Raw genomic sequence first — 230,686 nt, forward strand, 5'->3', positions numbered from 1 at the left:
GATTAAAAATTTGTTTTACCGAGATCCATTCTGTTTTTAAATTGTTTCTCGGTAAATGAATCCTCATTGCGATGCATGTCGTATGCAAAATCGTAAAGTAAAACCTCTATATTAGGAAAGTTTTTATCCTCTGATTCTTTCATGCGTTCAAATAATCTCCTCAACGAATAATGCCATGTTTCCAAATGCCATGGAGAATCGTTCTTTGCACTAGGAACTTTTACAACCTTGTCGGAAATAAAAATTCGGGGACTGTCAAATAACTGTTTAAGGCGGAGGCACTCCACGATACAAATGTTCCAATTGTTTAGATATATATTCCTTATATCAAACAGATCAATATAAACCGGTTTTGTTTCCAAGCTCCGTAATTATATTTCAATTAACAATGTTTCATATCAATTATTTGTTTTCCGGTTTGATTTAATGTTCCATTAATAAGTTCTGCTACAAATTGCGAAGCTTCAATTTCTTTTCCGTCGGGATTGTGTATGGCATACGAAATAAATAAATGTTGTTATCTTGTCATTTGCAACATAAAATAATCTGCGCTGCGATTCTGCTTTATTATTTTCATCGGTAAAGTAAGGTATAAGCAAAATGGCTATATTATTTCCCCTTGACTTTTCCCACATTGTCCGCTGTGCATCCCATTAAAATACATATTCAAATTCCAATCACTTGGCCGAGTGTGCAGTAATAAAATTAACTCCTCCATTATTGTTAACCGATTTTGAATTTCCAGTTTATGTCATTGAACCTCCATCAGATCAAGGGTTTCAAATAAAATCCTTAATGGTAATTCTCAAATTTCTTAATCCTCAATGCCTTAATATGATCAAAAAATTAGTACCTACTTCAATGTCCAGATGCGTTGTTCCCCCTTTAATATATATCAATAAACCACTTTCATTTAATATCTTTTCAAATAATATTTGTAAGGTAAAGTTAAATGTTCCTGTATTTCAATGGTTTGTTTTTCAAAATTAATTATTGCTCATGAATGTTTCTGTTTATTTGAGCAAAGTAAAGCGGGTTCTGAGATCACTCGTCGCCAGGTAATGGTAGCATCTCTTTTCGAACTGATCCACGCCGAAATGGATGCAATATGGTGAGGATGTATTTTAAAGAAAGAGATAATGCATGATCTCAAATAATAATATTCAGCATTATCATGGATTTGTTGTTTCCTCACTTAAATATTTTGTGTTAACGATCTGCCGTATTAATGGTAAAATGCAGAATATTTATCTTTCTGCACTTTTACTAAATCAGGCACAGCCCTTTTCAAAGCAGCGATAAGATTTTCTGCAATATATTTTTATAATGGATTATGGCTATCTCCTCCAGAACACCATCCTCCTGATATTTTTCACATTAAATACATATAACTGATCCTGTAATGTATTTTCAAATTACATTATGAGGGGTTCCGATATTATTTTCCTTTCAGGATGTGATGCAGTTAAATTTTTTGTCAATACATCCAATTTATTTATTAAACGAACCTGATTTGTTCGATTACTACACTTTGGATGCATCTAAAATTGCCTGATGACTCTGTAATTTTCAGTTAATACGACCACATCCAATTGACGAACTATAGGAATTATAAAAGAAGTCTAGGATATTCTTTTAACTCTGGCACCTGAAATTCATAAATACTTTGGTTATCATCCCCACATAAAAACATTCGGGAACATCAATAACTATTAATAATTTATTTCATTTTGCGAACCGTTGGTATCTCAAATTCATACTAAAAAATACTGATAGCGTTCTAATCGTTTAGCAATATATTTTCCTCCTGCAGGCGATGAGTCCTCGAAATGCCTTTACCACCCACACGATCATATCGCTATAGTCCTATACCTGACCATTTAGCGTACGTTTGGCGCAAACAAGGGAAATAAAATTTGTATCTTGATTTTTCATTTTCAGGTAGACAACATTATGTTATCTCTTGTTTACTGATCTTAGCTTAATACCTGATTTAGTTTCCTTTATAAATGGATTCTTCGCGATTAGGTAGATCTTCCAGATAAATGTTAATGGCATTCTTATTTTTTCGTCCCAGTCTACCTTCATTTAAATAAGTTAATGAGGCGCATAACAGGATCACTCAGAGCCCTTTAGTTTTTAAGTAAGTGTTCCAAGGAAGTTCATCTAAAATACTTTCAATCGAATTTACATTTTCGAGTTCCGAGATGGGTTCCAATTCTCTTTCCAAAATAATCGAGATTGGCCCTGATCACATCGTTACAAAAGGCGTGAAATGTGTAAATATTCACCCTATGCGCATCCGGGACCAATAAACTGTAGCAACCTCTTTGCGCATGGCAACTAGTTCCTGCTTCTGTATAGGTCAAACACAAAATATTATCAGGCAACACATCCTGTTCCAGTAAATTTGCGAAATCCTGACTGCCAAAATTTGGGTTTTCAGTTCCGGAAAAGCCAGAACCAACATAGGCCTTTAATTGCATCCACTGCATTGCGTTGTTGATCATTTAACTGAGCGTAAGCGGTATTGTAGGTATTTTGATGATGAAATTTGCATGGTATTTCGTAGTTTTGCGGCAGTAATTGCCAGACAAACAAATGTAAATGTATAAAAATGTTAATTCGTAAAAAACTTGTAAATACTATATTATTCTTTTGTTGGGTGCCCTTTTGATTGCATGTAAGGATAAGTCTGCTTCTAAAAACGCAGAATCAGATTTAAGGACAGCTTAGCTCTTGCACAAACGATACTGATAGTTGTAAAGCGACGACAGTGAGATAGCAAACGACCAAGATCATATTAAGAATTTCAACCTGAAATTGGAAAAACATATTACGTAGAAAATAATTCCAATTATACTTCTTTTACAAATATGGATACGATGAAAATGAAGGCCACTTCCGTAAAACCAGGGAAAGTTAAATTACAGGTATTAGGACTGGAGAACGATCAATATAAAATTACAAGCCTTTTCACCGATGCGCGAAAATCGATCAAAGATGATTCATCATCAATAGAATATACTTATGGAAAGGCTCTAACCCAGATCCAATCGCCGATATTGACCGTCAGATTGAGGATTGTATGGTAGACACTCCGCTAACACTATTTATTACTTTAAAAGGAGAAGGACGGATATTCAGGGATATGGAAACATAAAAGAAAGTAAAAGCAATTGTAGGCGCTGATGTTCCAAATGAATATATAGTAAATTTCATCGGAACTCCAACAGATAATCTTTGAAAATTATTTGTTTTTACCCTGACACTGCTAAGTAAAGATCGGCGGCACCTGGAATATAACTACAAATTCAAATTTACAAGGGTTTGCCAATTACTTTGACTAACACTTATACTTTAGCCGATAGAAGGGAAGGATTTGCTTTTATTAATTTCCAACACTGTTGGTAAATTGATAAAAACAAATACCGGCGGATGTTGTTGCTCAAACGGCGAATATGCAATTTTCAGCCTTTGTAAAAGGAACAGGTCAGGTGGATGAAAAAACAGGATTTCCAATACTATGCGCATTTCAAAGCACTGGAAATGGAAAACAGATTTGAAGGCACTCGACCTTATCTAAACAAAGCAGCTCCAGTGTGATCTGGCGTATGGAATAATGGAATCTAAACGGTTTATTTATTTTGCGGGGGTTTATTACTCCTTTTCGGATTGGGAGGAGTTGGAGTTCTTCTTTTATATTTTTTTCACGATCTTACTTTATCGAATTTATTTTGTGATGCACCGCAGAATACATTTTACAATTGGGCATCGGAATTTTATAGCAATAATATCTTGCAGCATTCTTGTATATCTTCTTAAAAAAAAAATGCTTGATGCTACATAGTATTTTTTTTTGCCTGGCTGATCGAAAAGTATACTATTGTGTAAGACATCCTGTTTTTATCCTTTTGTGCGGGCGTAGGGGAAGAGCTTCTATTTCGGGGTGCAATTCAGCCTTGGCTAGGGATCTGGTTGACTGCATTATTATTTATTTTTTACACGGATTTAAATCCGAAGGACAAACCCCTTTTATATATGGCACGGTTTTGTTGATAGTGTCCGCAGGTTTTGGATATTTAATGCAGGCCAGCGGAATAATTGCAGCTATAACGGCACAATTTATAATTGATGTGGTGCTAATGTTGTACTTGAAAGATCTGCATTTCAAATGTTTAATGTCCGGGAATGGAATGGTTCAAAATCAACGCAAAAATATTTCAAAAGGAGCTGAAGCACCCGAATATATTGTATTTCAGCAGTTTAGGCTCACAAATATGCATAAAATAATATACAATAATGTTATGCAATTTAAACCCGATACTCATCTTAATAAAAAAAATAATACCTATTTTAGAACAAAATAACAACAGCAATGAAGAATCTATCACTCGTAATAATACTGATATGTCTGCTTACTACAGCAATTTTGCATCCGTAAAATATTTTCAAAATAACATTGAATCCCAAAAATACCTGGTTAGGATACAAAAGGAATGGCAAAAGTGGATTCCCTGGAATCTGTAGGTTTACCAAAAATCAGCACTGGAAATTGTGGAGGAAATTTTAGTTTTTTGCAGAAGCAGAAAAAAATGCGCCTCAAACAATTAAGTCACTTACTTATAAATCAAAACATTATACAATTGGAAGAGGATGGTGAAAAAAACCGTAATGAACCTTTTGAAGAAAAAATTAACACCACAACTTTTCCAACAAAAATATTTTGCAAAGTATGTCGGCGAAATGTATTGGAATTATTTATTCCGCTAATCGTTGGGAAAATTCAGAACCGCACACAAACTGTTGGTTTTAATAAAATGATGTAACCACTTGGTATTACTTCTTTACATAACAGATCTCAGGAATTATATACAGCATCTGTAAAAGATCATGAAGCTTTGAAGAAGGTTAATATCAAAGACTACAACGATATTTTAATTCACGGTGATGAATTCTGGAAAACTTATGCGTCCGACTCTTTTTTCGATTTTCTTGCTCATCGCGCAATAGAATTTTAGGAAATGATGAAGCGTATATCACCGACCCAACTTATAATTTTGAAATAACCGAACCTGTTGTATTCGGACAATAACTAAAAAATTTTCCGGGGTATGTTTTCAGTTCCAAGATACTGCCTCTTAAAAAATTATTGGCCTTGCGTTTATTGCAGGACCTTACAACTATGCATTTGTATGATCCATATCCATCTGCTTTAGTTGATATAGATATTAAAAGATTAGCTTTTGCAAAAAACTATTCCGTTATACCTGATAAAGACAGTTTATATCTCAAGGCATTGATAAGCATGGAAAAAAATGTATTCCAAAGACAGCAGTTCCGCCCGTATCAGTTATTTGATTGCACAGGTTCATCAATCCTCGTACAAGTAACTACGAACGCCTTTCAGGGGATGAATTTAAATGGGAACTTAAAAAGCTGTGAAATTTGTGATGCGGCAATTGCTAAATATCCAAACTCCATCGGCGGTAAAATTGTTTGGCATTAAAGGAAACAATTCTTCAAAAAGGTTTTAGATATTGCAGTTGAAAAAAATAAATGTTCCGGATCTTCCATTCAGATCTGCAGTTACATTTAAAAATATAGAAACGCTAGATTTGCGAATATTAAATTACTTCCGAACAATTAGCGGAGGTTGGTCAATTGGATTATGAAGAAAGGATAACCTTTTAAACAAATTACCCGTTCAAAAACAATGGGAACAGAAATTACCAAATGATGGCGATCACAATGAACATGTAACTGAAATAAAGATAGATGCACTCCCTATAGGTAGTTATGTTTTATTGGGCAGTTCCAATGGTTTCGATCGTTCTGATAATAAGATCGTAGCTGCGAACTCTGGGTTTCCAATTTGAGTTATATCACCAGTAATACCAACGACTCCGGCAACAGAAAAGGATTTTATATTACCGACCGAACTTCCGGAAAACCCATTAAAGGAGCTTCTATTCAAACCTATAGAGGGATTATGATTACAATTCCAGAAAATGCAAATTCAATGCAGACAAAACTTATACAACTGATGAAAATGGTTATTTTTTAATGAATGATCCATTGATAAAAGATTATTATTATTTCAGTTTCCAGTATTCGCAATGGTAAAGATTTTTGGATATAGGAAATAATTTTATATTTATAAAGTTCCAACAGCGCTAAAATCCAACTTATAACACCTTCTTCTTTACAGATCGTTCTGTTTATGCTCCGGACAAACCATTTATTTTAAAGGGATTTTAACAGAGAATTCGTTTGATGGTAAAAAGAAAAATGTAATACCCAATAAAAAAAGACAACTGCTCATTTTTATGATGTAAATTCACAGAAAATTGCATCTGTTGACCTGGTTTCAATGAATACGGTTCTTTTGCCAGGACATTTACTGCACCTTTAAATGTGCTGATAGGCGATAGCGCCTTCAGAACGAAAATGGAACTGCTTATTTTCTGTTTGAAGAATATAAACGTCCAACTTTTTCTGTAAGTTTTGATCCTGTTAAAGGAAGTTTTGTCTTAGGAGATTCTATTCAGGTGAGTGGATATGCAGAAATATGCAGGACAAATATCGACAATGCAAAAGTGAATTATCGTGTAATGTAGAATGCTTCATTTCCCTATTGAGTACCTACGGTTGGTGGAGAAACCTATCAGAATGTGCCTGAGATGGAAATTACAAATGGCAACAATAACTGATGGAGAGGGGCAAATTTAAAATTGATTTTATTGCAATTCCCGACCTTAACTTAAATAAAAAATGGAGGCCACAGTTTTCTTATACTGTATATGCAGATATTACAGATATTTCCGGTGAAACCAGAAGTATGGAAAAACATATGTATCAGTTGGTTATGTTTCTTTAAGTTTATATTCCGACGTACCTGAATTAATTTATACCAACAAACCGGCAAACATAATTATTTCAACTTCTAATCTGAATGGAACTCCGGAACCTGCATCAGGAAAAATTAAGATCTATCCATTGGATGCTCCGGATAAATTATTTCGCGAGAGAAACTGGAGTCAACCGGATAAACAATTATTTACACAGGAAGAATATTATCGTTTGTTTCCGCATGACCTGTATGCCGATGAAAATAATAAATTGAGCTGGAAACAAATAAATTTATTTAAGCAGAAATAAGCTGGAACACAGCTAATAGTGATTCTGTTTTAATTGATGCTAGGTAATTTTTAAATCCGGGGGAATATAAGATGGAAATAATTACCAGCGATAAAAATGGAGAGAAATTAAGATCATAAAATATTTTTCTGTTTTAAAACAAGGGGAATATTCCACATATCCAAAATATCAATTGAGCACCACTAATGATGTCCGTTCAAAACCAGGCGAAAGTGCCATTATAAATTTCGGCAGCAGTGCAAAGGATATAAGAGCATTACTCGAAATAACAAAAGGTAATGGTGAAACAAGCAGAAAATGGATCAGTTACCTGAGCAAATGAACAGAGGAAATGTTGCATCTATGATGGATATTGAAATTCCCATAGTGGAAAGTGACAGAGGAGGCGTTGGTGACAAATCTGTTTTATGAAAGATGGAAGATTTTTAAGCCAAAGTTATTATATCACTGTTCCGTAGGATAGTAAAAATTTGAAAGTGGAATTGCAAACGCATCGCGATAAATTACAACCCGGCACTAAAGAAACATGGAAAGTAAAAATAAGTGGAAATAACGGCCGAAAAAGTTGCAGCGAATTTTTAGCAAGCATGTATGACGCATCTTTAGATGCATAAAAAGGGCATTATTAGCGGGATTGTTTCCTGGGCATATAATTATGGTTATTCATCACGGAATGCTGAAGTAGTTTTGGAAATGGAAGTCAATATTATTGGCTGGATGATGCCTGGTGGCGAAATGGTTCATACCATTCCATTAGTTATGATTATTTAAGTTGGTTTGGACTGAATTTAGGCTATAAGTACTATGATAGAAGAAATTATAATAAAGGTTACGTTTCGATTATTCTGATGGAGCGGTTCAATTTGATCAAATTAGGCAAGGACCAGGAAGCAGAAATGTAACTATGAAGGAGGCAATAGCTGAGGAAGAAAGCGAAAAGAAAGGTGGTTTTTACCGGGGAAATTGCGAAATTTACTCCCGGACATTCAAAAGAACAACAAGCGGGTCCCGAAACTATTACACCTGGGTTTGATCAATAACGGCAAGAACCAATCTAAATGAACTGCATTTTTATACACAGTTCGAAGCTGATGCTGAAGGAAATAACGTATACGGTTTCACCATGCCGGACATTAAACGAGTGGAATTTTATGGGACTTGCACATACAAAAAGATCTTCCAAAGCAGTCAGATCTTCAGTAATGTAGTTACACGAAAGAATTAATGGTGAACCAAATGCGCCGCGTTTTTTTAAGAGAAGGTGATGAAATTGAATTCACAACAAAAATTTCGAATTTAACCGATAGCATTTAAACGGAGTTGCACTGCTCAGGAATTATTTATTGCATTAATATGCAACCTGTTGATCTTGCATTTGCAAATAATGGAAAGGAGGTAAGTACCAAATCAATCAAGGAAGTGCAGTTGCAACATGGAAATTAAAAATACCTTCAGGATTTGATACGTTGTTTACAGAGTTAAAGCAAAAGCAGGAAATTTTACCGATGGTGAAGAAAATGCATTACCGGTTTTAACTAACAGAATGCTATATAACAGAAGCATTGCCACTTTGGGTTCGTGGAAATAAGACCGCAAATTTTAATTTTGCCAAATTAATTAATTCTGCAAATTCAAATACAATACGCAATCAAAGTGTTACTTTGGAATATACTTCCAATCCGGCATGGTATGCTGTGCAAGCGTTACCGTATATGATGGAATATCCATACGAATGCGCGGAGCAGGTATTCAGCCGTTATTATGCGAACAGCATTGCATATTTTATTGCGAATTCAGATCCGGAAATAAAAGGATTTTTGAATCCTGGAAAATAATCCGGAATCACTAACCTCGAATCTGGAAAAAAATCAGGAATTAAAATCATTATTGCTCGAAGAAACACCTTAGGTTTTACAGGCGCAAAATGAAACGGAAAGGAAAAACGCGTAGCGCTCTTATTCGATATTAATCGTATGCAAAATGAAATGTCGGCTTGCAATAAATAAATTGGAAAAACTCCAATTGCCAAATGGTGGCTGGCCGGTTTTAAAGGTTCAAGGACGATAGATATATTACACAATATATTGTAACGGACTTGCTCACCTACAACAGCTCGGCATCACTGATGAGAAAAATGAAAACAACATCGATGATATGTTAATCGAGCAGTGAATTATTGCGACAACAGAATAGTGGAGGATTATAATATTCTCGAAGAACGAAAAATAGATAAAATAAATCATTATCCGGATAATTTCACAATACAGTATTTATATGCACGCAGTTATTTTAAATATGCTGTGAGCGATGAACTTGCGGAAGCCAATAAATATTATACCGGTCAATTAAAAAAATTCTGGACCAATTATGCCTTATTCGAAAAAAGGTTTGATCGTGATGGTATTAAATCGTTCGGCAGAAACTCCAACTGCGTTAAATATTACTAAATCGTTAAAAGAATTTAGTTTAAATACCGACGAAATGGGTATGTATTGGAAAGAAAATGCTTACGGTTATTTTGGTATCAGGCACCTATTGAAACTTAAGCATTAATGATAGGTATTTGGTGAAGTTGCAAAAGATGAAAAATCTGTTGAAGATCTGAAAGTATGGTTATTACGTCAAAAACAAACAACAGATTGGAAAACAACCAAAGCTACCGCAGGAAGCCTGTTATGCTTATTATTGCGCGGAGACGGATCTTCTTGCAAATAAAGAACTCGCAATTATTACCGTGGGCAAATTAGTTGTTCAACCAGATAAAGTGGAAGCCGGAACCGGATATTTTAAAACAAATTGGCTGGGGACTGATATTACTCGGATCTTAGTAAAATTAATATCAAACCATCCTCCAAGAATCAATTAAGTTATGGCGCCATGTATTGGCAATATTTTGAGGATATTGATAAAATAACATCCTCTAATAATCAATTACAATTAAATAAAAAATTGTTCCTACAGGAAAATTCCGCAACAGGTCCCGTTTAAAACCTATTGATGAAAATGTGGAATTGGCACGTAGGCGATCTGGCAAAAGTACGCATCGAAATTCGTGTTGACCATGACATGGAATATGTGCATATGGAAAGATATGCGGGCAAGTTGTTTCGAATCGGTAAATGTGTTGAGCGAATATAAATGGCAGGATGGTTTAGGATATTACGAAGCCACAGGCGATGAATGCTAACTTTTTTATCAGTTATTTACGTAAAGGAACCTATGTTTTCGAATACCCGATAAGAGTAACACATAAAGGGAAGTTTCAGCAACGGGATAACCAGTATCCAATGCATGTATCCTTTGAATTTACAAGTCATAGTGAAGGAATTAGGGTTAAAATGTAATAATTACCCTATTCTGACTGTTATTTAAGGAAGACCCATAAATTTATTGCATTCAAAACGGAGATTTTGTCTGTTTTGGATGCTTTTACATTTTCGGTCATTTCACTTTAAGAATAAGGTGAAGGAATATTACCCAATAATTCATAATAACAGTATGAAACTTAAACCCATCACACTAATTGTTCTGGCATTTTTATTCTCCGGTGTTTTTGCCACTACTCTAATAATTTTCAATAACCCTGAAAATAAATGGCGAGGATATGAACAAGAATGGAATACCACCGACTCATTAATAAATCTCCAATTACCGGAATCTGCATTGGTTTTGTTGAAGAGATATATGATCATGCAAAAGCTGAAAATAATGGATCACTATTAATTAAATCGTTAATTTATTTAAGCAAACTCAATATTGCAATGCTCGAGGATGGCGAAATGCAAGCTATAGAACTATTTAAAAGTGAGATAAGAACTGCAAATGCACCGGTAAAAAATATTCTTCAAAGTATGCTGGCAGAAGTTTATGAAAATTATTTATTAGATTATTATTATAGTATTTATAATAACTATGATGACAAAATACAGGAATCAGATATCTCCACCTGGACGACAAAAAAATGAAAGGGAAATTTATGATCTTTATGTATCCTCGATAAAAGACACAGACATATTAAAATCAACGCCTGTTTCAACATACAAAGAAATACTCTGGAAAGTTGCCCGGAATATGAAAAATTAAGGCCTACCTTATATGATATTTTAGCACATAGAGCACTCGACAATTTCCTATCTGAATCAACTTATCTTACTGATCCTGCATATAAATATAGTATATCAGATACAATAGTATTTGCTGACAACCGGAAATTTGCCGAACATAATTTCTATTTTAATGATACTTTATTTGGAAAAGAACTCGGTCTATCGCTATTACAAGACCTCACAAGATTTCATCTAATGGATAAATATCCGGGACCATTAGTTGATCTAGATATTAAAAGATTCAAATTTGCCAAAACAAACAGCAACCACATTTTTAAAGACAGCTTGTATCTCCAATCGCTAAAAACGGAGTTGGAAAAATATAACTGGTTTAATTATTCTCCACATATATCAGCATTAATAGCTGAACAATATTTTAATTATGGGCAAAAAAATATTCCCCCTGGTGAAAATTTTAGCATAGCCTATAAATATTGTACAGATGCAATAAATAGATTTCCCAATGCTATCGGAACAGAAAATTGCAAAAAATTAGCCTCCATTATATCCAAAAAAATCGGGTGCAGTTAAGGTTGAATCTGTTCAAATACCTGATAAACCTTTTAGGATATATTTTGAATATCGGAATGTTGATACTCTGGAATTCGTCTGATTCCTGTTTCCATGAAACAAAACGAAAGTTTGATAACGAAGACGGTGAAAGGCAAATAAAATATGCATCTGAATTACCATATTCAAAAAAATGGAAACAATACGTACCTAATACCGGAGACTTTAATCAATATGGGGTAGAGTTTATGATAGACCCACTTTCTATAGGTTCCTATATTTTGCTGGCTTACGATTCCAGTGAATCGAAAATTTTGTAAGTAGTGTAACCCCTTTTCAGGTTTCGAATCTCTGCCTTGTCTCGAACAATGAAAATGGATATTACGATAATAGTGATGCAGAATCATTTTACGTAGTGGACAGAACATCTGGGCAGCCCATTCCGGATGCAAAAATTGAAACCTACGAAACAAACTATCATTACGTATTCGGTTATTACTCTTTTCACATGAAAGAAAGTTATCGCACTAATACAAATGGAAGATTTACCCTTAAAAGTCCGAAATTGCATTATCGCGATCATCGTGGTATCATCATTACAAAAGGCGGAGATGTTTTAGATTCGCAAACAGAATTTTCTGTTGACAAAAAATACAAACAAAAAGAATATTCTGATATCCAAGCTTATTTATTTACTGATAGGAGCATATATCGTCCTGGTCAGAAAATATTTTTAAGGTATTATTACAGAAGAAACCAGACACACTCCAACAAAAAATATTGATGGGTATGCCCATTAAAGTAAACTTGTTAATTCACAATTCAATAATGTAGAAAGTGTGGAGTTAACAAGTAATGAATTTGGTTCCTTCTCAGGTTCATTTGTTATTCCCCCCGATATACCAACCGGGAGAACAGTTATAAGCACTCAGTATGGAAGTATTATAATTAATATTGAAGAATATAAAAGACCCACATTTGCTGTTATTCATGATCCGGTTGAAAAAGCTTTTGCCGTAAATGAAAATATAACTGTTACTTCTAATGCAATATCCTATTCAGTTAACCCTGTAAGTTTTGGAACTGCTATACACCGTGGAAAGAGAATTATTTGTTTCCCCTTATAAAAATTATTCTTCTATTTATAATTATCCTAAATTTTAGAAGTAGGAACAACCACTACAAATGAAAATGGAATTTTTCCATTTCATTTAATGCGAGTCCGGATTCAACATTACAATATAATAAGTACCGCATTTATAAATACACCATTTCCGGATCAGTTACTGACATAAGTGGAGAAACTAAAAATTTCAAACAAGTTGTTTCCGCAGGTTATATTTCAACACTCATAACTTTTACAATTCCCGATGTAATTATTTCCGGCCAGTTATTTCCAATTGATATATATGCAACCAATCTCAATTATTTTCCCATTGAAGCAAAGGGAAAAATAAGTTTTGCGCCTTTGGAAAGCCCCGGCAGAGTTTTGCGGGAAAGACTTTGGAAAGCACCAGACCAATGGGTAATATCAAAAGAAGATTACATTAAAAATTTTCCAAACGATGTTTACAGCAATGAAGACGATCCAATAAATTGGAAAGAATTACCCAGTGTAAAAGAATATTATTTTAACACCGCAATAAAAAGTGCCGACAGTGTAAGCAGTTCCGGATTAACTCCGGGAATATATAAATGCACATTATCCCATATTGATAAATCAGGAGAGGAATTAAAAACAAGTACGATAGTAAGAGTATTCAGCGAAAAGGAAACCAATTTAGCGATATCTGATAAAATATATTTGGACAAATCTGAAATAATTGTGGAACCTGACACTACGGTTAAATTAAAAATAAATACCACTGCCGAAAATCCTTATTTAATGTGGGACCTAAGTGATATTAATGGCACCGAAAAGTGGGAATATTTGGAAAATAAAAATGAAAGTTCGGTTGAGGTTCAGATCATGGAAAAACATCGGGGAGGCACTTCAGCAGAAGTTTGGTTTATTAAGATAATCGATTTTATCACCAGGAGATCACTTTGAATGTTCCTTGGTCGAACAAAGATCTTTCTATCGAATTAGAAACTTTTCGCGATAAACTGGAACCAGGTAAAACAGAAACCTGGAAAATAAAAATTCGCGGTCCTCAGGGTAATTCCGTTGCTGCAGAACTTTTAGCTTCATATGCGATGCTTCGTTGGATCAGTTTACTGCTCATCAATGGCGTTTTATCAACTGGACAAAATATAATTCCGATAGCTCTTGGCAAGCCGATGCAACAATTAATATTGCCGAACTTTATAATGAACCGAGATATATATCAACCTACTATACTGCCGATCAAATTTATTACAGTGGTATCAATTGGTTTTTGACAAAATGGTGGAGATATTTTGATGGTAATTATCCTTACCATAATAATTCCTATTTTGATATGGAAGATTTGAATCCATATAGAGTAAATATCGGAGATTCGCCAATCAGCAATGACGCAGCAAGTATTCGAATGTATGATGGAGTTGTAGCTGCATCTTATTCCACAGGATTGTGAAAGGAAAAAGGAATATCAGATGATTCCGGGAACACAATCATTATTTGGTCTTAAAAAGAATAATGATCCGTTGTGGGAAATTGATCCACTGATTTATATATATGACAAGGCTAGTAATTTAGAAATAGAACCATTATTGCGACAAAGCAAAGCAAATCCTTTTGCAATTAATGCAGAAGAATCACTAAATAATATTATCAGCAGAAAGAATTTACAAGAAACCGCCTTTTTTTATCCCCAATTACAAACAGATTCTTCCGGATCTGCAATAATAAGTTTTACGGTTCCGGAAGCATTAACCGAATGGAAATTACAATTATTGGCACATACAAAAGATCTTTTACATAAATACTCAGAAGCGACAATAATTACACAAAAGATTTCATGATCTCACCCTACTTTCCAAGGTTTTTACGCGTTGGTGATACCATAAATGTAACGGCAAAAATTCAAAATTTATCAGATAATGAAATATCCGGAGTAGCGCAACTCGAATTGTTGGATGCATTTACCATGCTTCCAGTTGATGCGAAATTTAATAATTCGAAAGAGCCAGTTTCTTTTAATGTAAAAACAAAGGTAAATACAGCGGTAAACTGGCAACTTGTGATTCCGGAAGGAATAAATGCCGTGGTTTATGTTGTAAAAGCAACAAACGGAATTGTAAGTGATGGAGAACAAAACAGCATTTCCGTTTTAACAGATAAAATTTTAATTACGGAAACATTTCCTCTTCGTTCAAAAGCTGAAAAACACAATCATTTTTATTTGCTCCTTATTAAATTCAGGAAATAATACGGATCGGGTAAACAATTCCGTAACACTTGAATATACTAGTAACCCTGCATGGTATGCAGTTCAATCATTGCCTTATTTGCAGGAATATCCTTTTGAATGTGCAGAACAATTGTTCAACAGATATTATTCGAATGCACTGGCAGCATCCATTGTTTTAGCCGATCCTGAAATTGAAAAAATATTTAGAAACTGGGAAAAGATTCCATCTCACTTATTTCCAATATAGAAAAAAATGCAGATCTGAAAAATATTCTGTTGATGGAAAGTCCCTGGGTTTTACAAGCAGCTGAGGAAACCGCCGATAAAAAAAGAGTTGCCAAGTTGTTTAATAAAACGAGTATTCAATTGCGCTTAAATACTACCATGACCTTGCTCAAATTACATCAGCTTCCCAGTGGAGGATTTACCTGGTTTACCGGAGACTTTTTTGCAGATCAATATATTTCGCAATATATACTTGCGGGAATGGCGCATTTACACGCATTAGAAACACCTGTAGTGGTGGATAGAGATTTCAAGTATATGTTATCGAGAACTCTACAGTATTGCAATAGAGAACTATACGACAATTATGAACAATTATTGAAAGATAATAAATACGCGGAAAAAACAGACACAGCATCTTATATTCCCCCATCCCTGATGGTTCAGTATTATTATGCAACAAGTTATTTTACATCTAATTACCTTAATGTAAAAGAACAAATTGCATATGACTTTTATTTGAATCATATAAAAAATTCTGGACAACCTATAATTTATATGAAAAGGCAAGGATCGCGCTGGCATGAAATAGAACCGGTGACAAAAAAACAGCTGGTCTTATTGCGCGTTCATTAAGAGAAAATTCAATATTGAATAAAGAGGGTGGAAGATATTGGAAGGAAAATAAAGGCGGATATTATTGGACTGAAGCGCCGGTGGAAACGCAAGCGATCTTAATAGAAGTATTTGATGAAATTTTAGGAGATATTTATGGAATTGACGAGTTGAAGATCTGGTTGATCCAACAAAAACAAGCAAGTGCATGGAAAACAACCAAAGCCACCGCCGAAGCGTGTTATGCATTATTATATAAAGGCAATACATTAAACGATAAAACAGCACTTGCGGAAATTGCTAGTAGCAAATTCCATTCTCGATCAAAATAATGCCACCGATGCTGCAGGATATTTTAAAAAGATATGGAATGGAGAAACAATAACTCCCCAATTGGGAAATATTTCTATCACCACAACTTCGGGTATAGGAGGATATGGTGCAATGTATTGGCAATATCTCGATAAAATGGAAAATATTTCCGGAACAACATCCGGATTAACGGTCGTGAAACAATTGTATTTACAAAAAATGACCCTAACAGGTATTCAACTCGTTCCCATAGATGAAAAAACCGTATTAAAAGTGGGGGATCTTGTAATTACCAATCTCGAATTTACTGCTGATAGGGAAATGCAATATACATATGCGCGACCTAAGGGCCAGTTGTTTTGAACCATTGAATGTGTTGAGTTCTTATAAATATTTACAAGGTATGGGGTATTACGAAAGTACTGGAGATGCCAGCAGCAATTATTTTATTTCTAAGCTGCCAAAGGGTAAATTTACCGTCGAATATGAAATGCATGTCACCCATAAAGGAAGTTTTAGCAGTGGAATTACACATATTCAATGCATGTATGCGCCGGAGTACACTAGCTACAGTAAAGGGTTTCGGATTGAAGTTCAATAAAAAATGAAAAAAAAAACCCTATAATTTCCAAGATTGGCAAACCTTTTGCAGCTTTAAGAAACTTTAACAATAAATTTTCACCAAAAAACAAAATTATGCATCAGATCAAACAGGTAATTGCAGTATTATTTATCTCTGTATCCTTATTTTCCTGCGCTAAAACCGAAAAGGTTTTGGTTAAACATGACGGAGAATGGAATATTGACAAACAAGTAACCACTACAACCACAGGTGGGGTATCCACAACAGAAACAGATACCGATTACGGTGTTGCTACATTTAATGAGAATGGCACCTTGGTTTTATCACCTACAATGATGGCACTTCCGACACTTTCAGTTGGTCAGTAAATGATGATATTATATCTGTCACTTACGATGCCCTTGCTACAACTGTTGACTACACTATCATCGAAAGCAGCAAAGATTCCCAACATTGGTCAGGTAGTTACAGCGGCGATATTTTTGGAATTCCCTATGTTGTTGATACAGAAATATGGTTTAGCAGCTTGAATTAAAATCAAACTTATAAAAAAAGACCGCTGAGTAGCTTTTGCTATAAAGCGGTTTTTTTTGTTTAAAATCTTTCCTATAATTAATAATTACCGATTTCTTTAATTGCGATTCTTTTTCCCTTATGATAAATAGACGCGAAATACAAACCCTTCGAATATCTCGAGAGTTCAAAGGATGTGATTCCGTCTACTAATTTTTGGACTATAATTTTTTGACCCATAACTGAAACTAATTCAAATACCACATCTTCCATTGCAAGTTCAACAGGCAATTCAAGTAATAGGGTATTATTATAATATTGAATTTGTATAGTATTATTAAGTGAGGAGCTTACAGGTAATGGCACATCCAAATAACGATCGTAATCATAACAAAGTAGATCAGCAAAGTGACCATCGCCAAATCCAAATACAAATGGGGTATAAATTCCTCCCGTTATTAGATCATCCCCATAAATATCTTTTGAAAGTCCAATAAGATCAATATTATATTCAGTTTCCCCTGTTTTAGGAAATTGAATAATGCCAGTCAAATCAATATACTCAGTATGACCATAATAAGTCAACCAATCCATATAATTTTCATTCACCACTCCAACACCATAAGAGGAAATATCGGATTCATCTTCATCTTGTGTAAAGTAAATTTGAAAATATCCTTCATCACTTAAATAATGCATATCAATATTTTCAATATTTAAATGACATGCTTGCAGCCCTGGTTTTATAATATTCATCGGAGTAGATAATGTTAAAACTGCAGATTCACCTACCTTGGGCATTTTCATGAAATATGCTGAATAATAAGAATCCTGAACAAATGTATTCCCATTTATATCAGGTAGGCTAGCCGGCAAATTGAAAATATTATAAACGCCCGGAATAACTGAGCCTCCGGGAATGCTGTAGTATCTCGACGCATCCAACGCAATAGCATCATTCAATGAGAAATTGAGAGTTTCTTCCCGCGTTGGTAATATAAAAATTCTTATTTCTGAATAATCGGGCTCATCGGCATAAAATGCAAAGGCAATGTCACCAATATTTTCGTCATCTAAATTGTCTATCAAACTTGCGTTTTCAGTACTGCCATTTTCGGGTAAAATTTCTTCATTACAAAAAACGGAAGCATCAGGAATTGAATTATATGCAGTAGAAAAAATGGTAAGTGGCGATCCTACATTATAATAACAATCATTAAAAAGATCATGCCCGATAGTATTTATACTTAATCTAACCCATCCATAATGAATATTTGCTCCTATTTGCAATTTTATAGGCAAATATTTATTTACAAAATTATTTCCGGAAATATAAAATACTGCAACCGGAGGAAGAATCATTAAATGAAGTTAATGAGATAATTTCAAATCCGTCGTTGGTCCAGATAAGAGATTCTCCTATCAATTGGTTTGTATTAAAAAAATTAATATTATATGCACTCCAACTATCCGACTCCTCCACACCAATACCAATTACGCAGTCGTTTATATATAATTCAATATCTGCACCAAAGTAATCAAAATCATAGTCAAACTTTACATCATAAATGCCATTGCCATCAATGTCAATTTCGATAGGTTCATCTTCATCTGCAAAGCCCTGCCAATTCATTAACCAGAGATCCGGGTCAAAATCCTCCATTACAATTTGTGACTTTAACCTATCACTTCCCAAAATTGCCGTTGCCAATATCGTATATGCCTGAATGGAAAATTGTTTCTTAATCATGAACATCCAATTAATCTACTAAACTAAAGGTAAATAAAATCAACTACCGGTGTGAATTTACGAAATGCAGCATTTTTTATCCGAATTAACACTTTTATTGTATGAAATGAAATTGGTAACTTCAATATTCGCAGAATAACTAAGGAGATTTGGGCTCCTAATTCCACAAAAGCCGTCTGGACGCCACATAAGACGCAACAAAAATGGTCAGGTTTTAAACAAGAAAACAAATTGTTTATCTTTGACTAAAATCTATACTATGAAACTGACCTCACAATTTTGCGTAGTTATGCTCCTCTCCATAACACTTTTTTCTTGTTCTAAAACAGAAAAAGTGTTGGTTAAACATGCCGGTGGCTGGAATATCGACAAATCCATTACAACAACAACAATGGATGGCACTTCCACTACAACTACAGAATATGATTCAGGTGTTGCCACTTTCGCGGATAATGGAACCGGTATTATAGTTTACAACGGAGGTTTTGCAGAAACATTTAAATGGTCGGTTGCGGAAGATGTGATCACCATTACTTACGACCTCAGCACAACAAGTATTCCATACACTATACTCGACGATAGCGCAAGTGATTATCAGCACTGGTCAGGAACTTATTCCTATTTGTTAGGCCCAATGGAAGTAGTGATCGATTCTGATCTTACATTAAGTGCAATCGGGGATTGATCATTAATAAATATTGATCTTTTGTAATTCTTTTATTTCATTGTTTTGACGAATGGATGCGAAATAAATCCCTTCGGGAAATAAACTAATTTCAATTGTTGTATTTTCCTGTATCAAATCTATCGACATAATTTTCTGTCCGCTTATCGAAACTAATTCCACCTTACTGTTGCCAACCATTTCAATTGGAATATTAATTGTAAGCAAATCGTCGGTATAATAAATTTGTGTTTGTTTAATATCTTTTAGTGGGTATGTAATAAATGATCCCGACTGATCATAACACAATAGATCGCGAAAATAACCATCACCAAGTCCATAAATTACAGGCGTGTATTTAGCACCAACATTTAATGGGTTTCCCCAAATATCTTTATCCAATCCAATCAGGTAAACAAGATACGAGGAAGCTCCTGTTTTTGGAATTTGAATCAATCCGCTTGTATCTACATATGCATAATCATGGTTTTCTAATAATATTTCAATAGTATGTTCATTTGCTAATCCAACTCCATAGGATGATATATCATACTCCTCCTCGTCAGCAGAAAAAGAGACTTGAAAATATCCATCCTGATGCAAATAATTAAATGAAATGTCATCCACTGACATGTCACAATGCTGAGCCTTCGGTTTTAAAATATTTAAAGGCGTAGAAAGTGATAATGTAATATCTTCCCCAACGATCGGAATTTTCATGTAAAAAGCAGAATAATAAATATCCGGATCAAATACATTTCCATTAATGTCGAGAAGCGATTCCGGTAAATGAATGATATTTGGAGAAAGCACCTCAGCTGCAGGAATGGAATAATATCTCGACGCATCGAGCGCCATTGCTTCATTCACAGAAAAATTAATAACATCTTCAACAGAAGGAATTACATAAATTCTTATTTCAGAATAATCGGGAGTAGAACCATAAAATTCTAAGGTGAAATCGTTAAAACTTTGGGCATCAAGATCATCATAAAATCTCACCTCATTTAATGTGACAGATTCTGTCAAAACATTTTCATCGCAAAACACTGGTTCATTGGGAATTGAATTATAGGATACAGAAAAAATGGTAAGCGGAGAACCTGTTTCAGAATAGGAACCGGTAAAAAAATGGGAGCCGAAAGTTTTAATACTAAGGCGCACAAATCCGTAATAGATATCTTCTCCAAATTGCAATTTGAGTGGCAGATATTTATCTACGAAAGGATCCTTCTGATAATTTATACCCCAATTACTACTAAATGATGAAAAGAATGTACTAACAGTAAATATTCCATTACCCTCATTTGCCCAAATATGAGATGCACCAACTTGTTCCCCGAAATCTAAAAATTCGATATTATACGCACTCCAGGAATAATTTTCCTCAACACCAATACTAATTACGCAATCATTTATTTCGAGTTCTATATTACTTTGATAATATTCTAAATAATAGTTAAATACCAGATCATTTATTCCATTACCATCAATATCAATTGTAATAGAATCTTCAACTGTTTGAACTGTCCAATTCATCAAACGCAGATCAGGATCATAATCCTCTGTAATTAATTGTGCATGCAGTTTATCGGCACCCAAGATAGCAACTGCAATTAACGTATAGGATTCAAGTGTAAATGGTTTGGAGCGCATATCTGCTTATATTAAGTAAGATACAAATAAAAATGGAAACTAAAACACATCTTAAGCCTTACTAAATCATTTGACATAAAAATGATACGGGATCAACCCCCTCACTAAAGTAAACTTCACCTTATGTTTTTCTACATTTCCCTGTTCATTAAACAATTCAGCGTATAAAATATATATTCCGGTTTTAGCTGCAATATCATCTGCATCAACGCCGTCCCAGGTTAAAAATCCTTCGCGGCTCAGCGTGGTAAGACCGCTGAGTTCATTAACTATTCTTCCTGCGCATCAAATATTTTAAACATGCCGGAGTAACCTTCACCTGCAGTGGTGTAGGATATTAATAACAAGTCGTGATAACCATCGCCATCGGGTGAAAATACATTGTATTCCAAAACTATATCTCCTCCACCAACCACATTTCCAAAAACAGAATTCTGATATCCCGGAGTTGCATAATAAACATCTTCTGCAGCACTGTGCCAGTTATCTTCATTCTGTGTTTCAAACTTGTAATTCACTCGTTCCAGCGACACGCCATCATCATCTGTAAGCAAGGCATATTGCCAGTCGTCGTAAAAATGCAATCTGTCTATTTCATTTAAAAAGGGATCATAAATAACTGCAATTCCTTCATTGTCGGCAAACGAAGGTAAGTCTGAGGAAGATACAAAATTTCCTGTGTCAATAACGTGATAAGTACTGGTAACATTTTCAATATTAGGTGTAACACACATATAGGTTTGCGGAAAAAATAATTTTCCTGATTTGCTGGCATAACCAAATTCTAGTACCTCCAATGTATCTACAATACTCATTTCTGCAATAATAATTTTAGAAAGATCTATTATTTTATTGGAGGTATTATATAACTCGACAAAATCAAAACCATCAGTATAAGCATTAAATAAGATTTCGTTAATTACAATGTCGCCGGAATCTACGGGTTCGGGAATTCCCAATTCAACAACATTAAATGTCCCAATATTATTACCGGAACAATCTGTTAGATTTTCTGCAGTTAGTGTATAAACTACACCAAGGTTCAGGGGACTTCCAAAAACCATTCCTATAAAATCGGGATTATTAATATCCAATATTAAACTAAGTGGTGAACCTATTCCATTGGATAAAATAAAATCAGTAATATCAGCAGAATTTAAATCGATATCTTCATCAAAAAAAGCGATAACAGTATCCAGTGACGAAGGATATGCGCCTACCAACATCGGCGGAACATCATCGGCATTTTCACCAAAAACAGAATTAATTTCCCCGGGTGTTCCACCGGAAACATCTTCTGATGCTGTCCAGTTGGCATCACCCTGACAAGGATTGGAAGGATCTATCATTTCCAAACTCCAGCCCCCGTCTTCTTTAATTGCATTGTCATGCCAATCGAGTTCATACGAAATACTATGAATTAAATTTCCGGATGCATCTTTTAATACAAGTTCATCACCATCATTATTAAGTGATGGTAAACTTGGAATCAATAACAGATCTGTAAATCCTGCAAAAGAATCCACAACATTTTCATCTATTACAATTACATAATCGTTAGCAGCCAAAATAAAAGAAGGAAATGGATCGCTTTCAGAAGTTGCATCCGAAATTGTAAATCCCGTGAGATCAATATCAATATCGGTGGTATTATATAATTCAATATATTCTGCAGTAGGTAATTCCAAATGAGGTTCGGGATCGGCAAAAATTTCATTCATAACAATATCATACTGGTTAACAGTATAAATGATAAATGATTTGGAATCACTCGTTAAAATATTACCTTCTTCATCTGCAATATTACTTGCAGTTAAAGTCAATAAAATTGCTTCCGGAAAATCTGTAATAAAGGTGAGCAATACCTTCGAAAAATCTGTAGGACCTCTGGTTGCGTCAATGGGATTTCCAACACCGCCATCTATAGTATAATTACTTTCATCTTCTGCGGAAAGCAATTCGATATTTTCATTAAAATCGAGTTCAATTTGTGTGGATGTTACTACTGATAATATGGAAATAACCGGAGGGTCGTCATCAAAATACAATGGTGAAACTGTAATATCATCGAGAAAAAAATCATCGCAACGGGTGGAGGTATATTTACAAAACCAACCGATATAATCTCCGCCTATAATTATATCATCAACAACAGACCCTTCATTTACAAAAGTGAATCCACCTGTTGCATCAACAAATAATTGCCATTCGTTTTCTGTTGTGCGAATAACTTTAATACGCACCTTGGGAGCGACAGCAACTTCTGCCAATATTCCAGTTAAAAGTAAGGTATGAGTAAATCCTTCTTGTCGATATAATTTAACAGCATCATCAGTTCCATCCTCCCCAATCCGTATATAATATCCATTTAAAGAAGCAGCGAGATCGGGGTTATCACTTTGCAAATAAAATCTGGTGTAATTACTCGCAGAAGGATCAAAACCAAGGTCGATAAAAAATTCCCAGGTTGCAGTATCGAAGGTGGATGCTGCAGCAGATAAATAATTTGTTCCACCATCCTCACAATTACCATCCAATTGTAATTGAAATAAAGCATCTATAATAAAGGCCGTATCATCACCGGCCCAGCCAACAAAATCACCATCGTCAAAATTTTCAGAAAATTGAGCGGAACCGATTCGCGTCAGAATCAGCAGTGTGCCTAAAAGGATTATGTTTTTCATAAAATGGATGGGAAAAATACGAACTATTTTTGATTTTAGAAATATTTTTTTACATTATATTTGTGTAAATTTGGTTGTGATGAAAAAAGGAAAGGGAAAAATGGAGTGGAAGAGCAGGTTGTTAAATTACGAAAGAGTAAGGAACCTGTAATTGAATCAGAAATTATAAATATTTCGGACTTGCCATATGACCTTCAACAAAAATTAAAACTGTCGGAAAAACAATATTCGGAGGGTAAAACATTTACCAATGAGGAGGTGAAGGAAATGGTGAAGAAATGGCTTACAAAAGGGCAGTCAACAGTGGGCAGTAGGCAGTTAGTAACATTGGAGATTGTTGCTTCGAATTAAACGAGGGTGAATAATAAATAATAATCAAAAAATAAAAAATTTTAATCGGATCCCAGCCCGAAAACTTTTGGTAATCATGGTAGCTTTTGCAACCCCGGAACCCAATTTAATATCGAATAAAGAACAAGGAATAAACAACATTAATCGGAACGTAACCCTGAAACTTTTGCAAACCATGAAAACAGCAACAGTTGGCAGTGGCAGTAGGCAGTTTGTAACACTCGAGATTGATGCTTCGAATTAAACGAGGGTGAATAATAAATAACAATCAAAAAATAAAAAACATCAATCGGAACCGAACCCTGAAACTTTTGCAAACCCTGCTAACCCTCTTTCTTGGTCAGTAGTTAATGGTCAGTGGTGAGTCAACCCAGAACTCAGAACCCTGAACTCAGAACATAGAACATTATCTTTGCATAAAAATTACAAAAATTGAAAATCGCAGTTGTAGGCGCAACCGGACTTGTAGGTCAGATGATGCGCAGAATTTTGGAGGAAAGAAATTTTCCCGTTACGGAATTGATACCGGTTGCCACGGAGCGTTCGGTGGGTAAAAAAATTAAGTTTAAGGGGGAGGACATTACAGTTGTAAGTATGGAAGAAGCACTTAAAATGGAGCCTCAAATTGCTTTGTTTAGTGCCGGTGGAAATACATCTTTGGAATGGGCGCCGGAATTTGAAAAAATAAAATGTTGGGTAATTGATAATTCGAGTGCATGGAGAATGAATGATTCATGTGCGCTTGTAGTTCCCGAAATAAATGCCGAACATATATTGCAATTAAAAAGTGGAATAATTGCAAATCCGAATTGTTCCACTATTCAAATGGTGATGGTATTAAATCCATTGCATAAAAAATATAAAATAAAACGTATTGTTGTCTCCACTTATCAATCTGTTTCCGGGAGCGGGGCAAAAGGCATTATGCAATTATACAACGAACGCACAAGCGGTTGTCGCATGGTGGAAAATTCTGCCTATAAATATCAGATAGATAAAAATGTAATTCCGCAGGTGGATGTTTTTTTGGATAATGGATTTACCAAAGAAGAAATGAAAATGCATCACGAAACCAGAAAAATTTTGGGTGATGATACCATTCAGGTTTCCGCAACTGCAGTTCGTGTCCCTGTAAGTGGAGGACACAGCGAAAGTGTGAACATTGAATTTGAAAATGATTTTGATATCAAAGAAATATTTGAAATTTTAAACAATACCGAAGGCGTAATTCTTCAGGATGATCTCAGTGATCAAATATATCCTATGCCTTTAGATGCAGAGGGAAAAGATGAAGTGTTTGTTGGGAGAATACGACGCGACTACACACAAAAAAACACGCTCAATTGCTGGATAGTTGCCGATAATTTAAGAAAAGGCGCTGCGACCAATGCCGTTCAGATCGCCGAATGGTTGGTGAAGCAAGGGCTGGTGAAAAAAGGGATGTAGGACACGGGACAATGGACACAGGACTGGACAAAGGACAATGGAAAAGGACATATGACCCACGCCGCGGTTTGGTGTTTTTCACCAACCGCAATTCGGAGGATAAATTTCATTATACAATTAATCGCTTTAGTTCGTCAACTTATAAATTATACTTTTACCTCCCCTTCAGTGGTTGGTGAAAAACACCAAACCACGGCGTAAAAAATTTCGCCAGAAATTTAAACTCCTCTCTCCTCTCTCCTCCCTCCTTTTCCCTATATTTGTCTTCATGAAAAACCCTCTCAAAAAACCCCTTATCAAAAAACTCCTCCTCTGGGGCACTGCTTGTTTTGTTGCGGGAATACTTTTTACTTTATTTATAAGTTATTTTATGAGTAAAACAGCAGAGGACAAAATTTACAGTGATGTAAATAAAATTCCTGCAAAAGATGTTGCCGTAGTTTTGGGAACATCGAGATATATGGTGAACGGATATCAAAATCAGTATTTTACTTATCGCATAAAAGCAGCTTCGGAATTATATCACGCAGGAAAAGTAAAAAAGATCTTAGTGAGCGGAGATAACAGTGTTTCCAATTACAACGAACCATTGGAAATGTTTAGTGCATTAATTGAAATGGGTGTGAATCCCGAGGATATTGTTTTAGATTTTGCCGGATTCAGAACTTTTGATTCCATGGTGCGCGCAAAAGAAGTTTTCGGATTAAATAATTTTATTGTGGTATCGCAGGAGTTTCATTGTGAACGTGCTATTTATATTGCAAATGCAAAAGATATTAATGTTACTGCATACACCGCAAGAGATCCTTACACTTCCACCAAAACCAATCTGAGAGAGTATCCTGCACGGGTTAGCGCGTTTCTGGATTGTTATATCATCAAAACAAAACCACATTTTCTCGGTGAAAAATTGATGTAATGGCGGGAATTTAATTTGAGCATACAATTATTTCCTAAATTAATTAAATGCAAAATCTTCAATATTTTATTTTATTCGCAGGAGCCTGGGCTTTAATTAATGGAATTCTTCACGATATATTTGTTTTAAAAGAAAAAAAACCTTTCGACCGCGATCTTATCCGACTTTTAATTGATGGACATATTTTAATTTTTTCGGGAATATTTTATTTAATAAGTGCAAGGGGAATTTTGCAAGGAGAAACAACTTCATTTTTAGTATGCATTTGCACTTCACTTTTTTTATTGGGATATTGTTTTTTTATTTTTAAAATTCTTCCTTCCTTTGGCACAATTATTATTAATTTAATAGCTTTGATTTGGCTTTTGGTAGTTTTTATATAACTTTATAACATAAACCTCACAATTATGAAAAAGTTTATCGGTCTTATTTGTATTTTAATGATCACCTCGTCAATGCATGCTCAAACCTGGACTGACGCGTGTGTTGGTGGTTGGATAAACGGAGATGGCGACGGGAAAATAGTGATCTATAAAGAAGGTGATAAATACTACGGGAAAATTACCTGGTTGCGCGAACCCAATGAGGAGGATGGAACTCCAAAGGTTGATGATGAAAATCCCGACAAATCGAAACAGAAACAACCTATCATGGGCCTGGTAATTCTAAAGAATTTCACTTTTGAAGAAGGTTTCTGGAAGAACGGCAGCATCTACGATCCCAAGAACGGCAGAACTTATGATTGCGAAATGTGGTTGGATGGTAAAGACAAGTTAAAAATTCGCGGTTACTGGGGTATTGTTTACCGAACCGAAACCTGGACCAAAGCAAAATAAATTCAGCATACTTTTTTTATCCTATGAAATTGTTTATCACTTCCCTATTCTTTTTATTAATGCATCCAGCTGCCAAAGCGCAGGGAAATGCAGATGCCGTAATTGGAAAATGGATGTCTGATAATGGCCGTCTGATCGTGGAAATTTATAAATCGGGAAATAAATATTACGGTAAAATAAACTGGTTATATATACAAACCGATCCCAAAACAGGAAAACCGAGAACGGATATAGAAAATCCGGATGCTTCTAAAAGAAATGTTCCGCTTATAGGATTAGTTGTATTAAAAAACTTTGAATTTAAAGACGGATTCTGGCAAAACGGAACCGTTTATAACTCACAAAACGGAAAGACCTATGATTGTGAATTCTGGATGGAAGGAAAAAATAAACTGGTGCTTCGGGGATATTGGGGATTTGTTTATCACACGGAATACTGGACGAGAAAAGAATAAAAAAAGCGGAATAATTACTCCGCTTTTTTTATTTTAGATATTTACTTTTTTAAACTTCCTGTAACATCATAATTAATATTATCCTGACCCGCTTTTACCCATACCACCTTTCCATTTAATTTTTCATCAACTATAGTTGCAGTAAAATCCATGTGACCATTTTCCGCACTCTGAAAATTACATTCCATAGTTATTTTTCCATCTTGTTCCCAGGCTTTATAAGGTGATTTAGAAAAACCAAAAGGTTCACAACTTGGGCTTCTCAAAGTTCCACCTTCAAAGGTCCAATCTTCATCGTATGCAGTTTCCGGTTTACCGGTTTCCATTGTATTTGTTACATAAACTTTTCCATCCAGCGATATTTCTTTTTTCTGAGGTAATAATCCGGAGGATCCTTCAAATGTATAAAACATATCTGCCTGTCCCTCTTTTTTCCACACCATATCACCGTGAATTTTATCTCCCATTACCATCCCTTTCCAGGTCATGGTTCCTTCAGCATTACCTTGCATAACTGCTTCGAAATTGTAATTCTCTCCATTCTTTTTCGCAGTATACACACAGGACGTAAATCCCCATTCGTGGCATTGCAGATTATCGAAAATACTGTCCTTAAAAATAATTTGTTCCTGCACCCCTGTTTCTGGTTTTCCTTTTTCCATGGTGGTGACAACAAATTGTTTATCGCCGATAATTACATTTTCAGGAGTTGCCTGTGAACAAGAATAAAATGGTGAAAATAAAATAGTAAAAGTAAACAGGATCAACATAGTTGATCTTGATTTGGGTTTTGTTTTAATTAACATAGTAGTGCGTTTAGGTTAAATAAAAAGGTGTTTCCGGATGGTACATCCGAAAGTTACCATACCAAATATACAAATTATTTACTTAGAAATGGAGCTAAAACCCGTATACTTATGCAATACCTCCGGCATATTGATGCCATTTTCCGTTTGATTGTTTTCCAACAGGGCTGCAACTATCCTTGGTAACGCCAGGGCACTTCCATTTAAGGTATGCACCAATTTATTTTTACCATCTGCAGCATCTTTATACCTGCATTTCATTCTGTTGGATTGAAAGGTTTCGAAGTTGGAAACAGAACTTACTTCCAACCATCTTTTTTGTGCAGCTGAATATACTTCGAAGTCATAAGTAATTGCGGAAGAAAATCCCATATCGCCTCCACACAATCTTAAAATTCGATAAGGTAATTGTAAGGAGATAATAATATCTTCCACATGTTTTACCATTTTCTCCAATAATAAATCCGATTGATCGGGATGTGCAATTTGTACTATCTCCACTTTATCAAACTGATGCAAACGATTTAATCCTCGTACATCTTTTCCATAACTTCCAGCTTCTCTTCTGAAACATGGAGTGTACGCCGTCATTTTAATTGGTAATTCATCTTCCTTCACAATTACATCCCGATAAATATTTGTTATGGGAACTTCTGCAGTGGGAATTAAAAAATAATTATCCTCCACGGCATGATACATCTGTCCTTCTTTATCGGGCAATTGTCCTGTTCCAAAACCGGATGCTTCATTAATCATTAATGGAGGAATATATTCTGTGTAACCCGCATCTGTTGCGCGATCCAGAAAGAACGAAATTAATGCACGTTGCAATTTTGCACCCTTTCCGATATAAACCGGAAATCCACTTCCCGTAATTTTATTTCCTAATTCAAAATCAATTAAATTATATGTAGTGGTGAGTTCCCAATGCGGAACAGGTTCAAAATTAAATTTAGGAACATCTCCACCTTTTTTTATTTCTACATTTTCTTCGGGATTTAATCCTGCAGGAACAATTTCTTGCGGAAGATTGGGGAGAGTTAATAAGATCTCTTTAATTTTTTCCGTTGTGCTTGTATGAGTTTCCTCCAGAGCTGAGGTTTTTATTTTCAGATCTGCGATCATAAATTTCTTTGTCTCCGCATCTTCGTTTTTACCCTGTGCCATCAATTTTCCGATTTCTTTGGAGGTACTGTTTATTTCCGCAAGGATATTATCCAGATCGGTCTGAATTTTTTTTCTGTCGTCATCCAATAATAAAATGGTATCGATTAACTGTATATCAAATTTATTTCTTTTTGCAAGTCGTTTTTTCGCAGTTTCGGTATTCGTCCTCAGGTAATTTATATCTAACATGATAGCTCTTTTGGGGGCAAATATAACCCGTATTTTGCTGCCTGAAATGCCCGAAGGGAGGTGTTTTCGCTTAAATTCATCAAAAACATGCCATAAGTGACATGGTTTTTGCGGTTTTTTTTGTTTTTGTAAAATATCCGCCTTATCATTGCACCGTAAAGTCCTCGAAGTAAGTAGCGGACATCTCGTCTGAATATTTCAAAATCAGGTTTATTCAGTAAATTTTTTCCCAACTTTTCGTTTTTTAATAATCGACGTACTGTTAAATTTTTGAATTTTTTTCTAACCAATATAAGCTTGTATGTATACTGAAGCACAGTTGAACGATATGCTCGTTCCTGAACTGAGAGAGATCGCTGATCCATTCCATATTCCGAATTACAAAAAAATGGGCAAGAGCGAATTAGTGGGTGCTATTGTTGATGCACAAATTTCGTCTGAAGCAGATAAAAAAGACCGCAAACGCATTCTTCGTCCGCGCAAGAAAAAGGATACTCCTGTTGATAGTGAAGTTTCCGATAAATTCAGCAATCCGCAATTATCCTTTGAGGAAGACCTTCCTGTGGAAGAACCGAAAAAAGAGGAACCTGTAGAAAAACAACAGGTTGACCAGGTAAATGAATCGGTGGAACCTCCAGTTAAAGAGGAAATGCAGATGCCGCAATATCCTAAAAAGAACCGTGAAGGCAGATTTAATATCGACCTCGACGGCGCTGTTCCGGGTGAAGGTGTTTTGGAAATGATGCCCGATGGATATGGTTTTTTGCGAAGTGCCGATTATAATTATCTCACTTCTCCCGATGATATTTATGTTTCTCCCTCACAAATAAAACTTTTTGGATTAAAGACCGGCGACTGGGTTGCAGGTTTTATCCGCCCTCCGAAAGAAGGGGAAAAATACTTCGCATTATTACGCGTGGAAACCATTAACGGCCGCGATCCTAAAGAAATCCGCGACCGTGTGCCTTTCGATTATTTAACTCCGTTATTTCCGGATGAAAAACTGAATCTGGTTTATAGCGCAACAGATTATTCAACACGTGTAATTGATCTTTTTACTCCCATAGGAAAAGGTCAGCGCGGAATGATAGTAGCGCAACCAAAAGTGGGTAAAACATTTTTGTTGAAGTCGATCGCCAATGCCATTGCACAAAATCACCCTGAAATATATCTCATCGTTCTATTAATTGATGAGCGCCCGGAAGAGGTTACAGATATGGAACGCAGTGTAAATGCCGAAGTTGTGGCAAGTACATTTGATGAGCCGGCTGATAAACACGTAAAGGTTTCGAGTATTGTTTTACAAAAGGCAAAACGTATGGTGGAATGCGGACAGGATGTTGTTATCCTGCTCGATTCGATAACGCGTCTTGCACGAGCGCATAATACGGTGGCTCCTTCCTCAGGTAAAGTATTATCGGGTGGTGTGGAAGCTAATGCGATGCAAAAACCGAAACAGTTTTTTGGTGCTGCACGTAATATTGAGAACGGAGGTTCATTAACAATTTTAGCAACTGCTTTAATTGATACTGGAAGTAAAATGGATGAGGTAATTTTTGAGGAATTTAAAGGTACCGGTAATATGGAACTTCAGCTCGACAGAAAATTATTCAACAAACGTATATTCCCAAGTGTGGATGTTACCGCCAGTTCAACTCGTCGCGATGATCTTTTACATGAAAAAGATGTTTTGAAACGTATCTGGGTATTAAGAAATCATCTTGCAGATATGAATACCGAAGAAAGCATGCAATTTATTTTACAAAACATGCGCGGAACCAGAAGCAATGAAGAGTTTTTGGCAACGATGAACGGATAATTATTTTTAAATTATAAAATTAAAATGCAGCGCCCAGGTGCTGCATTTTTTTTTATTTGATCAGGTTGAGTTTTTCTAATTCCCTTTTATAATCATATTGCAGATCCTCATGCATTTTCGCAATTGCGATCCCGATCTTTTTTAATTGCATCTGATATAAATTAAATAACGCGCCGCTTTTTGAAAAGTCAATTTTTAAGGAACGAATTTTATAACAAAAATAAATGCGCACATCAGTCTCCGTTTCCGGATTTCCGGAGAAACGAATATATTTATTAATTGCTCTTAATACTTTTCGAATACTTTTTTTTGCGAGATATAAATTAGAGATATTCATCTCCTTAAAGTGTTCATCCATTTCTTCTTTAATTCCATCAATAAAGGCGGATTCATCATTAGATTCAAAAAGGATGTAAGTAAGAAGTTCCTTATTTTCCTTTTTATATCTCATCAACCGCGCACAAAGTTCCATTACCTCTCCTGGATCGCGGGTTTTTAATTCCTTTTTAATTTCATTAATGGTTGCTGATTTCATTTTACAAGGTAAATCTACGTTTTTAAATGGTACGATTTAATTTCATTCAAACGAGGTTTACATGTATAGCCAGTCTCGATTGTTGATCATCGCATGTATAAGGTGGGATATAATGTCACCCCTACCCGGGGTTACCGTGGATTTTTGTTTCGGTTTTATTATAATAATGCCACCCCTACCCGGGGTTTTGTTCTTGCATTCCATGAATCTGATTATTCCAAAAATACTTTAATGTTAATACGGAATAAAGTTTTTCCGCTATATATTGTAAAAAGTAAATTTAATCCCCTTTAATCTCAGAGCTGGGGTGTCATAATTATTGAATAACAGAAACGCAAAGTTGACTTGAACCCCATGTAAAGGGCATTATTCAAATTAACCGAGCCTGTACGATGAATTTAAACCCCGGGTAGGGGTGATATTATTATAGAAAGCCATACATGTGAAGTAGATTTAAACCCCGGATAGGGGTGATATTATATCCCATAATACAAATTAGCCTGTTGATTTATGAATGTATCAAAAGATCAATCTCCTATTTATCTTAAAAAAAGTATACCTTTTAAAAATATTGTTATGTCAATAATAAAAATCTTCACTGATGGAAGTTGCCACACCCAACTAAAAACCGGTGCATGGGTTGCATTGATTTTTGTTGAGGATAAAAAAATCGTTTTGCAAAATGTGGTGGAAAATACCACACACAACAGAATGGAATTATCTGCAGTGATAGCTGCAATACATTATGTAACAGAAAACAATTTTGTGTATTCGGGAATTGAAATTTATTCTGATAGTCAGTACGTGGTTGATCTTGTAGATCGAAAAGAAAGACTTAAAAACAATCTCTTTATCACTAAAAAAGGAACTCCCGTACAAAATGCAGATCTTGTACAAAACTTAATCACTTTAATGGAAGAATTCCCTCTTATCTTTATAAAAGTAAAAGCACATCAAAGATCAACATCTGAAATAAATTATAATCGGGAAGCGGATATATTAGTGCGATCATTAGTTAGATCGGCTGTTGGTCGTGAATCGTGAATCCGGTACATACGTTAGAAAATCGACCTACCAGGTTTTTTTTAACCTGGTAGGTCTGATTTTCGATAGGGTGAGCAAGAAGTTTCACTTAACCCTAAACTTAAATTACCTCCTACCGACCTACCAGGTTTGGGAAACCTTGTAGGTCTACATTTTTTAACCTGTGAGGTCTGATTTTCGGGACGGTGAAGAAAAATATTTTAGATTGACTTGTTAATTTGAGCACATCAACCCGACCTACCAGGTTTGGGAAACCTTGTAGGTCTAAATTAACTAATAAAAAAAAATTAAATTAATAAAATGGATAATACCATAAGATCAAAAATAAAAATTGGCGCCTTAGTAAATATCGTCTTAAAAGAAGATCAGCGAAGCGGAAAATTAACGGAGGGAATTGTTAAAGACATTCTCACCAGCTCTCCCACACATCATCATGGAATTAAAGTGAGATTGGAAGATGGACAAGTAGGAAGGGTGAAGGAAATAGTTGATTAGAAAATCGACCTACCAGGTTTTTTTTTAACCTGTGAGGTCTGATTTTCGGTCGGGTGAAGTAAAATTTATTGTCAGATTGATAGTTAGATCACATCAACCCGACCTCACAGGTTTGGAAAACCTGGTAGGTCTACATTTTTTATCCTGTGGGGTCTGATTTTCGGTCGGGAGAAGAAAAAAATTCGGTTGACTTTTTAGTTAGATCACATCAACCCGACCTCACAGGTTTGGAAAACCTGGTAGGTCTACATTTTTTATCCTGTGAGGTCTGATTTTCGGTCGGGTGAAGTAAAATTTATTGTCAGATTGATAGTTAGATCACATCAACCCGACCTCACAGGTTTGGAAAACCTGGTAGGTCTACATTTTTTATCCTGTGGGGTCTGATTTTCGGTCGGGAGAAGAAAAAAAATTCGGTTGACTTTTTAGTTAGATCACATCAACCCGACCTCACAGGTTTGGAAAACCTGGTAGGTCTACATTTTTTATCCTGTGAGGTCTGATTTTCGGTCGGGTGAAGTAAAATTTATTGTCAGATTGATAGTTAGATCACATCAACCCGACCTCACAGGTTTGGAAAACCTGGTAGGTCTACATTTTTTATCCTGTGGGGTCTGATTTTCGGTCGGGAGAAGAAAAAAATTCGGTTGACTTTTTAGTTTGATCACATCCACCCGACCTCACAGGTTTGTAAAACCTGTGAGGTCTAAACTAATTTAATCCCATCCTTTTCAATCGTAATAATCCGCTGTTTATATAAACTCCCAACCACTTGTTTAAAGGTTTTTTTACTCATACTGAAATAGGCATAAATATCTTCGGGATCACTTTTATCGTGGAAGGGGAGGAAACCATTACTCTCTTCCAATAAACGAATTACCTTATCGAGTTCTGATTCAATTCTTTCGTAACCATGTTTTCCTTCTGCAACATCAATTTTATTATCCATACGGATCTTTTTGATGTGACCTTCCAATTTATCACCAACCATTACATGTTTAAAAATATCGCTGAAGTGTAATAAACCTAAATGTTTTTTATTGATCAATACATTATATCCAAGATCAGTTTCTTTTAAAATAATAAGCTCCACCGTTTCATGTTCCTTTACTGAAATTTCTGAATTTCCCGCATCCATTTTTAAATTTTCGGTGGCAGCAAGTCTTCCATTATCGTCGAGAATAATTTTTACCCAATGTTTTTCACCAACTTCCACCGGGCCTGCCATTTGCGATTTATGTAAAAAAAGATCTTTTATTAATCCAAAATCGAGGTATGCACCTGAAGGGGTGACACTTAAAACCGTAAGCTCAACAATATCTCCCAATATTCCTTTAGGAGTTTCGGTGGTTGCAATTAATCTGTTTTCACTATCGTGATAAATAAAAACATTTACAACATCTCCTTCCTTAATTCCCTTGGGAACTTGTTTTATAGGAAGTAAAATTCCCGTTTCCTCATCGTCTAAATATACACCTTGTGGAGTTGAACGAATAGCCGTTAAATAATTATATTCCCCTACTTTTATCATATTAAAATTTTGCTGAATGTAAATTTACGGGAAAATTATCGGCTTTTATTTCAGAATTTAGAAATTGCCTCATCCAAAACCTTATCAATTCCATTTTGTAATTCTACCAGATCATTTTTTATATAAATATCAGGTGCGAGTCCAATGCCTTCATAAGAAATTCCATCAGGTAATTTAACTTCCTGTGTACTCAGGGAATAATACCAGCCATTTGCCAGTTGTCCCGTTACCAAAGTAGAATGTGCCGCATTTGTTGTATCGCCTATTATAGTAACATTCGGCAATTGCATGAACATCATCGTTGTTCTTTCGCCTGCACTTATGGTATATCTGTCGGTGAGTAAAACTACAGGCTTATCATAATATTTTCCTCCGGGTTCCAGATACCAATCATACCAATCGGTATAATCATTAATGCCGGGACCATTTTTTGTGCGTGAGGTGAATACCAATCTTTTTTGGTCGGTTAATCTTTTCAGAAAAGAAAGTGCCCAGGTAAAATCGCCACCACTGTTATGCCGGAGATCCACTATTAATCCTTTTGCAGAGGCATAATCATCTAAAACATCCTCCAACACAGGCATATTATCAGCTATATAGGGCAAAAACACATAAGCGATCTCGCCATTTATGGTGCCATAGGTAAATGCATCTTCTGAGGTGAATCCGGCATCCAGATAATTTGTTTTAACAACATTCAAATTGAATAAACTGTCATCAATTCTATTATTGTAATAAATATTGGAATAAAACACCTTTCTGTCATCAGCAATAAATTGCACATGTCCATCATTAAGCGGAGCCAGCATATTTGTAATTATTGCATGCAATTCGTCATCGGTGGTATTGGCATTTATCAGTGGGCGATTAATGTCATATAATTCCTGCCAGTTTACATTGCGTTCTTCGAATACAGAATAGTTTTCATTATAAGCCTTCCAGAAATTCTCAAAAATTGCTTCGGGATCATCAGCGGGTTCTTCCACGAAAAATACTTTTTCACAAGAAAATAACAAGGTTGTTAAAACCAGAAGAAATGAATATGTAATTATTTGTTTTTGCATAATTAAAAATGAAATGCAGCATTAATATTTAATCCGTTTTGATAATATAAAAGATTTAACGGTTTTGAATAATGTATAAAATTAAATTGATAGGACGCACCAATATCCCACCTGTTATTTAAAACATATTCATAGTTTAATTTCAGATTTATTTGTTGCAGTTTTTCTAAGGTCTGCAGTGAACCATCCTCCAGATAAGCAAAAAAAGTTTTTATCCCCGAATGTGAAGAAATATTCTGAATAAATTCATCATCATTTGCCAAATAGGGTGAACGTGCAACCCATGCTGCCAAGGGGAAATGTGCTGCCACAGTGAATTGTTGTTTATCATTTACGCGATATTCAAACTGCGACCATGCCGATAAACCAAAGGAAGCAAAATATCCGAATGTTCCGAAATAGCCTGCGTAATAATATTGTGCATGAACGGTATTTTCACTTGCCGCTCCAAGGTACCAGCTATATTTTTCTGTTGATACCCATTCTTTCCCATGAACAAAATTTATTTTAACATGCGTAAAATCATTTCTAATTGTTTCTAAAGTATCGGAATCCGGAACACTATAATATTTAAAAGTTTTAAGATAAACAGGGTTAAAAGAATTAAAATATATCTCTGCCATATTTAGAAAACGATTTTCATGTTTGTAGATAATTCCAATATTTAACGGCGTAACATCTTTAAGAATAAATGGGGAGAAAATAAGATCCTGCATGGCAAGATGATGCAAACCATATTCAATAGTTATACTGTTTTTATTTTCGGTGCTATCCTGAGAAAATAAAACAGGAGCATTCATCAAAATAAAAACAAAACAATATACTGTTTTTTTCATCTCAATAAAATTTTACTGGCTCTTTTGGATATGTGTTCCAAGGTTCAAAACACTTCCATTCCGGCAAATATAATGGGTTTTTTGTAAGAGAACTCTACATTTAGAAGCAAAGTGAATACCTTTGCAACTCAAAATATTATTTCATCAGAACTAAAAAATAACATGCAAAAACCTTGGTATAAAACAGAGATCGGCAGATTCAGAACGGTTGCAATATGTGAGGGTATCTCCTTTTTGGTATTGTTATTTATAGCCATGCCCCTTAAATATATCGCAAATATGCCCATGGCTGTCGAGATAGTGGGCTGGGCGCACGGAGCCTTATTTGTGTTATATATGTTTACGGGATTAGACGCAAAGTTGGCACTAAATTGGAGCATAAAAAAAACTTTAATAGCCGTTTTTGCATCCATTATTCCCTTCGGACCATTTATTTTGGATAAAAAATTGCTGCAATCAGAAATGGAAAAAGTATAAAAAATATTTATTTTTAGGAAGAAATTATTCGTATGAAAAATTGTATTTACCTGTTAATTTTTTTTCTGAGTTCATCCCTTCTTGCGCAAAATGATTCTGCTATAATTGTAATAGGTACTAAATGCACTATGTCGCGGCCGAAAGGATTTACACCCGGAGTTGGTTTCAGTGGGTTTCAACAACCGGAAAGTGGAGCATCCATAGTTGTAGCAGAATTTCCTGCACCTTACAAACAATTAGTTTTAGGTTTTAATGGAAATGCATTAAAATCGCAGGGTATGAAATTAGAACAAAGTCAGGACATAGAATTTGATGGCAGAACGGCAACATTAATGCTTGTTTCACAGACCTTAAATAATGTTAATTATATTAAACACATTCTTTTATTCGGAGATTCTACTTTTACTGTAATGGTAAACGGAATTTATCCCGAATCAGCAAAATATCTCGAAGAAAGCATAAAAAAAGCGATCTATACCGTTAAATATAATCCTATACAAACCGTTGACGGTGAACAAACTGCAGATTTTAAAATTGATATTAAAAAATCAGATCTGAAGTTTGCTTCTTTTATGCAAGGCAGTTTAATTTATACTTCTGATGGAAAAATGCCCCCTGAAACGGATGATAAAACCATGTTAATGGTGGGATCATCTTTTCAAAATGTTGCAGTGGACAACAGAAAAGAATATTGCATTAAACGCGTAAAATCATTACCCTACGGAGAAAAAAATGTAGTGGAAGAAATTAATCCTATCACCATAAATTATTTAGAAGGTTTTGAATTAGTTGCTTATGGTTTCGATAAAGAAAAAAATAAACAACTCACCTATCAAACCATTCTTTACACCGAAGTGGGAACCTATTTCATAATCCTCGGATCAACTACTACTGATTTTGAGAAGAATTTAGCGAACTATAAGAAAGTTGCGAGGACGTTTGAGAGACGTTGAATAGTGGGCAGTGGCAGTGGCAGTGAGCAGTGGGCCCGTGGGCAGGTTGTAACATTGGGGAATTTCGCTTCGAGTTGAAAGAGTCAACAGTCAACAGTGGGCAGTAAACAGTGGGCAGTTAGTAACATTGGAGATTATTACTTCGAATTGAAAATGTATTTTTATTCGAACGAAATCGAAAGCTCCCCTATGGGGTTGGGGGCCCGTGGGCAGTTAGTAACATTGGAGATTATTGCTTCGAATTGAAAATGTATTTTTATTCGAACGAAATCGAAAGCTCCCCTATGGGGTTGGGGGCCCGTGGGCAGTTAGTAACATTGGAGATTATTGCTTCGAATTGAAAATGTATTTTTATTCGAACGAAATCGAAAGCTCCCCTATGGGGTTGGGGGCCCGTGGGCAGTTAGTAACATTGGAGATTATTGCTTCGAATTGAAAATGTATTTTTATTCGAACGAAATCGAAAGCTCCCCTATGGGGTTGGGGGCCCGTGGGCAGTTTGATGCATTGGAAGTTTTCGCTTCGGGTTGAAAAGTTAAGAGTCAACAGTAAACAGTGGGCAGTGGGCAGTTGTAACATTGCAGATTTTCGATCGAGCCTCAGTTGCTCCGAATCAATTATATTCGAGAAAATAAGGAATCACGGCAAAATAAATTGGAAGTTTCCATTGCAAAGTAAAAGTTTACATTAGGTAATAAAATTTTCACGTGAGCTCAGGAGCCCCTTTTCCAACCTTTCCTCCTCTTCCTTCCTTTTTTATTCCTTAGAACCTTACCCTTCTCCCTTAGAATCTTCTCCCTTCGATTCTTCAAGACTTCTCCCTTCGATTCTTTGAGCACCTCGCTAACCCTGCCAACCTTGTAACCCCCCTCCCCCCTTTGCATTTTCCAAAATCTACCTTACATTTATCCAAAATTAAATCTATGGGCTTTTTCGAGCGAATGTCAAATGGATGGAAAATTTCTATGAGTAGTTTTTCGGTCCTCAGAAAAAACAAACAATTAATTCTTTTTCCGATCTTATCAGGAATAGCATTAATTCTTTTAACACTGTCGTATATGGTGATATTATTTGCACCAAATGGATGGGATTTTAATAAGACGTATAACGAAAGTTCTATAGTTCATTATTTAATGTTATTTGTTTTTTATCTCATTAATTATTTTGTGATCGTATTTTTTAATATGGCACTTATTCATTGCGCGAGAATTTATTTTGAAGGTGGTAAACCTACATTAAGTGATGGTTTATCATTTAGTATGAGCAGAATCGGAGATATATTAGCATGGTCGGCAGTGGCTGCTACTGTGGGATTAATATTCAGATTGTTGGAAGAAAATCTGGGTCGAATTGGGGAGATCATTACAGCAATACTGGGCGTTGCGTGGTCGGTTACCACATTTTTTGTTGTTCCGGTTCTTGCTTATGAAAACCTCACTCCCATTGCTGCGTATAAACGTTCCATTAAAATCATGAAAGAAAAATGGGGTGAATCTTTAGGAGCAACTTTCAGCTTCGGTATAATTCAATTACTTGCCGTATTATTAATTTCAGTCCCTCTGTTTTTTATTGGATCTCAATTCGGAATAATTACAGGAATTATATTAGCAGCTATCGGATTATTATTTATTATTTCTATTATTTCTGCTGCACAATCTATTTTTATTTCCGCAGTTTATTTTAATATCAACGATAAACCCGTTGCCGATTTCGACAATGAAACCCTTGACGGAATATTTATTCAGAAGGAGAAGAAGAAGTTGTTTTAGTCAACAGTCGCAGTCGCAGTCGCAGTCGCAGTCGCGGTCACAGTTTGTAACATTGGAGAATAGCGCTTCGAGTTGAAAAGTAAACAGTAAACAGTGGGCAGTGGGCAGTTTGTAACATTGGTGGTTGTAGCTTCGAGTTGAAAATCTAATTATAATGTTAACGAAAACGAAAGCTCCCCTATGGGGTTGGGGGCCAGTAGCAGTCACAGTTTGTAACATTGGAGATTTTCGCTTCGAATTAAAGGGTTTTTTGGTTCATGCCTCTACTGAGACCCTCGCTGGGAGCGAGAGCCTCAGTTGCTCCGAATCAATTATAATCAAAAAAATAAGGAATCACGGCAAAATAAATTGGAAGATTCCATTGCGAAGTAAAAGTTTACAATAGGTAATTAAATTTTCAGGTGAGCTCAGGCGCCACTTTTTCAACCTTTCCACCTCTTCCTTCCTTTTTTAATCCTTAGAACCTTAACCTTCTCCCCCTGCCCGACGCGGTTAGCAGGCGGGTTCGATTCTTCTCCCTTCGATTCTTTAATAGCTCCAAGCTTAGTTAACTTTCGTTTCGGAGCACTCTAAATACTAACTACCATATACTCTCTCAAATGCATTAATTTTATCGCATGACTCGAATTTATACCTTTTTAATTGCGCTGGTTTTCACTTCAGGCATTTCGGCGCAAGTTATTTATACCATTCCGGCATTTCCTACCCAGGATGAACCGATCACAATTATATATGATGCAACACTTGGCAATGCTGCGTTGATGGATGTACCTCCTCCAATTTATGCGCATACCGGTGTAATTACCACGGAGAGTGTATCACCTACCGATTGGAAAAATGTGCAGGGTGTTTGGGGAACTGCAGATCCGGAAGTTTTAATGACGGAAATCGGTGATGATCTTTATCAATTATCCATAACGAGTATCAATGATTTTTACGGGCTAACTGCTGATGATACTGTTTTGCAAATGGCATTTGTTTTTAGAAATGAATCGGGAGCAATTGTGGGAAGAGATACGGATGGTTCTGATATTTATGTGGATGTATATGAACCCGGATTAAATGTTGCAATAACATCACCTGTAATTGATCCTTTAATTGTATCCCCGGGCGAAAATGTGCACATAGAAGTAATTTCGGTATTGGCAGATTCCATGTATTTATATGTGGATGGAGTGGAGTTGGTAGCCACAGATATTGCAACTATTGCTTATGATATAATTGCAACGGAATTAGGTCCTGCGGAAATTCGTGTTGTTGCAAAAGGTGATGGGGATATAAAAGTAGATTCTACTTATTATTATGTTATTGGTGATCCTATTGTGGAAGCAGTTCCGGCAGGATTAAAACAGGGAATTAATTATATCAACGATACTACAATTACCTTAATACTTTTTGCACCATTTAAGGAATATATTTTTGCCGTTGGCGAACATAGCAACTGGACATTAAGTGAAGAAAGTTTTATGAAACTCGATCCCGATAATGCAACGTGGTGGGTTACACTTACGCATTTAATTCCGGGAAAAGAATATCCTTATCAATATTTTATTGATGGCGTTTTATGGGTAGCAGATCCCTTAACAGAAAAAGTGTTGGATCCATGGAATGACGGATCAATTTCGGAAGAAACATATCCTGATCTTTTAGATTATCCTTTCGGAAAAACAACCGGGATTGTTTCTGTTTTTCAAACTGCTCAACCGGAATATGCATGGGCAATTACAGATTTTATTCCTCCCGCAACAGACGACCTCGTAGTTTACGAATTATTGATACGCGATTTTGTGGCCAAACATAATTATCAGACCTTATTGGATACTTTATCTTATTTAAAAACCCTGGGCGTAAATGCAATTGAATTTATGCCTGTTATGGAATTTGAAGCAAATGAAAGCTGGGGTTACAATCCGAGTTTTTTTATTGCACTGGATAAATATTACGGAACGCGTGAGGCATTTAAAATATTTATTGATAGTTGTCACGCAAATGGAATTGCAGTTATTTTAGATATTGCAATGAATCATGCATTCGGGCAAAGTCCTTTAGTGCAAATGTGGTGGGATGCTGCATTAAATGCCCCTGCGGATAATTCACCTTATTTTAATCAAATACCTACACATGATTATAATGTCGGATACGATTTTAATCATGAAAGCAGTGCCACAATTAATATGCGCAACATAGTATTTACTTATTGGCTCCAGGAATTTAATGTGGATGGATATCGTTTCGATCTTTCCAAAGGATTTACACAAAATAATACTTTGGGTGATGTTGGTGCATGGGGATTATACGATGCTGACAGAATAAATACCTGGAAAAATATCGGAGATGTTTTATGGGATGTTAATCCGAATGCGAAATTAATTCTCGAACATTTTGCAGAAAATACGGAAGAAAAAGAATTGGCGAACTACGGATTTATGTTGTGGGGAAATTCCAATTATAATTATGCGCAAGCTACCATGGGATATACCGGTTCTGATGTTTCCTGGATGAGTTATCAAAACAGAGGATGGAACGATCCGCATGTTATGGGATATATGGAAAGTCACGATGAAGAGCGATTGATGTTTAAAAATCTCGAGTTTGGAAATACTGTAAATCCAGATCACAACGTAAAAGATCTTAATACCGCATTATACCGGATGGAAACTGCCGGCGCATTATTCTTCACCATTCCCGGACCAAAAATGATCTGGCAATTTGGTGAAATGGGATATGATATCAGCATTGAATATGGATGCAGAGTTTGTAATAAACCAATTTTATGGGATTACATCACAGATAATAATCGCCTGCGCATTTATCAGGTGTGGAGCGAATTAATTCATCTCAAAAAAACTTACTCCGCTTTCAGCACCGACGATTACAATTTAAGTGTAAGTGGATTTGGAAAAAGAATTAATTTAAATGATCCAACCATGAACGTGACAGTTCTCGGAAATTTCGATGTTAATCTCGGCTCTGTAAATCCAAACTTTCAACACAATGGCTGGTGGTTCGAATATTTTTCGGGTGATAGCATTAATGTTATAGACGTAAGTTCCGTTATCGCATTAAATCCCGGCGAATACCGTTTATACACCGACAAAAGATTAACCACCCCCGAAATAATCGACGGCATCGGCGAATTATATACTCAACAAAAAAATGATCTTTTCATTTACCCAAACCCATCCTCAACAAATTTTGTAATTGAAACTTTCCTCACCAAAAATTCGGATGCTGCGATAGAAATTTATAATGCATCTGGAGAAATAGTTTACGCCGAACAACTAAAAAATCAACCATCCGGAATTTTAACTTTTAATTGGAATACAAATTCCATGAAAGCAGGCATTTATGTTTGTAAAATTGTTGCAGGTGATAAGGTGAGTTTGGGTAAGATGGTTTTAGTGGATTAAATGGGTAGCTCGGAACTGTGTTTTCTTTGATTTACCAATCACAAATTGATTATTACTTAAGATATTAATCTTAACTTACCTTGATTTTGTTGTGTTTCAGCTTACATAAATCATTAAAACTTGCATAATTTGCAAGTTTTAATGATTTATCACATCAATTACAACCGCTAGGTAAAAGAACAACTTCAAAGATTCGGCGAGCTGTGAAGTTTTCTCTAATAACATTAGTATCGTTTTTCAATGAAAATTTTACAATTTGGCATGCAAAAAATGCAGAGAACCAACCTTTTTGTGAAAAAAAAGTAAAATGATACGGTTAAAGGATCAATTTATTGAAAAAAATGAAAAAGAACGTGCAATTAAATTCCGGAATTTAAAATATGACTCAATTTCCTTTAGTGGGCTTTTTCAAAGCGGATAAAAAAATAAAACCATTTGGAAATCAAAAACAATTGACTGTATTTTTATCCTGTTTTTGCGAACCCTGAAAAATTACCCTCAATGACATCTCAAAACAGAAATCTGCGTGTTGTTTTTATTGCTGCCATTTGTTTTGTGGTTGTACTTTCGGTTTTTTCTTATAACAGAATTAATGCACTTATCGATACATCCGCATTAGTTAATCATACTACAAAGGTTACACTCGAACTCGAAAAAGTGATTGGCAATTTGAAAGATGCTGAAACAGGACATCGGGGTTACCTGCTTACACATGATTCCTTATTTCTTGAACCTTTCACAAATGGTTTGATCGAATATTCCCAAAATATTAAGGAGCTAAAACAACTTACTTTAGAAAATCCCGAACAGCATCAAAGTCTGGAAACCGTTGAACGACTTGCTAATAATCGTGAGGATTATTTATATAAAACACTCGAGATCGATAAGGTGAGAACACCTTCTGCAGATGAACTTTTATTTGGTAAAAAGATCATGGACAGTTTGCGAACCGAGGTTAACATAATGATTACCCGTGAAAATGATTTATTGGGAAACCGGAATGAGCAGCTGCTAAAACAAACAAAGATCGCCCCTACCTTGCTTTTAATTTTGAGTTTACTCGCATTAGTAATACTTGTGATCTCCTTTGTAAAATTAAACAAGTCGTTGATCCGGGCACAAAAATTAAAAATGGAAATTTCAGATTCCATTCTATCAAGAAAACTAATTGAAGCGAGTGAAATAGAATTGCAGTCATTGGTTAAACAAGCTCCGGTATCCATTGTACTTTTTGAAGGGGAAAGCCTGGTGACAAAGATTGCCAACGAAACGGCGTTGCAGCTAATGGGGAAAACAGCGGAGGAAGTTTTAGGAAAAAGAATCGATGATTACTTTCCAGATCAGCTTGAAAGGAAAAGTATTTATCTCAAAGTTTTTAAAACAGGAATACCTTATTTAGGTAAAGCAGTAGAATTAAAATTTACAAGGTCTGGCCAACAACATATCGGCTACTACGATTTGAGTTATACTCCTTGGTATGATGTGCATGGGAAAATAAAAGGTGTAATGTCGGTGGGAGTTGAAGTAACTGAAAAAATTCTGGCACAAAATAAAATAGAAGAAAGCAAACGTCTTTACGAAACAATAACCCAACATACACCTGATCTTATTTATGTATTTGACCTAAACGCAAGATTTATTTATGCAAATGAAGCATTACTTACAATGTGGGGAAGTACCTGGGAACAATCCATTGGTAAAAGTTTATTAGAAATTGGATACGAACCCTGGCATGCTGAAATGCATGAGCGGGAGATCAGTGAAATTAAAGCGACAAAAAAATCCATACGCGGTGAAGTTTCCTTTCCACATGCCACATTGGGAAAACGCATCTATGATTATATATTAGTTCCGGTTATAGATCAACATGGTAATGTGGAAGCTATTGCAGGTACTACGCGGGATATTACCCAACAAAATGAAACAAGAAAACAGATTGAGGAGAGTGAAAAACGTTTCCGCGACATGGTGGAACAGGCTCCTGTGGCAATATGTGTTTTGCGCGGAAAAAATTATGTAGTGGAGTTGGCAAATGAGAAACAACTCATTTTATGGGGCAAGACCAAAGAAGAGGTAATGAACAAACCCATATTCATCGCGATACCCGAAGGAGCGGGACAAGGATATGAGGAACTGCTTGAGGGAGTATTTAATACGGGTAAATCATTTGCAGCTCAGGAAGTTCCTACAACCATCATTCGAAATGGCAGATATGAAACATTTTATACAAATTTTGTATTTGAGCCATTGTATAATAATGAAGGTATAATAGATGGGATAATGTCTGTTGCCTCGGATTCCACAGAACAGGTTGTTTCAAGAAAAATAATTGAAGAAAGCGAAGAACGTTTCCGTTCGCTTGCCGAAACCTTACCGCAATTAGTTTGGATCACCGATGTGCATGGCAACTCGGAGTTTGCCTCCAAACGCTGGGAAGAATATTCAGGTGTAAAACCCGGCGGAGAAAAAGAATGGAAATCAATTGTACATCCTGATGATTATGAGGCAATCAATGCAGAATGGATGAATAGTTTAAGCACCGGAAATATTTACAGGTATGATGTACGTCTTAAAAATAAGGAGGGAGAATACAGATGGTTTAGTGTAAATGGTGAACCCGTTTTAAACACACAAAATAAAATAGAAAAATGGGTGGGTGCATTTACTGATATACATGATCAAAAAATAAAGGAAGAGAAGAAGGATGAATTTATAAGTATTGCCAGTCACGAAATGAAAACACCGCTCACCACCGCCAAAGCGTATTTACAAATGCTGGAATTAATGTTGGACAACAATAACGATGAGGCAAATCTATATGCAAAAAAAGCGAGCCAGTCGGTGGAACGGCTCAATGAATTGATAAGCGAATTACTCGACGTAAGTAAAATAAGACTCGGCAAATTAAATTACACTATTACTACTTTTAATTTTAACCAATTGCTGGACAGTACGGTTGAAAATATTCAGCTTACTTCCACCACACATACCATTATTAAAACCGGAAAAGTAAAAGATGAGGTAACCGGAGATAAGGAGAGATTGCAACAGGTAATTATTAATTTGTTAACCAATGCAATAAAATATTCGCCGCGTGCAGATAAGGTTTTTATAAATGTAGAGCAGGAAAATGACAAAATAAAAGTTGCTGTAAAAGATACCGGCATTGGTATTGCGCAACAAAGTCTGGATAAAATATTTGAAAAATACCATCGCGTGGAGGAGCATTCCGTTCGTTTTCAAGGTTTAGGTATCGGTTTATTTATATCCTATGAAATTATTCAAAGGCACCATGGTAAACTATGGGCAGAAAGCGAGCCGGGAAAAGGAAGTACATTTTATTTTACTTTACCAGTTAATATAAATACTCACATTTAAAACTGAAACCATGCAGCAAATTAACCAGAGTAAATGTATTTTGATCTATGAAGATGATCAGGAAATTGTTCTTCTTTGTAAAACCATTTTAATCAAAAATCACTTTCGGGTAGAATCATTTTCAAGTTGTGAAAATGTACAAAGTGATATGGAAAAAATAAAACCCGACCTCATTTTAATGGATCTCTGGATTCCGGAAATCGGGGGTGAAAAAGCAATAATTAAAATAAAAGAAAATCCAGCCTCACACCAAATTCCTGTAATCCTATTTTCCGCCAATTCCGATATACAGGAAATATGTAAAAAAATAAATGCCGATGGATATATTCAAAAACCATTTGATATACAAACGTTTTTGGATACAATAAAACAACATATTTAGTTTTTACATAAATGAACAGCATGAATTATATCCAAAACAAATTTCATTTTACCTGGGTTTACATTACACCATTTTTAGAGATATATAAAGAGCGTATTGAATTCCTCCAATAGTTTGCCTGTTCCTCTTGGGGTACGGTTATTGGGTGATTTTGGTTTCATTAAAATAATATTATGAACAATCAAAAACAATTCGGCGTTTGGATGGATAGTCATAACGCTACTATAGTAGGTAACGGAAATATAGAAGGTGGCCCATTAATGGTAATTGCTCATATAAAAGGGGAAACTATTTCCCCTAATTCGAGCGAAAAAACTTCCAACAACCATGAGAAAACTATTCAATTAAAGTTTTTTAAAGAAATTGCGTTACATCTGGTAAATGCTACTCACGTACATGTTACAGGTACAGGACAAGCCCAGGAACAATTTATGCATTATCTATCAACCACTCCCCAATTTAAGAATAGCAAAACCACAGAGTCTACTTCAAATAAAATGAGTGATCAAAAGCTTATTGAATTCATGTCTGATAAGTTCTGATCTTTGTTTATGGCAACAGCAAAATTTTAAACAATATTGCTGTTGCTATATTTATTTCCATTAAAGCATTCATATGAAATCCGTGCGCAGCATGCAACAAGGAATTGTAGCAACTGGCTCTGACAATTGTAATCACTGACTCATCTCTCTCCAATTCTTTTGTTGCCGGCATGACCTTTTATTCATCAGCGCTCACATTTAGGCTACTCTCTATAGTGTTCGTACTGCATTTTTGGTGATATTTGCCAAAGGCCTCCAAGATCGTGCTGAAGTTTGTATTTTTAGATGAAGTTAGTGTGGAAAAAGGTAAGATTATTTTAGCGGTTAAAAATAGAAATCCTAAATAGTTCTTTAACTGCAATTTGTTGAAGACTAAACAAAGCAAAAGCAAAAAAAATAGTATTAAAAAATAATTAACCAACCCAATTATGATAAACAAAATACTTTTCACCCTCCTTTTACTAATTGCATCATTCTCCCTTTTCGCTCAGACTTATATAACCAATATAGCTGTAGCCGATGTTGAAAATCAAAAATTGATTCCTGATCAAACAGTTGTTATAACGAATGACATAATTACTAAAATTCAATCAAGTAAAATAAAAATCCCTGAGAATGTAACAGTGATTGACGGAACCGGTAAATATCTGTTTCCAGGACTAACTGATGCCCACATACATTTTTTTCAAAACGGTGGTTTGTATACTCGTCCGGATGCAATTGATTTAAGAAGTGTGATGCCATATGTTAAAGAAATAGAATTGTCACACCAAACGATGGAAGACAAATTGCGTAGGTATTTGCAAAACGGCATTACTAATGTAATTGATGTTGGCGCAACGTATAATTTTTTGAAACAAAGAGAATTATTTAAAAATGAAACCTACGCACCATCTATTTATATGACTGGCCCTTTGTTGACAACTTACGAACCTATAGTATATGAAAATTTAAAAGACGATGAACCATTTAGCTTAGTAAAAACCATTGATGAAGGCATAAAAATGGTACAGCAACAATTACCCTATCAACCAGATTTTATCAAAATTTGGTACATCGCAGGTAGAGATGGTTTAGACGTTGAAGCCAGTGCGAGAAAAAATTTACCTGTAATAAAAGCCATTATTGAAGAAGCACATAAAAATAATTTAAAAGTAGCCGTACACGCAACTCAAAGAATTACAGCACAACTTGCTGTAGAAAACGGTTGTGATTTTTTAGTACACAGTATTGATGATGAAGTAATAAAAGATGATTTTTTACAATTACTTAAAAAAAACAAAACCATCCTTTGCCCAACTCTGCTAGTTCACGATGGGTATGGCAATACTTTTAGCCAAAAGAATAACCTTGGTAATCACGAATTGCTAAAAGCCGATCCGTATCAATTAGGTTCTTTGTTAGACTTAAAGCATTTATCAGATACTTTGCTTGTAAACAAATACAAAAATTATTCAAATTCGAAGGAAAATGTTGCAAAAGCGAATAAAACCAATGCAATCAGTTTAGAAAATCTTAAAAAACTATCCGATGCGGGCGTTTTAATTGCTACGGGAACAGATGCTGGAAACATAGGCACTTTACACGCTTCTTCTTATTTGAATGAACTGATCGCGATGCAAAAAGTTGGAATGAGCAATTGGCAGATCATTCAAGCTTCAACAATTAATGGCGCAAAAATTCTAAATAAAGAAAGTGAATTTGGAACGGTTACGGTTGGTAAAAAAGCGAATTTGATTTTGTTAAATGCAAATCCAATTGACAGTATTGAAAACATCACAAAAATATTTCGTGTGATCAATAAAGGAGTAGTTTTTAGTCCCGAAACACTAATTGAAGAAACCCCAACCGCATTAGCACAACGACAATTAAATGCCTATAACTGCAGAAATATTGATGCTTTTTTAGAGCCCTATGCTGATGATGTTGAAATTTATAATTTCCCTGATAAATTTCTCTATAAAGGCAAGGAAGAAATGCGGAAAACCTATTCAAAAATGTTTGAAGAGACTCCAAATTTACATTGTGAATTATTAGGCCGTATAGTACAAGGAAATGTTGTAATAGACAAAGAGCGTGTTCAGTTTAATGACAAAATTATAGAAGCTGTTGCAATCTATCACATTGAAAATAATAAAATCAAAAGGGTGTATTTTATTAGATGATGTTTTTATAATGAGAATTATAAGCCTTCCGGAGAAGACATTTGAGGAGGGTAAATTTAAGATATACCATTGGTCGATGTATGATAACACAACGAATTAAAATATGCACAATTTTAATAGTTGTATTCATTTCAATTTCCTGTGATAGAAAAGATGAACCACTTAGTTCTAACAGCAATGAATATAGTGGTGTTGACAGGGTTGTTGTTTACCAGGACGACCCTTCAGATTCTATTCCCGAAGATAAAATTATTTGCCAGGCAGCCTACGGCAACATGCCCAATAATTTGAAACCTGACTTTAATATTAACTTTTGTAAAGACAATTTTGGGTTTCCATATTACTTCCCCGACAAAGACGAATTAACCGGAAAAGCCGACCAAACAATAACGATTATTGAAAATAAACATCTCCCAATTTCACAAAGCACTCAATACAAATTGACCTACGACAAAAAAGGCCGAATAACTAAATATTCAATCAGGGGTCCATCAACTATCTATGATTGTGACATTATACATGACAATCAAAACCAAATTAAACAAATTACAGATCGGAGGAAAAAAATTCTGATCACCTACAACGAGTTTGGTAATATTTTAAGCTTATCTGAAATAACTCCAGACGGGCAGGAAAATAAAATTTTGACATTTTTTTATACTTATGTTGTGTTGCCGAGGTGACAGAAGAAAACCTCACAGTTCTGGGAGACCTGTGAGGTTTGCGTCGTGTTATGCCTTGATCAAATAAAAAACCCAACATAGAATAAACATTTAACAAGAATAAATTAAATTTGTTACCCACTAGGTATACATTTTATTAATTTAGTTCAATGAAATTATTCTTACTTCCACTTTTACTTTTAATTATTTCCACTACAACTTTTTGCCAGAAAAATTTGTCCACGTACAAATGTGACTGCAATGAAATTGGACTGGATGTTGTTTGGGCTGATACCAATAAAGTGAGTTGTTATCTGATACCTGTGGAAAGAAATTATATTGACCCACGAGGAGAAAAATATTTTATTGCAGTTGCTACTGCTCCGGCTTTATCCGCAACTCCCAAAGAACCCCTTTTATATTTACACGGTGGTCCGGGCATTGCAACACTTTCTAATTTTCCCCGATATTTAAAATCAAAAACCTTTTCAAAATTAAGACAAGACCATTCGCTTGTGTTCTTTGATTATCGCGGAACAGGATTTTCCGAACCTGTTTTATGTAAATCATTAGATGAATCATTACGGGATATTTCAGATACCATTTCTGCGGAGGAGCAGATATTAAAAGAGACCATTTTGTACGCAAATTGCAAAGAAACTATGTTGAAACAAGGTATTCTGCTTTCCGACTTTTCATCTCTGCAATCTGCTTCAGATGCAGAAACTATAAGAAAAGAATTGGGAATAAATGATTGGAATATTTATTCTGTATCGCATGGAACAACTGTTGCATTGCATATGATGCGCAGTTTTCCGCAACACATAAAAAGTGTAATACTTGATTCCCCCTTTCCGCCCAATGCTCCCTGGTTAGATTTTGTACAACCTTTTGATACCTGTTTTAAAGTGCTGGAAAAAAGTATTAAAGAAGATTCACTTTACAATCATCTTTTTCCTTCCATTAAAAATGATTTTTTAACGATCACCAATCGACTTCAATATTATCCCTTGCAAATTCCCTTGTTCGATTCAATCGGAAATATTATTAAAACAAATTATTTTGATGATGAAGATTTTGTTTGGTCTGTATGGACTGCAATGTTAGATCCTTATACTATTACTTTAATACCATTAGCACTGCAGGAAATTGCAAACGGCAACGATTCGGTTCTTTTAGAATGGGCTATGGTTTTTAATGATCCAAACTCCTTTGGAGAATTTTCCTCCGCACAAAGCCGTGCCATTCTCGGATACGAAACCAAACCCCGACACCCCAAAGAAACAGAAAATTACATCATAAAAACATTTCCCGATTTTGCATCTTTTATTACTCCGGGTCTAGACAGTGCAATTAATAAAGTATACCGTCCCGAAATTCCTCCAAAAGAATATTTTGATGCGGTAAATAGTAATATTCCCACATTAATTTTTGCAGGAGAGTACGATCCTGTGTGTCCTCCCTTATTTGCAAATATTACCGCCGAAACACTTTCCAACTCCACCGTAATAATTGTCCCCACCGCCTCCCACGCCTCCATGTTCATCGACGATTGCACCCGAACCATTGCAGCAACATTTTATTTTGATCCAGAAGTGAAGGTGAATGTTGATTGTGTGATGGGGAGGAAAAAAATGGAGTTTGTTAAGGAGGATATTATGGGTGAATTGAAATAAGACATAACTTAAGATAATCTCACAGGTTACGAAGATAACCTCACAGGTCTGGGAGACCTGTGAGGTTTTTGTTTTTTGGTCTGATTTCCAATGATTTATGGAGATTCTACTCTTTTTTGATTTGCATAAAATGCAAAAAAGATCCTGTTTTTATAAAGAATTGATAAAACCATTCACTATAAATAGTGAATCTAATGCAGAATTTGTAAAACGCTATCTGGGTAATTAGGGTGTTTATATATTTAAACCGGTTTTACATAAATAATCTTTACACGATAATTTCTAAGATTATTTTATGTGCCTGAACACGAATAACTTTTATCTAAACACACACACATGGCTTCACCTCTTAAAACAGCATATGCTGTTTACCCGTCTGTTAAATTAAAAGGTTTTAAAACCGACAAAAAAACAGGAAAGAAAAAATTCAGTTTCATAAAGGAATTATTATTTGGTGATTATGTGAAACCTTATTTAAAAGGCAATTCGTATGAAACTATAGAAGTAAAAGAAAGAGAAAAAACAGTAACTTATATAAAAGTAAGAGCCCGCAATGCTGATGTATATTTAAAAGAAGAGGATATACAAGCTCAACGGATACTTGAAGTTAATTTTATAGATGTAGGACAGGGAGATGGTTGCCATATTGTTACACCCGATGATAAACATTTTATTATCGATGCCGGACCCGGTGACAATATGTATCGATTTTTGAAATGGCGTTTTAATTTACTAAAAGCTAAAATAGCGCCGCCGCCTTTTACCATTGTAGTTTCCCACTCAGATGCAGATCACTATAAAGGATTTGGAAAAGTGTTTGGTGTTACGAAAGGATCTAAGCAACAATTCAGCATTAATAAAATTTATCACAACGGTATGGTGGAGGTGACAGGTTCCGGGCCGGATTCATTAGGAACCATTGTCACCAAAAACGGAAAATCTTATGTTAGCGATTTATGTGATACGAATGCTGCATATAAAAAAAGAAATAAGTCTGTAGTTAAGCCCGGAGTATTTTTAACTACTTTGAATAAATCTGCCGCACCAAAACAATCTCTGCGTTTAGGTTCCGCTCCTTTGTATAAAAAGAATAATATGCAAATGGAAATAATTGGACCGGTATCAGAAAAAGTAAATGGCAAAGATGCACTTCCTGTTTTTGATGCCAGTAAAGGAAAAACTAAAAATGGACATTCCGTTGTAATTAAATTGACTATTGGAAACCTGCGATTATTATTAGGTGGAGACCTGAATACAGAATCTGAATATCACCTGCTCAAACATTTTTCGAAAGTAGATGTAGCAGCAATAAAAAAACAATTAAAAGATAAATCCATCAGCGACACTCAAAGAAAAACACTTGAAGCCCAAATGGAACAAGCAATTCTAAAAGCGCGAAAAGTTTTAGAGGTTGACATCGCTAAGTCGTGCCATCACGGAAGCGCCGATTTTACCAGCGAATTTCTCCGCGCTCTAAATCCTATTGCCACCGTTATTTCAAGCGGCGACAACGAACCTCACACACATCCACGACCCGACACCCTAGGAACAATAGGCAAACACAGCCGCGGTGACAGATCATTAATATTCTCCACCGAACTAGCCCGCTCAAGCAAAGAATTTGTAGACGTTACAAAAATAAAATCCGGCACCAAAAAAGAACGTGTAATAACAGTCTACGGCATGATAAATATAAGAACAGATGGAGAAAAAGTAATTGTTGCACAAAAGTTAGAAAGAGCTGCTGCGGGGAGAGGTTGGGATATACATAAATTGGAGTGGAATAAGAAGGGGAAGGAGTTTGATTATAGGCAGTATGTTAAATACGAATAAAGTGGGAGTTGCTGGTGAAAATAAATATATTTTCGGTTTTTCTGTCATGTAAAAAATGATAACTGGGTTCAATATAAATAGTGAATTTGATGGCAGGTTTGCAAAAATCTAGTGTGCAATATAAGTTGATTTTATATTTAACCCGTTGTTATTAATAGGTGACCGTGATTTTACTATGCGGTTGAAAATCGGTTTAAATAAACTATTGACTTAAAACACATATTATGAAAATTAAAGTTCTAATTTCATTTTTCCTTATTTGGAATTTCGTTCTGGGCCAAACCATCCCAGAAGACGACTTAGAAATCTTGCAAAAAAGAATTAGTAACAAGACTTTCTTAAATCAAACATTAAATTATTCAAACCTCAGCTACGTTTCTCCCCCATTTTTAGATATTGGAAATCCAAAAAGTTGGTATATTTTATCCGCTGATATATCTCCTCAATTCGTAATTGGAGGAAGTTGGATGAAATTTCCAATACATTTAACCCCGAGATATAAGGTTAGAATTTTTCATGAAAATCCAAATATTGGGGATACATCTTTACCTGTTAGGACTCCCAGTTATATGCCAGGAGCAAGTATTTATATTCCATTAAAAAAAATAAATGAAAACACTTTAAAATTAAAGTATTTAAGCATTTCATTTTTTCATCATTCAAATGGCCAAGATGGGAATGAATTTGATTCAACTAATGCATTCAATTTATATAACGGAAATTTCAAAACCAACTTTTTTGAACCAGCATTTCATTTTCGAAATAGAATACTAATGGAATCCAAAAATAAAGCTGCTTGTAAGAATAGCAAAGCAGAATACTTTGATCTTTATGGAAAACTCGGTATTGAAAAACATATCAACACGGCTGAACAATTGAAAAATAGTTATGGTGACTATCGCTTAAATTTTACGATGGGTTTAATTCGAGTAAGAAACTTTTGCGACCTGATTAATGGACACCAATACGAAGAATCTTATGTAAGAGAAAAATATAGAATCGTTTTAAATTCAACTGCAATTTTAGGTTCCCGCACTATATTAAATGAAGCTTCAAAAAGGATTAATTTAAATCTTAATTATCATTGGAGAATTCCTTCTTCTCCAAATACTTCATTATTTATTGGTGGAGGTTACTTTGGAAGTGATACCTATAATATTTATTACTCTCAAAATTACTTTTATCTTAATGCCGGACTTTCACTTGGATTTTTCGTAACACCAAACATGATCGGACTAGAATAGTCTATAAATAAACGTAAAAATAATTATTATGAAAATTATTTTAATTGCCCTCAGTACATTTATAATCATTAATGTATATTCTCAAGATCCAATTGATGAAAGTAAATGCTCCGAATGTAATATTCCTTGTATGTGTCAACTTTATTACAACAATTATTTAGAGGACTCAGTTAAAAGGCAAACAATTGTGCGAAATTGGAATGATTTTTTTGGAGAGGATTTAAGTTCCTTTCATGAATATCCATCAGGGGCAAATGTGGTTAATATTAAGTTTGACGGCTTAGGCTGTATATACCCTGAAAACAATCCCGAGTTGTTAAATATAAAAAGTAAGATACTTGGAAATACTGACAAGGATTACAGAAATTTTTCTAAAAATTCTTTCTATGATCTATTCAACGAGGAATACCATGGCAAATCTGATGATACAATAAATGCCTTTATAAAAGCAGAGGCTTTTCCTGACAAATTTTGTAAAATTAAAAGAGCTAATTGTTTAAAGATAATTCCAAATTGGCAATATGATATTGATTATTTTGATTTTATCAAAACTTGGAATGCTAAACATGTTCCAGTCAAAATAGAGGAAATAAATAATCAGATTGATTCAAAAAATTATAAAAAAATAATATTCTTTATTCATGGGTATAATGTGCCTTATAGCCTGGCAGTGTTTCAAAGTAAAATCATATTAGATAGAATTCTTATAGCAAACAGCAATTTAAAGGCTGAAGATATTTTATTAATAAACGTTTTATGGCCTTCTGGAAGCCAAAAAGAATCTAAATTTGATAGCGCGGATGCATGCGATTATTCGAATTTTGAATCACCTAAAACTGCATTAGCTTACACATATTATAGTAACAGAGCCTATTTAAGTGCAATTTACCTTAGAAGAATAATCCGGGAAATGGAAACCGACCTACCAATTGATATAATAACTCATTCCCATGGGAGTACTGTAGCCACCTCTACATTGATGAATACCACCACAAAGCTTGAAGCAGGAGATTTGTCAAGCAAAATTGGCGAGTTAATGAATAAGGAGCCATTACCCGATAAGGAAATAAATGTTTTTTTGAATGCTCCATCAATACCAGGTGTCTCAACTTTTATAGATTTAACAGACTGTAAAGAACAATTAAAATATAGGTTCTTTATCGGATACAATACCAACGATGAAGTATTAAAGAAACAAAAATTTAAACTTTTTGGTAAAAAAATAAAATCAATTGCTCCTACCGGTAAATTAAGTGCAACCACTTTAGGATGCAACAGAAACGAGGAGATCGAGAAAACAATCTGTATGCTAAAAAAGAAGGACCTTCAACATCTTTTCAAAGCGGCACCTACCTCAACTTTATCTGAACATGATTTTTTTTGTTATGTGAAACAGGAAGAATTTATGAAAAATTTAAGTATATTTCTTAATGGTGGATTTAGATAGTGTGATGATTAAATTATTGGTTAATTAAGTGCTATTGATTAGTTTTAAAGTGATGTGAGGATTAGATTGTATGAGGTAACTCAATAATAGCATTAATCAGGTGGCTTTGATGAAAAAATCTAAGTTTTTTAAATTGTATACTCCTAAAGAAAGATTATATTCACAAACAACGAATTTGCTATATTAAAATAGTAAAGGCAATAACTTCCTACGGACAAATAAATAAAACCTTTACATTTTTTATACATATGTTGTATTACCGAGGTAGTAATGGAAGAAAACCTCACAGATATTGGAAATGTGTGAAGTTTTGTTTTTTAAACTTCCTGGTAATTGATTTACAACAATTTGAACAGACACATCTGTTTTGTCATGAAAAAAATGCAGAAATAAGAGTGTGACGATGCAAAATTTGTAATAAGATTCACTATAAATAGTGAATCTGCTGAAATATTTGCAAAAGGTTGGTGAGATGGTGGTGTAGTTTGTATTTTTAGATTAAGTAATAACCAGATCTGAACCTGAACCATATTGAAATTGTATTTGGAGATTTGCGCATTTGTGGTAAGCGGTTATTACGGTTAGAGTGAGGAAGGAGGTGAGTTTATTTTTGGAGTCGAAGCGAGATGGTGCGTAAATAATTTGTTATAACCAATGGTTCAGCAAGTTAGCAGACATATCGCAATCATTGACAGAAACGCTGAGTGGACTGTCATTCGGCTTAATAAACACAGGCGAAGGCGGGTTTTATATCGTTTCCCTTTGACCCGATTCAAAATTTTATTTACTTTTTTAAGCATTCATTATGAAAATCCAAACTACCAATTCCCGAAATATTTGTAAATTAACAACGGCAACCTGTTTGTTATTCTCCTTTTCAGTTTTACTGAGTATGACATTACAAAATACAGTAACATATAGTTTTAACAACCCGGTAGACTTTGCCATACCTGATACGATCCTACCTGATAGTTCAGCGATTACCGATACTGTTAACGTAACCGCTATTTATTCTGTATCTGACACTGCCGAAATTTTCACAGACGGGCTTGACAGTATTATTTTCCTTCAGGAAGACACAACCCTGTATTTTGCCCAACAAGATACCACGCAAACTTATATACTTGGTGAAGTAGCTGAAGGTGTGGTTTTCAATAAACCTAATGACACTTTGGCTTACTATTATGTCACCGATACAGCGGCATACTTTATTCCAGAAAATGACACATCGGCATATCAGTTGTTCCCACTCGATTCGACGACATTGGTGGAGGGCAGAGTGAACACTGAAGAGCTCAACCTGCTGACCCTTACAATGAAACTGGGTATCCCCATTTCGACAATTGATCTTGGTGGAAATCCAAAGTGGTTCAATAAAAATCTTCTTGGTATCAATACATCAGGTATGTTCGATCAAAGTACCCTGCCCAATGAATTAGGCGTAACCACATGGTCGCCAACAACAGAGTTGCAATGGGATTGGCTTAGTGACCTGCAACCGGAGGTATTGAGATTTCCTCATGGGTCATTGAACAAATTCATGCACATTCTGCACACAATCCCCTCGCTTGATGATGGCGATCCGCTTACCAATGTAAAATCTACCGGCTATGGGTATGATTTTGATGAAATACTACGCTACTTTGATTTGTCAGATGGCATCATCAACTGCCCTGACCCCGTAGCGACACTACTGACCCAGAACTACGTTGCAAACTGGCCAAACTGGATCACCTGGATGCAGGATGATGCCACTCATCAACTAGCACATTTGTTTGACAATTATATAGGTAAATATAACGATCAGCTTACTGCAACTACAAATTATCTTGATGATTTTTTACGCCTCATACTAAAAATTCAAACCGCGCACCCTGAGCATAAAGTCAATGTGGTGCTTTGCCTGAATATACTAAGTGAACCGGCTCCTGAGTGTGTAGCTATTGTTCAGTATATGATGGATTTTGCACAAAACGGGATTGTTGCACTCACTCCGGATCAAATCGCCGGAATTGAACTAGGCAGCGAAGTGGGCACTTGTCCTTTTTCCTACTTTCTGGATATTCATAGTTTCGACGACGCGGGTGATGGAAATTATTGGGACTACATTAATGGTGATATTTACACTGATGCCACTCAGCAAGCAAATCTTGAAACATTATTAGGAGCTGCAATGAACGAAGAAGATGGTAGCGGTAATAATGTAGGACATGACTACATAACAGCATTTAAGGGTTCAGCGGACCCTGATATTTACAACCTCAAACTGGGCGTTCCAGCCGGACCGATCACAGGAATCGCCATGGCCGTGCCTGATGACCCAGCTGGAGAATATGGTTTTGGACCACTTGAAGATTTATGCCCAACTGATGTGGAATGGAATCCAAGTGTGAGAGATCATTATAATGATGTGGAGGGGCTTACGGGAAGGAAGAAGTTTGATGCGGTTATTTTGCATACATATTATATGAGTGATGCAGCATTTTTATCTGATGGATGGGCAATACCTTCAAGATGGTCTGATATATTAAATAACAATTTATGTGACGCTGGCTATCCGTCAATTGGACTTCCTGGTTCATGCACTTTGGATCCACTAGGTTGTGACGATCCGCCAACCGATAAATGGTTCTATAATTCATATGATACTCGATTACAAGACGCATATGATAAAATTTCCGGCATATGGCAAGATATGTCAGGGCGTGAACATGCAAATTATTATGATTTTATAACAACCTATTATAATGAAGCGCTAACCGCGTACAGCGATATTTTCGATTTTAATTTAACTCCCGGAATTGATGGAAAAGAGCTTTGGGTAACGGAATGGAACGTAAACGTTGGAAGAGGAGCTTCCGATAGGGAATATGTTTGTTCGAACGGTTACATGCAAGGATTTATTGATTTTGAGTGGGTGCTTAAAAATATCAGAGTAAATTTCAATACACAATATGCGAATAATTTTTTCACACTGGCTACAATCCAGAATTTCGCCGGCGGTAGCGACGGTGATCTATTAACACTTACAAGAGGTGATAATGAATTAATTTATGATGGCATAACGGATGTTGTCGGGGAAGGCTTTGAGTATTATCATGGTAAAAACTACTACCGGAAACGCATCATCTACCATGCTTTTGACTTGCTGAGCGAAATAAGTAAAAATGATCTTAACTATCTTCCAAGTAATCATTTGATTCCGGTTGGATCTGGTTCAGGCACACCAGAAATTCCTGTGACCGTATTTATCGACCATCCAAAAACATACCTGTACATTTATGTTTCTAATCGGACAGACAAAGCACATTGCTATACATTAAATAAAACGCGCCTTGAAGACGCCCTAGGATATCTAATCTATTTTGACGAACCTCCAGTGGTTTATGGAGTTGATGCTCAACAACTATATTCTACAGCCGGCCTGGGCAATACGTTTGAAATCAACACATGCTACAATGACGATTACCCAATTAACCTGCATGAGGATGATGTAGTTGGCGGGGAATCGCATAATATTGGACTAATTACTGAACCTGATCCGTATTCCTGGTTGCCACAGTATCACTTTACTGTTCCTGCAAGGAGTTTTGGTTATGCAAAAATCCACCTATGGCATGTCATAATTCATAAGGATGCTGACTCTATTAACCTAAGCAACGGCCATGAATGTATGCTGTATCCAAACCCGGCGAATAGCGCTTTTTATATTGAATTCACATCTGATCTAAATTCCAATGGAAATCTGACAGTTGAAATTTACTCACTTTCAGGAGAATATATCTCATCTCAATTAATTGGTGAGCATCAACCCGTGAATATAGCATCACTTCCTGTTGGTTTGTATCTCGTTAAGATTAGAACAGATACAGGTTTTGAAATAAATAAAACTCTTGTGAAATCATGAAAGATAAATTCAAGCTTCCGGCTTATACAGCCATGGCATCTGCTTTCTTATCAATTAATTCACCAGCTGGTGCTAAAGCTGTTTACGTAGACATTGATCCAGATATAATTATACACCCAGGAGAGTCCGGGGTGAACTTAGATTTTAATACAGATGGGACTTGGGACATTAGTTTCGGAAATGAATTATGGACGTTTACGTCGGGGTCTGATAATTCTTTTATTTGGCACCAAGTTCATGCAGCAGCGGACTATGGCATAGGACCTTGGACAACCTATAGTACATACTTTGGCCCTATTGGAATAATAAAATTTCTATCTATAGGCGATACGATTGATGAAGAGCTATATACAGGGGGGCCATGGCCAAACGGCTGGGGACCAGCTGGAGAATTAATGTTTAGCTATGATGAAATTACACCACCTTTTTTCTATAATTCAGGGGGTTACTGGTTTCCGGAACACATTGATGGTTATATTGGTGTGTGGCTTAAATTTTTTACAGATGGTGAATATAAAAACCATTACGGTTGGATTCGCTGTAGTGTGCTGGACGGAGGAAATGAACTCGTCATAAAAGATTACGCTTATGAACTATTGCCGGATGTCCCTATTATAGCGGGCGACACAGTTGGTAGGATTGTAGAATTTGCCCACGACACAATACCACAATTTGGAACCGGACTCCCAGATGCAGACAACGAGGTATCCAATGCAATTATCTATTCTTTCGGCTCCACTGTTTACATCCGTGCTCATGGCTTAAATGGTGACGCGTCTGTAAATATTTATAACATTACCGGCGAGACTGTCTACATCGGATCCATGAATAATGATTTCTTGAACGTCGAAATGACACAACCAAGTGGAATTTATTTAGTTGAATTAATTGCTGACAAACAAAGAACTTGCAGGAAAGTTATACTTGACTAGGAATTTATCGTAAACCACTGGTTATAACAGGCGCTTAGCGAAAAGGCGGGTTCATTATGTAACATGAAGTATTGTGCTTATTGTTCAATGCTTTGCTGACAAACAACTTTGCGCTTCGTAATCCGCTTCTTCGCTAAGCGCCAAAACGTTACCAGCAAGCGTAGGACGACAGTGCAACAATGAAACAGTCGACTAAAAACTGAACAATTAGAGTTTAGAAAACAAAAAAAAGGAATACGTAAAACATAAACAATGTATCTATCAAACATCAAACTTTGGAATTATAGGAAATTTGGTGCAGTAGGCGAAATAGACCTTTCAAAACCGAATTTGGATTTAAACCTAACCAAAGGTTTGAATGTAATTATTGGCGAAAACGACTCGGGAAAAACTGCCATTATTGATGCCATAAAATTGGTTTTAAAAACGCACAGCTACGATTACATTAGAGTTGATGACAAGGATTTTTACCAAGACTCAAATCGTTTGCGTATTGAATTAACCTTTGAAAATTTAATTCCTGAAGAGGCAAAAAACTTTACAGAATGGTTGGGCTGGAACGGTACAGGTACAAATGCAAAACCTTTTTTAAAACTCAATTACGATGTAAAACGTCAAGCGGATAAAATTTTACCAACTGATGTAAAAGCAGGTGTTGATGAAGACGGCTATTTACTAACAGCAGAAGCAAAAGAATATCTAAAAGCCACATATCTAAAACCCTTGCGTGATGCTGAAAACGAATTGATTGCAAAACGCAATTCGCGTTTGTCACAAATTCTTTTGGGCGATGAAGCGTTTAAAGGAAAAGAAAAAGACAATGATTTGGTAAAAATCTTTTCGGGTTTGAAAGAAGAATTAGAAAATTATTTCAAAGGCATTAATGAAGCAGGACAGCCCAAAGCCACAGAGGGTAAACAGATAAAAGATAAAATTGACAGCTACATTAAAAGTTTTTACAGCAAGGATAACGAAAGTGAATTTGAATCAACATCTACCGATATCAAAAGTATACTTGAAAAACTTACCTTGACTTTGAAGGGCGAACCAAACCCAGGCTTAGGAACGTTAAACCGTTTGTTTATGGCTGCGGAATTGCTTCATTTAACCAAATCAAATTGGTCAGGTTTGCGTTTAGGCTTGGTTGAAGAATTGGAAGCACATTTGCACCCACAAGCACAAATGCAAGTGATTGAAGTATTTCAAAAACAAAAAGATATTCAACTTATTCTTACAACACACAGTCCGAATTTAGCTTCCAAACTCAAACTGGAAAACTTGATTATTTGCAATAATTCAAATGCATTTCCAATGGGTGATACTTACACCAAGTTAGAGAAAGACGATTACAAGTTTTTAGAAAAATTTTTGGACACCACAAAAGCTAATTTGTTTTTTGCCAAAGGCGTGATTTTAGTTGAAGGTTGGGCAGAAGAACTCCTTTTGCCAAGCATTGCAAAAGCAATCGGTATTAACTTAACCGAAAAAGGCGTTTCCATTGTAAATATTGGACACACAGGCTTTGACCACTACGCAAAAATTTACTTGCGACAAGTAGAACCCAATATGACAATTCCTGTTGCAGTAATTACCGATTCCGACATTAGAGAATATGAAAAGAACGGAGATGATTTTGTAAAACGAGATATACAAACCGTTCAACAGGAAACGCAAGCGAAATTAGCAACTATAAACGGTAAAGCAGAACAAAGAGTAAAATATTTTCCTGCACCAAATTGGACTTTGGAATATTCTTTGTTTAAATCAGCGAGTTTAACAACGCTCTTACAAAATGCGGCAAGAGCAATTCATACGCATACAGATTGGGCAACGGATTTTGAAAAAGCACTTGCAACAAAGTTGATAAACAAAACTTTGAAAAAAACAGCCATTGCTTATCATATTGCAAACGCCATTGATGAAGAATTAATCAAGGTAGCTCCCGCCATTCAAATTACAGATGATGCTAACGACACGATTAATTACCTTGTAAAAGCGATTAAATATGCCACAGGTAATTGACAACATATCGAACGATGAAATTCGAAACGCAGAAAAGATTCTTTTGCCTAACGGGAAAGAATTTGACGAAGAGCGCAAAGTGTTTATTCGTAATTTCAACACAATAGATTTACAAGCAGTTCCTGGTAGCGGAAAGACAACAGCGTTACTTGCAAAGTTGGTTATTTTAGAACGCAGGCTTCCTTTTGCTGACGGTTCTGGAATTTTGGTTTTATCGCATACTAACGGTGCTATTGACGAGATAAAAGAAAAAATTCAAAATCATTCTCCGAAACTGTTCTCATATCCAAATTTTATTGGCACAATACAAAGTTTTGTTGATGAGTTTTTGGCGATTCCATACTACGTTCAAAAATTCAATAAGAAACACAATAGGATTGACCACGAAATTTACAACGAGATAATAAAAAGTTTCACTGAAAAACCTTGGTTATATAAGCTAAATTTCGGAAAAAATATAACCGATAAAGTTGCTTATATAAAAAACAATAACGAGGGATTATTTTACAATTATAGATTTCATTTATCGACCGAAATTCAGTTAGTTAAAAAGTTAAACGAAGGAATTTTGGAAATTAGCAAACCACGCGGTAGAACAAGGGCAGAAAATTATAATGATTACACAGAAGAAGAAAAAAGAGATGTGTATAAATGGTTCTTTGAGTTCAAAAAATCCATTCTAAAATCTGGTATTCTACACTATGACGATGCTTATTTCTTAGCTGATGTTTATTTGAGCAAAATTCCGACTATGATAACCATTTTACAGAAACGCTTTTCTTTCGTATTCGTGGACGAAATGCAAGATATGGACACGCACCAATACAACTTGCTTGAAAAAATTTTTTATGATGACGGAAACAGCATTTCAAAAATCCAACGAATTGGCGACAGAAATCAAGCAATCTATAATTCTTCAAACAATGTCAAAACAAACGAAGTTTGGCAATTAAGAGCAAATCCTGATAATGTTTTAAATTTATCAGGTAGCCAAAGATTAAGTAAACATATTGCCGATGTAGTGAAGAAATTTGCTCTATACAACGATAATAATTTTGATATTATCGGAAAAAATGAGTGTGAAATAAAGCCGCATATTTTGGTTTTTGATACTGCAAACATTGGAAACATTATTCCTTGTTTTGCTCAAATTATAAAAGACAACGGGCTTGTAAATTCAGAAAAGTCAATAAAAGTTGTTTGTTGGAATACAGATTGGAAAGAAGATGGAACAAGTCGGAATGATGCAACAAAACTACGTTTAGAAGATTATTACAAAGGTTTTAAGAAAGAAAAAGGAAAACCCAAACAAGACTACGACAACTTGAAAAGTTATTTGTTGTATTACGAGAAAAAGAAAACATTAGAGCCTTTGCGTAAAAACATTTTAAACGCTTTCTTAAAAATCCTACGTTTAGAAAATATCAATACCACAGACGTCAGACCTTACACAAAGAAAAAACTCATTGACTATATTCACGAAAAAGACGTTCAAAAATATGATGAACTTAATTTAAATCTTTACAATTGGTCAATCGGAATAATACAAGAGAAAACAAACGAAGTTTGGGAAAGTATAAAAACCTATATTCCCACTTTATTTGCTATGTTTTCTGAAAATGCTCTTTCAGCAAGTTTGACTTTCATCAACACTGACAACACCGAAATTCCTGCCGAAAATGGCGAAATTTTAGCACCTACCAACCTTTACAAAGAAGAAGGTCTAGAAATTGAAATTACAAGCGTTCATTCAGTAAAAGGACAAACACATTGTGCGACATTATATTTGGAATCGTGTTATCAAGGTAAACACGAATCTGAAAGATTATCAAGTCAATTTTTGGGCAATAGTTTTAATGACACAAAAGTTCATCATAAAAGTTCAGCTAAAATGGCTTACGTTGGCTTTTCACGACCAACTGACTTGCTGTGTATAGCTATTCACAAAGATAGATATGATGATTTATTAAACACAATTAACAAAGACATTTGGGAAATAAAGACAGTAACAGCAAACGCACAGCCGACACAACAATGACAGTGATACTAAACAACAATGGCTTACAGACACAGTGGACAAGAACGCCAGCTGGTAACATCGGTTTGGCAATATGGCGGCTGAAGTGCTTCTATGAAACATTTGTGCAAGGTTCAACAGCAGTAATTCTATTGAACTTTTGTGCTAAAAATCCGCCACATCGCCAAGCCGCAAAACGTTAACCAATGAAATCCCTCATACCCATCTTCACCCTATTCCAATTCCTAATCTCTTGCTCCACTCAAAGTCAAATAAACTCCAATTCGATTAGAATTGACCAACATCCTTTTCTGGTTGACCATTGTAAACAATTGAGCGTTTACGATACCGGTGGTAAACAAATTAATAATGTAAAAATGTATTGCGACCCTGGTGAAGGTTGCAACTCCTATCTATTTGAAACAAAGGAGAATTTTATAATTATAGATTGCAATGGACAATGGTTTTCCGTCAATAAAATGAATGGAGTAATAACTAAAGAAACATGGCAATGGGAAAGACCAATTCCAGACAATTATTTAGGGACATTTGTTCGAGGAAGCCGGGGAGAAATATATAGTCTGATCAAAGAGGATAGTTTCACAATTATCGACATTTACAAGTTTAAGGATCCAATTGATTGAAGGATAATCGGTTTAAGCCACGGGTGATTGTAACAAACCTTATACCCATAATCCCACCAACCTCCTAGCCTCCATTATAAAACCTCTAGATTCCCCCTCTACTAAACAACATTTTCCGATTTTCACCACATTTTCATCGTTTATCAATAAATATTTATTACCTTTGCCCAAAAACCCTACAACTATGGCAAAAACAAACAACTGGATATTCAAAGCCCTAATCATCATCACCTGGCTCATCTTTATCGGTCTGTGCATAGAAGCCGGGGGTTTGCTCGTAAATTTTGTTTTCAGTCTTTACAGACCGGAATTTGTGCAGAACCTTTACCAAAAACTGGATCTGAGTGAAATGTATGAAAGGAGTAAATTCGCCTTTTTCAGTATGTATAGTTTTATTTTGGTGATCTCGCTTTTGAAAGCAGTGTTGTTTTATATTGCCGTGTTGCTTGTGAGCAAAATTGATCTGGCTAAACCATTTAGTACTTATGTTTCGAAGCGGATATCTCAAATTAGTTATTATACACTTTCGATCGGACTATTAAGTTATATAGCAAACCAGAGCGCTAAAAATTTAATGCATCACGGATATGAAATTGATAACTTGAACCAATTTTGGGAAGATAGTCAGGCATTTATTTTAATGGCGGCGGTAATTTATATTATTGCCACCATTTTTAAAAAGGGAGTAGAAATTCAAAACGAAAACGATTTAACTGTATAAGCTATGCCAATTATTGTAAACTTAGACGTGATGATGGCAAAACGAAAAATTTCGTTGAATGAGCTTTCTGCAAGAGTTGATCTAACGTTATCGAATTTATCCATCTTAAAGACCGGCAAAGCGAAAGCAATTCGTTTCAGCACATTAGAATCCATTTGTAAAGCCTTAGACTGCCAGCCGGGTGATATTCTTGAATATATTAACGACAGGCAAAATGAGGAGTTAACATTTAAGGATTAAACACAGTATTGTTTTATATATTTTTAGTTTAAAGCTCTTAACTTATAACTTATTTGGATTTAAAATATATTTCATTTATGAGCTACAAATTCAAAAATGGTTATCGTAAATACAATCTGCATCTAAAATTTTATTCTGGAAAAACATTTTCAAACATTCCAGATCAAATAACCAATATCCATCATGCACAACTACAAAGACCAACTCATAAATCTAAACTTCCACGACAGCTCCATCAACTCCATTACCATAGAAGCCGGAGATCTGTTTGATCGAAAAGTGACGATCATGATCGATTATTATAACTGGGAAGGAAATAATAAACACTCAGAACAATGGATCTCTAAAACTTTGCAACTCACCATTAATCATTGTGTGCACTGTCAAATAAATGCTCCAAATCTGATGGAAGATACATTTGAAATTATGTCGGAGGAGTTTGATTTAATGTATGATGCTTTTATTGAAAAAGCAAAGAAGGAAATGGATAAATCTTATTTTGTTAATTTACGATCAAAACAATTGGATAATTTTTTATCAATTAAATTTAATACAGATAATTATGGCGATTCACTATTTGGAGAAAATGCAGGATTTATTTGGTTGGCGGGATTTAATGTGGAGCATACCTGGTTAGGAGAATCAATTGGAAGTCCAATTCATATTCCAGCCGGTTAAAAAATTTTATTAAATTTATTTATGATTTTTTTGCATTTCAAAAAAAGTAGTATATTTGCACTCAATGAAAAATTTATTTCTACATCAACTCCCGCAGAGCCTAATTAAGTTTAGCAGGGAGAAGTGTATTTAATATTTTTTTTAAAAAGATATTGCGCCCTGCTAAGAAATTAGCGGGGTTTTTTATTTTAACGGGATGTAGGTCTGTAACTGGTAGCAGTCCCGCCTTGGAAGCGGGTGCGTAAGCCTTGCACGTTCGAGTCGTGTCTTCCCGACGGATTAATTTTTTATTGAAGGATGGTGTCCGCCGCGGCGGATGGCAACACGCTACACTTTGACTGTAGTCATTGAAGGTTCAAATCCTTCTCCTTCAACTGTGTCATTGCGTCCGCCGCGGCGGATTAAGCGGTCTGATTGTGAATCAGATTATATCGGTTCGACTCCGATATGACACCTATGTACTTTTGGTAGGCTAACTGAATAAACCATGTGAATACGAATCACAAATTAAATACGTAAATGTTTCACAACAAATCATTTTCGTTGAGGAAATGATCATCAATTATTAAAGATTAAATTAATTTCATTTTTTGAACAGTATTAATTTTATCCTCCCTTTACAGTGAAATTGAAATTTTATAGATTTTGACCTGACAGGGTTAAATAATTTGATCATGAAGTATTTACTTTACAACAAAATCCTGAAATTTACTTATGGAAAACAAATACCCATTTCGCTTTTGTCACTTATACATAAGTGATAGATTTAAACAAATTATTTTTGTTCCTTTTTGCAAAAATGAAAATGGGTGGTATGCTGAAATTAACGACCTTATCATTGATAGTTGGCCATGTAATTTTGAAATCTTACAACACAATATTGAAACCATATTAGACCGCTATTCTTCGGTTTCACTAAATTCTAAAGTGAAATGGCCATCTTTTGAAAACAGCAAAGCAAAATCACAACAATCTTTTAATTCCGATTATATTTTGTTTAGATTAGAAACTGACCTAAGTAGAAATTTATGGTAGTGGAGAAGTAGAACGAATTAAAGTTAGTGCCCAGCCAACTGTTCTTGATGAAAATTATTCGTTGGTAGGTGTTGGACATTTATTTGATACTCAGGTGGCGCAAATTGTACTTGATATATTTAATGCCTGCCTGAAAATAAGAAATTGAATATCTTACTTAATTTGTAAATTAATTTGGGCCACAAGCATTTTCTGTGGAGTGGCTATCATTACATTTTATTTTTAGACATGTAAATGGTCGTTTATAATATTAAAAATTTAAATCCAACTCCGATTTATTAATTGCAGTTATGTCAAGTTTGCCACCTTTTGTTTGACCAAAAGGTGGCGCCAAAAGTCAAGGGCTTCACCATGCGGCTTAAATGTCCCTAATGCTTGCCACCCGGACCGAAAAAGGCGCCACAACTAACCGCAAATTATCAGCTTCGTATTAAATTTAACTCTTTAATCAAAATAGTACTTTACAAAATGGTGGCGCTTATTTTCGCTCAAATTCCACTAACATTGAAACTTTTGTTTTGATGTGGCGACGCATAAGGGACATTAAAGCCACCTGCTGATGCCCACCCTCGGCTCAGTAAACTTTTATGGAGGATCAAAAATCCGGAATTTTAAATGGTATCTTAGAACCCAAATCAATTATTTAAAATGTAAATTAAATACCATAATGATATTGTAATAAAAAATCAAGTTAATTCAATTCGGTCCTCTCAAAGGAAAATATCCTCTGCTCAACTTTTAATTCTGTCCCATTAATTTATTTTTTCTTCATCGCTAAAGAAGTCCAATAATTTATTTCAATATAATAACAGGAAAAAGATGACTTGATAGAATTAAGAAATATTTTAGATTTTATAACCCAACCCTCGCCCCATTCTTCCCATACTTCCCCCTATACTCCACCGCCGTCATCCCCGTATACTTCCTAAACACTTCTCTAAAAGCTTTCACATCCGCGTATCCAACCTCATACATCACTTCATTAATTGTTTTGCGCGTATTTTCTAATGTCTTTTTTGCGAGTTCTATTTTTACGCGTTGCGAATATTCGAGTGGAGTGTTGCCGGTGGCTTTTATAAAACGACGGTCGAAATTTCGGCGGCCTATATTAAATTTTGTGGAGAGTTCTTCTATAGAAATTTTTTCGTCGAGGTTTTTTTCAATATAATTTTGTGCTTGTAGAATTACTTCATCGTCGTGATGTTTTTGTCCGCTGAAAATGGTGAATTCCGATTGCGTATTTCTGTCTATTTCAATTTGAAAAATTTTCGCGCAAAATAATGCCGTTTGTCTGTCGTAATATTTTTCTATCAGATAGATCATCAAATTTAAAAATGAATATGCTCCGCCGTTGGTGTAAATTCCGTTTTCATCGGTAATTAATTTATCGGGTTGTAAATGTATTTCGGGAAACATCAATCTGAAATCATCCGCCGCCGACCAATGTGTAGAACAATTTTTTCCATGCAAAATACCCGTGGCAGCAAGCAAAAAAGCACCGGTGCAAATGCTGGCAACTTCTGCTCCATTAATATATTGTTCGGCGATCCAGTCAGCCAATGCAGTATTGAGCGCTATGGCTTTTTTATAATCATGGTTCAATGAAGGAATAATAATGAGATCCGTTTTTTCAATTTCGGCAATAGTTGTATGTGGTCTTACACTGAATATACCTGCGTGAAATTGCACCTCACGCGATGTTCCGGCTAGTTCTATTGCAAATATGGGGTTCTTACCGGTCTGGGTCCATTTTTCATTTGCCCTGTTAAAGATCTTATATGCGCCGACAATACTGCTCAGATTGTTGTTTTCGCCATTGGGCACTAGGATGGTGAGATGTTTCATTGCGTTAATTTTAACAAAGATATATCAATATCTTGTCCAAAACCACCCGTTAGAATGGCTATTTTACACCCTGAGTAAGTCTGCTTTTCATGTAAAACCTGTTGAGTTTTATTTTAAAATAAAAATTCTACTCCGGTTGGTTAATTAAACTTACATCAGATTTGCTACCTTTTGCTTAACCAAAAGGTAGCGCCAAAAGTCAAGGGCTTCGTCAACCGGTTTAAATGTCCCTAATGCTTGCCACCCGGAGCGAAAAAGGCGCCACGACAAACCGCTAATTATAAGTTTCTTTTTGAAATTAATTCTTAAATCATATTTATATTTTTCAAGATGGTGGCGCTTATTTTCGCTCAAATCGCACTACCATTTGAGCTTTTAATTTGTTGTGGCAGCGCATAAGGGACATTAAAACCACTTGCCGAGGCCCATTTCTCGCTCCGAGGTACTTTTACGGATGAGTAAATATTTTGCCTTAAATTAGGATTAAACCATTTGGAAAGACATGTCCAAAACAACCCGGTATAATGGCTATTTTACACCCTATAAAAGTATATTTCAGATAATACCTTTGCATTTGATCATTTAAATCTATAAATATGACACAGACAGAAATAGCCATAAAAATGTTATTCGACAGGTGGAATGCATCCATCAAAAATTTTGATGAACAGCTCCAAACCCTGAGTGATGAAACTCTGGAGGAGGAAATTGCTCCGGGTAGAAACAGAGGAATTTATTTATTGGGACATATGATAGCAGTTCACGACGATATGTTGATACTTCTGGATATGGGAGATAAATTATATCCGGAATTATTTGAACCATACGTAACATTGCCTGATAAAGCAGTTACACTAACCCAAACTGTAGCAGAGTTAAGAAAATACTGGGTTGATCAATGTGTAGTAATAAAACAAAAATTTTCCGAATTATCTGCGGAAGCATGGTTCGATAAACATACCAGAGTTTCTGCAGAAGATTTTGAAAAGGAACCGCATCGCAATAAACTCAATATCATACTTACAAGAACTACACATTTAGCATCTCATACAGGACAATTACGATTATTAAAAAATAATTAAATCAAAAACAAATGTCAACTTCAAATTATACTACAACAATTCTTTTAAATAATACTGCCACAGAAGTATTTAATGCCATTAATAATGTTCGCGCTTGGTGGAGCGAAGAAATTGAAGGTGATACTGAAACATTAAATTCCGTTTGGGATTATCATTATCAGGATGTACATATTTGTAAATTAAAAATAACTGAACTCGTTCCCAATAAAAAAATTGTGTGGGATGTATTGCACAACTATTTCAGTTTTACAAAAGATAAAAATGAATGGATAGGCAATAAGATCATTTTCGAAATAAACGAAAAAAATGAAAAGACCGAATTGAAATTTACACAGGAAGGTCTTGTTCCGGAATATGAGTGTTTTGATATCTGTAAAAATGCCTGGAATACATACATACACAAGAGTCTCCACGATCTGATCACCACAGGAAAAGGTGCCCCCAACAGCAAAGAAAATGCACAGACCGAAGATGAAAAGAATTTAGCTGCAACGGATTTTACTACTACTTTTTTTGTTGATCAATCGCCCGAGGAAGTATTTAATGCTATTAATAATGTGCGTGGTTGGTGGCAAGGGGAAATTGAAGGAAATACGGATAAATTAAATGAAGAATTCACTTACCGTGTTCCCGGAATTCATTATTCAAAACAAAAAATTACAGAATTAATTCCGTCACAAAAAATATTATGGCTTGTAACCGAAAGTGAAATTAATTTTGTTACCAATAAAAACGAATGGACAAATACTATCATCACCTTTGACATCAAATGGATAAATAATAAATCACAGGTTCGTTTTACACATGAAGGATTAATTCCTGCAATTGCTTGTTATAAAGATTGTGCAGGAGCCTGGGAAAAATTGATTCAGGAAAGTTTGGTGAGCTTGATTACGACGGGGAAGGGGAGCAAAGTATGGGACCTATGACGTAGGACATAGGTGTTGTATAGCATCACATAGGTAACACTTTTGGTCACTCCCTAGAGATCCTTGTATTTTGGGGTTGCCCTTAAGGGCGTTTAAGGGTCGATTCTATAGCAATACATAGGTAACACTTTTTCCCTTTGGCTTTAAATCAAACAAGAAGGTTATTTATTTTTTATTGTCATTGGATAATGAAGTATCTCTTTTATTTCGTCATTTTGGCGGATAATAAGCAATTGATTTTCAATATTAATTATGGCCACAACATAACTGTATTTTAATTCAGGCTTCATAATGAAAACCTCGTTAGCCAAATGAAGTTTTAGATCGCTTCGAATAAATCTGATATAAAAAATATTCCCTTCTGTTAGTGGTATTTTAATTTTTGGGTTAAGATTAGGCAGATGTATCGTGCCATTATAATAAGTAGGTGATAATTGTAACGATTTTACTTGATCTGGTGTTTTTTGCCCGTGTGCGCTGTAGCGATGATGACTATTATGGAACTGTATAAATTTTTGTTCTTGCATAGATAGATCTTCCAGATTTTTAAATGTATGCGTGTTCACAAACTTCTTCTGATAAGTATTATTAAACTGTTCGATCTTGCCGTTTCTCCAAGGTTCTCCTAAAGGAATAAAAATAACGACTACCCCTAGGCTAAGAGCAAAGCGCACAACATTTCCATAGCTTCTGGGGAATCGGTTGCTTCCCCGGAATGCTAATTCATTATCCATTTGTAAAGCGTCCGGTATGCCATGTATTTTCCAGAAGGAAGCAATGGCCTGAAGAATGTTTTCTGATGCTTTTGTGCGAACAGCTTCTACAAAACAGGTATGAGAACTTATATCTAAAATATTGACGCTATAGTATCTTCCATCACCTTTAATATATCTAGGCCCCACCAGATCTAATTGATGGGTATGAAGAAATAATTCAGGATATTCTATGGGTGATTTATAACCTGATGGCTTTGTATTTAATCCATGTTTTTTATTAATCGATTGATTGTCCATACCGAAGGAATAGGTTTAATTCCACGAAGTTCGCATTGGTATTGAATAGAAATTGCTCCGATTTGCGCCATCCTTTCGTTTACCAATTCCTTTCTGATTTGCAGAATTTGCGCCCCCAACTCAATGGATAAAGTTGAAGAGCTTTTTTTGGGTGCCTTACTTCGATCTTTAAACCAACTAAGTTCATCAGTTCTAAGGTTATATTGGTTTATCCAGTGGTGAACCCATTTGCGGCTTTTCTTAAATACAATTGCAATATGAGTTACATGTTCACCCTTTAAAAACCTTTGGACCGCCTCTTGTCTTTGCTGATACGAATTCATCACCTTTTTAGATGAGTATCAACCTTTTATGCTAAAAAACAAAATAAAGTGTTACCTATGTAGTGCTACGATAAAAAGTGTTACCTATGTAGTGCTATTTATCACATAGGACATACGACATAGGACATAGGACTGATTTAGGACAATGAAAAAAAGACATAGGACTAGGTTTAATTTTCAAATGAGAATTTCAATTCTGATTATTAATTAATTCACAGTCCCGAAGGGACGACAGATCTTGTAACAACGGACTTTAGTCCGTGGTTGAATAAAAAAAGGGTAATCCACGTGTTAGCGCTCCGGGTGGGGTATTACCATTACTGAGAGCCTCGCTAAGAGCGAGACCCTCAGTCGGTCCCAGTTTTTATTGGGATATTTCTCAATAAAGTAAATAAAAAGTCCCAGCGGGACGGCATCTCGGTAACTATCCTGGATATCAAAATCCACAAGTCCTGTAGGGACGGGATGTAAAAATGTTTTGGTAAGAATCGATTTCCCAATGATGTATTTTCGCTTCAAAAATGAATGCATTTAATGTTCTCTAATAACATCCATTAAACATGAAAATCTTCCTCCGCTTGAACATTTCTTTCATTTCATCCGCCGCGGCGGACGGGACTAGGGTGGTGCGGGTCGGATTTATGCTACCGATATTTCGTCCCTAACGAGACTTTCGCGGTACGGGTTGGAGTTGTGTTCCGGACATATTGTTCATGACGAAGCTATTTTATTTATATATCCAAACTCACCCCAACCCTCACCCCAAAATTCGGTGCCAGCGGATTATTGCGATAGGTAAGGCGCCAGATAGCGTCAACACGAATTAATTTAAAAATGTTTTCTAATCCGATCCCAGCTTCCATGTATGGTTTGGTGGGAGAAGAATTTCCGATGAAGAAGGGTTCGGTTTCTTTCAAATAATTGTTTGTTGCCTTATTTGCCTCGGAGAGAGATCCGTATGCCATTTTAAAAGATGCAACCTCGCGCAATTTTAATCGGTTTATGAGAGGAACCTTATTTAAAAAGAATCCCCAGAAACTATGTGTGATAAATAATTCGGCATAGGTATCGTTCACAAATTCGTATTCGTTCATGAGATTAAAGGTGCCGTGATTCATAAAATAGGTTTCGTTTCCGGGAGGAGATTCCAATAATAAAGTTGGAAGTGTTCCGAATATTTTTCCGGATTTTATTGAGACTGTTGTTCCTCCGATACTTCCCATGGTAAAATAATCTTTGATGGTAAATTCAAAGGTGCGATAATTAAAATCTCCTTCAAAAAGTCCATCCACTCCCATTTTATAATTAAAAGTGAACACCGGATATTTTGTTCCAATACTATAACGCCGATAATTATCAAATAAAAACTTTTCTCTGTACGCAAATCGAAATCCAAAATTGATCTCTGAATTTTGAATATCACTTACTAAAGAATCATGTCCATTGTAATAATAAATATCAAAAAGCGGATGCATATCCACCGTTGTTAAAGTAATGGAATTAGATAATCCCCAAATCCAATCCTTTTGATAAAACCAGGTGAATTTTTCCTGATCAATTAATTTTTGAGGAGTTTCTCTTCTGCGATAAATGCCGGATAATAAATTATCCTCACCAAAAGTTACAGCACCACCACTTCCAATATCGAGATCATTTTCGTAATTAAATTTAAATTGTTGCCAAGGTTTTTTACTTATCACCAAATTAAATTCTGATCCGTATTTAAATGTGTTATCCTTAAATCCATATGCGAGATATCCACCCAACGACATGCGTTTACTTATAAGATCTCCGGTTTTAACTCCCAGGCGCAAGCGCAATCCTTCCACCTCATTTGAACTCAACATATTTGCAAAGGGCCCGATGCGCACATAACCGAGATTCCAATATCCATACATCAAAGTATTATATATTTCGATCAGCGTGGTAAATGCTTTTATGTTATCTAAACTGTCAATCAGTTCGTAAACACCCGCTTCGTTATCCGTCAGTAACATCGGACGTTTATCTGCCCAATAACTTTCGTCATTAATTATTACACTGTCGCTGTAAACAATATCGTCTTTATAATGAGAAACTTCGGTAAAAATATCGGGATTAAAAATATAATCGGAATAAGTGGAAGTTTTTCGCGCAATAATGGTTGCGGTAGTTTTTCCGGGAGCAAATTCCACAATTAATTTATCGTCGGTCATTACCCATAGGGAATCTTTTTTATTATCATATTTCTGATAAAACACTCCGCGTTTATAATAATTAATATTAGCGGTGCTGTCGAGATTCATCAGCACTTCTTTTACGGCGAACGATCCATCTGCAATCCACATATATCCTTCAAAAACATTTTCCTGTTTTTGTTTGGGATAAAAATTAATTCGGTAACACCAGTCATCGTCAATAAAAGCGGAATCCACCAAAGCAACCTTATAGAAAAAATTCCAGGAATCACAAACAGGTGGGATAAAATTCTTGCTCAGCAAATACCAATAATTGTCGTAGATATTAAATTGTTCGTAATAATTTCCCAATACCTGAGTAATACTTGCATTATTAATTCCCGAAGTGCGGCTTGCCTGAATTACTTCTTTTTTTGATTTAGGCGTTTTTCTATAATAAAAATCAGAAACCGTTTCCGTAAAAAAGAAAGGTAAAAACGGTGTTTCATCGCTCACTGTATCAATATGATCGCGCAAAACGTTAAATGCATTCTCCTTAACCGAATTTGCTGTGCCTGCAGTAAGATTACCAATGTCCAATTCAATTTTTGTATATCCCTTCGATTTATATCCCTCTATATTTTGCTGATCGTTTAGTTTTTTATTTTCAATTACCTTACGCATTAAAACTTTTGCGGGTTCTTCTTTTGGTTTTATTACCACTTCATTTAAATCAAAATTGTTGGGAATAAGATATACATTATATTGCTGATTAATTTCTTTATTGAGCAATATGGTATCTGTTTTATATCCTATAAAAGTAATTATGAGCGTGTCAAAAGGTATGGAAGATTGAATAGAAAATTTCCCGGTTTCATCAGTAGTGGTTCCTTTATGTGCATTTTTTAAAAAAACATTGGAAAATTGAATGGGTTCGGAAGTGCTTTCATCTTTTACGGATCCTGTAATTGTAATATTCTGAGAATTAAGCAATATTGGAAATGCAATAAATAACACCACAAATAAAAGTGATCGATTAAAAATGATATTATATTGCAACAGCAGCACGCACGTAATTTTTGTTAAAGTTAATTAATAATGCATTTAGTTGTAAATGGCGGATGTCACAGACACAAGACACAGTCACAAGACAAAGGACACAGGATACATGACATAGGACTTGACACAGGACATTGGAAATAAGAAATAGGAAAGAAACGGTGGGGTTTGATTTCCTATACGAAGAAAGTGAGGCTCTCGCTCAAAGCGAGGGTCTCACTAAAGCATCAACCCAAAAATTTCGCAAGAAATTTAACTCCTTTCTCCTTTCGAGTATCAAGTATCAGGATATAGGTTGATTAAAATTGAAGAATTTACCTATTGAATTAAGCTTTCATTAGGATGTCAAATTATCAATAAATAATGATGTTCCCTTTTTTAACCTTAACCACACCTTCCTTCCCTAGAACCTTAGAACCTTACCCTTCGAATCTTCTCCCTTCTCCCTTCGATTCTTCCTAAACCGAATCTTCTCCCTTCTCCCTTCGATTCTTTCATAGATAGTTATATTTGGGGATATAATTTAATATTGATGATTGATTTTCGAACAGGTTTAGTAACCTTAATTTTTACTTTGTCATTTTTGCCAAATAAATGCAAAGGTCAGGCCGCGGAATTTGAGGTGGAATTTTTGGGGCTTTCGGAGGAGGCGATCACTGCATTTAACCATGCCACTGACATCTGGAGCAATTATTTAATAAGTGATGTGCCGATAAAAATTGTGGCGCATATGCAGCCATTGTTGCCGGGACAACTCGGAATCACCTTTCCCAACGGGGAATTAAATTACGCAGCAGCACCAATTGCAGATGTTTGGTATGCATCCTGTCTGGCAAATGCTATAACCGGCACCGATCTGAATGGTGGTTTTGCGGATATTGAGATCTATTTCAGTTCGCTGGCAAATTGGTATTATGGGTTGGATGAAAATCCTGGTCCCACTCAATACGATTTTGTTTCCACGGTTTTACATGAGATCTGTCATGGGCTTGGGTTTTTAAGTCTTTCGAACAGATCGGGAACAGTGGGTTCCTTCGGATTGATTGATGCCTCGGCGTTTGCGCCACTCACAACTACTTTTGTATGGCCTGCTTTGGATACGTTGCCATCGGTTTTTGATGTTTATCTTGAAAATGCAGCGGGAACTATATTATCGAGCATTATAAATCCTTCTGCCGAGTTGGGTACTGAATTGATAAGCAATCAGATATTTTTTAACAGTCCCGAAATACTGCTGGAAACCGGCGGTACCAGACCTAAAATATACGCCCCAGGCACCTTTACACTTGGGTCAAGTCTTTCGCATTGGGACGAGGCCACCTATCCTGTTGGCAACGACAATGAATTTATGACTCCCCAGGCGGCGGCCGGTCACGCAGATCATGAACCGGGAATTTTAACGCTCACCGTTTTAGAAGAAATTGGTTGGGAAATTAATTACGATACCGCTACCATATCGTTGGAAAATATAAATGAATCGGATATAAAAATATTCCCAAACCCGACACATGATATATTATTTTTTGAAAGAAATGAAATTAATAATTTATCGATAAGCATTATTAATACGACCGGCAATATTGTGTATGAAAAAATATTTTTTGATAATATAATTTCTGTTTCGTTAAAAGATCTTGAGCCGGGAATGTATTTAATTAAATTGCAGGATGATACTGGAATTAGTTATAAGAATGTATTGAAGTTGTAATATTAAAGATTTTTTTTAATTACGTTTTAAATCAAAAATATATGCTATTTTCAAAATTTTTTTTGCCACAAAGGCACGAAGGCACAAAGGTTTCACAAAGATGACATAGTAAGATATTTTGGAATAAAATAGAAAATAATCACAATTTGAATATTAAAGAAAAAATATATTCTCATCTGCTCACAACAATAAATGATAAGATATTATCATTAGAAAATATATTAATAGAATTAAAAGAAAGTATTTCGAACGAAACAAAAAGTACCGCCGGCGATAAATATGAAACTGCGAGAGCGATGTTACATTTAGAGCAGGAAAATATTTTCAAACAATTGCGAAATGCGAACGATCAACGGAAGGAATTAGAACTAATTGATATCTCCAAAAATTCTCCCTTCGTTTCCAATGGAAGTTTAATAACAACAGACAAAGATTCCTTTTTCATTTCCATTGGATTTGGCAAGGTTGAAATAAACTCCAAAACCATCATTGTTCTTTCTTCAAAATCACCTTTGGGGAAGATTTTTATGGAGAAAAGGGTGGGTGATGCCTGTTTCTATCTATCACAAACCTATTTTATAACCGCTATAGCCTGATCAATTTCCATCCATTTCGTCTGGATTTTAGAAAAATTTCGCCTTCTTCAAAAAAAATTCACCCTTTTTTAGCCCTGAAAATCCGTTAAATGGCCTTTTTAAAACAATATAAATACCTCATAATCAGTTATTTATGTATTTTACATTGACAAATGTCATCAAATAAATCGAAATTTCTGTCTTACTGAGGTTGTCGGGATATGTAGAATTTTATAGCTGTAAGAGGTAACGATCTTACAAGGGTTAAACAAAGTTCTTCTTAGTTCTCATATTAGAGTCGCTAAACCGCACCAGCTCCTCGGTGCGGTTTTTTTTTAATCCAACTTATAGACAGGTTGGAGCGCAGCGACTTCCTGTCTATTAGTTGGATTTATCCCGAATGGAAAATCATCTAAAACCTTTAGCCTCATTTTTATTTTTCATTTGAAAGAAAATCATCTTCTTATGTATTTCTATTTTAAATTTTCTCATTCGGGATCTTTCCATTGTTATCGTACGTTTTTGCAGAGTGGCATATAATACCACCCCTATCGGGGTTGTGGTTAATGTCGATTTCAGATTTTTCTATAATAATGCCACCCCTAACCGGGGTTAAGATCTGCTTTTGTACGAGAAATTCGTCCTTTAGATTACGGACCCTTCACAATATTACAATAACACATTTGTTCTTCTATTTACATCAATAAATCTCCCCCGCATGGTTCCTTTAGGAACTATGCGTCATTCGGAGGATAACGTTTCAGGTAGTTAAATTTTCCACCTCGGGATCTTTTGAATCCACCATAGCATCGTTATTGTAGGGTGGGATATAATGTCACCCCTACCGGGGTTTGTATAAAATCTTTCTTTTATTTTCTATAATAATGCCACCCCTAGCCGGGGTTAAGATCTGCTTTTGTTCGAGAAATTCGTCCTTTAGATTACGGACCCGTCACAATATTACAATAACACATTTGTTCTTCTATTTACATCAATAAATCTCCCCCGCATGGTTCCTTTAGGAACTATGCGTCATTCGGAGGATAACGTTTCAGGTAGTTAAATTTTCCACCTCGGGATCTTTTGAAGGGTGGGATATAATGTCACCCCTACCGGGGTTTGTATAAAATCTTTCTTTTATTTTCTATAATAATGCCACCCCTACCCGGGGTTAAGATCTGCTTTTGTTCGAGAAATTCGTCCTTTAGATTACGGACCCGTCACAATATTACAATAACACATTTGTTCCTCTATTTACATCAATAAATCTCCCCCCGCATGGTTCCTTTAGGAAATATGCGACATTCGGAGGATAAAGTTTCAGGTAGTTAAATTTTGCCATTCGGGATCTTTTGAATCCACCATAACATCGTTATTGTAGGGTGGGATATAATGTCACCCCTATCGGGGTTGTGGTTAATGTCGATTTCAGATTTTTCTATAATAATGCCACCCCTACCCGTGGGGTTAAGTTGGATTTTTCGCACGGTAAATTCCTCCCATTGGAAGATCTCTTTAATTCAAAATCATAAATTTATGGAGATACTGTCGGGACAATGCAAAGTATAAAAACTCCTTCCCGTAACTTCCCGTCCTCCCCGACTTTCCGGCCCTTTCATCCGCTCCACAAAACCTATTTTTGCTCCCAATCAATAACAAAGAATTCAAGTTATTATCCACCCAAAACTCCTTCCCGTAACTTCCCGCACTTCACGACTTTCCGGCCCTTTCATCCGCACCACAAAAACTATTTTTGATCAATAAGAGATCAATCATCCTTCCACTCAAAACTGCTTCGCGAAACTTTGCGCCCTTTGCGGCTTCGCGGCTATTTCATCCGAATTTCAAAAACGGTTTTATTTTAAATTACCAACATCCATAAGAAATTGAAATCTCCCCAACTAAAACTTCTTCGCGGCACACAGCGTCAAAACCAAAGTGCCTAAACAATATTCTCTATTAAATCCGGTACATAAATTTCCACCTTCTCAAACGCCTGCTCTATATCCCAAATAATATCTTCAAAATGTTCCACACCAATGCTTATGCGAACGAGAGAATCGCTAATTCCCAATCTGTTTTTTTCCTCTAGTGAAACATCTGCATGCGTCATGGAAGCGGGATGTTCGGCAAGTGATTCGGTACTTCCCAGTGAAACTGCGAGTTTAATCAGTTTTAAATTATTTAAAAAAGTAAATGCTTCCTTTTCTCCGCCTTTAATTGTAAAACTTATCATTGCACCAAAAGAGGAATATTGTTTTTTCCAGATATTATGTTGAACTGAACCTTCTTCCAGCATCCCGAGATAAAATATTTTTTCTACTTTTTTTTGTTTTTGTAACCATTTTGCAACTTGCATCGCATTGTATTCCTGCATTTGCATGCGCGCTTTTAATGTTTCCAAACTGCGCAATAATAACCATGCCGACCATGGTCCCATCATATTACCCATAAAGGTGCGCATTACTTTTATGCGTCTAATTAATTCTGCACTTCCTAAAACAGCACCGGCAATTACATCACTGTGTCCGCCAATATATTTTGTTGCGGAATAAACAACAAGATCGGCACCATGTTGCAATGGGTGACTCCACAATGGTCCCATATAAGTATTATCAACTACCATTGTGACCTTTTTGTTTTGATTGGAAAATTGTTTGCCAATTTCGCTGCACATTTCAATATCAATTAATGCATTGGTTGGATTTGCAGGAGTTTCAATATAGATCATGTTTAGATTTTCTACTTTTTCTTTTGTGATAAGGTCTAAAATTTCTTCTTTGGTGTGATGTGCATCAAATACCAATGATTTAATTCCATAAGTAGGTAAAACATGTTTAATAAAATGATCTGTTCCGCCATAAATTGGAGAACTGTATAAAATAGTATCACCAGGTTTTAAAAATTCTAAAAGGACGGTTGAAATTGCACTCATTCCGCTGGAAAAAACTGTACAAGCTTCAGCTTTATCCCACAAGGTTAATCTGTTTTCCAGTATTTCAATATCCGGATTATTTAATCGGGAATAAATTAAACCTTGTTCTTCTCCGGGAAGTGCATCACTTAATCCATAAGCAACTTCAAAAAAACGTTTACCGGCTTCTGCAGTTTTAAAAACAAAGGTGGACGTTTGAAAAATCGGGCATTTAATTGCTCCTTCGCTCAATTCCGGTTTATAACCAAAACTCATCATCAAACTTTCAGGATGCATTTTATGATCTTCCATAATTATTTCTTTTTTGTAAAAATAGAATTATTAATAACAGCTTATTGTGATTTAAATCACTGAGACAGAACAAAAGTTCTTATCTTTTGAATAATTTTTATGCCTTGAGCATATTTATTAAAAAAAAATGGGGAAATATCGCCACGAATTACAAAAATTTAATTCTTTCGACGGATTTGCTGCAAATATTTAATCGAAAATAATTCAAGCAGATCTAAAAAAAATGGGGATAGTAATAGGTAAAATTACATTTGACCGATTAAAAATTAATAAACGATCTTTTCGGTAAGCGATCGTTCTTGTGTAGTTACTCTGATAAAATAGATACCCGGAGAAGGTAATTGAATCAATTGATTAGTATTTGTTCCTGAAGCAATTACCTCCATTTGATGAATAATATTTCCTTCTCTGTTAATAATTTGAATTAGCGATTTAATTCCAATTGCGGAATTAAATTCTATCTGCACAGAGCCATCTTGCGTGGGGTTAGGAAATATATGTAATGTAGTAGATAATAAATTTTCTACAAAAATAATTTCAGAATAATTTATTTTACCATCTGCATCTTCTTGCAACAATCTGTAATAATTATTTCCAAATGACGGGGTAAAATGTGTCATGGAGTAATTAATTATTTGGTTGGAATTTCCACTTGCTTTTAATTTTCCAATGGATGTAAAATCCTTACCATTTGTGGAATGCTCCAGATAAAACCATGCTGCATTAATTTCTGTTTCGGTACTCCAGCTTAAAACATTTACCTCGTCAACTGCTACACCATGAAAATTAATTAATGTAACAGGAAGCACTAAAGGTTCACAAGATATTGTTGCGCTGCCTCCAAAAGAAAAAGTAAATCCCTCGTTGGTTGCTAAATAATTATCTATAAATAAATAATATACTTCCCCCGCTAGAACATCGAGATATTTTACAAATTTATCTCCACCAATACCTTCACTCAGATCAGGTGCGGTCATATTTAGTCCTGTATTTCCATTTGCAGAAGAGTAAGAACAGCGAATGGGCGGTGCGGCAGGTGGACAAGAAGGTCCGGGGCCCCAAACGGCAAAATCGTAATCATCTGAATTAACAACCGGATCAATTATAAATGTAAGTGTTCCACTTGTTGAAATTATAAAATAATACCATGCGCTTTGATGTTCTCCATCTGCTAAACAACCTTTATTTGAAGCATTGAGATCATTAATATCTCCATTACCGGAATTGTTGTCGTCGAATGCAGTAGTGGTGCAAATTTGTGTTGCAGTAATACAATCCGCATTTTCAAAAACCAACGGCGGATCCCAAGCACAAATTTGAAAAGTTCCGGTTCCGCCTCCGCCATAACGCCAGATGCGAAGCCATACAGTGGCACCGGGTGTTAAACCTGTTAAATTCAGAAGCGGCATTAAACCGGGTCCACCATCATCATCGCAAGTAATAAGAGTAGGAGAAGTGCAAATGCCTTCATACAAAGCCATTGCACAATCGGAAAGAGTTCCTGCAGCAGTTTCTATAACTATTGTTCCCGAGGCGGGAACTGTTAATGTATACCAAACATCTTTATTGGTATAACTTCCACAACCCGGCCCTGGCACTCCGGCGGTGCTAGTAGCCCCAACTGTTGTTCCGGTTTGTAAAGTACAAACAGTATCGATATTTAATGCAGTAGCTCCACATGGATCATCTGATTGCGCTTTTAAGCTCAAACAACTGAAAAAAACACCAACTACTAAAAGTTTGAACTTCATTCGTTTATGGTATTAATGGTTTCATACTTATTAAATATTATTCCTTCATAACCAAATTCCTCCATTTTTTTTTGGAAGGTTTCTTCTGAAATATCTATTGTGGAAATAATAATAAATTCATTGGTAAGTACTTCAAATTCAGCACTTTGATCAAACATATCATACAATTTTTTCGACAATTCCTTATTGACATCCAATACCTCGCTTTCGGGCATGGTCAATATATATTTATACTCCTGCGAAAAGAGTGAAGCACTTATCAGGAAAAATAAAAATGTAAAAATAAATTTCATTCAACACCTTTTAAGTGATTAAAAAAAATTCGGTTTATAAAATATTCATCTAAATAAAACCAGAGGAGACAGGCTTTGAAAGTAAAGATAGGTAAATTGTTAAATTAGTTGCTATTGGATGGAAATATTTCCATGCACCGATACTCTTTGCCAATTTTCGGGCAGATCGCACTGGATCTTGCTTTTGGTACCTGATATCTCGAGTTTTAAGTTTTCGTTTTGAAGATTTACGGTTCCATCAGTATGCCCCTTGTCGCTTGTGGATACTGCTTTGGTAATTTTCCATACACCGGACTCCGAATTAAAGGATTTTAATATAGTATTACAAACATCGTTCGGTTTGCCCATTGTTTTGAACATGTTTTTATATTCCGGTTTCCAAAGCGGTAAATAAGGTACGCCATAATATTTATTTTTTTTATCAGGACATGGTTGTGTTCCACAGCATGGTTCATTGCATAAGGCTCCTATAGAATCATTGGTGTGTATCCAAATTTGTTCCCCGGTTTTAAGAGGATAATGATAGGTTGTAAAAAAAGCATCAATAAATTCGGAATTAATATGATCGTTGTGATAATGCGGAACAACAAATTGTAAAATAACGCTGTCTTTATTTAAATTAAATACATTTGTAATGATAGAATCAATAGGCCTCACATCTTCTGTAGCCGGGCCTGTGCCGGAAAATTCCATACCTAAATAATAATTATTATCGTTACAGGCATCTTCACAAGGTTCATTAAAATCGCCATATCCTGAACCAAAGATCCACACACTATCTCCCGTGCCTTTAATTACAAAAATATTGGAGGTTGTCCAGGGTGATCCTTTAGCATAGATCATACTATGCATCACATATAATTTAGCAGGAATAATTTCCTCTAAACCATCAATAAAAGTTTCTTGTGGCCCTTTATTTTTGTTGCAGGAAATAAATAAAAGAGTAATTACAATAAAAAATATACGCATATTGTTTTTCAGGGATTTGATAATATTTATTCCGAAAATGAGGTCAATAACATTTTTGATTGCACTTTTCCTTTATCATCATAACTCTCCATTTTAACAGTGCCGACATTTTTTGCCATCCACATAACGGAATGCGATTTATTGGTGAACATTGTAGTTTTTACCTCTGTATCGGAAGAATATTTCATACAATTATACGTTCCCGCCGGAGTGGTAACACTTTCGTATCCTTCAATTTTTCTGTTCGTTGTTTTCATTGTCATGGTCATTAATGCAACACCATTCATTTTCATGGTCATGGTGCTTTCTGCATCTGCTAAGATTTGTCCGGCAACAGGATTGGAGGGAAATTCCATAAAGGAGTTGGAAACTTCCATTTCCACACCTTCCATTCCGGCCATTTGTTCAGAAGGAAACATATTGCTCATATCCATATAAAATGATTCGGCTGTGCATTTCATTATCACATCTCCCTTCGACATAGATTTTCCTTTATTGTCGATCACTTCAATGTTTATTGTTGCTTCTAAACCTCCGGTAATGTCGTTAAGGGCAGTTAGTTCACTTTTACTTACAGAGGAGAGTTTGTCTTTTGCATCATAACTGCTGAGCTCCCATTTTGTGCCGATCTTGTTGGGAAAAAATGATTCGCAGCTGTTTCCTGACCTGAAAGAACTGAAAAGCATTGCGCCAATCAGTAGATAAAGAAGGGTTGACTTTTTCATACACTATATTTTAGTCAAATTTAAGTAGTTGCTTCCTTATAAAAAAGGACTTTATGTATGTTTTCCAAAAGTGACCTGGCGTGGCTCATACTTTGCACATTTTCAAAAACAAGCATCAAATGTTTATCGGTTTGTTTTATGGTGCCAGTAGTCTTTCGTTCTGCGATAAATTGCATGAGAGTAGTAAAAAATTTGCTGTCGTAAAAAACACTCTGATTATTTTCGACAAAAAGACAACGCAGTTTTCTGTTCTTGAATAATATTCGTTCAAATCCAAGATCTTTTGCAAGCCAACGCAATCTTATTCCGTTAAATAATTCTTCCACCTGACGAGGAATTTTTCCAAATCTGTCATTTAATTCTGTTCTGAATAATGTAAGTTGTTCTTCATTCTCTACATTGTCCAATCGCGTATAAATACTTAATCTTTCGTTGATATTATTGATATACTCATCGGGAATTAACATTTCCAGATCAGTATCAATTTGTACATCGCTTACAAATTCTTGCTTCTCCTCAATTTGTTCAGCGAATAAGGTTTTGTATTCCGTATGTTTTAATTCGCGTATTGCTTCATTTAATATTTTATGATATGCGTCATAACCAATTTCCGAAATAAATCCACTTTGTTCTCCACCCAATAAATTTCCTGCGCCGCGAATATCCATATCGCGCATACTTATTTGAAAACCGCTGCCAAGTTCTGCATATTGTTCTATGGTTCGCAATCTCTTCCTGCTTTCATCAGGCAAACCAAACAATGGAGGCGACAATAAATAACAATAGGCCTTTTTATTACTTCTTCCCACTCTTCCCCGCAACTGATGCAGATCGCTCAATCCGAAAAAATGTGCATTATTAATTATTATTGTATTTGCATTGGGGATGTCTAGACCACTCTCCACAATATTTGTGCACACCAATACATCATATTCTCTGTTGACGAATTTCAACATGTGATCTTCTAATTCATCACCATCCATTTGGCCATGGGCAACACCAATATTTACATCGGGACAAACCTTTTTTATTAATGCAGCAGTTTCTTCAATATCCTTCACGCGATTATGCACAAAATACACTTGTCCGCCACGATAAATTTCAAAGTATACAGCATCGCGAATAAAATTGATATCAAATGTTTTTAATTCAGTGGTAATGGGTTGTCGGTTTGGAGGAGGAGTATTAATAATGGAAAGGTCTCTTGCACCCATTAAAGAAAATTGTAAGGTTCTCGGAATTGGAGTTGCAGTTAAAGTCAATGCATCCACATTTGCTTTTAATTCTTTCAATTTTTCTTTAGAGGAAACGCCGAATTTTTGCTCCTCATCAATAATTAATAGTCCAAGGTCCTTATATTTTACATTTTTGCTGATGATGGCATGAGTACCAATTATAATATCCACTTTTCCGGCAGCTAATTTTTCTAAGGTTTCCTTTTTTTCTTTTGCAGATTTAAATCTGTTCAAATAATCAACCGTAACAGGAAAATCTTTTAATCTCTCTGCAAATGTTTTTTGATGTTGCATTGCAAGAATGGTTGTAGGAACTAAAACTGCAACCTGTTTGCCATCTGTAACTGCTTTAAATGCTGCGCGGATTGCGATCTCTGTTTTACCAAAACCCACGTCGCCACACACTAATCGGTCCATGGGGAAATTTCTTTCCATATCTTTTTTTACATCAGCAGTTGCAGTTACCTGATCGGGAGTATCCTCATAAATAAAACTCGCTTCCAACTCATTTTGCATGTAAGTGTCGGGATGAAATGCAAATCCTTTACTCGCTTTCCTTTTAGCATATAATTGGATAAGGTCTTTTGCAATATCTTTTACCTTCGCTTTTGTTTTTCGTTTTAATTGTTCCCATGCATCAGAACCCAATTTATTTAATTTGGGAGGAGTTCCATCCTTGCCTGCATATTTAGTTATTTTATGCAGAGAATTTATATTTACATACAGAAGATCTTTATCGCGATAAATTAATCGAACGGCTTCCTGAATTTGTCCCGCAATTTCTATTTTTTCCAAACCGGAAAAAACACCAACCCCGTGATCAATATGTGTTACATAATCACCTGCCTGTAATTCGGATAATGTTTTTAATGTTATTGCATCATTTTTTGTATATCCACTTTTTAAGGTGTATTTGTGATACCGTTCGAATATCTGATGATCGGTGTAACAAACTGTTTTTAGATCGTTATCTATAAAACCCGCTGCCATTGGCAATGCAAAAGCATCGTATTTTACATTTGCATTGAGGTCGTTAAATATTTCATGAAAACGCTCCACCTGTTTGGTGTTGCTCATGCAAATAAATATTTTATATCCTGCCTTTTGATTTTGTTTGAGGTTTTCAATAAGCAAATTAAAATTGCGACTGAATAAAGGTTGTGGAGAGGTATTAAAATTTATTTCCTCGGCACTTTCAAAATGTTTTTGCAATCCGAATTCCAATACTTTAAACTGCATAAGTTGTGGTAGCAGTTCTGTGGATTGCAGCAACATTTCTTCGGGAACATGTTCTCTGAAAGGATGATCATCATCTAAATGTGCTCTTCCCACTCCGCGCGATTTTTTCATTGCTTCCCCTGAAACAACGGTAAACCAATCGATCGCTTTTTCATAACACTGATTAATTACTTCAAATGCATATTTTGCATCCTTGAACCAAACAACGGTATTCTCCGGTAAACAATTAAATAATCCGGTTTTCTGATTCTCTCCGAATTGCGATTGGATATTGGGAATTATGGTAACCTGTGAAATTGATTTTTGGGATAGCTGTGTAGCCGGTTCAAAAACGCGTATGCTTTCCACTTCGTTGTCAAATAACTCTACGCGATAGGGCAATTCATTTCCGAAAGAAAAAATATCAATAATACCACCGCGTACAGAAAATTGTCCGGGTTCGTATACAAAATCTGTTCTCACAAATCCATTTTCAACAAGAAGATCCACAATAAAATGCGAATCGAGTTTTTCTCCTTTTTTTAATAAGATGATATTTTTATCCAACACTTCCGGCATCACAAATTTTTCGGCCAGTGCTTCCGGGTAAGTAATAATTAATTCGCCTTTTGTTGTGGAATGTGTGATCTTATTGATCGCTTCGGTGCGTTGAAGTATATGATTGGTATTTACCTCAATAAATTCTCCCGGCTTTTTAAAGGAATCGGGAATAAAAAGAATATCTTTTTTTTCGAGCAGATTTTGCAGATCGTTCAAAAAATATGCTGCTTCCTCCCTATCGTTTAGAATAAAAAGATGATTAACATTCGTGTTTTTATAAACCCCGCAGGCAACAAAGGAGAGTGCCGAGCCCACGATTCCCTTCAGATAGATGTTTTTGGCATCTTTTGTATCTATCCGTTCAATAATATTTTTCACCCTCACATCTGCTTCCCGGTAGAAGGAAAGCAATTCCAATAAATTCATTTGCAGTTGCAAAGGTAGGTAATTCCACCCGCTATTGTGTTACTTTGTATAGGAAATTTAATATCTGTAATAATTTTTTAGACTGTGTTTAAACGGTCAATTTCTCCATACCATTTGCAACATATTTATCATTTCCGGAAATTCACTAAAATCTCCTGATTCCAAGGATATCAACCTGTCGATAAATATTTCATTCATTCTTTGCGATTTAAATTCTGACGGGTTTTTGAGCAATTGCGAATAAAATTCGGATACCAGTAGCAGCAAAGGGAAATTGTGATCTGCACGCTTAATACTTCTGAGTAAATTGTTCACTATATCGAAGTTTTCGAAATGCATTTGTATTATGATCTGTAGAATTTTTGCATGCTCTAGAATATCTTCCCTGATTCCTGTTTTGGGTACCGACAATAATTCGTTGATCACGTCATTTGCTTTTGTAAATTTTTCAGCCATAATATAAACAATGGCAATAAGCATATGCTGAATAATTACACTGTCTTTTCTAAGTTTCGAAAACTGTTTTAATCTTTGCAATTCAAGGTCTGCAATTTCATCCGCTTTTATATATTGAGCTGTTCGCAAATAGTACCACATATAATGATGGGCCAAATATATTTGTTTACCTGATTCATCGCGTTCGTTTTTTGTTTTTACTTCCGATAATAATTTTAAATAATAAATAACCTCTTCTGTTGTGTTCAAATTTCTCAACACTTCCAGAATATTATTTATCACTGTCATATAACTTAGCGATCTGGTTTCGATAAAAGTTTTATTATTTAAAAATAATTGGAGATGATCTTTACAGTTTTTGTGATCTGCATTTACATCAGCAAAAAAAATATGTTTAAAATGAATAGCACTATGAAACCAGTGTTTTGCCCTCAAACTCAATGCCGTGAACTCATTCTGCATTAAGTGATGATCAAATATTCTGGCAAATTCTTTTTTTATAGAGTCGGATGCAACACTTTCTCTTTCTGTAGATAAAATAAGTTTTGCTTTGCAGTAGAGATCATAGATCAAATTTACATTCTCCAGTTTTTTTAGTGTATTAATTTCTTCCGATGCAATAGCATCGAAGGTAATTGCTTCTCTTGCCTCAAATTTAAATTCTGTAAGCAGGTGACGTTGTAAAGCATAAATATTCATCAAAACCAAAAAATTCTCTTGTTCCTCTGCTGCCTTTTTTGCTCGTTTTAATGCTTTTTTTAATTGACCAAGGCATTTTTTACTCAGCAGGAATCGAATATCCATCATTAATAATTGCAGTGCAATTTCCGGCGATTCTTTTTCTGCACTTATTCGGAATGTCCGCAAAATAACTTCATTCAAATAATTTTTCGCAACGGATAATTGTTTAATGAAGTCTTCATTCTTAAAATGTTCCTTAATTAATTCGTCATCATATTGTTCCAGGCTATCTATAAAATTAAACAATCGAATATAATTGGATTCCTCTGCCTGCAATGAAGCATACTGCCGAAAAAATTTCTTATCAGCATCCGAAAGTGATTTTATGAGGATAAAGAGATCGTCCAAATCAGTGGTGAAGATATACGATTCTAAGTTTCCGAAAAAATTGGTTAGAAGGCACTTAAAACCAAAATTACTTTTGTAAAAAAAAACAAAAATGATAAAACAATATTTAATTCTACTTACCCTTTTATTTGCAACAAGCTTTCATTTGGTGGCGCAAACCAATGTATTTCCTACAACAGGAAGTGCAGGAATAGGAACAATTGATCCGAATTCTTCGAGTTTATTGGATATCACCAGCACCACTAAAGGAGTTTTAGTTCCGCGAATGACGAAGGCGCAACGCGATGCAATTGTCTCTCCGGCAACTGGTTTACTTATATATCAGACAAATGCGAATCCCGGATTTTTTTATTTTAATGGAAGTCAGTGGAGCGCAATTTCTACTCAGGATGCAAACAGAAACTTATCTAATTTAACTAGTCCCACAACAATTTCGGTTAATTTACAACCCAACGCCGATAATACCATCGATCTTGGTTCTTTGGCATTTTCCTGGAAAGATATGTATGTGGATGGTGTAGGAAATTTAGGAACCGCGAAAGTGGGAAATTATGTTGGCACACCACAGGCTGGTATGATAAGATATAACGGAGTTTTATTTCAGGGATATAACGGCACTTCATGGGAATCGTTTAGTACCGGTGGTGGTTTAACAGGCGCAAATCAAAGTCTGGATAATTTAACTGCCACTTCTATAAATCAACATATGCTTCCGGGAGTTAACGCATCAAAGGATCTTGGAAATATCACCTTTGCGTGGAAAGGTATTTATGCTGATTCACTATATTCTTTGGGAGATTATAATTTGGCAAGGATCAATAGTTTCGGAAGTAGTTTGTATCTCGGTCCTTCCGGTCCTGCTGATAAAAATGCCGGAACCAATAATACAATAATTGGAAAAGATGCGGGTGAAAATATTATTACAGGAGCAGATAATAATACCATTATCGGTGTTTCAGCAGGTGCTTTTCTAACAAGTGGTAAATCAAATGTATTAATAGGAAATTCTGCAGGATTTGGCATAACAACCGGAACCGATAATGTTAGTATTGGAAAAGATGCTGGCGGTTTATTGGGCATCGGAAATAAAAATGTTTTCATCGGAACTTATGCTGGTCGCACAATTAAATCGGGATATGGAAATTTATGTATCGGAGAAAATACCATGTTCAGTGATGGAGGTTTAGGAAATGATAGTATGAATGTAATATTAGGTCACCATGCTGGTTCCTATAATGCAGGTTCTTCTAATATCATGATCGGTGATTTTGCGGGACATATAAATGAGAGCAACAATAATGTATTTATCGGATCAAGATCAGGTCAGACATCAAATGGTACCAATAACACTTTTGTGGGTTCACAAAGCGGACTATTGGCATCAGACGGAGTTAGTAATACCTTCATAGGAAGCGATGCCGGTTTTTTTGGAAGCGGCACTACAAGTAAATATAATGTTTATGTAGGAGATGATGCAGGATTAAATACAAACGGTGCTTTCAATACTTTTGTAGGTTCAAAAACAGGTAATGTTCATACAGGAAACGATAATTGTGTATTGATCGGATATAATGTAAATCCAACATCAGGATTAATTGATAATGCAATTGCAATCGGCTACGGTTTGACAATTTCGCAAAGCAATTCTGTACGACTAGGAGGAACATCTATTACAAAATTGGGAATTGGAAAAAATGCAAGTGCATCCAATATCATGGAATTTCAAGTTACCACTGCAAGACTAACAACCGGTGGTGTTTGGACCAATGCATCGGATGAAAGAATTAAAGATCAAAAACAGCAATTGGATAAAAATGAAATGCTGGAAAAAATAAATAAATTAAAAATTGAACGTTGGCATTATCTCGCCGATGAACAAAATATCACTCATATTGGACCATATGCGCAGGATTTTTACAAACTGTTTGAAGTGGGTGACGATACAACCATTTCAACCATTGATCCGGCTGGAGTTGCCTTGATTGGGATTCAGGCCTTGAGTGAAAATAATAGTTCACAACAAGCTGATATTGAGGCAATTATAAATGAAAATGAACTTTTGAACGACCGATTGAATAAAATGGAATTATTATTATCACAATTACAAAACTCACTTACACAATGTTGTAATAGCAGTGAATCTTCTTCTAATGGCAACGCAACATTATCTGTTTCTGATACTTATTTCTTAGGACAAAATATTCCAAATCCATTTGAAAATAAAACAGTAATACCATTTAAAATACCGACAAATTGCACAGATGCAAAAATTATTATTGCAGAAATGGAAACCGGAAAAATAATAATTGAAGAAGAAATTGATTGTAATCAGTTGAATGCAGAAATTAATTTAAGTACGTTAGCTTCAGGAACATATTCTTACTCCCTGATGATAAACAATCAGATAATGGCAACCAAACAAATGGTTAGAACTAAATAATGAAATCAACCTAATTCGGTAACTCAATTAATTTAATTTAAAATGAAAAAGTCTATAATAACATCTGTATATTTTCTGCTTTTTTCTGCAGGTATTTTTGCCCAGCCCACGCAGGAAAATGTAATAAACACATTTAAAAAGAACGGAGTAACGTCCGTAAAAATAACAAGCACAGTAAAAGAATGGGACAGCAAGGAAACCAAATATTACTGGAAAGTTTCTCTAATAAAAACACAACCCGTTCCACCAGACGATGTAGATGGATTAACCGGTGTAACACTGGAAACACATGTAATTGCCGACTATGATATTAACAGTCAGACGCCCTACTGGAGCGGTGTAAATTACAGTGAATACAAGGGTATTAATTTACCAACCCCTACAAATGATGAAATTACTTCCATGATCCAAAAAGCAGCAGCTTCTGATCCAAACAAATTTTTCAGGAGCAGTTCAGGAAAAATAAGTTTGGATAAAGTTTGGACAGATGATGCACAATGCGAATGGATAAATCCTAAAAAATTAACATGTAAAGGGATGATGATCTTTAAGCAGGACGTAAGTTATACCGAATTAGCTGAAATACAGGCTGAAATAGGAATTACATTTATTCGAAACTCCATTAAAGGAGAATGGAGCATTGATAATATTTATCAATATGTAGAAACCCAAAAAGAATTAAAACGCATTAAAAAAACAGATGCGGGAAGTGATGCGATGAGTATGGCAGACAAGGCCACTGAAAATACCAATATGGTAGATGCAAAAAAATTTAATACTCCAACTCCGCCAAAATATACAAGTGCAGTAGCACTGGCCAATGATTTTATTGCGATGTTGCACAATCTTTCCAAAGAACAAATGGATTATTATATTATTCAGATGTTTAGTCCGGAATTCCGATGCACCGGTTGTACATTTACGCCTAATACGAATGGATATAACAGAGATGTTTTAATACTGGAAAAAGCTTACGACGGAGCATTGAAATTTAAGGATGTTTATTGCGTAAATCCTACAGTAACTATAGAAAATAATGTTGCATATTTTAAAGATAAAAAGGGTGCAGCCACAAGTAGTATTACAATGGATAATATTGGTGGGTTTTATTATTTGAATTCTGCAGATATTCGTATCGGTAGCGATGCCTCCATTAAAAATATAACCTGTAATAATACGGCTTCTAATACCGAAAAATCGGAAGTTTCCGGTTCTGCCGAAAATGTCTGGAAAAAAGGTGATAAGGTTATGGTAGAAGAAAATGGAACCTGGTATCCGAGTGTGATTTTAGATACAAAACCCGGTGATCAATACTTTATTCATTATGATGGATATGCTTCTTCTTATGATCTATGGGTAGGGAAAGAAAGGGTTAAAAACCGCTGATCATAACCTTCCATTATTTATATAAAGAGCAGGTAATTCTGCTCTTTTTTTTGTTGAACTACGTCAAGAAAATTGCATTTGCAGCAATTTATTTTATTGGTAATCAACTTTTTCAATCACCTTTGTGTTCTTTATCCAAAAATTGCATGTCTTTACTACCCTGGCAAACAGCCAAACTTATTCATACTATAGATGAATCACCGCATGTGCGAAGGTTCTTTTTTGAAGCAATAGAAGCGGAAACCTTTGATTTTATTCCCGGTCAGTTTGTGACACTTGATCTCCCTATTTCTGATCGGCCAAGCAAACGACTGCGCAGTTATACTATCGCCAGCAAACCGGATAACACCAATAAATTCGAACTTATCATCGTATTGTTGGAGCCTGGAAGCGGTTCTCATTATTTGTTTGAAAATTCACAACCCGGACTGGAAATTAAATTTCGGGGACCTTTAGGTCATTTTGTTTTGCCGGAAATAATTGAACGTGATATCTGTTTTATTTGCACCGGAACGGGAATTGCACCATTTCGGTCGCAGTTGCTTTATTTACACCAACATAAAATTCCCACCAAACAAATTCACCTGGTTTACGGATCAAGGTTAAGATCTGACCTTTTATATTATGAAGAGATGAAACAATTGGAAACAGAATTTCCGGAATTTCATTTTCATACTACTTTATCGAGAGAATCTCCTGAAAACTGGCCAGGGCCAATAGGATATGTGCATCCTTTATATGAAAATATTTGCGATCATGGCAAAAAGGATATGGATTTTTATTTGTGTGGATGGAGAATGATGATAGATGAGGCAAAGGTCCGAATCAAAGAAATGGGTTACGATCAGGAAAGGATCAAACTCGAGATCTACGGATAATATTTATTGGTTCGTCTTCTTTGTATTTTTGCCTCCTTTTGCAAATGGATAGTCACAGAACACATATTGACGATAAAGCAGGTTTAGAAACACTGCAGTCCATTCAGCATGCCGGAGCTTTTAACCGATGGATGTACGACCAGATAAAACCATTTTGCAAAGGAAAAATTCTGGAGATCGGAAGTGGTATTGGCAACATCTCACAATTTCTTATTCATGATGGTTTTACTACAACCCTCAGCGACTATAACCAGAGTTATTGCGACATTTTAAAGGAAAAATATGGACACGATAAAAATGTTACGGAAATAATTCATCTCGACATACTCGATCCAAAATTCGAAAAACAATTTGAAACTCTTTCCGGGCAATTTGATTGTATTATTGGTTTAAATGTTATTGAACATGTGGACGACGATATTACAGCACTAATAAATTGCAAAAAACTATTGGCTCCGGGAGGAAGAATAATTATGCTGGTTCCTGCATATATGTGGTTGTATAACGGTATCGATGTGTCGCTTGGTCACTTTCGCCGCTATAATAAAAAACGTATCAAAACTCTTTTCAGTAACACGGCATTGCGTTCTGTTAAAATGAATTATTTCAATTCTCCGGCCATTTTCGGTTGGTATATTTCAGGAAGAGTATTAAAAAATACTATTATTAAGGAAGGACAAATGAAATTATATAATTTTCTCGTACCACTTTTTAAGTTGGCGGATATTTGTACATTCAATCGATTTGGCATTTCATTGATAGCAGTTGGAGAAAAAACACAACCCTGATTATACCGTTTAAATATTACTGCTTAATTTAACCCCACTAATCTAAACCGAGTTATGTGGGTTTTGCTTCCCCTTATTTCCATTATTCTAACAACAGATCTTCTGAGGGAAAAGCATACTCGGTATTTTAGTAATATCCGCACATCGGTAATTGCCACCTTAATTTTCCATGCTGCATTTATTTTTATAAGTACTGAGATATTGAGTTTATTTAATTTAATAAATGCGCTTAGTGTTAAACTGCTTTGGACATTAATGGTTTTACTTCTTTCTCTTTATTACTTTAAAAGCAGATCTTCAACACCAAGCCGCAAGAAAAAAAATATTAAAAAATATTTTGGAGAAAACAGACTGATTAGCTTTGCAACGCTGTTCATCATTTTAATTAGTCTGATCACCTGTTTATTTGCCTATCCAAATACATGGGATAGTATGACCTATCACTTACCCCGTGTAATGCATTGGATTCAAAATGGCAATGTTGATCATTACCCCACACACAATGACAGGCAGCTGGGATTATCACCTCTGGGTGAATATTGTGATCTTCATATAAAATTATTATCCTCGTACGATCCGCTGTTGAATTTAGTACAATGGATCTCGATGGTTGGCTCTGTAATTGCAAATTCGCTTATAACAAAAGAGTGCGGAGGAAAAAAACGAATGCAAATAATAACCGCATTTTTTACTGCTGCAATCCCGATGGGTATTTTGCAGAGTAACAGCACACAAAACGATTATGTAGTAGGGTTTTTTATAGTTTGTAGTATTTTATATTTATTTAAAGGAATAAAAAGTAATTTTTCCTTATCAGATTTAATGATGTTTATTATTTGTTGTTGTTTAGCAGTTACGGCAAAAGGAACTTCGTTTGTTTTTTTACTTCCTGTTGTGTTCATTTGGATAATCCTTGCAGTATTTAAACTTCGATTAAAAATAATTAAATCGGCTCTTATCGGTTTACTTTTTGTAGGAATTTTTTGTTTACCTCAATTTATCCGCAACTCCAATACTTTTAACAGTCCCCTTGGCGCCGATTATAAACTATCAAACGAAGTTTATGGAATTGCTCCGACACTTTCGAACATGAGTAAAAATGTGGCAATACATTTAAAAACACGCTTTCCACCAATAAACAAAGGTATAGAAAGTGCTGTTCTTGGTTTCAATGATCTTATAAATATTAATGTTCAATCAGGTAAATACAACTGGCGTTTCACACCACCCTTTGAGGTTGCCTATTTTTCTACTCAGGAAGATTCCGCAGGAAATTTTTTACATGTAATATTATTTATCATCTGCTTTCTTGTTTTTCTTTTAAATAAAAATTTACGAAAAAATAAAAAAGTATTGCTGGTGATGGGAATAGGGGTGCTTATGTTTATTACATTCTGTACTCTTCTTAAATGGCAAATATGGAATTGCAGATTGATGTTGCCTATGTTTTTGGTGATAACACCATTTTTAGCGTACATGGTTCATTCAATTACTTCAAAGTTATTATTTGCGAGTATTATGTTTTTATTTTTCTATTCCTCATACTTATTTCTGTTTGAAAACGAATCGCGGTTATGGTTTGGTCCGGAAAGTATTTTCACTGAATCGGCAACAGATCAATATTTTAATAATAATGATAAATTAAAATTACCGTTTGTTGAAATTACGGATATGGTTCAAAATAGCGATTCTAAAAAGGTTGGTTTATTAACCAGTGGTGATGCCTGGCAATATCCATTTTGGATATTATTGCAACATAGAGATGACCTGGTGATTCAGCAGGTAATGGTTAATAATGCGAGTGCAAAAATTGAATCTTCTTCTCAATACAATACTTTTATTCCGGATGTAATTATTTCCAATAAAATTAACAATGAGGATACACTTACCTTGCCCTATAAAAGCAATATTTATATACTTGCTTATAAAAATGAAACATGGTCGCTGTATAAAAATGCAAAATCACCGAAATAGATCTTCCAATATTTGAATGGATCTTATTTCACCAAACTCGGGTAAATGTAAACGATAATAATCTAAGAGATAGGCCAGCAATTTTTTTCTTTCCACCGTGGTGATCCTTATCTGATCATAATTTTTAAGTTCGGGGTTAATTATATTTCTCAACACATCCGACATCTGTTCTGAAATATAATTGGAATACGATGGAATATTATCTGTAAACAAACCCTCTCTAAGATCAAAATATTTTCTATCAGAAACCGATGGATAAAATCCCAGGTATTTGGAAAGTGCCAATAAAAACCAGATATGGTGATTAGCCAGTTGTTTATCGGTTTCATCAAGTTCCACAAAAATTTCGAATAAAAAATGAAATAATTCTGGATATGCTTCGTGTTCCTTAATTGTTTTATTAATTACCTCTATATAAAAAAGTAATAAAGAACTTTTAACAATATGAAATGGAAGTTCTTTATACCCATAAAAAAAATTCGCGTCGTTTATACGCATTATATTACCCGTCTCCTTATAATAAACCACCAGATCCAATAGATTTCCATGCTGATAATAAACTGCTTTGGATTTTGATTTAGACGATCTCGCTCCATTAATAATATAGGTCTGTATCCCGAATGTTTCCGTAAATATTTTCACAATTATACTCGTCTCCGCATATTTTGTGGTTCTGAATACAATTCCCCGGGTTTTGTGAAGCATGATGCAAAGTTAGGGTAAAAGGGATATAGGAGGAAGGACACGGGACACAGGACTGGATATAGGACAAGGGAAATTGGATAAAGGATTTTGTTTAATCTCGATCTGGAAATTAAATTCTAAAATTAGCTAAAGGAATATTCCATAAAAATTATAACTGATAAACCTCCAATAAACCAAAGCTGTCGAATACATACATATATCTCGTTCTTTCGTCAAAGGATACATTCGAAATAAATCGGGTTTCGTATCGCTTAGGGCCTGAAGGTTGAATATAACTTTCGGGAAAATTGGATAACAAGGAAAAAACATATCCGTCGTTTGTAATTTCAATACTCTCTAATTTTACTGAATCCATGGTTTTATATTCACATACTATTGAATTATTTTCCATTTCATAGACCACGATGGTGGAATTGTTTGTAATTGCAAGATATTTATTGTTTCTGGAAACTGCTATTTTATTGGCTTGTAATAAATTTGATGTTAAAATATGATCCTGCACTCCTTTTTCGGTAATAGAAATTAATTTACCATTTTCATTTAATGCGATCCAACCCTTTTTATATTTTTCGAAATCAATAATACCGGAAATGGAACATATCTTTTGTTTCTCATTTATAAAATCAGAAATTTCAAGCACTCCTGTGTCAAATAAATAACCAAGACATTGTTTATTACCAGGGTGGATTTTTACCAATACTACATTAAGATCCAATAAATTAACAGTAGCTGTAAACTCATCATACCTTCTAAATAAATTTGCATGTCGATAAAAATTAAATGGTATACGATTTACAAGTGAAATAGAATCACCTCCTATTCTAACTTGGATTAAGGATTTACAATCAGCACTAAATTCAGTTTGTTTTAATCCTCCAAATCCATATAATTTCTGCCCAAAATCAAATTTGTTATTTAAAAATTGCATTTCAACACCATCTGAAAACCAAGCAAAATAAAAATCCCATCTGCCACCTGCAGTCAAACCTAACGCAGATCCATTTTTATATTTGTAAAAATTTAGCTTTTTAAATATTGTATCAAATAAAAATAGTTCCCCTGCCGCATTTCCAGTAAAAAGGTCCTCATTTTTATCTAGTGTTATGTCATTAATCCTAAATTTCGAGTTGTATGTTTTATAGTTGTTAGTATTAAAAATATTTCTAGATTCTATTACACTATAATTATTATCCGTTACTGGTATAATAACCTCAATAGGTTCTTCCTTTAGTTCAAATCCTTCAATACTCGTTTCACAAACCAATGTAAATTCATTGATATTGTAATACTGCATTGTCCCATTGCGACCCACCAATACAATTTGTTTATTTAGGCTATCTATAAAATGAGCGCTTATATCATCGTTTAATTCCAATCGCCCTTTAAATTCACCATTTTCAGAAATCAGGTTCAGATTCTCTCCGGATATCACCAGGAAGTTATTTTGATATATTTTGATGTCATAAAATGTTTCTTTGGCATCTGTACCCGTAATTTTATTTGATTTACCATTTTTGATCATAAATAATCCGCCACTTGTACCTCCGCATATCAAATTTGTGTTATTTGTATTAATAAACCAAACCGTGCTGATATCAATTTTCACTTTATCTTTAATTTTCAGCGACTGCATGTCAATTTTGAATAATTTATATTCTGAACCCACTATAATTTCATTGTCAAAAACTGTTGCAGAAAAAAACCTTTGATCTGCATATTCATTGCTGTCAATTAATTGAAACCACTCATCAAAAACTGCAATATATCCCTCATTACCACCTATGCTACCTACAAAATAATATTGTCTTAATGCTGAGTCATAATATGCCAATAATAACGTAGCTTCAAAATAAATAAGTGTTTCTTTTGTAACGCCGTTAACTGTAGTAAAAACATTGGATTGTCCAAACTCATAATGCATTAATTGAGCGTTGCTGTTCTCAATTAATTGAATGGAACCCGGCGCATAAACAGGCCCATCACCCCACAACAAAATTTTTTCCGGTTCCTTCACACATTGTCCATCTGAAATATAACAACCGAATAATATTGTTAAACCAAAAAATAATTTTTTCATAGGTTAAAGTTTTTTGCTGATTAGGAGGGAGGAAAGAGGAGGGGGGAAAAATTTGTGTGAAATTTGGGGGAAATGGGAGAGGGGGGAGGGGTGCGGGGCGGGAGGCGCGGCGCGCGCCCCTCTCCCCCCCCCCGCCAACGAGATACCTGCTACAATTTTGTTTTCCTATGTCCCTTTCCCTTGTCCTATGTCAAGTCATATGTCGTATGTCCTATGTCCTATGTCCTATGTCATATGTCATATGTCATATGTCCATCTCAGTTCACCATAAGTATCTTTGCAACAAAAGTCTCCGAACCATCTTCATTGGAAGAATACACTAAATAAACTCCGGTTTGTGCTCTATCGCCACCATAACCTTTTCCATCCCAAATTGCTTGTCCGCCGAGAGCAGTTGTTTCGAATATCATTCTGCCGGCAACATCCGTAATTTTTATTTCGGCATTTTCGGTTAGTCCATTTATCGCAATTAACCCCGTGTATTCCGGACGAACAGGATTTGGAAATACATTTACTTTATCAATTTCTTCTACACCATCAGTAGCGGTATATCGGAAGGAAATAATTCCATTTGCAGTTCCAAAATAAACATCTCCGGTTACATCATCTATTTCAATATTAATTACAGCATTAGAAATCAATGGGGAATTATCCGTATTGAAATATAATAATTGCTGCGTTCCATCTTCACTGATCAAAAATGCACCGCTATTTGTTCCTACCCATTTTCTGTTTGCTCCGTCAACTGCAATTGTATTTACAATATCGTTGCGCAATAACTGCTCATAAAATCCACCCAAACTCACCAAAGGTTGTGTTGCATCTCCAGCCGTTGAGCCGGAAAATACTTCCGATGGATTATAAAAAATAGTTATTCCTTCTGTTGTACCCACCCACACTTCTCCTTGTTTATCAACTGCGAGACAATTAACAAAACTAGTATGCAAATTGCCATTTCCGGCACCGGCACCTAATACTTTTATAAGATCATCACTATCATCATCTAATGTTAGATTCTCATTGTAAACTAAAATCCCATTTCCACGTGGTAATTGGATCCACTTGGTATTAAATTCATCAATTTGAATTTGTGCAACCTGATTGTTGACATCAACTGGCATTTCCGGATTAATATATTTCCATGTTCCATCTGTTCTTTTTACCACCAATGGATTTATTGCTCCAAAATTGGAGATCCATAAATTACCCGAAGCATCTAATGCTAATCCGGAAACACGATAATTAGGAGGGTCGCCCGGAGTACCGAAAAGATATCCCTGTTCATAAATTTTTATTGTGTTTGCTACTTTATTGTATTCCAATAATCCACCACCATAGGAGCCAAAATATACAATGTTTCTAAATGGATCTGGTTCTACAGTTATAAAATCGAGTGTGGTATCTAATTCCGTAAAAATGTAATTATTAACTGCCGCCCAATATCCATACTCGTCGTATTGAAAAAATCCATCGCGATTATATTGGTAGATCCAGGTAGCATCTGTTTCGCCCGGCGCAACATATAAAGTGCCATTAAAACTTGCCATATCCTGAACTCTGCTCGATGCAGGTCCATTCGGTTCGTAATAGGAATAATTATTATCCTTATATTTCACAAGTCCCCGATAACTGTCCGCTATCCAAAGAACACCTTCTTTATCGAGATCTGATTGAGAGATATAAGACAATTGTGTCGACGATTTAACTTCCGTAACTTCTCCATCTATATCTATCATTAAAACTCTGCAACTATCTGCCGGTTCATCAATTCCTGAAATTTGAGTGATCAACAATTTATTATTTGTACTTTTTAATTGTTTTGTTTTCCATCCCGCATCAAAAAAGAATTGTTCCCAAATTGTTCCATCATATTTGTAAATGGTATCGGCAACCATGGCATATAATACCTCTTCGAAATTTGTTATATATTTAACATCCCCTTTAGGTAATCCGTCAAATCCACTTAAACTATCCCACTTCGAAAAATCCTGTAAGTTAGGTTCATCCAGATCACCGCGAAATAATCCGGAAACAGTTGCTGCATAAATAGCATGATTATAAACCGTGGATTGATTTACTCTCATATTAGCACCGGTGGTATCCGTAAAAAAATAAGTTGCCGGACTCTCGCGTTTTTCAAGATCAAAAAGCACGATCCCGAAACCACAACTTAAAATTGCGGTGTCTCCTAAAAAATAAGAATGATAGATATTTTTATCGCCATTAATATTACCCGATTTGATAAAAGGAAAATTGTAGATCTCATTTCCGAATAAAAAATCGATATTGCTGTTGGTATAAACGATAACCAGTATGTCGCCATTCTTATCGTAATGGATTCCCCGGATCCCAACTTCAGAAAATCCCGCAGCAGTGCTCAACCGCTCGTAACTATTATCTGATTTAACATAGCTGAACACCGAAATTGAATTTGCACAATACACCTTTTCATCAGCATCTACCACCGATAATACACCATTATAAGGCAGATGTGATTTCCATTGACCTATAGGTACATTTTGACTAAATGAGGAATTTATACCAATAATCACAGAGAGAACAAGAAAAATTGACTTCATAATACAACTGCAAATTTCAGAAATAGCGCTGCTATAACGCAGGAAATGCCAAAATATTTCGACTTGAGATGCTCGCAGTGAAAGCAGGGTCTTAATTTTAGTATCTTTGCCCACCTTTTTTATGATTTGGAGAGCGCTAGGAAGGATAATTTTGCGGAATCGCTGGGCATTTCTTGCCGGATGGGCAGTTATTACTGCTTTTATGACCTACGAGACCACTAAGGTGAAACTTAGCTACGAGTTTTATAAAACGGTTCCCGAAGATAACAGTGCATATAAGGATTACGAGGATTTTAAGGCAATTTTTGGTGAAGAGGGCAATGTTTTGTTCCTCGGAGTGCAAACTGAACAATTTTTCGAACTCGAATTCTTCAATAAATGGTGTGCTCTGGAAAAGGAGATCAAAAACACTCCTGATATAGAAAGCACTCTATCAGTACCAAGCTCTTACAATCTAATAAAAAATACGGCGGAGCGAAAATTTGATATCCATCCACTTGTTGTCGAACAACCAAAAACACAAGCAGAACTGGATAGTTTAAAGGAAGAGTTTTTGAGTCTGCCATTTTATAAGGACCGCATTTACAGCTCCGATTCCAACACTTTTGTTATGTTGATCGCCATTGATCGCGCTGTTTTGGATTCACCACGACGCATCTCCCTAATAAATGAATTAAAGGAAAAAACGGAGGCTTTTGGGGCAGAATTTAATGTAGATATCAAATATTCTGGATTACCTTACATAAGATATTACCAACTATCCACCATCACGCGTGAGGTAAGATTGTTTTTATTGCTGGCCATTTTCATCACTATAGTTGTATTATATATTTTATTCAGAAGTTGGGATGCCGTGGTTTTTCCATTGCTCATAATCGGAAGCGGAGTGGTGATCTCCATAGGATTTATGGCTTTACTGGGTTATGAATTTACTGTTCTTACCAGTTTGATACCGAGTTTATTAATTGTAATGGGTATTCCGAATTGCGTTTACCTGTTAAATAAATATCATCACGAAGTGCGCCGCAATGGCAACAAGATAAAAGCACTTAGTATAATGGTGGAGAAATTGGGTTTTGCCACCTTCATCACCAACATGACCAAAGCAGTGGGTTTTGCAGTGTTTTGTTTTACTAATGTGAGAATTTTAGAGGAATTCGGTTTAATTGCGACCATTGGAGTATTAGCCACCTTTATTATTTCTCTGATCGGAATTCCGATCGTTTACAGTTTTCTTCCCAAACCAAAAACCAAACAAACCGATTATCTCGAAAGCAAACAATTAAAATTTGTATTGCATAAACTGGAATTATGGACCTCCGGCCATCGCAAACAAATATTTGTAGTAGCCATTATTATTATTATAATTTCCATTTTCGGAGCATCGCGTTTAAAATCTCGCGGTTTTATTTTAGATGAAGTAAAACACGATACAGAAGTATATCAGGATATGAAATTTTTTGAAGGCGTTTTTAAAGGTGTAATGCCTTTTGAAATAATGGTCTCCAAAAAACAAAATATCACTTTTGTTCAGGATACCATTGTGAACGAACAAATAGATATAATTGAAAGCGACACCACAATTTTATATGATACCGTTATTGTAAAACGACCGGATACATCCAGCACCAATGTATTGGGAATGGCTTCACTGCAAAAAATTTCACAGTTACAAGATACACTCAGCAAATATCCGCAACTATCTTCTTCACTTTCCATTTTGGATGGGATGAAATTTGCGCGTCAGGCTTATTATAATGGTAATGAAAGATATTATTCACTACCCGATTTTAATACGCTTACTTCCAATGATATGAAGGTGAAAGATTACCTTGAAAACTCCGGACAAAAGGGGGTTTTGGAAAATCGTTTTGTTGATTCGAAAGGAGAGATCGCCAGAATTAGTGTACAGGTTGCCGACATCGGAAGTGACAGTATGCCAAAATTAATGGCAGATCTTCAACCTAAAATTGATGCCATTTTTGATAAGGAAAATTACGATGTTAAAATTACAGGAACAAGTGTGGTTGCCTTATCCGGATATAAATATTTAATTGATGGATTATTCGAAAGTTTATTGCTTGCACTCATCGTTATTTCCATCATTTTATTATATCAGTTCCGCAGTTTACGTATGTTGGCAATATCATTTTTACCGAATTTAATTCCGCTCTTTATTACGGGTGCAATTATGGGTTTTATGAATATTGCAATTAAACCTTCCACGGTTTTAATTTTTAGTATTGCATATGGAATGTGTGTGGATTTCACCTGTTATTTTGTTGCAAAATACAAACACGATCTTATTCGCAACAGTTTTAATATTCCGCAAACAGTAATGAGCAGTTTGCAGGAAGCTGGTGTGAGTATGATCTATACTTCACTGATATTATTCTGCGGATTTTTCATTTTCGTATTCAGCAAATTCGGAGGAACAGCTAATATGGGAATCCTCGTCTCTATCACTTTATTAGTTGCATTATTTAATAATTTACTTCTATTACCTGCATTAATATTACTCTTCGAAAAAGGATTAAATAAATCAAACAAAAAAATGCGCGCCCGCCAGGAAGTTCGCTCTTCCCGTCCATTCACCGATCTTATCAGCGAGAATGATAAAGATTCGTTGAAACATCATGAGAAGGAGGAGTGAGGAGTAGTTAGCAGTAGGCAGTGGCAGTGGGCAGTTTGTATCATTGTGAGATTTTCGTCTCGAGTTAAACTTTTAATTTACTAAAGTGGCGGGAAGGCAGGTTGTATCTGAAGATTTTCCTTCGAAATAAACCTTGATAACCCTTTGGGTGAGTAGTGAGTAGGGAGTGGTGAGGTCGACGGCCAATTGATTATCCTCCCTAGGAAACAATTTCAACAAGTCAAAGTCCAGTCTAGTGCTTACCCGATGTTTTCCTACTAGTAAACCCTTTCAACGCTTGCAAACCCTGCCAACCTTTTCAACCCCCGTTCAAAACTGAAAATAAATAAACGGCTGCATTTCTGAGCTTACCAGTTGATAAATAATAAAAACGATCAAAACTGTTGTGAAGATCATTTTGGGGTACGATAAATTGGAGAACCAATTCCTGTAATTTATTTTAATGGATTCGGGAATCCAGTGGATGATATATCCAAGTAAAATAACGAGTAATACGAACCAATAACCGCTGATTATTTTAAAAAATAATTCTCCGCCGAAATGATAACTGATCCGGTCAAAAATTACACCTACAGTTTCTAAACTGTCGCTTCTGAACCAGATACGCGTGAAACTTATAAAAACCAAAGTGAGAAATATGGCAAATGCGCGATAGGCAATTGTGTTATTACTTTTGAAAGGACTTATTCGTTCCCATCCTTTATGCACCATCAATCCCAGGCCGTTTAATCCTCCCCAGATAATGAACATCCAACTGCTACCATGCCACAATCCTCCTAATAACATCGTTACCAGAATATTGATATTCGTATTTACGCTGTGTTTAAATTTTGGGAAGAATCGCGCAAGAATTAAAAGTAAAATTGCCGTTCCGATTAATAAATATATCAACCATATTTTTCCTGTTAACAACACAAGAAAAAAACACAAGATCAAAATGGAAATATAACTTCCAATAGTCCCTTTACGGTTTCCTCCTAAAGGAATATATAAATATTCTTTCAACCAACTTGACAAAGAAATATGCCATCGACGCCAAAAGTCACTTGTACTTGTAGCCTTATAGGGAGAATTAAAATTCGTTTTTAATCTGAAACCAAGTAATAAAGCAATACCTATCGCAATATCCGTATAACCCGAAAAATCAGCATATATCTGCAGAGAATAACCAAATATTCCCAAAACAACTTCCACACCCGAATAAAAACCAGGATTTTCGAAAATACGATCCACATAATTTATCCCTATATAATCTGCCATGAATTTTTTTGCCAATCCGTTTAATATCCAGAATAAGGCAAGTCCGAATTCTGTTTTTAATAATTTATAGGGTTGATAGATCTGATATAAAAAATCATGCGCCTTTACTATAGGCCCCGCAACCAAATGCGGAAAAAAACAAACAAAAAAACCGTAGTCGAGTATGTTTTTTACGGGTGTGATTTTCCCCCGGTACATGTCGATAGTATATGACAGCGATTGAAATGTAAAAAAGGAAATTCCGATCGGAAGTATTAATTTATCTACTGAAAATTCTGTACCGAACCAGGTATTTGTGAAATGCGAAAAATGATTAAAGAAAGTGATATCCGTACCCGTAAATTGATTTATACTTTCCGTAAAAAAATATGCGTATTTAAAGTAACATAATAAGGTAATATTGAGAATAACACTTATGGTTAGAAATATTCTTTTCTGAATATCCGACCTGCTCTTATAAATTAAATGGCCCCAAATAAAATCACTTATTATAGTGAATATTAATAAGATGAGAAAAATTCCACTGGTCTTATAATAAAAGAAGAAACTTACTGCAAGTAAAAAAACAGTGCGAAGTGCTTGCTTTTTATACAAAAAAGAATAGAGAGCCAATGCAACGGCAAAAAATCCCCAAAAAAACAGTTGCGTAAATATTAAAGGATGTTCAGGGTCGTAGGAAAAAATGTTTTGTATTTGTTCAAAAAAGGTGCTCAAGTGATGGTTGTGTTTATTTTAGGGTGACTGAATTCGCATTATAACTTTTTGAAATTGCCTCAAACATCAAACTCCCAATAAGTTTATATCCTTCCGTATTAAAATGAATTTTATCTGCCGATGCGAGACCATTTTGATACCAGGTATAAATACTGCGCAACCCTCCCATAACGGTGAACATATCCCATAACGCAGCATTGTGTTTTTCCATCAATTGATAAATAGCAGCATTGGTTGCCAGGCTCCTGCTGTTGGAAGTTTTTCTTTTGATATAATTATCGCTGATGGTAGTAAATAAAATTGCACAATCGGGAGAAACGTTTTTTACAATGAAAACCAGCGAATCATATCTTCTAATAAAATCTTCTGCATTAAAATCAAGGTCTTGCGCATCGTTCACCCCAATGGAAAAAATAAAAAGATCGGGTTTCAACGAATTTAATTCTTTGCTGAATTCAGCACAATTAATATACGATTTTGTACTTGCTCCATTAACACCCATCGATGCAAAATAAAAACCCGGTTCTTCATTTTCAATGCTGAATCCGCGTAAAATAAAATCTCTTTGGTTGTTATCCGTTTTATGCAATTTGAAATTAACCGAATCAACCGGAACTGCAAATTCAAATAAGGTATAACCAAATTCCTGCACTTCTAAACGTTTTACCGGAACAGGAAATCCATCACCGATATTAAATGTAAAACTCGGATTAAAATTGTGGTATACTCTTATGGAGGTAAAGGTTTGTATATGATTGTTTGTCTTAAGTTGCATTCCAAAACTTGCATCTACATCATTATTTACGGCCACAATTCCCGCCATACCTAAAGGAGCGCATAATTCACTGGGTACACATCTGCAGCGCGTCCAGGTACCGCTGCTTAACGACCTGTAAAAAGGTGGTCCATTTGTATTCGCTATCCTAAATGGAAATGCAAAAGCTCCACCTCCTCTAAACTTTCCCAAAGCCTGAAAACTATCCGCTAATACCTCCGTCCATTGCCCTGCCTGAATATGGGAACCCCCGTAATGTGCAATGGTAACTTTTTTTAATGTTCCGTTTTTTAATCCATCAATTTTTTTATAAAAAGCGATAAAATCAGAACTGTCTGTAGCGTGTATAATTTTATTGGAATCGTACTGAATGAACGGATATTTTTTTTGAGAAAATAACTGCTGTGCACAAAATTGAAAAACTATAAAAAAAACTAAATTTATTTTATTCATTCGTAGGTTGCCGTTTGTAAATAATTATTATAATCACTCAATAAAGCCTGATAAAGTAACACTGCAATTTTGCGAGATCCGGAGGGACTAAAATGTATATAATCTTTTGCAGCTATTCCAGCTTCCACCCAACTCACCATAGAGTTTTTTCCTCCCATACATGCATACATGTCGAAAAAAGCAGAATTAGTATCAAAGGCCACTTGTTTTAATTGATCTCGCACCGTTTCGAGCATGGGATGAGTTACATATTTTGTTCCTTCTTTAACACTCATGTCCGCCGGACCAATAATTAAAATACTTGCATCGGGTGCAATTTTTTTTAGAGAATTAACCTGCGCTTTAAAAGCATTGGTATACCAAGTGCAATCCTGTTCATCTTCCAGTCCCGGTAAAGCATTTCCTCCAAATTGAAGAATGATGAGTTTTACATGCATGTTATCGTAAAACTGTTTGAGATGCGTTAAATTCATTCGGTTATAAAAAAGTCCTAAGCTTCCACGCAAACCGAAATTATCTATCATAACTCCCCCATTTCCCTCTAGAGAAAATCCATAAATATCCGGACTATCTTTTCCCCTGAATTTAAATTCAAATTCTCCCGGACCCGCATTGAGAGGATATTGTTGAATGTGATAATACCCTCCTTTTGCAAGAGTATCCGTTTGTTTTAATTCGCCGTTCTCATAAAATTCAACAATAGTATTATCTCTCCCTCCGGCATAATGCATTTTAACTTTATTGTATCCCAATAAATTTTCTCCGGCCGTTTTTATTGTTTTAACTTTTAACCAAGCCGATTGTTCGGCATGTATGGAATCATTTTCCGGCCAATAATTCCGGAACCTGCAAAATCCCGCAGCAGGTCCAAAATTCGAATGAGATACACGTTTATCCTTAACATTAAAAATATTATATCTATCCCAATTTTCACTCCAGGTATTGGTAATTCCTACACTTTCAGCAACCGGCATTGGGGAAATAAATCCTGTTCCTTTTCCGCCAAATTGAAATTGCAGTTTTAATCGTAAATATCCTGTAATTCTATCGCCCTCAATTTGTGAATCGCCATAATGCAATATTCGAATACCTTCATCTGAATTTTTCACACCATGAAGCGCCGCAAAAAATTTATCAAGTGCATTTTTACCTTCCGGAGCATATTGAATTGACGATAGTAATTTTACAGTAGTGTCCAGTTCAACCTTATCTGCGTTAATTTTATTCAACCGGATGGAATCTGCCTTTAATTCGTCCTCCGTTTTTATTGCCGTGATAGCAGAAATATCCGTTTTTTCCTCGTCGCCATTAAATATCGAACTGAGCGTTGGAAATGAAATGTAAAATTTTTCTGTTACCCGAATCCCATTTTCAGGAAAAACAGCACTTATCATTGCCAATATTAGCAGACAAGAACCTAAAAAAATTAAAATCTTTACCGGAGTGAATTCACGCATGCCTAAGAAAGGGTAAAACTAAGAAACGTGGGGTTGGATTAATAAGTATAATTTATAATAATATTTAGGGGGGAGTTGGCATTTTATATCATCGATACCTTTTGTTTCGGTTTGAAAATATAACTTAAATGCGAACGATAGCGAAAGCTTTCCTTTGGGGTTGGTAGGCCTGTGGCAGGGGTGGTTGGTGTGGCGGTTACCACTAGCGAGACCTTCGCTGGGAGCGAAAGCCTCGCTGGAAAATATTGAGGCTTTCGCTCCCAGCGAAGGTCTCAATAATGGTATATGAAAAAATAAAACCCTCATTGCATCGAGATCTTCCAAACGTTTACCGCAGTGAGATCTTCTTATATTACCGATAGCGAAGGTCTCAATAATGGTATATTAAAAAATAAAACCCCCATTGCATCGAGATCTTTAGCGATTAAATTTAAAAATCAAATAACAAATATATCTATTAGTTTAACAAATAAGTGAACCCTAAATATCCAACATTTCTGAAATATAGATTAACTGCAGAAATACCACACTAACATCTCCGCTCGGCTTTCTAACTCTTCCATGCTCCTTCGCCGCAAACTCTTCCCCTACCTGTCTCTCAGTCAATTTTCTGCCTTTCAACTTCTAAGAATGCGCTATTTTTTTGTTGGTCTACGCTTTTTTGCGGAAATACTTTTGCATCATTAAATAACGACAAAAACAAAAAACATGAAACTTAAAATTACCTTATGTGCTATCGTTTTTCTTGCAATAGTTGGAAAAGCAAAATCACAAAACATATTTCCTGCAGCAGGAAATGTTGGAATAAATGTAGCCTCACCTGTTGCGTCACTGCAAATTAAAACAGTGGATTCCTTAGGCGGAAATGCACTTCAGATCGATCCGTTTTTTGATGCTGCCGGTGAACAAACCGGGCAAATGCGATTTATGGAAACTTCCATGAGCGGAACAAATTATATTGGATTTAAAGCTCCGTATTCTTTGGAAAATTCGTTCATCTGGACACTGCCGCCGGCCGATGGAACAGAAGGACAAGTTTTAGTAACAGATGGTTATGGTAAACTTTCTTTCAGAAATGAAAAGAAAAGTGCAAATCAAACACTTTCTAATTTAAAATATCCAACTTCCATTAATCAATCATTATTGCCAAATGGAAGCGGTTTTCTAAGTCTGGGGACTGAAGCATTGCCTTGGAATTACGGATATTTTTCTTCCTCATTATATGCTGATGGAGGAATTATTATTCAGGATGCAGTTCCTTCCACTGCAGGAGCGATCAGATATTCAGGAAGCGATTTTGAAGGATATAATGGTTCTGAATGGGTGTCGTTTACAGAGTATTCTGTTGGAGCAAATACTTCATTATCCAACCTTACTTCTACCGACATCAATGTAAATTTATTACCTGATCTTGATAACACAAGAGACCTTGGATATCTTACAAGCTCATGGAGAAATATTTATGCTGATGGAGCATTGTATTTAAATGGAAATAAATTCCTGTGGAGAGATGAAAATAATATTTACATGGGGCCTTCATCCGGAAGCAGTAATTCAGGAACAGATAATACTTTTTTAGGAGCTTATAGTGGTGTGGAAAATACAACAGGAAGCTCAAATACTTTTGTAGGTTATCATGCCGGAAATCAAAATACCGATGGTGAAAATAATACATTTTTAGGTGCATATGCAGGAGAAGAAAATATCACAGGAGAAAGAAATACTGCAATAGGAACGGGTGCTATGGCCTTATCAGCTTCTGCAAATTATAATGTTGCTATAGGATATAATGCATTAAGAATAACCGAATGGGGCGAAAAAAACGTTGCTTTAGGAGATGTTACGCTAGAAAATAATACCTATGGATATGGAAATGTTGCCGTTGGTTGGGCAGCATTAAATAATAATATAGATGGGTCTTATAATATTGCGCTCGGACAACAATGTCTTGTTTCAAATGAAGAAGGAGATGACAATATTGCGGCAGGTTTTTGGTCTATGTTTTATAATACAATTGGCTCAGAAAATACCGCATATGGACAACGATCTTTATTTTACAATACTACAGGTTCTTTTAATTGTGCAAACGGAAGTTTTGCAATGACCGATAATAAAACAGGTAGTTATAACACAGCAATGGGACATTATGCAGGTGACTTCAGAGAAAATATCACTAACGGAAGTTTCTTTGGATACAATACATATACAAGTTCAGATAATCTTATAAATGTTTCTGCTTTTGGATATAATGCAAGACCCACGGCATCAAATCAGGTACGCATCGGAAACTCAAGTGTAACTAGTATTGGAGGTTACGCGGGCTGGACAAATTTAAGCGACGAACGTTATAAAAATAATGTAAAGGAAGATGTAAAAGGTTTGGATTTTATTATGAAATTAAGACCTGTTACTTATAATTTGGAAGTAAATAAATTAGCTGCTTTTTTGGGGGAAGATGTTGCTCGTGACACTTCAGGAAATAAGATCACAACAAATGCAACATCTGAAAATAAAATAGCTCGTGATGCAAAGGAAGAAATACGATACACCGGGTTTTTAGCACAAGAAGTGGAAGCAGCCGCAAAAGAATCCAACTACGATTTCAGTGGCGTAGATGTTCCAAAAAATGAAACAGATCTTTATGGATTGCGTTATGCAGAATTTGTTGTTCCGATGGTAAAAGCAATTCAGGAACAACAAACTGAAATTGAAACTTTATTAGCAGAAAAAGAAGAAACAAATTCAACTATTGAGGATCTGCAAAATGATGTGGAAATATTAAAAGAAATGGTTAGAAATTTAACAGCCGGCACAAATCCATCATCTGAAAATAACTTCGAAAGTTTTAATACAAACGAAGATGTTATTACAACTGAGATTATTTTAAGTGCTGCGTGGTTGGATCAAAATGTACCAAACCCTTTTACCGGCAACACTTCCATTCGTTGCTACATACCGGAAGATTTTACATCTGCACAAATGGTAATAACCTCACAAAACGGAGTGATTCTTAAAACAAACAATTTAGAATCAGCCGGAATAAATGAAGTACTGATAAATGCTCAGGAATTATCTGCAGGAAATTATCAATATACACTTATAATTGATGGCAGAATTATCGCTACAAAAACGATGGTGCTAACAAAATAAAAATAATTAATGTGAAAAAAAAACAGCAAATTTACTTTGCTGTTTTTTTTATGTTCAAGACATTTTAATGAACAAATTGAACGCTAATAGCTCCTTCATTAGATTCCAAAACAATATGATAAATACCTTTTGATAAATACGATGGTAATATAATTTGTTGTGTTTGTAAACCTTTATTTATTAAAATATTATTCAATACATTTATTATTTTTTTACCTTGTTGATCAATAATATAAATGGATAAATGAGTATCATTCTGCAAGGTATAACTTAACATTGCGTTACTTTCTATAGGGTTTGGATAGAGATATAACATATTATCCTGAGTTACAAAATCAATAACTCCAACATTCAATCCGGAAATATAACGTGCAACTGCAAAACCCTGTTCAGCATAAATGCCCGAACAACCTGTGGCAATAATTTTTCCGTCGGCCTGAATTTGAATTGCCGTTATATAATCATTTAAAGATCCAAAATCATTTTTCACTTTTGCATCCGTTCCGAAACTTAAATCAGGCGTGCCATCCACATTAAAACGGGTAAGAATAAAATCTGCATCCGGATAGGGATCCGTGATATTTAAAACATTAAATCCGCCAACTAAAATCTTTCCGTCTGATTGTTGTGCACATGCAAAACCAAAATCATATGCACCATCAAAATCCATTGTTGTTATTCCATCATCCGAAAAAGTAATATCCGGAGTTCCGTTTTCCAAAAATCGGAGTGCGGCTAGATCCACATCTGCGTAACCACATATCACTATTTTTCCGTCGGGTTGTAATAATATTCCACTGCCATGGTCTAAATAACCTACATTTTGAACAACTGCTCCACCTGTTCCAAAAGAATTATCAAGTGTTCCGTCGGATTCAAATCTTACCAAAACAAAATCATCACCAAAATCTCCCGACACAGTTCCCCCCACAACAATTTTTCCATCTTCCTGCAAAACAATTCCATAAACAACTTCATCGCTTTCACCAAGACTGAAACTTACAAATCCATCCATTCCGAAACTCAGATCAAGAGTTCCGTTAGCGAGATATCTTATCAAACCAAAATCATCATCATTTCCATTATCGGTTTTGCCCGCCACTATTATTCTCCCTTCATCATCTATTGCAATTGCTCGGGCAATGTCGTTATCAGTGCTCGGAAAATCGGTTATAACAATACCATCTTCACCGAATTCTGCATCCAAATTTCCATCAGGCATATATCTTACCGTAATAAAATCACTACTTGTAAAATAACCGATATAACCTGTGCAGATTATTTTCCCATCCTCCTGCAATTTCATGGCATAAATTCGTTCTGCGCCACCTGCATCTGTTGTCAATATCCCGCTATCACCAAAATCATCATCTGCAGATCCATCAGGGAGGTAAGCATAAAGTTTTATATCGTTTTCGCTGGATAAAATATTAATGGAATATCCTCCAACAATTATATTGCCGTTTTCTCTTATCACACAAGCAAAGGCTTCCTCAAAATCGCCGCCTGGTTGAGTTTCAAAACCGTCGCCGTCGCCAAATGTTGGGTCAAGGGTTCCGGCTTGTGAAAAAAGTAGGGTAAATTGTGCAAACACACATAGAAGAAAAATAAATACAAGTTTTTTCATGGGAATGATTTAAAAGTTATATTAAAGTGTAGACAAATATACATAACAAATAATTGTGGAACAACAACTAACTAAATTCAAATTGCTGACTATGTTTAAAAATATACCAATAGCTTTCTCCCACAATTATGGTATATTTTCTTATCTTTATTTACCCTAAAATTGCATCATTTAGTCTTAAAAATAATTCTGATGAAAAGATTTGCATTCATTGTTATATTTTGTTACAGTGGTTTTAATATAGTTTCCGCGCAATTTATAAAATACGATTCGGTAATGGCAGAAATTACCGCTCTCATCAAAACAAAATACGTAGAGCACATAAATATTGATTCCATCATCAATCTCATAGTCAATCAATATTTATCGGAACCGGAAACCCTGCAAAAAATATTTGCCCAATTGGATCCCCACTCCAATTATATGAATGCAGAAGAATATGCTGATCTGAAAACCGGACTTACCGGTAATTTTTTCGGTGTTGGAGTAGTATTAAGTTTTATCAGGGATACCGCATATATTGTACGAGTTTTTGATGGTGGACCTGCACAAAGGTCTGGTTTACTTCCGGGCGATAGGATAATAGCGATTAACGACACTTCTATAACGGGTGAAAAAGCAAATTACGATTACGTAGTAAAAAGATTAAAGGGTCCAAAGGGAACAACAGTAAATATACAATTGCTTAGAGATAATGATCAGATCCAAAAATTCACCTGCACCCGCGATCAAATAGATCTTAAAAGTGTGGAGGCATATTTTATGCAGGATAAAACCACCGGATATATCAAGTTAACTTATTTCGGAGAAACTACAACTGCAGAAATGCAAAAAGCACTTGCTTCATTAAATAAAATGGGAATGCAAAAACTCATTCTCGACCTGCGCGATAATTATGGCGGACTAATGCGCGGCGCACTTGGTGTTGCCGATGAATTTATTTCTGAAAATAAATTGTTAGTATACACAGAAGGATATTATTTTAAACGTGAAGATTATAATGCATCCATATCCGGTTTATTTGAACAAGGCGAAATGGTTGTACTTATAAATGAATATACTGCCAGCTCGGGCGAAATTCTTACCGGTGCATTACAGGATAATAAAAGAGCAACCATCATCGGAAAAAGATCCTATGGCAAAGGTTTGGTGCAAAATTTATACGTGCTCTCCGATTCCGTTTCTGCACTTAAATTAACTACCCAACGATATTATACTCCGTCCGGAAAATGTATTCAGCGACCATTTGACGACGGCACAGAAGCTTATTTTAACGACCAGAAAATTGCGTTGAAAATAGATGGCGAAACACCTGCAATTTATAAGAATAACGAATGGGGAATTCATCCCGATATTTATTATGCTGATGATACACTTTTTACCAATAGATTATATACAGAATTATTTTATCGTTCCTATTTCGATCAGCCTGCAAATTATTATTACGCACATCACAGAGATGAATTTAAAGCTTTTAAAAATGTAGATGACTTTTTAAATAAATATCAAGTTTCCTCAACATTATTTAATACTTTTTCCGATTTTTTAATTCAACAGGAAAACAATCTGGATGAATATGAAAAAGTAAAATACACTCCATCCGATATCAACGCAATAAAAAGTAAAATCGAAAATGCACTCAAAGCAAATATTGCCAGAGGTATTTGGGGGGATGATGCTTTTTTTAAAATTTTAAATATGGAGGATCAGGAAATTACAATTGCTAAAAAGCATTTAAACTGAATTTAAATAACCAGAATTTAATTCTCCATTCTTCTATATCCCAAAAACACATTCATATACCTATTAAAACCTTAATTTTGCCCCTTCAATCGCCACCAAACAGGCGTTTAAGGGAATTAAGCAATGAAAAAATACCAGGAATACAAACAATTAAACCTGCCGGAAATAGAAAAAGAAATGTTGGCCTTCTGGAAACAGAACCATACATTTCAAAGCAGCATTGAGGAACGCACCGCCGACAATCCCTATATTTTTGTGGAAGGTCCGCCGAGTGCCAATGGTTCTCCGGGTATTCACCATGTGCTTTCCCGCACACTTAAAGATCTTGTTTGCCGATACAAGACGATGCAGAATTTTCGCGTAGAACGCAAAGGCGGCTGGGATACGCACGGCCTTCCGGTAGAATTGAGTGTTGAAAAAAAATTAGGCATCACCAAAGAAGATATCGGCAAAAAAATAAGTGTGGAAGAATACAATGCCCTTTGTCGCAAACAGGTAATGACCTTCAAACACGAATGGGAAGAGTTAACCGATATCATGGGTTATTGGGTGGATATGGATGATCCCTATCTCACCTTCGACACAAAATATATTGAAACACTTTGGTACCTATTAAAACAAATGCACAGCAAAGGGTATCTCTATAAAGGATATACCATACAACCCTATTCACCCGCAGCAGGTACCGGATTGAGCTCCCACGAACTCAATCAACCGGGAACTTATCAAATGGTGAAAGACACCACCATTGTCGCGCAATTCAAATTAAAACAATGTGATCATCCGCTTACAAATAAATTATTTGCAGGACATGATGAGATCTTTTTCCTAGCTTGGACCACTACTCCCTGGACGCTTCCAAGCAATTGTGCCTTGGCAGTTGGAAAAGGAATTAATTATGTACAGATAGAAACACATAATCAATACACAGGAAAACTCATCAGCGTAATTCTTGCAGAAAATCGTGTATCAGCATATTTCAAAGAAGAAAATAAAGTGCATGAATTTTCAGGAGAAAATAATGCAGAATGGAAGTTATTATCCTCCTTCAAAGGAAAAGAATTAGCCGGTTACGAATACGAACAATTATTACCTTATCAGCAACCCGAAACAGGAGATGCTTTTAAAGTAATTATCGGTGATTTTGTGTCAACGGAAGATGGAACCGGAATCGTACACATAGCTCCAAGTTTTGGTGCCGACGATTTTCGTGTTGCAAAACAAAATAATATCGGCACCCTGACACTTGTAGACAAACAAGGTAAATTTATTGACGGCGTTGGTCCTTACAGCGGAAAATACGTTAAAAATTACACCGATGATCCGAATTGGGAAAATCCCGATGTATTAATTGCCATCCAGTTAAAAGAAGAGAACCGTGCCTTCAAAGTGGAAAAATACGAACACAACTATCCGCATTGCTGGCGCACAGATAAACCTGTAATTTATTACCCGCTCGATAGTTGGTTCATCAAATCCACAGCGGTAAAAGACAGACTGATTGCATTAAATCAAACCATTAACTGGAAACCAAAATCCACCGGTGAAGGTCGTTTTGCACAGTGGCTCGAAAACCTCGTCGACTGGAACCTTTCCCGCTCCCGTTTCTGGGGAACACCTTTACCTATCTGGCGCACAGCCGACGGCTCCGAAGAAAAATGCATAGGTTCCATCGAAGAACTCCGTGATGAATACCAAAAAGCAACCAAAGCCGGAATCAACGATGGCTCCCTATTACCCCGTTTCGAAGCTGCTGACACACTGCTGACAAATAGCGAAGCTCCCTCATTCCAAACCCCAATTCCGCAAGGAATTGAAACTCCTTCCTCCTCTCTCCTTTCTCCTCTCCTTGATCTCCACAAACCCTTCGTTGACGACATCATCCTCGTTTCCGATTCCGGCCAACCAATGACCCGCGAATCAGATCTGATAGATGTTTGGTTCGACAGCGGCGCCGCTCCTTACGCTCAATGGCATTATCCATTCGAAAACATGGATATTTTCCAAAAGAGTTTCCCGGCAGATTTTATCGCCGAAGGTGTGGACCAGACCCGTGGATGGTTTTTTACCTTACACGTTATCGCAACCCTGATCTCCGATTCAGTGGCATATAAAAATGTTATTTCCAATGGTCTTGTTTTAGACAAAAAAGGAAATAAAATGAGCAAACGATTGGGAAATACCGTCGACCCATTTGAAACAATTTATAAATACGGAGCAGATGCCACACGATGGTACATGATATCTAACGCACAACCCTGGGATAATTTAAAATTTGATGTGGAAGGAATTGGTGAAGTGCAGCGAAAATTTTTCGGAACACTTTATAATACCTATACATTTTTTGTTTTGTATGCCAATGTGGATGAATTTGAATTTGCAGAAAAAGAAATTCCGATCAGCGAACGGTCCGAATTAGATAAATGGATAATCTCACTATTAAATACTTTAATTAAAGATTGTACAGAAAGTTTTGATGATTATGAACCCACAACAGCATCGCGTTATATTCAAAATTTTGTCGGCGATCATTTAAGTAATTGGTATGTGCGTTTAAGCAGACGCCGTTTCTGGAAATCGGAAAATAGTCAGGATAAATTAGCGGCATATCAAACATTATATACATGCCTTGAAACCGTTGCCAGACTAATGGCTCCGGTTGCGCCATTTATGAGTGAATGGTTGTTTAATAATCTTAATTCCACAACAAAAAGAATTCCGCATAATTCCGTTCATCTGGCTTTATATCCCGTTTGTGACGAAAAATTAATTGATAAGGCATTAGAAGAACGCATGTTAATGGCGCAGGAAATTTCCTCCACCGTTTTATCATTGCGCAAAAAGGAAAATATAAAAGTGCGTCAGCCACTTTCTAAAATTATGATTCCAATTTTAAATCCTGCAACACAAATTCAAATTGAAAATGTAGCGGATTTAATTCGTTCGGAGGTAAATATCAAACACATAGAATTTATTTCTGATGATGCCGGTATAGTCACCAAAAAAATAAAACCAAATTTCAAAACACTTGGTCCTAAATTGGGTGCTGAAATGAAAGTTGCGGCAAACCAAATTGCAGCATTCGATCAGAAACAAATTGCAGAACTCGAAAAAAATGGCAAAGCCGAAATAAGTATTGGGGGAAATCCGTTCGAGATATCTTTAGCAGATGCAGAAATTTCCAGTGAGGATATTCCGGGATGGTTGGTTGCCAATGCAGGAGCTTTGACAGTTGCACTCGATATCACATTGACTCCGGAATTAATAGAAGAAGGAAATGCCCGTGAATTCATAAGCCAACTGCAAAAGATGCGTAAAGAAAAGGGTTTTGAGATAACTGATAAGATAAATGTTAGTTATTCAGGCGGCAATGGTTTAGGTTTGTCGTTGATTAATTATAAGGCGTATATTTGCGCCGAAATTTTAGCAGAATCACTCGAAAAACAGGAGAATCTGAGGGAATTTGAAGAGATAACAGTGAACGAAATTTTGCTAAAAGTCCTTATTCAAAAAATCTAAAGCCATGGCAAAAAAACCAGCTAAAAAGATGACGAAGGCAGCAAAACCAAAAACAAAAGTTGCCCCAAAGGCTAAAACGAAGCAGGCGGCAAAAGCAGTAGTGAAAAAAGTAGCCCCAAAAGTAAAACCTAAGGTTGCGGCCAAGGCAGCAAAACCCATCAAAAAGGTGGCTAAAGCTGCTGCGCCTAAATCCACTGCCAAAAAAGCAGCGCCGGTTAAAAAAACAGTGGCTCCTAAAAAAGTAGCCGCTCCTAAAAAGGTTGTGGCAGTTCAGAAAACAAAAGCTGTTAAAACAAAGGCTCCAGTGGTTAAAGCAAAGGCACCAGAAGTTAAAAAAGCAGCGCCTGTGGCAAAAGTGGTAAAGAAAATCGAACCCGTAATAAAACCAGTAGTTATAAAAAAAGCGAAAAAAGTTGCAGAACCGGTTGTTGTGAAAAAGGAGATAAAACAAACCGTTAAACCTTACTTTGCAAACAGAGACTTCACAAAAGTTGCAAAACCACAGGTTAAAGTATTGTCCTCCACCGATAATCGCAACAGATATAGTGATGATGAATTGCAGGAATTCAAGGAACTTATTTCCGGAAAACTGGAAATTGCCCGCGGCGAATTAAAATATCTTCAGGAACAAATTAGCCGAAGCAGCGAAATGGGCGACGATTCTGATGCTCGTTTCAAAGGCCTCGAAGACGGAACTTCCACCTCCGAACGTGAATACCTCAGTCAGATGGCATCCCGTCAGATCCAATATATAGGCCACCTCGAAAAAGCGATGATCCGTATCGAAAATAAAACCTATGGCATTTGTCGCGAAACAGGTAAACTTATTTCCAAAGAGCGTTTGCGCGCGGTTCCTCATGCTACTTTAAGTATTGAGGCTAAACAGGGCAAAGGATAAATACGTGAAAAGATCCTGGCTGGCAATAGGCATCATATTATTAGTTCTACTGATTGATCAGATAGTTAAGGTTTGGATCAAAACAACCTACCCTCTTGGGGGAGGATTTGATATTCTCGGACTTTCATGGGCCAAAATTCACTTCGTGGAAAATGAGGGTATGGCATTCGGAATGGAATTGGGTGGAAGTTATGGCAAACTGGTATTATCCATTTTTCGAATCATCGCAGTATTTTTTATAGGATATTATTTATATACTCTTGTTAAAAATAAAGCCTCCCTTCCATTAATAATGAGTATCGCCTTGGTGTTTTCCGGAGCAATGGGAAATATCATCGACAGCATATTTTATGGAGTACTTTTTTCCGCCTCCACCTATTCCACAGTTGCACAATATATGCCTGAGGCAGGTGGATATACCACTGTTTTACACGGTCATGTTGTCGACATGTTTTATTTCCCTTTGGCGCAAGGACATTATCCGGAATGGATGCCAATTTTAGGCGGAAAATTCTTCCTTTTTTTCCGTCCGGTATTTAATGTTGCAGATAGTGCAATTACAATTGGTGTATTATCTATTTTATTATTTCAGCGAAGTATTTTTATGCAAAGTTCTGCAGAAGAAAAACAGGAAGAAAAAAATACGAATGATGTTGAGGTAAACGAAAACTCTTCGCAGGAAATAAATAAACCATAATAATTTATATTCAACTTCTGATCACATTTTTTCGGTTTTAATTATTACCACACAATGAAAACAGTAGAAGAATTACAACAATATTATCAGCAGGAAATTGTTCCGCATCTTTCTGCTTTAGAGGTGTTGCGCAAACAACAATTAAACCGCGTAATGTTTATGTGGATTGCCGGATGTGCCTCTCTGCTGTTGGGTTTCATCACTATGATACCAACACTCATCATCGTGTTTTTACTCATTTCTCTTTTAATGTATTTTTTTATTTTTGGCTTTAAAAGAAACCGCACGAACTTCAGAACAGAATACAAAAAAATTGTGATCGGAAAACTCATGCAATTTATTGCTCCCGATCTCGCATTTACTCCGAATTTATTTATCACACAAAATAAATACGACCTCAGTAAAATATTTTTATCCAATCCCGATATTTATTCCGGCGAAGATCTTGTTACCGGAAAAATAGAAAAAACACAAGTTGAATTTTGTGAATTACATACACAGGACCGACAAACAGATCATAAAGGAAGAACCTCTTACGTAACTATTTTTAAAGGTTTATTTTTTATCGCCGATTTTAATAAACACTTCAACGGACAAACTTATGTTCTGAGTGATTTTGGTGAAAGATTTCTTGGCTTCTTCGGCAAATTAATGCAAAATATAAATGTCGGACGACCCGATGTAGTTCGCCTGGAAGATCCCGAATTTGAAAAAATATTTGTTGTCTATAGTTCCGACGAAGTAGAAGCAAGATATATTCTCAGCACATCATTCATGGAACGTTTGGTAGAGTTCAGAAAAAAAATGAATTCCTCCGTTCAACTATCCTTTGTCGGCTCCAATATGTATATGGCAATTCCCATGAAAAAAAATCTCTTCGAACCTTCCCTCAGAAGAACAGTAATGAACTTCAACGACATTCAGGAATACTACAAACAAATTCTCTTCTGCACCTCCATCGTCGACGAAATGAACCTCAACACAAGGGTTTGGACGAAAAGTTGAAAGGGCTGGCAGGGTTTGAAGAGGTTGAGGGGTTGAAAAATGTTTAATACGGAGGAAAATCTAACGGGCGGCGATCTGTTTAATGTTCTTTATTCCTTGTTCTTTATTCTTTATTAATATTTTACTACGGAGTTAAATCTTCCGGGCAAGCGATCCGATTAATACCTGTCCGACCACTGGCGGATTTCTTATTTTTTGATAGTTATTTTATATTCATTCTGATTTATTATGGAGGAGAATCAGGCTTTTAACTTTTGTGAGGCTCTCGCTCCCAGCGAGGGTCTCACTAACGGTAATCCCCAAAAATTCTCCAATGCTCCAACCTGCCCACTGCGACTGAGACTTGTTGAAAGTGTTGAAGTGCTTGAAATAGTTTCCTATGGAGGATAATCATTTGGCCATCGACCTCACCACTCACTACTCACCACTCACCCAAATGGTTATCAAGGTTTAATTCGAAGGAAAATCTCCCAATGGTTCAAACTGAGACTGTGACTGCGACTGAGACTTGTTGAAAGTGTTGAAGTGCTTGAAATAATATACTACGGAGGATAATCATTTGGCTGTCGACCTCATTCCTCATAACTCATTTCTCATTTTTAGCTAAATTTACCCTTTCAATCAATTTTAATGAAGCTAAGGATATTCGTATTATATTTTCTTTTGATCGCTGCAGGCACCAGCTATGCGCAAGAATCGCTCCTTTGGAAGGTTACCTCTCCCGATGGCAAACAAAATTCCTACATTTTGTGTGCTACCGAATTGCCCGGAGTGGAAAATTATGATATCGCAACACCAGTTGGTGAGATCATGAATATTGTAAATACCGTTGCGTTTTACAATGTTCCCGACGCTGCTGAAGTGCAGAATATTCCGGTATTTATGAAATCGACCGGAGATAATACTTTAAAAGGTTACTACAAACGTGAAGATCGAATTCCTTTCGAATTAATGATCAGCGATAAATTGAAAGGCAATGTAGAAAATTATTATACCTACAAACCTTTTTATATTCTGCAATTATTCCGTGATAAAGATCATGCTGCGGGTAAAGATTATCAGCAAACAATTTTATTGGATATCGCATTACAAAAAGCTAAACCAACTTTATCCCTTCTTACAATTCGCCAGATCGCTGCAACTATGGATGAATCGGATTTTGCAACGCAGGCTACCGTTCTAAGTCATTATGTAAATAATCCGAAACCATATTTGGATGCTGATGCGAAAAAATTTATTGCTTATTCAAAACAATCCATTACCGATTATGCAAATGTTGTAAACAGCACAGAACAAGTTGCATATGTAAATGTGATGATCAATCGCATAAACGATCTGTTGATCAGAAAAATGGAACCGCTCAGCACAGAACAATCCGTTTTATATATTTTAAATACAGATCTTGTTGGAGGAGAATCAGGTATTATTAAAAAATTGCGTTCCAAAGGATTTGCAGTGGTGGCGCAACCTTTTATATATAATTTATATTCCGGAAATGTAGATCAGACAACCATCACTAATACAAATAATAACGAAGTTGCTTCCGCATTTCCCGATGATTTTCCGGTATTTGGTATACCTACGAACACTACCGGATATTTAAATCCTGAAGAAATAAAAGTTGTTTCCATAAATGATATTAATAATAATAAACCGGCATACAAAGCATTTACCGATCCGTTCGGAGATATGTTCGATATGGCTGCCGCCGATACTTTATTTATGGAATATTGGTTCGACCTTAAAGGCGATGGAGCTAATTTTAAAGTGAAGGTTCCGATTAAAGGAGACTGGGAAAGATCAGAAACTCCTTGGAGCGATGGTGGTGTAATTAAAAAATATATCTATCAGAATAATCATTCTAAATCAGATCTTTTTTATTCTGTTGGATACACTATTTATCCTCCCAATTTCAAACAAAGTAATAAAGACAATTTCTTTAATCAATTTATTAAACAAACAGAGGATCAATTAAACGGAAAATTAATTTCACAGAGAATATTGTCAACTCCCGGATATACCGGCAGAGAATTTACCGCGATAGTTGGAGATTCCTTTTTTGTGCGCTCTCAATTTATTTTGCAGGATAATGTATTGTATCAATTGCTAGTGGGCGGACCAGGAAATAATCCATACTCTGCATATGGAGAAGCATTTTTAAATTCTTTCCGCATTGCATCCAATTCCATGGTGAACTGGCATTTGTTTGAGCAGCCTGCATTTAATTGTTATTTGCCAACTCCGCCTTCAAAAGCAAATAAAACTTACACGCTTCCGAGCGGACCAATGACGGTTAGTACTTTCACTTCCGACGATTATAAAGAATTGGTTGCCTATTCTGTTATCGTAAGCGCATATCCTCCCGGACATAAATTTGGCAATAAAAAATCCTTTTTCGACGACCTCATTCTCAATGCGGAGCGCCAGTATATCGGCAAAGCATATAAAACCGAAACCGTGGAAAAGAACGGTGTAACCGGTCGTTACGTAGAGATGCTGTTGATGAATAAAAAAACATATCGCATGTATTTCTTCTTCGACGGCAATACTGTATATCAGTTTGTTGCGGGAGGTGATGCACAGATATTGCTTTCGTTAAATGTGAACCGCTTTTTTAATTCCATCAGTTTCATCGGCACCGAATAAAGGTTTGGTATGGTTTTCGAAGGTTTGCGGAGGAAATGAATTAACATGAAAAAATTAACTACTTCCTTACTTTTCCTATTTGTTTTATGCAGCTCCTTAAAAGCGCAAACCTTTCAATTTGATTCCATCAGCTTTAAAAGTATGGAAATTGGAAAGGTGATGATAGAAAATGATTCCTGGATAATTCGTGTTGACAAAGGTTATGTAAGCAGCGATTACTGGCCGGTTAATCTTCCCGAAAAATTTATGACTCCCGGACAAGAAGTGGTATTTGAAGGAGCCATCGGAAGAATTCCTCAAAACACAAAACTCGCCGGCACTCCCATCGAATTAAGTATGATCAGAATTTTATATCGCACAAAACCAAACGACACTAACGGCGAAAAAGTAGTTACGGAAAATACAGAAAATAATATTACACAAAATGATTCGGTTGGATATATCAATAAAGAATCCGGAAAAATTATTTTGATCGGAGATGTTTATCTCATCGAACAAAATAAAAATGGAGAAATAAAACGTTTCGTCCCCGATTTTTTACCCGATGATTTTAAAGTAGAAAATACAATCATAATTTTCAGCGGAACCATCGGAAAAATTCCACCTAATGTGCGCATGATGGGAACACCATTAAAAATTAAAGAATTAATGATTGAAGAAGAAGTTCCATTTGATAGATCACAATTACAGGAACCAATAAAAGAATTTTATCCCTTCGATTCCGTTGCCTTTTTAAATCCCACAAAAGCAACAATTAAATTAATGGGAACCGATCCCGATGTGTTTATTATTGAAATAACAGAAGAAAATAATTCCATAAAAAGATATCTCCCCGCAATACTTCCCGAAGCATTTAAAAAAGACGGCCTCTCCATAACCGTAAGCGGCAACATCGGAAAAATTCCCGCCAATGTTCGAATGATGGGGACGCCGTTGGATGTTAAGTCGATTACTTTAAATACGAATTAATTTCAATAATTCGAAAAGTGAAATCCCACTTTATAGAACTGTTCATTCGGTATTCGTGGCAATCTCTTTCAACCCGGATCCATAAAAGATTATAATGTTTCTGGAAAAACTAGGTGACAAAATAAAAATAAATTGAAGATCTCAATAATAGTCGTGTGAAAAATGTTAGCGTGTATAATCTTGCCACCAAATAATCCCACAAAAGTATACAAAAAAAAGAGTGTACCCACAGTGTTACGCGCAGCGAACTCTGTGGATTCGGAGCTGTAATTATCATGCTGAGTGTATTTCTGGTAAAACGGGGAGATCAAATAATTGGATACGTTATAATGCCAAATCATTTACACACCATTATTTATTTAGATAATAATAGTCCGGAAATAAATAAAGTTATAGGAGAGGCAAAAAGATTATTTTCATATTCCATTGTAAGTAAATTAAAGAAATTAAATCAACTGGATACTATTATTAGATTGCAGAATTTTGTATCTGATTATGAAAGGAAGAAAGGCGTAAAACACAAAGTTTTCGAAGACTCCTTTGATGGTAAAGAGTGTTACAATTATAATTACATTTTGCAGAAGTTAAATTATATGCACTTAAATCCTGTGAAAGAAGGTTTAATAATTACTCCTGAGGAATATCTTCATAGTAGTGCGAAATATTATTCTACAGGGGATCAGGGAATATATCCTGTTAAGCATTTTGTTGAGGTATTTGAAGGTAAAGCGGCGTTTGAGTTTTCGAGGAAATATTATTTTAAATAATTAATTACCCTCCGAACATTAGGCCTGAAGATTCATCCTCCGAATCCACAGCGTTCCCTTCGGGTAACACTGTGGGGACACATCGGAGAGGTTGATGAGTCATCCTCCGAAACCAAAGAGGATCTTCGATGATTCTTTAGTTATATTAAATGATAAAGAGGTTATCTCCAAAATGGAAATAACCTCCTTCTTATAAATAATTATATTATTAAATTTATTCTAGGTAAGCAAATACTAATTACCTCTCAATAACTCTCTACAACAGTCATCTTCATCTTCACATCCGAAGCTGGTCTATCACCGGGCATTGTTTTAACGGCTGCAATTTTATCAATTACTTCCAAACCTTTTACCACCTCACCAAACACCGTATAATTATTATCTAAAAATGGTGTTCCGCCAACTTCGCGATATATTTTTTTAGCTTCAGGCGACATTACAGATCTTGTTTGCATTTCCATTTGCTGTAATTCTGCATCACTGTATTTTTTTCCCTGCACAACATAAAATTGTGAACCGGAAGATTCTTTTCTCGGATTAACCTGATCAGCTTGGCGAGCTGCACTTAATGCTCCTTTTTTGTGATAAAGATCTCCTTTAATTTCTGCAGGAATTGTATAACCTGGTCCACCGCTGCCAAGTTGTTTTTGCATATTGGCACCTCTCGATTCAGGATCACCACCCTGCACCATAAAATCTTTAATTACACGATGAAATAAAAGATCATCATAAAATCCTTCTTTCACAAGTTTTAAAAAGTTGTCGCGATGTTTAGGTGTTTCATTATATAATTTAACAACCATATCTCCATAGGTGGTTGAAATTTTTACATAATATTGTTTGTCATCTGTTTCGTTTGTCATTGTATCTGTATTTATTTTATCAATTGTTTCCGGTGTAGTTGGTATTTTTTCGGTAATTTTTTCCTGTTCAGGTACGATTGGTTCTGCTTCCTTTTCTTTACAGGAAATTAATGAAAAAATTCCGATCATTAAAATTAGTGTATACTTCATATCATTTCATTTAATTCAAAATAATGTATTATATTTTTTTTTAATAAAGTTTCCTGTTCTCTCGTATCCATCTCCGGCATTGCGGCTGATATTTCCCACATGGGCCAACCCTCATCATCCCAACCGGCTAATTTATAAAAACCATTAAAACTTAATAATTTGCATACCGCAATATGCATAAGATCCTGTTTTTGCTCCTTGGTGAATTTATCAGAAAGTTTTCCCAATTCATTCATACCAATTAAAAATAAAATGGTCTCCAACTCCGGTTTACTTCCAAACCTATCCTTTATCATTTGCAAAACCCGTATCCACCTCGGATCAAAATCAATCGGTATTTCTTCCTTCGTAAGATCAGCCACGCTGCAAAATTAAACATCAAATATTTACTTATTATGCAAATTTGGCTTCTTTTGAATCTTAAGGATTGAAACTAACGAAAGTTAAATTTCGTTACACCCACACAAAATTGGTATAATTATCGTTAATATTGTTGACAGGTAAAGTATGGAAAATCAGAGCAACTACAATATATTGATCACCAAGCTGGATGCCTTCATCCGGAAGTATTATTTAAACCAGCTTATAAGAGGGATTTTATTCTCCGCTGCCATACTTATCAGCGCCTATTTGCTGTTCAGTTTGCTCGAATACCGCTTTTATTTTTCAGAAGCAGTTCGAAAAGTGCTTTTTTATAGTTTTTTACTTGGTTCGGCTTTTATTCTCTATTCCAGGGTATTCACGCCCTTGTTTAAATATCAAAAACTAGGAAAACGCATCGATCATAAAAAAGCTGCAAGTATAATAGGTGATCATTTCAGCGAAATTCAGGATAAATTGCTCAATATTCTTCAACTTAAAGAACAGGAAATTGGAGGAGCAAACGAATTACTCATTGAGGCAAGTATCAATCAAAAAATTGAAAGGATAAAACCGGTTCCATTTACAATGGCGATCGATCTCAACAAAAACAGAAAATATTTAAAATACACTCTACCTCCGCTTGCCGTTTTTGTTTTTATATTATTTGCAGCACCTAACATATTGAGAGAGAGCAACTTCCGATTATTAAAGAACAATACCGCCTTCGAAAAACAAGCTCCTTTTACTTTCAGCATTATAAATAAAGAATTAGAAGTAGTGCAATACGACGATTATGAATTGTCGTTGAAAATATTGGGAGATGTATTACCCGAACAAGTGGTTATAGTTACTGAAACTGGTTCTTATACCATGGTGAAAGACCAAAAAGACGTTTATACCTATGTGTTTAATAAGGTTCCTGAAAAAACGGATTTCCATTTCCTCGCAAATGGCTACGATTCAAAGGAATACACGCTGGAAGTGGTTCCAAAACCAACTCTACTCAACTTCTCCATCAATTTAAATTACCCCGATTATACCGGTATTAAAGATGAAACACTTCAAAATACAGGTGACCTGTTAATTCCTGAAGGAACAAATCTGGAATGGATCTTTAAAACTGAAAATACCGATCATATAGAACTCTTTTTCCCTAATGGCAAAGTGAATGCTTCCAATAGCGGAGGTTCCACGTTCAACATCAGCAGAAAGGTGATGGTGAATGAACTTTACAAGATCGGGATCGCAAATGGAAAAGTATACAACAGGGATACCATCAGTTATAATATTACTGTAATTCCCGATTTGTTTCCAGAAATTACCGCTGAACAATTCAAAGACAGTCTCGATGAAAAATTTCTTTATTTCCTTGGGGAGATAAACGATGATTACGGATTTAAAAACATGCTCTTCAAATACAATATCGAATCGCTGGATGCCGGTAACAATTATTTTATTAAGGAAGAGAATTCAACTCCAATTGCAATTCCCAAAGGGATAAAAAATAACCGCTTCACACACGCCTTCGACCTGAGAGCTAAAACACTTCAGCCCGGCGATCGCGTAACTTATTATTTTGAGGTATGGGATAATGATGCAATTCACGGCAGTAAATCGGCCAGAACCGCTTCCATGCAGTTCCTTGTGCCTACCTTAGAAGAATTGGAACAAATGAAAGACGATGCAAATTCTTCCATAAAAGATAAACTGGATAATGTTTTGGATGATATTAAAGACATCCAAAAACAAACAGAAAAACTCGAGGAAAAACTTTTTGATAAAAAAGAATTGAATTGGGAGGATAAAAAGGAAATTGAAAAATTGATCCAAAAAAATCAAAATGTGCAGCAATCGGTGGAAGAACTTACCGAAGAGTTCAAAGATAACTTGGACATGCAGAAAGAATACATGGAACCCAATCCCGACATCCTCGAAAAACAGGAAAAATTAGAGAAGATGTTTGAAGAAGTTGTGCCGGATGAGATGAAGAAACTGATGGAAGAATTGGAGAAACTGATGGAAAAACTTAATAAAGAACAGAGTTTAGAGGAGATGGAAAAAATGCAAATGAACAACGAACAGGTTGAGAATGAGTTAGATAGAATGCTCGAATTGTTCAAACAAATGGAAATGGAGCAAAAAATGCAGGAAACTGTAGACAAACTCAACGAGCTGGCAGAAAAACAGGAAGAACTTAGCAAAAAAACAGAAGATAAAAAATCAGATAACGCGCAAAACCTTGAGAAACAGGAAGATATAAACGAAAAGTTCGACGATATCCAAAAAGATATGGAAGAAATGCGCGAAATGAACAAGGAATTGGAGCAGCAAAAAGACATGGAGAATACCGAACAACAGGAACAATCCATTGAACAAAATCTCGAAAAATCGTCGGAACAAATAAAACAGGACAACAAGAAACAAGCTGCCCAGAGTCAAAAAAGTGCTTCTGAACAAATGAAGGACCTCGCTCAAAAAATGCAGCAGCAAATGAGTCAGGAAAGCATGGAGCAACAGCAGGAGGACATGAATGCTTTAAGTCACCTGCTCGATAATTTGATCAAACTTTCAGTTGACCAGGAAAAGCTGATGAATGATGTAAAAGGGATCAAGACCAACAATCCGAAATTTGTTGAGCTCATGGCGGAACAACAAAAAATTAAGGAAGACACCAAAATGGTGGAAGATAGTTTGATGGCTCTTGCAAAACGCGTAATGCAGATCAGTACTTTTATTACAAGAGAAATAACAGAAGTAAATCGCAATCTCGATAAAAGTGTGGAGCAGATGGGCGAACGTCAGGTAAACGAATCGAACTTATATCAGCAACTCGCAATGACCGGTTATAACAATCTTGCCTTGATGTTGGATGAAGTGATGCAACAAATGCAGGAACAAATGGCGAAGTCGATGCCCGGTTCTCAAATGTGTCAGAAACCCGGAGGCAGCAAACAATCGGAAATGCCTTCTCTAGGAGAAATGCAAAAACAGCTCAACGACCAGATCAATAAGATGAAGGGTGATATGGAAGGTGGCAAACAGAAGGGTGAAAAATCGGGAATGAGCCAACAATTAGCTGAAATGGCACAAAAACAAGCTGCAATTCGCGATGCCATTCAGAAAATGGCTGAACAAATGGGTGGAGGAAATACGGAAGAAGGTAAACTAGCTAAACAACTACAGCAATTGGCCGATCAGATGGATAAAACCGAGGAGGATATTGTAAACAAACAATTGACCACCGAAACACTGAAACGCCAACAGGAAATATTAACCCGTTTATTGGAAGCTGAAGAATCAGATCGCAAACGGAAAATGGACAACGAAAGAAAATCCAACACGGCCAACGAAATTACAAGACCTCTGCCACCGGCAATAGAAGAATATCTGAAAAAACGCAACGCAGAATCAGACCTTTATAAAACCGTTTCGCCGGAATTGAAACCTTTTTACAAAAATTTAGTAGAAGAATATTTACGGTCGATAACCTACTAAACACTGTAAATGTCGGTAGAACAAATAACGAAACAAATCTGTCTTAAATCTCAACCCGCTAACATAGTCCTTATCGAACCTTTTATTGAAGAGGTTAGAAAGAAATTGGAAATTGCTGATGAAGTTTATGGCAATATTCTGGTATGTATAACGGAGGCAGTAAACAACGCTATCCTGCATGGCAATAAGTCTGACAGCGATAAAGAAGTTACCATTTCCATAAAAAAGGAAAGCAATAAACTAACTTGTCTTATTAAGGATCAGGGCTGTGGATTCGATTTTTCCAACCTTCCTGATCCCACAGCCCCCGAAAACATTGAAAATACAGGAGGAAGAGGAATATTTCTGATGAAACATCTCTCCGACCTGGTAGTTTTTTCAAATGATGGCAGCAAGGTTGAAATCCAATTTCGTCTCTGATGAGCAATGTTACCTTCGTTTCTAACCAAACGGATTTCAAATTAAAACAAGCTTCCCGGCATCGCACCTGGGTGGAACGCATCATCATTGCCAACCATAAATTTCCATCTGATATTCAGTTCATTTTTTCTACGGACGATTTCATCGCCGACCTGAATAAACAATATCTCCATCACAGCACTTTAACCGATATCATCACGTTTAACTACAACTCCGGCAATTATATCTCCGGTGATATCTTTATAAGTATCGACAGAGTAAAAGAAAACGCAGAAAAATTTAAAACGGATTTCTATCCCGAACTCCAGCGTGTAATGATCCATGGAATTCTCCATCTGCTCGGCTACAACGACAAAACCGAAGCCGAAAAAAGGAAGATCCGCAAAAAAGAAGACGAATCACTCCAGATATTAGATCGGATCTGAGGACGTGAATCGTCAATCGTGAGTCGTGAACCCGTTCTATACACCGTGGTTAATGCTGTGGTTGGTGTTTTTTACCAACCACTGGAGGGTAGGCGTGAATCGTTATTCCGTGGAGATTAACTCCCTTAATAACGGGTTCATACAAAGGTTTCACGTGGAACAAAATCAACAACCACTGGAAGTTTTCCCGGACTCACGGCTCACGATTGAAGGTTCACGAACTTCAAAGGTTCCACGTGGAACAATCCAAATACCAAAAATTTCAACTTATATATATTAGCATCCCCAACACGGATTCACGATTTCCGATTCACGATGCACGCGCCCAGATTCACGAACTTGTTCCACGTGGAACTTTCATCGCCTATAAAATCTTTACCTTTGCAGAACCATGTTCAAAGAATACGATGTAATAGTAGTAGGTGCCGGTCACGCCGGATGTGAGGCAGCCGCCGCAGCAGCCAATATGGGTTCCTCTGTATTGCTTGTTACGATGAATATGCAAACCATAGCACAAATGAGCTGTAACCCAGCCATGGGTGGGGTTGCAAAGGGACAGATCGTAAGGGAAATTGATGCTTTAGGGGGATATTCGGGAATTGTGACGGATAAAACCATGATACAATTCCGTATGCTGAATATATCTAAAGGTCCTGCTATGTGGAGCCCGAGGGCACAAAGCGACAGAATGTTGTTTGCGGGAGAATGGCGTAATAAGTTGGAACAAACACCTAATGTAGATTTTTGGCAAGATACCGTGGCGGGATTAATAGTTAAGAATGGAGTTGTGGGTGGAGTTAAAACTTCCATGGGGATGGAGATCAGATCAAAATCGGTGGTGCTTACCAACGGGACCTTTTTAAACGGTTTAATACATATTGGAGAAAAGAATTTTGGCGGCGGTAGAATGGCAGAAAGGTCAGCTACCGGTATCACGGAACAATTGATCACTCTGGGTTTTGAAAGTGGAAGAATGAAGACGGGAACACCTCCAAGATTGGATGGGAGAAGTTTGAATTATGATCTGATGGAAGAACAAAAGGGAGATGAAAAACCTGGAAAGTTCTCCTATACCAATACCACAGCATTAAAAAAACAGAGGAGTTGTTATATTACTTATACTTCGGAGGCAGTGCATGCAGAATTAAAAAAGGGTTTTGAAAAATCTCCAATGTATTCAGGGAGGATAAAAGGCCCGGGTCCAAGATATTGCCCTTCCATTGAAGATAAAATAGATCGCTTTGCATCCAAAGACAGGCACCAGATATTTGTGGAGCCTGAGGGTTGGAATACAGTGGAGGTTTATGTCAACGGTTTTTCTACGAGTCTGCCGGAGGAAGTTCAGTATGCAGCACTTAAAAAAATAGTCGGTTTTGAGAATGTAAAAATGTTCAGACCCGGCTATGCAATTGAGTATGACTATTTTCCTCCCATGCAATTAACCAATACATTGGAAACTAAATTGGTTAAGAACCTCTTTTTTGCCGGACAGATTAATGGCACTACCGGTTATGAAGAAGCAGCCTGTCAGGGACTTATGGCCGGAATTAATGCTCATCAGGCCGTCTTTGAAAAGGAACCTTTTGAAATTGACAGGAGTGAAGGATATATAGGGGTTTTGATAGACGATCTGATCACAAAAGGCACTGAAGAACCTTATAGAATGTTTACTTCAAGAGCGGAATACAGAGTGCTTTTGCGTCAGGACAATGCGGATCTCAGACTTACGGAAAAGGCCCATAAAATAGGTTTGGCTTCTGATGAACGCATGAAGAGAGTAAATGAAAAGTTGGCAGCAACTTCTAAACTTATCGATTACCTGAGAACTACTAGTGTTGATCCGGATCAGATAAATGGTTTACTTGAACAAAAAGGCTCTGCACCAATTAAACAAAAATCGAAGATCGCCGCCTTACTGGCACGACCACATATAGCTTTGATGGATTTCAAAGGAATAAATGCAGCAATAGATACGGTATTCGATTCGTTTGAGGAAGAGTTTTTCGAACAAGCTGAAATAACAGTTAAGTACGAAAATTACATTACAAAGGAAAAAGAGTTAGTGGACAAAATGCTGAGACTGGAAAATATTCTAATTCACGACACTATTAATTATAGTCTCATTCATTCCATCTCCCTGGAAGCAAGAGAAAAACTTACTAAAATAAAACCTAAAACTCTGGGACAAGCAAGCAGAATAAGCGGCGTTTCGCCCTCAGATATTTCTGTATTGATGATTCATATAGGACGATGAGAAGAAATCCAATTTATTTTTACATCCTTATTGCCCTGACTATTTACAGTTGTGCAAATGTGGTTACTCCCACCGGAGGAGAAAAAGATATTATTCCCCCTACAGTTTTACAATACTCTCCAGATACAAATTCCCTCTATTTTGATGCTCCCGAAATACATATTCAGTATGATGAATACGTTGTTTTAAATGATGTATTTAATCAGGTAATTATCTCTCCACCCCTGGATGGAATTCCCGAATATAAAATAAAAGGAAAAACACTTACCATTAAATTAAATTCTACACTTAGAGATTCCACAACATATACCGTTAATTTCGGTCAGGCAATTAAAGATAATACCGAAGGAAACATATTAAATAATTTTACATATGTATTTTCCACGGGAAGTTATCTCGACTCTTTGCAGATCTCCGGAAAAGTAACAGATCTTTTAACAGGCGCTCCTTCAGAAAAAACTTTTGTTGTTTTATATTATGAACCTACCGACAGTTCTTTTCGAACACAACAGCCGTATTATTTTACAAAAACAGATGAAACCGGGAATTTTAAAATATCCAATATTAAAGCCGGAGAATATAAATTGTATGCATTAGAAGACCAAAATTTTAATTATTTCTATGATCTTCCAAACGAAAGAATTGCATTTCAACGTGAAACAATTTATATAGATTCCAATATAACAGATCAAAAACTGCAGATATTTTCTGAAGAAAAGATCAGACAAAATCTGTTAGAAACAAAGTCACAAAGATATGCTCAAACACAAATGGTGTTTTCAAGACCCAGTACTGAGGTAAGTATAACTTCATTAAACCCAATTTCTGAAAAGATTTATTTCACAAAAAACAAATCTCTGGATACCATTATAGTATGGTCTGACAATTATAAACTTGATACATTCAGATTAAAAATAAATTACGACACTACAGAAATAATTAAAAAAATAAGTTTAAAATCAATTCCGGTCGATTCCAATTTTCAATTAAATAAAAATACATTCACCAGTAATGTTACTGCAATTAACAAAGGCGGAGACACCCGTGCTGACTGGGATCCGGAGAAGGTAATAATTCTAAAATTTTATAATCCGGTTTTATCTTTCGACACTACCATGTTAAAAATTTGGAGTGTGAACGACAGTGTTTTTTTGCCACACCCCATAATTAAAATCGATAGTCTGGATTCCAGAAAAGTTTATATTCAATATACCTGGAAACCGGAAAATGCTTATGATATAATTCTCGCTAAAAATTTCACGAAAGATATCTTCGGATTAGAAAATAAACCTGATACCTTAAAAATACTTTTGAAAAAACAGGATGCTTATTCTTTACTCACAACTACAATTAAAAATTTGTCGGGACAAAATATTATTTTTCAACTTATGAAATCTGATCTATCACCCGTGGAAGAAATCTATATTGAGGAAGCACAGTTTACAGGAGAAGAAAAAAAATATGCGGTAACAATTAATTATCTCGTTCCGGGAATTTACAGGATCCGCGCTATAATCGATCTAGATAAAAATGGAAAATGGTCGCCCGGTGATCTATCGAAAAATACACTTCCTGAACCGGTAATTCTTTTCCCAATTGATCAAAATTTACGCGCAAACTGGGAAAATGAAATTGATTGGGTAATAAAATAACGTGAAAAAAATATAAAATCCACAAAGAAAAACGGCGTTTATATTTAACCGCTGTGCAATTATTTTCCTTTTTCTGACACGTAGTCTCAAAACAATATTGAGAGCCTCAGAATTGATTTAAATGGAAATTTCGACTACATCGAACCCAAAACGAATTCAGGCACAGCTGTTTTGCAATAATTCCAACCAAAGGTTTCTATACACCATTTTTTAAGTTCAAGGGCTTCATCTACCACTAATTCTTTAATTGCCTTATTTAATTCTGTTCGAAACAGATCGTGATCAAAACTCACCTTCACAAGGATCATTTTGCAATACTCAAGCATCGTCATAAATTTCTAAAATTATCCTACCACTAAAACGGGTTACAATTTGCAAATGTTGCAAAAAAATGAGATTTCTTTATCATTAGATTTTAACACCTTAAAAATGCCTGCACTACCTAAAAGACATTTTATTTTTCTAACTTTATTTCTAAATTTCGACAGCATCAAACTTCTCAGTATTATGAAGAAACAAATTACACTATTAGGCATTCTCCTCGCCTTTGTTATAATTGGGAAAACACAAATAACAGCTTATCCTGATACCAGTATATGTCCGGGTGATGAAGTAACTCTTGGAACTTCTCTTGTTGACTTTTGTGGCGACTGCTACAGCTATCAGGAATTAGAATATGCTCCGGAACCTATTGGTGGTTTAGCAGTAACCATGGTGGATGATACCTATATCGGGCCTTATGATGTTGGTTTCGACTTTTGTTTCTTTGGGGAGACCTATACCGAATTTTATTTATGTTCAAATGGATGGATAAGTTTTGTGGAACCCGGAGGAAGCTGGGCAGGTAACTGGACTCCCGATGGTCCAATACCGGATGCTGCAGGCGATGTTCCCAAAACTGCAATATTTAGTCCCTGGACCGATTGGCACACCGGGTTATGTGAAGAATGTATCCATTTTGAAAATGCAGGTGTTGCACCAAACAGAAAATTAATAATTACCTGGGATGAAGTTCCTCTCTTTTCATGCACAGACGATATTGGTACTTTTCAAATTATATTACGTGAAACATCCAATTTTATCGACAACCATTTTACGGATGTAATGGTTTGCCCAACTTGGGATATAGGTGTTTCAACGCAAGGGTTACAAAACCAAAATGGCACCATTGCATTTACTGTAGAAGATAGAAACGCAACAGCCTGGGAAGCTCATGATGAATCATGGAGATGGTATACAAGTTTAGTGGCCTGGTATGATGAAGATGGTGTTTTGATTGGAGAAGGACAAACGGTTGATGTTTCGCCCGAATTCACAGAAACATATACTGTTGTTCAAACTCTTTGTGATGGAACTGTTTATACCGATGATGTAACAGTGGAAGTTGGTGCCGATTTTGACGTGGACCTTGTTTCAACAAATATTACCTGCGGTGGAGATGGAGATGGCTCAGTTTCCATAACTATTACCGGAGGACTTGAACCATACACCTATGAATGGAGTACAGGTGAAACAGGAGTTACCGAATTGACTGATCTCGATGGAGGAACATATTCTGTTACCGTTACTGAAGCCGGCGGATGTCAGAGAACTTATGAATTCACTATTATAGAACCTGCAACATTAGAAGGAACTGCGGAAGATATTATTAATAATCCTTGTAATGCTTATACTGATGGATACGTGCATATAGTACCAACCGGAGGAACCATTCCATATACCTTTAGTCTTGATGGTGGAGATCCAACAATAGTAGGTGAATTCTCAGATCTACCGGCAGGCGAATACAATGTAACAATTACAGATGCAAGCGGATGCACTTTTGAGGTTCCTTTTTCTATAACCGAACCAATATTATTAACCGCTGATGCAACAGCTGATGATCAAACCATATTTGTTGGTCAAACTGCAACTATAACAGTGGAGACCAGTTTAGCAGATATCGTTACAGCAACCTGGGAGCCGGAAGTGCCATGTTTGGATGACCCTTGTTTAACAACCACAGTAGCACCTACAACAACAACAACTTATACAATAACAGTAGTAAATTCCGAAGGATGTATAGCTGTAGATACAATAACCATATTTGTAGAATTTGTACCGGAAGTATTTTTCCCCTCCGCTTTTTCACCCAATAGTGATGGAACAAACGACTTATTCCAAAGTATCGGATATAATATTACAACCTACCACCTTAAAATATTCAATCGTTGGGGAGAAATAATATTTGAAACAGATACCTACGATGCATCCTCAGGCTGGGACGGAAAATTTGAAGGCGAAGAACAAGATATGGGAACCTACGTTTGGCAAGTTTCCGCAGGATTTATTAATGGCGAAGAATATATTGATTCGGGGAATTTTGTTTTGGTTAGGTAGTAGTTTAAGCCAGATAACATATTAATTATTTTGTATATGCATTATTAGGATAACTATATACAGTAGTATGTTCAGGATATTGAGCGAGGGAGAAGTAGTGTAAGCATTAGTGAGACCCTCGCTAAGAGCGAGAGCCTCACTGGCTCCAGATTAAGTAAATCCCACCGTTTGTTTTCCTAGGTCATATGTCCTATTTCCTAGGTCAATTTTCTTTGTCCCCTTCCCTTGTCCTTTGTCAAGTCCCGTGTCCATTATCCTGTATCCTATGTCCCTTTTAAATTATTTGTTGACATATTGTGTATTTCGTAGATAAAATTCTATCTTTGTCCTCCCAAAATAGTTAGTGATGAAAAGGACGTTTCAACCTTCTACAAGAAAGAGAAAAAATAAACATGGATTTCGTGAGCGCATGAAAACCAAAGATGGCCGCAATATTATAGCACGTCGTCGCCGCAAAGGACGCAAAAAACTGACTGTATCTGACGAAAGAAATATCGGCAAATAACAAACAGCAGGGAGCGGAGACCTTTAATCTGAACTCCATAAGCCGAGCCACTTTCAGCAAAGGGGAAAGGCTTAGCGATAAAAATATAACTGCCTCGCTTTTTAAAGCGGGGCAAAGTTTTTTACAGCACCCCTATACTGTAATTTATACCATTACCGAACTTCCTGGCATTTCTCCTGTTCAATTATTAATTTCCGTATCAAAGAACCGCTTTCCGCGTGCAGTGGACCGAAATAAGGTAAAAAGACAGGTCCGCGAAGCATATCGGAAAAATAAAGCCGGATTATATCAAATGTTAATGGCAGAAAACAAACAACTTGCTTTGGCCATTATATATTCTTCAAAAAAAATAACAACATTTAACGAGACGGAAAATAAAATCAAAGTAGCTTTATCCACGCTAATCAAAAAAATATCAGATAATGGATAAAAAAACCGTTTAGTAAAATTAACCTTGTGGAAGAGTCAAATATCGCGTTGCAAAAAATTAAAAAATTCATAGGATGGATATTTATTTTCCCGATCAAAATATACCAATGGGTATTATCACCGTTATTACCTAACTCCTGCAGATATACACCAACCTGCAGTCAGTATATGATAGAAGCAATTAAAAAACACGGTCCATTAAAAGGTGGTTGGTTGGGATTAAAAAGAATCGGAAGATGACACCCATGGGGAGGACATGGACATGATCCGGTTCCATAAATAAAAGATCATTTTTAAAATATAATTACAAAGAATTTATAATTATGAAAAACATTAATTCATTTATTAAAACAACAAAAGGGCGATTAATTATTTCGCTTATCAGTATATCTTCTGTATTTGTTTTTACTTCTGCGGCAACAGGTGCAGATCTATTTGAGATCGGAAAAAATATCGACATATTTACTTCTGTTTATAAAGAATTAAATACTTATTATGTGGATGATATTGATCCAAATAAATTAATGCGCACAGGTATTGATGCAATGTTGGAAAGTCTGGATCCATATACCAATTATATTTCTGAAGCAGAATTGGAAGGATATAAATTTCAAATAACAGGAAATTATGGAGGAATAGGTGCAAGCATAAGACCTATAGATGGAAAATCCACCGTGATAGAATGTTTTAAAGGATTTGCTGCAGAAAAAGCAGGTTTATTACCGGGTGATATTATTTTGGAAATTGATGGAAAAGTTCTTGATGTTAAAAATGATGAAGCTATTAGCGAATTGTTGAGAGGTTCACCGGGAACTACAGTTAAATTAAAAGTAAACAGACCATATGAAGATAAAACATTTGATCTTGCTGTTACAAGAGAAGATATAGATATGCCAAATGTTCCTTACTACGGATTTGCAGAACCGGGAATTGGATATATAATCTTAACTCAATTTACAGAAGATGCAGGATTAAATGTTGGCAATGCATTAAAAGAATTAAAGAAACAAGATCCTCAAATGAAAGGAGTTATTCTCGACCTCCGCGGAAATCCGGGGGGATTATTGAGAGAAGCCGTAAACGTTTCAAACATCTTTATTGATAAAGGTCTGGAGGTGTGCAGCACACTTGGAAAGGTGAAGGAATGGGACAAAACATTTAATGCATTAAATGCTCCTATCGATAGTAAAATTCCTTTAATAATTCTTTCCAATAGCTCCTCTGCATCCGCTTCCGAAATTGTTGCGGGAACTATACAGGATTATGACAGAGGAGTTATTCTCGGTGAAAAAAGTTATGGAAAAGGATTGGTTCAAACAACCAGAGATATTTCATTTAATACTAAATTAAAACTCACCACAGCAAAATATTATATCCCTAGCGGAAGATGTATTCAAGCCTTGGATTATACGCATAGAAATGTGGATGGAAGTGTAGGAAAATTACCTGATTCACTTAAAACTGCATTCAAAACAAAAAGCGGAAGAACTGTTTACGACGGTGGTGGAATTGATCCTGATGTTGCTGTGGAAAGAGAATTATATAAAGATATTACTTACAGTCTCATCAGAAAAAATCTTATATTCAAATACGCAACAAAATATAAATTTGAACATCCAACTATTGCTGATGCAAAAACCTTTTCTATTTCAGAAAAAGATTATGAAGATTTTATCAGCTGGTTAAGTGATAAAGAATACGATTATGTAACAGATACAGAAAAAGATCTTGAATATCTGGAAGCAAGCGCAAAAAATGATTCCTATTACGAATCATTACAATCAGATTTCGCTTCCCTAAAATCAAAAATTAATCACGATAAAGAAAAAGATCTCATCAAATTTAAAGAAGAGATCAAACAGGAATTAAATACAGAAATTTCATCCCGCTATTATAATGAAGACGGCAGAATAGAATCTTCTTTTAAATCTGATCAGGAAATATTAAAGGCAACTGAATTACTTAAGGATGCAAATAAATATCAGGGATTATTGTTGCCGGCTAAATAAATAGTGACACAGGAAACGGGACACAAGACACAGGACTTGACATAGGACATGGGAAGGGGACATAGAAAATGACCTAGGAAATAAGACATATGACCTAGGGAAACAAACGGTGGGATTTACTTAATTCGGAGCCAGTGAGGCTCTCGCTCCCAGCGAGGGTCTCACTAACGGTAACCGCGCACCGCCACTGCCACTGCCAACTGTTTACTTTTTCATTTCAAAGCGACTCTCCAATATTACAAACTGTGACTGCGACAGGCCCCCAACCCCATAGGGGAGCTTTCGTTTTCGTTAACATTATAATTAGATTTTCAACTCGAAGCTACAACCACCAATGATACAACCTGCAAACTGCGACTGTGACTGCGACTGTTGACTATTTACTTTTCAACCCGAAGCGAAAATCTCTAATGTTACTAACTGCGACTGTGACTGCGACTGTTAACTTTTTCATTTCGAAGCAATATTCTCCAATGTTACTACCTGCCCACTGTTGACTGCCCACTGTTGACTTTTTCATCCGAAGCGAAAATCCCCAATGTAACTACCTGCCCACTGCCACTGCCTACTGCTACTGCCACTTTTAACTACCACTGCCACAACCCACTCTAATGATCCTAATCATAAAACCTTAGCACATTTTTTAATTACTTTGCATTAAATTCTATAGTTATGCGATCTGTTATTTCCATTTTATTAATTATAATTTGTTCTCTGAGCAACATACAAAGTTTTTCACAAAACGTTAAGGAACAAGAACTTAAAGCACATGTTGTATATCTTGCCGATGATAAACTGGAAGGACGTGCAACGGGATCGGCAGGGGAAAAACTTGCATCTGATTATATAGCGGAAGAGTTTCGTAAAATGGGGCTAAAACCAGCCGGTGATGCAAATACTTATCTTCAGGCGTTTGATGCACATTCCGGTAAAAAACCAGGAGAGAATAATTATATTTTAGCTGAAAATAAATGGAGTGATCTTCAAATTGCTTTCCCGCATCCAATGTCGGCAAACGGCATTGTTACTGCGCGTCTACTCGATGTTAATTTCGGAATAACTGCAGCTGTAAATAATTATGATGATTACGCTAATGTTGATGCAGGAGGCAAAATTGTTTTAGTGCAATTATCATCACCCGATGGAACACATCCACATTCAAAATATATTGAATTTAATGATGAACGAAGTAAAATTAAAAACGCAATTGCACACGGAGCGGCCGCAGTAATTTTTTATAATATTGATTCAAATTATCAATCGCCGGTTGCCGATTACAGGAGAAATACTGCTGCGGAAAATATTCCTGTTTATTACGTGGAAAATTCGGTGGTGAATGCACTTAAAAACTATAAAGGGTCAATTACAATATCTGTTGAATTATTGGAACAAATAAGAACAGGGCATAACATTGCAGGATTTATCGACAATAAAGCAACCAGTACTGTAATAATTGGAGCACATTACGATCACCTCGGACACGGAGAAATAGAAGGCTCACTTTACAGAGGAGAACCAGCCATACATAACGGTGCTGACGATAATGCCAGTGGCGTGAGTCTTATTATTGAATTGGCAGAAAAATTAAAATCCTCAAACCTGAAAAACAATAATTATTTGATAATTGCATTCAGTGGCGAAGAAATGGGTTTATTCGGAAGTAAGGCATATGTAAATTCAGATGCTATGAAAAATTATACCCCTAATTACATGCTCAATTTTGATATGGTGGGGAGATTGGACAGCACTAAAACAATTATTATTAACGGTGTAGGTTCTTCAACTAATTTTTCGGTATTAAAAAATATCAATGAATCAGATATTAAAATTGTTACCACAGAATCAGGTATAGGACCAAGCGATCAAACATCTTTTTATTTAAAGGATATTCCGGTTTTACATTTCTTTACCGGTTCACATAGCGATTATCATAAACCGGGCGATGATGCTGATAAGGTTAATTATTCGGGAATAAAAAATATTTTAGATTATACTTATGTATTAATTGATTCCCTAAATTCGTTAGGGAAAATAAACTTTACCAAAACCAAGGAAGACAATAACGATAACACTCCACGATTTACTGTAACAATGGGAGTAATTCCGGATTATGTTTATTCGGGAAAAGGTATGCGGATAGATGGAGTAAGTGATGGAAAACCCGCTCAAAAAGCAGGTATAATGGCGGGGGATATCGTACTTAAATTGGGAGAATACGAAATAGTGGATATGATGGCTTATATGCAGGCTTTAGGTAAATTAAAAAAGGGTGATAAAACAGTGGTTGTTATTTTGAGAAATGAAACTCAAATGGAACTACCAATACAATTTTAAATGGCACTTCTGCTCAACATAGAAACATCGGTTCCCATTTGCAGCGTAAGTATAGCAAATGACGGAATTTGTTTGGCTGAAAGCAGAAGTGATACAGCTAATGATCATATCGCCCAACTCACCTCACTTATAATTGAAACGTTAAAAAAAACAGGAAATAAACTTAAAGACCTGGATGCCATTGCCGTAAGTTGCGGTCCGGGTTCCTATACGGGGTTGAGAATTGGCGTATCAACAGCAAAAGGTATGTGCCACGCCATAAACAAACCACTGATCGCTGTAAATACCCTCAGGAGTATGGTGGAGCCGCTTTTAAGCGTTTACAAACAGTCTGATACACTCTTTTGTCCCTTAATTGATGCCCGGCGCCTGGAAGTATATACTGCCATCTACAACCGGATTGGAGAAACTATTATGCCCCCTCAGCCCTTACTATTTGAAGAAACAGGGTATTCGGAGTTCTTAAACCAGGCAAAAGTAATCTTCTTCGGAAGTGGTTTAGACAAGGGAAAACCCTTCTTACAGCATCAAAATGCCGTTTTTCACGATGATCATGAACAAATTTCTTCCAATTTGTCTGCTCTTTCCTTTGCCAGATACCAAAATGAAGAATTCGAAGACCTCGCCTATTTCGAGCCGGAATACATTAAGGAATTCTACAGCACAAAAAAATAATTCAAACTAGCTGCACATATATTTTGTTTTTAACATTATGCGGAGTATATTTGATTATCAGTCAGCCTCGTGGGGTAGATTAACTGCTTAAAAAGTATTTATGCCCGCAACACATGCCATTAAAATATTGAACTCCGATATTAACGGAGAAATTAAACTGGATTACAACAACCTGAAAAAAACAGTGCTTGTGATCAGGTCCGTAGACCATAAACTCAGACAGCAAATAATTAAAATGCTGACTGAATCTCCGAAATTAACTGTCTCCGAAATTTATTTAAAATTGCGAATTGAACAATCAATTGCCTCCCAACATTTGGCATTATTAAGAAGAAGCGGAGTGGTTCAAACTAAAAGAAGTGGAAAATTTATTTATTATACCTTAAATCAGGAGCGACTGGAAGAAATATCTCAACTCATTAAAGAACTAGCAAAATAACTTCTATGGGACGAGCAATTTTATATGTATTTGATAATGTTGAAAATAGCGAACTACATTCAGCTGCCATAATTTTACGTGCAATAGCACATCCCTTAAGATTAAAAATGATGGCATTTATAGATAAAAATAAATCCATCACCGTAAATAAAATTTTCACCAGTCTCAATCTCGATCAATCCATTGCCTCCCAACAACTCAACATCCTCCGCACCGCAAATCTCGTTAAAACAAAAAGAGAAGGTAAATACATTTACTATTCTTTAAACTACGATAATATTGAACGGGTGAATGGGTTGATAGAGAAGTTTAGAGGGAAAGCATGAGGAAGAATCGAACCCGCCTGCTAACCGCGTCGGGCAGGGGGAGAAGTCTTAAAGAATCGAAGGGAGAAGAATCGAAGGGAGAAGGGGAAGATTCTAAGGAATAAAAAAGGAAGGAAGGTGTGTAAGGGTTTAAAAAGGGCTTCAGATTTTACCTTAATTATATCTCGGAGGAACTGAGGCTCTCGCTCCAAGCGAGGGTCTCAGTAATGGCATAAACCAAAACTTTTCTTTTCGAAGCGAAATCCTACAATGATACAACCTGCCCACGGGCCCCCAACCCCATAGGGGAGCTTTCGATTTCGTTCGAATAAAAATACAATTTCAATTCGAAGTAATAATCTCCAATGTTACAAACTGCCCTTAAGTTGACAAAGGACACAAGACATAAGACACAGGACTTAACTCCAATTTCAATTGAAAATTCATTTTATATTCTAAACTCCCTGAAGTATAAATCAGAAATAATATTTTATTTCGAAGCGAAATCCTACAATGATACAACCTGCCCACTGTTTACTGCCCACTGTTTACTGCCCACTATTGACTCTTTCCTTTCGAAGCGAAAATCCCCAATGTTACAAACTGCCAACTGCCAACTCCTCAAACTTCACAACCCAGCTTTCGCAGAAATATCCAACATTCTCTGAATCGACTTTCTTGCCATGGAGATAGTTGGTTCTTTAATTAATATTTCGGGAAGTTCATATTTCATGGCGATGTATAATTTTTCTAAGGTGTTTCTTTTCATGTGCGGACAATCATTACAGGCACATAAATTATCTGGTGGTGCAGGAATAAAAGTTTTATGAGGAGAATTTTTTTGCATTTGATGAATTATTCCTGTTTCTGTAACAACAATAAATTCATTTGCTTCGTCTTGCGCAGAATATTTTAATAATCCTGTAGTGCTTCCGATAAAATCAGCAATTTTTAATACGGGTTCTTCACATTCCGGATGGGCAATTACTTTTGCATTGGGATGTTTTATTTTTAATTTGGTTATTTTTTCCAAAGAAAATATTTCATGCACCATACAACTTCCATCCCATAAAACCATTTTTCTTCCGGTTTTCTTTTCTATATATCTTCCCAAATTTTTATCCGGAGCAAAAATTATATTTTGATCAGCGGGAACACTTTCTACAATTTTAACTGCATTACTACTAGTGCAAATAATATCACTTAATGCCTTTATTTCTGCCGTACAGTTAATATAAGATATAACTACATGATTGGGGTGACTTTTAATAAATCGTTCGAATAACACAGGCGGACAGCTATCTGCAAGCGAACATCCTGCCTTACTATCAGGCATTATTACTTTTTTATTCGGATTTAAGATCTTCGCTGTTTCTGCCATAAAATGCACACCGGCAAATACTATCATATCAGCACTGGTTGTAACGGCATTTTGTGCAAGTCCTAAACTATCGCCAATATAATCTGCAATATCCTGAATATCAGGCTCCTGATAATAATGTGCGAGTATTACCGCATTTTTTTCTTTCTTTAATTTATTGATCTCTTCAAACAGATCTAACGTTGGATCAATAAATTCATCTATAAATCCGGTTCGTTCCAAAAGAGCGATATCCACAACTTTTTCCCCCTTAATGATCATGGCTATTTTTTTTAAATAAATAAAGAATCATCATCAGTGCTGTTAATTGGTTGATAAGTATTAAATAACAATCTTGTAAAAAGAGTTGTCCATATAATTAACACCTACATCAACATTCTGCAAACATCCGTTATTAAATATAATCAACTGTTTTGCAGGTAATCAACACGCTGTTAGTACAAAGTTAACAGGAAAACTTTTTAGATAACAACATACTGTCAACGTACAAAAGGTGTTGGCGAAATCCAATCTATCCACAATAATTCTCTTTGCACTTTTATTTAATTTATTTACCAAGACTTTATCCATAGGAATTCACCCTGCGCTAACAATCTGTTAACATGATGTACCGATGAAAATGATGTACCAATGTACCAATGAAAATGATGTACCAATGAACAGCCGGCATTGTCCTAGTATTATTGCAACTACCTAAAACTTGTGACTGAGTAAAAAATTAGCAAATTAGCAACCGACCTACGGTCTATTAGCAAATGGAACAGCCGGAATAAAATTGAGAATTGAGAATGGAACAGCCAAACTTAACGTATCATTGAATGAACTAACTTCCGGGCGAGCTGCAATTATAAAATTACCAAACTACCAAATTATCAAATGTTCCTATAAAATCCCATTTCACCGAGGTATTCCCAGACTTTTTCGGGAACAAGGTATCTGATGGAAACTCCGTTTTTGAGGCTTTCGCGGATGAAGGTGGAGGAAATGTCGATGAGAGGGACCTTGAAGAAGGAAAAATTGCCTTTTATGGGTGCTGTGGGGGATTCTGTATCGCGGCGGGTGTAAATATAAACCGGATGATCGCTAAGGATGAGTTCAATATTTTTCCATTTTGATAGTCCCGGTAGATTATCGGAACCCATCAGGAGCACAAAGGTGTGTTCGGGGTGTTTTTCTTTGAGGTAAGTGAGCGTGTTTATGGTGTAAGATGGTTGAGGTAACTTGAATTCAATACTGGAGGCTTCCAATTTGTAATTATCCTCTACTGCAAGGTTTACCATGTATAATCTGTGTTTTTCGTCTAACAATGTACTTTTTTGTTTGAAAGGATTTTGTGGAGAGACTACAAACCAAACTTTATCAATATCGGTATTTTCTGCAAAATAATTTGCAATAATTAAATGCCCCGTATGAATTGGGTTAAAAGAGCCGAAAAAGAGACCGATCTTCATATGAATCAGGTAAAAATAAAGCAATTACATGATATGTTCCAAGTTATATGGAATTCTAAATCAAACAATAGTAAAACATATAATTTATAAAATTGTACATTTTGGAGGAGATATTATTATTAATTAATTTCCATTTATGGAGATACAAAAATTTATTAAGTATTAATATTAAAATTAATTACTTCCCTCCAGAATTAGAAAGAAACGTTGAATCTGTTCTTCGTTTCCTAAAACAAAAAATTTAGTGTCGGGTTTTAATACAGTATCGGGAGCCGGGTTAACAATGTATGCTCCGCTTTCATTTTTATATCCTATAATATTTGCCCCGGTTTTATTTCTGATGTCAAGTTCACCTATGGATTTATTTTTATATTTTTCAGGTAGGGAATTGTAATGAATTTCCTCAATACGAATATTTATTTTTCCTGTAATAAAATCTACAAACTCTAAAACGTCGGGTTTGGTAATGAGCGCTGCCATATGAGATCCACCAATTTTATCTGGCATGATCACATTATCGGCTCCTGCGCGTTTGAGTTTACTTTCGGCGCCGTCGTTTGAGGCGCGACTTATTATTTTCATGGCAGGATTCATTTCATGTGCAGTTAATACAACAAAAACATTTGCAGCATCATCGGGTAGTGTTGTTATTAATGCTTTTGCATGTTTTATTCCTGCGGATAATAATACCTCATCTTCTGTGGCATTTCCCTCCACAAAAAGCGTATTATCAGCACGAAATTGTTCGATAATATGTGTATCATTTTCAATAACAACATAAGCCATTTTACCTGCAGTAAGTTGTTGACACGCCTGTCGCCCGTTTCGGCCATAACCGCAAACAACAACATGATTTCTGAGTTGATCAATTTCTTTATTCACGCGTAAGTGTTTAAAATACATTCTGAATTCGCCTTCCACAATAAATGATGTAACTATTGTAATTACATAAACATAAGTGGCAACGCTTAATAAAATTAATAGAGATGTAAAAACCTTTCCTCCATCGGTAAGGGGATGCACTTCGTTATACCCTACGGATGCAACCGTTATCATTGTCATATACATTGCATCTAGCAAAGTATATTTTTCAATTACGATATAACCGTAAGTACCAATTATAAATACGAAGATCAATAAAAAAATACCACCTATCAATCGCTTTAATACCCCATAGGATCTGAGCAGTTTGATAATGTTTTTCATAGCCCACAAATGTAAGATATCTTAAAACACTACAGGTAGAACTTTCATCACTCTTCTAAATGAGTTTATTCCATAAGGGCCTCTATAAATAATGAATTATTTTTTCCTTGGCAATGGAAAAAAGCTGCTGGTCCTTCTTTTATACTCAGCATATTTATCGTTTCCATCATATCTTTTTTCGAGCATGGTTACTCCTGATACTTTTAATAATAAATAAGTGAGTAGAATCGGAGAAAGTAGGGAGAGATACCAATACCCTGATCCAAGCGAAATTAGAAATACGCCCCACCATACGCAGGTTTCCCCGAAATAATTGGGGTGTCTACTATATCGCCATAAACCCGAATCCATAACTTTTCCTTTATTTGCAGTGTTCCGTTTGAATTTTAAAAGCTGATAATCGGCAAATGTTTCAAATAACCATCCGGTTAACCAAAGCAGAACTCCAATTATATTTATATTAGAAAAGGTTTGATCCCGGGAGAACATAATACCTATTATGGGTAATGAAATAACCAACATCAGCGCTCCCTGTAGCATAAAAACCTTATAAAAACTGATCCAGACAGTTTTTTCACCCCAATCTTTCCGAAAGGCTACATATCTGGGATCTTCCCCTTTCCCAAAATTTCGATAAAAAATATGAATTGCAAGTCGGAGCCCCCAAAGTGTTACCAGATAGGCGATCACAAATTGTCTGGGTGAAATTTCCTCCAACCTGAACAACCAATGATGTGCAACTGCCATAAAACCAAGTCCCCAAAATCCATCCACTATACTCATATCCTTGCGATAAATGCTGTATAACCACACGGCGGTCATAAAAACGAGTATAAGAATTGCAGATGTTAGAACTTGATATCCCATGTTTAAAGGCTTTAAAAAAAAATTGGAAATATTTCAAATATAGGAAACATTTTTCCGGAACTATTGTTTAGGTAATATATGTATATACATATAAACTAAAAAAATTATGATAAAAACTACAATTATAACGATTGCAAGCGCAGTACTGTTGACATTTTCAGCATGTAAAAGCGCCCCGAATGCCGATGAAGCCAAAACAGGTGAGGCCCAGGAAGTAAAATTAACAGAAGGATCTGCAACGGTACCGATCAACGTTACAGAAAGCAAACTTGAATGGATCGGAACCAAAGTAACAGCTTATCACAGTGGTACTGTTGCCATTAAAAGTGGTGATATTATGGTGAAAGACGGAATGATCTCCGGCGGAAAATTTGTGTTGGATATGCCTACATTAGTTTCCCTTAAGGATGATGAAGGTTCTAATGGTAAACTTACAGGTCACTTAAAATCACCCGACTTTTTTGATGTTGCAACCTACCCAGAATCCACTTTTGAAATAACCGCTGTAACGCCATTTAGTGGTACAGTTGAAAATACCGGTGGATCAGAAACAGAAATAAGTGAATACAGTGTAACGGACCCGAATTATACCATATCAGGAAATCTTACAATTAAGGATGTAACAAAAAATATCACCTTTCCGGCTAAGGTTTCTGTGAACAATAACAGTGTAGAAGCTGTTGCTAAGTTTAATATCGACAGAAAACAATGGAATCTTGTTTATCCGGGAAAACCGGATGATCTTATCAAAGATTTGATCTGGTTTGGTATCTCAATAAAAGCAAATGCTGCAGAAATTACTGCATTAAAATAAATAGAGTAGTGGTTGTTTTTCAATATGCCGGGAAGTGGAGACTTTCCGGCATTCTTTTTTTAAGTATATAGTAGTTAGTATATAGTATTTAGAGTGCTCCGGATTAGGGATTATCTTAACACCGGAACGAGTGAGGCATTAAAAGAGTATATAGTAGTTAGTATATAGTATTTAGAGTGTTCCGGATTAGGGATTATCTTAACACCGTAGCGAGTGAGGTTCTTGTTCCTTGTGAGGTTTTTATTTTTTCTTTTACCATTATTGAGACCTTCGCTGAGAGCGAAAGCCTCAATAGCTTCGAGGAAATACTTAAGTTAGTATATAGTAATTAGAGTGCTTCGGATTAGGGATGAGGTTTTTATTTTTTCTTTTACCATTATTGAGACCTTCGCTGGGAGCGAAAGCCTCAATAGCTTCGAGGTAATACTTAAGTTAGTATATAGTAGTTAGTATATAGTAATTAGAGTGCTCCGGATTGTAGTTAATCTTAACACCGGAGCGAGTGAGGTTCTTGGTTCTAGTGACGTTTTTATTTTTTCTTTTGCCATTATTGAGACCTTCGCTGGGAGCGAAAGCCTCAATATCTTCGAGGAAATACTTAAGTTAGTATATAGTAGTTAGTATATAGTAATTAGAGTGCTCCGGATTGTAGTTTATCTTAACACCGTTGCGAGTGAGGCTTTCGCTCTGAGCGAAGGTCTCACTAATGCATCAACCCACAACAATATCCAAACTCGGAGCGAGTGAGGCTCTCGCTCTGAGCAAGAGTCACACTAACGGATCAACCCCAAAATTTCGGAAGAAAATTTATCGCCTGCCCTCTGTGGCTGGTGAGAAACACCAGGCCACGACGTAGATCTGGTAAAATTTCGCAAGAAATTTAAACTCCTCTTTCCTCTCTCCTCTTCTCCTTTACTTCTTCAACGTCAACTCCACATAAGCACTCATCTCCTCAATATCCTGACGAAGGATCATTTGATGTTTTGATAACGAAGTGATGATAAATTTTTCGATTCCATTAATTGTATCAGCGGTGTAGTACATCGACAATTCTTTTGTTTCGGGATTTAATTCCCAGTTTCCGGGGGCCCCATTGGAAAAATAATCCGATTTCATATTCATGGAATTATCGGAATTGAGTGTGTAAACAGAAGACAGAAATTCTTTTTCTCCGGCTTCCACATATTCGGGTGGTATTCCGGGAACTGTGCTTACAAATACATCTGCTTTCCAAACGCCACTTACATTTTCGTTGTTGATCTCTAATTCTGTGTCACAGGAAATAAATGCAATAAATAAGAACGGAAGGAATATTAATTTCTTTATCATAAATTATTGTTTGATGAATTTTATGTTTTTAAGTATGTTTCCCGATTGATATAAAGATAAAAAATAAATACCAGGTGATAGTTGATCAATGTTTTCTATAAAATTATTTTCTCCCTCATTGCATAACAGAGATTTGTTTTCCATTATTCTTCCTGTAATATCTGATATTATTATTTGTAGGTTCTCTGCGGCAACTTGCGGAAAATTTATAGAAAAATTTAATTCATCCATAACAGGATTTTCTGCAATGAAAAGATTAAAATTATTTGAAGGTTGATCTGTAATAATATCAACTGCATCACCACTTTTATAAATTACCTGCGTAGTTGTTTCCACCCCAAGAATTTCCTGCGCATTTATTTGAAGAATGGGTATTCCGTTTTCTTTTGCCATCCAACGGTATTCTATTGTTGTATAAGTAATTTCATAAGGTACATCTGCATATACAATATTATCTGTGATCAAAATTTCTGAACGCATCCTCAAAACATCAAAAGTTCCACCCGGTATTGTTATGGATCCCCAACCATCAATTTCATTTGTTCTTGATCGCTGTTCTGTCCATGTTGCAATACCGGGAATATCAATGTCAAATCCGGTTTCAGAATTTGTATTGTCGTTGTATGTTGCAGGAAATTCAAAAATGGTTTCTGTTTCATCATATCCGATAGGAAATGGAATACCTGCAATTATTCCGGCAAAACCTGTTTGCCCGAAAATATCATCATCGCGTTCATAAAAATTAAACACGTCTTCTATTGTGATAAAATCATTTGCAACATCAACTCCTGTTTGTTCGGCAACATCAGAAGCCAACCATAAAAAAAAGTAAAAGGGATCCGTATCATATACATCCACCCATTTTGAGGTGTCTGCAGCAAGTGCTGTGAGGTCGCTGAAATCCCAAGTGTGATCCGGACCGGTATCGCTGCCATCAAAACCTATAACTGGATTTGCATTGGTAACTAAAAATTCCTGACCCTGATCTGCTATATCATCAACCGATAAAATAATGGGCGATTGAGCGGAAATTGTAAAAGCAAGGAAGCACAGAAATAATAGGGAGGTATAATTTTTCATTGTATAAAATATTTGTGAAGATAAGGCAAATATTACTATCTTCAATACATGAAAACCTTGTTTAGTATTGTAACAATTGTGATTCTGATCGCCTGTAAACCTAGTCCCAAAAAGATATATCTCCGAATGTTTGAACAAATGGACCCTCCACATAATAGTTTACAAAAAGTTGTGGTTACCGCCTATGATGTAAATTATTCACGTGGAATGATGCGATTATATGAAAGAAATGACACTGCAACATCCTGGGGAAATGCAGTAATGTCGTTTGAAGTTGTAGTAGGTAAAAATGGATTTGCATTTGATTCCACACAGTTTAATAAATTGGAATACGGACATTACAAACACGAAGGAGATGGTTGTTCACCTGCCGGTATATTTACCTTGGGAAAAATATTCAGTTATCATGATACAGCAGGTTTGAAAATGCCTTTCGAACAAGTGGATGTAAATGATCTTTGTGTGGATGATGTTAATTCTAAATATTATAATTTATTAATTGATGACGATACCATAATTAATAAAGATTATACCAGTTTTGAACGCATGCAAAGAGAGGATCTGCAATACGAATATGGTGTTTGGGTAAATTATAATACGGCACCTCAGGTTCCCGGAATGGGTTCCTGTATATTTTTACATATTTGGAAAGATCCATCCCATGCAACATCAGGATGCACGGCAATGAGCAAAGAAAATATGTTGAAATTAATAAATTGGTTGGATGAAAAAAAGAACCCTGTTTTAATTCAATATGTAGAATAGATAAATTAAATACCTCTTTTAATTAAATTATATGAATGTGCAATTCCTGTTATTTGATCAACAAGTGTGGGCGGAATTTCCATTACAACTTCCGGAAATAATTTAGTTTGAAATCCTTCGAAATCTTTTGCCCATTCTTTGTGATTATAAACACAAACCGGAAGACAAGCGGAACAATATTTATGTTTTGCAAAATAGGGAAAACATTTTCCGGTATCAACTTGATATCTGTCGTTGCCAAGATGATCTTTTCCTGCGGCGGGATTTCGTTCATCGGGAATAGCATTTGCAGGACAATATATTCGGCATGCTTTACAGTTATCACAAAATTTTGCAATACCGGCATCGATAGGTTTATCAATGCTGAGTTCCAAAGATGTAATAACACATCCCAACCTAAATAAAGGACCCATTTTAGGATGTATAATTGAGCCATGTCGACCCAATTCTCCAAAACCTGCTTTTAAAGCAAGAGGTATATGCATTACATCGCTGTCGCCGATAGGATGTTCCACTTTACATGCATAACCGAGACTTCTAACAAATTCTGCAAGAGCAATCACTACCTCTCCAAGAGCAAAATAAATTCGCAGACATTCAATTGCAGAATCATCAGAAGGAACAACCTGAAATTCACGCCAAAGCATACGCTGCGCAACAACGATAGCATATTTTTCTTCAATTTCCCGTCCTTTATAAATATCTGAAGCTTCGATTGGGGCTATACCACATTCATCTGCGCCTAATTCAAATGCTTTTTGTTTGATCAATGCAGTTGTTTCCTCAGGAGAATTAAATATTCTTTTTTCTGAATTTACCGGACCGTCAAAACGCGGATACTGATATATTTTGATCTCATTCAGTATCTCATCCACCCGATCAATATGTAGACTTCTTCCCCCAACACTTGCGTACCAAGTGTCCCATGCAAAAGCGGGCGGAGAATTTTCGGAGCCGATTAACATAATAATTGATTTCGAAGATAAGGAGAAAAGTATCATTTCTGAGCATCATCGAATAGTACTTTTCTTAAAATTGAAGAACCTGCAAAATTCGTTTTTTACATAAAATGCAAAGTTGGCATTAATTATACCTAGCTTACATCCTTGATGGAACACTTTTCATCATCACCACAAATTTTCACCATTATCTTTTATCATGTGTTTTTCAGAAACCGCGAGTTTTGGAGCAGCTGCTATACTTACAACAATTGGAGTTTTTACGCTTAAAAAGGTAGAAAAACCAAATCAAATACTATTTGCCTCCATTCCACTCATTTTTGCAGCACAACAATTTACGGAAGGATTTGTATGGATGTCGCTTTTACACCCAAAATACGCAGGTTTAGAATATATTTCCACCTTTTTATTTCTGTTTTTTGCGCAGGTATTATGGCCACTTTTTGTTCCGCTTTCTATGTTTATTATGGAGAAGACCAAATCGCGCAAAACAATATTAATGTCTTTTGCAATTTTGGGTATTGTAGTAGCATTATACCGATTTTATTGGTTGTTGGATGTGAATGTAGAAGCTAAGATCATAGAACAGCACATCACCTATAAATTTGATACAAGATCGGATTTTACGAAATTTTATTCTGTGGTTTATTTCCTGACCACAGTTACGTCTACATTTATTTCCAGTGGTAAAAAAATGAAAACATTGGGAATTGCCATCTTAATATCAGTAATAATCTCCCGAATTTTCTTTTATCATTATTTTATTTCTGTTTGGTGTTTTATGGCAGCCATTATAAGTGTATTCGTATACATCATTATAAAGGAGATGAACCGAAAAGAAAATTTAAAAACGGAAGTTACGGTTTAGTAAAATGCCATCTAAAATTGTTTAAATTTTCTCAGGAAAATAATTGTACAATTTGTAGAAAACATTCAACAGCAAATAAATAATTATTGTATTTTAATATCAAACTCTACCGAATTATCAGCGCATTAAATTTATGGCATATTATTTAAGGTAATTTGAATTCCATCTGCGGAGAGTATTCCGCAAATCAATTCAAAATTTCTTAACTAATAATTTAATTAAAAATGAATAATTCTAAAACAAAAACCGGCAGCATTGCAAAAGGCAAGGCTACCGAAAATGGTCGTGGTAAATCCACTAGTGCAAAAAAAACAGCGCAACCATCCTCTATGCAATCTTCACAGCTCATGAAACTCTTTGAAACGGAGCTAAAAGATATTTATTGGGCTGAAAAAGCATTGACTAAGGCAATACCTAAAATGATCAAAAAGGCTACTTCAGAAGAATTGATCGATGCACTTCAATCACATTTGGAGGAAACCATGGAACATGTTTCACGTGTGGAACAAGTATTTGAGCTAATAGAGAAAAAAGCTGTTGCAAAAAAGTGTGAATCAATGGATGGTTAATTAAAAGAAGCAGTAGAAATAATGGAAGAATGCGAGCAAGGTTCCATGCGTGATGCAGGAATAATTGCGGCAGGACAAAAGGTTGAACACTATGAAATTGCTACTTACGGAACACTTCGTCAGTTTGCAACAACCTTAGGTTTGACCGAAGCAGCTGAATTATTGGAATCAACTTTAGAAGAAGAAAAAATGGCTGATGAAAAATTAAGTGAAGTTGCCATGAGTGCAATTAACGTGGAAGCAAGTGAAGAAGAAGCTTAATTTATTTAAATAAGTGCAGTTTGATTAATAACTGCACTTATTCTTTATTTTCCCTGCATAATTATTTATGTTCGGGGAATTTATATTTTATATAAGTTCCTTAAATAATCTAATCTAATTTTACTGTCAGCATTAAATTGGTAAAAACATTCATATAAATTATTATTGTAAATGGACCTTCATTCCGGAATGCCTTTATGGTTGATAAACAGCGGACTACCCGCCACATACCCTAAATTAAGGGATTCCATTAAAACGGAAGTGGTAGTTATTGGTGGAGGAATATCAGGAGCATTAGCGGCGCATTTTTTAATGGAAGAAGGGATACCATGCGTTCTTGTTGATGGAAGAACAATAGGGTTTGGAAGCACCTGCAGCAGTACCTCCTTATTACAATACGAACTTGACATTCCCTTACATGAGCTTGCTGAACAAATTGGTATGGATAAGGCACAAAAAGCCTATACTTTATGTTCTCTGGCTATTGATACGCTGGAACGCATATCAACGGAAATTAACTTCCCACATTTTGAAAAAACCAATAGTTTATATTTTGCAGCGAATAAAAAAGATGTAACATTTATTAAAAAGGAATTTGAAGCAAGAAAAAACGCAGGGTTTAATGTCCAACTTTTAGATGTTGCTAAAATAAAAAATAGTTTCGATTTTAAGGCACCAATGGCAATTTTGTCGGAACAAGGTGCAACTACCGATGCATATTTATTTACACATGCATTACTTCAATATAATATTAATAAAGGATTATCCGTATTTGATAAAACCACAGTGGAAAAGATAAAATACACAAAAAATTCAGTCCAATTAATTACAGATAAAGGGTTTAATATTTCCGCTAAATACATTGTAAATGCCACGGGTTATGAAATAAAAGAATTTATTAAAAAGGGAATCGTACAATTACATTCCACCTTCGCATTCGCATCCGAACAAATACAATCACCATTTCCAGTCTGGAAAAACAAAACATTATTATGGAATACTGCCGATCCGTATTTATATATGCGATTGACAAACGATAATAGGGTGATTGTTGGTGGTAGAGATGAAATATTTTCTAATTCCGGTAGAAGGGATAAAATGATAGACAAAAAGACCAGGTTATTAAAAAATGATTTTTCTAAATTATTTCCCAAAATAGATATTATTCCTGAATACAGCTGGGCAGGAACATTTGGATCAACAAAAGATGCTCTTCCCTATATCGGTACCTATGCTAAAACTCCTCATACCTTTTATGCACTGGGTTTTGGCGGAAATGGAATTACCTTCAGCGTGATAGCAGCAGAAATTATTCGAGATATGATAAAGAAAAAACCGAATGGTAATAGTGCATTGTTTGCGTTTGACAGATGAGAATGCAGTATAATATATTTATTTGGCGAAACTCCGCAACACCTTACAATAAATTAACTCCTTCTATCAAATACCTCCATTTACCGGAAAGTTGTTTTTCTTTTTCCACCCAAACTTCCTCCTTTTTGTCGTAGTTAAAATCAAAACAATCAGGGACTGCCTGAAAATATAAAGTATGAAAATAATTATCGCCTAAGAGTCCAATGCGTTCACTTTTAATTGTAAATGAAAAACAACTATCTCCGCTCATATTTATATTCTCAAATAGTCCAGACTCAAAATATTTCGAGATCTTTCTGAGATCAGCATTTGATGAATCCAAAATATACATATTAAAATAATATGCATTTGCATTTATATAAATTTGCAGACTATCAGGTGATTTTTTTCTCACTTTCGCATTACATTGGTGAATGTATTCTATATTCTGAAGTAAAATTGTTTTTGCGATTTCAAATTGTGGCAGATCACCAATGATTTTTTGATCAATACTTGGCGTAGAGGGTTTGCACGAATAAAGAAAAAGCGACAAAACAATAAATAGCAATTTCATTTTTTTTCCTCCTCTATTTTAATATTGATTCGATGTAATTTATCCAACCTCAATGAATCTAAATTCAAGTTGTTTTTCATAAAGTAATCTTGGAAAAATTCAGCAATTTTTGGATTGGAAAAACTACCGATCACCTTATTAAAATATTTCGCCTCGCAATCATTTTGATCAAATGCACATCCCTCCTCATATGTTAGTAGTGTACGAAAACAATATATACGATTTTCTGTATGTCCATTAAGTGTTACGGTAGCATATTTACCCGTAGTATTATCAATATTTGTTCTTTCGGCGCTTGACAAGTATGAAAACAATTGTTTTACAGAATCTCTATCGATGATCCGGAAAGGAAACCTTTGACCTGCACTGTGATTATCCCTTGCATAGTATAATTCCCCGGAAAAGTAAATAACGTCTTCGTCATATATTTTGATATGTGTTCTGGTTTTTTGTGAAATAAGTAAGTAGATGGCATACCCAAATACAAAAAATATCAAAAAAAGAAATGTTTTTTTTACCATTTATTTCAATGTTAATTTCGCTCTATCCAATAAAGGTAATATTAATCCAACTTATGGAAAGGTTGGATCGCTTCGCTGCCAACCGTTTCCATAAGTTGGATTAAAAAAAACCGCATCGAGGAGCTGATGCGGTTTGGCAATTTGGCATTATGATAATTTTAAAAAATAGTAAGATTTTGAGATTCAATTTTTGAACCTGTATTAATTTCTATAAAATAATTTCCTGAGGTTAAGGTTGAAATATCAATTGCTGTTGTAGAATTTAATTGATTATTTAATTCAATTAATATACGACCGGTAACATCTGAAATTTTAATACTTTCAATTGTTTCCCCTGAATTATTTGCAATATAAACTACATCATTTGCAGGATTAGGATATAACGTAATATCAGAAACTTCACTTTCGTTAATCGCTGTATTTTCGTCCGCTTCCATTGTACGTGATTCGGAAATAACGGGAACAAGATCGCGGTTGATCTTAATTGCAGTTACATCGCTGAAAGAGAATGTGCTTTCAGATGCATCTGTTTTGCCGGTAATATTATCCACTACAACTATACTCAAAGTTCCTATCTGACCATTTCCTTCAATATTAACTCTGTCTTTTCTAACGATACTGTTTACAACAAGTTGTTCGTCGCCGAAATTTTTGTTAAGGCGCAAAGTTTCACCAACATTACCCATCCAGCCATCATCAAAACTTACCCTTGTGCTTGCAGCATCTATCACATCCGATTCGATATTAATTGTAAATGCGATACCATAAATTTCTTCTACCACGGTCATATCATCTCCCAACATAATTGGAATTTCATTTAAACCAATATGCAACATGTCGTCAGTTGGTGCAAAATAAAGAGGAGCATCACCTGCTTCTGTGCGCAAATTATTTAATGGGTGATCAAGACCTAAATTATTAATTACTGCAGTGGTATCATCATCATTAATTGTTCCGTTACCATCGCAATCGGTCCATTTTAGATCATTTAAAATATACCAGTAAACAGAATCCGGTTCCATCCAAGCTGCAGAAAGTTTTCCTGACCAATCAATAGTCATATCATCTCGTGAGTTTCCGGTTGCTCCGTAATTAATTCCAATTTCAAATAAGTCGGTTGCATTTGCATAACCATCATTATTTGCATCTCCCGGCCAAACACAATTAAAGATACATGGATCAAAAGTGCCATCGGGATTTGATTTTATTATAGTGAAACGCTGACTGAAATCCTCAATAAATTGTCTGCCGGCAATTAAATAACCACCATCTGGAGTATTTTCCACATCAAAAACTTCCATACCACTTGATATTCCCATTGCAGCTACAATTGGAATTGTTATCTCACCTGTTTCCACTCCGCTATTATCGGTTACCCAACCACTTGTGCTGTTATCGCCACCATCCTGAGTCCAAACAACATAATTATCCGTTCCAAGAGGTAAAGCCCAGGCGCCTTCTTCCCAATCGTATCCATGATTATAGGTATTCACCCATTCCAAAGTTCCGTCATTTGCTATTTTTCTAACAGTTCCGGAATAAAATCCCAAAATGTCGGAACCAGAGCCGCTTAATAATAAACCGCCATCAGAAGTTGTTTTTAAGCTATTGCTGTATCCATATTCCCAGGATAAAACGAAATCATATACACCTGTCCACTCCAAATTAAGATCGCTATCGAATTTATATACAAGCTTTTTATTTCCACTTCCTGTAGCATAGGCAAAACCACCATCGTCGGTAGCTACCATTCCTGTTTCCTTATATTCCCAGTAACTCCATGCCCAACCACCTGTAGTATCAGGAGCGATTGTAAAATTGGAAAGATTATTACCTGAAGCATCAAATTCATAGAAATTATGATAGAAATCGGTTAGTCCACCAGTTATAATTCTGCCATCTGTTAGTTGCACGGCTTGTCCGCCATACATATAATAAGTTCCTATGAAAGCCGAATTTTCCCATAATACATTTCCGTCTCCATCAACCTTATATAAGCCGGGAGCGTAAGAATCTGTTGCGCCATAAATAACCGCACCGCCATCAGCAGTTGGTAAAGCATTCATAGCTGTAACATAAAGCCATGGTAACCCCGCCGGAGTCATCCCCCATTGTTTTTCGCCATCGCTATTGAGTTTTACAACATAATTTGGAGTAACATCCATTAATCCCGGGTCATCACCACCGTATCCAACGGCCCAAATATTTCCATCAGGAGCAACAGCAACATCCTGAGCCCAATGCCCAATCTGTCCAAAGCCCCAGGTTTGTGCGCTCATACTGTTTGAAAATAGAATTGCCATTAAACAAATGGCGAAAGGAGTAGTTATTTTATTCATAAGTATCTAAGTTTATCGGAGACAATTATACAACTACAAATATCTGAATACCCAAGTGAATACAAAAGAACAAAAAAAACGTGTTATAGCGAATAAATCTGATTTGAATTTAACCTAACTTATTATATTTCAACGGTTTAAATACGGAATATTGGCAAGATTATAGAAAAAAGCAGATCCCGGTCTTTTGGACCGGGATCTTTTTGAGTCTCCGAAACTCAAATACTCTGATAATTGAAGCTGTAAACTGTAATTATTTTATGATCATTAATTTTTGTGTGAACACATTTCCTTCAGAAATTACTTCCACCAAATATTGTCCTGCAGGCAATTCATTCACATCAAAATAATTTAATTCAGAAATGGTATTTTTTAATTCCATTAATTTATTTCCTGTGATATTAAATATGGAAATATTTTCAACGGAATTATTTGTTTGTAAATAAAAATAATTTGAAGTTGGGTTAGGAGAGATGGTAAAAACTATATTATTTAATTCATTAATTGCTGTAGGATTTGTTTCTGTTGACGAAACTCCCACAACAGATAAATCTTCTCCTTCCAAATTAATTGCGCGAATATTTTCAAAACTATATTCTATATCTTCCGCTTCACCTTTACCTGCAATATTATCAATAACAACAAAACTTAATGTTCCAATTTCACCGTAACCTGAAGCATTGGTATTATCAGTTCTTACAGCGCCGCCATCAGCATTCAGATCAATACCATTATTTTTTGTTAGTTGTAAATAATTATCTGCATCCAACATCCATGAATCATTAAAATTAATTTTTATGGAACCGGGTTCGATATTTTCACCATCAACAACAACATTAAAACGTATACCATAAATTTCCTCCACCATATTTACAGCATCACCTAAAACAATTGGAATGGTATTTAATCCGATTGTTGCAGAACCATCTGTAACAAAACTTAATGGAATATCACCGGCATCCGTTCTTAAAGTATTTACTGCGTGATCAAAGGAATAATTAATTGAAACTGCAGTAGTGTCATCAGCATTTATTATTCCATCGCCATTACAATCGGTGTATTTATGATTTGTGCCGTCGGGTAAAGCTGTTGCCCATTCTTCAGCATTTTGTCCGGTCCAATCAATTGTAGCACCTGCTCTTGAAGCGCCCGTTGCAGCATATCCCAAACCAATTGCAAGCAGATCATCCATATCGGTTAAACCACTGTTGTCGGCATCACCCGGCCAAACACAATTAAATATACATTCAGGTAAATTTTCCAGATCGTCGCTGGCAATTATTGTGAAATAAGATGGAAGTCCAATTTCCCAGAAAGTACCACCAACTATATAACCATCGTTATATGGTTTGATAACTTCTAAAGTATTATAAGGTGCGTAATTAATTGTTTTTGCAGCGGTTTCCGGATCATACCATTCAGGTATTGTTACAATTTCCATATAATCTCCGGGGGAATCACCATAACTGTCTCCACTGAAGTTATATCGTATCATTCTTAATTCTGAACCCACGGTTGTAAGTCCATATCCGGTTGAATTATAAAGAGCTCCTGGAAATGAATTTGAACCATAAAAGGTTCCGCCATAATCCACTAAACAAATATAAGGGCTCCAAACATCTCCAAAAAAGCCACCCGTATTTTGGGAACCAACAACATAGTAACCGAAACCTCCGGTAATAACTTCAATTTGCATAGGATAGGCTACTCCAGTGGCACCGCATAATTGCGACATTTCCAAAGTAAATGAAGAAGAAAATCTTGCGAGTGCTGCTGGCAAACTATCAGTGCAAACAAAATTAAATGCTATAAGTGAATTTCCACCCGGGTCACTTGTAATATCGCAAGCAGTACCAATAATACAACCCGGCATCACTTCATTATAATCGACAGTTGTTGTAGAAATAAGAGCACCAGTAGCATTATCAACTGTATAAAAATATACTTTCTTTTCTACGTCGCGTGGTGCAACAACTGCGATATTATCATCGGGCAATTGATATGCATAAACCTGACTACCGGAATTTTCAGGTAGAAGGTCTGACCAGGCCTCGCTTGACCAAACAAGGTTTCCCGAAGCGTCGGTTTTAATGATCCAGGGTCTGTAACCATCAGCCAAAATGGAAGAAAGTAAAAATCCACCGTCGGAAGGTACCGGAGCAATACGTTCGGTAATTTCTATGGTTCCCGGGTGATCAAAAGAATTTTCCCAAAGCACATTGCCGGAAAGGTCATGTTTAACAACATAAACTTCTCCTTCAAAAATATCTATCAATCCAATTTCTCCCAACGAAACCGAACCTGTTGCGTCAACATAAATGTCTTTTGCGCTTGCGCCCATCCAGGTAGGTGTGCCCTGTTTGGCATAAGACCAGCTCTGTGCCTGTAAATTGCCGCAGAATAAAACAGCACCGAGGAAGGAAATAACGGTAAAAAAAGTTTTCATATACGATAAAGTTAATGGTTATAAAATTCAGTATTGCAAAGATTAACATAGCATGGTTGTATAGAAAATACAATTTAGCTACTTTTATAGCTAATTATCATGATCGATAAATATGTAACTAATTGTTTATCAATAGTTTAATAATTACATAATCCCAATATATAGGCATGGCACTACCTAAAGTAATTACCATTTATAAAGCTTTAAGTGGGCGGGAGCAGGAGCTTTTTGCCGATTTTGTGCGTAGTCCCTACAATAACAAACGAAAAAAGATCTTATTGTTGCTCGATATTGTAGAAAATGCCTTTAAAAACGAGGCAACCGGGGCCTGGGATAAATCTGCCGCGCATAAATTGATATTCGGTAATGAGGAAGCCGATGAATTTCAGATAAATAATTTATTAAGCGACTTGTATAAATTATTGGAAAAATATCTTGCTTGGAAACAATTTGAAAAACATCAGGACAGAAAAGATGTATTGGTGATTGAAAATCTGATGGAAACGGCGATAACCGAAAATGCAGGAAAAATAATAAGAAGAAAAACGCAGAGTGAAGAAAGTACGGATGCAGTTTCCAATTTTAAATTATATCAATTAGCAGATCAATATTATTTTCAATTATCGAGAAAGGGAGATAATACCCATTTAATAAAAAGTCAGGAAGCGCTGGATATTTATTATTTGAGTAATCAATTAAAGATATGGTGCGAATTAATGAACCGGTCGAATATTCTTGCACTGCAGTACGACAATATTAAATTTGATCGTTTCATTCAATTTTTGGAAAATAATTTAAAGGATTACTCTCATTATCCTACGGTGAGTATTTATTATCCTATATTACAATGGTTGAAAGATCCGAATAGTGATGGATGGTATGAGGGTTTCCGGGAAAAATTGTTTTTGCATATTAAAGAATTTCCGGAAAATGAAGCGAAGGATATTGTTGCGTATATTCAGAATTATTGTGTAAAAAGAATTAATCAGGGAAGAAATGAATTTTTAAAGGAGTGGTTTGAGATAGCACAATTTATGTTGCCTTTGAATTTATTAAACGACAATAAATATATTTCGGAGTGGACCTATAAAAATATTATAACGGTTGGTGTGCGCTTACACGCATTTGAATGGACAGAAAATTTTATTCACGGATATTATAACAAACTTGCACCGGAACAGCGCGATAATGCCTATCAATATAATCTTGCTGTTTATTATTATGAGAAACAGGATTTTGATAAAGCCATGCAATTATTAAATCGTGTAAATTTTACCGATCCGAATTATTATCTGGATGCAAAAAGTATTTTGTTAAAAATATTTTACGATCATCAGGAATTCGAAGCATTATTATCGCTGAAAGATACCGTGAAAATTTATTTGCTGCGCGATAAACAATTGAGTAAAAGTCAGCGTGCTTTGTATAAAAATTTATTCAACAACACGATCAAACTCTACAAACTGCGCATAAATAAGGGCATGGTAAATGAAGAAAAATGGGCTAAATTATTTACTGCCTTGCGCCAGGAGGTAGACTCCACAACCATTTTGGCCAATAAACAATGGCTGCAATTAAAGATAGCGGAAGTTACGGAAATGCGTTGATCAGAGGTCGCGTTTTTTGATGATGAGCCAGGTGCAAAGGCAAAATATAACAGCATACCCAAACCCTACTCCCAATGCGAGTGCTGTTGGTGCGGCAGCCGGTGCATCCATGCCTCCACTCATAACATGGTCGATCGGAAACGGAACAAGTTTTAAAAAGTAAGTTGCTACAGGCATATAATCTCCGAATCCATCTGGAAAAATTGCTTCGCGCAGAATTACATCTATAGGAAATAAAAAGAGAAGGAAAATTATAACGGCAAGTCCGGTTCTTTTAAACAGTGTTCCAAATAAAAATCCCATCGACATTAATCCCAGTGATTGTACAAAATAGGCAATAACAAATCCGCTGTGTCCAAACATATCCGATCTTGTTTCCGGTGTGGAATAAATTGTTCCGGCAACCAATCCGCTTAAAAATAAAATGAGGGTAGATATTACAGAAAGTAAAACAACCAATAATATCTTACCTACTACGGTTTCTTTGCGCTGCAATCCATCAATTACGTTTTGGCGAAGTGTGCGATAGGTATATTCATTTCCTGTGACAAATATTACCAATATTGCAAGAATGATATTAAAATAACAGGCATATAAAGTATAGTAATTCCAAATATTGGGAAATCCTAAAACTTTATCGGAGGTTAAACCTTCGTTCTCACTTCCACCGAGATTTTTTCCTGCAAGTAAAACAAGCACCATTAATAATAAATATATAATAAACAGAATTTTAAAGGTTCTGTACGGAAGTAATTTCGATAATTCAATTTGTAATAATCGTAACATAGATATTATTCGGCGGTTAATTCTAAAAATTGTTCTTCAAGACGTTTTTTGCGGGCATTTAAATGACTCACTGCAATATTATTATCGTGCAGATATTTATTTAATGCAGCAGGAGAAAAATCGGAAGCAACATTTAATACCACAATATTATTTTCGCGGTTTAATTTATTGATACCGCGATAATTATTGAGAGAGGAAATTAATAACTCCATATTTTCTGCAGATATCTCCAATTGATCTTCTCCTTTAATTAGTTGCGCAACCGATCCTTCGGCGAGTAGATTACCTTTTTTAATTACGCTGACGTGCGTACAAACCTTTTCCACTTCATCGAGTATATGACTTGCAATAATGATGGTTCTTCCGCCGGCGGATTGTTTTGTAATAAAATCGCGCACCTCGGCAATTCCCTGAGGGTCGAGACCATTTGTGGGCTCATCCAAAACCAATACATCGGGATTTCCCAATAATGCAGAAGCAAGAGCAAGTCGCTGGCGCATACCCAAAGAATAAGTTTTAGCGGCACTTTTTTTCCTGTCGAGCAGGTTTACTGAACTCAAAACCCCTTCAATTTCACTTTCATCCACACCTTTTATCCTTGCAACAACACGTAAGTTTTGTTCTCCGGACAAGTAAGGATAAAAATTGGGTTGTTCTAATAAAGCGCCGATTCTATGTCGGTTCTCATCCTTATTCCCATTGTCGAACCAGGAAAAATTACCCGAACTCGGGTGAATTATTCCGAGCAACATGCCAAGTGTGGTGGTCTTTCCGCTTCCGTTTGGTCCAAGTATACCGTAAACGGCACCTTTTTCAACCCGCAGATTCAATCCATTCACCGCCTTTATAGGGCCATAATGTTTTTTGAGATCGCTGGTGGATAATATTACTTCCAAGATTTTAAGTTTGAGGGTAAAAGTAAGGGAAAATCGTGAATCGTGAATCGTCAATCGTGAGTCCGGCTTGCACACCTGCGCCGTGGTTTGGTGTTTTTCACCAACCACAGGAGGGCGAAGAGAAAGTATGATTCAGAAATCTTTATAAAAGGAGAGAGGAGGGAGGAGAAAGGAGTTTAAATTTCTGGCGAAATTTTATTGGACGCGTGAATCGTGAGTCGTGAACCGTGAATCGTGAGTCCGGCTTGCCTTGCCCGCCGTGGTTGTGTGTTCACAAAAGGGGATTGATCCACTTTTTGTTTGTAATACCACGGACTAAAGTCCGTTCTAAACCATATAAAATATCCTCAATCCTTAATTATCTCAACTTGATCTAAATTTTTTTATCCTTTCTAATCCGCCAAATCTGTGTCATCCGCGTTTCTTTTTTCCTTAAATTTGACATTGAAAATAGACCAAGAAACCAAAACTCTGTGCTGGAACCATTTTATCAAAATGTTTTAATTGAAGCCGGCTGCGATGAAGCGGGGCGCGGATGCCTTGCGGGACCTGTGGTTGCGGCTGCTGTTATTTTGCCAAAAGATTTTTTTCATCCTTTGTTAAATGATTCAAAGCAGTTGTCGGAGGCGAACAGAAATTTGCTGGAACCGATAATTAAAGAAAATGCAATTGAGTGGAAAATAGGAATTTGTGATAACCACGAAATAGATAAAATAAATATTTTAAAGGCATCATTTAAAGCTATGCATAAGGCATTAGATCAATTTTTAATAAGGCCGGAGCATTTAATTATTGATGGAAATCGATTTAATAAATATAAAAAAATTCCGCATACCTGCATTATTCAGGGTGATGGAAAATATATGTCGATAGCAGCGGCAAGTATTCTTGCAAAAACATATCGCGATAAATTAATGTCTGATCTGCACGATCAATTACCACACTATAACTGGAAACAAAACAAAGGATATCCCACCAAAGAACACCGAAGAGCAATTATGGATTTTGGGGATACGAATTATCATAGAAAAACTTTTCGTTTGTTGGCTGAGCCGGAGTTGTTTTGAAATATTTCAGATAAAAGGTATATTTGATAAATGAAAGCGCTACTACTTCTCCTGTTAGTATTCACTTCTTTTGGCATGTTTGGTCAAATGAAGATCTCCTATGGTCCGGAGTTAGGCGTAAACATGTCGGGCATTCCAATAGTAAAGGAACATACAGCTGATGGAGTTTATGTTACAGAAACCAAAAACCTCCCGGTAATTTCTCCCGTTATTGGATTTTATGGCGAGATCCAATTTGGAAAACATTTTTTAATTAGCTCTGATCTCAGCTACAAAAAAGTTGGATATACTGATAATATAGTAAGGTACAGAGATTATACTCCTGAGATTACAAATGAAACATATGTAGAACAAAAATTTGATGTTGTATCTGTTCCTATAATGTTAGGTTACAATTTTTATCTTGGTTCCACACAATTTCAAATTAAGGCCGGATATAAATTTAATTATTTCTTTAATGGAATTAATATTAAAAAAGATAATTATGATGAAATGATCTTGACTAAAACGGATCCTTTTAGCTCGAAAGATTATTTTGCACCGGCATTACATCTAAATAATCAGGGTTCTTTATCATTAGGCATGAATATTAAAGAGAAATGGAATTTAAGTTTATTCAGCTCACTTGGATTTGATATTCAATATTATAAATTTAATTATTATAACTGGTGTATTGTTTACTCAGACAATTATAATAATTTCGACCTTGGATTGAATTTAAAATATAATCTGGGAAAATAGCACCAGAACAATCTATTGCCTCACTTCCATAATTTCCGTATAAAAAGACCTTAATTGTAATGCCCGCTATCTCACAATTTCCATCGTGTGATAATTGGCAGAAACGCGATACATAGAACCTTCCAGATTTTCAGAATACAATCCTATAAAAGATATATCAGCATCGCGCATTGTTATCCAGGCTTTTTGTGCAGTTTTTAGTTTTTCCTTTTCTTCTTCCGTTAAAACGGTCATCAATAATTTATAATATTTATTGAGTTCAACATCCCATGCAGCGTACGCAGTATCGATGCACTGTATCATACCATATGTTGTTTGATTTTCGCCGGTGGCGAGACAATCGGTAAGATTAATATCGATTGTTGTGGTGTCGGAATAGAATTGTGCTTTTGAAGTTTTATAAGTAATTAAAATAGCGGTACAAATTAGAAGTAAGTTTTTTATTTTCATGATAATAATTTTATTCTATCACCGCATCCACCTCGATCTCAATCAAATATTCCGGCGCAATTAATTTAGAAACTTCCACCATTGTAGTGCAAGGTCTTATTGTACCAAATACCTCCCCATGTGCCTTTCCATATTCCTCCCAGCGCGAAATATCCGTAACAAATAATCGTGTTCTTACAACATCATTTAATGAAGCTCCACATTGTTGTAAAACCTGTTCTATTTTCTGTAAAATAAATTGTGTTTGCAAATAAGCAGAATCACCACCAACCAAATTATTATCAGCATCAACAGCAACAGTGCCGGTAACAAATACCTGATTATTCACTTTTACAGCCCGGGAATATCCAACGATATCTTCCCATTTTGCTCCGGAGGAAACTTTTAAACGCATGCGTTGATGTACTAATTAAAAATGATGTACCAATGTACCGATGAACAGCCAGCGTTAACGTTATAAGTGTGCTTATAATTATAATGCTGAGCAGTAATTTATAATGTACCAATTAAATAAATGTACCGATGTACCAATTAACAGCCAGCGTTAACGTCATATTTGTGCTTATAATTTTGACACTGAGTATTAATATCCAATGGTACAAATTTAATGAAATAATTTAGGAAGTCATTAAGCTTCCACCTCCGGCTGCGAACATTTGGTAATTTGTTAGTCTGGTAATTTGGTAATTTATAGTCGGTAGGAAGTCAATCCTTATCATGTTACATTAATGCCGGCTGTTCCATTGGTACATTCTCACATTGGTACATTATTTTCTCATTTTTTCCCAAATCTCCACCATATTCTTCCCCGCAACTAATTCTTTCATTTTTTTTCTCGCTTCATCTGCCGGGGAACCGAAATAGGTTTTTCCTTTTTCGAGTTGCATGCCTACACCGCTTTGAGCGAGGACAGTAACGTTGTCTTCGATAATAAGATCTTTGCTGATGCCAACTTGTCCCCAGAGAATTACGTTGTTACCAATGGTCGTTTTTCCTCCTATCATTACACCTCCCGCAAACAAACACATTTTTCCTACAACAACTCCGTGACCAATATGTATATGATTATCCATTTTAGTTCCTTCCCCAATTATGGTATCACCACTTACGCCGCGATCAATGGTTACACAAGCACCAATTTCCACATCGTTGTGCAAAATAGTTCTTCCGCAACTTATCATTTTATCGAAATGTGTTTTCCTGTTCTTAAAATAAAATGCATCGGCACCTATCACCGTATTTGCGTGAATAATTACATTATCTCCAATAATGGTATTATCATAAATAACAACATTGGGATGCAGGATACAATTTTTTCCGATTATACAATTGTTGCCGATATATACCCCGGGAAATAATAAAGTTCCTTCCCCCACAACAGCATTTTCCGCAACATTTTTTAACGAGGGATTAAATGGTGAAAAATGTTTAACCAATTTTACATAATCTCGAAATGGATCGTCTGAAAATAATAATCCTTTTCCTTCGGGAACATCAACTTCTTTATTTATAATGATAAATGTAGCGGCACTCTTTAATGCCTTGTCGTAATATTTTGCAAAGTCAACAAAGGTCAGATCCCCATTAACAACTTTATGTATTTCATTAATTCCGGTAATTATATCAGAGCCGTTTCCCGCAAAGCGGCAGTTGAGAAAAGCGGCACAATCCTGCAGGGAAATAGGGTCTTTTAATTGCATAACGCAAAGGTAAGTATGTTCATTTTAATTTATATTTACTCATGTTGGGTAAAATTTTCTATAATCTGATCTGCATAGTTGAGCTTTAACCCCTTAAAATGCGGGGAGGTATAACTTTTGAGTCGTAACAGGTAAAAGTAAGATTATGAAAAGTATATACCTAATTTTCTGTTGCCTGTTATTTACCGGCATTACGAATGCTCAGACCAATGTCTCTAAATTGAACGAAACAGATGCTGTGTGCACTGCTGTGGAAGAGTTTTCTGCAATAAACCAAACAAATAACAGCGCCGACATTGTTTGGACGGCAAGTCCCACTGCAATTTCCTATGAAATCAGTTATCGTTTGCTAACAGATACTATAATTTATGCTGTAAGTGTTGCAGATGAGACTCTTGCAAGCTTGTATTCACTGGATTCCTGTTCAGGATATGAATTTTACATCACTGCGGTTTGTGCCGATTTTTCGGAAATTGAATCTTTGCACGACACCTTTTATACACGTTGTGATACAATGAATATCGGTATCAATTCTCAAGATTTTGAATCGCAATTATTGTTTTACCCCAATCCTACAACAGGTGTAGTAAGCGTAAATTTAACAGAACCTGTTTATGGCGATCTAATTTTAAAGATCTACAATAATGCAGGAATAATTCAAGAAGAAAAAAAATATGTGCTAAACGGGGAAAGCCGATTGGTAAATATGAATGATCTTAATTTACAATCGGGAATAAATTATTTCACTTTATTGTATAACGGCAAAGTTAAAACAGCGCAAATAGTGGTATACAGATAGGCAAAGGTTATATTATTAATCCTTAAATTTGCGCCCGATGAAACAAACTGCTCTTACTCAACTGCATAAGGATCTCGGGGCCAAAATGGCGGAGTTTGCGGGTTATGAAATGCCTATTGTTTATACAAGCCAGGTGGAAGAACACAACAGGGTGCGCAACTCAGTTGGTGTATTTGATGTGAGCCATATGGGTGAATTTGTGCTGAAAGGCGCAGGAGCAGCGGCTTTGATTCAAAAAGTAACTTCTAATGATGTTTATGCTTTGAGTCCGGGAAAGGCTCAATATAGCTGTCTTCCAAACGAAAACGGCGGAATTGTGGACGATCTTTTAGTGTATCATCTGGAGGATGGCAATTACATGCTTGTGGTAAATGCGGGAAATATTGACAAAGACTGGAACCACATTGTGAAATACAACACTGACGGTGTTGATATGGTGAATATCTCTGATGATACCAGTTTATTGGCAGTTCAGGGTCCAAAAGCATTGGAAACACTGCAAAAACTTACCGATGTGAACCTTTCGGAAATTGCTTATTACACTTTCACAAAACACAAATTTGCCGGAATTGGCAATGTAATTATATCTGCAACGGGTTATACCGGTGCTGGAGGATTTGAGATCTATTTTCCAAAAGAACACTCTCTGGAAATATGGAATAAAATATTTGAAGCGGGAAAAGAATTTGATATTCAACCTATCGGTCTCGCAGCAAGAGATACTTTGCGACTGGAAATGGGTTTTTGTCTGTATGGAAACGATATTGATGATACCACATCGCCACTGGAAGCAGGATTAGGTTGGATAACCAAAATGAAGGCAACAAACAACGATTTTGTAGGAAAAGATAAGATCGCTGCCGGAAAAGAAGCAGGTTTAACGCGTAAGCTTGTTGGATTTGAAATGGTGGACAGAGGAATTCCCCGTCATGATTATCCGATTGTTGATGAAAATAACAATGTGATCGGAAAGGTAACTTCAGGCACTCAGAGCCCGAGTTTAAATAAAGCAATTGGCTTAGGATATGTAACTTTAGAAAAATCTACCCCGGATTCCGAAATTTTTATAGATATTCGCCAAAAACCTGTGAAAGCCAAGGTGGTAAAGATTCCATTTTTGACTAATAATTGATCGGCAAACTCGTGAAAACGATATTTGCTTAAAATATGGCAAACACACAAAACGACACAAGGCCCATAGTTGAAGTATGTCTTACTCCGGCTTTATGGTATCAACACGACCCTACAGATAAGAATGTGGTGGTGATCGATATTATTCGCGCAACTTCTACCATTGCTTCTGCTATACATCACGGCGTTAAAAAAATGATCCCGGTGCAAACCGTGGAGGAGGCAAATACCTATTTACAAAAAGGTTATTTGGTTGCAGGTGAAAGAGATGGAGTTAAAATTCCGCATTTTCATTTCGGAAATTCTCCTTTTGAATTTATGGGGGATGAGGTGAAGGGAAAAGAAATTATTCATACCACCACCAACGGAACCCGATGTGTGTTGATGAGTAAAGGTGCTAAAAATATTGTTGCAGGAAGTTTTGTAAATCAGGAAGCAATATTTGATTGGATAAGAAAAGAAAAACGCAATACCATTTTATTTTGTGCCGGATGGAAAGATCATTATGTAATGGATGATGCTCTTTTTGCAGGTGCAGTTGTTCGCGAACTTGCAGAAGAATACCGCATTATCGACGACTCCACCCTAAGCACTAAATTATTATACCGCTACGTGCGCGAAAATATGTTGCGCACCATAAAACAGGCCACACACTTTAAACGATTAGCTCGCCTCGGCATAGAAAACGATATTAAATTCTGCATGAGTAATCCGGAATACGATGTGGTTCCGATATTTGATGGGGAAGGGTTTGTGAGGTTGTGAGGTATTTAACTATCGAAACAATTTAATCTTGTATCAAGTTTGACTTGTTACAATCCGGGAATATTATAAATAATTACTATCTTTAGTATAACACTCCATTCATGAAACAACTTTTATTACTTCTTTTATTATTCCCACTCTTTGCTAATGCACAAGATTGGGCATTATTTCCGTATGGGCAAAGGTCATTTTATTATTCCGGCGATTCAACATATCTTTTGGAATTAAAGCAGGATTCAACGGTACTAATTGGAGAAACACAACATCTTTATTTTAATCAAAAGGCGCCTGATTCTGATCTCCAAAATTGTTTCGATGCATTCGAGGATATTGATTTCGAAACTCTTGAATTGCAGTGGTCGAGTGATTCAATCTTATTTTACGATTACTATTACAGTGAAACACCATTTTATATTTTATTAAATAAACCGGTTGGCACATCCTGGGTAATTTCTAATTCTTATGCAGGGTCGGCTTGGGAGGAGGTAATAATTACGTATGACTCCTCAAATACAGAAAATGTTTTTACAAATATTGACAGTGTGAAATATTTTTCTTTTTCGGTGGATGGTGGAGCTGCGGGCGAATTTTCTATAGATAAAGTTATTTTCAAATTGAGTAAGTCTTTCGGCCTGCTGGAGTATATCCCTTTTTCAAGATTTTTAAGTCCAACGGATTGTGAAACTTGTTATAAAACACATAAATTGGTTGGATATATTTTACCGACCGACACAGCAGGTATTATTATTCCCAAATGGTCTGATTATTTTAACTATCAACCGGGAGATGTATTAAAATGGTATTGGACAAGCGATTATTCTGGAACTGAAGGTTATTGGATGGATACAATTATTTCAATGGAAAAAAATACAGATTCTATTGTAGTTACTTTTACCCGAGCGGGAGTTTTAAATAAATATATTTATTACAGGGAGGCATTAGAATATTGTTTGCAAGCACCTAATAATTCCATAATTTATGCACCCCGTTCACCCCATGAAAGTTCATTTATTGATTCGTATGTTTTTATTGTTGGTGAAATTGACTACATATCAATTGTGCAAAACTATAGCCCTTTTTTATATTCACAGCAGCGAACCCTAAGCTCAAAATATTTGCAGGACACCTTATCTTGTTTTATTGATGGCCCTATAGACGGAGCAGAAGGATTTACGTTTGATACATATAGAGGATTGACAGGTGAATTTGATGACTCCTATTTTGGCCTAGAAAGCACTTATTTGATTGGTTCAATTATTGGCGGAATTGTTTGGGGAGATGTTTCACCGGTCAATATTATAGATGCCTTACCTCAAAATAAATTATTAAATTTTTATCCCAATCCGGCATCAAAAGAAATTTCAATTAATGCAGCATTGGAAGGGAATTATAATTATCATATCTATTCCATAAACGGTCAAACATTAGGCTCAGGAAAACTTAAGGATAATTCTATAAACATAGAAGCATTAAATTCCGGAGTATTTATTCTGGAATTGGAAAATGAAAAAGAAATTTTAATGGGTAGATTTATTAAATTGTAAGATTGGATATATTTTATTAGTCTGGTAATTTGTCCGCCGCGGCGGATTGTTTCCTACCAGGAGGTTAAACCACTCATTGTTTCATTAATGCCGGCTGTTCCATTTGCTAATAGACCGAAGGTCTGACTGCTAATTTGCTAATTAAATGATATATGCTCCGGTGTTGCATTTATCATTTTGGAAGTCCAATTCCTTCCAACCTAATCGCAGTCCGGCTGTTCCCGTCGAAAGCCGGGCAGGCATCGGTATCCGTCAAAAGCCGGACAGGCATTGGTACATCTAAACATCGGTACATCCCTAATAATTGAACGTCTTCAACGCTTTCGATTTTAAAGCAGTAAATCCAACCACCAATAAAGTTACACTTCCACCAAAAATAACACTTGGTACCAATCCCATAATTCGCGCGGCAACTCCGCTTTCAAAGGCACCTAATTCGTTGCTGCTTCCAATGAACATAGTGTTAACCGCACTCACTCTTCCGCGCATGGAATCGGGCGTGAGCAATTGAATAATATTTCCTCTTATGATCACGCTTATACTATCAAAAGCTCCGTTGAGAAATAATAAAAAGAGGGATAAATAAAAACTGGTGGAAATTCCGAATAAAATAATGGTAATTCCAAAACCACCTACGGCGTATAATAAAGTTATTCCTACTTTTCCGGGCATTTTATTTAATGTAATATATGTCATCGTTACCACAGCACCCAGGGATGGCATGGCGCGCAAAATTCCCAAGCCTTGTGGCCCACAATGTAAAATGGTATCGGCAAATACGGGTAACATGGCAACAGCTCCACCAAATAAAACAGAGAACATATCTAAACTGAGTGCACTCAGAATAATTTTATTTTTAAAAACAAATTGTAGCCCTTCTTTTAATCTTCCATAAATTGGTTCTGTATTATTTTTTTGAACTATAGGTTTTGATTTTATAAAACTCATCATCACTGTTCCGAGAATAATGCAAACTAAAATTGTGCACATGGAAAATGTCATTCCAAATCCCGCATAAATAAAACCACCTAATGCGGGACCAATAATTGCACTCATTTGCCATACGGTAGAACTCATCGTAGATGCTTTGATAAGCATTACATCTTTTATTTTTTTTGATTCTCCATCTCTTAATTCCTCTTCATCAATATTGTCGAGAATTCTCGGATCAACAATGTTTTTTTGAGCATCTTCATATCCTTTGTTTCCGGTACCTGTATTTACGATCTGAGAAATAAATGCAGTTGCAGTCGGACCATAAAAACCTCGGGCAAGTCCCGTTGTAAAAATGCAGAGATACATCAGATTTACCGTTATGGTATCGCTGTTGAGTTCGCGCATGTATTGAGAGGTAAAAATCGTCAATCCGAGAGAGGATAGAAACATTCCGATCATTGCGGCGATCAAAATATTGCGTTTGTTGCCAATGTCCGCTAAATGACCTGCATAAAGCGCTATACTGATAGCCGGAATTGCTTCTGCCAGACCAATTAACCCTAACGAAAGGGGATCTTTTGTAATGGAATAGATCTCCCACCCAGCAACTATATACTGAATCAAAAAGCCAAAAGTGATGAAGACCCGCATACTCAGAAAGTAGCGGAATTCTTTATTTTGGAGTGGAGATGCCGTGGTCAAATATATTTAAGCCTTATATGAATATGCAAGTGTAAAGGTATATGCCAAAACATGTATTAGAAAATAATTTATTTGATAATAATGGGTGGCAAACCCATATTAAAAGATGAGCTTATTGAAGGTTCTTTAGTAATTTTGTCTCTTGACCACAAAACCCACTGCCATGGACCCGAAAAAACTTCAATCGGTGCAAAATCTTGCGGTAACCACGCTCATAATTTTATTAATTTTTTCCGGAGGTTTTTTATGGGGCGAATTTAAGAAGGTGAGTAAACTGGATCTTGATGATAGCACTTTAAATGCCGTTTTGATTGATGGAGGACCGATTTATACAACAGGAAATACAGAGGTCGGCAAAAAACTATTTCAATCTAAATGTCAGCGTTGTCATCTTTTGGATAGAAAAATGACAGGTCCGGCCTTAATGAACATAAAAACAAGATGGAGCGATTCCACTCATTTATATGCCTGGATAAAAAACTCGCAATCATTTTTAACAACAGGTGATAAATATGCAAATGATCTTTTCAGAGAATACAATAGTATCATGCCTGCATTTCCTGAATTAACGGAAGAGGAGATAAGGGAGATATTATATTATGTGGATCCGGAGTGAATTTTTTCTCGCAAGATTGGAATGTAGAATTGATTAACATTTATTCATTTATTTATTGGCTGTTTATTCGCGGTTACTTTGCGTTCTTTGCGCCTTCGCGGCTATTTTTTTTCACGGAAATATATCGTTTTGATATACTTCATGTCAAACATCAAAAATTAATAAATATTGTTTTTTTAGGCCACTAAGACGCTAAGAACGCGAAGGTACGCGAATGCAGAATAGGTTAAAACAAATTTATATTGGCTATTTCTTTGCCTTTGCAGCTTTGCGCGATATTTTTTTATTTTTTCACGCAAAGCCACAAAGCTGGTTGGGTTAAAAAATGGATCAAAATAAATATATTTATTGGCTGTTTATTCGCGGTTACCTTGCGTTCTTTGCGCCTTCGCGGCTATTTTTTTTCACGGAAATATATCGTTTTGATATACTTCATGTCAAACATCGAGAATTAATAATTATTGTTTTTTTAGGCCACCAAGGCGCGAAGAACGCGAAGGTACGCGAATGCAGAATAGGTTAAAGCAAATTTATATTGGCTGTTTCTTTGTCTTTGGGTGCTCTATTATTTTATTTTTTTCATATGTGTTCATCACTTTAACTTTTCATTATTTAAATGTCTATCACCATCCCGATTAGTTTTCTTCTCTAAATTTTTTTCAAGTGCTTCAGTAAGGTTAACTCCTGTTTGATTTGCTATACAAATTAAAACAAATAAAACATCCGCCAATTCATCGCCGAGATCTTTATCGGTATCTGAATTTTTAAAGGATTGTTCGCCGTATTTACGGGCAATTATTCTGGCAACCTCCCCAACTTCTTCGGTGAGCATGGCCATGTTCGTAAGCTCATTAAAATATCTAACACCGGTGGTTGTTATCCATTTATCTACGGTTTGTTGGGCTTGCTCGATGGTCATGATATTTATTTTATTAGTTCCGGTTTTGTTTTAATGGTATCTTTTGCACGGAGACTTGCATCGTAATTTTTAAAATCGTTTACGATAAGTGTATCATCAGGATGTTCGTATGCATTAACTACTTTTTCTGTGTAAACCTTATCGTGTTTATGGGTTCCGAATAAACTGTAAATTCCATAATTACCGGCCACCAATAATGCAACGGCAATAAAAATGGATAATAGTGAACGGAAAAAAAGCGGTTGAATTAATTGCTGAAATGTTTCTTTATCCTCGGGTTTTAATTTTTTGTAATATAAATATATAAACATCATCAAACCAATTCCTGATGAAATACTAACCGTTAATAATTCTTTATCCATTTGAATTAATAGGGTGCGACACATTACTGCAATAACCGTAATGGAGACAGACCATAATCCGAATAAATACATTAATCGCATAATACGGCCCACTCTTAATTTATCTAAAAAAACAAGAATTCCTGATGCCAGATAATAAAAGGAAAGGGATGCAAAAAATATCATACTTATTCTTTCTCCGTAATTGCGCATGTTGGGTTTGAGGAAAAGAAATAATATCGTTAGAACGATGAGGATGTATTCGAAATATTTTGAAAAGAACTTCTTCATATGGGGTTTTGCCACGAAGACACTAAGGACACGAAGGGGTCACGAAGGTCGGAATGGTGGGTTTATTATTTTTATTTATTCTTTATTTTTTGTGTCAATTATTATTGTTACAGGGCCATCGTTAATTAATTCTATTTGCATATCTGCGCCAAATACTCCGGTTTGAATTGGTGCGGGAATTAATTTTTGGATGGATGAAATAAAACTTTCATACAAAGGTATAGCAATATCCGGTTTTGCGCTGCGAATGAAGGATGGGCGGTTTCCTTTTTTGGTGGAAGCGAAGAGGGTGAACTGACTAACAACCATAATTTCGCCTTTAACATCAATCACACTCAGATTCATCAGGTCGTTTTCATCGGCAAATATTCGCAATTGGGCTATTTTTTGGGACAACCAGGTAATGTCCTCCTGTGTATCGGATTCTTCTATCCCTAAAAGAATTAATAAACCATGTGCAATAGAGGAATGGGTTTTTTCCTCTATTGAAACGGTTGCTTTTTTTACTCTTTGGATTACTGCTTTCATGATTCATCCCCCAACCCCCTTCTAAGGGGGCACTCCCCCGAGGGGGAGAGTCGTTAATATTTTTTATTCCCTTTTAATTCTTCATAAAACGTTAAATAACTGATATATCGGGTTGGGGCAATTTCGCCGGCTTCTAATGCTTCGGTTATTGCGCAACCTTTTTCGTTGATGTGTAAACAATCGTTGAATTTACAATTGTGCATGCGACTTCTGATTTCGGGAAAATAATGTCCGAGTTCGTTGGGTTCCACGTCGAGTAAACCAAATTCTTTAATTCCGGGGGTATCTATTATACTTCCACCGAAGGGCAAAGGATACATGCGTGCAAAGGTTGTGGTGTGCAATCCTTTTTCGGTATAAGCTGAAATTTCTCCAACCCTTAAATTGAGTTCAGGAGCTATACAATTTACGAGAGATGATTTTCCTACTCCCGAATGTCCGCAAATTAAAGAGGTTTTATTTTGCAGGAAATTTTTTAATTGTTCGGTGTTTTCATTTTTTGTAACGGAAGTGGAAAAAGAAATAATATTTAATTCGTTGTAAGTAAACATTAATTCTTTTAATAAATTTTCTTCTTTTTCTTTTATTATGAGATCGTGTTTATTAAAAACAACTGCTGCGGGAATATCGTATAAAAATGCCGTCAATAAAATTCTATCGATAAATCCGTGGGAAGTTCTTGGTTGTGCAAGTGATGCAATAATTACACATTGATCGATATTACTTGCAATTATATGTTTGTATTCTTTTTTATTTGGCGCAGAGCGAATAATATAATTTCTGCGCAGGTGAATATTATTGATATTTCCTTCTCCACCCGCCTCTTCAAAATCTACAACATCTCCAACTGCAATTGGGTTGGTTTGTTTTTTATCTTCCAGACGAAATTTTCCCTTTATGCGGCAAATTATAATCTCCCCTGAAGGAATTAATACCTCATAAAAACTTCCGGTACTTTGAATTACTGTCCCCGTCATGCAAAAAATAATGTGTAAACTAAAAAGTTCATCGCGGAGATTCTACGGACGCCGAATGAATGGCAAATGAAATATCACGGATAAGTGAAGTGTCTTTTTCTATGGCATTTCCAACAACTATAATATCAGCACCGGCATTACAATTTTCATATGCTTTTTCCGGAGTTTTTATCCCTCCTCCAATAATTATCGGAAGATCGGTGTTTTTGTGCACTGCTGCGATCACATCGCTGGGAATTGCTCTTTTAGCACCACTTCCAGCATCCATATAGATCAGTTTCATGCCCAATAATTCTCCCGCCATAGCTGTGCAGGCGGCAATTTCGGGTTTATCTGCAGGAATTGGAGTGGTATTGGAAATATAACTCACAGTTGTTGGTGCACCGCCGTCGATAAGTATGTAACCCGTTGAAATGGCCTCAATTCCCGATTTTTTAACATAAGGAGCGGCCAAAACCTGATTTCCGATCAAAAATTCGGGGTTTCTGCCGCTTATGAGGGATAAAAAAAGCAGTGCATCGGCAGCAGGACTCACCTGTTGAATGCTTCCCGGAAAAATTACCACCGGAATATTGGAATGTTGTTTCAAAAATCGAATGGTAGTATCCAGATAATCGCCGATAACGAGTGATCCGCCGACAAAAAAGTAGTCCACATTGCTTTCGTTGCCGAGTTCTGCCAATTGGCTCAATGCTTTCGCATCCACCTCATCGGGGTCGATCAGCACCGCGAACTTTTTGAGTCCTTTTTTGCGGTCTTCAGCTATTTTCTGATAAACGGTGTTTCGCATCTGTTTTCGCCGACAACTTTCGGCTTCAAGGCAAAAATAGGGTATTTTCGTTTGTTACGGAAAAGTGGGAGCGAAATAGCGATCGTAAAATAGAAAGCAGTTATGTTTCAGGACAATAATGAAAGTAGGAGATTTAGCTAATTTTAGTAAATATTTTGGCCTCAACCTTAGTTGAAACAATAAAATTATTGTTTTCAGATTAAAATTATGGTTGAGAGTATTTAAATATTCGAATCATATATTCTCGCTTAGTTGTTTGTCTATGGTAGAAATTTTTAAAGCTCGCTCAAATATTCTCCTCCGTATTGGTTCGCGGAGACGGAAGTGGGCATCAGCAGGTGGCTTTAATGTCCCTTATGCGCCGCCACAACACTATAAATGTTTCAATGATAGTAGTATTTGAGCGAAAATAAGCGCCACCATTTTGTAATGTATTAATTTCATTTTACAGATAATTCCTATACGAAGCTGCTAATTTAGGTTAGTTGTGGCGCCTTTTTCGCTCCGGGTGGCAAGCATTAGGGACTTTTAAGCCGCATGGTGAAGCCCTTGACTTTTGGCGCTACCTTTTTGTTAAGAAAAAGGTAGCAAATTTGATCAAACTGTTATTGATTAATCGGAGCTGGATTTTGATTTTTAATAGTTATAAAGTGACAAATTAAATGTTTAATAATAAATAAAAGTTGCATTATTGAAAATGAATTTGACCAATGTTTTTAGAAATTATTAAATAAAAAAAACCTGCAGATCGGGCCAAATATTCCTTTCTGCAGGTTTAAAATTATCGTTTATAGAATTTATTTCACTTCCACTAATTGTACTTCACAATTTATTTTCACATCCTCACTCACTAAAATTCCACCTCCTTCGAGAGCAGCATTCCAATTCAAATTCCAATCTTTTCTATTTATTTTTCCATTGATGGTAAAACCGGCTTTAGCACTTCCCCAAGGATCTTTTAATACGCCTCCGAATTCTACATCCAATTTAATATTTTTTGTTATATCACCCATGGTAAGATCACCATACATTTCATAACTGCCATCATGATCTACCAATTCAAATTTTGTCGGTTTGAAAGTAATTGTCGGATATTTTTCTGCATTAAAAAAATCTTCGCTGCGCAAGTGTTTATCGCGACCTTCATTTCTGGTATTTACACTTGCTGTTTCAGCGGTAAATGTGATAAAAGAATTCATAAAATCCTCACCAATGGTTTCCGCTTCTATGGTGTATTTTTCAAATTCACCGCGCACTGTCGTTAACATCATGTGTTTTACGCTGAAACCTATGCTGGTATGCATTGGGTCGGCGATCCATTTTACTCTTGTTGTTGATTCTGTTGTTTGCATTTTAGTTGTTTTATTAGTTTTTAAATTTGATTTCAAGGTGTTGTGAAGAAAAAAATAATATTATGGAGAAACAACCATAGGAACTTCCATAATTAATATTTCTGCAATATCGCTTTCTGCCAAAATATTAAATTGCTCATGTTCCAATACACCAAATCCATCTCTTTCGTTCAGCGATTGGTCGTTTATTTTTATATCTCCCTTTAAAATAAAAAAATACACACCATTTCCTTTTTTATGTAAGGAATAATTTAGTTCGGTATTTTTTTCCAGTTTGCCAAGATGAAACCAGGCGTCCTGATGTATCCAAACACCGGCATCTTCTGCTATAGGTGAAAGAATTTGTTGCAATTTATTTTTGCTGTCCTCGGGATTCAATGTGATCTGATCATATCGTGGCTCCACATTTTTTTTATTCGGGAAAACCCATATCTGTAAAAATTTTACAGGTTTATCTTTATTCTTATTGTATTCGCTGTGGGCAACACCTGTTCCGGCGCTCATTACCTGAATATCACCCTGTTTAATCACGGTTTTGTTGCCCATACTGTCCTCATGCTCCAGATCTCCTTCCAGAGGAATGGAAATGATCTCCATATTGTCGTGCGGATGTTTGCCAAAACCCATTCCCGCTGCAACCGTATCGTCGTTTAAGACCCTTAATACACCAAAATGTATCCTTTCAGGATCGTAATAAGCCGCAAAACTGAAGGTATGATAACTGTTCAGCCAGCCGTGATCAGCGTGTCCGCGGGTGTTTGCTTTGTGTAAAATGGTATTTTTCATATTGTTCCTTAGTTTAATTGAGGAATTGAGCCTCAAAATTAGTGCAATATATATGTATATACATATATAATTATAAAAAGTTCAAATAACTGAATTTTTTGCCAAAATTATTTCTAACTCATATTTAACAAAATAAGCAGCGGAAAAGATCCATTATGAAAACCGGGTATAATTATCTATATTTAACATCCTTAACAAAATGCTCCCGATTCGTGAAACAAATCCTTATGAAGACAAATAAATTTGCACTCTCTGATTATGCTAAAATTGCCGCCGTCTTATTAATTTCACATACAAAGACAAATGCACAGGTAATTTATACCGATTTGGATCCTGATATTGAATTACTGTTGGATCATGAAACCGCAGGTATAGATATTGATGATAATGGTCTGGTAGATTTTGTATTTTTGAGAACATCCGGTTCTTATTACACATGGTATAGTGGAACCGAGCTGCGTTTCAGACAGGCAGACTGGGTTTTGCCATACGAATCTACTAATGGTATTCTTGGTGGTCCTGCAACACCAAGTAATAGTTGGAATAATTTAGTCCCTCCATTAAATACAAGTTTTTTAATAAGTAGTAAAATGTATTTTCAGAATACGAGTTACCAATTTATGTCATTTGGATTTTATAAAGAATCAGGAAACTGGTTTTATGCATTTGTATTTCCGGTGTGGAATCCCTTAGAAGGTGATAATAAATACATGGGGGTAAAATTTATAGATAGCAATGATTGTTTTCACTATGGATGGATACGTTGCGAAATTGAGGATTCATGCAAGCGATTAATTATTAAAGATTATGCATATGAATTGGAATGTGATGCTCCAATTGCTGCCGGAAGTATGGTGAGTTATGTGGATGTAGAAAATGAAAACACGTTTGATGGAACTGTGTATAGTTTTGATAAAACTGTTTATGTTAAATTGAACGGTGAGAGTAATAATTCCCTAATAAATATTTATGATATACTTGGGAAAGAAATATATTCGGGAGAATTACTAGATCAATTTACGGAAATTAAATTAAACAATGTAATCGGAATTTATCTGGTAGAAATAATTGCAGAAACAGGAAGATTATCGAAAAAGATATATTTGAATTGATTATGAAGTCGTACAAATTTACAATCTCCGATTATGCCAAAATTGCCGCTGTTTTGCTAATTCCGACTTCGAAAGCACATGCACAAGTTATTTATACTGATATCGACCCCGATATTGTTTTAGATACCTATGAGGAAAATGGATTTGTTGATATGGATAATAACGGCACATTTGATTTTTCTTTTCAACGTGGTAATACTCAGTATTCAACACTAACGTATTCAGGAGGTGCTGGACATACTTTTACAAGAACAGTAATATGGGCATCATTTCCTGATTCACCTGACAATGAAATTGCAGGGAGTTATAATACATTTTCAAGTTCGTTCACTCGGTATTATCCATATGCTATTCACCTTGGTGATATAATTGCAATAGATGGACCCGATGGTTTAAGTTTTCAGGATTGGCCATTTCAGAGGATGGCTTACAAACTAAAAATTGATGGTGGAAATATTACCGGCTCAGGTGGAAATTGGTTCCCCGAAAAAATCGACCGTTATCTGGGAGTTCATTTTGTGGATGGCGACGAAAATTATCATTATGGATGGATACGTTGCAGTGTTATAGACTCAGGAGATGTATTAATTATTAAAGATTATGCATTTGAAATGGAAGTAGATAAACCCATTTATGCGGGTGATACCATAAATTTTACTGGTGTTGAAGAAATACATTTACCTGGAATTATTATTTATAGTTTTGAACGTGATATTTACATTATTGCAGATGAAAAATATCTCAATTCCAAAGAGGTAAAAACAGCATCTGTTAAAATCTTAAATCTCTCCGGTGAATTAATATATGAAACTACTTTAAATGAAAAAAACACGAAAATAACATTTGATGAATTACCTGCTTCTTTATATTTGGTGGAAGTGACATTAGGGAATGATAAAATGGTAAAAAAAGTAATTTTGCAATGAGCAGTTTTATTTCATTATCTGAAGTCTAAAATGATTGCATGGCGATATATTTGAATTAAAATCTAATTTCTATTATATTAAATGACTTTAAATAAGCTAAAATTTTAATTAATTATAGTCAAAATATTTGTATCAGAAAACGTACAATTTTATAATTAATAATATACCTTTCTTATAATTTGGGCGTTCATACCATGTAACAACACACATTAACTTAGTATTCTGTTGATTTTGGGTTAAAATGCCCCGGAACATAAGCGGGGTAAAGGTTTCGGCGGCTTTAAAGATTTTTTAGGTAAGCATTATGTTAAGTTAACGGTTCCAATATGTAGATGTGGTTAAACTTTTGTAACATTTTTCTTAAGCTAAACTACATTTTTACAAGCATCCAAATTTTTTTATGAAATCTTTTCCCCATTTCATATGTTTATTTCAACATTAGTTGTCACCCTTTTCAAAGATACACATTAATAAAAAATATATGTGTACGGAGGCAATGTAGGGTATAACAAACATAATACGATTTATAAACAGGGTAGTGGAAAAATAGCACTTGTTTGTAAACAGTTTTATGTCATACTTTCGTAAAACCTCTCGAAAAAAATCCGAGAGGTTTTTCTGTCAAATACCGAATCGAAACCGTTACCAACATCGTCTAATATGGCCAAGAACAAACAACACAGCACAGGGCTAAAATTTGCCCGTTATTTCACCAAAGAAGGAGTGAGTCCCTTCGATATGTATGAATTTGAACTCCGTTCCTCTGTAATTAGAAACACTACAGGAGATTCGGTTTTTGAAATGCATAATGTAGAAGTTCCAAAAGAATGGAGTCAGGTTGCCACTGATATTCTCGCACAAAAATATTTTCGCAAAGCAGGAGTTCCGCTTGCCGATGGAACAATGGGAAGTGAAACTTCCATTAAACAAGTTGCACATCGTTTAGCCGATTGTTGGAAACAATGGGGAGAAAAACATAATTACTTTTCATCGTCTGCCGATGCAACAGTTTTTTATGAAGAACTCGTATATATGATAGTGGGGCAAATGGCCGCTCCAAATTCACCACAATGGTTTAATACAGGTTTATATTCAGCATATGGTATAAAAGGAAAAGCACAGGGTCATTATTATGTTGATCCTCAATCAGGAGAATTAAAAAAATCAACCTCTGCATATGAGCGCCCTCAGCCTCATGCATGTTTTATATTAAGTGTGGATGATGATCTTGTTAATCCAGGAGGAATTATGGATCTGTGGACACGTGAGGCACGTATTTTTAAATATGGCTCCGGTGTTGGAACTAATTATTCGAAAATTCGCGGAGAGGGTGAAAAACTTTCCGGTGGTGGAACATCAAGTGGTTTATTGAGTTTCTTAAAAATTGGAGATGCTGCAGCCGGTGCAATTAAATCGGGCGGAACAACACGTCGCGCAGCTAAAATGGTTTGTCTCGACCTTGATCACCCTGAAATTGAAAATTTTGTGGAGTGGAAAGTGAAGGAAGAAGATAAGGTTGCCGCATTAATTGCTGCAGGATATTCTTCCGATTATGAAGGCGAAGCATATCGCACAGTTGCGGGACAAAATTCCAATAACTCTGTTCGTATCCCGAATAAATTCTTTAAAGTATTAGAAGAGAACGGCGATTGGGAATTAATTGGTCGCTCCAACGGTAAAGTTTTCAAAACCGTGGAAGCACGCAAACTCTGGGAAAAAATTGCCTACGCGGCTTGGCGTTGTGCTGATCCCGGAATGCAATACGATACTACTATTAATGAGTGGCATACTTGTCCGCAATCGGGACCAATTAATGCATCAAATCCTTGCAGTGAATACATGTTTTTAGATAATACTGCATGTAATCTCGCATCCATTAATTTGCGTAAGTTTTATGATGATGATAAATTAATATTTAATGTGGAAGCATTTGAACATGCTTGCCGTATATGGACCGTTGTATTAGAAATATCCGTTTTAATGGCGCAATTCCCAAGTAAGGAAGTTGCACAATTATCTTATGAATTCAGAACCTTAGGTTTAGGTTTTGCGAATTTAGGATCTGTATTAATGATCTCCGGAATTCCTTACGATAGCGATAAGGCTCGTGCAATTGCAGGATCTATTTCTGCGATCATGACGGGTATATCTTACAAAACTTCCGCAGAAATGGCAGCAGCTCTCGGAACCTTTAAAGGATACGAATTAAATAAAGCAGACATGATGCGTGTAATGCGCAATCACCGTTATGCAGCATATAATGCAGCGGATAATTATGAAGGTCTGGAAATTAAACCAATGGGAATTGATCAGGCTTTATGTCCTGAATATTTATTGAAAGCTGCGTGCAATGCATGGGACGGCGCTTTACAATTAGGAGAAGAACACGGTTACAGAAATGCACAGGCAACTGTAATTGCTCCAACCGGAACAATTGGTTTATTAATGGATTGTGATACCACCGGTGTTGAACCGGATTTCGCTTTGGTGAAATTTAAAAAATTATCAGGTGGTGGTTATTTTAAAATAATTAATCAATCAATTCCGCTTGCATTAAAAAATCTCGGATATAAAGATGAGAGCATAGAAGCAATTGTTAATTATGCGAAAGGAACTGGTACATTAAAAAATGCACCACATGTTAATTTCGAAACATTAAAACAAAAAGGATTTACCGAACAGGAAATTTTACATGTAGATAAAGTTGTGGCTGCTGCATTCGAAATAAGTTTTGCATTTAATGTATTTACATTAGGTGTTCCAACTTTAGAAAGATTGGGTTACAGTGAAGAACATTATACAGAGCCAGGATTTAATTTATTGCGTGCATTAGGATTTACGAAAGACCAAATTGAAGCCGCAAACGATCATATCTGTGGAACCATGACCATTGAAGGTGCGCCGTTATTACAGGAAAAACATTATTCTGTTTTTGATTGTGCAAATAAATGCGGAAAAATTGGGGAGCGTTATATTCATCAGCATGGACATATCCGTATGATGGGTGCAGTGCAACCATTTATTTCGGGAGCAATTTCAAAAACAATTAATCTTCCACACGAAGCAACCATTGAAGATATTGAAAGCTGTTATTTAATGAGCTGGCAATTGGGATTAAAAGCAAATGCGCTTTATCGCGACGGTTCAAAATTATCGCAGCCATTATCAACAAAAAGCGATTCGAAAGAAACTACCGAAGCTCCAAAACATGTTTGGACATCGGAAGAAGTTTTGGAAGCAGCACGTTCAATAATTATGCAGTCAACTGACACCATTTTCAAACGTCAGTTGTCAAGAGTGGTTGAACGCAAAAAATTACCATCCAAACGTTCAGGATTTACGCAAAAATCAAAAATTGGCGGACAAACAATATTTGTAAGAACAGGGGAATATGAAGATCAGACACTTGGAGAGATCTTTATTGATATGCATAAGGAAGGAGCTTCTTTCCGTTCGTTGTTGAACTGTTTTGCCATTGCAGTTTCCATCGGATTACAATACGGAGTTCCATTAGAAGAATACACCGATAAATTCACCTTCACGCGTTTCGAACCGAGTGGACCTGTTGATCACCCGAACATTAAATTCAGTACTTCCATAGTTGATTATGTATTCCGTTTGTTGGCGTTTGAATATTTAAACAGAACAGATCTTGTGCATATTGCTCCGGAAGAAATGGAACAGCGCGAAGTGAGCACGCAGGATATTTCCACGGAAGCAACCGGTAATTATCCAGTAACTGAACCGATCGCTGAAAAACAAACTAAAAAAGAACCTGTTGAGAAAAAAACAGCAGTGAAATATGAAATTTTAGACGCAGCGGAAGCAGCAAACAAATCGCTGATGGGAGATGCACCTCCTTGTCCTAAATGTGGTCACACCACCATTCGCAACGGCACTTGTTACAAGTGTTTGAATTGCGGAGAGAGTTTGGGATGCAGTTGAAACGTTAAAGTCTGATAAATAATAAAAACCGCTTTTAATATAGAGGCGGTTTTCTTATTTTGTGCAAGATTCAAGCATATGAAAAAAATCCACATCCAATTACCCGGGGTAATTCTGCTCACTTCCCTTTCCTTTCTCCTTTTCTCCTGTTCCGGAAAAAAGGGAACTCCGGAACAAGTAACACTTAATTTTTTCGATTTGTTATACAACAAACACGATCTTGAAAAAGCCGAATTATTGGTAACCGATTCCAGTAAAGAAAAACTGAGAAATGATTTTAAATTTATTGAAGGTGCATTACAAATTGTGGAAGAAAAAAATCCCACGCATTACGATTATAAAATTGCAGAACAAAAAACAATAATTAAAAATGATTCTGCATTTGTATTTGTTACCAGTTCGCTTGATAAAACAGAAATGAAAATATTATTATTGAATGTAAATGATAGTTGGAAAATAGATTTTAATTACGACGAACAATTAATTAATGCTGCAAATAAAGATCTGGTTAATGATGTTTTGGAGATAATGGAAAGTTTTGTTGATTCGGTGGGAGCGCAGAGCGGGACACAGGATTAAGGACATAGGACACGGGATGACATGGGACATTGGAAAAGGACATAGGTAAACAAACGGTGGAGAAAAATAGGAACCTGCCTGACGCGGTCAGGAGGCAGGCGCGGATAACGCGGATTGGGCGGATTTAAAAAGGATAAAAATAGGACATAAGACATAGGAAGTAGGACATAGGAAAACAAACGGTGGGATTTAGTAAAATTTCGCAAGAAATTTAAACTCCTTACTCCTCTCTCCTTTCTCCTCCCTCTGCCGCGGTTTATTGTTTTTCACCAACCGCAATTCGGAGGATAAACTTCATTATAGCATTAATCGATTAAGGACGTCAACTAGTAAATTATACTTTCATCTCTCCCTACTGTGACTGGTGAGAAACACCAAACCACGGCATCTGATTGTAAAATTTCGCAAGAAATTTAAACTCCTCTCTCCTTTCTCCTCACTCCTTATTTGAATGCAATTAAAATGTAAAAAATAGTTTTCTACGGAGCTATATTTATCAGTGTTACAAACTGCCCACTGCCCACTGCCCACTGTTTACTGCCCACTCCTTATTCCTCAAACGGATTCTGATATTCCGGATTATTTTTAAATCCTTCGTCGGTAAGTGTTTTTAGAAATGCAATAATCGCAGCTTTTTCATCCGCGGTTAATTGAACGCCGCCTTGAAATGCGAATTGCATAAAATTATCGGTGAAGGGTGTGTCTTTTACATCTTCGCTGTAATGATCAAGCACTTCTTCCAGTGTTGCGAAACGACCATCGTGCATGTAAGGTGCAGTTAATTCAATATTTCGAAGAGAAGGTGTTTTAAATTTTCCATAATCAAGAGTATCTCCTGTTACAGCGCCTAAACCGGCATCTAAAAAATCAACAAAACTCACTACAGAATCGAGTCCATTGTTGCGATATTGAAAATCGGTGAATAAACCAGCATTAATTCCATGACAGTGAAAACAATCTCCTCCATCCAGGGCATTAAATAATTCGAAACCCTGCACTTCCTGATCGGTTAAAAATAATTCTCCTGCTGCTGCTTTATCGTAACGTGAATTACCTGATACAATGGATTTAATAAATTGTGCAATTGCATTTGCAATATCATCATTCGTAATTTCTTCTACAGCAAATGCTTCGTAAAACATTTCAGGATAAAAATTGCTTCTGCTTAATTTCATAATTACATTCGGCATTATTTCATGCATTTCCACAGGATCCTGAATCGGTTTTATTGCCTGATCTTCCAAGGTAATTGCACGTCCATCCCAGAAAAAACCATTATCAAAAGGAGAATAACCCAAATTATAAATCGGCATTGCATTTCTTTTTCCGGGGAGACCATCAATTCCAATACTAAATTGTATAGTATCAGAAAATGCGTGATTCACACTATGGCAACTTGAACAGGATTGGGTGCTGTCGCCGGATAAAATAGGATCATAAAATAATTTCCTTCCCAATTCAACTCCTTTTGCAGTTAAGGGATTAATTACAGGATATGGAAAAGGAGGAATTCCACCAACGGGTACAACATTATATGGGGTTGGATCATATACCCAGCCGTCGCCCGGCGGCTCTTCATCTGTAATTTCCGGATCAATATCACATTGGGAGAATAAGATTATTATTCCGAAAAGGAAGCAACAGGTTAATATTGTGACTTTATTATTCATAATTGTTTAACCGAAATTTATAAAAACAGAACAAATCTAAAATTACAATCCGGTAATATCCTTGATTCAGTGGTATAAAGAACAAATTATTCTTCAAAAGGGTTTTGATACTCCGTATTATTTTTAAATCCCTCATCTGTAAGTGATTTTAGAAAAGCGATGATCTTTGCTTTTTCATCAGCAGTTAATTGCACTCCACCTTGATATGCATACTGCATAAAATTATCGGTGAAAGGTGTGGCATTAACACCCTCACTATAAAAATCAAGCACTTCTTCTAGTGTTGCAAACCGGCCATCATGCATATAGGGTGCTGTAAGGGCAATATTGCGCAGTGAAGGAGTTTTGAATTTCCCGTAATCAAGTGTATCGCCTGTTATGGCACCTAATCCCGGATCTACAAAATCTACAAATCTAAAAACAGGGTCCAACCCATTATTTCTATATTGATAATCTGTAAATAAGCCACCGTTAATTCCATGACAATGCAAACAATCGCCTCCATCCAATGCATCAAATAAAATTGACCCATCTACCTCATCTTGTTCAAGGTAAAACCCGGGAACATTCATTGCACTATCAAAACGTGAATTTCCGGAAACGATGGATTTTGTAAATTGGGCTAGTGCATTGGCAACATTTTCTACTGTTATTTCATGAATTCCAAAAGCTTCATAAAACAGATCAGGATAATATTCACTTCGGGACAGTTTGGTAATAACGTTGGGCATTATTTCATGCATTTCCAATGGATCTTGTATTGGCATTATAACCTGATCTTCTAAAGTTGTTGCCCTGCCATCCCAGAAAAAACCTATATCATATGGTGAATATCCTAAATTAAAAATCGGCATTGTATTTCTTTTGCCGGGAAAACCATCTATTCCAATACTGAATTGTGTTGAATCGGAAAAGGCATGTGTAAGACTATGACAACCGGAACAAGATAAAGTACTATCTGCAGATAATATCGGATCGTAAAATAACTTCCTACCCAAAGCCACACCTTTAATTGTTAATGGATTTTGGTTTAATAAGGGAAAAGGAGGAATTCCGAAAACAGTACTCACTACATAGGGAGTGGGATCATAAACTAAAGCTTGTGGTTCATCAATTATTTCAGGATCCATTTCACATCGTGTAAAAAAGAAAAACAATCCTAAAAGAAATAATATAATTAACCGATTATTATTTGATTTCATGATTTTAATTCCAGTTAAATAGAATTATTTTATTAATTAATTATATTAATTATTGGTTATTTAAAATCACTGTTTGAAATAAATTCTTCATCCGTAAGCGCACTTAAAAAATTAATAAGATCACTTTTTTCCAATTCTGTTAAATTAAATGATTTTATTAATTCACTCTGATTTACATGACCACTTCCTCCCAACATATACTGATCAATTACATCCTCCAAAGTTGGCACAGAACCATCGTGCATATAGGGTGCTGTTAAATTGATATTGCGCAATGTGGGGACACGAAATTTTCCCACATCTTCCTGTAAAAGTGTAATTCTTGCTCTGCCGGAATCAGCACTGTAATCGGAAAAATATCCGTTGTTTTGAAAGCTATTATCCGTTAACAAAAAACCTCCGTGACAGCTGCTGCAATTGAGTTCCGGACTGAAAAAAGTTCCATCCCCGCTTTTTGTGAAGTAGTTAATGCAGTAGTTTTTCCCTGATAGGTATATTTATCATAAGGCGAATTTCCGCTTATTAATGTTCGTTCAAATGCAGCGAGTGCACGTGTAATTCCAAATGGATCAGGAGCGTTGCCAAAAACTGTTTTAAATTCAGCAACATATTCTGCATCTTCATTTAATCTGTTCACCAATAATACCATATTAAAACCCATTTCAAAATGATCCTCCAAAGGAACATAAGGTTGTGTTTCCAATGTTGGATTTCCCCCGTCTTTTAACATGACGGGATAATAAACAACATTTGCCAAACTAGGTGAATTGCGAAATCCAAGTCGCCCGAAAACACCTTCACTGATAGTTACATCATCACTAAAAGCGAGTTCTGCATTGTGGCAACTTCCACAGGAAATTGTTGAATCTACCGAAAGAGCAGAATCGTAGAATAATTTTTTTCCAAGGGCTATCTTCGCCTGGGTTAATGGATTATCTGCAGGAATATCAGGATAAGGAAAACCAGGCGGTATAATTAAAACATATTTTTCTTCCTGTGGATCAATTTCATGATCCACCGAACAGGAAAATATGGATATTAATATTACCGCAATAAAACATATATAATATGTTTTGTTATTCTTCATGTATTAATCCTCCGGAGAAAACATATCGAATACATTTCCATATATAATATTTGCAAGATCTTCATTATCGGTTGTATGCGTGGTATTATCAGTTGCAAGATCTACGCCGTTGAAAAAGGTATCCCAATGAGCGGCGAGATGTAAAATATTTTCATTTTCTGCGCCTATGGTAACAGGAAGATCAATTTCGATAGTTGCTACATAATGATCTCCACCAAGGTGCATTTCAAATAATCCATCCGGATTATCAGGAGTTCCATCACCATTTATATCAGCTTCTCCATCAATTCTCACAAAAATGTACCCGAAACTCCATCCCCAATGCATATTCGGAAATTGTGCTCCCAGTGGATCACCAATTTGGTAAAGTGAAGGATCAGCATGATTAGTAGCTGAATCTATTCCTACGTCGAACATGACCTTTGTGTATTCCCCGGCGGGAAAGTTTCCTATGGAATATTCCTCTTCATCGGGTGACATTAGCAAATAAACTCCTTCTGCAGAAGTTTCATTACCGGCGGCATCTACCAATTTGATATTAGAAACGTAGAATTGCACCAAATTGAGTTTGGTTTCCACACCTCCAAGGTTATAAGTGCTTTCTTCCACAACTTCCTCTAAACCAATGTATTGATGCATATGTAATTCAACGGGAACCGTTTCGAAGTATATGCATCCAACATTTACCTCGGCGTCAGGATCAAAGTTTGTGGCCGTTTCGTCGGTGCAGCCCTCGATCTTTTGGCAGGAATTGAAACTTATAAGTATAAAAAGTGCGCTAATGGTGAGGAGAAAGCCCTTAGATTTCATATTTCTTTCTTTTTTTTGGTTGAATGTAAAGTAAACTATAATGTAAAGTTAGACGTTATAAACCTGAATTTGATGACTTTTGTTTGGTTTCCAGACTTATATATGGTCATATAAACGTAAAAAGGTTAATTTTGTATTGATGAAAGTGGTCATGAAAAATTTGAGTATCTACCTGATGACAGCAATTTTATTTGTTGCCTCTACAGGATTTACGCTGTTTTCTCATATCTGTTTGATGAGTGAAAAAGAAACGGTTTCCACACAAAAAATGGCGGACTGTTGCGCAAAAGAACCTATCACTTCTTCCGATACGGAAGGTTTAAATAGCAGTAATTGTTGCATCGACAATTCCACTTATCTTAAATTTGATTTTACAGGCGCTACTCAAAGAGCGTTGGAATTTTCTGATATTCCATTATTTATATCAATATTTAATGCTGAACCGGAAAATATTTCCACTGCTTTTAGCGGATTTATATTTAAAGATCTGCCTCCACCTTTATCCGGCAGAAATATTCTGTTGAACAAACAGGTTTTCCTTATTTAATTTATTACAGTTTAGTTATCATTTTTTCACATGCTGAAGAAATGAACTTTTATTTTATTTAAACTTACTGTAATGAAATATTCTATAATATTATTTTTATTTTCTGTTTTCTTTTACATCACATCACATAGCCAAACACTTAAAGGCCATGTAATGAGTGCGGATGAAGTTGGTGGTATGACAGTCCTTCCGGGAGCTAATATTGTTTGGTTAAATTCTACTTCCGGCACAACAACAAAGGATGATGGTTCATTTATTCTTGAAAAAACCGATCCTTCGCAAATTCAATTTAAAGTGACTTATGTTGGATTTGAAACAGATACGATTACTGTTGGGGATAAAACATCTTTTCATATTATGTTAGATCCTGTGAAAGAATTAAAACAGGTTATTATTGAAGGAGAAAGTTCTGCAAGTTCCATTAATACGGTAAATCCTGTTAATATGGAATCACTGAATAAAAAGGAATTATTAAAAGCGGCTTGTTGTAATTTAAGTGAAAGTTTTGAGACCAATAATTCGGTTGATGCGGAATTCAGTGATGCAATTACCGGTGCTAAAACAATTAAATTATTGGGGTTGGATGGAGTGTATTCTCAGATCATGATGGAAAATATGCCGGGGGTTAGAGGTTTATCTTCCAGTTATGGATTGACCTATATACCGGGACCTTGGATAGAATCCATTCAAATAACCAAAGGCCCGGGTTCGGTGGTTAATGGATACGAAAGTATAACCGGCTCCATTAATACGGAAATAAAGAAACCATTTCATGTGGAAGGCGAAACATTTTTGTTGAATTTATTTGGATCCAATTCCGGACGTTATGAAGCAAACGTAAATTTCAAACATTTATTTAATGAAAAATGGAGTACTGCATTGTTTACGCATACAAGTCAGTTGCACAATAAAATGGATCACAACGAGGATGGATTTTTAGATATGCCTTTAAATGAGACTTATATTGTGATGAATAAATGGAATTATTTTTCCGGTAAAAAACATGAAGCGCAGTTTGGTGTGAAATATGTTGCATCCGATATCAATGGAGGACAGGTAAAATTCGATCCTTCTGAAGAGCATAGCGTTGAAAACGGCTATGGTGTAGGTGTTTCTACAAAACGATTTGAGGGATTTATGAAAAATGGTTTTGTATTTGACAAACCTAATACCTCCATCGGAACTATAGTTAATTATGTTTACCACGATCAGAATGCATTTTATGGTTTAAATAATTATACGGGAATTGAACGATATGTAAATGCAAATTTTATTTATCAATCATTTATGTTCAATACCAATAACAGCTATAAAATAGGAGCAAGTTTTATGGTGGATGATTATACTGAAAGTTTTGATTCCATAAATTATTTGCGCACTGAATATGTTCCGGGAATATTTGCAGAATATCATTTTGTATCCGGCACAAAATTCAGTTTGCTTGCTGGAATTCGGGTGGATGATCATAATTTATATGGAATATTTACTACTCCGCGATTACATTTAAAATATAATCCTACAACAAATACTACGCTTCGTGGTTCGGTGGGAAAAGGGTACCGAGTAGCAAATGTATTTGTAGAGAACAGCAATGTGCTCACAAGTTCCAGAACATTAATAATTACGGAAGATCTTTTACCGGAAGAAGGATGGAACTATGGTGTTTCGTTAATGCAAGGATTTAAATTGAATAAGAATGAAGGCACCTTTACATTGGATGGGTATAGAACCGAATTTGTAAATCAGATAGTAGTGGATCTTGATAGTGATTATAGTTCAGTATATATAAGCAATTTGCATGGACAATCGTATTCCAATGTTTTTCAGGGGGAAGTGAATTACGAAGTATTTACAAATTTCGATATGCGTGTTGCTTATAAATATATTGATGCAAAATCGACGTATAATGGTGATTTATTAGAAGTTCCATTAACAAATAAAAATCGCGGATTGGTAAACTTTGCTTATGAGTTAAAAAAATACGGTTGGGTTTTTGATTTTACAACACAATTTTACGGCAAATCAAGATTACCCGATCTGACAGAAAATCACGATGCGCATTTTTTGGGAGAATATTCGGAGCCCTATTATTTATTATTAGGACAAATTACCAAAAAATTCAAAAATCTGGAGATCTATGCCGGTTCAGAAAACATTACCAATTACACACAACATCATCCTATTTTAGGTTTTGATGAGCCTTTTGGAGAGGATTTTGATGCATCTGTTATTTATGCACCAATAATGGAGCGCAAGTTTTATGGTGGATTGAGTTTTACATTAAATTAATTAATTTTACTTATCACAATTAAAAATAAAAAAATGAAAAAGAGTATTAAAGGAATTGTTAGTTTGTTTGTGATCACTATAATGATCGCAGCATCAAATAATATTTTTTCCCAAACTGCAACAACGGGAAAAAACTATGTGGACATAAAAACATCTGCGCAATGCGGCTCATGTAAAAGTGCCATTGAAAAAGCAGTGAATAATGTGGATGGTGTTAAATCGGCAGAATTGGATCTGGAAACAAAAATTGTTACTGTTAAATACGATGTAGAAAAAACAAATGTGGATGCATTAAAATCTGCCATCGTAAATATTGGTTATGATGCAGATGAAGTTGCTGCAGATGCAAAGGCGTATGAGAATTTGCATTCTTGTTGTAAGAAAGAGTGAGTTGTTGGGGTGATGTTCGCGTTATCGTGCAGGGGGGGTTTATCCGCCGTCCACAGACCTGTGCAAATCTGTGGGGAAAACATAGGTTGGAGATTTTCTCCACAGAGTTACCGAAGGAACTCTGTGGACGGGCAGACCATTTACTTTTTATCAACCACAACTTTTATCATTTCTGATTCCCCATCAGAAGTTAACGAAAGAAAAATACACTCCCGATGCAACATGTTCCAATGAAATAATATGTTCCTTTAAAGGTAGACAATAAACTTGTATGAACCAAACTTCCATTAATTGAAATTAAATTTATCTGATAAACATTATCTGCACCAATTATATTTACAAACAACTGATCACTCGCAGGGTTTGGATAAACATTTATTTTTATCCCCCCAACATTATTTTCTACGCCAACAAAAACAGTGGTAACATCTTTATCCATAGAATTTTCTGAAACAGAATCGGAACAATTTATTGTTACAAAAACAGTATAATCAGTTCCCGGATCAAGATCATTAAATGTGAAGCTGGTATCGCTTGTGGAATAAAAAGTGGTGTCGGTTCCGGAGATCAAATAGATGGTGTAATCATTATAGTTTTCATCTCCGGGCCATTCGGCGGTGAAAGAAGAATCGGTTATCCCTGTAATGTAGATTGCTTGCGGCGCGCTGCATTCCGGTAAAATTTCAACAGTAAATTCGTGTGCATCTTCACATATGCTATCGCTTAAATAATGCGTGATCAAATAAATACCCGGGGTAGAAAATGACAATGCAATTGTTCCAAATGGATCTGCAAAAAGTAATCCGTCAGGAGCAGAAGAAAATGTTCCGGTGTCGCCAAATATTATCGGTGATGGATCAGGATCATCGGTGTAATAAACAGTGGATGCATATTCAAATGTGGCATCCACATCAGGGTGAATAGAAATTTCTGCGGAATCAAGTATAATACATCCCGCTGCTGAAATTCCGCTGAAATAAATAAAATAATTTCCTTCCCCTGAAGTTGCAAGATCAATTTCGCCGGTTAAAGAATTTACTGTTGCATCAGAATAAAATTCACCTTCAATAATTAAATCAATAATGGGTATAGGATTCACATCATCAATACAAAATGTATCTTCTATAAATTCAAAAACATTAATATCACTATTATCTTCTATCCATATTTTACGAGAAACTGTACAAGTTCCGGGAGCTGTATATTGAATAATAAATTCTCCGGCGCCGCTTGCAATTAAATTAATTTCACCGGTAACTGCATTTATAATTGCAGCATCAGAATAAAATAATCCTCCGCTTAATCCATCAATTATTGGAAATGGATTTTCTTCTTCAATACAAAAAGTATCATCCTCAAAATGAAAATCAGATTCGCGTGCTGCACCGTAATAAACAAATCCTTTTCCATCAGCCTCTAAAATTTCTGTATATCGATAAGCACCCACCATAAAATCGCTGTAACCATCATTATTAAAATCTGCATTTCCTCCAACGTGTCGTCCATAATATCCATTATCCTGATCGCCTTCACCGCTCCAGCAATAATTTGATTCCAAACCATCAGGACCTCCGAAATAAACAAAAGCACCACCCTCATCCAATGAACCATTGTCCCAATATTTAGATCCGCCAATTACATCGGCATAACCATCATTATTTATATCTCCTGCACCAGCACAGCTATATCCGAATTGCGCCTGATTCTGATTTATTTCCGCAAACCAGGCGACTTCTGTTTCCAAACCATCGGCGGAGCCGTGATAAACAAAAATGCGACCTTCATTTCCGGTTGCGGTGTCGCTTTCGTATAAAAGTGCAGCTACCACCACGTCGTCGTAACCATCTCCGTTCACATCGCCGGCTCCATCCACCCAATGCCCGAAATTGCATTTTTTTTGCCCGCTGCTCATCATCCAGTCAGGGGTTTCGTTCAAACCTGTCGCCGAACCGTAAAAGGTAACAGCCAATCCATCATCAATATCGTCGAAATTGTACTGATTTGCACCAATAATTACATCATCAAACCCATCGCTGTTCACATCGCCGGCATAATTAACGGGAAAACCAGAAATAGCACCTTCCTGATCAGCCTGCCAACTCCAACCCGATTCAACTGGACCGGAGGCAGAACCCCAATAGAGCCAGGTTTTTCCTTCCTCAAGCTCCGGTTCATCCCACATTTTAGCGGAAATGAAGAGATCGTTAAATCCATCGTTATTTATATCTCCCCCCAAAGCAACCCCACTACCGAGCAGGGCAAAAACCTGATCATATTCAATGGTCCAATCGGGACCTCCTAAACTCAATCCGGTTGGAGAGCCATACCACAGAAAAACACTGCCTTCATTGTATTCACCGTTGCTCCATTGAAGACAACCTACGGCAATATCGCTGTAGCCATCGCCATTCAGGTCGCCACCATCGGAGGAAAATCCCAAAACAGAACTATCGTTATCTGATTCAAATTGCCAGGCTGGTTCTGCTTCCAGGCCAGTGGGAGAGCCGTAATAGAGGTATACCTTTCCTTCTTCACCATTGGTTTCCTCTGGATTGGAATAATCGATTGCAGTAATGATCATATCATCGTATCCATCGCCGTTCACATCTCCGGCATTGCTCATGCTCCAGCCAAGGGCGGTATAGGTAAGTTCTCCGAATTGAGTCCAGCCTGAACCCTCATAATATACCTGTGCGCGGCTCTGGGGGCAAAAAAAGAGGCTAAGCAGGCAAATGAGGAGGAGTTTTTGTCTCATACGGAAGGAATGTAACCCAAAATTAGCCATTTTACCGCTCATTTAGGGGTTAAATGGAAGTAAATCTTATTGCGGGAAACTGTCATATTCTTTCAAAAGGCTCTTGATTCCTACTAAAAATCTGTGTAACTTTGCACTCGCCTTTAAAATTTTTTCATTTTAGGGGAAACTTTTTAAGCACATCTTCGTTCTTAAAAACACACCTTTATATTCACAAATTAAAAAAGGTTATTTAAAAATGCGTCAGCTAAAGATAACGAAATCGATCACCAACCGCGAAAGCGAATCGCTGGAGAAGTATTTACAGGAAATTGGTAAAGTGGATCTGGTTACAGCGGAGGAGGAAGTAACACTTGCGCAGAAGATCAAACAAGGCGATCAGATGGCATTGGAGAAATTGGTGAAAGCCAACCTTCGATTTGTGGTATCTGTTGCAAAACAGTATCAGCACAACGGTTTATCGCTGAACGATTTGATCAATGAAGGAAATGTGGGTCTGGTAAAAGCGGCTCAGAAATTTGATGAAACAAAAGGTTTCAAATTCATTTCATATGCTGTTTGGTGGATTCGTCAGAGTATCATGCAGGCATTGGCAGAACAAAGCCGTTTGGTTCGTTTGCCTTTGAACAAAGTTGGCTCATTAAGTAAGATCAACAGAGCCTTTTCGGAATTGGAACAAAAATTTGAACGTGAACCAACTTCTGATGAGTTAGCTGAAGTTTTGGAATTAGCTCCGGAAGAAATTAAAAATACCTTAAGCGTTTCGAGCCGCCACGTGAGTGTGGATGCTCCTTTTGATGATGGTGAGAACAGTTCATTGCTCGACGTTTTGGAAAACAGAGATACCGAAAGAACGGATGAAAAACTGGATTACAGTCACTCCTTAAAAGTAGAAACAGAACGCACTCTTGCAACATTAACTGAAAGAGAAAGAGACGTTATCAAACTTTTTTTCGGAATTGGTGTTCCATATGCAATGACGCTGGAAGATATCGGGGAAGAATTTGGATTAACGCGTGAACGCGTTCGTCAGATAAAAGATAATGCAATAAATAAATTGCGTTCCAGTACGAGAAATAAAGCATTAAAAGCGTATCTTGCACAGTAAAAAATATTGAGGAGCTAAGGGTTAAATCAAGCAACTCAAAAAATTAGTGTTTTCATGGGGATCCCCCGGTAAAGTTTGTCGCAAGGCAAATGGAATCGGGGGTTTTTTCGTTAGGAGTATTTAGTATATAGTATTTAGTATTTAGATAAATCCGAGTTGGGGATTATGATTAACTTCTTGGCTCTAAGCAGGTAGTTCAATTAAAGTCATGGTTTACTGCGGAGGAATATATTTCGGGTAGACTATCCGATTAATGTTTTTTATTTTTTGATTATTATTTTTTATTCATCAAGGTTTAATTCGGAGCTATATTCTTCTGGGTAGTCTTTCCGATTAATGTTCTTTATTCCTTGTTCTTTATTCAATATTAATTTTCAGTTCAATTCGGAGGAAAATCATTTGGGCCCCCTACCCCATAGGGGAGTAAGTTATCGTTATTATTGAATGTTCACTTCGGAGGAAAATCATTTGGGTTGTCGATCCGATTAATGTTTTTTATTTTTTGATTATTATTTATTATTCATCAAGGTTTAATTCGGAGGAAAATTTTCCGGGAAGTCTTTCCGATTAATGTTCTTTATTCCTTGTTCTTTATTCGATATTAAATTTCAAGATTCCATTCGGAGCAAAATCATTTGGGCCCCCTACCCCTATAGGGGAGTAAGTTTTCGTTATTATTGAATGTTCACTTCGGAGGAAAATCATTCGGGTTGTCGATCCGATTAATGTTCTTTATTCCTTGTTCATTATTCGATATTAAATTTTAGTTCCATTCGGAGCAAAATCATTCGGGGCCCCTACCCCATAGGGGAGTAAGTTTTCGTTATTATTGAACGTTCCATTCGGAGGAAAATCATTTGGGCCCCCTACCCCATAGGGGAGTAAGTTATCGTTATTATTGAATGTTCACTTCGGAGGAAAATCATTTGGGTTGTCGATCCGATTAATGTTCTTTATTCCTTGTTCTTTATTCGATATTAAATTTCAAGATTCCATTCGGAGCAAAATCATTCGGGCCCCCTACCCCATAGGGGAGTAAGTTATCGTTATTATTGAACGTTCACTTCGGAGGAAAATCATTCGGGTTATCGATCCGATTAATGTTTTATATTTTTTGATTATTATTTATTATTCATCCCATTTTAATTCAAAGGAAAATTCTCCAATGATACAAACTGTCCACTGCCACTGTCCACTGCCAACTACCACTGCCCGCTACTTCCACCCTCTCTCTTCCTTTATCATCTCATACTTCTCAATCACCACCCTTAACTTTTCCTGCATTATTTTTTGATCGGCAAGACTTGCGTGCGGATTTGAATCGGGATGATATTTTTTTGCTAATAGATGATAGGCTTTTTTTAATTGTTTTTCTGTGCAGTCGGATGTTAAATTAAATACGGAGTAAATATTTGTTTTTTTATTGGATGTTTGACTTGTATAGTTTGTGTAAGTTGATTCTCTTTTTTTATTATAAAATTGTTCAAATAATTGTTGCACTTTTTCTTCCTCAAGTTCAATATGTGCAGCAACATAATTTATACTGCGTCGCAATTTGATAGTATCAATTTGCGGATGGGATGAAATAGCAAATAAAAATTCGATCAGGTTTATCTTATCTTCCCGTTTGGCTTCCACACGCACGTGATCGCAGATCGCTTCCACCTGAATGCGCTGACGCAATAATTCGCGAAAGAAATTTAACCTGTTTTGTATATATGGTTCTCCGAATTGTGTTACCAAACGACTGCTAAGCGTGGAATCGGAAAAAGAATTTTGCAGTCCTATGGTTTGAATTATAAATGCGGCCAACATTAAAAAATTCAATCGCTGATCCACTGCTTTTGGTTGTTGAGTTTTTGGAACAAATTGTCCGTCGAAAAAACAACCAATTATAAATCCTATTAATAGTCCACTGCTTCCGTTTAAAAAAAATCCGAAGACCGCCAACAAAAATTTGTGATATCCAAAAGGTTTAAATAAAAATTTTCCTTCTGAAGTTTTTAATAATACCAGTGTGAGATTTTTATTAAAAGCCACTTTATTTTGCTTTGGAGGTAAATGGTGAATTTTTAATTCTGAAACGCCATGGTATTAATTTATAGGGGCCGTCGAAATTCATACCGACACGCGCACTGGAAATAATATTTTTATTGGCAATTGGTTCGGCATCTTCTATCCAAATGGTATTTTCCAATAACGATATACCGGTATCATTTGTTGTAAATCCGAGGCATTGGGAAACTAAACCCGGTCCGGCACCAATACCATTGTTTACCGAGGTCAAATTTCTTCTTTCAAGTATGAAATCAAGGCCATCTACAGGTTCAATAGCCCTTATTAATACTGCATGCGGATCGTTTTTCTCATGTGTTATTACATTAAACAAATAATGCACTCCGTAACAGAGATATACGTAAACAACTCCTCCTTCGGCATACATAATTTCGGTTCGGGGTGTAAAACGACCATTGTAGGCATGACATCCACGATCATCCTTTCCGCAATATGCCTCTGTTTCACAAATAATTCCCGAAGTTAGTTGCCCGTTAAAGTTGGAGACTAATTTCTTCCCAAGCAATTCTTTTGCAATTAACAAAGTATCCGTTCTTGTATAAAATGACTTTTTTAGTTTCGACACTCCTCGTTCCTGAATTTTTCCTAAAGATATTGATTCAGGTAAACATTTATTCTCTCATAATAATTCCTTTTTATAAGCACCTGCAAAAAATCAATAAACAACTTTGCGTACCTTAGCTCTTTGGGGCCAATTTTATGAACGGAAAATTATATTTGATACCTACCATTTTAAGTGAAGAAGCATTACATGTTATTCCTACTTATGTACATGAAATTACTAAAACAATAAAAATATTTTTTGCGGAAAATGAAAAGACCACAAGAAGATATTTGCGTAAAACAGGATATACTGCATCCTTTGATGAGATACCCGTTTATCCATTAAATGTAAATACCGAATACAGTGAAATTTCCGGATATATCAATTATTTAAAAACGGGAAATGATTGTGCATTAATGAGCGAATCAGGTGTTCCCGCCGTTGCAGATCCGGGAAGTAGTTTGGTAAAATTATGTCATCAACATGGAATACAGGTTGTTCCGTTAGTTGGTCCGTCTTCCATATTATTAGCATTAATGGCCAGTGGATTAAATGGACAAAAATTTTTATTCAATGGATATATCGCAGTAAAACAACCTGCGCGGAATACACAAATTAAAAAAATGGAAACCGAAGCAAGAAGCGGAGTCACACAAATTTTTATAGAAACGCCATATAGAAATAACGGATTATTACAGGATGTTTTTAATTGTTGTAATGATGCAACCCAATTGTGCATTGCAAGTGATCTTACAGGAGTTAATGAAAAAATAAATACAAGGTCAATAGGCGAATGGAAAAAGAATCCACCGGTTATGGAGAAGGTTCCTGCTATTTTTTTGCTTGGCACCTGAGGCGCTTCGCGCGAATTAGGACATAGGACACAGGACTTGATATAGGACAAGGGAAATTGACATAGGAAAACAAAATTGTATTAAGTATCATGTATCAAGTATCAGGAAAACAAACGGTGAGATTTGGTAAAATTTCTAAAAATGATAGTGAGGCTCTCGCTCCTAGCGAGGGTCTCACTAACGGATCAAAAAAGGGGAACCCGCCAGTGGGCGCACAGGCGCGGATGACGCTGATTAAGCGGATGAAAAAGGATAAAAAAATTAGATAATATAAATTTAATTAGTAATAATAATATGATAGATGTGATCCATAATCCCGAAGGGATGACCGATCTTGTAACAACGGACTTTAGTCCGTGGTAACATCGGACCGAATGAGGCTCTCGCTCAGAACGAGGGTCTTACTCGCGGGTCAACACAAAAATTTCGCAAGAAATTTAAACTCCTTTTTAGGTGTATCAGGTATCAGGTATCAGGAATCAAGTATCAGGAAAACAGTTTGTGGGATCTAGTAAAATTTCGCCAGAAATTTAAACTCCTTTCTCCTCTCTCCTTTCTCCTTTTTCTACGGAGCTATATTTATCAATGCTTCTAACTGCCCACTGCTACTGCCTACTGCTACTGCACACTGCTAACTGCCCACTGCTACTGCCCACTGATTACTGCCCCCTCCTTTCTCCTTTTTTCCCTTACATTTGACCAACATGAAACAACGCAAATTACTCAGTCAACGGCATCCCTTTTTATATTTCATTGCAGTATGGATGAGGAGAAGTGTGCGATATTATTATTGGTGTTTTGATAATAAAAAATATGCAGGAAAAAGATCTGTTGAGAAACTTGAAAACAGAATTAAAAAACATCAATCGGTTTTATTAAAAAAATTGGGGGAAAGTGATAAACAATTACAGATAAATAAAGTAACAAATTTAAAGATCGCTTCAGAAAAAATTAATGGTATAATTATCAGACCCGGTGAAACATTTTCCTTTTGTAAATTAGTGGGATTACCAACAAAAAGAAAGGGTTATTTGCTGGGTATGGAATTAACTTTCGGCGAGGCCAGAGCGGGTATTGGCGGTGGAATTTGCCAGATCTCCAATCTGATTCACTGGTTAGTGATGCATAGTCCACTTACGGTGATAGAACGATACCATCATTCCTTTGACCCTTTTCCCGATGATGGAAGAGTATTGCCTTTTGGCAGCGGCGCTACTGTTTTTTATAATTATCGCGATTATCAATTTACAAATAAGACGATACATACTTTTCAAATTAATTTGTGGTTTACCGATAAATGTCTCGAAGGGGAATTGCGCATCAACAACGAACTTGATTATGCCTACCACGTTTTTGAAAAAGACCATGAATTTATAAAAATGGAAGATAAATTCTTTCGCAAAAATGAGATATGGCGTGAAAAGATATTAAAATTTGAAGGGGGCAAAGTGGTGGAAACAGAATTGCTAACAAAAAATTTTGCCAGAGTAACCTATACCCCGGAAACATATTCAGAAAATAAAAGTAAAACCTCTTTGCCGATCAAAAATTAATAAACTTCCGTACCTTTACCCTATGATAATCATCCAACAAACATTAGTAAGTGAAGACATTTTGGACAAAGAGTTTGTATGCAATCTAAGTGCTTGTCATGGAGCGTGTTGTGTAGAAGGTGATGAAGGAGCATTTGTAGATAAGAATGAGAGGAAAATGTTGGAAAAGGTTTATCCTGCTGTAAAAGAGTATCTTACCAAGGATGGTATCAAAGCAATTGAACAACAGGGATATTATATCACCAACGACGAAGGTGTTTTGAAAACGCCCCTCATGAAAAATGGTCCTTGTGCCTATACTATTTGGGAAAAGGGAATTGCGCTTTGTGGAATTGAAAAAGCATATAACGACAAAAAAATAAAATGGCAAAAACCGGTGAGTTGTCATTTATATCCTATACGTATTACCAAAGTTGGAGAGTTTGATGCTTTAAATTATGAGCGCTGGAATATTTGTAAGCCGGCATGTAAAAATGGAAAAGAATTAGGTGTGCCGGTATTTCGTTTTGTAAAATCCGCCCTCATAAGAAAATATGGCAAGGAATATTATGAAGCACTTGAAGCAACTTTTGAATACAGAGAGAAACAAGCAGAATAATTAAATCTGATTTTTATTCCAAACAATTATCTCCCACATTTTTGCGATGTGATGATCATCGTGTTCTGCAACAAAAAAAGCCATATCAACAATACGCATTTGTTTTTGTAAACGGGGATGAAGAGAAGTTTTAATTAATTCGGAAGCTGAAAAAGTTAAAAGTTCCTGAATAAAATGATCACGAACAGATTTAAATTCCTCCAATAATATTTTAATACTTTTATTATTGTGATCAGCTTCAAATGTTTTTTTATTGGTTCCATCCCAGGCACTTAAGATCTTAGCATTATTTTTAAAATCATTTATGCGAGCCGTATGTAATTCTTCAAGATCAGTAAGATGACCTATTTGTTGTTTGATACTCCACTTGTTATTTATTTGATGGGATAAAATTTGGTCGCTGCAGTTTTGGGTAAGATCAACAATTCTTGGATATGCACCTTTTAATCTTGAAATAATAACAGGAAACAATTCTTCTGGAAAATCGAAGTTAAATGTCCTCTTTGTCCATTCACTTTGTGTCATTTTATTGCTTTTATCAATACTAAAATTAAATAAAATCCGCCAAACAGCTTTACCTTAGCAGAATGTATAAAACAGATTTTTTGGTAATAGGCTCCGGAATTGCTGGATTGACATTTGCACTTAAAACAGCAAAACGTTTTCCGGATAAAAAGGTGATCATTATTACCAAGGCAGAAGAAGAGGAAACCAATACCAAATATGCACAGGGCGGTATTGCTGCCGTTTGGGATTTTGAAAAGGATTCATTTGACAAACATATAGAGGATACCATGATAGCCGGCGACGGGTTGTGCAATCGGGAGATAGTGGAAATTGTGGTAAAGGAGGGTCCGGAACGCGTGCGGGAGATCATTAATTGGGGAACAGATTTCGACAAAACAAAAACCGGCGAATATTCATTGGGCAAAGAAGGTGGTCACAGCGAATTTCGTGTTTTACATCACAAGGATATTACCGGAAAAGAAATTGAAAAAACGCTCATAGAAGAAGCAAATGCACTTCCCAATATTGAAATATTAATTCATCATTTTGTTATTGATATTATCACGCAACATCATCAGGGGAGAATTGTGACAAGACATACTCCTGACATCAGCTGTTTTGGTGTTTATGTTTTAAATAAAAAAAATAAAACGATAGAAAAAATAATTTCGAAAATTACCCTGATGGCAAGTGGTGGCGCCGGACAAGTATATAAAAATACCACTAATCCGCTTATTGCAACAGGAGATGGAATGGCGATGGTTTATCGCGCAAAAGGAAGGGTTGCAAATATGGAATTTGTGCAATTTCATCCAACTTCTTTATATCAGGCAGGAGTTTCTCCATCATTTTTAATTACAGAAGCCATTCGTGGAGCAGGAGCGGTATTAAAAACATTGGATGGAAAAGAATTTATGCAGAAGTACGATGAAAGAGGTTCTTTGGCACCAAGAGATATTGTTGCCCGCGCCATAGATAATGAAATGAAAATTCGCGGTGATGATTTTGTATTTCTCGATTGTACAAAAATAAGTAAGGAAGAAATACACGATCACTTTCCGAATATTTTTGAAAAATGTTTGTCAATCGGAATTAATATTGAAAAAGATTTTATTCCTGTAGCACCGGCTGCGCATTATATGTGTGGAGGAATTATGGTAGATAAAAATGGAATTTCTTCCATAAAGAATTTATATGCATGTGGCGAATGCAGCTCAACCGGATTGCACGGTGCAAACAGATTGGCGAGTAATTCACTATTGGAGGCTTTAGTTTTTGCGCATAGAATTTATCTTGATGCCGCGGAAAAAATAAATTCACTCGAACTACAGGAAAATATTCCCGACTGGAATGCATTAGGGACAAATGATCCCAAGGAGATGGTTATGATAACGCAGAGTATCCGTGAATTAAAAGAAGTGATGACAAATTATGTTGGTATTGTGCGCGGTAACGAACGACTTGAACGCGCAATGAACAGATTACATTTATTGTATACAGAAACAGAAAACATGTATGAAACAACAACAATTTCTCCCCAATTATGTGAATTGCGCAATTTAATTACCGTCGGATTTTTGATAACACGCGGAGCAGCTGCCCGAAAAGAAAGCCGCGGATTGCATTATACCACCGATTTTCCTGATAAATCAGCATGGGCGGAAGACAGTTTGTTTTAAAAACCGTAAATTTGTAAATATTTTTTAGCAATTAATTCTGCATGAAGCATTTTTTTGGGTTAATTATTTTTTTATTTTTTATAAGAATTGTCTCCTCGCAAAATTATTGCGACATCGAAAGATTCGATCAATTGATATTTGATTCTCTCGACGTAGAAATAATTACAAATATTGAATATGGTCATGCTATTAATAATTTAGGCAACGATCAAAATCTGCACCTGGATATTTATCGCCCCAAACCGTCTTTAGATACCATGATAAAAAAACCACTGGTCATGTTTGTTCATGGTGGTGGTTTGGTTGGTGGAGATAAGGATAGCGAGGGTGCAGTTGATCTTGGATATTTATATGCGAGAGCGGGATTTGTTTATGCAAGTATTGATTACAGAATCGGCTGGAATAATGGAGAGGAAGAAGATGGCTGTGGTGGAGATACAATAGATCTTTTCAGGGCAACCTATAGAGCAGTGCAGGATGTGCGTGCTGCTTTTCGTTTTTTAAAAGCAAATGCTGATGCCTATGGAATTGATACGAATTATATAATATTAGAAGGCAATAGTGCAGGATCGCGTTTGGTGATGTTTGCCACCTATGCAGAACAGGAAGATTACAGACCCGAATTTTTGGAGGAAATGGGCGGTATAGATACAGCAGTAAATGATATTATAAATTCTAATTTTAATCCTGTTGCAATTATAACGGAAGCCGGCGGAATAGAAACTCCGGAATTATTATTGCGCAGGGAAATTCCATTTATGTTTTTTCACGGCACTTGCGATTCTATAGTTCCTTATTTTTCGGGACCAACATTTTTTTGTTATGAACCCTTTGTATATCCCTATTTACATGGCAGTTGGGAATTAACAGAAATGTATCAGGCGGAGGGGCGCATCTATCAATTTTATACAGGAGAAGGAGCAGGACACGATGTTGCGCCACCAGACACCATTTATAATTATGCAAAAGATTTTTTGAAAGAAATTTTTTGTGGCAATCCTACTACAAAAGAAATTTACCGTGTTATTGGAAAATTTAAATGTGCAGTTGATAATAACGGAGAATTATTTGTGGAAAGTTTATATCCCAATCCCGTTTCCGATTATATTTATATGACCGTTACCAGTTCACGCAACAGAGGAGTTGACCTTTCTATTTATAATTCGGTAGGACAAACTGTTTTTGATGCAACGCTCGATTTTTATCCACCCATAAGAGAATATTCTCTCGATGTTTCTTATCTCAGTCATGGCATTTATTATTTGCGAATCAGTCAACGACAGGAAGTGTATGTTGTGAAGTTTGTGAAGTAAGATAGGAGGAGTGAGCAGTCAACAGTGGGCAGTGGGCAGTTTGTAACATTGAAAAATATAGCTTCGTAGAAAAAGGAGGGAGGAGAAAGGAGAGAGGAGTTTAAATTTCTTGCGAAATTTTTATTTTTGTTGCGTTAGTGAAACCCTCGCTAAGAGCGAGAGCTTCACTTTCTCCGAGTTTAATGTAAATCCCATCATTTGTTTTCCTGTGTCGTTTTCCATTGTCCTATATCAAGTCCTATGTCTTGTGTCCTATGTCTTATGTCTTTTGACCTATGTCCCAATTATTTAAATCACTTAAATTAATTTACCTACATTTATGTTTTGTTGTGAAAAGGATGCTGTTTATTCTTTTTGCTTTGATGAACATCCAATTAAAGAATTAAATATTTTTTACTAAATCATGGTCCTAACAATTTCGACTACACATTATCCGGCGACAGACCTGGGATATTTATTACATAAACATCCCGATAAATTTCAAACCTTTGATTTATCGGTAGGGAAGGTTCATGTATTTTATCCTGAAAAGAGTGATGAAAAAACAACGATCAGTATTTTACTGGATATTGATCCTATTGAAATGGTGAGGGGATCTAAAAATATCGGAGGTTCCGATTTTTCATTGGGAAATTATGTTAATGATAGACCTTATGTTGCATCATCATTTATGAGTGTTGCACTCTCCAAGGCATTTTCATCTGCAATGAACGGCCGCTGCAAAGACAAACCTGAATTAGTGGATGTAAAACTCCCTTTTGAGGTTACAATTGCTGTTGTTGCCGCACCAAAAGGTGGTGAGATATTGATCAGAAAATTATTTGAACCACTTGGATATACTGTAGGATTATCACCGCAATTACTCGACTCAAAATTTCCGGAATGGGGAAACAGCAAATATTTTACATTAACATTAAAAAATAATTTAACCACTAAAGAATTGCTTTCTCATTTATATGTGTTAATTCCTGCATTGGATAACGATAAACACTATTTTGTGAGTGAAAATGAAATTGAAAAATTACTCGAAAAGGGTGAAGGCTGGTTAAAGGAACATCCTGAAAGGGAATTGATCATAAGAAGGTATTTAATAAATATTTCATCATTATCCAGAAGAGCGATAGAACGAATAAGTGAAGGCGAGGTGAAGGAAAACTTAGGTGATGATAGTTCTGAAAATACTGAAATTCAAAAAAGAAGAGAAACGCTTCACGATAAACGGATTAATCTTGTTGCACAAAAGATCATTGAATCTGGTGCAAAAACAATTCTTGATCTCGGATGTGGCGAAGGTAAATTGATTAGAAAATTAATAAAACAAAAACAATTTAATAAAATCAGTGGAATGGATGTTTCTTATCAGGAGCTTTTAAAAGCAAAAGAAAGGTTGCATTTTGAGGAGATGTCGCCAAACTTAAAAGAAAAAATAGATTTATTTCAGGGCTCTTTAACATATCAGGATCCAAGGTTGGAAGGTTTTGAAGCTGCTGCAATTGTGGAAGTGATAGAACATCTTGAGCCAAATCGGCTGAATGCATTTGAAAGAGTATTATTTGAATTTGCAAAACCGGAAATAATATTTTTAACAACTCCCAACAAAGAATATAATATCATGTGGGCGAGCATGGATCAAGAGGCAATGCGGCACGACGATCATCGTTTTGAATGGACACGACAAGAATTTAAAGATTGGGCAGATAAAATTTCAGCTACATATAATTACGCAGTAGAAATAATACCTGTTGGAGAAGAAGAAGAAAACATTGGAGCTCCCTCACAAATGGCAATATTTAAATATGGAGAATGAAATAATAAAACAACTCGGTTTAGTGAGCTCGAATTATAATGTAAAAATCTTACAGGCATGTGAATCAGGTAGTCGTGCATGGGGATTTGCATCTCCCGATAGTGATTTTGATGTTAGATTTATTTATAAAAACAAACCCGAATGGTATTTGAATCTTTGGGAGCAATGTGATTTTATTCAATTTATGACCAAGGATGATCTTGATGGTTCGGGATGGGATCTAGCTAAAGCAATAAAACTTTTAGCGAAATCAAATATTCCACTTCTGGAATGGATAAACTCGCCAATTCAATATATATACAATGAATCCTTCATAAAAAAAATGAAAAGTTTTGCGGAAGTTTGTTTCTCACCTATAAGTGCAATACATCATTATATAGGCACAACAAAAAATTTTATTGAGACAACAGATAAGGAAGAAGTAAAACTTAAAAGTCTGTTTTATGCACTCAGAACTGCCCTCGCGGGCAAATGGATAATAGAATTTCAAACCATGCCTCCCGTGTTGTTAACTGAAATGTTAATATTAACGGATAAGGCAATGGAAACCAGAATAAATGAATTAATACAATACAAAAAAACAAAAGATGAAAGTTATTTTTATCCAAAGGACGAAATGATAAATACATTTATATTGGAAACTATAAATTTTAATGAAATGTATGCTAAAACATTAAGCCCGGGAAAAAATATAAAAAAGGAATTGAACGAATTTTTTATAGAAGAAATACATAGGCTTTAAATGAATATTGAACAACTTAAAAAATCAGGTACAATTATATTTGAATGTATAAGTGGTAGCAGGGCATACAACCTTGATACACAACATTCTGATACTGATATTAGGGGTGTTTTTATATTACCGAAAGATCAATTTTATGGATTGGAACAGGTAGACCAAATTAATAACGACACAAATGATATTGTTTATTATGAACTCAAAAAATTTATAGAATTACTAAAACGCAATAACCCAAATATTTTAGAGTTGGTCAATATGCCTGCAAAGTATATTATATATAAACATCCTCTTTTCGATTTAATAAAACCGGAAATGTTTCTATCGAAACTTTGTGAGCAATCTTTTGTAAATTATGCCTACACCCAAATTAAAAAGGCCAGAGGACTGAATAAAAAGATTCTTAATCCAATGGAGAAGGTAAGAAAGTCGTTGATTGATTTTTGTTATTTATATGTAGATAATATTGCAACTCCGCTTGCAGGTTTTCTACAAAAAAAAGGTTGGTCGCAGCAATTTTGTGGATTATCAGCAGTGACTCACATGCAGGATTGTTTTAATTTGTTTTATGACGAGAATGGTATGTATAAGGGGGTTTACAATAAGGAAAATTCGAATGATGTTTCATTGAGCTCAATTCCAAAAGGAGAGGTTGCGTGCGGTTTATTATACTTTAACAGATCTGCCTATTCATCCTATTGCAAGTCATTTAAAGAGTATCTCGAATGGGAAGAAAAACGAAATGAAAACAGATATCTATCCACTATAAGTCATAATAAGAATTATGATGCAAAAAATATCATGCATACTTTTCGTTTATTGATCATGGCAGAAGAAATTGCTATACAGGGTGAAATTAATGTTGAGCGAAAAGACAGAGAATTTTTATTGGATATAAAATCAGGAAAATTCGAATATGATGATCTTCTTGCAAAAGCAGAAGTTAAGAAAGAAGCACTGGCAAAACTTTTTAAAGAATCAGATTTGCCGGATTCTCCCGATGAAAATAAAATAAATAATTTATTGTTACATATCAGAACACAATTTTATAAAGAAAAATATGGAAATTAAGATACCTGAATTATCATTGGTTGTTTTAATTGGCGTTTCAGGTTCTGGCAAGTCCAGTTTCGCCGCTAAACACTTTAAAAGCACTGAAATACTCTCTTCAGATTTCTGCAGGGCAATGGTATCTGATGATGAAAATAACCAATATGCCACTAACGATGCATTCGAATTGTTATATTATATAGCTGGTAAAAGGTTAAAGAATGGGTTATTAACAGTTATTGATGCAACAAATATTCAGGTGGAATCCCGAAACGGACTCGTGGCCTTAGCAAGAGAATATCATTGTTTGCCGGTAGCAATTGTGTTTGCACTTCCGGAAAAGGTTTGTGAGGAAAGAAATAAAAATAGATCTGACCGCAACTTTGGAAATTATGTTATCCGCCAACAAAGCTTACAATTAAAAAGAAATTTAAAGGGATTAAAAGAGGAGGGATTTCGTCAGATCTATACTTTTAAAACCGAAGAAGAGGTGAACGATGTTAAATTAATAGAAAGACAAAAACTATATAATGATAAAAAAGAGGAAAAAGGACCATTTGATATTATTGGGGATGTTCATGGATGTTTTGAAGAACTTAAATTATTATTAATAAAACTGGGATATAATATAAACGAAACAGAAGAAAGAGATAACAATTTTGGGTATACTATAATTGCTCCTGAAAATAGAAAGGTTGTTTTTGTGGGCGACCTTGTTGATCGCGGTCCCGATACTCCACGGGTTTTGCGGGTGGTTATGAGTATGGTAAATTCCGGAATTGCATATTGTGTTCCCGGAAATCACGATCTGAAATTGCAAAAATATTTGAATGGCAAACAGGTTCAATTAAAACATGGTTTGGAAGAAAGTGTAAAACAACTTGAATCTGAATCAATCCGATTTAAAAATATAGTCGAAAAATTTATTTATGGATTGATAAGTCATTATGTTTTCGATAATGGCAATTTAGTTGTTTCTCATGCCGGATTAATCGAAGAAATGCATGGCAGAGCCTCCGGTGCAGTGCGTTCCTTTTGTATGTATGGTGAAACCACAGGGGAAATAGATGAATTTGGATTACCGGTTCGGTATAATTGGGCAAAAGAATACAGAGGAAAAGCAAAAGTTGTTTTTGGTCATACCCCTGTACCGGAAGCGGAATGGCTTAATAGAACTATTGATATTGATACCGGTTGCGTGTTTGGAGGTAAATTAACTGCCTTGCGATATCCCGAAGAAGAATTGGTTTCTATAGACGCTCTGAAAGTTTATTGTGAACCTTCAAGACCAATTAATTTTGACAAACTTAAAAATATACTCAGTTCACAACAAGAGGCAGATGATCTTTTGAATATTGAGGATGTAATTGGAAAAAGAATTATACAAACACGATTAAAAAATAACATTACAATACGTGAAGAAAATTCAATTGCTGCATTAGAAGTAATGAGTCGGTTTGCGGTTAATCCTAAGTGGTTAATATATCTTCCGCCAACTATGTCGCCCTGCGCCACAAGTGAAATTCCTGAATATTTGGAACATCCCGAACAAGCTCTTTTATATTATAAAAGGGCAGGAACAGCAACAGTAATATGTGAAGAAAAACATATGGGTTCAAGAGCAGTTTTAGTAATTTGTAAAAATGAAGAAACTGTAATTAATCGTTTTGGCATTCAAAATGAAGGTATAGGAATATGTTATACAAGAACAGGAAGAAATTTTTTCAACGACTCAGAACTTGAAAAACAATTTATTGAAAGAGTAAGTTTATGTTTGACCAATACCGGTTTTTGGGAAAAATTTAATACGGATTGGGTTTGTTTGGATGCGGAATTAATGCCCTGGTCGGCTAAAGCGCAATCTCTCATAAAAGATCAATATGCATCCGTTGGAGCAGCTGCCAGCGCTGCACTTCCGGAAGTGGAAAGGGTTTTGCAATTGGCTTTTAATAGAGGAATTTCAGATGCGGAACCTTTTTTAAATAATACTCAAATAAAATCTTCGAGCATTAAAAAATATGTAACAGCATATCAGAATTATTGTTGGCCTGTAAATTCCATGGATGATTATAAACTTGCTCCTTTTCATATTTTAGCAACAGAGGGACAAGTACATACTGATAAAACACATTTATGGCATATGGAAAATATTGCTGAAATATGTGAGGGGGATAAAAAATTATTTTTACAAACCCCTTTTAAAATTGTTGATTTAAATAATAATTCAAGCTTTGATGAGGCGATAAATTGGTGGATGGAATTAACAAAAAAGGGCGGTGAAGGAATGGTTGTTAAACCATTAAATTATATCTCCATTGGAAACGACGGATTGATACAACCTGCTGTAAAATGTAGAGGAAGTGAATATCTCAGAATTATTTATGGTCCCGAATACGATACTGCAATAAATTTAAAAAGATTAAAGAACAGAAATATAAACAGAAAACAATCACTGGCCATCAGGGAATTTGCTCTTGGGGTAGAAGCACTTGAAAGATTTGTAAGAAAAGAACCACTGCGAAGAATTCACGAAAGTGTTTTTGCTGTTTTAGCGCTTGAAAGCGAGGACGTGGATCCACGGTTGTAGGAGAGAGGAGTAGGGAGGAGTAAACAGTGGGCAGTGGCAGTGGGTAGTTTGAAGCATTGATAAATATAGCTCTGTAGAAAATTGTTTTTTATGATTTTAACTTCTTCAATACTTTCAGGGAATTTAATTTTCTTGCGAAATTTTGGTGTAGGTGCGTTAGTGAGACCCTCGCTTTGAGCGAGAGCCTCACTGTCTCCGAATTTTGAAAATTCCACCGTTTGTTTCTTTGGTCAAAAAAGGTGAAAGGAGTTTAATTTCTTTCGAAATTTCCAAAGGCCCCACCGTAGTGTGGCAGAAAATTCAAATATTTTATCCCTTTTAAATCCGCCAAATCCGCGTCATCCGCGTTCCCCTTTGTTTTCCTATTTCCTACTTCCTATTTCTTATTTCCTGCCTCCCGCATTCCATAAAGTTTGACGTACCGCATAAAAACTCCCTTTGCAGCAAGTGAGCAAACAATAAAACCAACATAACCATCTAAAATTCCGAGATCAATTATATAGTGTTTCCAAAAACGGAATGCAGGTTTGATGATAAAATGATAGAAGTTTGGATTTTTTACTTTTTTGGCGGCATCGTTTGCACTCCAGGTGGAATAACGATCCCATTTTTCGAGGTAGTGAAAAATGTCTTTAAAGGTGTAGTGTTGTAATTTATTTTTTAATTTGCCAATTTTTCCGGAAGTAATTATTTCTGCATGAACGTGTTTTTCTTCATAACTGCAAGTATCTCTTTTAAATAAACGAACAACTTTATCTCTTTGCCATCCGCTGTATTTAATTTCTTTGCCCATAAAATAATTTCTTCGGTATATCCAAAATGCATCGTAGGGAATTGTTTCAGAAGAAAGTATTTTTTGTATTTCAGTTTTTAATTCAGGTGTAACACGTTCATCAGCATCCACCAATAAGATCCATTCATGTGTTGCTTGGGGTATAGCACGATTTTTCTGACTTGCGGAATTAATATATTCACTTTGAATTACACGGTCAGTATATTTTTTTGCGAGTTCAACAGTATTGTCGGTACTGAATGAATCAACAACAAGAATTTCATCACACCATGCAACAGACTGCAATACCGCTTCTATATTATGCGCTTCATTTTTGCAGGGTATTATTGCTGTTATTTTAAACATTATTGTTTGTTGCGGATATTGTTTCGGGATTATCGTCGATGTATTTCTTTATCAAAAGTAAAAATAAAAGATAAAACGCAGTTCCTAGCTGAATTTCCAAGGTATGTTCCGCTAGAAAGGAAAATAACATGATCACAAAGAATACCGTGAACAATTGATTCTTATATCGTTTTTTGCTCAGCCAGGGATAAAATATCGACAATAAAAAAACAATTAATCCAATAATTCCAGTTGCAGCCATAAAATAAACGAACTGGTTATGCGGGAGTTTCGATTTCACAAATTCGCTGCCTGCATGTTGTTTGTAGAGACCGTCCATTTCATTTTTTATGTCACCGGCGCCAACGCCTAACACCGGATTTTTTTCTGCGATCTGGGTTCCATAAATGATACTTAAAATTCTCTGTGCGTCGCTGTGTTCAGGATGTAACTCTCCTTTTTTGATCAGGTCGAGTTCGTATTTAAAATATCCAACTCTGCTTTTAAGTGAAGGAATATAATTAATAGAGGCAAATGCAAATCCCACTAAAAGTGCAATTGCAATCGCTCCTTTTAAATATTCTTTTTTGGAAATAAGCCATTGGAAAATAATTACCAATAAGGCAATGTAAAGTGTAACAATTCCACTTCGCACAGCAAATATGTGTATGAAAATAATTAAAAAGATTAACCCTGTCCAAAGTATATATTTTTCCTTTTTTGCATAGAACTGAAATTTATGCAACAATAAATATCCTCCCGCAATAATTGCGAAAGCCATTTCCAAACTAAAACGAATATGGTCGCGCAGTGGTGCAGGAATAGGTTGGCCTTGCGATAATTGTTGATTAAGCGTATCGTAATGTGCGAGATAATTAATAAATACAATTATGGATGCACCCAATATAGTATAAAAGAAAATCGCCAGCCATTTATGAAATTCTTTAGTGGTCAATTTTTTTACAGCAGTAAATCCGAGTGGTAATGCAAGAAAAGGTAATTTCATCCTGCATCTATCCACCCAATATCCGGTATCCTCAGAATAAAATCCTGAAAACAAATATACCAGAAATAACAAAATAAAAATTCTATTGGTGGAATCGTTGACCCATGCTTTAAGATTTTCTCCTGCCCTTATATTAATAAGTGCATTGCACAGGATCATAATGGTTGCAACGCTCAAAACAACTTTTGATGTTACAAGACCTACAATTAACCCTAAAATTGCCAATTCGGCAAAAAACTTATTGGGAAAAACCCTGAGAATAGCTCGCATGTTTAGTGTTGGTTCGTAAACGTAGGGTCTATAATAGTGGTTTTGTTTGGTTTAGGATTCAAAAATAGGAAAAAACCATGAATAATGAGGAGAGGAGAAAGGAGAGAGGAGAAAGGAGTTTAAATTTCTTCGAAATTTTATTAGGTTCTACAGTTTGTTTTCCTGATACTTGATTCCTGATTCATGATACCTTTTTATGGAGTTTAAATTTCTGGCGAAATTTTTTGGGAAGGTACATTAGTGAGACCCTCGCTGGGAGCGAGAGCCTCACTTTCTATAAATAAAAATTTTACCAAATCCCATCGTTTGTATTCCTATGTCAAGTCCTGTGTCCTTTGTCAGGTGTCAATTATTCCGGCAAATTTAAAGTTTCAAAAATGTCTTCCAATAGATAATCCATAACTAAGAGCACTTGGACTTTTATGGGTAACATCACCAAAAGTTGCATCTTTTGTAGGAACATACAAATTGACCTGAGAAAATAATCCTAGACTGTATTTTTCTGAAAAGGAGTATTCAACATCAAAATAAAAAAGACATCCAACTTCCAGCCCTCCATAATTACGTCCTACCAATTCAGATTCGTCATTTGCAACTATAATATCATCAATGCGATAACGAAGTGAAATTCCGGTTCCAGCACTTGTGGTTAAATTATTCTTTGAATTAAATTGATATCCAACCCTAAAATTATTCTCAAATATCATTTTGTAATCCACATGTCCTACCATAGGAATATCATCGCTCCATAATTTGTCGTAGTAATAGAAGCTTGCGACATTAGAAATTTCTATTTGATTTAAAAATGAATAGGTATAAGCAATAGAGGGTTGCAATCCATATCTGTTTACCCAATCGGTATATGCAACTTCACCGATTTTTAATGAAATGCAATTATTTTTTTGGGAAAATAAAGTAATTGAAAATATTAATGTAATTGTTAGTATTATATATTTCATAAGGAACAACCACTAACTATTGGCTTTTAAATTTCATGTGACAAAAACAAATTGTGCTAGATTATTTTATCTTGCTAAAGTTAAAGAGAATAAAGGAGAAAATGATGAATGACAGGGATTTTTAGATGAGATAATAATTTAAACGGAAAATTTTGCCATAAGAAAAACTGTCCCGATTGATAAAAAGACAAGTGATTTTGTATGGATTTTATTTTTCCAAGGTACAATAAACCATCAATTGAAAATAAAAATTATTCCTAAAGAAACCTGCTGTCCTATGTCCTTTTCCAATGTCCTGCATCAAGTCCTGTGTCCTAAATCCTGTGTCCTTTGTCCCTTCAATTTGCCGAGTTGACCCAAATGCCCTAATTTTATGGCCGTGGAAAATGGCAAACTGGTAAAAAAGGTAAAAGACAGAATCTTCAGAAAGGAGTTTTTGCCGCATATGGATGCACTGTACAACTTTGCATTTCATCTTACCCTGAACGAAGATGATGCAAATGATCTCGTACAGGAAACTTTTTTGAAAGCTTATCGCTTTATAGAGTCGTATCAGCAGGGTACTAATGCTAAGGCATGGTTGTTTAAGATATTAAAGAACGGTTTCATAAACGAATACCGAAGAAAAACCAAACAACCGGCGAGGGTGGAATTTGATGATATCGTGAGTTTTCACGATACGGAAGATGAGGGGAGAGTAGAGTACCTGGATCTGAGACAGGAGTTGTTTCAAGGCATGCTTGGTGATGAGGTAACCAGGGCATTAAATGAGTTGCCCGTGGATTTTAAAACGATAATTCTCTTGTGCGACATAGAAGAATTTTCATACGAGGAGATCGCAAAAATTATTGACATACCCATCGGAACCGTAAGATCACGCCTTCATAGGGCACGCAATATATTAAAGGAAAAATTACGCGAATACGCTCAAAAAGAAGGTTATAAAGAAAACAGATAATTATGGACCAACAACTACCTAAACACGATTGCCGCAATTTTGTAGAGAAAGTATTTCTCGTTCTCGATGGCGAATTACCCGAGCAGGAACGCAACCTGTTCATCACCGACATACAGCGATGTAAGGGTTGTCTGGAACATTACCATATTGAAAAAACCTTCAAAGAATTTTTGGTGGCTAAAGTTTCCCGTAAGGAGTGTACGGAAAAACTGAAAAACGACATAATCAATCAAGTAAAAGCGGAGCAAGATAAAGCTTAAGGCGGGAATAGAAAATCATCTACACATACCACACATACTTTTAAAGGAAAATTTTATTGTGAGATCAGAACTGGAAATAAATAAATGTTTCGGCATTATTTCTTCCCAATAGAACAATGAGTGTTATTACACTAAATAAAAAAAGATATTTGTATTTAAAATTAAAATCTCTTCTCATAAATACGGAAAATACAAATAAGATACTTACAAAACAACAAATTATAAAATCATAACTCGAAAAGCCGTTTAATATATTTCTGATACTGAAATTAAACTCAGTGAATAATTTTTTATAGAATAAAACGGCTTCACTAAAACCTCTTACACGAAATACCACACCACTTAATAAGAGTAAGTGAAAGGTCCAGACAGTTAAAAAAATCTGACCCGCATAGGATTTAAATTTGGGTAAAAAATTAATTCTTTTGTAAATTGCCTGTAATACCGCAATTATTCCGTTGATCAAACCAAACACTACAAAATTTAAATTGGCGCCATGCCATATACCGATCAATAAAAATATAATAATCGTATTCAGATAAATTCTCCAATAGGCTGTAACACCTTTGTTTAAAGGCATAAACACATAATCGCGGATCCATAATGTAAGCGTGATATGCCAACGGTTCCAATATTCTGCTATACTTTTCGATAAGTAAGGGCGATTAAAATTCTCACTGAGTTTAATTCCGAATAAACGGGCTGTTCCAATTGCAATATCACAATATCCACTGAAATCGGCATAGAGTTGTACTGCAAAAAACAAAAGCGCAACATATAATTGCGAACCATTTGCAGTGGATATATCTCCGAAGGAAAAATTCACAAATTGTGCAACAGTATCTGCAACAACAACCTTTTTAAAAAATCCCCAAACGATGCGCAATAATCCGTACTCAATATCCTTTTCCTCTAATTTCGCTGGTTTTTTTAGCTGGGGTATAAGATCATTCGCTCTCTCAATAGGACCGGCTACCAATTGCGGAAAAAAGGAAACATACAAAGCAAAATATCCGAAATTATTTTCCGGTTTTGTTACTTTTCTATATACATCTATCAGGTAACTAAGAGATTTAAAGGTATAAAAAGAAATTCCTATGGGTAATAACAAGGCACTCGTATTAAACACTGTTTTATTCTCACCGGTAAATAAAGAAGAAATAGTTTCATTAAAAAAATTAAAATATTTAAAGAAAAATAAAATACCTACATCTGCAATTATCCCAATTACCAGAAGCAGTTTCCTTTTTTGTTTATTCGTTTCCTTATTTATCAAAAAACTTAAGGACCAACAAATAAAGGTTGAGCTGAGTAAAATTAATCCGTAAGCCGGCTCGAAACACATATAAAAAAAGTAACTTGCCGCTAATAAAAGCACCCAACGGAAACGAAAAGGCAGTATATAATACAGCAGGATCGTTAAAGGCAGAAAAATTAAAAATTGTAAAGTGTTGAATACCACAGTGGTAAATCTCTTCAAAATTATTTATATATAAAAATTTACATAATATTGTCCCATGAACCGCGACGACATTCGAAATGCAATTACCCCTATCTTCAGCAAAGTATTTAAAGAGCCGGAACTGCTATTAAAGGATGATCATTCAGCAACGGATTTCGAAAAATGGGATTCCATCAACAATATGATCATAATGGCGAGGATAGAAAAACTACTTGGCATAAGCATCGAAACATCGGAATTGATAGAAATTAAGTCAGTGGGAGACTTGTTAACTTTAATTGAAAATAAAACGATCTGAAATGGAGATAAGGGGATTAAAAATGCAAGATCTTTGGGGTATAAAAATAGTTTCCACGGCTTCTGCATTTCCTTCACCCGGTAGATTTGTAAGTAATTCAGAAATTCATAAGATGCGATTTGGAAATAATTGGGAAGAGGTTTTTAAATCGAAAAATTACAATATTGATTTTATTGAAACAGAACTGGGATATAAAAATCGTTATTGGACACATACACCGGGAACTCCGATAATTCATGAGGAATTAAATTCTGCTGACCTTATGGAGGCGGCAGCAAAAAGCGCGATAGAAAAAACCAATTTGGATCCCAGGGAGATCGGATTATTTATTGCGGTTACCGTTACATCACCAAAATACACCAACAGCATGGGAACCTTTGTTGCGGGAAAATTGGGTTTGAAATGTCCCTCCTTTGAAATAAAAACAGGATGTGCCTCATCAGTATATGCGTTAATTCTGGCTGCACAATTTATTAATTCAGGAACAAAGAACGTGTTGATCGCTTCCGGAGAAACGCCAAGCAAAGTAACAGGCACAGATACCAATTTATTATATGCGGTAGGCGATGGAGGTGCTGCGGTAATACTTTCAAAAACCGAAGATGAAAATAAAGGAGTAGTAACTGCTTTTTTAGGAAGTGAAGGAAAATATTCTGGAACCATGGGCACACCGGGATTACTTCCACCTAATCAGGAAGACCTCGACAATGATGCTTATTTTATGCAAATGGGAAAAGAAAGTTCTGCTTTTATTGAAGAAATGTGGCAGGTTATACCGAATATCTTATATCAAAATTCTGGATTGAATGAAAATAATATTGATCTTTTAATTCCGCATCAGGTGAATAAAAAATTGATTAACTTAGTTGTTGAAGCTTCCGGGATTTCGAGTGAAAAGACGATTGATCTTATTTCATTGTATGGAAATTGCGGATCTGCATCAATATTAATTGCATTGGATAACGCTTTTGAAAATAACAGAATTAAAAATAATACTTCCATTATGCTGGTGGCTGTTGGAGGAGGTGTATCTTATGGAGGATTAATTTTAAATACATGAAATGAAAGGACTTGGAGTAAAAATATTAGGTGTGGGATCTTATTTACCGGGGAAACCAGTCACTAATCTTGAATTAAAAGAAAGATATGCGCTTGAATTTAATACAGAGATGGTGCAAAATAAAATTGGAATTCACACACGACATATTGCTCCGGATAATATCGCCACAAGTGATGTTGCTGCTGAGGCTGCGAAAATTGCATTACATCGGGCAGGAATTAAAGCAACAGACCTCGACAGAATTTTATTGGGAACTTCCACACCTGATTATACAAACACAGCTGCATCTTGTAATGTGCAATTTTTATTAGGAGCAAATTGTCCTGTGGGTGATACATCAGAAAGTTGTGCAAGTTTTATTTATGCATTGGATCACGGTATCCGATTAATACAAACAGGATCAAAATATGTTTGTGTAATAGGTGCAGATATTAAAACACGTTTTGTGCGAAAAGACGATCCTGTTTTTTGTCCCATATTTGGTGATGGCGGCGGTGCATTTATTTTAGGTGCCTGTAATAATGATGAAGGATTTATGGTGAGTGAATTATTTGCAGATGGATCGGGTTTAAAAAATATTTATGTTCCCGCAGGAGGCTCGGTTATGCCGGCAAGTATTGAAACTGTAACAAAAGGTCTACATGGAACGGTAATGACCATATCCGGAAAAAAAATGGTGGAAATATCTATTAAACTCATGGCAGACATTGCAGAAAAAGTTTGTAAGAAATATGGAATTAAACCCGAGGATGCAGATATATTTATTCCCCATCAGGCAAATTATTTGATCATGAAAGGAGTTGCCGAAAAATTAGGCATTCCGCTTTCAAAAATGGAAGTGAGTATTGATAAAGCTGCAAATTCTATTGCTGGAACTTTGCCAATTACCTTTACACAAGCTTTTGAATCAGGAAAATTAACTGCCGGAAAAATAGTATTAATGACCACCGCAGCATCCGGTTATACCGGTGGTGCCGCAATTTATAAAGTGCCCGCATGAAAACAAAAATCCCCAAATATGCACTGGTAACAGGAGCCGGAAACGGAATCGGAAAGGCAATATGTTTACACCTGGAAAAAAAGGGATATTATATTATTGCTGTTTCACGAAATGAAAAACATTTAGAGGAAATAAGATCAAGTCTTGTTAATAAGGAACATTTATTTTTTTCTGCGGATCTTATCACAAAAAATGGTACTAAAGGATTGCTGGAATTTTTGCAAAAAAACGCCATGCCTCATGTAGTGATAAATAATTTGCGAACACCTTCAGAAAGAAAAAAATTGATCGGATTATCCTCCTCCATTGTAGATATAAATATCAAAGAAAATATTGATCACCTGTTAGTGATCATGAAACCTGTTATTGAATTTCAGCGCGAACAAAAATTTGGAAGATGGGTAGGTGTTGGAAGCATGTCAAATTATTTCGGAGTTCCGGGTATGGCGATTTATAACATGCAAAAATCCATATTGGAACAATTAATGAGAACGCTTGCAACCGAGGAAGGTAAACACGGAATAACTGCAAATATTGTGTTACCCGGTTTGATTTCCACTCCTTCCGTTCTTGAAAATTATTCAACGGAAGAATTTAATCTGCGGTCGAATCAAAATGTTTTGCAGCGCATAGGAACTCCCGATGAAGTTGCTGCTGCAGTTGCATTTCTTGCGAGCGAGGAATCATCATATATTACAGGAATAACGTTGCCGGTTAACGGTGGCAATCATTTAGCCTGGCATTTTTTATAATATGATCAGTAATTACCGAAATATTTTACAATATAGGGCAGATACACATCCCGAAAGAGTTGCTTTGATCTATAGGGATGAACATATTTCATATGCTCAATTAAATACTTATGCAATTGAATGCGCAAATTGGTTTTTAAAAAATGGAATAAAAAAAGGTGATAGAATTGCTTTTCTCGATTTTAATAATCAAAATTATGTGCATCTTATCAATGGATGTTTAATATGCGGAATTGTTCCCGTTTCCATCAATTGGCGATCTACGTCCGGTGATATAAACTATATTCTAAAAGATGCAGAATGTAAATTATTTTTATACGGTGAGAATTTTAATAAATTAATTACTGATGCAACTTCAGATATAAACATAGAAACCAAAAGTATAGACACACTCCCTAAAATTATTTTTAATGAAATATATAATACGGAATTATTAACTCCTATAGTTAAAGAAAATGATCTCGCGCTATTGATTTATACTTCCGGCACAACAGGAAAACCAAAGGGAGTTAAGATCAGTTATGATAATATTTTTGAAATGTATCAATCATTGCGAAATGAAACACCTTTATTTGGTGCTGCATCGGTAAATCTGATTGCAGGTCCTTGGTATGCAATAGTTGGAGTTGGATATTTTATTTTTGGAATTTACACCGGTTGCACCAATGTGTTGTTGCAATACTTTGATCCGATGGAAACATGTGAGATAATAGAAAAATATAAGGTGACGAACGCATTTCTCGCTCCTGTAATGATGCAAGTAATTTGTGGTTTAGATGAAATAAAAGAATATGATCTTAGCTCTTTACAAAATATTCAATACGGTGGTTCACCAATTAGTGCAGAACAATTGTTATTGTGTTATAATACCTTTAATTGTTTTTTCACTCAGGGATATGGACTAACAGAAACAAGTGGAATAGCAACTGCATTGCGTTTTGATGACCATGAAGAAATTCTATTAAACAAAGATCCAGAACAACAAAAATTATTGCGATCCGCCGGAAAACCTTATGCCGGTGTTGAAATAAAGATCATAAACGAAAATAATGAGACCAATACAATAAATGAAA

The 230,686-nt window shown here is 35.8% G+C and carries 196 protein-coding genes, 2 tRNA genes and 1 pseudogene (1 of these 199 cut by a window edge); 129 read left to right on the forward strand and 70 right to left on the reverse strand.

Annotation, left to right across the window (positions count from 1 at the left end; translation table 11 throughout):
- Positions 1-2: 2 nt before the first annotated feature.
- Together IPI31_03175 and IPI31_03180 are read right to left on the reverse strand one after the other, a co-directional pair.
- Positions 3-362, reverse strand: coding sequence for a hypothetical protein (locus IPI31_03175; GenBank protein MBK7566804.1), 360 nt, complete (start codon positions 360-362; stop codon positions 3-5).
- A 1,815-nt stretch (positions 363-2,177) separates the two neighbouring features.
- Positions 2,178-2,510, reverse strand: a complete 333-nt coding sequence (locus IPI31_03180; GenBank protein MBK7566805.1) for a hypothetical protein — start codon at positions 2,508-2,510, stop codon at positions 2,178-2,180.
- A gap of 375 nt (positions 2,511-2,885) precedes the next feature.
- On the opposite strand from IPI31_03180, the gene IPI31_03185 reads away from it, so the two are divergent.
- The 25 genes from IPI31_03185 to IPI31_03305 all read left to right on the forward strand — a co-directional run bounded on the left by IPI31_03185 (position 2,886) and on the right by IPI31_03305 (position 17,215).
- Positions 2,886-3,095, forward strand: a complete 210-nt coding sequence (locus tag IPI31_03185; protein ID MBK7566806.1) for a hypothetical protein — start codon at positions 2,886-2,888, stop codon at positions 3,093-3,095.
- A gap of 802 nt (positions 3,096-3,897) precedes the next feature.
- Positions 3,898-4,059: a CPBP family intramembrane metalloprotease gene (locus IPI31_03190; protein ID MBK7566807.1), complete on the forward strand. Its 162-nt coding sequence runs from the start codon at positions 3,898-3,900 to the stop codon at positions 4,057-4,059.
- Between the two features lie 440 nt (positions 4,060-4,499).
- The gene (locus IPI31_03195) at positions 4,500-4,829 is read left to right on the forward strand and encodes a hypothetical protein (GenBank protein MBK7566808.1); all 330 of its coding nucleotides are present in this window, start codon (positions 4,500-4,502) and stop codon (positions 4,827-4,829) included.
- Positions 4,830-5,158: 329 nt separating this feature from the next.
- A complete protein-coding gene (locus IPI31_03200; protein ID MBK7566809.1) occupies positions 5,159-5,509 on the forward strand; it encodes a hypothetical protein in 351 nt (116 codons plus the stop codon).
- Positions 5,510-6,712: 1,203 nt separating this feature from the next.
- Entirely contained in the window at positions 6,713-6,880 is a 168-nt protein-coding gene (locus IPI31_03205) for a hypothetical protein (protein ID MBK7566810.1), read from the forward strand.
- Positions 6,881-6,999: 119 nt separating this feature from the next.
- The gene (locus tag IPI31_03210) at positions 7,000-7,161 is read left to right on the forward strand and encodes a hypothetical protein (protein MBK7566811.1); all 162 of its coding nucleotides are present in this window, start codon (positions 7,000-7,002) and stop codon (positions 7,159-7,161) included.
- A 476-nt stretch (positions 7,162-7,637) separates the two neighbouring features.
- Positions 7,638-7,775 carry a hypothetical protein gene (locus IPI31_03215; GenBank protein ID MBK7566812.1) on the forward strand — a complete coding sequence of 46 codons (138 nt, stop codon included), beginning with the start codon at positions 7,638-7,640 and terminating at the stop codon, positions 7,773-7,775.
- 948 nt (positions 7,776-8,723) lie between these two features.
- Entirely contained in the window at positions 8,724-8,996 is a 273-nt protein-coding gene (locus IPI31_03220) for a hypothetical protein (protein MBK7566813.1), read from the forward strand.
- A 333-nt stretch (positions 8,997-9,329) separates the two neighbouring features.
- Positions 9,330-9,608, forward strand: coding sequence for a hypothetical protein (locus IPI31_03225; protein MBK7566814.1), 279 nt, complete (start codon positions 9,330-9,332; stop codon positions 9,606-9,608).
- 729 nt (positions 9,609-10,337) lie between these two features.
- Positions 10,338-10,505 carry a hypothetical protein gene (locus IPI31_03230; protein ID MBK7566815.1) on the forward strand — a complete coding sequence of 56 codons (168 nt, stop codon included), beginning with the start codon at positions 10,338-10,340 and terminating at the stop codon, positions 10,503-10,505.
- A gap of 270 nt (positions 10,506-10,775) precedes the next feature.
- Positions 10,776-11,126 carry a hypothetical protein gene (locus IPI31_03235; GenBank protein ID MBK7566816.1) on the forward strand — a complete coding sequence of 117 codons (351 nt, stop codon included), beginning with the start codon at positions 10,776-10,778 and terminating at the stop codon, positions 11,124-11,126.
- A 336-nt stretch (positions 11,127-11,462) separates the two neighbouring features.
- A complete protein-coding gene (locus IPI31_03240; protein MBK7566817.1) occupies positions 11,463-11,798 on the forward strand; it encodes a hypothetical protein in 336 nt (111 codons plus the stop codon).
- Between the two features lie 2 nt (positions 11,799-11,800).
- Positions 11,801-12,097 (forward strand): hypothetical protein, encoded by a 297-nt coding sequence (locus tag IPI31_03245; protein MBK7566818.1) that lies wholly within the window; start codon positions 11,801-11,803, stop codon positions 12,095-12,097.
- Between the two features lie 95 nt (positions 12,098-12,192).
- Positions 12,193-12,561 (forward strand): hypothetical protein, encoded by a 369-nt coding sequence (locus IPI31_03250; protein ID MBK7566819.1) that lies wholly within the window; start codon positions 12,193-12,195, stop codon positions 12,559-12,561.
- Positions 12,562-12,616: 55 nt separating this feature from the next.
- Positions 12,617-12,904, forward strand: coding sequence for a hypothetical protein (locus tag IPI31_03255; protein ID MBK7566820.1), 288 nt, complete (start codon positions 12,617-12,619; stop codon positions 12,902-12,904).
- A 362-nt stretch (positions 12,905-13,266) separates the two neighbouring features.
- Complete coding sequence (locus IPI31_03260; protein MBK7566821.1) at positions 13,267-13,827, forward strand: hypothetical protein; 561 nt, start codon at positions 13,267-13,269, stop codon at positions 13,825-13,827.
- 154 nt (positions 13,828-13,981) lie between these two features.
- Positions 13,982-14,335, forward strand: coding sequence for a hypothetical protein (locus tag IPI31_03265; GenBank protein MBK7566822.1), 354 nt, complete (start codon positions 13,982-13,984; stop codon positions 14,333-14,335).
- 19 nt (positions 14,336-14,354) lie between these two features.
- The gene (locus tag IPI31_03270) at positions 14,355-14,723 is read left to right on the forward strand and encodes a hypothetical protein (protein ID MBK7566823.1); all 369 of its coding nucleotides are present in this window, start codon (positions 14,355-14,357) and stop codon (positions 14,721-14,723) included.
- A complete protein-coding gene (locus IPI31_03275; GenBank protein MBK7566824.1) occupies positions 14,720-15,130 on the forward strand; it encodes a hypothetical protein in 411 nt (136 codons plus the stop codon). Before IPI31_03270 ends, IPI31_03275 begins: the two co-directional genes overlap by 4 nt.
- A gap of 79 nt (positions 15,131-15,209) precedes the next feature.
- Complete coding sequence (locus IPI31_03280; GenBank protein ID MBK7566825.1) at positions 15,210-15,359, forward strand: hypothetical protein; 150 nt, start codon at positions 15,210-15,212, stop codon at positions 15,357-15,359.
- Positions 15,360-15,391: 32 nt separating this feature from the next.
- Positions 15,392-15,973: a hypothetical protein gene (locus IPI31_03285; GenBank protein ID MBK7566826.1), complete on the forward strand. Its 582-nt coding sequence runs from the start codon at positions 15,392-15,394 to the stop codon at positions 15,971-15,973.
- Between the two features lie 14 nt (positions 15,974-15,987).
- Positions 15,988-16,284, forward strand: coding sequence for a hypothetical protein (locus tag IPI31_03290; GenBank protein MBK7566827.1), 297 nt, complete (start codon positions 15,988-15,990; stop codon positions 16,282-16,284).
- A complete protein-coding gene (locus tag IPI31_03295) occupies positions 16,241-16,627 on the forward strand; it encodes a hypothetical protein (GenBank protein ID MBK7566828.1) in 387 nt (128 codons plus the stop codon). The genes IPI31_03290 and IPI31_03295 overlap by 44 nt, the downstream gene beginning before the upstream one ends.
- Positions 16,599-16,865: a hypothetical protein gene (locus tag IPI31_03300; protein ID MBK7566829.1), complete on the forward strand. Its 267-nt coding sequence runs from the start codon at positions 16,599-16,601 to the stop codon at positions 16,863-16,865. The genes IPI31_03295 and IPI31_03300 overlap by 29 nt, the downstream gene beginning before the upstream one ends.
- A 95-nt stretch (positions 16,866-16,960) precedes the next feature.
- Positions 16,961-17,215, forward strand: a complete 255-nt coding sequence (locus IPI31_03305; GenBank protein ID MBK7566830.1) for a hypothetical protein — start codon at positions 16,961-16,963, stop codon at positions 17,213-17,215.
- Between the two features lie 244 nt (positions 17,216-17,459).
- Here IPI31_03305 and IPI31_03310 read toward each other — a convergent pair whose 3' ends face one another.
- The gene (locus IPI31_03310; protein MBK7566831.1) at positions 17,460-18,722 is read right to left on the reverse strand and encodes a hypothetical protein; all 1,263 of its coding nucleotides are present in this window, start codon (positions 18,720-18,722) and stop codon (positions 17,460-17,462) included.
- The gene (locus IPI31_03315; protein MBK7566832.1) at positions 18,679-19,110 is read right to left on the reverse strand and encodes a hypothetical protein; all 432 of its coding nucleotides are present in this window, start codon (positions 19,108-19,110) and stop codon (positions 18,679-18,681) included. Before IPI31_03315 ends, IPI31_03310 begins: the two co-directional genes overlap by 44 nt.
- A gap of 259 nt (positions 19,111-19,369) precedes the next feature.
- On the opposite strand from IPI31_03315, the gene IPI31_03320 reads away from it, so the two are divergent.
- Positions 19,370-19,795: a hypothetical protein gene (locus IPI31_03320; GenBank protein ID MBK7566833.1), complete on the forward strand. Its 426-nt coding sequence runs from the start codon at positions 19,370-19,372 to the stop codon at positions 19,793-19,795.
- A gap of 3 nt (positions 19,796-19,798) precedes the next feature.
- Here the strand turns inward: IPI31_03320 and IPI31_03325 are convergent, their stop codons facing one another.
- Both IPI31_03325 and IPI31_03330 read right to left on the reverse strand, forming a co-directional pair.
- A complete protein-coding gene (locus IPI31_03325; GenBank protein MBK7566834.1) occupies positions 19,799-21,430 on the reverse strand; it encodes a T9SS type A sorting domain-containing protein in 1,632 nt (543 codons plus the stop codon).
- Positions 21,431-21,699: 269 nt separating this feature from the next.
- Entirely contained in the window at positions 21,700-24,114 is a 2,415-nt protein-coding gene (locus IPI31_03330; protein ID MBK7566835.1) for a lamin tail domain-containing protein, read from the reverse strand.
- A 60-nt stretch (positions 24,115-24,174) separates the two neighbouring features.
- Here IPI31_03330 and IPI31_03335 point away from each other — a divergent pair, with 60 nt between their 5' ends.
- The 6 genes from IPI31_03335 to IPI31_03360 all read left to right on the forward strand — a co-directional run bounded on the left by IPI31_03335 (position 24,175) and on the right by IPI31_03360 (position 28,121).
- On the forward strand, positions 24,175-24,465 hold the full coding sequence (locus tag IPI31_03335; GenBank protein MBK7566836.1) for a hypothetical protein: 291 nt from the start codon (positions 24,175-24,177) through the stop codon (positions 24,463-24,465).
- A gap of 432 nt (positions 24,466-24,897) precedes the next feature.
- A complete protein-coding gene (gene asd / locus IPI31_03340; protein MBK7566837.1) occupies positions 24,898-25,911 on the forward strand; it encodes an aspartate-semialdehyde dehydrogenase in 1,014 nt (337 codons plus the stop codon).
- A gap of 268 nt (positions 25,912-26,179) precedes the next feature.
- Positions 26,180-26,830 carry a YdcF family protein gene (locus tag IPI31_03345; protein ID MBK7566838.1) on the forward strand — a complete coding sequence of 217 codons (651 nt, stop codon included), beginning with the start codon at positions 26,180-26,182 and terminating at the stop codon, positions 26,828-26,830.
- Positions 26,831-26,877: 47 nt separating this feature from the next.
- Positions 26,878-27,213 carry a hypothetical protein gene (locus tag IPI31_03350; protein MBK7566839.1) on the forward strand — a complete coding sequence of 112 codons (336 nt, stop codon included), beginning with the start codon at positions 26,878-26,880 and terminating at the stop codon, positions 27,211-27,213.
- A gap of 24 nt (positions 27,214-27,237) precedes the next feature.
- A complete protein-coding gene (locus IPI31_03355; protein ID MBK7566840.1) occupies positions 27,238-27,666 on the forward strand; it encodes a DUF2147 domain-containing protein in 429 nt (142 codons plus the stop codon).
- Between the two features lie 23 nt (positions 27,667-27,689).
- Positions 27,690-28,121: a DUF2147 domain-containing protein gene (locus tag IPI31_03360; GenBank protein ID MBK7566841.1), complete on the forward strand. Its 432-nt coding sequence runs from the start codon at positions 27,690-27,692 to the stop codon at positions 28,119-28,121.
- Positions 28,122-28,162: 41 nt separating this feature from the next.
- On the opposite strand, the gene IPI31_03365 is transcribed toward IPI31_03360, so the two are convergent.
- Together IPI31_03365 and serS are read right to left on the reverse strand one after the other, a co-directional pair.
- A complete protein-coding gene (locus IPI31_03365) occupies positions 28,163-28,927 on the reverse strand; it encodes a hypothetical protein (protein ID MBK7566842.1) in 765 nt (254 codons plus the stop codon).
- 78 nt (positions 28,928-29,005) lie between these two features.
- On the reverse strand, positions 29,006-30,283 hold the full coding sequence (serS, locus tag IPI31_03370; protein ID MBK7566843.1) for a serine--tRNA ligase: 1,278 nt from the start codon (positions 30,281-30,283) through the stop codon (positions 29,006-29,008).
- 301 nt (positions 30,284-30,584) lie between these two features.
- Between serS and rho the strand changes: the two genes are divergently transcribed.
- Complete coding sequence (gene rho / locus IPI31_03375) at positions 30,585-32,102, forward strand: transcription termination factor Rho (GenBank protein ID MBK7566844.1); 1,518 nt, start codon at positions 30,585-30,587, stop codon at positions 32,100-32,102.
- Positions 32,103-32,154: 52 nt separating this feature from the next.
- Here the strand turns inward: rho and IPI31_03380 are convergent, their stop codons facing one another.
- The gene (locus IPI31_03380) at positions 32,155-32,637 is read right to left on the reverse strand and encodes a hypothetical protein (GenBank protein ID MBK7566845.1); all 483 of its coding nucleotides are present in this window, start codon (positions 32,635-32,637) and stop codon (positions 32,155-32,157) included.
- 576 nt (positions 32,638-33,213) lie between these two features.
- Here IPI31_03380 and IPI31_03385 point away from each other — a divergent pair.
- Positions 33,214-33,681, forward strand: a complete 468-nt coding sequence (locus tag IPI31_03385) for a hypothetical protein (GenBank protein ID MBK7566846.1) — start codon at positions 33,214-33,216, stop codon at positions 33,679-33,681.
- A gap of 300 nt (positions 33,682-33,981) precedes the next feature.
- Positions 33,982-34,176 (forward strand): YwbE family protein, encoded by a 195-nt coding sequence (locus IPI31_03390; GenBank protein MBK7566847.1) that lies wholly within the window; start codon positions 33,982-33,984, stop codon positions 34,174-34,176.
- A gap of 706 nt (positions 34,177-34,882) precedes the next feature.
- On the opposite strand, the gene IPI31_03395 is transcribed toward IPI31_03390, so the two are convergent.
- From IPI31_03395 to IPI31_03405, 3 genes are read right to left on the reverse strand one after another with little or no spacing between them, the layout of a single operon-like run.
- Positions 34,883-35,707: an RNA-binding protein gene (locus IPI31_03395; protein ID MBK7566848.1), complete on the reverse strand. Its 825-nt coding sequence runs from the start codon at positions 35,705-35,707 to the stop codon at positions 34,883-34,885.
- 50 nt (positions 35,708-35,757) lie between these two features.
- A complete protein-coding gene (locus IPI31_03400; GenBank protein ID MBK7566849.1) occupies positions 35,758-36,771 on the reverse strand; it encodes a S41 family peptidase in 1,014 nt (337 codons plus the stop codon).
- A gap of 2 nt (positions 36,772-36,773) precedes the next feature.
- Positions 36,774-37,607, reverse strand: a complete 834-nt coding sequence (locus tag IPI31_03405; GenBank protein ID MBK7566850.1) for a hypothetical protein — start codon at positions 37,605-37,607, stop codon at positions 36,774-36,776.
- Positions 37,608-37,769: 162 nt separating this feature from the next.
- Here IPI31_03405 and IPI31_03410 point away from each other — a divergent pair, with 162 nt between their 5' ends.
- From IPI31_03410 to IPI31_03525, 24 genes are all read left to right on the forward strand, one after another.
- The gene (locus IPI31_03410; protein MBK7566851.1) at positions 37,770-38,084 is read left to right on the forward strand and encodes a DUF3817 domain-containing protein; all 315 of its coding nucleotides are present in this window, start codon (positions 37,770-37,772) and stop codon (positions 38,082-38,084) included.
- A 32-nt stretch (positions 38,085-38,116) separates the two neighbouring features.
- On the forward strand, positions 38,117-39,037 hold the full coding sequence (locus tag IPI31_03415) for a hypothetical protein (protein MBK7566852.1): 921 nt from the start codon (positions 38,117-38,119) through the stop codon (positions 39,035-39,037).
- 965 nt (positions 39,038-40,002) lie between these two features.
- Positions 40,003-40,806: a hypothetical protein gene (locus tag IPI31_03420; GenBank protein MBK7566853.1), complete on the forward strand. Its 804-nt coding sequence runs from the start codon at positions 40,003-40,005 to the stop codon at positions 40,804-40,806.
- A gap of 617 nt (positions 40,807-41,423) precedes the next feature.
- The gene (locus IPI31_03425) at positions 41,424-44,216 is read left to right on the forward strand and encodes a T9SS type A sorting domain-containing protein (protein ID MBK7566854.1); all 2,793 of its coding nucleotides are present in this window, start codon (positions 41,424-41,426) and stop codon (positions 44,214-44,216) included.
- A 501-nt stretch (positions 44,217-44,717) separates the two neighbouring features.
- A complete protein-coding gene (locus IPI31_03430) occupies positions 44,718-47,594 on the forward strand; it encodes a PAS domain S-box protein (protein ID MBK7566855.1) in 2,877 nt (958 codons plus the stop codon).
- A gap of 10 nt (positions 47,595-47,604) precedes the next feature.
- Positions 47,605-47,976, forward strand: coding sequence for a response regulator (locus IPI31_03435; protein MBK7566856.1), 372 nt, complete (start codon positions 47,605-47,607; stop codon positions 47,974-47,976).
- Between the two features lie 173 nt (positions 47,977-48,149).
- Entirely contained in the window at positions 48,150-48,518 is a 369-nt protein-coding gene (locus IPI31_03440) for a hypothetical protein (GenBank protein MBK7566857.1), read from the forward strand.
- 428 nt (positions 48,519-48,946) lie between these two features.
- Positions 48,947-50,683 carry an amidohydrolase family protein gene (locus IPI31_03445; GenBank protein MBK7566858.1) on the forward strand — a complete coding sequence of 579 codons (1,737 nt, stop codon included), beginning with the start codon at positions 48,947-48,949 and terminating at the stop codon, positions 50,681-50,683.
- Positions 50,684-50,763: 80 nt separating this feature from the next.
- Positions 50,764-51,366, forward strand: a complete 603-nt coding sequence (locus IPI31_03450) for a hypothetical protein (GenBank protein ID MBK7566859.1) — start codon at positions 50,764-50,766, stop codon at positions 51,364-51,366.
- 149 nt (positions 51,367-51,515) lie between these two features.
- A complete protein-coding gene (locus tag IPI31_03455) occupies positions 51,516-53,021 on the forward strand; it encodes an alpha/beta fold hydrolase (GenBank protein MBK7566860.1) in 1,506 nt (501 codons plus the stop codon).
- 336 nt (positions 53,022-53,357) lie between these two features.
- On the forward strand, positions 53,358-54,854 hold the full coding sequence (locus IPI31_03460) for a hypothetical protein (GenBank protein MBK7566861.1): 1,497 nt from the start codon (positions 53,358-53,360) through the stop codon (positions 54,852-54,854).
- Positions 54,855-55,078: 224 nt separating this feature from the next.
- The gene (locus IPI31_03465) at positions 55,079-56,098 is read left to right on the forward strand and encodes a phospholipase A (protein MBK7566862.1); all 1,020 of its coding nucleotides are present in this window, start codon (positions 55,079-55,081) and stop codon (positions 56,096-56,098) included.
- A gap of 28 nt (positions 56,099-56,126) precedes the next feature.
- Positions 56,127-57,545 (forward strand): alpha/beta hydrolase, encoded by a 1,419-nt coding sequence (locus IPI31_03470; GenBank protein MBK7566863.1) that lies wholly within the window; start codon positions 56,127-56,129, stop codon positions 57,543-57,545.
- An 805-nt stretch (positions 57,546-58,350) separates the two neighbouring features.
- A complete protein-coding gene (locus tag IPI31_03475) occupies positions 58,351-61,452 on the forward strand; it encodes a T9SS type A sorting domain-containing protein (GenBank protein ID MBK7566864.1) in 3,102 nt (1,033 codons plus the stop codon).
- Positions 61,449-62,384: a T9SS type A sorting domain-containing protein gene (locus IPI31_03480; GenBank protein ID MBK7566865.1), complete on the forward strand. Its 936-nt coding sequence runs from the start codon at positions 61,449-61,451 to the stop codon at positions 62,382-62,384. Before IPI31_03475 ends, IPI31_03480 begins: the two co-directional genes overlap by 4 nt.
- A gap of 252 nt (positions 62,385-62,636) precedes the next feature.
- Positions 62,637-64,406 carry an AAA family ATPase gene (locus IPI31_03485; GenBank protein MBK7566866.1) on the forward strand — a complete coding sequence of 590 codons (1,770 nt, stop codon included), beginning with the start codon at positions 62,637-62,639 and terminating at the stop codon, positions 64,404-64,406.
- A complete protein-coding gene (locus IPI31_03490) occupies positions 64,390-66,444 on the forward strand; it encodes an ATP-dependent helicase (GenBank protein ID MBK7566867.1) in 2,055 nt (684 codons plus the stop codon). Before IPI31_03485 ends, IPI31_03490 begins: the two co-directional genes overlap by 17 nt.
- Positions 66,445-66,629: 185 nt before the next feature.
- Positions 66,630-67,067, forward strand: a complete 438-nt coding sequence (locus IPI31_03495; protein MBK7566868.1) for a hypothetical protein — start codon at positions 66,630-66,632, stop codon at positions 67,065-67,067.
- A gap of 184 nt (positions 67,068-67,251) precedes the next feature.
- Positions 67,252-67,788, forward strand: coding sequence for a DUF2975 domain-containing protein (locus tag IPI31_03500; protein ID MBK7566869.1), 537 nt, complete (start codon positions 67,252-67,254; stop codon positions 67,786-67,788).
- Between the two features lie 3 nt (positions 67,789-67,791).
- Entirely contained in the window at positions 67,792-68,028 is a 237-nt protein-coding gene (locus tag IPI31_03505; protein MBK7566870.1) for a helix-turn-helix transcriptional regulator, read from the forward strand.
- A gap of 183 nt (positions 68,029-68,211) precedes the next feature.
- A complete protein-coding gene (locus IPI31_03510; protein ID MBK7566871.1) occupies positions 68,212-68,706 on the forward strand; it encodes a hypothetical protein in 495 nt (164 codons plus the stop codon).
- Between the two features lie 192 nt (positions 68,707-68,898).
- Positions 68,899-68,981: transfer RNA gene (locus IPI31_03515), tRNA-Pro, on the forward strand.
- 16 nt (positions 68,982-68,997) lie between these two features.
- A tRNA-Gln gene (locus tag IPI31_03520) sits at positions 68,998-69,080 on the forward strand.
- A gap of 340 nt (positions 69,081-69,420) precedes the next feature.
- Complete coding sequence (locus IPI31_03525; GenBank protein MBK7566872.1) at positions 69,421-69,741, forward strand: hypothetical protein; 321 nt, start codon at positions 69,421-69,423, stop codon at positions 69,739-69,741.
- An 852-nt stretch (positions 69,742-70,593) separates the two neighbouring features.
- Here IPI31_03525 and IPI31_03530 read toward each other — a convergent pair.
- Positions 70,594-71,586, reverse strand: coding sequence for a helix-turn-helix domain-containing protein (locus IPI31_03530; GenBank protein ID MBK7566873.1), 993 nt, complete (start codon positions 71,584-71,586; stop codon positions 70,594-70,596).
- A 596-nt stretch (positions 71,587-72,182) separates the two neighbouring features.
- Between IPI31_03530 and IPI31_03535 the strand changes: the two genes are divergently transcribed.
- Together IPI31_03535 and IPI31_03540 are read left to right on the forward strand one after the other, a co-directional pair.
- A complete protein-coding gene (locus IPI31_03535) occupies positions 72,183-72,668 on the forward strand; it encodes a DinB family protein (GenBank protein ID MBK7566874.1) in 486 nt (161 codons plus the stop codon).
- Positions 72,669-72,679: 11 nt separating this feature from the next.
- Entirely contained in the window at positions 72,680-73,597 is a 918-nt protein-coding gene (locus tag IPI31_03540; GenBank protein MBK7566875.1) for an SRPBCC domain-containing protein, read from the forward strand.
- A 161-nt stretch (positions 73,598-73,758) separates the two neighbouring features.
- Here IPI31_03540 and IPI31_03545 read toward each other — a convergent pair whose 3' ends face one another.
- The 3 genes from IPI31_03545 to IPI31_03555 form a co-directional block, all read right to left on the reverse strand.
- On the reverse strand, positions 73,759-74,610 hold the full coding sequence (locus IPI31_03545) for a transposase (GenBank protein MBK7566876.1): 852 nt from the start codon (positions 74,608-74,610) through the stop codon (positions 73,759-73,761).
- Positions 74,574-74,933, reverse strand: a complete 360-nt coding sequence (locus IPI31_03550; protein ID MBK7566877.1) for a helix-turn-helix domain-containing protein — start codon at positions 74,931-74,933, stop codon at positions 74,574-74,576. Before IPI31_03550 ends, IPI31_03545 begins: the two co-directional genes overlap by 37 nt.
- 731 nt (positions 74,934-75,664) lie before the next feature.
- Positions 75,665-78,157, reverse strand: coding sequence for a carboxypeptidase-like regulatory domain-containing protein (locus IPI31_03555; protein ID MBK7566878.1), 2,493 nt, complete (start codon positions 78,155-78,157; stop codon positions 75,665-75,667).
- Between the two features lie 523 nt (positions 78,158-78,680).
- Between IPI31_03555 and IPI31_03560 the strand changes: the two genes are divergently transcribed.
- Both IPI31_03560 and IPI31_03565 read left to right on the forward strand, forming a co-directional pair.
- A complete protein-coding gene (locus IPI31_03560) occupies positions 78,681-79,856 on the forward strand; it encodes a T9SS type A sorting domain-containing protein (protein ID MBK7566879.1) in 1,176 nt (391 codons plus the stop codon).
- Positions 79,857-80,002: 146 nt separating this feature from the next.
- Positions 80,003-80,452 carry a hypothetical protein gene (locus IPI31_03565; protein ID MBK7566880.1) on the forward strand — a complete coding sequence of 150 codons (450 nt, stop codon included), beginning with the start codon at positions 80,003-80,005 and terminating at the stop codon, positions 80,450-80,452.
- A gap of 1,921 nt (positions 80,453-82,373) precedes the next feature.
- On the opposite strand, the gene IPI31_03570 is transcribed toward IPI31_03565, so the two are convergent.
- The 7 genes from IPI31_03570 to IPI31_03600 form a co-directional block, all read right to left on the reverse strand.
- A complete protein-coding gene (locus IPI31_03570) occupies positions 82,374-83,657 on the reverse strand; it encodes a cystathionine gamma-synthase family protein (protein MBK7566881.1) in 1,284 nt (427 codons plus the stop codon).
- A 266-nt stretch (positions 83,658-83,923) separates the two neighbouring features.
- A complete protein-coding gene (locus tag IPI31_03575; GenBank protein ID MBK7566882.1) occupies positions 83,924-85,408 on the reverse strand; it encodes a T9SS type A sorting domain-containing protein in 1,485 nt (494 codons plus the stop codon).
- Positions 85,405-85,701 (reverse strand): hypothetical protein, encoded by a 297-nt coding sequence (locus IPI31_03580; protein ID MBK7566883.1) that lies wholly within the window; start codon positions 85,699-85,701, stop codon positions 85,405-85,407. The genes IPI31_03575 and IPI31_03580 overlap by 4 nt, the downstream gene beginning before the upstream one ends.
- Before the next feature lie 111 nt (positions 85,702-85,812).
- Positions 85,813-86,670 (reverse strand): hypothetical protein, encoded by an 858-nt coding sequence (locus IPI31_03585; GenBank protein MBK7566884.1) that lies wholly within the window; start codon positions 86,668-86,670, stop codon positions 85,813-85,815.
- Between the two features lie 26 nt (positions 86,671-86,696).
- The gene (locus tag IPI31_03590) at positions 86,697-87,395 is read right to left on the reverse strand and encodes a hypothetical protein (GenBank protein MBK7566885.1); all 699 of its coding nucleotides are present in this window, start codon (positions 87,393-87,395) and stop codon (positions 86,697-86,699) included.
- Positions 87,396-87,415: 20 nt separating this feature from the next.
- Entirely contained in the window at positions 87,416-90,835 is a 3,420-nt protein-coding gene (gene mfd, locus IPI31_03595; protein ID MBK7566886.1) for a transcription-repair coupling factor, read from the reverse strand.
- 96 nt (positions 90,836-90,931) lie between these two features.
- Positions 90,932-92,380: a hypothetical protein gene (locus IPI31_03600; protein ID MBK7566887.1), complete on the reverse strand. Its 1,449-nt coding sequence runs from the start codon at positions 92,378-92,380 to the stop codon at positions 90,932-90,934.
- 91 nt (positions 92,381-92,471) lie between these two features.
- Between IPI31_03600 and IPI31_03605 the strand changes: the two genes are divergently transcribed.
- The 5 genes from IPI31_03605 to IPI31_03625 all read left to right on the forward strand — a co-directional run bounded on the left by IPI31_03605 (position 92,472) and on the right by IPI31_03625 (position 99,846).
- Positions 92,472-94,820: a tail fiber domain-containing protein gene (locus tag IPI31_03605; protein MBK7566888.1), complete on the forward strand. Its 2,349-nt coding sequence runs from the start codon at positions 92,472-92,474 to the stop codon at positions 94,818-94,820.
- Positions 94,821-94,862: 42 nt separating this feature from the next.
- Positions 94,863-96,206, forward strand: a complete 1,344-nt coding sequence (locus tag IPI31_03610; protein MBK7566889.1) for a hypothetical protein — start codon at positions 94,863-94,865, stop codon at positions 96,204-96,206.
- Between the two features lie 146 nt (positions 96,207-96,352).
- A complete protein-coding gene (locus IPI31_03615) occupies positions 96,353-97,084 on the forward strand; it encodes an oxidoreductase (GenBank protein MBK7566890.1) in 732 nt (243 codons plus the stop codon).
- Between the two features lie 44 nt (positions 97,085-97,128).
- The gene (locus IPI31_03620; protein ID MBK7566891.1) at positions 97,129-97,872 is read left to right on the forward strand and encodes a class I SAM-dependent methyltransferase; all 744 of its coding nucleotides are present in this window, start codon (positions 97,129-97,131) and stop codon (positions 97,870-97,872) included.
- Positions 97,873-97,926: 54 nt separating this feature from the next.
- Positions 97,927-99,846, forward strand: a complete 1,920-nt coding sequence (locus IPI31_03625; protein ID MBK7566892.1) for a hypothetical protein — start codon at positions 97,927-97,929, stop codon at positions 99,844-99,846.
- Here IPI31_03625 and recO read toward each other — a convergent pair.
- The 3 genes from recO to IPI31_03640 all read right to left on the reverse strand — a co-directional run bounded on the left by recO (position 99,835) and on the right by IPI31_03640 (position 105,207).
- Entirely contained in the window at positions 99,835-100,551 is a 717-nt protein-coding gene (recO, locus tag IPI31_03630) for a DNA repair protein RecO (GenBank protein MBK7566893.1), read from the reverse strand. The genes IPI31_03625 and recO overlap by 12 nt on opposite strands.
- Before the next feature lie 148 nt (positions 100,552-100,699).
- On the reverse strand, positions 100,700-102,628 hold the full coding sequence (locus tag IPI31_03635; GenBank protein MBK7566894.1) for a hypothetical protein: 1,929 nt from the start codon (positions 102,626-102,628) through the stop codon (positions 100,700-100,702).
- A gap of 257 nt (positions 102,629-102,885) precedes the next feature.
- Positions 102,886-105,207, reverse strand: coding sequence for a T9SS type A sorting domain-containing protein (locus tag IPI31_03640; GenBank protein ID MBK7566895.1), 2,322 nt, complete (start codon positions 105,205-105,207; stop codon positions 102,886-102,888).
- Between the two features lie 151 nt (positions 105,208-105,358).
- On the opposite strand from IPI31_03640, the gene IPI31_03645 reads away from it, so the two are divergent.
- Positions 105,359-107,860 carry an MMPL family transporter gene (locus tag IPI31_03645; GenBank protein MBK7566896.1) on the forward strand — a complete coding sequence of 834 codons (2,502 nt, stop codon included), beginning with the start codon at positions 105,359-105,361 and terminating at the stop codon, positions 107,858-107,860.
- A gap of 309 nt (positions 107,861-108,169) precedes the next feature.
- Here IPI31_03645 and IPI31_03650 read toward each other — a convergent pair whose 3' ends face one another.
- Genes IPI31_03650 through IPI31_03660 form a run of 3 tightly spaced genes read right to left on the reverse strand, consistent with a single transcriptional unit; the run spans position 108,170 to position 112,519 of the window.
- Positions 108,170-109,834, reverse strand: a complete 1,665-nt coding sequence (locus tag IPI31_03650) for an MBOAT family protein (protein MBK7566897.1) — start codon at positions 109,832-109,834, stop codon at positions 108,170-108,172.
- Positions 109,835-109,847: 13 nt separating this feature from the next.
- Positions 109,848-111,062, reverse strand: coding sequence for a hypothetical protein (locus IPI31_03655; GenBank protein MBK7566898.1), 1,215 nt, complete (start codon positions 111,060-111,062; stop codon positions 109,848-109,850).
- Positions 111,059-112,519, reverse strand: a complete 1,461-nt coding sequence (locus tag IPI31_03660; GenBank protein ID MBK7566899.1) for a hypothetical protein — start codon at positions 112,517-112,519, stop codon at positions 111,059-111,061. Before IPI31_03660 ends, IPI31_03655 begins: the two co-directional genes overlap by 4 nt.
- Positions 112,520-113,227: 708 nt before the next feature.
- Here IPI31_03660 and IPI31_03665 point away from each other — a divergent pair.
- Complete coding sequence (locus IPI31_03665) at positions 113,228-115,669, forward strand: tail fiber domain-containing protein (GenBank protein ID MBK7566900.1); 2,442 nt, start codon at positions 113,228-113,230, stop codon at positions 115,667-115,669.
- Positions 115,670-115,733: 64 nt separating this feature from the next.
- Here the strand turns inward: IPI31_03665 and IPI31_03670 are convergent, their stop codons facing one another.
- Positions 115,734-117,296 (reverse strand): T9SS type A sorting domain-containing protein, encoded by a 1,563-nt coding sequence (locus IPI31_03670; GenBank protein ID MBK7566901.1) that lies wholly within the window; start codon positions 117,294-117,296, stop codon positions 115,734-115,736.
- Positions 117,297-117,488: 192 nt separating this feature from the next.
- Between IPI31_03670 and IPI31_03675 the strand changes: the two genes are divergently transcribed.
- The 8 genes from IPI31_03675 to IPI31_03710 all read left to right on the forward strand — a co-directional run bounded on the left by IPI31_03675 (position 117,489) and on the right by IPI31_03710 (position 129,540).
- Positions 117,489-119,039, forward strand: a complete 1,551-nt coding sequence (locus tag IPI31_03675) for a S41 family peptidase (GenBank protein MBK7566902.1) — start codon at positions 117,489-117,491, stop codon at positions 119,037-119,039.
- A 123-nt stretch (positions 119,040-119,162) separates the two neighbouring features.
- Complete coding sequence (locus IPI31_03680; GenBank protein MBK7566903.1) at positions 119,163-122,558, forward strand: isoleucine--tRNA ligase; 3,396 nt, start codon at positions 119,163-119,165, stop codon at positions 122,556-122,558.
- A 28-nt stretch (positions 122,559-122,586) separates the two neighbouring features.
- Positions 122,587-123,456: a TraR/DksA C4-type zinc finger protein gene (locus IPI31_03685; protein ID MBK7566904.1), complete on the forward strand. Its 870-nt coding sequence runs from the start codon at positions 122,587-122,589 to the stop codon at positions 123,454-123,456.
- Between the two features lie 4 nt (positions 123,457-123,460).
- Positions 123,461-124,153, forward strand: coding sequence for a lipoprotein signal peptidase (locus IPI31_03690; protein ID MBK7566905.1), 693 nt, complete (start codon positions 123,461-123,463; stop codon positions 124,151-124,153).
- Between the two features lie 54 nt (positions 124,154-124,207).
- Positions 124,208-125,158, forward strand: a complete 951-nt coding sequence (locus IPI31_03695; protein MBK7566906.1) for a DUF3137 domain-containing protein — start codon at positions 124,208-124,210, stop codon at positions 125,156-125,158.
- Positions 125,159-125,788: 630 nt separating this feature from the next.
- Positions 125,789-127,804, forward strand: a complete 2,016-nt coding sequence (locus tag IPI31_03700) for a TraB/GumN family protein (protein ID MBK7566907.1) — start codon at positions 125,789-125,791, stop codon at positions 127,802-127,804.
- Positions 127,805-127,849: 45 nt separating this feature from the next.
- Positions 127,850-128,773 (forward strand): hypothetical protein, encoded by a 924-nt coding sequence (locus IPI31_03705; protein ID MBK7566908.1) that lies wholly within the window; start codon positions 127,850-127,852, stop codon positions 128,771-128,773.
- A 275-nt stretch (positions 128,774-129,048) separates the two neighbouring features.
- Complete coding sequence (locus IPI31_03710) at positions 129,049-129,540, forward strand: hypothetical protein (protein ID MBK7566909.1); 492 nt, start codon at positions 129,049-129,051, stop codon at positions 129,538-129,540.
- A 245-nt stretch (positions 129,541-129,785) separates the two neighbouring features.
- Here the strand turns inward: IPI31_03710 and IPI31_03715 are convergent, their stop codons facing one another.
- Positions 129,786-130,403 carry a peptidylprolyl isomerase gene (locus tag IPI31_03715; GenBank protein ID MBK7566910.1) on the reverse strand — a complete coding sequence of 206 codons (618 nt, stop codon included), beginning with the start codon at positions 130,401-130,403 and terminating at the stop codon, positions 129,786-129,788.
- 146 nt (positions 130,404-130,549) lie between these two features.
- Positions 130,550-130,849, reverse strand: coding sequence for a hypothetical protein (locus IPI31_03720; GenBank protein ID MBK7566911.1), 300 nt, complete (start codon positions 130,847-130,849; stop codon positions 130,550-130,552).
- Between the two features lie 211 nt (positions 130,850-131,060).
- On the opposite strand from IPI31_03720, the gene IPI31_03725 reads away from it, so the two are divergent.
- From IPI31_03725 to IPI31_03745, 5 genes are all read left to right on the forward strand, one after another.
- Positions 131,061-134,411: a DUF4175 domain-containing protein gene (locus IPI31_03725; GenBank protein MBK7566912.1), complete on the forward strand. Its 3,351-nt coding sequence runs from the start codon at positions 131,061-131,063 to the stop codon at positions 134,409-134,411.
- Between the two features lie 9 nt (positions 134,412-134,420).
- Complete coding sequence (locus tag IPI31_03730) at positions 134,421-134,831, forward strand: ATP-binding protein (protein MBK7566913.1); 411 nt, start codon at positions 134,421-134,423, stop codon at positions 134,829-134,831.
- Complete coding sequence (gene ybeY, locus IPI31_03735) at positions 134,831-135,256, forward strand: rRNA maturation RNase YbeY (protein ID MBK7566914.1); 426 nt, start codon at positions 134,831-134,833, stop codon at positions 135,254-135,256. Before IPI31_03730 ends, ybeY begins: the two co-directional genes overlap by 1 nt.
- 391 nt (positions 135,257-135,647) lie before the next feature.
- Positions 135,648-137,510 carry a tRNA uridine-5-carboxymethylaminomethyl(34) synthesis enzyme MnmG gene (gene mnmG / locus IPI31_03740; GenBank protein MBK7566915.1) on the forward strand — a complete coding sequence of 621 codons (1,863 nt, stop codon included), beginning with the start codon at positions 135,648-135,650 and terminating at the stop codon, positions 137,508-137,510.
- The gene (locus tag IPI31_03745) at positions 137,507-139,162 is read left to right on the forward strand and encodes an Ig-like domain-containing protein (GenBank protein ID MBK7566916.1); all 1,656 of its coding nucleotides are present in this window, start codon (positions 137,507-137,509) and stop codon (positions 139,160-139,162) included. Before mnmG ends, IPI31_03745 begins: the two co-directional genes overlap by 4 nt.
- Before the next feature lie 134 nt (positions 139,163-139,296).
- Here IPI31_03745 and IPI31_03750 read toward each other — a convergent pair whose 3' ends face one another.
- A complete protein-coding gene (locus tag IPI31_03750) occupies positions 139,297-139,488 on the reverse strand; it encodes a hypothetical protein (protein MBK7566917.1) in 192 nt (63 codons plus the stop codon).
- 181 nt (positions 139,489-139,669) lie between these two features.
- On the opposite strand from IPI31_03750, the gene IPI31_03755 reads away from it, so the two are divergent.
- The 9 genes from IPI31_03755 to IPI31_03795 all read left to right on the forward strand — a co-directional run bounded on the left by IPI31_03755 (position 139,670) and on the right by IPI31_03795 (position 148,258).
- Positions 139,670-141,541, forward strand: a complete 1,872-nt coding sequence (locus tag IPI31_03755; GenBank protein ID MBK7566918.1) for a gliding motility-associated C-terminal domain-containing protein — start codon at positions 139,670-139,672, stop codon at positions 141,539-141,541.
- Positions 141,542-141,887: 346 nt separating this feature from the next.
- Positions 141,888-142,046: a 50S ribosomal protein L34 gene (gene rpmH, locus IPI31_03760; protein ID MBK7566919.1), complete on the forward strand. Its 159-nt coding sequence runs from the start codon at positions 141,888-141,890 to the stop codon at positions 142,044-142,046.
- A complete protein-coding gene (locus tag IPI31_03765; GenBank protein MBK7566920.1) occupies positions 142,015-142,476 on the forward strand; it encodes a ribonuclease P protein component in 462 nt (153 codons plus the stop codon). The genes rpmH and IPI31_03765 overlap by 32 nt, the downstream gene beginning before the upstream one ends.
- Positions 142,477-142,523: 47 nt before the next feature.
- Positions 142,524-142,715, forward strand: a complete 192-nt coding sequence (yidD, locus tag IPI31_03770; GenBank protein MBK7566921.1) for a membrane protein insertion efficiency factor YidD — start codon at positions 142,524-142,526, stop codon at positions 142,713-142,715.
- Positions 142,716-142,798: 83 nt separating this feature from the next.
- On the forward strand, positions 142,799-144,484 hold the full coding sequence (locus tag IPI31_03775) for a S41 family peptidase (GenBank protein ID MBK7566922.1): 1,686 nt from the start codon (positions 142,799-142,801) through the stop codon (positions 144,482-144,484).
- Between the two features lie 672 nt (positions 144,485-145,156).
- The gene (locus IPI31_03780) at positions 145,157-146,818 is read left to right on the forward strand and encodes a M28 family peptidase (protein ID MBK7566923.1); all 1,662 of its coding nucleotides are present in this window, start codon (positions 145,157-145,159) and stop codon (positions 146,816-146,818) included.
- Positions 146,819-147,493 (forward strand): tRNA (adenosine(37)-N6)-threonylcarbamoyltransferase complex dimerization subunit type 1 TsaB, encoded by a 675-nt coding sequence (tsaB, locus tag IPI31_03785; GenBank protein ID MBK7566924.1) that lies wholly within the window; start codon positions 146,819-146,821, stop codon positions 147,491-147,493.
- A gap of 100 nt (positions 147,494-147,593) precedes the next feature.
- Positions 147,594-147,932, forward strand: a complete 339-nt coding sequence (locus IPI31_03790) for a helix-turn-helix transcriptional regulator (GenBank protein MBK7566925.1) — start codon at positions 147,594-147,596, stop codon at positions 147,930-147,932.
- A 5-nt stretch (positions 147,933-147,937) separates the two neighbouring features.
- Positions 147,938-148,258: a helix-turn-helix transcriptional regulator gene (locus tag IPI31_03795; protein MBK7566926.1), complete on the forward strand. Its 321-nt coding sequence runs from the start codon at positions 147,938-147,940 to the stop codon at positions 148,256-148,258.
- Between the two features lie 607 nt (positions 148,259-148,865).
- Here the strand turns inward: IPI31_03795 and nadA are convergent.
- The 4 genes from nadA to IPI31_03815 all read right to left on the reverse strand — a co-directional run bounded on the left by nadA (position 148,866) and on the right by IPI31_03815 (position 153,142).
- Entirely contained in the window at positions 148,866-149,879 is a 1,014-nt protein-coding gene (gene nadA, locus IPI31_03800) for a quinolinate synthase NadA (protein ID MBK7566927.1), read from the reverse strand.
- 611 nt (positions 149,880-150,490) lie between these two features.
- Positions 150,491-151,069, reverse strand: a complete 579-nt coding sequence (locus tag IPI31_03805; GenBank protein MBK7566928.1) for a nicotinate-nucleotide adenylyltransferase — start codon at positions 151,067-151,069, stop codon at positions 150,491-150,493.
- 174 nt (positions 151,070-151,243) lie between these two features.
- Positions 151,244-152,275: a potassium channel protein gene (locus IPI31_03810; GenBank protein ID MBK7566929.1), complete on the reverse strand. Its 1,032-nt coding sequence runs from the start codon at positions 152,273-152,275 to the stop codon at positions 151,244-151,246.
- A 96-nt stretch (positions 152,276-152,371) separates the two neighbouring features.
- Entirely contained in the window at positions 152,372-153,142 is a 771-nt protein-coding gene (locus IPI31_03815) for a DUF1295 domain-containing protein (GenBank protein ID MBK7566930.1), read from the reverse strand.
- 106 nt (positions 153,143-153,248) lie between these two features.
- On the opposite strand from IPI31_03815, the gene IPI31_03820 reads away from it, so the two are divergent.
- Positions 153,249-153,956 (forward strand): YceI family protein, encoded by a 708-nt coding sequence (locus tag IPI31_03820; GenBank protein ID MBK7566931.1) that lies wholly within the window; start codon positions 153,249-153,251, stop codon positions 153,954-153,956.
- Between the two features lie 912 nt (positions 153,957-154,868).
- Here the strand turns inward: IPI31_03820 and IPI31_03825 are convergent.
- Positions 154,869-155,285, reverse strand: a complete 417-nt coding sequence (locus tag IPI31_03825) for a hypothetical protein (protein MBK7566932.1) — start codon at positions 155,283-155,285, stop codon at positions 154,869-154,871.
- A gap of 3 nt (positions 155,286-155,288) precedes the next feature.
- The gene (locus IPI31_03830) at positions 155,289-156,365 is read right to left on the reverse strand and encodes a T9SS type A sorting domain-containing protein (protein MBK7566933.1); all 1,077 of its coding nucleotides are present in this window, start codon (positions 156,363-156,365) and stop codon (positions 155,289-155,291) included.
- Positions 156,366-156,413: 48 nt separating this feature from the next.
- Between IPI31_03830 and IPI31_03835 the strand changes: the two genes are divergently transcribed.
- Positions 156,414-157,130: a L,D-transpeptidase family protein gene (locus IPI31_03835; GenBank protein ID MBK7566934.1), complete on the forward strand. Its 717-nt coding sequence runs from the start codon at positions 156,414-156,416 to the stop codon at positions 157,128-157,130.
- 5 nt (positions 157,131-157,135) lie between these two features.
- Here IPI31_03835 and IPI31_03840 read toward each other — a convergent pair whose 3' ends face one another.
- Positions 157,136-158,095 (reverse strand): hypothetical protein, encoded by a 960-nt coding sequence (locus IPI31_03840; GenBank protein MBK7566935.1) that lies wholly within the window; start codon positions 158,093-158,095, stop codon positions 157,136-157,138.
- A gap of 193 nt (positions 158,096-158,288) precedes the next feature.
- Here IPI31_03840 and IPI31_03845 point away from each other — a divergent pair, with 193 nt between their 5' ends.
- The 3 genes and pseudogenes from IPI31_03845 (at position 158,289) to IPI31_03855 (ending at position 161,161) form a co-directional block, all read left to right on the forward strand.
- Positions 158,289-158,957 carry a hypothetical protein gene (locus IPI31_03845; GenBank protein ID MBK7566936.1) on the forward strand — a complete coding sequence of 223 codons (669 nt, stop codon included), beginning with the start codon at positions 158,289-158,291 and terminating at the stop codon, positions 158,955-158,957.
- 224 nt (positions 158,958-159,181) lie between these two features.
- Positions 159,182-159,787, forward strand: a pseudogene (locus IPI31_03850) (ferritin-like domain-containing protein).
- A 171-nt stretch (positions 159,788-159,958) separates the two neighbouring features.
- Positions 159,959-161,161 carry an FAD-binding oxidoreductase gene (locus IPI31_03855; protein MBK7566937.1) on the forward strand — a complete coding sequence of 401 codons (1,203 nt, stop codon included), beginning with the start codon at positions 159,959-159,961 and terminating at the stop codon, positions 161,159-161,161.
- A 43-nt stretch (positions 161,162-161,204) separates the two neighbouring features.
- Here the strand turns inward: IPI31_03855 and IPI31_03860 are convergent, their stop codons facing one another.
- From IPI31_03860 to IPI31_03875, 4 genes are all read right to left on the reverse strand, one after another.
- The gene (locus tag IPI31_03860) at positions 161,205-161,714 is read right to left on the reverse strand and encodes a hypothetical protein (GenBank protein ID MBK7566938.1); all 510 of its coding nucleotides are present in this window, start codon (positions 161,712-161,714) and stop codon (positions 161,205-161,207) included.
- Positions 161,711-162,235 (reverse strand): hypothetical protein, encoded by a 525-nt coding sequence (locus IPI31_03865; GenBank protein MBK7566939.1) that lies wholly within the window; start codon positions 162,233-162,235, stop codon positions 161,711-161,713. The genes IPI31_03860 and IPI31_03865 overlap by 4 nt, the downstream gene beginning before the upstream one ends.
- A 158-nt stretch (positions 162,236-162,393) precedes the next feature.
- A complete protein-coding gene (locus IPI31_03870; protein ID MBK7566940.1) occupies positions 162,394-164,574 on the reverse strand; it encodes a T9SS type A sorting domain-containing protein in 2,181 nt (726 codons plus the stop codon).
- A 253-nt stretch (positions 164,575-164,827) separates the two neighbouring features.
- The gene (locus IPI31_03875) at positions 164,828-167,020 is read right to left on the reverse strand and encodes a T9SS type A sorting domain-containing protein (protein MBK7566941.1); all 2,193 of its coding nucleotides are present in this window, start codon (positions 167,018-167,020) and stop codon (positions 164,828-164,830) included.
- A 167-nt stretch (positions 167,021-167,187) separates the two neighbouring features.
- On the opposite strand from IPI31_03875, the gene IPI31_03880 reads away from it, so the two are divergent.
- Positions 167,188-168,627 (forward strand): hypothetical protein, encoded by a 1,440-nt coding sequence (locus tag IPI31_03880; GenBank protein ID MBK7566942.1) that lies wholly within the window; start codon positions 167,188-167,190, stop codon positions 168,625-168,627.
- Here the strand turns inward: IPI31_03880 and IPI31_03885 are convergent, their stop codons facing one another.
- Both IPI31_03885 and IPI31_03890 read right to left on the reverse strand, forming a co-directional pair.
- Positions 168,628-169,413 (reverse strand): ABC transporter permease, encoded by a 786-nt coding sequence (locus IPI31_03885; GenBank protein MBK7566943.1) that lies wholly within the window; start codon positions 169,411-169,413, stop codon positions 168,628-168,630.
- Between the two features lie 5 nt (positions 169,414-169,418).
- Positions 169,419-170,309, reverse strand: a complete 891-nt coding sequence (locus IPI31_03890; GenBank protein MBK7566944.1) for an ABC transporter ATP-binding protein — start codon at positions 170,307-170,309, stop codon at positions 169,419-169,421.
- A gap of 473 nt (positions 170,310-170,782) precedes the next feature.
- Here IPI31_03890 and IPI31_03895 point away from each other — a divergent pair, with 473 nt between their 5' ends.
- Positions 170,783-171,376, forward strand: a complete 594-nt coding sequence (locus tag IPI31_03895) for a ribonuclease HII (GenBank protein ID MBK7566945.1) — start codon at positions 170,783-170,785, stop codon at positions 171,374-171,376.
- 30 nt (positions 171,377-171,406) lie between these two features.
- Positions 171,407-172,117 carry an outer membrane beta-barrel protein gene (locus tag IPI31_03900; GenBank protein ID MBK7566946.1) on the forward strand — a complete coding sequence of 237 codons (711 nt, stop codon included), beginning with the start codon at positions 171,407-171,409 and terminating at the stop codon, positions 172,115-172,117.
- 66 nt (positions 172,118-172,183) lie between these two features.
- Here IPI31_03900 and IPI31_03905 read toward each other — a convergent pair whose 3' ends face one another.
- The 3 genes from IPI31_03905 to IPI31_03915 all read right to left on the reverse strand — a co-directional run bounded on the left by IPI31_03905 (position 172,184) and on the right by IPI31_03915 (position 174,267).
- The gene (locus tag IPI31_03905; protein ID MBK7566947.1) at positions 172,184-172,567 is read right to left on the reverse strand and encodes a DUF1311 domain-containing protein; all 384 of its coding nucleotides are present in this window, start codon (positions 172,565-172,567) and stop codon (positions 172,184-172,186) included.
- A gap of 10 nt (positions 172,568-172,577) precedes the next feature.
- Positions 172,578-172,961 (reverse strand): RidA family protein, encoded by a 384-nt coding sequence (locus IPI31_03910; protein MBK7566948.1) that lies wholly within the window; start codon positions 172,959-172,961, stop codon positions 172,578-172,580.
- Positions 172,962-173,334: 373 nt separating this feature from the next.
- Positions 173,335-174,267 (reverse strand): UDP-3-O-(3-hydroxymyristoyl)glucosamine N-acyltransferase, encoded by a 933-nt coding sequence (locus tag IPI31_03915; protein ID MBK7566949.1) that lies wholly within the window; start codon positions 174,265-174,267, stop codon positions 173,335-173,337.
- A gap of 145 nt (positions 174,268-174,412) precedes the next feature.
- Between IPI31_03915 and IPI31_03920 the strand changes: the two genes are divergently transcribed.
- The 4 genes from IPI31_03920 to IPI31_03935 all read left to right on the forward strand — a co-directional run bounded on the left by IPI31_03920 (position 174,413) and on the right by IPI31_03935 (position 178,506).
- Positions 174,413-175,066 carry a T9SS type A sorting domain-containing protein gene (locus IPI31_03920; protein ID MBK7566950.1) on the forward strand — a complete coding sequence of 218 codons (654 nt, stop codon included), beginning with the start codon at positions 174,413-174,415 and terminating at the stop codon, positions 175,064-175,066.
- A 37-nt stretch (positions 175,067-175,103) separates the two neighbouring features.
- Positions 175,104-176,198 (forward strand): glycine cleavage system aminomethyltransferase GcvT, encoded by a 1,095-nt coding sequence (gene gcvT / locus IPI31_03925; protein MBK7566951.1) that lies wholly within the window; start codon positions 175,104-175,106, stop codon positions 176,196-176,198.
- Between the two features lie 35 nt (positions 176,199-176,233).
- Positions 176,234-176,962: a 2-phosphosulfolactate phosphatase gene (locus IPI31_03930; protein ID MBK7566952.1), complete on the forward strand. Its 729-nt coding sequence runs from the start codon at positions 176,234-176,236 to the stop codon at positions 176,960-176,962.
- 101 nt (positions 176,963-177,063) lie between these two features.
- Entirely contained in the window at positions 177,064-178,506 is a 1,443-nt protein-coding gene (locus IPI31_03935; protein ID MBK7566953.1) for a T9SS type A sorting domain-containing protein, read from the forward strand.
- 297 nt (positions 178,507-178,803) lie between these two features.
- Here IPI31_03935 and IPI31_03940 read toward each other — a convergent pair whose 3' ends face one another.
- Complete coding sequence (locus IPI31_03940) at positions 178,804-179,808, reverse strand: MFS transporter (GenBank protein ID MBK7566954.1); 1,005 nt, start codon at positions 179,806-179,808, stop codon at positions 178,804-178,806.
- A 499-nt stretch (positions 179,809-180,307) separates the two neighbouring features.
- On the opposite strand from IPI31_03940, the gene IPI31_03945 reads away from it, so the two are divergent.
- Positions 180,308-180,760, forward strand: coding sequence for a cytochrome c (locus IPI31_03945; GenBank protein MBK7566955.1), 453 nt, complete (start codon positions 180,308-180,310; stop codon positions 180,758-180,760).
- A 592-nt stretch (positions 180,761-181,352) separates the two neighbouring features.
- Here the strand turns inward: IPI31_03945 and IPI31_03950 are convergent.
- The 7 genes from IPI31_03950 to IPI31_03980 form a co-directional block, all read right to left on the reverse strand.
- Positions 181,353-181,679 (reverse strand): nucleotide pyrophosphohydrolase, encoded by a 327-nt coding sequence (locus IPI31_03950; GenBank protein ID MBK7566956.1) that lies wholly within the window; start codon positions 181,677-181,679, stop codon positions 181,353-181,355.
- A gap of 5 nt (positions 181,680-181,684) precedes the next feature.
- Positions 181,685-182,311 (reverse strand): hypothetical protein, encoded by a 627-nt coding sequence (locus IPI31_03955; GenBank protein MBK7566957.1) that lies wholly within the window; start codon positions 182,309-182,311, stop codon positions 181,685-181,687.
- Positions 182,312-182,386: 75 nt separating this feature from the next.
- Complete coding sequence (locus tag IPI31_03960; GenBank protein ID MBK7566958.1) at positions 182,387-182,839, reverse strand: D-tyrosyl-tRNA(Tyr) deacylase; 453 nt, start codon at positions 182,837-182,839, stop codon at positions 182,387-182,389.
- Positions 182,840-182,892: 53 nt separating this feature from the next.
- A complete protein-coding gene (gene rsgA / locus IPI31_03965) occupies positions 182,893-183,816 on the reverse strand; it encodes a ribosome small subunit-dependent GTPase A (protein ID MBK7566959.1) in 924 nt (307 codons plus the stop codon).
- 28 nt (positions 183,817-183,844) lie between these two features.
- The gene (locus IPI31_03970) at positions 183,845-184,606 is read right to left on the reverse strand and encodes a geranylgeranylglyceryl/heptaprenylglyceryl phosphate synthase (protein MBK7566960.1); all 762 of its coding nucleotides are present in this window, start codon (positions 184,604-184,606) and stop codon (positions 183,845-183,847) included.
- A gap of 797 nt (positions 184,607-185,403) precedes the next feature.
- On the reverse strand, positions 185,404-185,958 hold the full coding sequence (locus IPI31_03975; protein MBK7566961.1) for a polyisoprenoid-binding protein: 555 nt from the start codon (positions 185,956-185,958) through the stop codon (positions 185,404-185,406).
- A 60-nt stretch (positions 185,959-186,018) separates the two neighbouring features.
- Positions 186,019-186,744, reverse strand: coding sequence for a pirin family protein (locus IPI31_03980; GenBank protein MBK7566962.1), 726 nt, complete (start codon positions 186,742-186,744; stop codon positions 186,019-186,021).
- A gap of 227 nt (positions 186,745-186,971) precedes the next feature.
- Between IPI31_03980 and IPI31_03985 the strand changes: the two genes are divergently transcribed.
- The 4 genes from IPI31_03985 to IPI31_04000 all read left to right on the forward strand — a co-directional run bounded on the left by IPI31_03985 (position 186,972) and on the right by IPI31_04000 (position 193,306).
- Positions 186,972-187,856, forward strand: a complete 885-nt coding sequence (locus IPI31_03985) for a T9SS type A sorting domain-containing protein (protein ID MBK7566963.1) — start codon at positions 186,972-186,974, stop codon at positions 187,854-187,856.
- A 2-nt stretch (positions 187,857-187,858) separates the two neighbouring features.
- On the forward strand, positions 187,859-188,782 hold the full coding sequence (locus tag IPI31_03990) for a T9SS type A sorting domain-containing protein (GenBank protein MBK7566964.1): 924 nt from the start codon (positions 187,859-187,861) through the stop codon (positions 188,780-188,782).
- 660 nt (positions 188,783-189,442) lie between these two features.
- On the forward strand, positions 189,443-192,727 hold the full coding sequence (locus IPI31_03995; protein MBK7566965.1) for a vitamin B12-dependent ribonucleotide reductase: 3,285 nt from the start codon (positions 189,443-189,445) through the stop codon (positions 192,725-192,727).
- Positions 192,728-192,805: 78 nt separating this feature from the next.
- Positions 192,806-193,306: a hypothetical protein gene (locus tag IPI31_04000; protein ID MBK7566966.1), complete on the forward strand. Its 501-nt coding sequence runs from the start codon at positions 192,806-192,808 to the stop codon at positions 193,304-193,306.
- A gap of 548 nt (positions 193,307-193,854) precedes the next feature.
- On the opposite strand, the gene IPI31_04005 is transcribed toward IPI31_04000, so the two are convergent.
- From IPI31_04005 to IPI31_04025, 5 genes are all read right to left on the reverse strand, one after another.
- On the reverse strand, positions 193,855-194,976 hold the full coding sequence (locus tag IPI31_04005) for a c-type cytochrome (protein MBK7566967.1): 1,122 nt from the start codon (positions 194,974-194,976) through the stop codon (positions 193,855-193,857).
- Between the two features lie 86 nt (positions 194,977-195,062).
- Complete coding sequence (locus IPI31_04010) at positions 195,063-196,178, reverse strand: c-type cytochrome (protein MBK7566968.1); 1,116 nt, start codon at positions 196,176-196,178, stop codon at positions 195,063-195,065.
- Between the two features lie 56 nt (positions 196,179-196,234).
- A complete protein-coding gene (locus tag IPI31_04015) occupies positions 196,235-196,570 on the reverse strand; it encodes a hypothetical protein (GenBank protein ID MBK7566969.1) in 336 nt (111 codons plus the stop codon).
- Positions 196,564-197,265 carry a cytochrome-c peroxidase gene (locus IPI31_04020; protein ID MBK7566970.1) on the reverse strand — a complete coding sequence of 234 codons (702 nt, stop codon included), beginning with the start codon at positions 197,263-197,265 and terminating at the stop codon, positions 196,564-196,566. Before IPI31_04020 ends, IPI31_04015 begins: the two co-directional genes overlap by 7 nt.
- 3 nt (positions 197,266-197,268) lie before the next feature.
- On the reverse strand, positions 197,269-198,075 hold the full coding sequence (locus IPI31_04025) for a hypothetical protein (protein ID MBK7566971.1): 807 nt from the start codon (positions 198,073-198,075) through the stop codon (positions 197,269-197,271).
- Between the two features lie 175 nt (positions 198,076-198,250).
- Here IPI31_04025 and IPI31_04030 point away from each other — a divergent pair, with 175 nt between their 5' ends.
- From IPI31_04030 to IPI31_04040, 3 genes are all read left to right on the forward strand, one after another.
- The gene (locus IPI31_04030; protein ID MBK7566972.1) at positions 198,251-198,622 is read left to right on the forward strand and encodes a hypothetical protein; all 372 of its coding nucleotides are present in this window, start codon (positions 198,251-198,253) and stop codon (positions 198,620-198,622) included.
- A gap of 72 nt (positions 198,623-198,694) precedes the next feature.
- Positions 198,695-200,911, forward strand: coding sequence for a TonB-dependent receptor (locus IPI31_04035; GenBank protein ID MBK7566973.1), 2,217 nt, complete (start codon positions 198,695-198,697; stop codon positions 200,909-200,911).
- A 33-nt stretch (positions 200,912-200,944) separates the two neighbouring features.
- Positions 200,945-201,301 (forward strand): heavy-metal-associated domain-containing protein, encoded by a 357-nt coding sequence (locus tag IPI31_04040; protein ID MBK7566974.1) that lies wholly within the window; start codon positions 200,945-200,947, stop codon positions 201,299-201,301.
- A gap of 190 nt (positions 201,302-201,491) precedes the next feature.
- Here IPI31_04040 and IPI31_04045 read toward each other — a convergent pair whose 3' ends face one another.
- A complete protein-coding gene (locus IPI31_04045) occupies positions 201,492-204,056 on the reverse strand; it encodes an FG-GAP repeat protein (protein MBK7566975.1) in 2,565 nt (854 codons plus the stop codon).
- Between the two features lie 238 nt (positions 204,057-204,294).
- On the opposite strand from IPI31_04045, the gene IPI31_04050 reads away from it, so the two are divergent.
- Positions 204,295-205,164, forward strand: coding sequence for a sigma-70 family RNA polymerase sigma factor (locus IPI31_04050; protein MBK7566976.1), 870 nt, complete (start codon positions 204,295-204,297; stop codon positions 205,162-205,164).
- Between the two features lie 1,215 nt (positions 205,165-206,379).
- Here IPI31_04050 and IPI31_04055 read toward each other — a convergent pair.
- Both IPI31_04055 and IPI31_04060 read right to left on the reverse strand, forming a co-directional pair.
- Positions 206,380-207,204 (reverse strand): DnaJ domain-containing protein, encoded by an 825-nt coding sequence (locus IPI31_04055; GenBank protein ID MBK7566977.1) that lies wholly within the window; start codon positions 207,202-207,204, stop codon positions 206,380-206,382.
- Position 207,205: 1 nt separating this feature from the next.
- Positions 207,206-207,805, reverse strand: a complete 600-nt coding sequence (locus IPI31_04060; protein MBK7566978.1) for a DNA-3-methyladenine glycosylase — start codon at positions 207,803-207,805, stop codon at positions 207,206-207,208.
- 134 nt (positions 207,806-207,939) lie between these two features.
- Between IPI31_04060 and IPI31_04065 the strand changes: the two genes are divergently transcribed.
- The 3 genes from IPI31_04065 to IPI31_04075 all read left to right on the forward strand — a co-directional run bounded on the left by IPI31_04065 (position 207,940) and on the right by IPI31_04075 (position 210,789).
- Positions 207,940-208,638 carry an SAM-dependent methyltransferase gene (locus tag IPI31_04065; GenBank protein ID MBK7566979.1) on the forward strand — a complete coding sequence of 233 codons (699 nt, stop codon included), beginning with the start codon at positions 207,940-207,942 and terminating at the stop codon, positions 208,636-208,638.
- Between the two features lie 704 nt (positions 208,639-209,342).
- Entirely contained in the window at positions 209,343-210,191 is an 849-nt protein-coding gene (locus tag IPI31_04070; protein MBK7566980.1) for a VanW family protein, read from the forward strand.
- Between the two features lie 22 nt (positions 210,192-210,213).
- Positions 210,214-210,789, forward strand: a complete 576-nt coding sequence (locus tag IPI31_04075) for a DUF3109 family protein (GenBank protein ID MBK7566981.1) — start codon at positions 210,214-210,216, stop codon at positions 210,787-210,789.
- Here IPI31_04075 and IPI31_04080 read toward each other — a convergent pair whose 3' ends face one another.
- Positions 210,790-211,314, reverse strand: a complete 525-nt coding sequence (locus IPI31_04080) for a DinB family protein (protein MBK7566982.1) — start codon at positions 211,312-211,314, stop codon at positions 210,790-210,792.
- A gap of 62 nt (positions 211,315-211,376) precedes the next feature.
- Between IPI31_04080 and nadB the strand changes: the two genes are divergently transcribed.
- The 6 genes from nadB (at position 211,377) to IPI31_04110 (ending at position 220,471) form a co-directional block, all read left to right on the forward strand.
- Complete coding sequence (gene nadB / locus IPI31_04085) at positions 211,377-212,975, forward strand: L-aspartate oxidase (protein ID MBK7566983.1); 1,599 nt, start codon at positions 211,377-211,379, stop codon at positions 212,973-212,975.
- A gap of 41 nt (positions 212,976-213,016) precedes the next feature.
- Positions 213,017-214,288: a carboxylesterase family protein gene (locus IPI31_04090; protein MBK7566984.1), complete on the forward strand. Its 1,272-nt coding sequence runs from the start codon at positions 213,017-213,019 to the stop codon at positions 214,286-214,288.
- Between the two features lie 403 nt (positions 214,289-214,691).
- Complete coding sequence (locus IPI31_04095; GenBank protein MBK7566985.1) at positions 214,692-216,095, forward strand: 3' terminal RNA ribose 2'-O-methyltransferase Hen1; 1,404 nt, start codon at positions 214,692-214,694, stop codon at positions 216,093-216,095.
- The gene (locus IPI31_04100) at positions 216,085-216,837 is read left to right on the forward strand and encodes a nucleotidyltransferase domain-containing protein (protein ID MBK7566986.1); all 753 of its coding nucleotides are present in this window, start codon (positions 216,085-216,087) and stop codon (positions 216,835-216,837) included. Before IPI31_04095 ends, IPI31_04100 begins: the two co-directional genes overlap by 11 nt.
- Positions 216,838-217,905, forward strand: coding sequence for a nucleotidyltransferase domain-containing protein (locus IPI31_04105; protein ID MBK7566987.1), 1,068 nt, complete (start codon positions 216,838-216,840; stop codon positions 217,903-217,905).
- Positions 217,895-220,471: a polynucleotide kinase-phosphatase gene (locus IPI31_04110; protein ID MBK7566988.1), complete on the forward strand. Its 2,577-nt coding sequence runs from the start codon at positions 217,895-217,897 to the stop codon at positions 220,469-220,471. Before IPI31_04105 ends, IPI31_04110 begins: the two co-directional genes overlap by 11 nt.
- 376 nt (positions 220,472-220,847) lie before the next feature.
- Here IPI31_04110 and IPI31_04115 read toward each other — a convergent pair whose 3' ends face one another.
- From IPI31_04115 to IPI31_04125, 3 genes are all read right to left on the reverse strand, one after another.
- A complete protein-coding gene (locus IPI31_04115) occupies positions 220,848-221,609 on the reverse strand; it encodes a glycosyltransferase family 2 protein (GenBank protein MBK7566989.1) in 762 nt (253 codons plus the stop codon).
- The gene (locus IPI31_04120) at positions 221,602-222,864 is read right to left on the reverse strand and encodes an O-antigen ligase family protein (GenBank protein MBK7566990.1); all 1,263 of its coding nucleotides are present in this window, start codon (positions 222,862-222,864) and stop codon (positions 221,602-221,604) included. Before IPI31_04120 ends, IPI31_04115 begins: the two co-directional genes overlap by 8 nt.
- A gap of 371 nt (positions 222,865-223,235) precedes the next feature.
- On the reverse strand, positions 223,236-223,823 hold the full coding sequence (locus IPI31_04125; GenBank protein ID MBK7566991.1) for a hypothetical protein: 588 nt from the start codon (positions 223,821-223,823) through the stop codon (positions 223,236-223,238).
- Between the two features lie 373 nt (positions 223,824-224,196).
- Between IPI31_04125 and IPI31_04130 the strand changes: the two genes are divergently transcribed.
- Both IPI31_04130 and IPI31_04135 read left to right on the forward strand, forming a co-directional pair.
- On the forward strand, positions 224,197-224,781 hold the full coding sequence (locus IPI31_04130; GenBank protein MBK7566992.1) for a sigma-70 family RNA polymerase sigma factor: 585 nt from the start codon (positions 224,197-224,199) through the stop codon (positions 224,779-224,781).
- 2 nt (positions 224,782-224,783) lie between these two features.
- Positions 224,784-225,041, forward strand: a complete 258-nt coding sequence (locus IPI31_04135) for a hypothetical protein (protein MBK7566993.1) — start codon at positions 224,784-224,786, stop codon at positions 225,039-225,041.
- A 64-nt stretch (positions 225,042-225,105) separates the two neighbouring features.
- On the opposite strand, the gene IPI31_04140 is transcribed toward IPI31_04135, so the two are convergent.
- Complete coding sequence (locus IPI31_04140; GenBank protein ID MBK7566994.1) at positions 225,106-226,386, reverse strand: MBOAT family protein; 1,281 nt, start codon at positions 226,384-226,386, stop codon at positions 225,106-225,108.
- Between the two features lie 172 nt (positions 226,387-226,558).
- Here IPI31_04140 and IPI31_04145 point away from each other — a divergent pair, with 172 nt between their 5' ends.
- The 5 genes in view from IPI31_04145 to IPI31_04165 are tightly spaced (at most 1 nt apart) and all read left to right on the forward strand, a layout consistent with a single transcriptional unit that may run on beyond the window.
- Positions 226,559-226,801 carry an acyl carrier protein gene (locus IPI31_04145; protein MBK7566995.1) on the forward strand — a complete coding sequence of 81 codons (243 nt, stop codon included), beginning with the start codon at positions 226,559-226,561 and terminating at the stop codon, positions 226,799-226,801.
- Positions 226,782-227,861, forward strand: coding sequence for a ketoacyl-ACP synthase III (locus IPI31_04150; GenBank protein MBK7566996.1), 1,080 nt, complete (start codon positions 226,782-226,784; stop codon positions 227,859-227,861). Before IPI31_04145 ends, IPI31_04150 begins: the two co-directional genes overlap by 20 nt.
- Position 227,862: 1 nt before the next feature.
- Positions 227,863-228,861, forward strand: coding sequence for a ketoacyl-ACP synthase III (locus IPI31_04155; GenBank protein MBK7566997.1), 999 nt, complete (start codon positions 227,863-227,865; stop codon positions 228,859-228,861).
- Positions 228,858-229,613 carry an SDR family oxidoreductase gene (locus tag IPI31_04160; GenBank protein MBK7566998.1) on the forward strand — a complete coding sequence of 252 codons (756 nt, stop codon included), beginning with the start codon at positions 228,858-228,860 and terminating at the stop codon, positions 229,611-229,613. The genes IPI31_04155 and IPI31_04160 overlap by 4 nt, the downstream gene beginning before the upstream one ends.
- Before the next feature lies 1 nt (position 229,614).
- Positions 229,615-230,686, forward strand: partial view of an AMP-binding protein gene (locus IPI31_04165; GenBank protein MBK7566999.1) — the 5' portion only. The gene runs 458 nt beyond the window's last position; 1,072 of the gene's 1,530 nt are visible here — the first part of the coding sequence; it begins with the start codon at positions 229,615-229,617; the stop codon falls past the right edge of the window.

The organism is Bacteroidota bacterium (assembly GCA_016706865.1).
Lineage (GTDB): Bacteria > Bacteroidota > Bacteroidia > Chitinophagales > BACL12 > UBA7236.

Excerpts from the sequence above, each read along its gene's own strand:
- IPI31_03180 (MBK7566805.1), bottom strand. The coding sequence starts at position 2,510 with ATGATCAACAACGCAATGCAGTGGATGCAATTAAAGGCCTATGTTGGT.
- IPI31_03185 (MBK7566806.1), top strand. The coding sequence starts at position 2,886 with ATGAAAATGAAGGCCACTTCCGTAAAACCAGGGAAAGTTAAATTACAG.
- IPI31_03195 (MBK7566808.1), top strand. The coding sequence starts at position 4,500 with ATGGCAAAAGTGGATTCCCTGGAATCTGTAGGTTTACCAAAAATCAGC.
- IPI31_03205 (MBK7566810.1), top strand. The coding sequence starts at position 6,713 with ATGGAGAGGGGCAAATTTAAAATTGATTTTATTGCAATTCCCGACCTT.
- IPI31_03230 (MBK7566815.1), top strand. The coding sequence starts at position 10,338 with ATGAATGCTAACTTTTTTATCAGTTATTTACGTAAAGGAACCTATGTT.
- IPI31_03235 (MBK7566816.1), top strand. The coding sequence starts at position 10,776 with ATGGAATACCACCGACTCATTAATAAATCTCCAATTACCGGAATCTGC.
- IPI31_03240 (MBK7566817.1), top strand. The coding sequence starts at position 11,463 with ATGGATAAATATCCGGGACCATTAGTTGATCTAGATATTAAAAGATTC.
- IPI31_03270 (MBK7566823.1), top strand. The coding sequence starts at position 14,355 with ATGATTCCGGGAACACAATCATTATTTGGTCTTAAAAAGAATAATGAT.
- IPI31_03275 (MBK7566824.1), top strand. The coding sequence starts at position 14,720 with ATGATCTCACCCTACTTTCCAAGGTTTTTACGCGTTGGTGATACCATA.
- IPI31_03285 (MBK7566826.1), top strand. The coding sequence starts at position 15,392 with ATGGAAAGTCCCTGGGTTTTACAAGCAGCTGAGGAAACCGCCGATAAA.
- IPI31_03300 (MBK7566829.1), top strand. The coding sequence starts at position 16,599 with ATGCGCGACCTAAGGGCCAGTTGTTTTGAACCATTGAATGTGTTGAGT.
- IPI31_03305 (MBK7566830.1), top strand. The coding sequence starts at position 16,961 with ATGCATCAGATCAAACAGGTAATTGCAGTATTATTTATCTCTGTATCC.
- IPI31_03310 (MBK7566831.1), bottom strand. The coding sequence starts at position 18,722 with ATGATTCTTCCTCCGGTTGCAGTATTTTATATTTCCGGAAATAATTTT.
- IPI31_03315 (MBK7566832.1), bottom strand. The coding sequence starts at position 19,110 with ATGATTAAGAAACAATTTTCCATTCAGGCATATACGATATTGGCAACG.
- IPI31_03320 (MBK7566833.1), top strand. The coding sequence starts at position 19,370 with ATGAAACTGACCTCACAATTTTGCGTAGTTATGCTCCTCTCCATAACA.
- IPI31_03325 (MBK7566834.1), bottom strand. The coding sequence starts at position 21,430 with ATGCGCTCCAAACCATTTACACTTGAATCCTATACGTTAATTGCAGTT.
- IPI31_03330 (MBK7566835.1), bottom strand. The coding sequence starts at position 24,114 with ATGAAAAACATAATCCTTTTAGGCACACTGCTGATTCTGACGCGAATC.
- IPI31_03345 (MBK7566838.1), top strand. The coding sequence starts at position 26,180 with ATGAAAAACCCTCTCAAAAAACCCCTTATCAAAAAACTCCTCCTCTGG.
- IPI31_03350 (MBK7566839.1), top strand. The coding sequence starts at position 26,878 with ATGCAAAATCTTCAATATTTTATTTTATTCGCAGGAGCCTGGGCTTTA.
- IPI31_03355 (MBK7566840.1), top strand. The coding sequence starts at position 27,238 with ATGAAAAAGTTTATCGGTCTTATTTGTATTTTAATGATCACCTCGTCA.
- IPI31_03360 (MBK7566841.1), top strand. The coding sequence starts at position 27,690 with ATGAAATTGTTTATCACTTCCCTATTCTTTTTATTAATGCATCCAGCT.
- IPI31_03365 (MBK7566842.1), bottom strand. The coding sequence starts at position 28,927 with ATGTTAATTAAAACAAAACCCAAATCAAGATCAACTATGTTGATCCTG.
- serS (MBK7566843.1), bottom strand. The coding sequence starts at position 30,283 with ATGTTAGATATAAATTACCTGAGGACGAATACCGAAACTGCGAAAAAA.
- rho (MBK7566844.1), top strand. The coding sequence starts at position 30,585 with ATGTATACTGAAGCACAGTTGAACGATATGCTCGTTCCTGAACTGAGA.
- IPI31_03380 (MBK7566845.1), bottom strand. The coding sequence starts at position 32,637 with ATGAAATCAGCAACCATTAATGAAATTAAAAAGGAATTAAAAACCCGC.
- IPI31_03385 (MBK7566846.1), top strand. The coding sequence starts at position 33,214 with ATGTCAATAATAAAAATCTTCACTGATGGAAGTTGCCACACCCAACTA.
- IPI31_03390 (MBK7566847.1), top strand. The coding sequence starts at position 33,982 with ATGGATAATACCATAAGATCAAAAATAAAAATTGGCGCCTTAGTAAAT.
- IPI31_03395 (MBK7566848.1), bottom strand. The coding sequence starts at position 35,707 with ATGATAAAAGTAGGGGAATATAATTATTTAACGGCTATTCGTTCAACT.
- IPI31_03400 (MBK7566849.1), bottom strand. The coding sequence starts at position 36,771 with ATGCAAAAACAAATAATTACATATTCATTTCTTCTGGTTTTAACAACC.
- IPI31_03405 (MBK7566850.1), bottom strand. The coding sequence starts at position 37,607 with ATGAAAAAAACAGTATATTGTTTTGTTTTTATTTTGATGAATGCTCCT.
- IPI31_03410 (MBK7566851.1), top strand. The coding sequence starts at position 37,770 with ATGCAAAAACCTTGGTATAAAACAGAGATCGGCAGATTCAGAACGGTT.
- IPI31_03415 (MBK7566852.1), top strand. The coding sequence starts at position 38,117 with ATGAAAAATTGTATTTACCTGTTAATTTTTTTTCTGAGTTCATCCCTT.
- IPI31_03420 (MBK7566853.1), top strand. The coding sequence starts at position 40,003 with ATGAGTAGTTTTTCGGTCCTCAGAAAAAACAAACAATTAATTCTTTTT.
- IPI31_03425 (MBK7566854.1), top strand. The coding sequence starts at position 41,424 with ATGACTCGAATTTATACCTTTTTAATTGCGCTGGTTTTCACTTCAGGC.
- IPI31_03430 (MBK7566855.1), top strand. The coding sequence starts at position 44,718 with ATGACATCTCAAAACAGAAATCTGCGTGTTGTTTTTATTGCTGCCATT.
- IPI31_03435 (MBK7566856.1), top strand. The coding sequence starts at position 47,605 with ATGCAGCAAATTAACCAGAGTAAATGTATTTTGATCTATGAAGATGAT.
- IPI31_03440 (MBK7566857.1), top strand. The coding sequence starts at position 48,150 with ATGAACAATCAAAAACAATTCGGCGTTTGGATGGATAGTCATAACGCT.
- IPI31_03445 (MBK7566858.1), top strand. The coding sequence starts at position 48,947 with ATGATAAACAAAATACTTTTCACCCTCCTTTTACTAATTGCATCATTC.
- IPI31_03450 (MBK7566859.1), top strand. The coding sequence starts at position 50,764 with ATGATAACACAACGAATTAAAATATGCACAATTTTAATAGTTGTATTC.
- IPI31_03455 (MBK7566860.1), top strand. The coding sequence starts at position 51,516 with ATGAAATTATTCTTACTTCCACTTTTACTTTTAATTATTTCCACTACA.
- IPI31_03460 (MBK7566861.1), top strand. The coding sequence starts at position 53,358 with ATGGCTTCACCTCTTAAAACAGCATATGCTGTTTACCCGTCTGTTAAA.
- IPI31_03465 (MBK7566862.1), top strand. The coding sequence starts at position 55,079 with ATGAAAATTAAAGTTCTAATTTCATTTTTCCTTATTTGGAATTTCGTT.
- IPI31_03470 (MBK7566863.1), top strand. The coding sequence starts at position 56,127 with ATGAAAATTATTTTAATTGCCCTCAGTACATTTATAATCATTAATGTA.
- IPI31_03475 (MBK7566864.1), top strand. The coding sequence starts at position 58,351 with ATGAAAATCCAAACTACCAATTCCCGAAATATTTGTAAATTAACAACG.
- IPI31_03480 (MBK7566865.1), top strand. The coding sequence starts at position 61,449 with ATGAAAGATAAATTCAAGCTTCCGGCTTATACAGCCATGGCATCTGCT.
- IPI31_03485 (MBK7566866.1), top strand. The coding sequence starts at position 62,637 with ATGTATCTATCAAACATCAAACTTTGGAATTATAGGAAATTTGGTGCA.
- IPI31_03490 (MBK7566867.1), top strand. The coding sequence starts at position 64,390 with ATGCCACAGGTAATTGACAACATATCGAACGATGAAATTCGAAACGCA.
- IPI31_03495 (MBK7566868.1), top strand. The coding sequence starts at position 66,630 with ATGAAATCCCTCATACCCATCTTCACCCTATTCCAATTCCTAATCTCT.
- IPI31_03500 (MBK7566869.1), top strand. The coding sequence starts at position 67,252 with ATGGCAAAAACAAACAACTGGATATTCAAAGCCCTAATCATCATCACC.
- IPI31_03505 (MBK7566870.1), top strand. The coding sequence starts at position 67,792 with ATGCCAATTATTGTAAACTTAGACGTGATGATGGCAAAACGAAAAATT.
- IPI31_03510 (MBK7566871.1), top strand. The coding sequence starts at position 68,212 with ATGCACAACTACAAAGACCAACTCATAAATCTAAACTTCCACGACAGC.
- IPI31_03525 (MBK7566872.1), top strand. The coding sequence starts at position 69,421 with ATGGAAAACAAATACCCATTTCGCTTTTGTCACTTATACATAAGTGAT.
- IPI31_03530 (MBK7566873.1), bottom strand. The coding sequence starts at position 71,586 with ATGAAACATCTCACCATCCTAGTGCCCAATGGCGAAAACAACAATCTG.
- IPI31_03535 (MBK7566874.1), top strand. The coding sequence starts at position 72,183 with ATGACACAGACAGAAATAGCCATAAAAATGTTATTCGACAGGTGGAAT.
- IPI31_03540 (MBK7566875.1), top strand. The coding sequence starts at position 72,680 with ATGTCAACTTCAAATTATACTACAACAATTCTTTTAAATAATACTGCC.
- IPI31_03545 (MBK7566876.1), bottom strand. The coding sequence starts at position 74,610 with ATGGACAATCAATCGATTAATAAAAAACATGGATTAAATACAAAGCCA.
- IPI31_03550 (MBK7566877.1), bottom strand. The coding sequence starts at position 74,933 with ATGAATTCGTATCAGCAAAGACAAGAGGCGGTCCAAAGGTTTTTAAAG.
- IPI31_03560 (MBK7566879.1), top strand. The coding sequence starts at position 78,681 with ATGATTGATTTTCGAACAGGTTTAGTAACCTTAATTTTTACTTTGTCA.
- IPI31_03570 (MBK7566881.1), bottom strand. The coding sequence starts at position 83,657 with ATGGAAGATCATAAAATGCATCCTGAAAGTTTGATGATGAGTTTTGGT.
- IPI31_03575 (MBK7566882.1), bottom strand. The coding sequence starts at position 85,408 with ATGAAGTTCAAACTTTTAGTAGTTGGTGTTTTTTTCAGTTGTTTGAGC.
- IPI31_03580 (MBK7566883.1), bottom strand. The coding sequence starts at position 85,701 with ATGAAATTTATTTTTACATTTTTATTTTTCCTGATAAGTGCTTCACTC.
- IPI31_03585 (MBK7566884.1), bottom strand. The coding sequence starts at position 86,670 with ATGCGTATATTTTTTATTGTAATTACTCTTTTATTTATTTCCTGCAAC.
- IPI31_03590 (MBK7566885.1), bottom strand. The coding sequence starts at position 87,395 with ATGAAAAAGTCAACCCTTCTTTATCTACTGATTGGCGCAATGCTTTTC.
- mfd (MBK7566886.1), bottom strand. The coding sequence starts at position 90,835 with ATGAATTTATTGGAATTGCTTTCCTTCTACCGGGAAGCAGATGTGAGG.
- IPI31_03605 (MBK7566888.1), top strand. The coding sequence starts at position 92,472 with ATGATAAAACAATATTTAATTCTACTTACCCTTTTATTTGCAACAAGC.
- IPI31_03610 (MBK7566889.1), top strand. The coding sequence starts at position 94,863 with ATGAAAAAGTCTATAATAACATCTGTATATTTTCTGCTTTTTTCTGCA.
- IPI31_03615 (MBK7566890.1), top strand. The coding sequence starts at position 96,353 with ATGTCTTTACTACCCTGGCAAACAGCCAAACTTATTCATACTATAGAT.
- IPI31_03620 (MBK7566891.1), top strand. The coding sequence starts at position 97,129 with ATGGATAGTCACAGAACACATATTGACGATAAAGCAGGTTTAGAAACA.
- IPI31_03625 (MBK7566892.1), top strand. The coding sequence starts at position 97,927 with ATGTGGGTTTTGCTTCCCCTTATTTCCATTATTCTAACAACAGATCTT.
- recO (MBK7566893.1), bottom strand. The coding sequence starts at position 100,551 with ATGCTTCACAAAACCCGGGGAATTGTATTCAGAACCACAAAATATGCG.
- IPI31_03635 (MBK7566894.1), bottom strand. The coding sequence starts at position 102,628 with ATGAAAAAATTATTTTTTGGTTTAACAATATTATTCGGTTGTTATATT.
- IPI31_03640 (MBK7566895.1), bottom strand. The coding sequence starts at position 105,207 with ATGAAGTCAATTTTTCTTGTTCTCTCTGTGATTATTGGTATAAATTCC.
- IPI31_03655 (MBK7566898.1), bottom strand. The coding sequence starts at position 111,062 with ATGAATAAAATAAATTTAGTTTTTTTTATAGTTTTTCAATTTTGTGCA.
- IPI31_03660 (MBK7566899.1), bottom strand. The coding sequence starts at position 112,519 with ATGCGTGAATTCACTCCGGTAAAGATTTTAATTTTTTTAGGTTCTTGT.
- IPI31_03665 (MBK7566900.1), top strand. The coding sequence starts at position 113,228 with ATGAAACTTAAAATTACCTTATGTGCTATCGTTTTTCTTGCAATAGTT.
- IPI31_03670 (MBK7566901.1), bottom strand. The coding sequence starts at position 117,296 with ATGAAAAAACTTGTATTTATTTTTCTTCTATGTGTGTTTGCACAATTT.
- IPI31_03675 (MBK7566902.1), top strand. The coding sequence starts at position 117,489 with ATGAAAAGATTTGCATTCATTGTTATATTTTGTTACAGTGGTTTTAAT.
- IPI31_03680 (MBK7566903.1), top strand. The coding sequence starts at position 119,163 with ATGAAAAAATACCAGGAATACAAACAATTAAACCTGCCGGAAATAGAA.
- IPI31_03685 (MBK7566904.1), top strand. The coding sequence starts at position 122,587 with ATGACGAAGGCAGCAAAACCAAAAACAAAAGTTGCCCCAAAGGCTAAA.
- IPI31_03695 (MBK7566906.1), top strand. The coding sequence starts at position 124,208 with ATGAAAACAGTAGAAGAATTACAACAATATTATCAGCAGGAAATTGTT.
- IPI31_03700 (MBK7566907.1), top strand. The coding sequence starts at position 125,789 with ATGAAGCTAAGGATATTCGTATTATATTTTCTTTTGATCGCTGCAGGC.
- IPI31_03705 (MBK7566908.1), top strand. The coding sequence starts at position 127,850 with ATGAAAAAATTAACTACTTCCTTACTTTTCCTATTTGTTTTATGCAGC.
- IPI31_03710 (MBK7566909.1), top strand. The coding sequence starts at position 129,049 with ATGCTGAGTGTATTTCTGGTAAAACGGGGAGATCAAATAATTGGATAC.
- IPI31_03715 (MBK7566910.1), bottom strand. The coding sequence starts at position 130,403 with ATGACAAACGAAACAGATGACAAACAATATTATGTAAAAATTTCAACC.
- IPI31_03720 (MBK7566911.1), bottom strand. The coding sequence starts at position 130,849 with ATGATAAAGGATAGGTTTGGAAGTAAACCGGAGTTGGAGACCATTTTA.
- IPI31_03725 (MBK7566912.1), top strand. The coding sequence starts at position 131,061 with ATGGAAAATCAGAGCAACTACAATATATTGATCACCAAGCTGGATGCC.
- IPI31_03730 (MBK7566913.1), top strand. The coding sequence starts at position 134,421 with ATGTCGGTAGAACAAATAACGAAACAAATCTGTCTTAAATCTCAACCC.
- ybeY (MBK7566914.1), top strand. The coding sequence starts at position 134,831 with ATGAGCAATGTTACCTTCGTTTCTAACCAAACGGATTTCAAATTAAAA.
- mnmG (MBK7566915.1), top strand. The coding sequence starts at position 135,648 with ATGTTCAAAGAATACGATGTAATAGTAGTAGGTGCCGGTCACGCCGGA.
- IPI31_03745 (MBK7566916.1), top strand. The coding sequence starts at position 137,507 with ATGAGAAGAAATCCAATTTATTTTTACATCCTTATTGCCCTGACTATT.
- IPI31_03750 (MBK7566917.1), bottom strand. The coding sequence starts at position 139,488 with ATGCTTGAGTATTGCAAAATGATCCTTGTGAAGGTGAGTTTTGATCAC.
- IPI31_03755 (MBK7566918.1), top strand. The coding sequence starts at position 139,670 with ATGAAGAAACAAATTACACTATTAGGCATTCTCCTCGCCTTTGTTATA.
- rpmH (MBK7566919.1), top strand. The coding sequence starts at position 141,888 with ATGAAAAGGACGTTTCAACCTTCTACAAGAAAGAGAAAAAATAAACAT.
- IPI31_03775 (MBK7566922.1), top strand. The coding sequence starts at position 142,799 with ATGAAAAACATTAATTCATTTATTAAAACAACAAAAGGGCGATTAATT.
- IPI31_03780 (MBK7566923.1), top strand. The coding sequence starts at position 145,157 with ATGCGATCTGTTATTTCCATTTTATTAATTATAATTTGTTCTCTGAGC.
- tsaB (MBK7566924.1), top strand. The coding sequence starts at position 146,819 with ATGGCACTTCTGCTCAACATAGAAACATCGGTTCCCATTTGCAGCGTA.
- IPI31_03790 (MBK7566925.1), top strand. The coding sequence starts at position 147,594 with ATGCCCGCAACACATGCCATTAAAATATTGAACTCCGATATTAACGGA.
- IPI31_03795 (MBK7566926.1), top strand. The coding sequence starts at position 147,938 with ATGGGACGAGCAATTTTATATGTATTTGATAATGTTGAAAATAGCGAA.
- nadA (MBK7566927.1), bottom strand. The coding sequence starts at position 149,879 with ATGATCATTAAGGGGGAAAAAGTTGTGGATATCGCTCTTTTGGAACGA.
- IPI31_03805 (MBK7566928.1), bottom strand. The coding sequence starts at position 151,069 with ATGAAGATCGGTCTCTTTTTCGGCTCTTTTAACCCAATTCATACGGGG.
- IPI31_03810 (MBK7566929.1), bottom strand. The coding sequence starts at position 152,275 with ATGAAAAACATTATCAAACTGCTCAGATCCTATGGGGTATTAAAGCGA.
- IPI31_03815 (MBK7566930.1), bottom strand. The coding sequence starts at position 153,142 with ATGGGATATCAAGTTCTAACATCTGCAATTCTTATACTCGTTTTTATG.
- IPI31_03820 (MBK7566931.1), top strand. The coding sequence starts at position 153,249 with ATGATAAAAACTACAATTATAACGATTGCAAGCGCAGTACTGTTGACA.
- IPI31_03825 (MBK7566932.1), bottom strand. The coding sequence starts at position 155,285 with ATGATAAAGAAATTAATATTCCTTCCGTTCTTATTTATTGCATTTATT.
- IPI31_03830 (MBK7566933.1), bottom strand. The coding sequence starts at position 156,365 with ATGAAAAATTATACCTCCCTATTATTTCTGTGCTTCCTTGCTTTTACA.
- IPI31_03835 (MBK7566934.1), top strand. The coding sequence starts at position 156,414 with ATGAAAACCTTGTTTAGTATTGTAACAATTGTGATTCTGATCGCCTGT.
- IPI31_03840 (MBK7566935.1), bottom strand. The coding sequence starts at position 158,095 with ATGTTAATCGGCTCCGAAAATTCTCCGCCCGCTTTTGCATGGGACACT.
- IPI31_03845 (MBK7566936.1), top strand. The coding sequence starts at position 158,289 with ATGTGTTTTTCAGAAACCGCGAGTTTTGGAGCAGCTGCTATACTTACA.
- IPI31_03855 (MBK7566937.1), top strand. The coding sequence starts at position 159,959 with ATGGACCTTCATTCCGGAATGCCTTTATGGTTGATAAACAGCGGACTA.
- IPI31_03860 (MBK7566938.1), bottom strand. The coding sequence starts at position 161,714 with ATGAAATTGCTATTTATTGTTTTGTCGCTTTTTCTTTATTCGTGCAAA.
- IPI31_03865 (MBK7566939.1), bottom strand. The coding sequence starts at position 162,235 with ATGGTAAAAAAAACATTTCTTTTTTTGATATTTTTTGTATTTGGGTAT.
- IPI31_03870 (MBK7566940.1), bottom strand. The coding sequence starts at position 164,574 with ATGAATAAAATAACTACTCCTTTCGCCATTTGTTTAATGGCAATTCTA.
- IPI31_03875 (MBK7566941.1), bottom strand. The coding sequence starts at position 167,020 with ATGAAAACTTTTTTTACCGTTATTTCCTTCCTCGGTGCTGTTTTATTC.
- IPI31_03880 (MBK7566942.1), top strand. The coding sequence starts at position 167,188 with ATGGCACTACCTAAAGTAATTACCATTTATAAAGCTTTAAGTGGGCGG.
- IPI31_03885 (MBK7566943.1), bottom strand. The coding sequence starts at position 169,413 with ATGTTACGATTATTACAAATTGAATTATCGAAATTACTTCCGTACAGA.
- IPI31_03900 (MBK7566946.1), top strand. The coding sequence starts at position 171,407 with ATGAAAGCGCTACTACTTCTCCTGTTAGTATTCACTTCTTTTGGCATG.
- IPI31_03905 (MBK7566947.1), bottom strand. The coding sequence starts at position 172,567 with ATGAAAATAAAAAACTTACTTCTAATTTGTACCGCTATTTTAATTACT.
- IPI31_03910 (MBK7566948.1), bottom strand. The coding sequence starts at position 172,961 with ATGCGTTTAAAAGTTTCCTCCGGAGCAAAATGGGAAGATATCGTTGGA.
- IPI31_03915 (MBK7566949.1), bottom strand. The coding sequence starts at position 174,267 with ATGCAATTAAAAGACCCTATTTCCCTGCAGGATTGTGCCGCTTTTCTC.
- IPI31_03920 (MBK7566950.1), top strand. The coding sequence starts at position 174,413 with ATGAAAAGTATATACCTAATTTTCTGTTGCCTGTTATTTACCGGCATT.
- gcvT (MBK7566951.1), top strand. The coding sequence starts at position 175,104 with ATGAAACAAACTGCTCTTACTCAACTGCATAAGGATCTCGGGGCCAAA.
- IPI31_03930 (MBK7566952.1), top strand. The coding sequence starts at position 176,234 with ATGGCAAACACACAAAACGACACAAGGCCCATAGTTGAAGTATGTCTT.
- IPI31_03935 (MBK7566953.1), top strand. The coding sequence starts at position 177,064 with ATGAAACAACTTTTATTACTTCTTTTATTATTCCCACTCTTTGCTAAT.
- IPI31_03940 (MBK7566954.1), bottom strand. The coding sequence starts at position 179,808 with ATGTATCTCTGCATTTTTACAACGGGACTTGCCCGAGGTTTTTATGGT.
- IPI31_03945 (MBK7566955.1), top strand. The coding sequence starts at position 180,308 with ATGGACCCGAAAAAACTTCAATCGGTGCAAAATCTTGCGGTAACCACG.
- IPI31_03950 (MBK7566956.1), bottom strand. The coding sequence starts at position 181,679 with ATGACCATCGAGCAAGCCCAACAAACCGTAGATAAATGGATAACAACC.
- IPI31_03955 (MBK7566957.1), bottom strand. The coding sequence starts at position 182,311 with ATGAAGAAGTTCTTTTCAAAATATTTCGAATACATCCTCATCGTTCTA.
- IPI31_03960 (MBK7566958.1), bottom strand. The coding sequence starts at position 182,839 with ATGAAAGCAGTAATCCAAAGAGTAAAAAAAGCAACCGTTTCAATAGAG.
- rsgA (MBK7566959.1), bottom strand. The coding sequence starts at position 183,816 with ATGACGGGGACAGTAATTCAAAGTACCGGAAGTTTTTATGAGGTATTA.
- IPI31_03970 (MBK7566960.1), bottom strand. The coding sequence starts at position 184,606 with ATGCGAAACACCGTTTATCAGAAAATAGCTGAAGACCGCAAAAAAGGA.
- IPI31_03975 (MBK7566961.1), bottom strand. The coding sequence starts at position 185,958 with ATGCAAACAACAGAATCAACAACAAGAGTAAAATGGATCGCCGACCCA.
- IPI31_03980 (MBK7566962.1), bottom strand. The coding sequence starts at position 186,744 with ATGAAAAATACCATTTTACACAAAGCAAACACCCGCGGACACGCTGAT.
- IPI31_03985 (MBK7566963.1), top strand. The coding sequence starts at position 186,972 with ATGAAGACAAATAAATTTGCACTCTCTGATTATGCTAAAATTGCCGCC.
- IPI31_03990 (MBK7566964.1), top strand. The coding sequence starts at position 187,859 with ATGAAGTCGTACAAATTTACAATCTCCGATTATGCCAAAATTGCCGCT.
- IPI31_03995 (MBK7566965.1), top strand. The coding sequence starts at position 189,443 with ATGGCCAAGAACAAACAACACAGCACAGGGCTAAAATTTGCCCGTTAT.
- IPI31_04000 (MBK7566966.1), top strand. The coding sequence starts at position 192,806 with ATGAAAAAAATCCACATCCAATTACCCGGGGTAATTCTGCTCACTTCC.
- IPI31_04005 (MBK7566967.1), bottom strand. The coding sequence starts at position 194,976 with ATGAATAATAAAGTCACAATATTAACCTGTTGCTTCCTTTTCGGAATA.
- IPI31_04010 (MBK7566968.1), bottom strand. The coding sequence starts at position 196,178 with ATGAAATCAAATAATAATCGGTTAATTATATTATTTCTTTTAGGATTG.
- IPI31_04020 (MBK7566970.1), bottom strand. The coding sequence starts at position 197,265 with ATGAAGAATAACAAAACATATTATATATGTTTTATTGCGGTAATATTA.
- IPI31_04025 (MBK7566971.1), bottom strand. The coding sequence starts at position 198,075 with ATGAAATCTAAGGGCTTTCTCCTCACCATTAGCGCACTTTTTATACTT.
- IPI31_04030 (MBK7566972.1), top strand. The coding sequence starts at position 198,251 with ATGACAGCAATTTTATTTGTTGCCTCTACAGGATTTACGCTGTTTTCT.
- IPI31_04035 (MBK7566973.1), top strand. The coding sequence starts at position 198,695 with ATGAAATATTCTATAATATTATTTTTATTTTCTGTTTTCTTTTACATC.
- IPI31_04040 (MBK7566974.1), top strand. The coding sequence starts at position 200,945 with ATGAAAAAGAGTATTAAAGGAATTGTTAGTTTGTTTGTGATCACTATA.
- IPI31_04045 (MBK7566975.1), bottom strand. The coding sequence starts at position 204,056 with ATGAGACAAAAACTCCTCCTCATTTGCCTGCTTAGCCTCTTTTTTTGC.
- IPI31_04050 (MBK7566976.1), top strand. The coding sequence starts at position 204,295 with ATGCGTCAGCTAAAGATAACGAAATCGATCACCAACCGCGAAAGCGAA.
- IPI31_04065 (MBK7566979.1), top strand. The coding sequence starts at position 207,940 with ATGAACGGAAAATTATATTTGATACCTACCATTTTAAGTGAAGAAGCA.
- IPI31_04070 (MBK7566980.1), top strand. The coding sequence starts at position 209,343 with ATGAAACAACGCAAATTACTCAGTCAACGGCATCCCTTTTTATATTTC.
- IPI31_04075 (MBK7566981.1), top strand. The coding sequence starts at position 210,214 with ATGATAATCATCCAACAAACATTAGTAAGTGAAGACATTTTGGACAAA.
- IPI31_04080 (MBK7566982.1), bottom strand. The coding sequence starts at position 211,314 with ATGACACAAAGTGAATGGACAAAGAGGACATTTAACTTCGATTTTCCA.
- nadB (MBK7566983.1), top strand. The coding sequence starts at position 211,377 with ATGTATAAAACAGATTTTTTGGTAATAGGCTCCGGAATTGCTGGATTG.
- IPI31_04090 (MBK7566984.1), top strand. The coding sequence starts at position 213,017 with ATGAAGCATTTTTTTGGGTTAATTATTTTTTTATTTTTTATAAGAATT.
- IPI31_04095 (MBK7566985.1), top strand. The coding sequence starts at position 214,692 with ATGGTCCTAACAATTTCGACTACACATTATCCGGCGACAGACCTGGGA.
- IPI31_04100 (MBK7566986.1), top strand. The coding sequence starts at position 216,085 with ATGGAGAATGAAATAATAAAACAACTCGGTTTAGTGAGCTCGAATTAT.
- IPI31_04105 (MBK7566987.1), top strand. The coding sequence starts at position 216,838 with ATGAATATTGAACAACTTAAAAAATCAGGTACAATTATATTTGAATGT.
- IPI31_04110 (MBK7566988.1), top strand. The coding sequence starts at position 217,895 with ATGGAAATTAAGATACCTGAATTATCATTGGTTGTTTTAATTGGCGTT.
- IPI31_04115 (MBK7566989.1), bottom strand. The coding sequence starts at position 221,609 with ATGTTTAAAATAACAGCAATAATACCCTGCAAAAATGAAGCGCATAAT.
- IPI31_04120 (MBK7566990.1), bottom strand. The coding sequence starts at position 222,864 with ATGCGAGCTATTCTCAGGGTTTTTCCCAATAAGTTTTTTGCCGAATTG.
- IPI31_04125 (MBK7566991.1), bottom strand. The coding sequence starts at position 223,823 with ATGAAATATATAATACTAACAATTACATTAATATTTTCAATTACTTTA.
- IPI31_04130 (MBK7566992.1), top strand. The coding sequence starts at position 224,197 with ATGGCCGTGGAAAATGGCAAACTGGTAAAAAAGGTAAAAGACAGAATC.
- IPI31_04135 (MBK7566993.1), top strand. The coding sequence starts at position 224,784 with ATGGACCAACAACTACCTAAACACGATTGCCGCAATTTTGTAGAGAAA.
- IPI31_04140 (MBK7566994.1), bottom strand. The coding sequence starts at position 226,386 with ATGTGTTTCGAGCCGGCTTACGGATTAATTTTACTCAGCTCAACCTTT.
- IPI31_04145 (MBK7566995.1), top strand. The coding sequence starts at position 226,559 with ATGAACCGCGACGACATTCGAAATGCAATTACCCCTATCTTCAGCAAA.
- IPI31_04155 (MBK7566997.1), top strand. The coding sequence starts at position 227,863 with ATGAAAGGACTTGGAGTAAAAATATTAGGTGTGGGATCTTATTTACCG.
- IPI31_04160 (MBK7566998.1), top strand. The coding sequence starts at position 228,858 with ATGAAAACAAAAATCCCCAAATATGCACTGGTAACAGGAGCCGGAAAC.